Below are 230,686 nucleotides of genomic sequence, written 5' to 3'. Positions count from 1 at the left end.
CAATTGGCTCGAAAATAGAAGACCCCTGCATTGGCAAGGAACTCCTCGAAGAGTACAGACAAGGGCGTGTAGTGCCGACCAATAATGTCTATGAAGCGGGTTTTCACCCTGATCACCTGAGGTTAATGGATCGGCTTCAAATCAAGGCTAATTTGGTGACTCCCATTCTTAAAGATGGTCACCTCTTTGGCTTGCTGATTGCTCATCATTGCAGTAACCCCCATATCTGGCAGCAATCTGAAATCAATTTCCTCAAAGAGTTAGCCATTCGAGTTGGACTTTGTTTGGATCGGGTCAGTTTCCTTGAGCAGAAAGAAGTTGAAACACTGCGAGCGCAGCAACTCCATGAAATCACCTCTACCATCCGGGACGCTTTCAGTTCTGAAGACATCTATCAGACTGCTATTGCAGGTGTTCGCGAAGCGCTGCAAACGGATCGAGCGGTTGTCTATCTCTTTGATGAGAAATGGCAAGGCACCATCGTGGCAGAATCAGTAGGAATGGGCTGGCCAAAAGCGCTGGGAGCCAACATTGCTGACCCTTGTTTTGCTGATAAATATGTGGAAAAGTATCTACAGGGTCGAGTTAAGGCGGTTGAGGATATTTACGAGGCGGGTTTAAGTAACTGTTATCTCGGTCAACTGGAACCCTTTAAGGTTCGAGCGAATTTAGTCGCTCCTCTTTTGGCGTACAACAAGCTGCACGGGTTATTGGTCACCCATCAATGTTCCAGCACACGCGCTTGGCAGGAGTCAGAAATTACATTCTTCAAGCAGGTGGCAACTCAAGTCGGTCTGGCTTTAGACCGCGTGGATTTCTTAGCACAGATTGAACAATCACGCCACAAGGCTGAAAGCTTGGCAGACGTACAACGGCAACAAAAAGAAACACTTCAACAGCAGCTTTTAGAACTGCTCAGTGATGTGGAAGGGGCAGCCCTAGGTGACCTCACGGTGCGTGCGGATGTGACCACTGGGGAAATTGGTACGGTAGCAGACTTTTTCAACGCCGTCATTGAAAGCTTGCGGGAAATTGTTACCAAAGTGAAAAAAGCAGCGGGTCAGGTCAACACTTCATTGGGAGAAAACGAAGGGGCAATTCGTCAGCTTTCGGAGGAAGCCCTGAAGCAGGCTGAAGAAACGACCCGTACCCTGGATTCGCTTCAAGAAATGACTCTTTCAATTCAACAGGTGGCAGAAAACGCTCGTCAGGCTGCCGTTGTCGCTCGCACGGCTTCTAGTACGGCTGAAGCGGGCGGGATAGCCATTGATCGATCTGTCCGAAATATCTTCACTCTGCGAGAAACTGTAGCAGAAACTGCCAAAAAAGTCAAGCGATTGGGTGAATCTTCTCAAAAGATTTCTAAAGTCGCTTCACTGATTGACCAAATCGCCCTGCAAACAAACTTACTAGCCATCAACGCTGGGATTGAAGCAGCACGGGCGGGTGAAGAAGGTCAAGGCTTTGCGGTGGTAGCGGAAGAAGTCGGGGAACTGGCGGCTCGCTCGGCGGCAGCAACGCGAGAAATTGAAGAGATTGTTCACAACATCCAGAAAGAAACTACGGAAGTGGTCGAAGCGATGGAATTGGGTACCAGTCAGGTGGTGGAAGGAACGAATCTGGTGGAGGATGCCAAGCAGAGCTTGCATAAGATTCTGGATGTGTCTCGCCAAATTGACAATTTGGTGCAATCGATTTCAACGGCCACGGTGTCCCAGGCGGAGACTTCTCAGGCGGTTACCGAATTGATGAAGGAGATTGCCCGAGCCTCAGAACGCACCTCTGATTCCACACGCCAAGTTTCCGGTTCTCTCAAAGAAACAGTAGAGATTGCTCAGGAATTGCAGGCATCAGTGGGTACCTTCAAAGTTGACGGGCTCTAGTGGATGAGCAAAAACCCCGTCTAACTCTCAGGAATTAGACGGGGTTTTCAGCAGACCTATACCTTGAACACTAACTGTTCACTTCGCTCTGCTTACATTTGGTAATGTCGTTGCAGACAACGGAAAGTCCATCACCTGAAGGATAGGCGTGTATTTCAAACCATTTGCCTAAAGCTGGATGAAAGTCTTCAAATGTCACGGCAACTTCTTGGTTAATGGCTCTGTGAAACTCACGCTCAAACGTTGACCCTACCGTCCCTGGAAACACATCCCACAGATTTTGACCGAGGAGTTCGGCTCGATTTTTCTGTAAAATCTGTTCCGCTTTCTGATTGACATAGGTAAATCGCCACTGCTCATCTACCGTGAAGAAGCCATCTGTAATGCTTTCTAGAATCTTACTAATCTGCTGTTTGGAGGCGACCAACGCAGCTTCTGCCTGTTTACGCTCTGTAATTTCCCGCTGTAGTGCGACCCAATGGGTGACCTTACCTTCTTTGCTGGCAATAGGGACAATATTGAGTTCGACCCAGAACTCCGAGCCGTCTTTACGGTAGTTGAGCAACTCAACTTGAACAGGTTTCTGTTCTTGAAGCGCTGTGCGAATTTTGTCTAACTGAGAGCGATCGGTTTTCGGCCCTTGCAACAAGCGCGGTGTCCGACCCAAAACTTCGGTTAGGTCGTAGCCCGTAATACGGGTAAAGGCTTGGTTGACATACAGCAATTCCGGCCCTGGTGCGTCTATATGCTTGGCTTCGGTGATTAAAATCCCGTCTTGGGTATTCTCAACCGCTGACTCCAACAGACGCATCCGCTCCTCTGCCTGCTTCCGGGATGTGATGTCGCGAACGAAACTGAGAGAGACGAGCTGGTCGCGGTACTCGATGATCCGAGAGCTGATTTCAACCTGTATTTTTGTACCATCCTTACGCCGCAGAGCGTGCTCGAAGATGAAGCTGCCCGTTGCCTGGAGCTGCTGATTAATCGTCTTTTGGCGTTCGAGCGGGACTGGCCCATCGATGTCCTTAGTTTTTAACTTCAGGAGTTCTTTACGGGTATAACCGAGTCGCCTTGCTGCATTCTGGTTGGCGTCCAAAATCCGACTGGTTGATAAGTCAATGATGAAGATCGAGTCGTTGGCGTATTCAAATAAGTGGCGGTAATTAGATTCGGATTCCCGGAGCGACTCTTCGACTAGGTTGCGCTCCGTAACGTCTCTAGCGGTACAGATTACGGCTTCAACCGTATTGCTATCACCTAAGATGGGGCTGAGAATGCATTCGTAATCCCGTACCCCATTGTTAGTCCGGTAAGTAATTTCTTTGGTCAAGGGTCGCCGTGTTGCAAATACAACTTCCCGTTGCCCGTCGATGGGTTCGCTTTCGATAAACTCGGACGGTAGCTCAAGCTGCCGCCAAGTCTTACCCAAGATGTGTCCCTGGGGTAGTCCAAACAATTGAGCCAGTGCCAAGTTGGCATAGGTAAACCGTCCTACTCGGTCTACAACGCAAATGGGGTCAGGAGAGGCTGAAAGGACTAAATCGAAGATTCTCGCTTGTTGCTCAATTCTGGCTGCTAATTCTTGCAGTTCGGCTTCGTCCGGCTTGCCCTCGGTAAAACCGAGTTCCTGTTCTTTGTTAGACCCTCCACCTCCATTGTGTCCTGAGCCTTCGCCTACACGAAGAGTCTGTGTAGAAACAGCGTCCTCAGCCACGAATGAGTTAGGGATGTGTATGGAGTTGCCAGAAGCGACGGTCTGCTTCAACCCTGGACTAACCGGACTGATATTGCTGACTGAAGCAGATTTTGGGCTGACTTTATTCAGCTGTTGGGTTAGGGTTAGGAATTTAGTTTCTAACTCATTGAGCTGTTGTTGCAGTTCTTCAACTGTCGCTGGGCGTGACACGCTTGCGGGCATACCAAAGGCTTGCTTCAAAGCTTCAATCACTACCGCTGTTCGATCACGACCTGTCGCTTCAGCCCGAGACCGAATCTCCTGAATCAGGTTCTCTGGAAGTCTAAAAGTCGCTATCTTACTTGCCATCGTTTAAGAGTTTGTTTGTAAAGTGTTTCTGTTTCAAGTGGTCTAACCCTTGGACGCTGAGGCGCATCCCCGCCAAGCGCAGCTTTCATAATCCTACTCTGGAGAAGAGCGCTAGTGCTTGCCCAGAGGGGTGTAAAGGGGGTTGATTTTTCAGCGTTTCTTTACAAACACCCCATCACATACGTTGCTTTGTTCAGCTGCATTTTCTTGTCAACAGCATTGCATACTCCCTAAGGGAGCCACTTTGCCGTGAGCTACTCATATGTTTTTTGGCGTTAAAGTCTTAGGGCTACTAACACCGCACTCTCTAACCTCTAGGGCTGACGACATCATTATCAATTGTCGCAAATTTAACTGCTCAATGCATCCGTACAATCACAGTTTCACTAAGAAATCCTTAAGATGCCTTTAATCAATACATTGTGCAACTGCCAGTTCGGTTAACCACCTGTTGTTCGGGAATAAAGCGAGCTAGTGCCTGTGAAATTGGGCACACAGCTCAATCCATATAGTACTGAAACTCCTCCGTCAAGCTTAATAAAAATTAATGTTTGCAGCGATCGCATTCTTGAGTAAGAGTATCGATAAATTATCTGTCAGCCACAAATTATCTGCTGTGCCCCAATTTAGGGATAAAAAAAAACGCCCGAAGGGGCGCTTAATCAGGGTGCATCTACTAAACAACAGTTTAGTCCACTGAGGGGTCACACCCCCCACCCCGCTTCACAAAAATCAACAGACTGATAGATTTACAAAAATTAAGGTGCCTGAGGTGGCAGTTCTAACGGAATTGGCCCTAGTACTCCTTTGCGAAAATCATTTAATAGTTGCCGTGCTGTACGTTCTATGTCGCCTTGATGACGATAGTCTGCCAATGCTCTGAGGTAATCTTCGCCACTCAAAGGAGTTGGGTCGAGTTCGTAGCGCGTCTTCAAGGGAGAGGCAGGGAATAAGCCGCCGTGGGCTGTAACCTCTAAATCTTGGAGTAACTCCACCAGAGCCGTCGCAATCCGTTGATTATCGTAAGAGGCGTCACCGATATCATCACAGATGGCTAGCTTGATCGCCTTGTCCTGATCTTTTAAATTGGCTGGGATCACACCAGGAGCATCTAGGAGTTCAATTTGGTCAGAGATGCGTATCCAACGGAGCTGGCGCGTTACCCCAGGGCGACGGGCGCTGTCTACAACGCGACGCCCTAATAATCGGTTAATCAAGGCTGATTTACCGACATTCGGGAACCCGATCACAACTGCTCGAACTGGGCGAGGTTGCATTCCGCGATCGCGCCGACGCTGATTCATGTGTACCCCAGCCAACTGAGTGGCTTGTGACACCTCTTGAATGCCTTTACCCTGTTGAGCATTGGTGAAATAGATTGTCTGTCCCTGCTGTTGAAACCAGGATACCCATCGTTGCCGTACACCAGGAGTAATCATATCGACCCGGTTAAGTACCAATACCCTAGCTTTACTGCCCACCCATTGAGGAATTTGTGGATGATGAGTCGAGAGGGGAATCCGAGCATCCCGAACCTCTAGTACCACATCCACTCGCTTGAGCTGTTCTTTAAGTTCCCGTTCAGCTTTGGCAATATGACCGGGATACCATTGGATAGAGGGTGTAGTCATGATTTAGGGGCTAGGCGCAATGGACTAGGAACAAGAGTCAAATTCTTCAATACATCTTTACATCTTTGTGTTTACTTGCGCTTCCTGATTTAGAAGTGAGGAAATAAAGGCAGAACAAGGTTGACTCACTTGGCAACTCAACAAAATTTTGTGTAAAATTACCCAGGCTTAAACATTCTCATACTTACAGAATATAAGGTTTACTAGTTGGCAGGCTTAATCTGTACGTGGCTGGTGAGACACCAAACAGCAGCCTGAGAAGGATTTACAACACCTTTTCAGTATGAATTCATCTATCAACCTAATCTAGACACAAGATGATCGCGTTCCGAAAGCTATTAGTGAGTCAACAACCAGCCATAGGCAGGAGGATGGGACAGCCATCTATGATTTTGCCGAGGGCACAAAGTTAATTGATGAGGATGTGCAAGCTGTGATTGAACCTATTTGCAATCTACCGAGCATTCAATGAGCTTATCCATTAAGGCGATTCGTCCAGCCAGTTCAGATGAATGGGATACAATTTGGCGAGAATGCGACTATTCCACTTATTTTCATTCAAGAGAATGGGTAAAAATCTGGGAGTCTTTTACTCAAGGAAAATTTTCCCCAGAGCCTAAGCTCATTATCTTTTCAGATGGAACACAAGCTTTATTACCGCTTTGTCTGCAAAAATATGGCGGCTTTATTAGTAAACATGCTTCTTCGTTATAAGAAACTTTTGGAGGATGGATTTCCACTGATCATCTTAATATTTCTCATGCGAACTTATTAGCTGATTTTATAACAAAAAAGCTGGGTGGAAACTTGAGTTGGCGGCTCAATCCTTACGAGCCACTGGCCTTCAAAACAGGAGTTGTTGGCATCAAATTCACCAAAGAAGATGAAACTCACGCCATTAACTTAGAAACTGGATTTGACAATCTTTATAAAAAACAGAGTTCTATTGTTCGCAAAGCTCGCAAAGCCGCCAAAGAGGGCGTAACCGTGACCACAGCCTTAACACAAAAAGAGTGGCAGGAGTATTATCAGGTCTATCAAGACTCTTTACGGAGATGGGGAAAAGAGGTTTCTCTCGGTTATCCTTGGGAACTTTTTCAGGAAATTTTGCAAAAAAATTCACCCGATATTAAGCTGTGGGTAGCCCGTTATGAAAATAAAATCGTGAGTGGAGCGCTCTGCTTCTATGCAAAAAAACATGTCGTATATTGGCAGGGAGCGTCTTTGGAGGGTTATTTTCAGCTACGACCTGTAAATTTACTCATGTATGAAATTATCAAAAATTGTTGTGAGGCAGGATATTCTTGGTTCGATTTTAATCCGAGTGATCGGCTAGAAGGAGTGATAGCTTTTAAGGAAAGTTTTGGAGCGAAAGCTCTCCCCTCTCCTGTGATCATTATTGAAACGAAATTACAGACTGTGATGATCAGACTGAATGCTATGTATGAGAAACTTTTTGTTAAGAAAAGTTGAGATAAGAGAAGGTTAACCCGCCAGGTGGCATTGGCTTTGTCCAATATACCCTGGCGGGGTGTTATTAACCGTATTCTCAGTCAGAGCGCTTAAGGAACGACCAAAACCGGGCAAGGAGATAAATTAATCACTCGGTTTGTGACACTCTCCGCAGCGCCTTCGTCAGTTAAACCCAATCCTCGACAGCCCATAACAATTAAATCTGCCCCAATTTCGTCGGCGACATCGCAGATAGTGAAAGCGGGCATTCCTGAACGACTCATGGTGTCGGCAGTGATTCCTTGCTGGGCAAAGAGAGCCTGGGCACTTTTGAGCAGTTCCGCAATCGCCTCGGGTGACATCATTACCTCTGGATTGGGTGATGCTTCTTCTGGATTGGATTCTTCAAGTACCGACAGCAGAATTAATCGACTGGCGTACTTTTGTACCACATGGGACACGACCTCCACCGCTTCGCGGGCTTCTCGGCTTTGGTCAACGGGAAATAAAACAGTTTTGAACATTACAACGCATCTCCGGGACGCGAACACCGTTCACACTACCACAGGTCGTTAACGTCGCGAGGTACTACCTAGTACATAGATTCCTGTGGTCTAGGGAGTACAACAACTCGCCTTACCTCAATTTTATCACTGAGCTGACGGGGACTCGCATTCGCCTCTAATTGATCACACGCTCAAAACTCCTTAGGTTTTCGTCCTTAATTTTTGTAAAATTGAGAACGGTTTGAAAATAAGCACTTTTTGGCTTGAGATTCAGGTAGTGTCTATCTGAATCCACAAGGCAACCCTCAACAGCTCATTCCTAAGACACTGAATAAGAAAGAGCACAGAACATCAGGTAGAGGCAATTAGGAGATTTACTGTGTCTAAAAAATCCGTAGCAGATTTAAGTGAGTCCGATTTAGCCGGGAAACGGGTCTTGGTGCGAGCCGATCTGAACGTGCCCCTCGATGAGGGTGGCACAATCACTGATGATACTCGTATCCGTGCGGCGTTACCGACAATTCAAGATTTAATCAAAAAGAATGCCAAGGTGATTCTGTGCAGCCATTTAGGGCGTCCCAAAGGACAGGTGAAAGACAGTTTGCGGCTGACGCCTGTCGCTAACCGTCTCTCTGAACTACTGAGTCAGACGGTCGTCAAATGTGACGACTGCATCGGGGACGCGGTTGCCGCTCAGATTGCTGGCATGGAAAATGGTCAGGTGGCGTTACTGGAAAATCTCCGCTTTCATGTTGGAGAAGAGAAGAATGACCCAGAATTTACAAAACAGTTAGCCGCCCTGGCTGATGTATATGTCAATGATGCCTTTGGCACAGCCCACCGTGCTCACGCATCCACAGAGGGCGTGACTCATCACCTGAAGCCTTCTGTAGCGGGATACTTGATTGAGAAAGAACTCCAGTATCTGCAAAGCGCGATTGAAAATCCCCAAAAGCCCTTAGCGGCGATTATCGGGGGTTCTAAGGTGTCGAGTAAGATTGGCGTGATTGAAACGCTGCTAGATAAGGTAGATAAGCTGCTGATTGGTGGCGGTATGATTTTTACCTTCTACAAAGCTCGTGGCTTGAGTGTGGGTAAGTCACTGGTGGAAGAGGACAAGCTAGAGTTGGCAAAATCCTTGGAAGCGAAGGCCAAAGAACGCGGCGTTGACCTGCTATTGCCCACTGATGTTGTCGTTGCCGATAATTTTGCGCCGGATGCGAATTCCCAAACCGTCAGCATTGACTCAATTCCCGATGGATGGATGGGCTTGGATATTGGCCCTGACTCCGTGAAGGTGTTCCAAGATGCATTGTCGGATTGTAAGACAGTGATCTGGAATGGCCCAATGGGTGTGTTTGAGTTTGATAAATTTGCTGTAGGAACAGAAGCGATCGCGCATTCGATGGCTGACCTCACCAAGCAAGGCGCAACCACGATCATTGGCGGTGGCGACTCGGTAGCGGCTGTAGAAAAAGTCGGCGTGGCTGAGCAAATGAGCCACATTTCCACAGGGGGTGGCGCTAGCTTAGAGTTGCTCGAAGGTAAGGAACTGCCAGGAATTACTGCACTGGACGATGCTTAAGCCGTAGAATAGGCCATTTTTAGGATAGACAACGCGAGTTATCTATCCTATTCTAAGGGCACGGCAATGCCGTGCCCCTACTGTTTCCAGGGGAGATCGTAACCAACTCCCTGTATGGAATTGAGAGACTTGAAAGTAGGTCACTCTTTCACAGGCGTAAATCAGACTGCAAAGTCAGGCTTAAATCTTCTTCTGGGTTAATAACAATCACTTCCGTTTCTCGGCGTCCTCCTAGGAGTAATCCGGCGATCGCACCGAGTCCCGCACCGCCTAAAACTTCTGGAACGTTGATGCTACCCAATATTTCTGCCAGTACGGCCGAAGCTGCTGCACCAATTGCCGCTCCCTTGAGGATTTGACCGACATCAGTTCCTTTTTTAATGATTTCCCTCTCCGTAATTACCTGAGAAGTCGCACGTATAGGTAATCGCTGATTACTATTGTTCAGTGTTAAGGCTTTGGCAACAAACTGTGTTCCAGCGCTCACCGGTCGCAACTCTCCCTCGATTTTACTGCCCTCAGGAATCAGGATTGTTCCTGTATCTGTGCGAATGTCGGTGGCGACCAGCAGCGTCACGGGTGCTGTTTCATCAGGAGTTACAATGATTTTCTCAGCCTTCTCAAGCTCTACAGGAATTACAGTCCTAGCGGGAATGATAACTCGCTCTGAGGGAAAAGTTTGCCCGATGATGTAAGGTTCTACAACAGCAGTTGCGGGAGCCGCGAGAAAAGCTGGAATAGCCGCCAACGAAGTCATGCCGAATGCCATGATTAAGGCCGTTTTAGACTGCCAGCCAGAGGAGATAAACATGGAAACTACACCCCAAAGTATTAAGAGATTGTCAGGCATTGACTCCTAAGGGTTGGGAATGTTCCCACCTTTATTTGTGTTCATCACGGTCTTGTCAGAATCCTTGACTGACTCACACAGGCTAATGTTACATTACCGAAAGAACATATTCTCCCTCATTCACCCCATAATTAGTCGAAACATCAAAAACCAAACCCTCTGCCTCAGCACAAACATCTATCAATAGAGGTAATTCTTCTTTTTTATTAAAGTTAATTAATTGATACAACAATTGCCCTGCCTTAATAGAACTCCCTAAAGAGACTCTTGATTGAATCATGCCTCCAGCCGGAGCATAGTATTTTTTAATTTGACTTTTGATTGTCAGCTTGATTGGATGATAGTCTGTACCTTCCACGGGTAAATCTGGTAGTTCTAAAACGCCTTTCTTTGCCAGATAATTTTTAATCCCAATCACACCATTTTTCACAGATTCTGGATTCATTTGCATCCCAGAACCCAGTTCTAATGTCCATGATTCAATATCAAAGTGAATTTTATTTCCTAACTTTGCTAAGTTTTTTTCCAACGCCAACCAAGGTTTCATAAATGCCTCATCAAAAGCATCTCCATCATATTCATTCATTAAAATGCCATAATCTAGGAGAAAAGCTGTAGCACTTTCTTCGCGACTGTCGAAGCAATACAAATAATCAATGGCTTGGTTACTCGAACTATGGATATCAATTAGATAGTTAGCGTCTAAACATAAAGACTGTAACTGGTATCGGTAACGTTCACTAAAAGGCAAACCACTTGGAGCTTGGATTTTTTCTGATTGTTTCCTGAAACTAAGTTGGATTTTCTCTAAATAATTGTGTCGGATAACATCCGGCTCCAAATTAATTTGAGATTTTGCAAACTCCTCTAAATCTTCACACTCTTTCTCATAGTCCCAGAAAATTCGGTTCCAGTCTTTGCCATCATGGACATTAAAACGTCCCGTAGAAAAGACATGGGTGCGCTGATTGGTACTTAATGGATTACATACAGGCACAAGCCATATTTCTCCTGTAAGCTGACTATCATCCAAAGTTGTTAAAAACTCGATTAGCTGATGAATGACAGCATTTCCAACAATTTCAGCGCCATGTAAATTGGATTGTAAATACGCTTTTTTACCGGGTTGAGCACCTATGAACTTATAAACTTGGATGTCAAGGCGATCGCCTGAAGCCAATTGCTGAATCGGAATCGTAGAGATAGTTGGAATCATTATCCAAAGAAGTCCTATTTAACGGAAATTCACCGCATGGAAAAACACTGACAGATTGGCGGCATCCCATATTTAATATCTCCAATTATTTAAGTTCCCGGTAATGAGCGCAAATGCTGATCCAGATGAGTTCGATCAGCTAAGGCGTGTAGTAAGGGGCCATGAGAACTAAATTCAACAATGCTAACTGATCCAACAGGACATCCTAAACGAAAGCGGAAACGTCCGACATCAATTCCTAACAGACTACACAGCATAATACGGATGGTTGCTTTGTGGGAGACAATCAAAACATTACCTGTCGGGAACCGATGTTTGATTTCCTCAATTACTTGTAACGCACGATGGGCAATTGCCACCGCTAATTCCCCACCCGTGGGTGCATACCACGCCGGATCGGCTGTCCAACGAATGTAGTCATCGTGAAATTCGCGACTCACGGCTTCTGGCGTCTTACCTTCCCATTCACCATAGTTAATCTCTTTCAACCCATCGCGCAATTCGGGTTTCAAACTAATCGCCTCACACAGGGGTTTAGCTGTTGCTAGGGTTCGTCCCATTGGACTACAAAAAATGGCTTCCCAAGGGGTAGAACGATAGGCACTGGCAAAAGCTTCTGCCATCTCCCGTCCTTCGGGTGTAAGGTCGGGATTGCTAGAACCACAGAAGGCATTCAATCGGCTACAATCCGTTTGTCCGTGACGCAAGAAATAAAGCTTTAGGTTCACAGTCATTTGTCTCCAACATCTCAGTTAAGGTTACAACAGTATGAGGTGAATATGGTGTAATCTGTATAACTAACGAAGATGCAATGTGAGTATTATATAAGTCTCTCTTGTGAGATGTTAATTCACTCAACTCGAATCTATCAGTTAGCCCAAACTGCCAAACAAAATGAGATTTCAAATCTTACTGACTACTGTTGCATTAATCAGTACGCTTTGTTCAGCTTGTTCGGGTAGTAAAAATTGTCTCAATAGCCCATTGGCTAACATTGCTGTTTCCTATTCAGTTGCGGGACAAAACGACCAAGCTTTACAAGTAGCCCAGAAAATCACTCTGTTAACTCGCAAAGCTGATGTCTTGAGTCTGATAGCTCGCCAGGCAGCGAAAGCAGGACAGGAAAAACAGTCTGCAAATTTGTTTAATCAAGCCCTTCAAGCTGCGAATAAAATTGAACCCTCCCCTGATAAAGTGATGGCGTTAGAAGCGATCGCGGCAAGGTATGGAAGTGTGGGGCAAAAAGACAGAGCAGCTGAAGTTTTAGCTCAAGCTGTGCAGGATACTAAGGCAATTTGGGGTACTTCATTCGTTAAAGACACGGTATTAGAGAAGATCGCCGTTAATTATGCACAATTAGGTGATTACACTCAAGGAATTCAGGTCGCCAATAAAATTGTCGAGGATATCCCTAAAAGCCGAGCCTTAGCTCGAATCGTTGCTTACTATGTAGCCGCAGGAGAATACAATCAAGCGCGACAGATAGCTAACACGATAGAAGTTCAGACTTCTAAAGCGAATGCGTTAATAGAAATTGCCGAAAAAACCGGAGACTACCAACAAGCACTCACAGTAGCCAAAAATATTGATGAGGAAGAGAGGGCATTATGGAAAAGTATTATCTTAGGTAAAATTACGCTACTATATTCAAAATCTGGACAAAACAAACAAGCGGATGAAATATTATCTCAGGCAATTAAGGCTGCCAAAAATATCGAAGAGACTGATGCCCAACTTAATCAATTAACTCGAATCGCTCTCTTATATATAGAAACGGGTAAACAAGAGCAAGCGGTTAAAGTGGCATCCCAAACACTTCAGATTGCTAACCAAGTTCAGGATGCCGATAAAAAAGCAATATTTCTGGCTAATATTGCTGTTGTGTATGGGAAAGCCGGAAAGAAAGAATTGGCGGATTCGGTGTTTGCTCAAGCAATTCAGGTAGCTCAAACCCTCAACAATGAAGATAAAAAAACTCAAGTTCTAGCTGAAATTGTGATTAATTATGCCAAAGTTAGCCCCTACAATCAAGTACTTCAGCTAACCCAAACTATCGGTAATGCAAATACTCAAGCTTACGCGCTGAGTAAAATTGCTAGGGATTACGAAAAAGCCGGGGATAAAGAGCAAGCGACTCAGGCTTTAGAGCAGGCATTTCAGATTGCTCAAACGATAGAAACTACTCAAGGTAAATCCCAGAAGTTGGCGGAAGTTGCAGTTCAGTTGGGCAGAATTGCTCAGTACGATCGCGCGATCGCAATCGCCCAAACTCTCGATGCAACTGAGAAGGACTCTCCCAAAGCCTCAGCCTTAGCTCACATCGCCAATTATTGTGCAAAAGCAGGACAACAGGAGAAAGCGATCGCACTTTTATCCCAAGCACTTCAAGCCGTTAAAGTAACTAAGTGTTCCGATTGAGATCGATGACTTACGCCTAATAGATATTGATGAAACAAACAAGACAGCAATCACCAATCTCACCACTTGAGAAACGACGCCTCTATTCCTTGCTCTCGCCGAATCTTTCCATCCTTCTCAAACCAGTCAATTACCTGCTGATGCGTCAATTCTTCAATAGCAACGCCAGTATCTTTGGCGATTTGCTTCAATAGCCGCAAAGATGAAATCGTTAATCGTGTTAAAAACTTCTCAGGAGAAGACAACAGCGCTTTGTCTACATCCGCTGACTCTTCTGGGCTTAAAAATTGTGTTGTTGGTTGTTGTGATTCCACTATGAATACTGATATTAAATAGTCTCAACTTTACAGAATCATAAACGCTGGCGTTTTGGCAACAGAAAGAAACCCTCAAAGCCAAAGTGACGGTGAAGCAGAAGAACCCCCTCCCACCCCTTCTCTACTGCTCCTGATGCCGTGATTTAATTAAATAACCACATTGATGCTCTCCCTGATTGAGCCAGTGGGTTCTCTCCACTGTACAATCGGGCAACACCGCTGCAAACATTTCTAATTCATGTCCACACACACTCGGAAACGATTCGGCAACGTTGGAAATAGCACAGTTGTGTTCGGTTAAGATGAATTGAGGCTCAGCGCCGTTGTTTAACTCGTTAGGTTCTAGAACATGCCATTCTGCCATGTAACCTTCACTTTGGCGGATTTCTACGAGCTTGGCCACCCGCTCTTGCACAGAACCAATGCCGACTAAGTCGCGATATTCCTTGGCTTTGCGCTCCCACTGTTTCCGTAAAATGGAGCTAACCTGGTCATGCCCCACAGTTTCCGTCAGGGCATCCAACAAAGAAACGGCAAATTCATCATAACGGTTGGGGAAGCGATCGCGCCCTTTACGGCTCAAGTGATAGACATGCTGGGGCCGCCCCATTCCGACCTGAACCGATTTATACTCAATTAATCCTTCTGCCTCTAAATCCTTAAGATGACGCCGAATCGCTTGTGGACTAATCTCTAGAGCATCGGCTAAATCCTGTGCCGTCGTCTGATCCTGCTTCAGTAAATACTGCAAGATGTCCTGCTTTGTAGAAGGCTGGTGAGTAGTGGTCATCGGGTTTCAGGGCGATCTGTCTAAGAGGGCTAGGGAAAAAATACAGCTTGACTTTGACAACATCCTTGTTGTTAATATATCGTACAATAGACTTAAACAACAAAGGTGTTGTTTTACTGCTCCTGTGTATTAAAACGGCATCATTAAAAGTTGGGTGCTTGTCGCCACCCACCTCCGATCCTAAGCGATTTATTTAGAACACGAGAGAACACTTAAATCTAATGACTGCCACCGTCAAAAAATTAGTCAACCAGCCCTACAAGTATGGCTTTGTCACAGATATTGAGGCCGATACGATTCCTCGTGGTCTTAATGAGGACGTAATCCGCTTAATCTCTGGCAAAAAAAACGAACCAGAGTTCATGTTGGAGTTCCGTCTCAAAGCTTATCGGCAATGGCTGAAGATGACCGAACCAACTTGGCCTCACGTTAACTATCCGCCGATTAACTACCAGGATATCATCTACTACTCGGCACCCAAACAGGCCAAGAAAAAGCTGGATAGCTTAGACGAAGTTGACCCCGCACTGCTGGAAACCTTCGAGAAGCTAGGTATTCCCCTGTCTGAGCAAAAGCGGTTGTCTAACGTTGCGGTGGATGCGATTTTTGACAGTGTCTCCATTGGCACTACTTTCAAAGAAAAACTCGCCAAAGAAGGCGTGATTTTCTGTTCCATCTCGGAAGCGCTGCAAGAACACCCGGAACTCATCAAGAAGTATCTCGGCAGCGTTGTCCCTGTGGCAGACAACTACTTCGCCGCCCTCAATGCTGCTGTGTTCAGTGATGGTTCTTTTGTCTTTGTTCCCAAAGGCGTCAAATGCCCGATGGAACTGTCCACCTACTTCCGAATTAATAGCGGTGACACCGGACAGTTTGAGCGTACTCTGATTGTCGCAGAAGAAGGCAGCTCGGTCAGCTATTTAGAAGGCTGCACCGCGCCCATGTACGACAGCAACCAACTCCACGCCGCTGTCGTCGAACTCGTTGCCCTCGACAACGCGGACATCAAATACTCTACCGTACAAAACTGGTACGCCGGGGATGAAAACGGCAAAGGTGGGATTTACAACTTTGTCACCAAGCGGGGTTTGTGCAAAGGCGTAAACTCCAAGATTTCCTGGACGCAAGTCGAAACAGGTTCTGCTATTACTTGGAAGTACCCCAGTTGCGTGTTAGTTGGTGACAATTCCGTTGGCGAGTTTTACTCCGTAGCCCTGACGAATAACAAGCAGCAAGCTGATACGGGAACCAAGATGGTACATATCGGCAAAAACACCCGCAGCACCATTATTTCTAAGGGAATTTCTGCTGGTCACTCCAAAAATAGTTATCGGGGATTGGTAAAAATTGGCCCCAAAGCCCAAGGCGCACGGAATTATTCCCAGTGTGATTCAATGCTGATTGGGAGTACCGCCGAAGCTAATACTTTCCCCTACATTCAAGTGGAAAATAATACGGCAAAGGTGGAGCATGAAGCCTCTACCGCCAAGATTGGGGAAGACCAATTATTCTACTTCGCTCAACGGGGAATTTCAGAAGAAGATGCTATCTCCATGATGGTTAGCGGCTTCTGTAAGGATGTTTTCAACAATCTGCCGATGGAATTTGCTGCTGAAGCTGATAAGTTGTTGAGCCTGAAGTTAGAAGGTGCAGTTGGTTAATTGGATGTTGTGTACCTCTGTGTTTTGTTAACGCAAAGAAGCGCTAATGGCAACGCAGAGGAATGCGGAGGAGTTTTGAGGTAAGGATGATTAAGGAAAATAGTCAGGTAATATTGTCGGTTCGGGATTTAACGGCAAATGTCGATGGAAACTCGATTCTCAAGGGGTTAAATCTAGAAGTTAAAGCGGGCGAAGTTCACGCGATTATGGGGCCGAATGGCTCTGGGAAGAGTACTTTTTCTAAGGTTTTAGCGGGTCATCCTGCCTATGAGGTTACGGGTGGCGAGGTTACATTTTTAGGGCAAAGTCTGTTGGAAATGGAGCCGGAGGAACGGTCACTGGCTGGGGTTTTCCTCGCGTTTCAATATCCTTTGGAAATTCCAGGGGTGAGTAATTTAGATTTCTTGCGTGTGGCGTACAACGCCCGTCTCAAGCATCAGGGATTAGAGGAAATTGATACCTTTGATTTTGAAGATTTAATCCAAGAAAAGCTGGAAGTTGTCAAGATGAATCCCAGCTTCCTAGAACGTAGTCTAAATGAGGGTTTCTCTGGGGGCGAAAAGAAGCGGAATGAGATTCTGCAAATGGCACTCCTGGAACCCAAATTGGCCATCTTAGATGAGACGGATTCTGGCTTGGATATCGATGCGTTGAAGATTGTGGCTGATGGTGTTAACCAACTCGCCAATCCAGAGAATGCCACTATTTTAATTACTCACTATCAGCGTCTCCTGAATTATATTGAGCCGGATTTTGTGCATGTGATGGCAGCCGGTCGTATCCTCATGACGGGAGGTAAAGAACTGGCGCTGGAGCTGGAAGAGCGGGGTTATGATTGGGTTGTCGAGGAAAACGTAGCTGAGGTGGGAGCGCGATGACGGTACAAGTTTCTGCCAGTACGATTCCTAATTTAGAAGATTTGGGGGTAATCTCGACCTTGGAGGGTCAAGATGCCCATCTACTGAGCTTATTAAATCATTGCCAAACCCTAGCAATCCAAGCCATTGAGCCGGATACAACGGCTTTATTAAAGCAATTACGCGATCGCGCTGCTCGTTGGGTTAAGACACTCACCCTCCCTACCAAGCGGGATGAGGACTGGCGCTTTACTGACTTGTCGCCCCTATGGCAGGTTGATTTTCAGACAGCTGAAAGTCAGGGTGAAATCGCCGAGTCTGTGGCGACTGAGTTTGCCCTACCCGAAGCGTCTATTCGATTAGTCTTCGTGAATGGGATTTATGCACCTCACCTGTCAGCGATTACTGATTTGCCAGAGGGATTGGTTGTCAGTAATTTGGCTCAGTTACCAGTGGCTTATCGGTCAAAAGTTGGCAACTATCTTGCCCAGCAACCGGGTTCGGCAGAGGTATTTACGGCTCTGAATACGGCGAGTTTAACGGATGCGGCGGTTGTGTGGGTAGCGAAGAATCAGCAGGTAGAAACGCCTGTTCATCTGCTATTTATCTCAACGGTTAGTAAGACGCCTATTGTTTCTCTCCCCCGATGTTTGGTGGTGGCAGAATCGGGCAGTAATTTAACATTAGTTGAAGAGTATCGTAACCACAGATGCGGTAACGACGCACAAAAAATTTACTTCACTAATACGGTGACGGAAATCGTATTAGAGGAGAATGCACAAGTTAGCCATACGCGGATTGATCAGGAGAGCAAAGGCGCGTTTCATATTGGGAAAAGTGCGATCGCACAATCTCGGTATAGTCGTTACATCGGCAATGCCATCACCTTCGGCTCCAAACTCTCTCGCCATCATTTAGAAGTCTTCCAGACTGGAGAGGGGACGGAAACGACTCTCAATAGTTTAGCCTTGATTGGGGGTGAACAGGTGGCAGATACCCATAGTGCGATCGTTCTCAATCATCCCAACGGTACCGCTAACCAATTGCACAAATGTATTATCGATGACCGCGCTCAAGCGATATTTAACGGTAAGGTTTTTGTGCCACAAACTGCCCAATTTACCAACGCCAGCCAGTTGAACCGCAACTTACTGTTATCGTCCAAAGCTCGCGTTGATACTAAACCCCAACTGGAAATCACGGCTGATCAAGTTAAATGTGCCCACGGTGCTACCGTCAGCCAGTTAGAAGCCGATGATATCTTCTACCTGCAAAGCCGTGGCATCAATGCAGTCAATGCTCGTGAACTGTTGTTAGATGCGTTTGCGGCTGAGATTATCAAGGGCATTCCTGTGGCTTCAATGCGTCAAAAGCTGACTCGCTGTGTTGCCTGTAGAACATTTTAGTCGTGCGAAGAAAGTGTTTGAAAAGTTGTTTTTATGCTTATTTAATCTTGCTTTAACCTCTCCCCCAACCCCTCTCCTACTGTTGAGAGGGGGGTTAGGACAAATAAGCTTGACTTTTCAAATACGCTCTATAAAGTCATGAGTCATTTGCCAGACTTACCCACTTCCAATCCCCAGTGCCCAAAATGACGTTCACCACACAAAGAACTATTGCCGATGCAGTCCGCGCTGACTTCCCCATTTTGCATCAGGAAGTCAATGAAAAACCCCTCGTGTATCTGGATAATGCAGCGACTTCGCAAAAACCACTCGCCGTATTGGATGCCCTACGCCACTACTACGAACGGGATAATGCGAATGTCCATCGGGGCGCTCATAGCCTGAGTGTCAGAGCAACAGAGGCGTATGAGGGCGCGAGGGATAAAGTCGCCAGCTTTGTGAATGCGGCTTCGCGGCAAGAAATTGTCTTTACCCGCAATGCCAGTGAAGCGATTAATTTAGTGGCTTATAGCTGGGCGTTGAATAGCTTGAAACCGGGAGATGAGATTATCCTCTCGGTGATGGAACACCACAGCAACATCATTCCCTGGCAGTTGATGGCTCAGCGGACGGGTGCGGTAATTAAGTATGTGGGATTGACGGACACACAGGAGTTTGATTTAGCGCAGTTCCAGGAGCTAATTTCGGATCAAACTAAACTGGTGAGTGTGGTTCATGTTTCTAACACGTTGGGTTGTATTAACCCAGTGGAAGAGATAATTGCGATCGCGCATCGTCATGGAGCGAAGGTACTGATCGACGCTTGTCAGAGTGTGCCTCACATGCCGATTGATGTCCAGACCATGGACTGTGATTGGTTAGTCGCATCGGGACACAAAATGTGTGCGCCTACGGGAATTGGCTTTTTGTATGGCAAACTGGGCTTGCTAGAGGCAATGCCTCCGTTTATGGGTGGCGGCGAAATGATTTCGGAAGTTTACCTCGATCACTCGACGTATGCGGAGTTACCCCATAAATTTGAAGCTGGAACGCCCGCCATTGGGGAAGCGATCGCGCTGGGTGCGGCGGTAGACTATCTCATGGGAATCGGTATGGGCAAAATCCATGCTTATGAGGAAGAGTTAACTGCTTATCTCTTCGAGAAATTACGCGGTATTCCTGACATTAAAGTATACGGTCCGCAACCCACCGCAAACGGAAAAGGTAGGGCAGCACTGGCATCATTTACAGTTCCCGGACTCGACTCCAGCGATGTTTCTACAATGCTAGACCAAGAAGCGATCGCCATCCGTTCGGGTCATCACTGCACTCAACCCTTACACCGCATTTTAGGGGTTGCAGGTACAGCACGGGCAAGTTTGTATTTCTACAATACTCGTGAAGACATTGACGCTTTCATCAAAGCGCTTAAGGAGACAATGGACTTTTTCGGTAGCATTTTGGGATAAAAAGAAACTGTAGAATCTTGTTATCTTAGTAGGGTGGGCAATGCTCACCCTTTAATGTTTTATTCACCTCTTGCACACTTCTCGGTCAACTACCAAACCCGCCCGGAAATCAATTTCCGGGCTAATAGAAAAAGTCCACTAAAGTGGACTGAAATCTTTATATATATAGTAAGCGCTTAGTCCTCTTAAGAGGACTTTTGCTGCTAAACTTGACTTAAAATCTGTAGAAATTCTTGTACAACTACATCTGGTTGCTCCCAGCATCGGGAAGCATCGTAATGCTCCACAATCCGAATGCCATGAACTTTGAAGAAGCGATCCCGCTCGTGATCATGTACCGTGCGAGAGGGTGGATGCCAAGGTTCTCCGTCTACTTCAAGAATTCCCCACTTACCCTTGTAAAAAACTAAAAAATCAGTTTCCTTACTGTCTCTATTTTTAGAAGTCTTGAGGCGAGCTTTGCAGTTTGGGTAAAAAAGAACACCTACACGCTCAAGCGCTTCTGCAATTTTAATCTCAGTTTTCGAGCGGAAGAAAAGACCGTTCCATTCATAGGTAGCCTTAATACCCTGGTTACTTACATTCCAATTTCCAGCCAGCCTTAGCATTGTTCCTTCTAAATTAGCTATATCCAGGTCAGCGTTAGTTAAGTTAGTTCCCGTTAAGTCTGCATTGCGTAAGTCAGCTCTATTTAATTTGATATTACCCAAGTTAGACTGTGTGAGTATGGCTCCTTGTAAGTTAGCTCCACATAGATTTGCACCGCTCAGATTGACAAATTGCAGTTTGGTATCCGTAAGGTTGCCAGCAATCAAATAGGTATCACTCAAATTGGCACTACTGAGGTTAGCATTGCTCAGATCAGCACCAGTCAAGTTGGCATCTCTCAGGTCAGCAGCAATCAAGTTGGCATCCCTCAGGTCAGCAGCAACCAAGTAAGCATCAGCTAGATCTGCACCAGATAGATAGGCGTTACTCAGATCAGCACCAGTCAAGTTGGCATCCCTCAGGTCAGCCTCACTCAGGTAGGCACCATGTAAATCGGCACCAAGCAGATAAGCATTATTCAAATTAGCATCACTCAAATCAGCCTGCCGAAGGTTGGCATCATTCAGATGGGCACAGCTCAAATCAGCACCACTGAGATCGGCACGGCTTAGGTTTGCAAGGCTTAGGTCAACATAGCTCAAATCGGCACAACACAAGTCAGCACTACTTATGTCAGCACCATGAAAATCCCTTTGTCCTGCCGCATAACGCTCTAACAGTTCGTGAGCATCCATATATATGTATTTTGTGCTTGGGGAAGTTAGCTCTATCAATATTTTTCCCAAAACTATCCTTAGCACTACGAGGGGGTCAATTTTTATCCAATAGTGGTAGGTTCTTAAGATTATTCAAGAACCTACCGATTTTTATCTTTCCTTTGGGGCAAACAGATCGAGCCGATCACTCCAGAAATAGCTGGGGTATACGTAGCTGAGGTGTTCATTTAGTAGGTTAAGCGCTCTCCAAGAAAGCAAATAACGTCCAGCTAAACTTCTTTCCTCTGGAGTTGAACGACGGCTACCAAGCATGTAGCCCCCTTGACTTGCCCATAGGGGAACATTGTGGTTGTGCTGGTACATAGAATCCTCCTATAAAGGTTCACGTTGTGTCACTCTTATTATTCCTATGCATTACAGACAGTCCGATCTAATCACTAGGACTGTGTACTAGACGCAGCAGCATGGAAAAAAGAGCATTCTCAACCAACCAGAACATCAGGAAAGCACGATCACTCCCTAATCTTGATCTTGGGCTTTCCCCACGGGGGGAAGAAACTTTAGCACCCGAACAGCAGTGAAACAAGATTGCACCCTATTCTCACGCCAGAGAATCTGGATTGACTCCGATCGGTCGCCGCCGTTTCTCCAGCATTTAGACACGTTGTTCAGCTGCGCTCGCATCTCCAACCAGAACAGCACTAAAACGCGATCGCACTCCTCATCCGCTACAATTACTCTTCCTCTTCAATTAAGCCACCACCTAAATACAGCCGAATAAACTCAGCCGCCGCATCTGGGTTAATCTTCCGCAGCACTTCCACAACATCTTTGACAGTTTCAGCCGTTGGATCTCTTATCTCATTAACCCAGCGGTAAACATTGGAGCGTCCAACCCCCAATTCTGCCGCTAATCGATATTGGCTGATGTCATAAATCTCCAAGACCTTTTTAAGAGCTTTGCGTGCTTGTCCCATGCCTCAGATTTTGTCAGAGGCTCATAACCGAGTCAACGGCTCCCCTTTAGCGAGTCGGAGGTTCTTTGTTGGACGGGATTTCTCCTCTCTCCTGAGCTTGTCTAATCGCTCGTTTAAGAATTAGCACTGCCATCTGAGACAAAGAGCGCTCTTGGGCATCTGCCAATCTTTGCAGCGCCTCTTTGTCTTCCTCATCCATATATAGGGTCACCGTTACCTTCGCCATATCATCCATCATAGGGACTCCTGTGTGTTTTGCAGTCTGATAAACAAATACAACTAAAAACACACAGAAACACATAAAAACGAAGTATGATGTTTATCATGAAAAGTCAAAGCCAGCGCTTAACTTTGACAGGGCTAACGCTGGCTTCTGGCTCCCAAAATATAAGGAGACTTTCACAATGGTAAAACTACTGAGCCAACAAAGCGATCGCCCTTGGACGATTGTGCGAATTTTGCCCGATGCTCGACACTACAGCGTCGCCCGTTTCCGAAACCGTCAAGATGCTAACGACCATCTGAGACTTTTGCGGCGGTTTATTCCTGCGGCTGAGTTTGAGATTATCTTCGCTCCTATTGAATAGGAACAACAGGATAGCCAAGTCTGACACTTGAGTAAATCAATCTGTTGAGTCAGTCACCTCAGAAACCCCCCTCAATCCCCCCGCAACGGGGGGAAGTAACAATACTCTAGCTCCCTCCCCGTTACAAGAACCGGAGCGACCGGAGCCGAAGGTGAGGATGAGGACTGGGGAGGGGTTCTTCTAAATCCGCCCAAATCCCAAAACAGCCATGCAACCCCTACGCCACCGCATCAACCCCCAGACCTTTGTTATCACCCTCCGGCAAATTGCCAAACACCTGAAAATCAACCCAGAGCGCATCCTCAACGGGGAAAAATGGCATAACGTCCTCTGGGTGCATATTCAAGGATTAGGAGGTTACTTTATCAGTTACCGCAAACTCAAACAGTGGATTGCCGCTTGCCGCACTCTAATCTGCTTCTGCTCAAATCTGGAAGCCCTCAACGCCCTTTGGTCACTCATCCTGCAAGAGGCTCAACGATACGCAGAAGAAGCGTGAAGCGAAGCTATCCCGAAGGGAATCGCCCGACTCGAAGCAAGCTGGCAGCAACGACAAACTGATCTATGCGATCGCATCCCCAACCAACCAGAACATCACTAAAGCGCGATCGCTGATCGATAAAGCCTCAGCAGTGGTTCTTCTCTCCTGCTGACCACCCTAAATCAACCACAATGAAATGATATTAATACGGCTTTTGTCCCTGGAAATTCCCTGGCGGATTGTATTGACAAACAAAGTAATCCATCTGGGCACCTCTAGCTAGACCACAACCAACTTCTGTTGTATTCTTCCAGATAATTTGGGTGTAGTGACCACATTTTTGCCAACCTCCTCTACAGGTATTCGGGAAAGTACTATTGGGAATGAAATACTGCTTTTCACTTCCCCAGTTATCAACCATTTTGGCCTGTGAATAACGCCCTTTAGTGCCAGCCCAAATGTTTTCTCCATAGTTCGTGGAACTATGTTTGAATGTATTCGTAGAAGCCAGTTGCTTCGCCCATTGCTGAGCAGAACTTGCCAAGCTATTAGACCATTTTAGACTGGGCACATTTACTTGTTGACGATATTTATTGTGCGCTGCCAAAACTTCATTCCGATTAATGCTTTGTACCAGCAAGATAGGGGAATTAGAAATTGTTTGAGTCTGGTTTGGTGAAGGCGTTAAGGCTGCTTGGGTTAAATGAACATTAGTAGCAACCAAACCTATACTCACTCCCGCAGCTACCATGAGTGAAATTCGATTGTATAGTTTACGCCTAATAGACACTTCAGTCTTAGCCGTATTTCGGGTTTCCTGTGATTGATTGATAGATATCATTTATTTGGCTATCCTTCATTGAGCAAAATGAAACTCATGATTAGCAAAAATTCACGACGATATTTTAAGTAATAATTTTAATGCATCATTTTACTTAGAAATCGTCAAAGAATCCAGAAAAGCCTGAGCTTCAGGAAAAGCTAAGTTGCCATCGCCTGCTACAACTATTAATTGATATAAAGCTGGCTTTTTAGGGTCGATCATAATTCGTGACATCATGGCCTCGCCCCGCTGACTTTTCCCCTTAAAAGTAATTTCCCTTCCCGTCAAACCATTGAATGTAATCGTCTTTTCACTTGTCACAGTTGAGTTGCTACCTTGAGCTTGTCCATCGCGAATCCCATCCAGCTCTTTTTCAAGACTATCTTTCTCAAAGTTATATTGACTCAATTTTCCAGGGTAAATTATATTGGAAGTTAAATAAGCTCGATTATTAGCTTTGTCTTCATACAAAACCTGCATATACTTAAGCTTCCCTACATTAGGGTTGGCAACCGTCTTATCTTCCTCCTGTGGTTTACTAGGAAACTGGATAGTATAACTGTTATCTTTGGCTTTATAAGTGTACCAATCCTTAGTTACGGAATCTGACTTTGTTTCAGATAAAGCCGAAGATTGTGTTGTGGGTGATTGAACACTGTTTGATGCTACTTGGTTATTGCCGCTACAGGCAGCCACAGGAATAACTAAAGCCAAAGCTGCCGAGATGAAGAGTGATTTCATGTTCGCCATTGAATGCTTAGAAAAAATGAGTGTTCTGCCTGTATATATCTCTAGATCACCTGCTACTTATGCAGTTAGATAATCGCTAAGTAATCTTAGGTGAGAGAACCTGAAATTGGGTGAATGAGTTCAAATCGGAAGGGGACGCACCCTGAATGCTCTCGGAGAGTAAAGTCATTAGGCTCTCCGAAGTTTACCCGTCGGGAATGTCAATTCGAGTATAGTTTGTGGGCAAACTATACCCCAATAACCCGCATACTTTTGTAAGGTTCTCGTTTCCCTCTTGAAGGAGTTGCGGAGATAGAGCGCGGCAGATAATGACTTAGCTCAGCCTGTCCCTGTGATTTGCATCACCCTGAAGACTCTGGGCGATTAACTCACGACACTGGGTTCGGAACTTGTCGCCACATTGAGAATAGTTCCTTCCAGATTGGCGTTCTCCAAATTAGCGTCCGTCAAGTCAGTCTTAGCTAAGTTGGCGTCACTGAAATCGGCACTACATAAGTTAGCCCCATTTAACTTGGCATGTGCCAGGTTGGCTCGATACAACCGAGCTCCATTTAAGTTGGCACCACTCAGGTTGGCTTCTATCAGGTTTGCACCACTCAAATTTGCACCAATCAAGTTGGCACCACTGAGGTTGGCACCAATCAAGTTGGCAATGCTCAAATTGGCACCGTTTAAGTTGGCTGCATGTAGCTTGGCTCGAATCAAGATGGCACCAATCAGGTTGGCAGCCCCCAGCATTGCCTCATTCAGGTTAGCACCACTGAGTTCAGCACCACTGAGGTTGGCACCCACTAAATTGACATTAGTCAAGATAGCAACACTGAGTTTGGCAGCAATCAGGTTGGCATCCCTTAAATCCGCATCACTTAAGTTGGCATCACTGAAGCTGGAACCAATTAAGTCTGCACCGCTAAGGTTGGCACCACTGAGGTTGGCTTCTCGTAGGTCGGCCTCACTCAGGTTCGCACCACTGAGATCTGCACCAGCTAAGTCGGCGTCCCGAAAGTCTCTTTCTCCTGCGGCATAACGTGACAGAAGTTCGTTGACATCCATAGGTTCATTCCCCATTTTGAAAACTCAGTTGTAGCAAAATTTTTCTGAATTTTCCTTTCAGGAGTAAACTAGGGGACGTTTGACGGCTGAGTCAAAATCTCCAGAAATTCTTGCACAACAGTGTCCGGTTCCTCCCAGCATCGGGTCGCCTCATAATGCTCAACAATACTGATGTTAGGAATTTTAAACAGACGAAGCTCTTGTGGCGCAATGATCCTGCGCTCTGCGCTTTGCAGTGGCGTGGGACTATGTCCCGCAACACTTTCGCTATCGCTGCTTAAAGAAGTGGTACCAACGTTAGGAGCGTCCGTGGCGCAAAGACTGACTCGTTCAGGGTCATACAGAGTGCAGACGGGTGGCTCAGATGGCTCACCATTGACTTCCAAAATGCCCCACTTACTCTGGTAAAAAACCAAAAAGTCAATTTCCTTACTATCGATGTGTTGAGTGCTGTGAATGCGTGTCCAGCCATTCAAGTAGAACGGAACGCCAGCACGCTCAAAAGCTTCCGCGATTTTTAGCTCTGTTTTTGAGTGGAAGTAAAGACCATTCCATTCGTAAGGCGCTCTCTGATCTGGATTCCGGATATTCAGGCTTACCCCCAAACTCAGGATGGTTCCTTCTAGATTCGTGTTATCCAGATCGGCATTAGTCAAGTTAGTTCCTGCCAAGTTAGAGTCACTTAAGTCGGCGTTAGACAGGTCAGCATTAGCTAGATTGACATAAGCCAAATTTGAACGACTTAATTTAGCTCCTTGTAGATTGGCTCCTCCTAGATCCGCTTCAATCAGATTAGCTCCGCCGAGGTTGGCTCCTTGCAAATTAGCACCGCTGAGGTCAGCACCAATCATGTTGGTCACACTCAAGTTCGCACCCTGTAGGTTCGCTCTACTTAGTCTGGCTTTAATCAAATTCGCACCACTAATATAGGCACCACTCAGGTTACTACAGGTCAAATCAGTACAACTCAGTTCAGCGCCACTTAGATTGGCACCACTTAGGTCAGCATCCCGTAGGTTCGCAACACCGAGCTTGGCACCAATCAGGTTGGCATCATGCAGATTGGCATCCCTGAGGTCGGCAGCACTCAGACTCGCAACAATCAGGTCAGCACCCCGTAAATTAGCACCAATTAAGTCAGCATCCCGCAAGTCAGCATCACTCAAATCGGTATCACTCAGATTGGCATCACTCAGGTCAACACCACGCAAGTCAACACCACGCAAGTCAGCACCACGCAGGTCGGCCCCACGCAGACATCTCTCTCCTGCTGCATAGCGTTCCAGCAGTTCGTCGGCATTCATAGGTATATTTGGCTTTTTGTGAACTCAATTTCAACAAAATTTTTCTTAAGCTAATCCAAGACCATGATAGGGTCAATTTTTATCTGAGGTTCAGCCCCCAATTTCTAGAACGTTACCACTAAACCTCGATCGCCGAATTAGCCGTCCAACGAGAGCTTTCTACTTTGACTGAAGTTATCCAGACCCTGGTGACAGTACCGTATAAATTCTTGGGCAAACTTTCAGGAATTGGCGCAAAAGACCTTGTAGAAAGAATTAACAACGTAGATTTGCTAGAGCTTGTCAAACCTAAAGTCAGTTTTAGACTCAAGTGTCTAGGATTTCCTCCTTTCTTTTCAATCGGTGGTTGTGTAAACTTGACAACCGCCGTTTTTTTTTGACCCATCAAGGTATGTAGGAACTGCCTAGACAAGGGGCGTGAGCGTCAATTCTGGTTTTGTCAACTTTACTTGTCTTTTGTCGCCTAAAATGTTTTATTTACAAACACAACATAAAGCGATTTCTGAACTTATGTCAAATAAAATTGACGTGTTAGTCAAAAAATAATTACACTTGAATCACTCGTTCAGCATGGAGCAACCTTGATCAAGCAGGTTCCAAGCCATGAAAAACCGTCTACGTACTCTTAGGAGTGAACGCAACTGGTCTCAGGCAAATTTGGCCGAGCGTTTGGAGGTTAGCCGTCAAACGATTAACGCGCTGGAAGCGGGTAAATCTGACCCAAGCCTGCCCCTCGCCTTTAAAATTGCCCAACTATTCCACTGTCCCCTTGAGGAAATTTTTTTTCTGGAGCCAAAGTCTATGTTTGCCAGAAAATTTTGTGCAGATGACAGCTTTGAAGGGTTCAGCCAGCAGGCGATTGAAGTAATGAGGTTAGCCCAAAATGAGTCGAAACGCTTGAGGCATAACTTTGTCGGCACTGAACAAATCCTCTTGGGACTCATGGCTGAAAGAATGAACTTTTCTGCCCAACTTCTCCAGTCAATGGGAGTGACACTCTGGAAAGCTCAGGTGGAAGTACAAAAAATTATCGGTTATGGTTCTACCCTCTTTGACCGCTCCAGACCGTTGACCCCGAAAGCAAAACGAGTTGTCAGATTAGCCTCAGAAGAAGCATCGCGCTTCGGCGAACCGGAAATTAGTACAGAGCATCTTATGCTCGGTCTGATTCGCGAACAGGATGGAGCCTCCGCAACTGTTCTGAGGAACCTGGGTATTAATCTTCAGGATTTAGAACAACAAATTCTCGAACAACTGCAACCCGTCTCACCAGAGGACGAGGCTCCCCCCACATCCAGGAAAATTAGATCCCTTAGCGATAGTGTTAGACCGGGACCGGAGCTATCTGCCTCGGAGAGGGCCTCAGACCTTGTGACGGGTGAACTGAGCGTCCGCCTTAGTGCCAAGTTACTCTCTTGGGTCGAACCTCGCCAACTGGGGCGTGTAGTGGTTAATACAAGTTTTTGGCTACCCAATGCGGAGGTTTCGGTTCCCCGTCTAGCCTTCATTTCACGGGAACGCCTGAAACAGATTCCGGTTACCTATCCTGTACTGGTACCTGACTTAGTTGTAGAAATCAAATCTGCCTTTGACCCACAGGGTTTAGTCCAGGAAAAAATTCAATTATTCATCAACCAAGGAACCTCCTTAGGACTGTTGGTGGAGCGGGAAGAGCAAACTGTAGCTTGCTATCGTCCAGGAAATGAAGTGATTCGACTGGGGAATGAGGATACCTTGACAGCCACAGAACTCCTGCCTGGATGGGAACTTCCCGTATCTGAACTTTGGCCCTATGCATTGGATTGAACACAACTGCGTGTAAGGTGCGTTGTGACACACCCTACTCCTGCAATTTTTAAACAAAGACGCGGTGTTGTAGGCAAGGCATCTGACGGCGGACTTGCTCAAGGCGAACAGGATTAATTTCTGCGATCGCAACTCCTGGTTTTTCTCCAGCATCCGATAAAATCACTCCCCAGGGATCGATAATCATGGCGTGACCGTGAGTGCGTCGTGTGGCATAATGACGCCCTGTTTGCGCTGGAGCAATCACATAACAAGTGTTTTCAATGGCTCTAGCTTGGAGGAGGACTTGCCAATGGTCTTTGCCTGTATAAGCGGTGAAGGCCGCAGGAACAAACAAAATGTCCGCGCCCTTATACGCCAAATGTCGGTAAAGTTCTGGGAAGCGAACGTCATAACAAACAGAAAGCCCCAAGCTGCCTAGTTGATCTGAATGGTAAACACTCGGCAAGTCGGTACCCGCCATCACCGTACTCGATTCTCGATAGGTGTTACCATCGGGGACGTTGACATCAAATAGATGAACTTTTTCATAACGAGTGAGTTCGGTTCCACTGGGATCAATGAGTAGAGCCGTGTTGTAGACTTTTTCCTGGTTGACAGGCACCGGGAAACCGCCGCCGAGGATAGTGACTTGAAAGCGCTGTGCCATCGTTTTGAGGAATTTTTCGCTTTTTAAAGCGATCTCGTTGGCCTCAGCAATCTTGTCTTCCTCTGTACCCAGAAAAGAAAAATTTTCGGGTAAACTGACGAGTTCGGCACCCTGGCGCACGGCAAGTTCTATGAGTTCTTCTGCCTCAACCAAGTTTTTTTCGAGGTCGGGCAAGCTAGTCATTTGAATTGCGGCGGCAAGATAGGACTTCATTTGCAATGTAGGACGGGGACTTCTATAGCTAAGTTTTGGTCAATATAGCAGGCAGAGTCGTTAAAAGCTACATACTCCTTTCTCTGAGAAGCATTGGTTTTACACCTACCCTGTTTGCTTTATACCGCGTTACACAAAAGACAAAAATGACTCCTACGAAGCAGCCGCGCTTGTGTTGACAAGATGTAACGCAGTTCAGCGTTAAACGCGCAAGTTGGAGAAACCTGCACGTCACTGCATTACATCGACGTGAGCCTATCTACTGGGCAAGAGCGTTAGGTTTTTCTTTTGTTTTGGCAGAATATCGTCTCTAATCTTACCTCAGGCAGACAATCTACTTCCGCTTCTTATGTAAACTTCCGATCAATCCCTAGATTCCGATCAATCCCTAGAATTTGGATAGAGTATGGGTAAATAATGTAAAGAAATGTAACAAAAACAGCGATCATGGACAAGAATCCGGAAAAGCGAAACAAAACTTAAGTCGATGCGTCCGTAGTGCTAGAGCTGTTGCTTGAGTTTAAATGAGTCCAAAAGTTCTTGTATTGCCTTTATTTAGCAAGTGAATAAGGAAATCTACCATGAATCTAATCCGTGAAATTGCCCAGCAAGCGCTGACAACCGGTTATCTGACTGTAGAAGCCGAAAACCAACTACGCCAGCTTCTGTCCAAGAAGTACGATTGGGAAGACTTTAGAGCGTTTATAAGATTACAGCAGGAGGCGATGGAAGGTCGGGTGAAACAAGAGTCTCGTGAACTCCTGTACTCTGGAGAGCTTTCGGGTGGCGGTGTCAATCCAGAGGTGGCGATCGCCTCTTAAAGCATGAATCTGTGTTGATCAGCCCTTCAGGGCAACGGCGCTCAAGAAGTTCGTTGCTAGCACTGTAGAGTCCATGTTCTATACATATCTGTGTGTTTGATGTTCTGTCTGAGTCTAGAAGTTACCTAAGTACTCGTAACTTGGAGCTAACCATTGAGTAACACGCGAGCCGTTTTACTGGTGTCGTTCGCGTACCGTCTCCAAGAGAATTAAAGCGCTTCTTACCAATGAGGTAGGTGATTGGCTTGACGCCGCGCTCGCACAATAACAGCTTTGATTTTATGTCAGAACAAATGCAACGCAATTAAACCACAAATACATAAAGGACACCGAGAACACAGTCTTTAGAGGTGGGACACGGGAGAATATGATGATTGAAGTACAGTGGAGAAAAGCTCCCTAAACTCCAGTGGTCGATATTTCTATCCTGATCAAAACGTTTGTTGCTGTGTTTGTCCTAGTCGATGCTTTGGGCAATGTCCCGATTTTATTGGTTCTGACGAAGGGCATGGAACCTGAGCAAAGACACAATGTCGTAGATCGAGCCATGATGATAGCGACATCGGTACTGCTAGGCTTTGCCTTTGCAGGTCAATGGGTTTTGAAGTATTTAGATATCAGTATGGGGTCTTTGCGGGTAGCCGGGGGACTACTCTTACTGCTCATTGCTTTACGGATGCTAGAGGGAGAAATGGATACACCTGTGCTTGAACAGGGACGTGATGTTGCGATTACTCCATTGGCCTTGCCTCTGTTAGCGGGGCCTGGAACACTCACCACTGTCATGCTATTGATGTCTGAATCGCCTACAGCTCATTTGAGTGTTGTGATTGGTATTGTTGCCGCCATGCTCGTAAGCTGGCTAATTGTGCGTTTGGCAGGTCAAATTGATGCTTGGATAGGCCCACAAGGTGCGGTGATTATCATTAAACTTCTAGGTTTTCTGTTGGCAGCTCTAGCGGTGGAAATTGGCAGTGCTGGAATTCGTGAGCTTTTTCTGAACTGATGTACAGTGACTAAATAATTATCGTGCTGACGAAATAAAATAATATTGTTGTTTGAAAGCTTTGATTTGCAGTTACTCTAACCTAATTATGGGTAATTAACCGGACATGATATAAGCCCGCGATCGCTCCTAGATAAAGCCGAAGCGATCACGGTTGAGGCGTTACATTAGGCTGATAAAGTCGGCTTGAGTAATCAGGCTAGAATTGACATCCGCCAGGATTGCCAGCACCTCACCACCATTCTTGCTGATCAGGGTGTTGCCGTTGCTAGAACCAATGGTCAGTTGCCCAAAGGTGAGTCCTCCGGCTAAACCGATCTTGTCTTCACCATCGGCGAAATCCTGACGTTGCAGGCTTAAGTGGTGTAGTTTTCCAACACATTGAGGATAAAGCCTTACTTCTTGGTCACAACGACACGTAATTAGTTTTGGCGACAGCAATTTGTCACCGATGACAATTAATTAGTCACTGTACAAGTGTCCGTACCAGGATATAGGTTTACTTAAAGCCCGTGACGAGGATTGAACTCGTGACCTCACCCTTACCAAGGGTGTGCTCTACCACTGAGCTACACGGGCAAATAAAGTTTGGATTTTCCTAAATCTCGGATTAATCAATCCAAAATTTTAAATCCAAAACTTAGAATTGAAGTGGTGGGCCGGGCTGGATTTGAACCAGCGTAGGCGTAGCCAGCGGATTTACAGTCCGCCCCCATTAACCACTCGGGCACCGACCCATTTTCGCCCACGAATATTAATAGTAGCACAACTCCTATAGAAATCCAATATTTTTTTTGAATCTAGAATTTTTATCAGCTTGGCCTCCCACTCAGCGGCTTAACCCCCATCAGCCATCCCCTGTCGCACTAGGAATAGCACCTTCAGACTCCCCCTCTCCGCAGCACCTTATTAGAAGCGCTACTATTTCTCACCCGTGCTGCCCGACTGGGGAAGTCGCTTTCATCATAAATTTCGCCCACCAGCTCTTCTAAGATATCTTCCAATGTTACCAACCCTACTGTGCCACCATATTCATCCACTACAATGGCAATATGTAATCTATGTTGCAACATTTCCTTAAGAAGATTAGCAACCCGCTTCGTATCAGGAACATAGACAGGCGGGTCCATCGCCTCTGTGACCAAGACCGGAGTGCGACCTTCTTTTTGGGCTAACGTTAGCTGCTGGAGCGCCCGCTTTAGGTGAACAATTCCCACGATTTGGTCTTTCGACTCTTCTTGAACGGGAATGCGGGAATATCCCGTCTCTAAACAGAAATTTACGAGATTTTGCAACGTTTCCTCATGGGAAATCGTTCGCATCTCAATCCGGGGCTTAACCAAATCCCGAACGTTGAGGCTATCTAACATCAAAGCTTTGGAGAGCAGTTGGTGTTTATCCAGATCGAGTTTGCCTTTACCCCCCAAAACCTCAATCAGTAACGTGAGGTCTTTTAAGGATTCTCCTTCCTGAACAACTCCCCCTTGAAAAAATCGAATGGCTGTTTGAGCGATCGTTTCAAAAAAATAAGTGATGCCGAAAACAGATAAAACCCTAGATAGCCAATAGATAGGGCGTACTGTCAGCCTAAAAATTGGCATGACATTATTGATGGCTACGGATTTGGGGGTAATCTCTCCAAAAATCAACACCAGAACTGTGACAACCGCAGTAGCAATGCCCAGACCGGCACTGCCTAGCCAAAGAGCAAAAAGGTTACTAGTGAGAATAGCTGAAAAATTATTGACCAGGTTGTTGCCAACTAAAAGTGTCGTAATAAAACGAGAGCGTTTCTCTAAAACCAACCGGAAAATGCCACTGGGATCACCTTGGTCTTTAATCAGTGACCTGAGTTTGAGATTATCGAGTGCCGTAATTGCGGTCTCTGAACCGGAAAACATAGCCGACAGCACCAGCATAAAGACCAGCACAATAATATCAAGCCCAACATTTCCCAAAAGGGGACCGATATCAGAAGCAGCAAGAAAGTATAACGGAAATGATACTGGCAAAAAATTCACGCTTAGAGCGCAGTGCTTTTAACTGCAAAATTTATGAAAAGAAGTTTTTACTAGATTTGGCTGGTAAGAGGAAATCCAATAGAATGCTTAAAATTCTACTTTAGCGTTAAAGCCCTGAGGCGATCTGCTCAGAACACAAGGAGTAGATCTCGTAACGTCGTTACCACTGACGCAACGCTCATTTGTCCCGAACGGGGTACTCCCGCCTAAAGCAGGATACGGTTGAGGGCGATCGCCGCAACAGACGTTTTTACAGAATTAGTGAGCTAAAAAGCCTTCAATTTTGCATGATCAAATTTCTGAAACTCTTGTAGGATAGACCGGAAAATCCGTGCGTTGAATGCAGTTTGCCGACATAACAGCTTCACTTTGACCTTCGCTAGAGGCGATCGCAAGACGGTAGTTTCAACCCATCTAGTTTGTGACACTCGCTCACTCTCGCTGTCTAGGGAGGCGGAAGCGATCAATGAGGGACTTCCGAAGCTAGCCCCTCAGACTAGCTGTCAGTTAGTTCCCACACTCCGCCATTAACCCACTGTGTACGCACTTTGAAGCGCCCACCAAAGAAGCAAGCCAATACTGCCCAAAACCAGTACGGCCGAAATCGCGATCGCCTTCGGGCTATCAGCTCCCTTAAATTTCATGATTCCACGATTGAGGTCTGACATATCGCTTTGGCTCCTATCTTTAAATTCAAGCGATGTAACAACTCGAATATATCCTGGTCTAGATTATCGATCAAAGGAGGATCAATTCATACTTCACAGGATTGATTTAGAAGCTATAGAGGTAAGGCGTGAACATCTTGCTGGTGAGTTTGCTCGTGTGGGTTGGGCTGTTATTCGTTTTAGAAGCGGCATTACGGTGGCTTTTTGGCTTCGGCAATCCCCTGCTTTATCTAGCCGATCAGGATATGGGGTACTTGTTAGCCCCGAACCAACTCACGAAGCGGTTTGGCAATCGCATTGCCATTAACGAGTATTCCATGCGAAGTCCGACGATTACAAAGACGCGACCCCCCTCAACACTGCGAGTTCTGTTAGTGGGAGATTCTGTTGCGAATGGGGCGTGGTGGACTGACCAAGATCGAACCCTTTCAGCACTGATGACGGCTCACCTGAAACTCCCACTTCCCGAAGCATGGGGCGAAAATCTGAATCGACAAACGCTATTTGAACGAGTTGAAGTTCTAAATGCCTCAGCTAATTCTTGGGGGCCCCGCAATGAGTTAGCTTATTTACAGCGTTTCGGAACATTTCAGGCTCAGGCGATCGTGTTGCTGCTCAATACCGATGATTTGTTTGCCGCCGCACCGACTTCCCAAGTTGTAGGACACGCCCTCAATTATCCGAATCGGAAACCCCCTTGTGCTTTGGCTGAAGTCTACACTCGTTACCTGTTACCGAAGCTCAGAGGTATCGGAATAAAGGCCATTACCCCAAAACTGGAGGTATTGAGAGATAAACAAAGGGGGGAAGTGGCGCTGATGCCTTCACACCCCTCTGCTACCTCGGACAATACCCAGTCCGTTGTTAGTGATCACCTTGACTCCTGCCCAGAACGCTCTTACGCCAACGGAGCGCCGACTTGGACGCCAGGGGCTTCACAAGGCATAACACCTCTTTCTGGGTTAGCACAGCCCTCAACAGAAGCCTTAAAGAACGATCCCTTGGATAGCAACTTGGATGCCATTCGCCAAATTCAGTCCCTCGCGACGCGTGCTGGTGCTGAGTTTATACTCGCCATGACGCCTCTATTGCGAGAAATTGGGGAACCGGGCCCCCGTGACTACGAGCTGAAGGCACGCGATCGCCTCACCCAGCTTACCCAAGATGAACTCATGCACTATCTGGATTTTCTGCCCCTGTTCAATCACTGGGAAACGCCTCAGAGGTTGTACCGCGACCACATTCATCTGAGTCCTCCAGGAAATCAGACAGTGAGTGAAGTGATCGCGCGATCGCTCCAGCAAGTGTTTCAAAAATCAGCCACTTTCACGACAGGGGAAGAGGGAATGACTGACGCTTAAACCTAATCCCCATAGCCCCTAGTCCCTCGTTGTAGCCCCAAGTCCAACCTCAAGGCTACTCACTAAGGGTTAATAGGTGACGACTGACACAGGGCGAACATGCAGGTCGCGGCGATCATAATCCAATGGCTGCCAAACTTGACCATCCAGAGCGATTTGCTCAATTAAACTTGCCAAGCGGAGAGCCTTTAGTGCCTGTTCACCCCCAACGGAAGGCTGATTTCCGCCTCGCACACAGCCCACAAAGTGTTCCAACTCCGCGCAGAGTTTGTCAATGTTGCTGGTGTAAACCTTTTCAATCAACCCATCTTGGCGATAAAGCACCTGACCATAATCCGTCATGCAGTTCGCCGTCGTTTGCCGATGAATCAGAATCTCATTGTTGAGAAAATCGGCTTCCGTCAGCGAGTTTTTGCAATGAGCCGCAATTCGCCGAATTTTGCGGTGTGTCACCTTGCTAGCGGTTAAGGTCGCCACAATTCCATTGGCAAAACCCAAGGTAGCCGTCACATAGTCTAAATAGCCAGAATTGTCCGCACGACTGCCGCTGGCGGTCAACTTCACCACAGGGGCGTCTGCGAGCTCTAACAGCAGGTCAATGTCATGAATCATCAGATCCAGGACGACGGAGACATCATTGGCTCTATCCGAATAAGGACTCATTCGGTGAGCTTCTAGAGCGAGTAATTCTTCTGTCTTTAAAACTTTGCCCAGTTCCTGAAAAGCGGGGTTAAAGCGTTCAATGTGCCCAACTTGCAGGATGGATTGGGATTCTGCTGCGGCATTCACCAAAGACTCGGCTTCGGCAATACTGGCAGCGATCGGTTTTTCTACTAAGACATGAACCCCCGCTTGCAGACAATTGATCCCAACTTCGTGATGCAACTTTGTAGGAACGGCAACACAGACAGCATCTACATAGGGTAGAAGGTCGCGATAGTCCTCAAAAAAACGGACACGGTATTTACTTGCCATGTCCAAACCACGTTCGACATTAATGTCTGCCACCCCTACAAGTTCTACGTCTTTGAGAAAACTTACAACGCGGGCATGATGTTGTCCCATATTGCCAACGCCGATAACGCCAATTTTTATTGGCTGCGGCAGGCTGCGCTGCAAATGGGTATCCGGATGTCTTTGGCACATTCTATCTTGCACTCTTGTCTGCTCCTCCACCACGGGAACTAAGTCGATTTGCTTATTCTGAGCCGCCTTAAACCATCCAGATAGTACCACAGCCCCTCTGAGTGTGAAGAATTCCAAAGTTTTGCCTAGATCCCTCAAAATTTCTAGGAGGTCTTTGGGGCGGTCATTTTCTTTTCATTGTGGTTTTACTACTTCTAGAGCGTCGGATAGATGTGTCAGTTTCTGGGTTGTCCATTAAGACTGCGATTTCCAGTGCTTTTAGACTATTTCAGCTCTCCCTGCCGCCTCACCATGCAGTTTGACAGTAGGGCAGCATGGCATTGGCATCCGCACGGCTGACTGATAAACCGCAATTTCTTTGAGGTCTGTGCGTCCATGAGACGCCAATAACTCACCTGATGCGAGTCGAGAAGTGGAGAGGAGAGTGAGGATGGAGGAGAAAGCTTGTCGGATACTCCTGAAAATTGATGAGAAAGTTCTGCCGTGATGTATAGCAAAAGGCACCGGAGTTCATACAAAGAGCTAGAGGATTCGGCGCGCTGGGTCGCCGAATATCGCAGAAGGCAGAAGGGATGCATATTGAGGGCTCAATGTTCCAGTATTTGGCGAAAGTCCTAATTGCCTTGGCGACTGCTATACCAGGAGGCCCTCTCATTGCACAACTCCTGACTTCTGCTGAATTTAAAGAAACGTTTCTCAATCACTCCTTTTGTGCAAAAGTTGTAATCAGTTTCCATTGAGCCGTCAAAATTTGTAGCCTTAATAATCTTAATCGATTTCATCAATATTCTGTATTTTATGGTATTGATGAAATTAATTCAAACTCCCAATACTAGTGCTTTTGCCCCTACACTTCGCTTATATGATAGATAAGTATAAGAAGATTGGCTTGTTGGCTAGTTAGCCTTGCAGATATAGCCTGAAACTTAGTAGCTCATCAAAGAAGGACTTAGATTTTGAAAGCCGTTATTTTGTTATCTGGAGGATTAGACTCTGCAACAGCTCTCTATCAAGCCAAGGCAGATGGTTATGAATGTTATGCCATTTCTTTTGATTACCAACAGCGCCACCGCAGGGAACTCGAATATGCTAAGGCAATCGCCCATTGTGCGGGTGTGAAGGAGCATCAAATCGTCAGTTTTGATTTGCGACAGTGGGGCGGTTCCGCGTTAACAGATAATGACATTGACTTACCCGAAGAGCGCACTCTGGATGAGATGTCTCAGAACATCCCAATTACTTATGTACCAGCTCGAAATACGATTTTTTTGAGCTTTGGTTTATCTTATGCGGAAGCGATCGATGCTCAAAGAGTTTATGTCGGAGTCAATGCGTTAGATTATTCCGGTTATCCCGATTGTCGTCCGGACTATATCCAAGCCATGCAAAAAGTTTTTGCCCTAGGCACAAAGCAAGGTCGGGAAGGAACAGCTATTGAGATTGCCACTCCTCTGATTGACCTGAAAAAAACTGAGATTATTCAGCTAGGCAACCAGCTCGGTGTCCCTTGGGAACAAACTTGGTCTTGCTACGCTGGCGCTGATGTGGGTTGCGGTGTTTGTGATTCCTGTCGGTTGAGGTTGGCGGCTTTTGCTGAATTGGGATTGCAAGACCCGCTCTCTTATGCAATGAGGAGCGAGGAACTAAACCGATAAATCACAAAATCTTGATTTAGCCCTGTTATTTCATATTTTATCATTGCACTTCAACCTTGATTTGACTCAGATTTTTGCACAGCAAACTCATCCGTTTATAAGAATTATTTTAGGTTTCATCAAGGGAAAAATTAATATAGATTAATCTGATGTTTGTCTCCCAAGAATGACCTGCTGCCTCAATCCCGATTGCCAAAATCCCCTAAATCCAGATGGCTTAAAATTTTGTCAGCGTTGCGGGACAAAACTGGTGCTGTTGCGAAACCGTTATCGTCCCATTCAGCCCCTAGGTCGTGGGGGATTTGGCAGAACTTATCTGGCTGAAGATATAGACAAGCTAAATGAACGCTGCGTCATTAAGCAATTTACACCACAAATTAAAGGAATTGGAGCCATTGAGAAGGCAACCCAACTGTTTGAGCAAGAGGCAAGGCGACTCCAACAGTTAGGGCAACATCCACAGATTCCTGCGCTATTCGCATACTTTAAGGACGGCACTGATCTGTATTTAGTGCAGGAGTTTATTGAAGGGCAAACACTGTTAACAGAGTTGGAACAGCACGGAACATTTAGTGAATTCAAGATTCGGGAATTGCTGCTCGACTTTTTAGCTGTATTGAAGTTTGTCCATCAGCAGGGTGTAATTCATCGGGATATTAAGCCAGACAATATCATGCGCCGCAAGCAGGATAGTAAGTTGGTGCTCATCGACTTCGGTGTAGCCAAATATTTGAGTGGCACAGTAGTCCTACCGAAGACTTACTGCGGAACTCAGGGTTATGCGCCACTCGAACAGATGACCTATGGCGAAGCTTATCCCGCTAGTGACCTTTATGGTTTGGGGGCCACCTGTATTCATCTATTGACTGGCACCACTCCTCATCTCCTCTACAACTCGAAGGAAACCCGTTGGTTATGGCAAGACAAGCCGCCGGGTGCCGCTATTAGTAAGCAGCTAAGGCAGATGTTGGACAAGATGCTCAAGGTTGAGGTGAAGGCACGATATCAATCTACTGAGGAGGTACTCAAAGACTTAACATCTCCCATGATTGGGACTTGGTATGGCGAGTTTGACAATAAACTGGCGAATTTTACGATTAGTTACCATTTAGGTAGCTGGTTTGGTGGAATTTTAACCGTTCAATCTCTGAATGGTCTTTCTCGGATTGGGATTCAGGGTAACCTTGACCCCAGAACAAACGCCATCCAAATGCGAGAAGTGCGCGTCCTCTGGGAACCTTATTCAGGGTTGTGGAATTTGGGAAGGAATACAGGAACTTTGTCATCCGATGAGAAGCAAATTTCAGGGATGGGGCAAGATTCGCTGCAAAATTCATACTCCTGGTCATTCTTTAAAATGGGGGCAAGAGTTGAAATTTGGTATGGCGAGTTTGACAATCAAGCGGCGATGCTCACCGTTACTCCTGAGTCTGGTTCGTTTAGTGGAACCTTGAGTATCCAATCTGTTAATTTTAAGGGTTTTTATCGGATTGCGATTCAGGGAAACATCGATCCTCAGACGAATAAGGTAACGCTACGAAAACTGCGTGTTCTCTCACAACCCACACAATCGACGTCAGAAAACTGGGTCATGCGTATCGCGGCAAAAGTGGCATCAGGTCATTGGGTACTAGGAGAAAGTCAAGGGATTTTGTCGTTAGATGGGCTGCAAATGATAGGTAAGGGTCAATCCCCCAATCAACTGCCCTACTGGTGGTCATTTTCCCTGGAAAAATCCGAGTGGCACGACCGCTATTCGGAGTCTTTATAGGAATCTTCATCGAGATTACGCATTACTTCATCTTCTGGAATCTCCTCTGTTGTGCCCGTTTGTGTCACCCGATGGGGTATTGAAATGTCTTCCAGTGATGTGGATGTGGCCTCCTGACGGTGAATGCGAATTTGATGTACGCGCGGGCCTTCAGCCGAAACGACGGTTAGATTCAGATTGTCATAATTTAGGGTTTCACCCTGTACGGGAATTTTTTGAAATTGGTAGAGCACAAAGCCGCCTAAGGTTTGGTATTCGTCAGCTAAGGGTAAATTCAAATCCAAAAGTTCGTTAACCTCTTCCAAATCCATTTGGGCTTGCACTAGAAACGTTTGTTCATCCAGAATTTGTACGGGCAATTCTTCTGTACTTTCGGGTTCAGAGTTATCACCAATAATTTCCGCAATTAAGTCTTTGAGGGTGACTAACCCGGCTGTACCACCGAACTCATCCACAACCATCATCATAATCAGGTGCGATCGCTGCATCAAGGGCAAGAGTTCCGAAAGCGGCATCGATTCCGGTACAAACCGAGCGGGACGAATCCAGGGCAAAATTGGCGTTTCTAAGGTGAGCTGCCCTTGGGAGAGCGGTTGGGCTAACTCTTTGAAGTAAATAATCCCCTGAATGTCATCCAGGGATTCGCCCATGACGGGATAGCGCGAGTGACCGGTTTGAGCAATTTCCTCTAGCAGCGTCTGGAAGGTTGCTGTACTCGGAATGGCAGCAATGCTGGTGCGGGGAACCATTACCTCTACCGCTTCCACTTCACCAAACTCAAACACGTTTTTCAGGAGTTCGCGTTCTTCCGCTTCTAGTCCGGTGGACTCGCGTTCGGTGGTAATAATCAGTTGTAACTCTTCTGGGGTGACTCGGTTATACCAGCCTTGACCGGTATATTGGATACCGACAAGGCGCAGAAGCAAGCGAGTCGATTGGTTTAAAATCCAGATGAACGGATTAAAAAAACGTGCGATCGCGAGGCTAGGGGGGCCGAGAAACCGCGCGAGTTGTTCTGAGTAAAGCAGAGCAACGGATTTGGGACACAGTTCGCCCAGAACAATTTGCAGATAGGCAATCACAAAAAAAGTGATCGGGATGGCTAGAGAGTGAGCCATAAACTGGCTAACCGATCGCGGCAGGGGCAATTGTCCAATTCCCGCCGCGACCAGAACCGCCATGGTACTCTCCCCAATCCAGCCCAACGCCAAACTGGAAAGCGTAATTCCGATCTGAGTGGTCGAGAGTAAACGCTCGATGCTGCGTTGCAAGGATTGAACGGTTTTCGCCTGAACATCACCTGCATCTGCTAGCTGATTGATGCGCGATCGCCGCACAGAAACCATGGAAAACTCAGCCGTGACAAAAAACGCATTGATTGCAATCAGAAGCAGCACTGATAACAATCGCAGTACAATGTCTTGACCGGTGAGGTTAGAATAAACGCTCACAAAAACTTCCGCAACCTGGGGCAGCCCATCCTTTGCAGGAGTGGGAGAAAGAACGACACCGCACCTTGAGCCGCTGGGTAGAGAGCGGTGCTGTCCCTACCCATCCATGTTTCAAGAACGATCTGATTTGGCAACTCTATCAAAAGTAGAAAAATCTCAAGTTCGTCCTAAAAGAATTGTTACTATTTACGGTTGCCGCACTCAAAGGGTTTATCGGGCGACAGGAATTTCGGACATTTTTAGCTGAAGTCTTTGATCAGGATAATCCGTCAATGTTAACGAAAGCTTTTGGGCATTCTCGATCAAAGCGGCAGGAATACTCACTGTACCTGAATATTCCTGTCCATCGGGAGGCAATTCTCCTGGCAAACCTTCAGTAATCGCGCTCAAGGCACGACCTTGCTCGTCCGTAACGTTCAAAAAGCTATATAGGAATCGTACCGCATTGACTCCCTGATTCTTGAGCGTCACATTTAACAATAAAGAACCTCCCTGTTGATTAGCGGAGCGTATCTCTAACATGACGCCCCGATCCTCACTTTTGATGGGTAAGTTGAGATTAGGATTTGCACTGGCAAAGGATGCCTGTGTGAGCGATGGCTCAGGGGACGGTTGGTTATCTGGATCAGAGGAACTGCTATTGTTAGCTTGCTCGTCCTTGTTCTCAGGTTTCGCGTCGTTCTTGTTCTCAGGTTTCGCGTTCTTGCCAGTATTCTTGATGTACTCGTTAACCTTGGTGAGGATATCTTCTTCCCGCAAAATAGTTAACCCTTCTTTACCAGGAGCAGCCTTCTGTTTATCGGCTACATCTTTGATGGGGCGAACATCTGGCTGGGTAACGCCTTTGAGGGCCTCGTGACCGAGAGTGAATCCCCACATCGAACTCACAAAACCGGCACCTAACATCATTGCCAGCAGAATTAAGGTGAGAGCTACAGTTGAGTTTAATTTCATGAGTGATTCAAATTACTCCGCACATGCTCCGTGAAGTTGCTGTCAGTTATGCTTCTCTTACAGCTCGACAGCCGTTCGACACAAAATTTTGACATAAAAATTCATAGGGAACGGCTTGCTGCCAAAACAAGCAAGCCGTTTCTATCTTAGTTGTCTGTTTTAGCACTTACTCAAAAAAAGTCAATCTCTTGTTTCCAGAAACATGAGTGGGGGGAGTGGGGTCAGAGATGACCGGAGATCATACGAGGATGAGGATGGGAGAAGGTAAGACCGGAGATGAGTGCCCCAGATGACCGGAGATCATATGAGGATGAGCATGAGGGTGGGAGAAATACTAGTCATGCCTTTGGATCATGTGTAACGAACGGTGCCCTGAGTTGGAGAATCACTTGACGGGTTGAGATAGAAATCGTCGGCCCTAGATAAAGTGGGTATGCCAATATGGTAATAATAGATTAACCAGGGTTGGCCGAGCGGTTGAGGCAGCGAACTCATAATTCGCCCAAGGCAGGTTCAACTCCTGCACCCTGGATTGAACAATTCGCGTTTCACTGCCTGTTTCGTTGATGACTCCAGCACAGGGTTATTGAGGTGGTACGCTATCGAAAATAAACTCACCTCCCTCCAGCCGATTACCAAAACGGGGGGGGCCCGAAATGAGTCGCAGTGAAGAATTGAAGGGGTTAGCTAAGTCGGGGGTACGAATGACAGGGTCACTGGAAACCTGTAGTTCTAATTGTTCTCGATAAAGTTTAAAGATACGTTCAGCATCCCGCTCAACTTCCAGATCAGGAAAACCTGCACCCCAGGGTACACCAGCACCAATAATGTAATTGATTTGCCGATCAATCTTGCGGTTGCGGTAGAAGTCTCCAGATTCTTGGAAAAAGGCGCGATTAAATGCCTCTGGAATTGTTTCGAGACGCCTGGGTGGGGTAGTGAAGGATGCGTCAAGACCCATGGTTCTAGGGCCAGTATATTCTCCGGTTGGGTTTGGGACAGTGGTTTGGGCGTTCGCCGCTGAAATAAACCCACTAGAAGCGGCAGCAAGAACCAACGCACTGAGCAACTGGGTCAACCGCATTTGCATAATCCTCACACTCATAATTTTCTCAATAATATCTGATATTGCAGTTTAAGATTGTTGAGGGGCAAATTAGAGGGCGATCGCGCCAATTGGCTCTCTTCGCCAGTGCCTATTTTCAAATGTTTGACTGTAACTAATGATTGACTCACTTCAACCCCCACCGGACTCCAGCACTACCATCGATTTAACTCAACAGCGTCAATTCCTCCTGGATTTATTGTGCCAACTGGCTTACAAAGAGGGGGATTTTGTTCTCTCGTCAGGACAGCGCAGTTCTTATTACATCAATGGAAAGCAAGTGACCCTCCATCCCCAAGGAGCCTTAGCCATTGGGCGTCTACTACTCTCCTCTCTACCCTTCGATACCGAAGCGGTGGCGGGTTTGACGCTAGGGGCTGACCCGATTGTGAGTGCTGTCAGTGTTGTTTCGGCGCTGGAAAATCGACCCATCCCAGCGCTGATTATCCGTAAAGAAGCCAAAGGGCATGGAACAATGGCCTACATTGAAGGGCCTAGCCTGTCCGCCGGAGCGAGGGTGGTGGTCTTAGAAGATGTTGTGACAACTGGGCAATCCGCCCTGAAAGCTGTAGAGCGTCTGAAGGAGGCCGGTTACAGCGTGGAGCAGGTGATGGCGTTAGTAGATCGACAACAAGGCGGTGCCGAGTTGTACGAGTCAAGCGGACTGAAGTTTCAGACCTTGTTTACGATTCAACAACTCCAACTGCGGTATAAACAGCTACAGGCTTAATTGAGTACATCCTTACGACTCATTAACTGACCAGCTTTTTATTGATTCGTGGGGTTGTCCTGAGTTTCCCCGCTGGGGCTGGGTGACACCTTACCTGATGGTTTGGCATCAGGTACAGGCTTCTGTTGTTGGGGTTCTTCCGGCGGAGTTGTTGGGTTTTTGTTCGCTTCGGCTTCGGCTTCGGCTTTTCTTTTTTTGGCTTCCTCAATGAGTTGAGTGAACTTATCTTGCCAATAGCGTTGCTCCAAAAACTTTCGATCAGTTGCAGCAATAAATACTTTATCCCAGCGACCTTCTTCGACAGCTTTTTGCAGCTCGTTGTATTTTGCTTCAGCCGCTTTCCAATCGTCCTGCCATTTTTGAATTTTGGCTTGAGCTTCCTTGTAAGCCTCACTGCCGGGGAGAACTTTTTGAGCGTCAGCGATCGCGCCTTGCAAGTCTCCATTTTCATACTTATCCGCCGCTGTGTCTAACGTCTTGGAACTGTTATCAACAGCTTTTGGCGGAGTTGTTGAGGGTTTCGGCTGAGGAGTCTCAATCGGTCTCTGACTTACTGTCGTCTCCACAGGTTTTGGACTTACGGTCGTTTCAACTGGCTTCGGATTCACTTGAACCGTCTCAACGGGTGTCTGATTCGCTAAGGTACATTTGATGTATTGGCTACCGTTAAAAACCCATCCTTTCTTGGGTGTGCTAATTTCCACCCAACCATTTCGTTCTGCGCCAGTGAGAGAAAGAGAGGTACCTCTCTGAACCGTGGCAACGACCGAACCTTTGGGTGCGGAGCGGATGTTTAATGCCCCGCTGACTACTGTGCAACTTCCATTTGACGTATCTCCCACTTGAGTTCCGTTGCCACTGAAGTTCGGTAACAAGGAACCCTGACGCAGGGCGAAAGCCATGCCAACTGCACCGACTGCGATCGCCATTCCGATGCCAACCATAAGGGGGGTTTTATCAGAAGTGCCACCTGAAGGACTACTGAGCGGGGGATTGCTGGGTTGTCTGGGAGGTGCCCCCGGACTAGCTGCCAAAGTTTGGCGTTCTGAGATCGAGGCGGCTGGATAGGGGGGCGGCGGTACCCTCTGTCCCAACGGGGGGGCATCATTTGCCGATGGAGTCCTGGGGACAGCAGGGTAAGGGGCAGGGGGTGAGTAAGCCGTATTCAGTAGCCGCAATGATTCTAACGCTTCAGCCGCTGACTGATAACGGTCTTTGAAATGATACCGCACCATCTTTGACAACAGCGTTGCCAACCCTCGACTCACCGGCAGCAAATGCTGCCAAAGGATTTCGCCCGTACTGAGGTCTTCTTGGAAATTAACGGGCATCAGACCTGTAAGAGCCTGGATACCAATAATTCCTAATGCATAAATATCACTAGTAGGGCGTGGCTGGCCTAACGCTTGCTCACTGGCCATATAGCCAGGAGTCCCAATAGCAACGGTGTTGCTGGCTCTACCCTGAGTTGCCGCAAACTGAGTTCGGATTTGTTTGACCGCACCAAAATCCACTAAGACTAATTTATGGTCACTGTTGCGCCGGATCAGATTGTCGGGTTTAATATCGCGATGAATAACGCCGTGAGAGTGGACAAAGTCTAAAACACTCAAGACTTCTTCGAGCAGCGTCATGACTCGGCTTTCTTCCCACCGTTGACCCTGTTGCAGCTCTTGAGTAAGTGTATGACCTTCAATAAACTCTTGTACTAAGTAGAACTCTTGGTCTTCCTCAAAATAGGCTAAAAGGCGAGGAATCTGGTCGTGATGTCCAAGCTGTTCCAAAGTTTCAGCTTCACTGTTGAATAAACGTCGCGCCGTTTCCAAAAAGTTTGGATCGCTGCTGAGAGGCTTCAGTTGCTTGACAACACAAGTTGGGTTACCAGGACGCCTGGTATCCCGTGCCAAGTAGGTTCTACCAAATCCACCAGCACCGAGTACTTGAGTGACTTCATAACGCCTGTCAAGTAGCTTGCCTAACATGGGGGTGACGCGCTCGCATAGTTCATTTTCCAATCTTGGCATAGGCTCACGCAGAACGTGTGCCTGGGTTATGCCAGTTCGCTTTCATCTGGCTAAATGTCACTCGCCAGAGAAAAGCGAAGATGCCATTGTAGCAGGTCACATATAGCATATAGCACGTCGCAGCGTGAGCCAATGTGGTCGCTCACTGAGCGTTGTTTCGGTAATACTTTTAGCTTTTGCATAGTACTGATTTTCAATCGTGCACCTCAATTGAGTGGAGCGAGGGCAGCGTGACGGTAAACGTCGAACCTTTTCCAAGGACACTATCAACGGATATATGACCTCCGTGCAAGTCCACACACTGCTTGACGATCGCTAATCCTAAACCCGTCCCTTGAGTGGTAGCTACGTTAGACGCCCGATGGAAAGACTCAAATAATCGGGGTATATCTTTTAAGGGAATGCCAATGCCTTGGTCTTGAATCCGGAAGACCACTTGGTCGGGATGGCAGGTCAGGTCTAATTGGACGGCACTTCCTGGGGGAGAGTATTTGAGGGCGTTGCCAAGGAGATTTATGAGGATGTAACGAACGAGCTTTTCATCTAGAAAATACTCCATGGGAGCCGCTTGTTCACACTCCAGTGAGGTCGTTTCAGAAAGCGCGAATGAGCACTCTCCCAGCGGAGTGAATATAATGTTGTGTTGTTTTCTATCCGCTACGACCAGTTCACTGGCCAAAGAGCGGCATAGTTGCACTAAGTCTACAGGAGCGGGTTTAAGTTGCAACTTGCCGGCCTCCGCCTCGGACAAGAGCAAGACATCTTGTACCATCGAGTTCATCTGCTCGATCGCGCTAGAGATACGGTTTAAATGCTCTAGCCGTTTCTCTTGTAAGTGGGGGTCTGAATAACGTTTGAGCAAGTCCGTTGAAGACTGAATTGTTGTTAGAGGAGTGCGGAACTCGTGAGAGGTCATGGCGATGAAGCGTGACTTAGCTTCTGAGAGTTCTCGTTCCCGCTGAAGTGCCTTTAACGTCTCTTCCTCCGCTTGCTTGCGTTCAGTAATATCTACTACTGTTCCAAACAGTTGGATGACCTGCCCAGCGCTGTTAAAAATGGCTTCTCCCCTAGTTTCAATATGCCGGAGTTGACCATTGGGTCGCGTGATCCGAAAGACGATTTCGTAGGATGTCCCATCGGTCAGTGCTCGATAGACCAATTGCTCAAAACTGCCTCGGTCATCGGGATGCATCATCTCGATGAGTTGGCTATACGTGGGTTGGGGTCCGGTGGGGTCAAGACCGAAAATGCGTAACTTTTCCTCTGACCACATTAACTGCTGCGAGCGCACATCAAACTCCCAGATTCCGAAATGGGCTATTCTTTGTGCGGCAGCCAAATGAGCTTCACTCTTCCTGAGTTGATCTTCTACACTCTTGCGCTCGGTAAGATCCATCATCACACTAATCAATCTCCTGAGTTGACCTGATTCATCAAACAGAAAATCGCCCTTCTCTGCCGCCCAACGAGTCGTATCATCAGGAAGCAACAGGCGATAATATTGCAGGCTAAAGGGTATTCCTTACTTCTCAATTTCTAACACAAGCCTATATCGTCCCATTTCGGTCCTGATGATGGATGTGATCAAGGTAACCGCACAAGGCTGTACTTCAGGACTCGCGATATTCTTCAAGGCACAGAAAATGCACTCGTCCCGACGCCTCACCGGCCACAATCGTTACCCCATCCGGCGCAACGGCACAGGACAGCAATGCACCATCTCCGATGAAACTGGCAATAACCTGCCGACTTTGCAAATCCCAAACTTTGAATGTCTTATCCCAGGACCCTGAAAGCACTCGCTTACCATCCGGCGTCACCACTACAGTTAAGACTGGGTCGGTATGACCGATCAGGGTAAACAATTCCTTTCTCTTTTTCAAGTCCCAGACCTTAATTGTTTTGTCATAAGATCCCGAAATCAGCCACTGGCTATCCGTCGTGAGCGCAACCGAATTGACTCCGCTAGCATGACCGATCAGGGTAAACAGTTCCCTCCTACTTTTCAAATCCCAAACTTTGAGCGTATTGTCATAGGAACCGGAAATCAGCCGTTGACCATCAGGTGTTACTGCGATCGCATCAATACCTCTGTTATGACCTGTTAGGGTAAAGAGTTCCTCTCCTGTTTCTAAATTCCAGACTTTGATGGTCTTATCGTAAGAACCGGAAATCACCCACTGACCATCTGGCGTGACGGCCACTGCATTAACCCTACCGTTATGACCGGTGAAGGTAAAAAATTTCTCTCTCGTTTCCAGATTCCAAAGGATGAGCGTGCTATCTTCTGACCCAGAAACAATCCAATTTTTCGTGGCGGCGATCGCGTGAATTTTACTGGTATGACCTGTCAGGGTGAAGTGTTCTTCTCCCGTTGCCAAGTTCCAGACTTTGATCGTCGTGTCATCGGAACCGGAAATCACCCAATTTCCCGTGACGGCGATCGCCTTTGCACCACCCCTATGACCGGCGAAAGTGAACCGTTGTTTCTGTTTAATGTCGAGATTCCAGACTTTGAGCGTCTTGTCATTCGCCCCGGAAACCACTCCTGTCCCGTTGGGTATTGCCGTCACGGCGTTGACCCTGCCAGTATGACCCATGAGGGTGAACAGTTCCTCTCCCGTGGCTAAATTCCAGACTTTGAGCGTTTTATCGTAAGACCCAGATATTAGGCGTTTGCCATCGGGGGTAACAGCGATCGCACGTACCGATTGAGTATGACCGGTCAGGGTGATCAGTTCCTTCGCTGTTTTCAGGTGCCAAACTTTCAGGGTGGTATCATCAGCACCGGAAATGATTAACTTACCATTCGGTGAAACCGCGATCGCTTGAATTGACTCAGCGTGAGCAACAAGGGTCAAACGTTCCTTTTTTTTGGCTTTGAGATGCCAGACTTTAAGCGTCGTGTCATCAGAACCGGAAACCACCCGCTTGCTATCTGGGGTGATGGCGAGGGTTTGGACGGTGTCGAGATGACCACTGAGGGCGAATAATTCCTCCCCTGTTGACAAATTCCAGACTTTGAGCGTCGTGTCATCAGAACCGGAAATTACCCGTTGGCTATCGGCAGTTACTGCGATCGCTTGTATTTTACCCAGATGACCCGTTAGGGTAAAGTGTTCTTCTCCCGTTGCCAAATCCCAAACTTTGAGCGTTTTATCACTGGAAGCGGAAATGAGGAGTTGCCCATCTGGAGTCACGGCAACGGCTTTCACCGCTTTAGTATGACCGGTAAGAGTCGAGAGTTCCTCTCCAGTTGCCAAATTCCAGACTTTAATGGTTGTGTCATTCGATCCAGAAATTACCCACCGACTATCGGGTGTCACTGCAACAGCTTGTACTGCATCAGTATGCCCTGTGAGAGTGCATAGCAATGCGCCACCTGGAGGCATCAAGCTAGGGGTTAAAGGACGTAGCCAAGGAGTTTCCCTGGGTTTAGCTTGCTGTAGCATCGCCTGAATTTCTGGTACTTCAAACGACAGCAAACGCCCTAATAGTTGCCCTGCCAATTGGGTTTTGTCTTTAGCGAGAATGTGGGCTGAGAGTCTTAAGGCTCCTTGAATTAACGTTAAGGTGTCTGCTTTATCCTTTAGACTCCCCCTTAGTCCTCGCCGAGAGGCATCAGCTTCTAATTGGCAATGTCCAGTCTCTGCTTTATCGGTTAGATCCCCCTCTTGCGCCCCTTTAACACGGGGGGGATAATTCTTAACCTCTTGCCTTTCTTTGTCAGGGAGGTTGGGGGGAACTGAAGGGGTGGCTAAGTCGTAATCCTCAATTAGGAGTTGTATTCCTAAAGCCAAAAGCTTGGCTTCAATAAAATCGAAATCTGTAAGTAAGCGATGCAATCGCTCAAACTGAGACGCTTTCGCCAAGTGACTCGGTAGAGTTTCCAAAGCGTACTGTCGCCGTTCTGGTGACATTTTAGCTAAGCGATCGCGTAGGGGGACGGATTCGCGTCCTTCGCCTAATTCACCCATCAGCTTTCATCCTCATACCAAATCCGAATTGACTACCCCCTTTTTTTAAAGTAACCACAGAGGCACAGTGTTCGCTGAGTAAAGAACAAGATGGAGAAGAGATGAGGATTTGGGATCACAACCCCAATTCTTGGGCTAAGTTATCAGCAATCATCGCATTAATTCCCTGAATCGTGACTCCCGCCGCCTGCACGATATCCTGGCAATGCAGAAAATCTTGGAAACTGGTGTGATAGATGCTGTAGCCAGTTTGTCCATCAATGCGTTGTTCTCGCAAAAACTGCTGCCATTCATCCAGTACTTCTTGAACTGTCAAGGCATCCTCCCCGGAAAACTCGGAAATTAACTGGCGAGAAACAGGTTTTCGGGCTTCTGCTAAAACATAGACAATCTTAATCTTGGTGCGGGGCAGAGGTTTTGCTGTCATGCCCATATTTTGCCAATGTTGGTAGTAGTATTGCTCCAAACCTTCTGGTAAATTTTCGATGGTTAAATCTTGGTAAGTGCCGCTTTCAATTGCGGGTAGTACGTAGCGCAAGTACATGAAGTTGTGATCGCTTTTCTCGGCTAAGGTGGTAACGAACTCCTCAACCGTCAATCCCTGACTACCAATCCAGGTTTGTAACGCCTCACTGTGGTTAACACGGCATCGAATATAGGTTTTTGCATCTTGCAGACTCTCGGTAGCATACTGCATCAACTCAAACACACGATGGTGGTTCACCACCATCGGCACCGGTGTCATGCGTTTGGTTAGGATAAAGTAAACGCTCTGGGGTAGAGAGGCGGGTAGATATAAAACATTGGCACCAAGAGTGTGACTACTTAGATCGACCTCATCTAAAGCATCAACGGCAATCACTAATTTAGATGTTGATTTGGCTCCCGTCTTTAGGGTTGTCGTGGCATAGGTATCGTCTACACTCGTGTCTAGCGTGCTAATTTCATTCAACAGCCGTGCTAAAAAGTTACCGTCGCGAGTATGTTCGGGGGTTAAAGGGAGAGAATAGGGTAACTTGTAGCGTTCAATGAGTTGAGTGCAGACGCATTTCAGGAATTCTTCCGCACGATTAATGCCTTGCGATCGCACATTAAAGTGTGCCACACACCGCGTCCGCTTGACATACTCCGCCAGAATAGCGGTTTTCCCTACACCAGGGTCAGCCTCAATAATGAAATAGCCGCAAGCTTCATTGTCCAAAAACTCTTCAATCGCCGCGAACACATAGTTTCGTCCCACAAATCCTTCCGTTTTATCGGTAATTAGAGACTGAAACGGCAGGGGAACCCCTTGAGTCTCCGGTTCCTCGCTGCATGAGGATGGAGGCGGGCAGGTTGGTGCAATTAGAGTTGAAGATTCAATATTATCGGGTTGTGCGCGAGCAAACAATTGTTCCAACGCTTCGAGTGCTTCATCGGCATCTTTGTAGCGTTGGCGATAGTCATAGCGCACCATTTTATTTAAAATAGCGGCTAAACCAGGGCTAATGGCGGCGTGATCGCTCACTAAGCCACAACCAAACTCCCCTGTGTTGGCATCTTTCGGTAGCCTTCTAGGAGATAATCCAGTCAAGGCTTGTAAACAAACCATCCCAACAGCATAGATATCACTACTAAAGTGGGGATTAGAGGCTTGTTGTTCGCTAGGCATATAGCCAGGAGAGCCAATGGGAATGGTTAGGCTGGTTTGTTTGGGAGTATAACGCGCCTGGTTACGGACTTGTTTAACCGCTCCAAAATCAATGAGAACAATCTTGCCATCTCTATTACGTCGAATTAAATTAGCGGGTTTAATGTCGCGATGAATGACGTTTTCTTGATGGACAAAGGTTAATACTTGCAAGATATCTTGCAAAATCCGCATGACAGAAGCTTCGCTTAACTTTTCGCGGTGAGCAAGTTCTTGATGTAAGGTTTGGCCTTCAATATAATCTTGGACTAAATAAAATTTTCCGACCTGCTCAAAGTGAGCTAAAAGGCGGGGAATTTGGTCATGTTCGCCTAATCGGTATAACATTTCCGCCTCACGCTCAAAGAAGCGTTGTGCTGTCGTCAAGGTTGCGGAATCGCTATCTCTAGGTTTGAGTTGCTTAACGACACACAAGGGGTTACCGGGTAAATGCATGTCTTTGGCTAGGAAGGTTTGACCAAATCCCCCCATCCCCAAGGGTTCGATAACCTGATAATGACCCGCCAGTGTGGTTTCCATAAACAAACAGTGCAATTGCTCGTGACAAGGAGCAGGCTTCTCGATAATTGAGTGTAACTTGACGACTTGGCTTTATTGAGTGCCACAGAATTTCGTTCGTGGGTTGTGTGGCAATCTATTCACAGAATAATGGGTTTTGTAGGGGTCACTCTTGTGCCTGCCCTTGGCTTTGGGGCAACCATCCACGGTGGCGCAAGCATCCACCGTGGCGCAACTAACCCATCCTGGGGCAACCACAAGGGATTGCCCCTACAGTCGTTATATTGACAAATATGTGATGAGGCGTATTGTCCCGATGTCTAAAAAACGCGATGAGTCTTTACACAGTGCTAGCCCAGCCTCAAACCGTCCCCCAGCGGCTGGTAACCTTTCCTCAAATTACCAGATGACTCAGCGAGAAGCGCAGATAGCGTCTCGGTTTAATCGACAGTATCAGGGTGAAGCCTTTGAACTGCCGGAGGAAGTGGAGGCGATGCCCATTTTTCAGGAGTGGGTTGGGGGGACACTTACCAGTAAAGTTGCCTCGAATTTCTGGGAAATTGCTAAACCTCAAAAGAATCAGCGTTGTTTGGATATTGGCTGTGGGGTTAGCTTTTTGATTTATCCGTGGCGAGATTGGGATGCCTATTTTTATGGTCAGGAAATCAGTATAGTGGCGCGGGATGCCCTCAATGCAAGAGGTTCTCAGTTGAACTCGAAACTATTCAAGGGCGTGGCGTTGGGGACGGCACAACAGTTGGCTTATGAGTCTGGGCAGTTTGATTTAGCGATCGCAACAGGATGGAGTTGCTATTACCCCCTTGATTATTGGGCTGAGGTGATGGCGCAAGTCAAGCGGGTGCTGAAGCCGGGGGGGCAATTTGTGTTTGATGTCCTCAATCCAGAGCAACCTCTGGCGGAGGATTGGGCGGTTTTGGAAATGTATCTGGGTGCTGAGGTTTTTTTAGAGCCAATTTCTGAGTGGGAAAAAATGATTAAAGCGACGGGCGCTAAGCTGGTGAAGCGGAAATCGGGTGAGTTGTTTGAGTTGTACTTGGTTCGTTGGTCGTGAAATTGCCTTGTTTCACACCCACTCCCGATGTGACTTGGTCAACTCTTGATGCTCATTGCCGGAATCTTTTTAAAGCATAAGGTGACCATTTCGGACAACTTTGACCATTTCGGACAACTTATGGTTGTAGTGACACAACGACTAGAAAATTGATTAATAAATTTGGATGGGGGCGGCGAGACTTGAACTCGCACGACCGTTTAAGGTCAACGGATTTTAAGTCCGTAGCGTCTACCATTCCGCCACGCCCCCGTGCTAGGTTGCACAGAAATCTAATATTACTACAGAACCCGTGCAATTATCTATTGCACCACTAAGTAGGTCTTATATGCAAGTAGAACCGCAAGGAACTGTCACACTGTAGAATGGGAAAGTTGAGCAGGCCGCTTTGAGTCTTGAATTAAAGTGAGCCGAATGCTCCTCAACGTGCGAATATGCCCCGCACACCCTTGACTAGCACTTTTTCGTTGTTTGCCCTGAACAGAAACTATGCTTGTTGCACTGCTGTACCTGGCCTTGAGCGGAGTTTACCTTTTAGTGGTTCCTGCCGCCCTTTATCTCTACCTGCAAAAACGGTGGTATATTGCTAGCTCCTTTGAGCGCGGTTTTATGTACTTCCTGGTGTTCTTTTTCTTTCCGGGTTTGTTGCTCCTGAGTCCTTTCCTGAACTTTCGCCCCAAGCGGCGTCAGATTCAGGCATAAATGGCATCTGCTAAATTATTGCTAAATGCGACGAATTGACGCGATTGGAATTGCCTTCGGTGTTTTTGCCGCTGGCGGAATCATCTACGTAGTGTTACAGGTAGCTGGACTGGATAGCCTGAAAGCAGGCATCTGGAGTCAGGCATTATTGGTTGGCGGTTTGATCGGCTGGCTGCTGACCTATTTATTCCGAGTTAGCAACAAGAACATGACGTACAACCAACAGGTGAAAGATTATAAGGAAGCTGTCCTGCAAAAGCGCCTCGAAGAGATGACTCCTGAAGAATTGACTCAGTTGCAAGCAGAAATTGAAAAGGAGCAGCGATCTGAGGCCACTGATCGGTAATAATTAACATTGCTCTACTTTCTACACCCTTAGATGACTTCTTGGGGTCAATCCAAAATCCAAAATCCTCGCATCCAAAATCGAATGACCTCGGTTTCCGCTTGCTTCAAATCCCTACACGATTCTTCTCAGTGCGCCCTGATTCCCTTTATCACGGCTGGTGACCCCGATTTGAAGACCACGGCGGAAGCTTTACGCATTCTCGATGAATCGGGTGCTGACTTGATCGAATTGGGGGTTCCTTACTCAGACCCCCTGGCAGATGGCCCTACCATTCAAGCGGCGGCAACTAGAGCGTTACAACAGGGCGTGCGCTTGGATGATGTCTTAGAGATGGTGAAGGAGGTTGCGCCCCAGATAAAAGCGCCGATTATCCTGTTTACCTATTACAACCCAATTTTAAATCGAGGCATTGAATCGTTTTTAAAGCAGATTGCGGAGGTGGGTATCAAAGGATTAGTGGTGCCTGACTTGCCTTTAGAAGAAGCAGAATCTCTCCTAACACCTGCGGCAGAAATTGGGATTGAGGTTGTTCTACTGGTTGCACCCACCAGTTCAAAAGAACGTATTGAAGCGATCGCCCATCAGTCTCAAGGCTTCATTTACCTGGTTAGCGTTACAGGCGTCACGGGAGTCCGAAACCAGATAGAATCACGAGTTCAAGATATCCTTCAGCAGATGCGTACTGTAACCGATAAGCCCATTGGTGTTGGCTTTGGTATCTCCCAGCCCGAACAAGCTCGACAGATCAAAGATTGGGGAGCTGATGCGGTAATTGTCGGTAGTGCCTTTGTCAAACGATTAGCAGATGGCACACCCGCTGAGGGATTGTCTGCCATTGGCGAGTTTTGCCAAAACTTGAAGTCAGCCCTTAGCAATTAGTCAGCAGGCAGAGCGGTTTGTCGTTGAAGTCCATCCACTTCAACGATGGGCGTCAAGCTTTGCTTGCTTACCAGAGTGGGATGACACCATAAGCATAAGTCCCGAAATTTGAGGAAATCGGTTGCATTTAGGCCAAGCCCATTGCTTCCAATTCGTAAAATTCAACACCTGCTCGTTCAGCTTTTTCAGCTTAGATCTAGGCTAGCTCAGTTAGGGCTTTAGATGATATGCATAAGTGACAAGAGCCAGAGAGATAAGTAAATACGACGCGTCGCAGCTCAATGGCAAGAGACGGTATGAACTTCATACACAACGGAAACCGAAAAGTCTCTTTCTACTACTCCATGAGTCTCGGCTTTCCAGATAGTCCCTCATGGTGGAAACCCACCACCGAGGATGAAAATAGGAAGTATCAGGAACGATTTTGCTCAGTTTCCGACTCTATTTTCATAAGACATCTACTGACGAAAAACTAGAGTAGACAGCTTTGTAAAATCAATAAACTGCCATTGATTCACCTGTTTCATATTCTTGCTTTTTTGTCAATCGTTAAGATCTAATAATTTAACCAGGAGGGGTTTGAAGAATGGGGTATCACAAGTTGAGTTCGTATGTGGCAACTTTTTCCGTGGCTCTGTGTGTGGCACTTGCGCCGTTCTCTTTGGAGACACCACAAGTCAGTGCACAGCCACTATACGTCAGTATCAAATTCCCAGACGCGCCTGTAGGAACGCCCCGGAGATCAATCGGCGGAGGGACGCGTGGAGAACCACCCTTAAGAGTTTTGTCTCCCCAAAGTGATGTAATAACAACGGTTTCAGCCCAGCTGACCTTATTTTTGTATATTCCTCAAACCCAAGCAAAATCCGCAAAATTTGTGGTTTATGACAACCAGGGGCAACTTTTTTACCAAACGACGGTGGCACTCCAAGGTATTCCGGGTGTGGTGAAGCTTAGCCTACCCAAAACTTTAGGGTTGAAAATTGGTCAAGAATACGATTGGGCGTTGACGCTCGCTCAAAACCCGGAAACTGAGGAATCCAATAGCTCGGTTCGAGGGAAGATCAAGCGTACTGTCCTCACTTCAACACAGAAGGCTCAGTTAGCGGCAGCCAGACAACCCCTCAAGCAAGCAGAGGTCTATGCAAAAGCGGGAATTTGGCAAGAAACTATCAGTATTTTGGCTCAATTACGCCATGACCGTCCGAGCGATCCCAATATCAATGCGGCTTGGGAAGAACTTTTAGAGTCAGTGGAGCTAAAAGAGATCGCTACTGAACCACTGGTTGAGTGTTGTAGAGCCGATAACTGATCTAACAAGGATGGAGGAAAGCAGAGAAGATACAAAATGAAGCGGAAAATTGTTTCATACTTCATACTTTAAACTTCCTACTTGACTTCATCCTTCCGTTCAATTTTGAACACAATCTTATGAGAGAACGATTCAAGCGGGTGCTTTGGAACTGGCGCGGGGTGTGGATTACGGCTCCCACGACCGCAGCATTAGTCATTCTCCTGCGGATGCTCGGCCTTTTACAGCCTTGGGAGTGGGCCGCTTATGATCAGTATTTTCGGCTGCGTCCCCCTGAACCACAAGACAAGCGAATTGTCATTGTCGGTATTGATGAAGCAGATATCCGAGCCATTGGACAACCCATTATTCCCGATGAAATCTATGCCCGATTGCTGGAAAAACTCAAAGCGATGCAGCCGAGAGCCATCGGGTTAGACATTTATCGCGATTTACCCGTAGAACCAGGTCATGAGAAATTAGTTCAGGTGTTTAAATCTACCCCGAATTTAATTGGAATTCAAAAGGTAGTTGGCAATAATAGCCGTGAGGCGGTAGCACCCCCCCCCGTACTCAAAGCTAAAGGACAAGTGGGTTCTAATGATCTGATCGTGGATGCCGATAACAAGGTACGGCGTGATTTGCTGTTTGTACAGACTCCAAAAGGGGAAATGATGCCCAGTTTGGGTATGTATCTGGCGTTGCTGTATCTGGAGAAGGAAGGCATCCAGATCCAGGAAATTCCAGGAACAACGGATTGGCGGTTGGGTAAGACAACTTTTGCCCGCTTTCAATCTAATGATGGGGGCTATATCCGAGCAGATGATGGGGGCTTCCAGGTATTGTTGAATTACCGGGGATCGAGCAATCGCTTCACGATTGTCCCGATGAGAGATATTCTCAATGATAAGGTGGCGAAGGATTGGGGGCGCGATCGCATCATTTTAATTGGTGGAGTGAGCGAGACTTTCCCAGATTTGTACTTTACCCCCTACAGTAGCAGTCTGCTCAGTAGCCCAGAGCGCATGGCTGGGGTAGAAATTCATGCTAATATCGCCAGTCAGATCCTCAGCGCGGCTGTTGAAGGTCGCTCTCTGCTCAAAAGTTGGCCTGAACCCTTGGAGTGGCTGTGGATTTTGCTTTGGGCTACCGTAGGTGGCGTTTTAAGTTGGCAGGGACGTTACACGGGTGGGGTGACCAATTTTTCCATCCATCGGGCATTTGGGCCAATTCTGGCGGGCGGAACGTTGGCCGGTAGCACTTACATAGCCTTTGTTGGGGGATGGTGGATACCGGTTATCCCACCCGTCTTAGCTTTGTCGGGTTCTGCGTTTGTCATTATGGCTTACATCGCCCAAACGGCTAGAGGAATTCGTAAGACGTTTGGGCGCTATTTGACGGATGAAGTGGTTGCTAATTTACTTGAACATCCTGAAGGATTAAAACTCGGCGGCGAGAGGCGAAAAATTACGATTCTGACGTCCGATTTAAGAGGATTCACAGCTTTGTCTGAACGCTTATCTCCAGAAGAGGTGATTAAAGTTCTCAACCTCTACTTGGGCTGCATGGCAGATGTGATTACTCAATACCAGGGAACTATTGATGAGTTTATGGGGGATGGAATCTTGGTTCTGTTTGGTGCTCCTACGGCGAGAGAGGACGATGCTCAAAGAGCGATCGCCTGTGGAATTGCGATGCAACTAGCCATGGATTCGGTTAATGAAAAAATAAAGCAATTAGACTTGCCCCACCTGGAAATGGGCATTGGCATCAATACGGGTGATGTAGTCGTGGGAAATATTGGCTCCGAAAAGCGTAGCAAGTATGGTGTTGTCGGTAGCCAAGTTAATCTGACTTACCGCATTGAATCTTATACAGTAGGTGGTCAAGTCCTGATCTCAGAATTAACGTTAAAAGAGGCCGGCTCAATTGTTAAAGTAGAGGGGCAAAAAGAGGTCTACACCAAAGGTGTTAAAAAACCCGTCACTATCTATGATGTTGTCGGAATTGGTGGGGAATATAATCTATTTTTAAAACAACAAGAAGAAGAATTCTTTCCCCTGGATGCAGTTATTCCGATCCAATACGCTATTCTCGATGGAAAGCATGTTAGTGCTGTTATGTTAAAAGGCAATTTAGTCAAGCTTTCTGCCAAAGGGGCTGAAGTCAGGTCTCAATCTTCTATCGTTGCTTTAAGTAATATTAAATTCAATTTATTAAACCACAATACCCCAGACTCAGCCAGTGAAGATATTTATGCCAAGGTCATAGAAAGAGACACAGATAATGGAAATTTTTGTATCCATTTCACTTCCTTACCGCCAGATATAGAATCCATGTTAAATAACCTTTACAAATATAGTGCTTCTCAGCGCTAAAAGCTGATGAGTGTCCCAGAATTGAACACTAAAGAGGTAGCTTGAATTTTCTTCTTCAGTTTATTAATTTTCGTTGACTTCTACCATTTCTCTTTTTCTCTGCTAGACTTGAGTCGCTCTTTAGCGGTAATTGGTAATTGGCGCTCTCTCATCCCCACCCTCCATTCCCTCGTATGTCTAGTAATCGTGTAGAGAACTGGTATCACAGCCGTTTTCATAGGGATAAGCCTCACCCCCTACAAGGAGCAGAGGAAATTTTTTGCCTCCGGAAAAAATAGAAAAGGCTTGAATCAAGATGTCTCCACGTTCCTCTGTCAGGACTGTTTAGAGAGTCATTTTTTCCGTATCGCCTACTTCTTGTCGTCCCTTTCGCCTCGTTTGCTCTATGGAATTCATTTAAAAATCGCAGTCATATTCTAACTGTATGCTCCTCTTTCTTAGAAAGAGCGGTTATTTTTTGCTACTCAATTGAGGCTCACAATTGAGTGACTGACTATTAGATGGAATTCCAACAGCAAATTTTCTATTCAATGAAAATCAATTTTTGTAAATTAATCTTGTTAATGAATTTTATAATACTTTTAAAATCGGTAGTTGAGCAACAAGTCCAAAATGATTGGATTTCAATATTGAGGACACAGAACAGACAGCAATGAACAATATGCCACAAGAAATCTTGACAAAAATCTACCAAATGCTAGTGGCTCCCCTATTTAAACTTGGGGATACTCCTATATCGATTGGTTCGATAGTTCAACTAATACTATCATTACTGTTTGTCGTTTTCCTTACTCGTGCTTGCAAGAATTTACTTAAGCAACGGCTGCTTGTTAGACTGAAAATTGATGAAGGGAATCGAGAAGCTATCGCAACAATCATCAGCTATAGCTTCGGTACCTTAGGATTAATCGTCGTCCTGCAAACAACGGGCTTTAACCTCGCTTCTTTAGCTGTCTTAGCGGGAGGCTTAGGTGTGGGAATTGGTTTAGGTTTACAAGACGCAACAAAAAACTTTGTCAGTGGTTTAACCTTATTGCTGGAAAGAAAGCTAAAGGTTGGAGACTTTGTTCAACTTGATACACTTTCAGGCTTTATCAGAGAGATTTCGATTCGCTCTACTTTAATTCGCACACGGGATGGAGCCTATGTCGTTGTTCCTAATAGCAAAATGGCAGAGGATAGAATTGTAAACTGGAGCTATGATGGCTTCAAATCAAGGATTAAAATTCCTGTTGGTGTTTCCTATGACAGCGATCCAGTCGTCGTAACAGAAATTCTTTTAAAGTCAGCTTATATGGAAAAAGCTGTATTTCATGAGCCAACTCCTGAAGTTGTTTTTACAAGCTTTATGGATAACTCATTAGGTTTTGAACTATGGGTGTGGGTAAATCGAATTGATCGGGAAGCTCAGATTAAAAGCTCCTTGAACTTTATCATTGAGTATAATTTACGCCAACAAGGAATCACGATTCCCTTCCCACAAATGGATTTGTGGTTTCGCAATCCTGAAGTCTTCACCTCAAGACTGAGTTCTAGGAGGAATGGACAAGATACAGCCCAAATGGTGCAGGAAGAATTACCCAAACAAGTATCAAAGCCCTTAGCGATTAAAGATTTGCTCAGGCAAGTTACTTATTTCCAAAATTTTACTGACTTAGAATTGCGGCAATTGATTGAAATTGGGTATCGGAAACGTCTAGTAGAATCCACTATCTTATTTCGAGAAGGCGATCCAGGGGATGCTTTTTATATTATTCTTTCGGGTTCCATAGAAGTGTTTGTCGAAAAGTTGGATAAGCAGCTAACCACCCTGGAAACAGGTAGTTTTTTTGGGGAACTTTCTTTGATGTTAGGCATTCCCCGGACAGCATCAGTTCGAGCATTAGAAGATACTATTCTATTTGTGATCAACAACAAGGGATTTGAAAGACTCTTGCACGAACAGCCTGAGTTAGCCGAAATTATCATTGAAGAGTTAGGCAAGCATCGAGAAGAATTAGCGGAGCGGCAACAGCAGTTGCGAGCGATGGGGTTAGTGGATGCGGCAGAGGATGATAAAAATCCTGTAGCTTGGGTTCGCAAACGGTTAAACAACCTGTTTAGCCTTTAAGTTAGTAATAAGTCAAAATAGAAAGCTGATAGCACTGAGTTGGGCATTGAGATACCCTACGCGACAGGCGTCCTGCCTGTTCGACAAAGCCTCCTGAACCATCATTACCAGCTTTCAGCTAAGGTGCATTTTACTAACGAGGGAAAGATGAGCGATCGCAGCCCAACACAAAACCCACTCATTCAAGAAATAACTGAACTACGCCGAGAAGTTGCCCACCTTAAAAGCGTAAAAACCGCGTTTGATGCTCAGCAGGAACTCCTGAGGAGCTTAGTAACCATGCTGCAAACATCAAATGGAACATTGATGTTAAGGGGTTTATTGCAACAAACTCTGAGCATTGCTCGTCGCATCACTAGCGCTGAAGAAGGGAGTCTATTTTTACTCGATGAGTCTGGTATTGTCACGGAGAGTATCCTAGCTCGCGGTGCTACCATCCGAGCACAAAAACAACGACTGATTGGCGAAGTTTTAAACAAAGGGTTAGCCGGCTGGGTTGTTCGACACCGCCAAGTTGGATTAATCGCCGACACCTTGAACGATGAGCGGTGGATCACACTACACAATCAGCCTTACCAAGTTCGCTCTGCCCTGTGTGTTCCAATCCTCAAGGGTAAGCTATTACTTGGTGTTCTCACGCTCATGCACTCACAGCCAGGACACTTTACTCCCGATTCCGCACGTTTGATGCAGATAACCGCTCAGCAAATGGCTATAATTCTGGAAAATGCCGAACTCTATAGTAAATTCCGACAGTCTGACTCAGAATTACAGCATAAAGAATTACATCTCCTTGAAGAAGAGATAACCACTGAAGATGAATTATCGAAGCTCGGCATTTTTATCATGTTTGGGGATGGAAATTTTCTCTACGTTAACCATCGGTTTGCTGAAATTTTTGGGTATACCTTTGGGGAACTCATCTCGTTGGATTCAGTACTCAACCTCGTTACCCCCAATAATCGTGATTTTATTGCTACGCAAATTAATCAATGTCTCCAGGGACAACTTCAACGCCTTTTATGTCGATTTCAAGGGCAACGAAAAGATGGCAGACAGATTGATCTAAAAATTTGCGGCACCCGAACTAAATTGTACGGCAAGTTCGTCATTATTGGAGCTTTAGGAGAGGCTGAATCAACCTTAGTTAAATAATCAAGGCTAAAGTATGAAGTATGAAATTTTGATTTCCACATTTAACCTCCAACCTGCAACATTTTAAGATAACCTTGCAAGCAACCGTCGAGGAACTCTCTCAAATTCTGGTTTTTCGGGATTTAGAACCTTCAGAGTTAGAACGATTACAACCCTTTAGCCAAGTTCAGCAATACCAGCGAGGGGAAATCCTCATGCAAGAAGGCGATCGCCTTTCCTCAAAACTGTACAGTCTGCTCCAGGGTTCTTTGCGTGTCACGAAGACAGCGCCCACTGGCAAGGAAACCATTCTCCGCACCTTATTCGCTGGAGAAATTTTTGCAGCACCCGCTATTTTTGGCAATGGTATCGCTCCCGCCGCTGTCACCGCCGAGACAAATTGCCACATTCTCACGATTGAACGTGATGGCTTAGTAGAGGCTATTCGCCAAACGCCTGAGATCGCTTTGCGAATGTTGAGTGTATTCAATCAGCGACTCCAACTGCTGCATGATACTGTTCATGGATTAGTCTCCGAGCGAGCGATCGTGCGATTGGCACAGTTCATTCAGTATTTTGCTTCTCACTCTGGAACCGAAATCACTCCTGAGGGTCAGCGCTTGAACATCAAACTTTCCTACTATCAAATTGCCCGCAGTATCGGGATTACCTATGAAGAGTGCGTGCGGTTATTTAAGACGATTCAGTCAGTTGTCACGTACAGTCGTGGGGGTAAGATTATGGTGTTAGACTCAGAAGCTTTAGCCGCCATTGCCTCTGGTAGTGACAGTTCTTTGTGAGCATTCCGCGCATCAAAACCATTCAAAAGCCATCTCGTTTGAAATTTTCACAAATTCTTCACACTTATTCTTTACTCTTTAAATATAAGCCTTTGGACACTGAAACCCTCTCGCTTCGATGGGAACGAGAGGGCATTTTTTTTGGTAATTGATATTTAGGCTAGACAGAGTTTGTATTCAGTCTCTCGGGTGAACGCAAATCTTTTCTCCAACGTTAGCGCGAAAACTAACTCATCACCCCGTTAATACGTTAGCGACAGCATCGATTCATTAATGGTAGGGGCAATCTCCTCAGGCTCATCTTCGGTTATGCTTGCCCATCAAAAGTTTTAGGGCTGTTCCCTAAGGCACTACCCCTAAGAAAAATCGGCCTTTTGGGATTACTGAACCGACGCTATCAGAGGCGATGTCACCAACGCACGAGAGAGCCAAACAAACACCTCGGTGAGTTCAATACCAAGCCCCCTCCGTAAATATACGGTTGCAGAATATATTTTTTTTGACCTTTCATTAAGAAAGAACTAGAGCTTCACTCCTCGGTTCCTTGGGTTCAACTATGAAGTTGAGATAGCACCGCATCTACTCTCAAATCCCCCTCGAATTAAGGATAGATAGCAAAATTTTGAGTATTATTCCTAAAGCTCTCCGCCATACACAGCAAGCGCTGAACAACTCCTTGTCTTCGTTTTTCCAGTTCTCCCGGCGACAGGAAAACATGAGAACACCTACCCCCGGATTGCAGGCGCTTCCCACACCAAAAGCCCAGCCCGCGCCATACCCTGAAAATGAGATTCAACGGCTTCAGGCACTCCAGCGCTATCAAGTCCTGGATACATTACCGGAACAAGCATTTGACGATCTGACCGTGCTAGCCGCCTCGATTTGTGACACACCCATCGCCTTAGTCAGTTTAATTGATGAAAAACGGCAGTGGTTTAAGTCAAAAGTAGGGCTGGAAGCCACAGAAACACCTAGAGACATGGCTTTCTGCTCTCATGCAATTCTCTCGCCTTCGGAGCCACTGATTGTGCCCGATGCTTTAGAGGATGAGCGCTTTGCTTCCAATCCGCTAGTTGTACGTGACCCAAACATTCGGTTTTATTCAGGAGTTCCCCTCGTTACGCCGGATCACTTCCCCCTGGGCACGCTTTGTGTGATTGACCGGGTTCCACGCCAGTTAACCAGCCAGCAGATCACCGCTCTTCAAGCTTTGGGGCGGCAAGTGATCAGCCAGCTAGAGCTACGCCTTAATCTCGCTAAGTTAGAGCAGACCGTGGTTAAGCAGGAATGTACACAAAAAGCACTGCTCAGCAGTGTTGCCACCAATCGTGCCCTGTTAAATGCCATTCCCGACTTGATGTTTCGCATCAATCGAGATGGTGTGTTGGTGAACTACCAAGCGCCAAAAGAGAGTCAGTTGTTCCTGTGTGAGGCTGACTTCCTGGGCAAAAAAGTAGAGGAAGTTCTGCCCAGTTCCATCGCTCAACCCTTTGTGGATGGTATGGAACAAGCTCAACAAACGGGTGAACTACAAGTTTTGGAGTATCAGTGGTCTTGGCAAGGACACACATCTTATTGGGAAGCGCGGTTAGCGGTGTGTGAAGGGAATGAAGTCGTGGCGATTATACGTAATATTACAGAACGTAAACAGGTAGAAGACGAGCTGCGTGAGACTCTCAGAAAAGAGAAGGAACTCAATGAACTCAAATCTCGTTTTATTTCTACGGCATCCCATGAATTTCGCACTCCTCTGACTGCCATCTTGGGGTCAGCGGAATTACTGGAGTGTTACAGCGACAAGTGGAGTGACCAGAAAAAACAAGTTCACTTTGAGCGGATTTACTCCCGCGTCAAACACATGACTCACATGTTGGATGATGTCTTACTAGTGGGTAAAGCTGAAGCTGGGAAATTAGAGTTTAACCCGGCTCCGATGAATGTGATTGAGTTCTGTCACGATTTGGTGGAAGAGTTACAACTCTCCACGGGTAGTCAACACACGATCATCTTTACGTCTCAAGGTTCAGGCTGTAAATCCCAGAATTACGCGGACTTAAGTCTTTGTACTTCCGTGGATCTGGATGAAAAACTCTTGCTACATATTTTTAGTAACTTACTCTCGAATGCTATCAAGTATTCCCCGGCTGGTAGTACCATTGAGTTTATTCTCACCTGCCTCGACAACCATCTAGAATTTCAGATTCAAGATCACGGTATTGGGATTCCAGAGGAAGACCAGCCCCGGCTATTTGAAGCATTCCATCGCGCTAACAATGCCGGTAAGTTTCCTGGAACAGGGCTAGGTTTAGTAGTTGTCAAAAATGCTGTTGACTTACATGGTGGCTCTATTACCGTCAACAGTCAAATGGACGTGGGAACAACATTTACTGTGACACTCCCACTCACTACCTCTAGTGGTCAAAACGAAGTCGGCGTGGAGCGAAGCATACATTAAAGCTGCTAAGCGGTTTCTAACCACTCAAAAATTCTATCTAACTGCTCCAACGTCACCAATCCGTATTGCCAAAGAATCATCGGCAAGACATTGGCGGTATCGGGATGATGGCGCACGGCTAGATCAATAGAAGCCGACGGAATCGCCAACTCATCTTGCAAAAAACCAATTAAACTGTGGAACCGTGTAGACTTCATTAACTTGAGCGTGAAACAAAAATTTTGAGCATCCTAGTCCTGAAAGTTGACAGGCGAATCACCTATCCTGGAAATTCTCAATCACTGAGCGTTGGCTCAACGAGAAGAATTTCTCGGTTATGCAATCGCGCTGCTAGACACAACTACTGAATGTTATAGACTGCTCCGGTTACTTTACCAAATCTTTGTCATAACATACCTCACGTCTATAAAATCGAAACAATCGTGGGTATGAGGGTTATCGTAGGTTGTGATCAAGAATAAGGCTTCACCTGATGAGTTCACCCGATTGGGTGAAAAAGCCAGAAAGTCCGGAAAGCTTGATTAATATTAACTCAAAAAGAGCAAACACTCCGAAAGTGCCCAGCCCAATAACGCTAGAACCATAACGCAGAAAGTGAGGTATTCACTGTACTCCATCTTGGCACCTCAATGAACTCTAAGTGCATTCAGTCGATGAGGAATCTCAACCTGTTCTAACCAAAAATAAAAAAAAACTATCTGTTTCAACTTCTATCTAAAGTTAAGGCATTTATGAGCAATAGATCATAACCCAGTAGGAGGAAATAAGATGCCTTAAGATAGAAGATGCTCGCTGGCAGCTTTGGCTCTAGTACCGCTTTGCGGAATCCCAAATTCAAATTTCAGATCCAAAATGCTTATAGTGTAAGCATTTCAGTGATTTGGAAGGGTAGCTTTATTTCCGCCGGGCTGTACTCGTGAATTCCTGATTAGGTCACTCTTCAGCATTTCCAGGAAAAACGGAATTTAGGCTTTATAACTCCAGGAAGAGGAGGCTGAGTAAATTCTTGAATAAAACAGTTAATAGAAATACACATGAGATGAAAATGCCATGAACACTGAAAAATCAACCCCTGCAAACCAGAGTAACTCTAATCCTGTTAAAAAACCCGCTGTTCAATATATAGTCAGCACTTCAATCGGAGTTTTACTCATTGTGCTTCTAGCTGCTAGTGCTTATTACGGAATCTTCAACTTCTAATTCGTCTTCATCATAGAGGGTATCCGTCTTATGGATACCCTCTCTAGATTGGGCTTGCTTGACAAACGACTTGTTCACAAACGACTTGTTCACTAGCCTCCCATCTTGATCGCACTTTCTTCTAAGGTGCAGCCAGAGAACCCCCACTGAGTCCAGCATCGCGTAGTCGCATCGCACCAATATTCCGGCTGAGTACCGCCAACCCGGCAAAGTGCGCCTGTAACCCTGCTGTACTAGCACAGCAATCTGTGAAAACAAGGGGTTCAATGCCGATGTCGAACAAATCCATGGCAATTTTCAGAACGCACATATCGGTATCAATGCCGACGATAGAGAGCCGTTCAATACGCTGCTGACGGAGGTAGTCGGTTAACTCATCCGGCATCCCGCACAGTCCCTGCTTGGCAAAGATGAACTCCTTTTGAGCAAAAGGTTGGAGTTCCGGGACAACGTCGGTTTCTGGCTTAGTGTTGCAACTATGCCAGTCGAGGAAGCGATCATAGGGGCCATCGGGTGCGTTCACAAATCGAGTAAACAAAAGCGGTGAATAGCGATCGCGTTCAATTAAACTGACAATTCGTTGGGGGATATGATGTGTAAATGAGTTGATGAAACCGATCTGCACATCGACAATTAATAAAGGTTGAGACATTTATATATAAGCTCTGAGGAAGCAGTGGGTAGGGTCAGGAGTGGATAGTTTCATCATCAAAGCTTTAAGCTGTAACTTCTACCCGTCTCAAGGCATAATCTTTCAGGATCTAGGCGATCTCAGATTATCGCCTTAACTCTCTACTCCTACATGAGCATCCTGCGATCTCTCTTTTCGTTGCTGAAGAGGGGAAGTGCGATCGCATCTGGCAGCGAAATTGCTCATCTCAGTGAAGCCATCTGATGCCTCTTTGAAGCTGTGCCACAATCAAGGCAAGTGTCTCACATTCATGAGCTATGGCTTGGGCATCAGGACAGAAGTTGCAGGGTGGTAAGTACACGATTGAGCAAGAACTAGGTGAAGGTGGCTTTGGTATTACCTATCGCGCCAGAGATAATAATGGGCGAAAAGTTGTGATCAAAACCCTGAATGACAATGTGCAACGCCGCTCTGACTTTGCCAAATTTCAGCAAGATTTTCTGAATGAAGCGCTAAAGTTAGCCAGATGCTCTCATCCCCATATTGTAAGAATTGATGAAGTTATCCAAGAGGGGCAGCTATGGTGCATGGTAATGGAATATATTGATGGGGAAGATTTAGCCAGTCGAATTGAGAGCAAGGGAGCTTTACAGGAAGCTGAAGCATTACGCTACATTCAACAGATTGGTGAGGCGCTAGCAGTTGTTCATAATAACGGTTTATTGCACCGAGATGTAAAGCCACAAAACATCATGTTGCGCTCTGATAAATCGGAGGCAGTGTTAATTGATTTTGGCATTGCCCGTGAGTTTACGCCGAATTTAACTCAGACCCATACTCAAATTTTGTCCGATGGCTTCGCACCGATTGAGCAGTACGACAAACGAGCAAAACGAGGCGCTTACATGGATGTTGATGCTTTCGCCGCGACACTATATTCACTGCTCACTGGAGAAGTCCCAACGCTTGCTCCACTCAGGACTATTAATCCGTTGTTTTTGGAGCCAAAAGAGATTAATCCAAATATCAGCGATAAGGTAAATCAGGCGATTCTTAAGGGGATGGAGATCAAGCCAGAGAATCGCCCTCAGACAATACACGACTGGTTGGCATTACTTGAGATTGATAATGATAATAGGTCTTCTCCACTGCAAATCGTTGGAACTTGGTCGGGTAAGTTTAGTAGTCTCAACGCTACTCTCTGTATTACTTACCAATCTAATATTTCATTTAAGGGCACTTTGATTTGCACAAATTGGTGGAATATAGCTAAAGTTGCTATTGATGGCAATCTCGATCCTAAAACCCATAAAGTAATAATAAGACAGTTAAGAGTTATTTCAGGATACTGGATACCTTGCGACAATCCAGGCACCTTATCACCGGATGGCAAATACTTGTCTGGTACAGGAACATATAAAAAGCGTTTATACAAATGGTCATTACGGAAACTTGATTAGAGAAACCAGGTCTTGTGTACAGCTTTAATACTTTAGTGAGCAGTGTTCATACTCTCCTACTTTATTTTAGATTTTTATACTCGGACTTTAGCTTATTAATATAAGCACGTATATGCTTGATTATTTCTTTAAACTGCTCCTTGTTGATAAATATTTCATCGCCCTCCTGATACCATTTTAATAAAATACATTTTTTCACCTTTGGTAAGGCAATCGCCTTGTGGTGAATAATCAAGTTCCGGAGTTCTTTAATATCACCCATTATAGGTTCCGTAAGATCATTTTTTTTCTTGTGAAATAACTCTGCTATTTTTTTTCGATAATCATCCTCCCAATATTGATAAATGGAAATTAAGCACATATTTCCGATAAATCGAAAATTACTTCCAGTTTCCATATTTCGGGATACTACTTCAGTAATAACAGCTACATGATCAACTTCAGTTGCTGGATCATTTGGGTTACCACTTCCAAAGAAAACCTTGGCATCAGGAGAGCTATTTTCACTTATCTGTCCTAACTTAGATTGGTATATATCGAAGCCGATGGTGGCATCCGTGTATACTCCCACAATCATGTTAACAATTTCTTCAAATTCAAAAATAGGATTAGTATTCATGAAAATCCTAAACATTTCTATCCCTTTTCATTTCTCCAGTATCATTCGTTTAGCATAGCTAAGTACAGTGTGTACTACCCATAAAATTACTTTCATCGCCTACCCTCTTTCCACTCTTCCCCACCTGGTAGCTGAACTAAATTCTCATCAATGATTGCTGGTAACATCTTTGCCGAATGTTCATACGTTAAATCGAGCAATCTCTGAGCCGTCATAATTATCTCTGTTCTATCTACCGACGCTGCAAGTTGGCAGGGGTGATAGAAACGATCCATAGCTTCTATACTTGCCGGACGAAGTGCTACCTCAATTGCCTCTTCTAGAAAAGGCTTCCATTCATCTTGCTTGATGTAGTAAGACGTTTTATTCTCTTTGAAATTTAATTTTTGAATTTGCTGAAGAGAATCTGAAATTAAAACTGCCCAGAAATTAGTTAAACACGCCTCTACTTGATTTTGAATCAAGTGAGTCAGCATTGTGACCAGAAACGATTCGATATTACGGAGGATTGCTTGTTGACTCATCCCCTCTAGCTCATCCACGATCGCCAAAGCATCTGCATAGTGTCCTTCTACAATGTTAGCTCTTAGGCCGATTAGTTCCTGAGTCATAAAGGCTACCTTCACAGATAGGCGCTGATATGCTGAATAATGAGCCTAAAATGTGGTTAAGTGAGCTGGCAGAATTGAAAGAGCAACAAGGGTGAGGAAACAGAAAGCCGTTCCCGTTTCGAGCATCGCTACCCATTGAATTTTTGCAGTGCGATACCACTCCTGATTCCAGGCAATAAGGCCAAATTTAAGCAGCGCTAATCCAAATGCCAAAGCCGCGATTAAAGGTAGCCAACCAAAGTAATAGAGAGGGGTAATAATGAAAATTGCGATCGCATGATAAACCACTCCCGGAACGATGGAACTCCTTTTCGGCTTACGCAACTTGACGGTAAAAATGGTGCTGGAAAAGTAGAGCGTGTTGAGTACCCACAACCCCATTGCCGTAGCTGAAATGGTGCCAGTGGTAGCCGCGTAGGCGAGAGGAGCGCAAAGGCAAACCGCTGCAAAGGTAATGAACTCATTGAAAATGGATTTTTGTTCGCGGTGGAGAACGGAAACCGCATCGACAACCAGTGCTGTAACTGCTCCTAAGTAGAGCCACAAAAGTATCGGGAAACTGAGATAGAGCCAAAATGCGATCGCAAGTGACACAGCCGAGTACAAGCCACCCCACACTAAAAAACGAGGCTTGAGACTCCGCCGTTGCTTGATTTGAACGACAATGGGATGCTCAGCCTGAAAGCCAAAGAACGCACACACCAAAGCCAATGTAGTTGCCAGTTTCCAAGCTTGCGCTAATGCGGCTCCAGTCAGGAAAGATACCAACAACACTACATAAACCCCATGTTCGTGAGAAAGGGTCGGTCTATACCACGCCAGAGATTTGGGTTGAGTAAGACTTCTAGCAGATGAAAGATTTTCGGTTACTGCATTGATGGCTGGCTGAGTCATTGTCTCAACATTCTCCACTATTTCCAGGGTTACGGCATTTTTACTAGCTCTTGCTCAACAGCCTCTTGCTTGAAGTCATCGGTATGGGCCTCAATTGCCACTTTAGTGCTTTCAGACAGAGCTACACGATCAGGGCTGTGAGGACTCTTGAAGGTCGATTGAGCATCGTTTCTTTGGCAAGCAATCATTGTTTTAACATGTTCCATTTCATCATCGCGGATGGCAACAAACACATCATAGAGGTTATCAATCTTCGGACGACGCTCCTCTGGTGGGCGGCTCGTCTGGAATTCATCAAACAGATAGAGGTCGCCGCAGCAGTAATATTGAATGGCGACTTGTGGTGCTGGTTGCGTTTTCAGTTCATCCCCATGCTCTTGAAGATAGGTGTCATAGGTATGGTAGGCATGTTCTTCGACCAGTTGCATGAAGCGATAAGCAGAGCGTGGTGCGACCATGTACACCAACACAATAATCCAGTAGTAGACAAAGGCTCCGGTACGAGCAACAAAGCGGTCAATCCAGAATTGATTACCACCCATTTCCTCACTAATCAGCAAGTGGTGTAGCTCGTTCCAAGCTTCGGCAAAGTGAATCCTTATCCAGTCAGCTTTACGCCACCAACCCATTGTTTCATAGAGATGAAGAACTGAAGTATAAGCAAAGTAGGGAACCCGCGCTACGGTTTCTAGAACAAAGAACCGGGGATAAATGCGATCGTGATAAAAAATATTCAAAATTAACACTAAAAAGTTTACAAGCAGTCGAATCATTTCTAGGTTCTCCTCTGTCTCTTGAGAAATTTCGACAGGATTTGCTTTCAGGTAGATTTTGGCAAGCTTCTCTTGTCGTGGTGCCATGTTGCAAGTAGTCATGGTAACAGATTGATTATCTGTACCTTTGCTACCCTTATTTTGAAAAATAGTCTTAATTCCTGCTATGAGCTAGCTCATACTTAGATTGAGACAGGAGAGCGATGGCACAAGCACTACTGCGAGTAATTCGTGCTAAAACAGACTGGCGCAAACAGCTTGCAAGCCAAGCCAATCGATAAAATAGCACTTTATTAACAAAATAACTATTTCTATTAGACTGCCACTTCTATCTGAAGAAAGGACTACTGTTAACTCCGTTTGTAGTTATAAGTACAAAAACCCCCAAAACAATTTGGGGGTTGGCAAAGTTGTCAGTCTTGATAGTTTTACATTACCGCTTGGAGAGACCGCTCTTCAGCGCGAGCTGCAACAACGAGGACTAGGCAAAGGGCTGCGATCGCTTTTTGCCATTCCTTCCGTACCTTCTCCTGTTCAACCCCATCAAACGCTGCGACTAAGCGAGGAATTGATCGTTCTAAAGCGGGACGAGGTACGCGGCGATGCAGTTCAACTAAGCGAGTCAAGCTTTCTTTATGGTGGAGAAAACCAATCACCCACTTTGTTGTATGGTCTGGGCTATCAGGAACTCGCTTGACGCCTAACTCATTTTTCAGCCAGTCATAAAAAGGAGGTAATCGTTCAGCCAAAACACTTCCTGCTGTCGGTAAGGTTGCTTGCAGGAGTTGGGTGTCTAAACTCCCTAATAATTCCTGCACGGCAGGTAAGGTCAGAGACTCCTGCAAACTGAGTGATAATAACGTTTCTAACTCAGCGGTGGATAGTCCAAGGTGTTGAAAAAAAATGTACAGCATTGACAGGAACCTAAATTGATGAGATTGACTTAACGTTGTGAAGTTTGTTAGTGGCTTTCAGATAGCGTTAGGAGAAAGGCTAAGTTTTGCTCAGCTTTTAAAGCATGAGGGGCGTGAGCTTTCATGACAACGAAAAGACCCGGTTCTAGTGGAATCTCTTGTCCTTCTAGAGTCAGAGTTCCCCGGCCTTCGATGACGTTGATAACAGCATTACGAGTTGAGGTGTGTTCAGAAATACTCGTGTCAGCGGCTAAACAAAACAGAGTGTATTGGCAATTTTTGTCCTTGAATAAAACTTTACTCAGCACTCCATCTGCCGGATATTCAATTCGTTCCTGGAGTGGAAAATAACAAGATGAATTGGCTTGACTTGTAGAAGTCATGATGAATATACCTCTTTAAGGTAGATGTGACAAAATCTTGTTTGTGGTGATTAACAAGATATAAAACTGTGAGTTCCATGCATTACTGTTAATCAGCAATCGCGCACAGCGAGATATAACCCAAGTCTTGTTGATGGTGCTTGAAGACGTGACGCATTTGTAGAACGCGATCGCGAATAGGCGCTTTCGTCAGTACATTCCATACAATTCGAGCCGTATCAACAACACCTTCATCCCGCAGCATTTGCACAGGATTCAATAATCCCATCGCTCCAGTTTGATGCTGCTGCACATTTAGTCCAGCCGTTTCACAGGTTTTACTCCAGTTCTCTAGCGAGAGAGGCGTGACATTCATCCGAATAACCTGAGACAGCGTGCGATGAACTTCTTGCTCATGGTTGCGAATGAACAATTCATGAGAAAGAAACTTACCCCCTGGTTTGAGTTTGTGATGAATACCCTGCAAAATTTTGGCTTTACCCACAGGAGATTGCATGGACAGAATGGCTTCTGCAAATACATAGTCAAACTGTCCGGGAATCGTTTCCAGGTGAAAGATATCGCCTTCGATGATGTTTACCTGTCCTTCTACCCCAGCCGCACGGATATTGTCTCGTGCGCGTGCCACACTATCGAGATTTTTTTCAACGCCAACCACACGGACGCCAAACCGTTTTGCCAATGCGATCGCACTGTAACCAAAACTGGAAGCTAGCTCCAGTACTGTTTCTCCAGGTTGGAAATTCGCCCACTCAAACAACTGTTCTGTAGCAGCACGTCCACCGGGTCGTAAAATCTTCTTACCAGCCGCTGCTAAAACTTGATGAGCGGGTGCTGTTTTGAAGTTAAGGGTAGCGTTGGTCATTGGTGCGACCTCCTGAATCGTCTCTACCCTTATATTCCTTGAAGTGTTTGATGAAGTCCTTGAGCTAGCTCATAGTTGGGGTCTAATTTGGGGAATAACCAGGCAAGCCCAATCGTGTTAGCGCAGCGATGCGTAGCACGGTTGGGAAGCCTACACCGTAATCTTTGAGACGGTGCCAGAGGATGTCACTCCCCTCGTTTGCCGACTACCTTGGCCGGTACACCAACCGCGATTGAATAGGGGGGGATATCTTTAGTAACGACGGCTCCGGCTCCAATAACACTGCCCTTACCAACCGTAACTCCATCTACTACCGTCACCCCAAATCCGAGCCAGCAATCATCCTCAATCGTAATTCCCTTTGCCGTATGCCCTTGGATATTGATGGGTCGCTTGAGGTCAGAAAAGATGTGATTAACAGCAATCAGGGATACACGCGGTGCCAGCAGACAGTCTTCCCCGATTTTGATATGACCGGGGCCATTGATCCATACATCAACGTTAATGAATGTACGGTCGCCAATCTCAACTGTTGTGTTTTCCAAACCTACGATATTAACACCCTTCAGGAGACCCACCCGATAGCCAATACTAATCCTATTGTTCTCGCCTGCTGCATTAATATTAACGTTAGGGGAAATAACAACAGAATCTCCAAGTTCAATATTAGAAGTACCAGCAAAAGCAACGCCGCGATCAATGAAGACGGAATTACCGATTTTGGCGAAAATACTCCGGTACAACAGCCTGCGTAAAATATGACCTCGTGCTGGCCCTGGTACCCATCCAATTAAGCTTGTTATTAAACGTTCTTTTAGACTTGCTCGAGGTGGAGGAGGGGGTTTAATTTCGTTTAACTCCTCGACAGAATGGATCATTGCTGGCATTCCAAGCTCATCACTTGACATGGGGTTGTTCCTCAATATTCAACTCAAATATAGGGGTACATCTACAGAACGAGTGTTTGCTTTCCTTCGATATAAGACGCGATGCTCTCTTACTAAAAAATTAGTGATGGGTTTCGCTGGGGTCTTTTCGGCGATCGCGTCTTACACGGATAGCAATCTTTCTGTGCTACTCTACTCAACCTCTCAGTAACATGGCTAGAGGGCCTAGGTAGCACTAGCTACTAAATCTTTGGCGTTGGGATAGACTGAGTGTCTCACAGAACGGATGAACTCAGCGCGAGAGCGGTGCATCTCATCGATGGTTCTGCCCTGCATGAATCCAATTCCGGCTAGTCCGGCTTGTGGCCAACGCGAGCGCTCGGCGATCGCAGACTTAATTGCACTGGATAGGCTGCTAACGTTAGCGGGTTCAAAACTCCAGCGCGGCTCTAAATCACGCAGCGAGGTTTCCAGGGTAACCGTGCGCGAATGAAGCAATACGCAACCCGAAGCGGCTGCATCATAAGCGACTCTTTGTTCTTCTAAGCCGCGAGTTGGAACGAAAACCATGTGATAAGACCGCAAGCGTTCAAAGAAGATAGGGCCGTAGGGAACGGGATCTACAAAGCGAATCTTATCGGTATGGTTGCGTGCTAGAGAGACCAAGTGTTCTTTATAAGGACCAACACCCATGATATCGAGTTGGTACGGCGGTAACTGATCGCCGAGGTTGATCAACGCTTGAATGACGTCGTCCGCACCTTTCCATGCCTCAAGTCGAACGGGAAGAATCATCCGGATAGGTTCATCAGACGATTGGTGGAATTTGCGCTTCACGTCCTCTTCATTGGCAACGTCTTCTTTTTGAAGCCAAACGGCTTGATTGGCGATGGATCGACGCGCCAAGTGCCCATACCTTTTTTGCACTCCAACGCCTAAGAAGAGTGTGGCATCAGCATCCGTTACGCGCTGCTGGATTTGTGAGTCTACTAATTTAGCTTTGAGCGATGACCAGCCCCCACTTGTTTCCAGTGTGGACGTTGGGTCGCTGTCCAAGCAAAACACTCGAATTCCCTTGCTGTAGAGGCGTCCGACCTCGTAACTCAATGTCGTCACATCCCACAAATCAATGCCGCAGGCCGTATGCCAGACGGATGCATCACGAACTTCCTCAATTAACGCTGCTCTTACAGCTAGATAATGAAGCGGCCAACTACGCATTCCCCCACTCCAAGGCAACATGCGAAACGACAGTCCTGGGTAATCATCCAAGGAAATTGTGTAGGAATCCTGCATGATTGTGCCCTCAGGAACCTGCGGACAGATGAGTCGCAGATTTGGCTCGTATTTGTGTTGCGTGAGAATGTCGCGCGCTAACCCCGTAGGAATAGATACGTGTTTTTCGTCAACAGGAAGAACCGGAATCGGAAAGGTGATCTTGTACATACTTTTCTGCTTGGTAGGCGACTGAAGGACTCAAGAATGAAGATATGGGGGTAGCGGTTGCCGCATGATTCAGATGAAAAAATCTTTGTTCAGGAGGAGCAAAAAAGACGACCCTTAACCAACTATGCTAATGATTTTCTCTGATGGGAATTGGCCAGGATCTTTAGTCTCCATCCTGTACCTTTCATACGGTACAAAGGAATCTGCGTCAGTTCAACACGAGGGATTCAACACCTTCTCTAATTTCTGACTCTCCAACCGGGCTTTGAGTCTTTCTTGAATATATTCAAAGATTTTCTCGTGATAGTGGGGAGCTGCGCCGATAAAGAACACCCGATCCAACACCACATTGGCATTTGGGTAATTTTCCGCTTTGTCTAAGTGTCGGTAAGCGGGTTGCATTAAAATATTTCCGGCAAAATAGTTTCGGGTTTGGATTTTGTTCGTCTCGAAGTAATCTACGAGCACTCGTTTGGATTCTCGATCTGGACAAACGATCGGGGTGCCAAACCAACAGGTTCCGGCTTCAGGCAATTGATTGGGAACTTTAATTCCCTCGACATTCTCTTCCAAAATGGCCTGCAAGCGCTTCTTACTCTCATGCCTTCTTGTTTCAATTTCTTCAAACTTTTCTAACTGCACTAAGCCAATCGAGCCTTGTAAGTCTAATGGCTTCAGGTTGTAGCCGATATTAGTGAAAACATACTTGTGATCAACCACCCCATCATATTCAGGCAACCAGCGATCAAAGCGGTTTCCACAGCTTCCATTGCATAATAAGTTGGCGGCTCCCACACAATAACAGTCCCGCCCCCACCAAGCTAAAGAGCGGGCAATTTTGACAATTTCTTCGATGTTGGATGAAACCATGCCTCCTTCCCCAGTACTGATATGGTGTGCTGGGTAGAATGAGGTAGAGGAAGCGATGGCATATTCATTGAGGTATTTACCTCGCCAAGTGCTGCCTAAGCTATCACAATTGTCGAGAAGTAATTCAAGACCATGTTTTTCACAAATTTCCAATAACTGATCCATGTTAGGTGGGTTACCTAAAACCGGAGATAAGAAAATTGCTTTAGTGCGTGGAGTAATTTTTTCCTCAATTAGCTCTAAGTCAAAGTTTAGAGAATCTAATTCGATGTCGATGAGGACAGGTTTGAGATTGTGTTGAAGGAGGGGAGCTAGAGTGGTGGGAAACCCAACGACAGACAAAATAACTTCGTCTCCGTCTTGCCATTCCAGGTACTTTTTCACAGCTCCCACTAAGGCTAAGTTAGCGGAACTCCCTGAATTAACCATGACCGAGTATTTCAGGTTAAATCTTTTAGAGAATTTGGCTTCAAACTTCTGAACCATTTCTCCACTGGTAATCCACTTCCCTCCTAAAATAGCCTTCATAATGGCTACAATTTCTTCCTGATCCCAGTAAGGGCCTGAGTAGTAGATGGGCGTTTCAAAGGGAACAAAGCTCTCCGGCGTTGTATTGTAAAGGTATTTGAGAATTTGATGATTGTTACCAACATCACTTAGAAAATCTCTAATGTCTGCCTCTAGAGTCATAGTTGCCTCCTTTAAAGTTACTGAATCTCAAGTGAAATGATTGAAGCTTGATATAGCAAGCTCTGACGAGAGAAAAAACTCTAGCCTTGGGTATTTTCTAGGAAAAACTCCCATAGGTATTCGGTGTCGATTAAATACTTTAAAACCGACACATGGCATAAGAAGATTTTCAACCCTCCTGTACTTCCCAGAACTTTCGGGATTAGTCTAAGGTTCTACACTTCTTACTCAGTGATTCAGCTACGGTTAATCCCTATAGATGGGTAACCCTTTTTAGCCGAAGAGAATGGATGTCTCAAAAAATATCTCCAGAAAGACTTAATTTACAGATTATAGCAATCGAGTAAATTGAGAGGCTTTATGAACGGTGATGACTTGGGCTTTCTAGAAGTATTTTTTAGGTGAGTTCTCAATCTACTCTACTACTTTTGATAGTATAACCAATATCTCACGAATAGTAAGGATATGTCTAAAAATATTGTGTGAATATTATGAAGAAATTCGGGAGGAAAATGTGAAGGAAATTCCGCAAGTCCAACTGGAAAATTAATGCTGGAATCAATGGCTGATAAAGGTTTTCCTGCTTTTTACTTCTGATTCCTTCTGTGTGATTTTCTGAAAATTCTCTTGCCAGAGTTAGGAGAGAATGCTAAGAGCTTCTTAAGAAGTATCATGGGTTACATTTAACAGCTGTGACAGCCTAACTTTGCTCTTAACCCATTGTTTCCTAGGCGACATTAAGAGATGAAAAACTTCCATACTTCATAATTCAACCTTCAGCTTGACGTTTACTTTTCTCGATTCCCAATTCGGTAGATTATTGTGAGGAGGATGGTTGGGAGGCTGGATACAGCGGAACTGGATCAATTTGCCCCAGGCGGTCAGGAGACCAAAAGCGGACAATGGCTTTGCCAATAATATTGTCATGGGGAACAAATCCCCAGTAACGACCGTCATAGCTAGAATCGCGGTTATCACCCATCACTAGATAAGACTTGGCTGGCACGTTAACAGGCCCCCACTGATACCTCAAATTCTCTGCAATATACTTTTCTGGCAAGAGTCCATCATTAATATAGACTCGTCCCTTTTTAATCTCGACTTTCTCTCCTGGTAAACCAATAACTCGTTTGATTAGCGTATCCCGGACATTTTGTTGCTTGAGCTTCTCAGTGGGGGAAAATACAATGATATCCCCTCGTTCTGGGTTTGACCAACGATAGCTCAATTTGTCGATTACCAGGCGGTCATTAACTTCTAGGGTAGGAAGCATCGACCCAGAGGCGACATAGCGAGATTCAGCGACAAGGATATGAAACCCAAAAGCGAACACCAAACTCAGTGCCACTGTCTTGCTGCCCTCTAACCAGAGATTGTTGCGGTTTGGCTGGGAATGATTGTTAAAATCTTGGTTGTGCTGATGATGCATGAGCGTTGAGAAGGGTAAGAGTGAACTGTGGAATAGATAGATGGGTGTTAAACCTGGCGACCAGGAAGTATCACCAAAGCTGTGAACCTTTTGACCTTAAGAGCGCCAATAAGGCTCCTGTGAGATTCTAAAAACTTGGTGGTTGCTCAATCGGCTGCATTCCTGGGCAATTTCCTGAGTTTGACGAGGTGTACCTTACCGCTAAGGTTACATAGGTCTGTTAGGGCTGTGAGATTGGGTTTGACGGGCATGAGCATCTTGCTTGTAGGGATCACCGTTTCACGCTTAAAAAATCTCAAGGCTTTTACTCCAGTGGCTGGCATCGGTGTATTATTTTCAGGGCATAGCAAGTTCATAGCCTTGACGTCAAGTCTGCCAGTCCCATATATCAAAAGAGTTAATTAGTATAAAAATGGCTCATCAAGGAACTTAAAAGTTTTAGACCTCGCTAAGGTGGACAATTTAACAAATGTAGTTTTGAATGAATGAGCAGATATCAACAGGGCAACAGCGACTACCCCCCTTTCCGTGAGGAGATGGCGTATTAATCCAAGCTTAAGTAATGTCCCAGTGAGGAGTATCAGAGTGCATCCATTCCCATTATTGATGATTCAGTTGAAGTTTAGAGGTAAGGGCGATGAGTGATGGTATGGCTTTCCTGACAGGAGCTGCCTTCGCTGGAGTGGCAGTTCTTTTTCTGATGAGGGGAGGGGCAGGGGCAAATATTGGCGCAACAGTTCCACCTGTTGCACAACTCCCACCAGTCTCACCGACGCCTTTCACCACTCCTTTTATGAATGGCACACAACCGCAGGCTATGCCTACGGTTTCACCCGGCTCAGCATTATACAGCCCTGACCAACAACGGCTTGTCATGCAGCTAGAGCAGCAACGAACTGAAATTGAGCAGCTTAGGCAGCAACTGCAAAATCAGCAATCGTTCATGCAAAGGATGACGGCGCAAAACGAGACGAATGCGAATAGTTTATTTGCACAAACTAAACCCCAACCTGGGCAAACTCAAGTCGAGCAGCAAGATAATCCCATGCTTTCAGGATTAGTCTGGGCGCTAGGAGGTATGGCAGTCACGATTAGTGGCGGTGTTGTCGTCATTGGGGCATTATCTGTACTGTCTCGACAACAGCGTCCGCCTCGGACAACTTATGTGGTGCAACATCCCTACACGGCGGCTCTTCCCCCAACGATACAAACCAGACGCAGGGAGTATATGCCCCCTCCAGTTATGGAGAGACAAGTTGAGCATATCGACTACGATTAATGATCCATTGGGGATTTGGGATTGAGAGCTTTCGGTACAGGTTTTATGGTTATCGTTGGCTCCAAAAACTCAAAAAAAAGCTGTCGCTTAGCGCATCTAGGGACAGCTTTTTTTTTGTTGTGGTATGGCAAAAGGCACAAGGCAAAAGGCACAAGGCAGAGGGCACAAGGCACAAGGGAAAAGATTTACGGTTGAAGGTTTCAGTATTTGGCGAGAGTGTTAATTGCCTTGGCGATCGCTATATCTAGCCCGACAAACCCGTCCCCAGATGAGGCTCCAGATCAGTTAAAGGTTGAAATTTAAAATAGAGTTAACGATTCACGCTGCTCATGTCAGGGTAGCGATCGCCTGCTGCAATGCTCTTCGGTGCTACCTCGTCTATACGCTGTAGTTCAGCTTGAGTTAAGGTAATCTCCACAGCCGCCACATTCTCTTCCAGGTAAGTGCGGCGCTTGGTTCCAGGAATCGGCACGATATCGTTCCCTTGAGCCAGTAACCAGGTGATCGCTAGTTGTCCCGGTGTAACCCCCTTCTCGGTGGCAATCTCCTGCACAGCCTGGACAAGCTGGAGATTCTTGTTAAAATTTTCACCTTGGAACCTGGGCGAATATCGGCGGTAGTCATCTGCTGCCAAATCATCCAAGCTCATAATCTGTCCGGAGAGAAACCCTCGACCTAGAGGACTATAGGCCACAAACCCAATCCCTAATTCACGGATAGTCGCCAGAATTTCGTCTTCTGGGTCGCGGCTCCAGAGGGAATACTCCGTCTGTAAAGCGGTAATGGGGTGCACCTGATGGGCACGTCGAATCGTTGCGGGAGCCGCCTCAGAAAGGCCAATGTAGCGGACTTTGCCCTGTTGCACCAATTCTGCCATCGCACCCACGGTTTCCTCAATCGGAACATTGGGATCGACACGGTGCTGGTAGTAGAGGTCAATGTAGTCCGTTCCCAGGCGTTGCAGTGAGGCATCACAGGCTTGATGCACATAGTCAGGGCTACCATTGACACCGCGAAAGCTTTTATCTTCACCGCGCAGGATACCAAACTTTGTGGCGACAATCACCCGATCGCGACAGTCTTTAATAGCTTGCCCAATTAGCTGCTCATTCGTATGCGGGCCATACATATCTGCTGTATCGAGCAGGGTTACTCCCAGCTCTAATGCGCGGTGAAGCGTGGCAATAGATTCGGTTTCATCCCCGCCACTGTAGAACTCCGACATTCCCATACATCCAAGTCCCAGTTCCGAAACAATGAGTCCTTGGCTTCCGAGTTTGCGTGTTTTCATGTTCTTTTTCCTAATTTCTTGATAAATTTCGTCTGCTGTCGTCTAACGTTTCCGACATACATACTGGGCATATTCGGGGGTTAGATAATCAGCTTGTTCAATCTCAAAACCAGCACGGGTCAACATCCCTTCAAGAATCCATGCGAATGTGCTGTATTCTTCGCGAACATGAGTCTCAAAATCGCTGGCGGTAAAACCTTCACCTGCTGGCTTTGTTACTCGCTCAATCCAGGCATCAATACGGGCACCATAGTCGCTGGGGTTGAACGAGAACACCACATCCCGCAGGTAAAGAATCCCTCCAGCCTTCAACATCGATGCCATACGCAACAGTCCCACCATCTTCCAGAAGTCCGGCAAGTGATGAAATGCGGACTTTGTGACAATGAAATCAGCCGGATTGCCTTGATGCTCGTAAGTCAGAAATCCAGCATGATGGAACTTAAGGTTCTCCGCCTTAGCCGCGCCAGCCTTTTTTTGGGCATAAGCCAGCATGGTTGGTGACACGTCCACCACATGGACGCAGGCACCTGCCTTACAGGCTTGAATGGCAAACGTGCCAGTACCCGCACCCAAGTCAATGACGGTATGATCGGCTGAGATACCTAGCCACTCAATTAATTTCCGTTCGGCTTGTTCGCTACTCGATCGCTGATTATCGTCATAAGTCTCAACCTGTACTCTATCCTCAAAGTCAACTCCGACTTGTTGAAATTCGTTATAGAACCATGCAGGAAGTATGCTCATATTACTTCGCTCTCCAGTGGCTAAGGTCGCAGCACTCGATGCATATCTAAGACGGGTGGGGCAATTTCAGTCTGCGTCAGCATGTCGTGAATCTGTCCCCGGTGGTGGGTTTGATGGTTAAAAAAGTGAGCCACGAGCAAGTTGACGGGATCGGTATGAATATTTCCGGCGTTATTACGGTAGGTAATCGTACTCGCTAAAAACTCTTCAGCTAAACCTGAGGCAAACGCTTCAATCCGCTGATCTTCCGCTATCCGTGCCTCTCGCAATTCGTCGAAGTCTTCATAGAGAATCGCGTCGAGTCCCGTAGACGCAATCTCTCCACCCTCAAATCGCGTTAGCCAGATTCGATCGCCCACCATGATGTGGTTTAGCGTCCCATGAATACTCTGAAAAAACGCCGGTCGGGTACGCTTACGCTCTGCATCCGTTAGTTGTGAGCAACTCTCATAAATTCTGCGGTTGGCTAGGGTGTTGTATCGGGCAAGCATTTGAAAATGCTGTAGGAGCATACTCAAGATTTCCCCGCTCTAAAGTAACTTTGACGTTAACGTTAATATTGACCCAAAAAAATTAGGGCTGGCTGACTTGCTCGATGTATTGCTGTACTTTAGCAATATTGGCTTGCAACTCTGAACGGAATTGCGTTAGGGCGATGATTTTCTCATCTGTCTCCTGGAGATGAGTCATGAGAATTTCCAACAATTTTTGCTTCCCCCGTAACATTGTCGGTTCTTCAAAAAACAGATCGAGGATACTGCCAATTTCTTCTAGAGATAACCCCAGAGATTGGAGCGCATCGATTTTGCGGAGTCTGGCTAGCTCAGCCTCGGTGTAGTACCGAAAGCCCTTTCCCTCGCGTTCGCTGGGACTCAAGAGTCCCAAGTTTTCGTAGTAGCGAATTGTTCGAGGAGTAACGCCAGCTTTCTCGGCAAGTTCCCCGATACGCATTTTTTCAGTCAAGTTTTGTTTTCGATCAACCTTAACGTTAACGTTAACGTTAATTTGAGTGTAACGACCCTCGACCTGGGTGTCAAGCCTAAGTCTGGGCTGGAGTTATTGCGTTGTCAGCAATTTCCAGCATTCTTGTGCGATCGCCCAATCTTCTTCGGTATGTACAACAAAGACGCGAATCGCTGAATCGGTGGCGGCAATATCGACATCCACAGGGGAGGCATCATTCTTGTGGGAATCGAGTTTCAAGCCGAGAAATCCAAACGCTTCACAAGCGCTGGCGCGGATGGCGGCTGAATTTTCCCCAATGCCACCCGTAAACACCAAAGCATCCAATCCTCCCAGAGACGCAAGCATGGCACCGATATGCTTACGCAGAGAATGGATGTACATATCCAATGCTAATTTTGCGCGTGAGTTGCCCTGGTTAATTTCACTGATAATCTGGCGTAAATCGCCCGATATTCCAGAAATTCCCTTCATTCCAGACACCTTATTCAGGGCTTCATCTAACGATTGGGCATCGTAATCACCCTTTCGCAACAAGTGAAGTAGGATACCAGGGTCGATTGAGCCAGAGCGACTGCCCATCATCAAGCCTTCTAGGGGGGTGAATCCCATGGTGGTATCAATGCTCTCACCGTTGCGGACCGCAGCAAGGGAAGCACCATTACCTAAATGGCAGGTGATTAGACGCAAGGATGCTAACTCTTTACCCATTAGCTGAGCGGTGCGATTAGCACAGTATTGATGGCTGATACCGTGAAATCCATAGCGCCGGATACCTTGCTCAAAGAATTCGTAGGGAATGGGGTAAGTGGCAGCCGCCAGCGGCAAATTGGCATGAAAAGCGGTATCAAAGACGGCAACTTGAGGTGTAGCCGTTCCTAGGATTTTCTCAATCGTTTCGATCCCTTCCAGGTTAACCGGATTGTGAACAGGAGCGAAGCTGGCAAGATTAGCGATCGCGTCTTTGACTTCTGGCTTAATCAACGTTGCCTGCCGATACTCCTGCCCCCCATGTACCACGCGATGACCGACTACATCAATCTCAGCTAGATGATCAATCACCTGAGTCTGTCCACTCGTTAGTGTGTCTAGCATGTGAGCCATCACATCCGGTCGCGAGTCGGTTTGTAACTGTTCTTCTAAGGCGATCGAACTGGGCGTTTTGACCTCAAGTTCTGCCATTCCTGGGTGTTTCGTCCAATCTATCTTCGCTTCCCAAAGCGGTTTCGGTGGCAATTCTGGCAATGTATTAGCGAGTTCGTACAGGCAACTCTTCTGACTACTCGATCCCGCATTCAGTACTAAGATTTTCATAATAGTCATCTAAATCTATTTGACCCGATCAAAGCGAGATTGAGTAATAGCATCGCGCACCAGACGTCTTGCTTCAATGATTAAAGCCCCTCCCTATCCCTCCCGTGAAAAAAGGCTTCGTCCTCTGATATTTCCCCTTTTAAGGGAGAACGAGAGGGGTAGGGAGGGAGCAAGATTTCTTTCCCTCATATTAGAGGGATTGAGGCGGGGGAATTTGACCTTTGCCAGAGGTCAAATGTAGGAGTGATAGAAACTTCCCAGAGAAGTCAATATTTAAGGTGACTGATGAACAAAGCTGAACAAGTTGCCGCTCTTTACATCTCTTCTAGTTCTTTACCTTTCGTTTCCTTAATTGAAAGTGCTACGAAAAAGATGGAGATGGCGGCTGCGATCGTATAAATACCGTAAGCAGAACCTAATCCGAAGCTTTTGAGTAGGGGAGGAAATGTAGTGGAGACCAGAAAATTGGCAATCCACTGGATTCCGGCAGCGACTGAAAGTGCAGCCGCTCGAATTTTGTTATTAAACATTTCTCCCAGCAGCACCCAGACGATTGGTCCCCAAGAGAAACCGAAGAAAACGACATAGAGGTTAGCTGCCAAAAGAGCGATGATTCCAGCCGAACCGGTTAGGGCAGGATTACCCGTAGCGGGGTCGATCGCGGCATTGCCAAAGGCAACTGCCAGCGTTCCCAGAGTAACGGTCATCCCGATCGACCCTATGAGCAGGAGAGGCTTGCGACCAAACTTGTCTACGGTAGCGATCGCGATCAAGGTTGTCACAATGTTGACAATACTTGTGATTACCGTAATCAATAGCGAATCTCTTTCTGAAAATCCAACTGACCGCCACAATATACTGCTGTAGTAAAAGATGACGTTGATACCAACAAACTGCTGGAGGATGGACAAACCCATTCCTACCCAGACAATCGGCAGCAAACCACCACTTCGGCTCAAAAGGTCAGAAAATTGAGGTTTACGTTCCGTGAGAACGGTCTGAGCAATCTCCTGGACTTTGGCGTCTACGTCACCCCCCACAACTTTGGCGAGAACGTTAGCAGCTTGTTGATGTCGTCCTTGAGCGACCAAATACCGAGGTGATTCGGGAATCGTCAAAGCGGCTATCCCATAGAGTATGGCGGGCGGGATTTCTGACCAAAACATCCAACGCCAAGCCGTAGCTCCAAACCAAAATTGTCCTTCAGCTGACCCCCCCGCTCCCAAAGCAATGAAGTAGTCGGACAGCAGTGCCACGAAAATACCCACTACAATCGCCATTTGTTGGAGAGAACCCAGCCTTCCCCGTAAGTGAGCGGGAGCCACCTCTGCAATATAGGCAGGTGCAATGACACTAGCCATCCCAACTGCAATTCCACCCAAGGCACGCCAGAACATGAAATCCCAGATGCCAAAAGGAATACCGGAACCAATGGCACTCAGGGAAAACAGAATCGAAGCAACAATCATTGTCTTAATACGTCCCTGCCGATCTGCGATCGGTCCCGCAATAAAGGCTCCAAGGGCAGAACCTAGCAATGCAGAGGATACGGCAAAGCCTGTCATTGCACTACTAGAGTTGAATGTCGCTTGCAGTGCTCCAACAGCACCATTGATCACGGCAGTATCAAAACCGAATAAAAAGCCACCGAGGGCAGCCGCACAAGCAATTAGAAAAACATAGGAAGTTTTGGGTTTAGCAGCAATATCATTTTTTTGAGTAAACATGATTTCATTCCTCAACGTTTGAGCCACATTCTTGGTTCGGTTTGGTTGCGCTTGAATTGAACTTGCGATCGCTTACGAACTACACACCTGTTTTGCGAACAGCACCAACCCAACCAAGCGCATTTCAAATGCATGGTTAGTCAAAAATAGATTTCAGTGAAATCCTATCTTGACAGCTAACCTAGCCGCCCCATCAGTCCTATCTTTGGATTAAAACCAATACGGAATACCACCCGCTCTTACAGTGGGCTAACTCAACCTTTTTCACGGAATTTCTATAGGTAGAGAGTATTTCTTATAGCATAGAAATTCTGGGCTATTAATCTCTCTGGCGACATAGAGTAAATGGAAAAGCCTGTTTATTCAAGAAATTGAATGTTTTTTAAACTTAATAAATTAGCTTTTATATGTAGCAATTATTTATTCTGAAAACGTTGTATATCGGCAGATATATGTTAAAGAGCAAATTTCAAAACATGGCTAAAATTATTAAATTTTGTTGATAAATCAGCTTCGGGCATCAATATCTGATATAAGTTTGCATCACTATTTGAGATTTAGTAATCCCAAGGATTAACCATGATTGAACTTCACCAATCTTCACCCTGTTGGGGATTACCAGATTTAAGTCCTTTTTGTATCAAATTACATACATATTTTCGGATTGCTAAGCTGCCCTATGAAGTGAGCAGTGAACTAAAATTTCAAGATGCACCTAAAGGGAAGACCCCGTTTATTCGATACAACAATAAACTGATTGGCGACTCGAATTTAATTATTGATTACCTGAATAAAACCTTAAAAATCAACCCGAATGAAAACTTAAGTCAGGAAGAAAAAGCTGTTTCCTTAGCCTTTATACGGCTAATAGAAGAAAATCTTTACTGGGGGCTAATTCATTACATTTATAAAGTAGAGGATAACTGGCTATCCTATAGAACGATTCTAGAAGAATTAATATTAAAGGAATTCCCAGAATCTCTTCGGAACCAGATTCTTGAAGAGTTGTACGACCAAATCCTAAAACAATTGTGGGGTCATGGTATGGGTCGTCATTCTGAGGCGGAAATCTATGAAATTTGCAAGCGTGATTTGTGCGCTTTGTCTGGTTTCTTGGGAAATAAGCCGTTTTTTATGGGGGAGAAAGCCACCACTCTCGATGCGGCTGCCTATGGTTTTCTCTCACGGTTGATGTATGATTCTTTGCAATCCCGCCTCAAAGAACAAGCGCTAAAACTGGATAATTTACAACTATTTTGTGAGCGAGTGAGGGCAGAATTTTACACACAGCAAGAGACAAAAGCCTGGAACGTTCAAATTGGCTCATAGGTCAGAGAGGAGCATCAACAATCACCCTCTATAAGAAGGGGGCGTTATTAACACCCCCTTCTCTTAACTGGAACTGTTGCAAATAAATGCTTGAGAAAACGGTATCGCTACTTAACAGGAGCACCCGATCGCACAGTTCCCCCTTCATCGGCGGCATCCGTTGATTTAGTTTCACCGGGTGTTTCAGGTTGAGCACCGCCAGAGTAAGGCCACTTCCAGTCACGAACTTCAGGCAGATCATCCCCGTACTTAGAGATGTAATGCACATGTTCGACTAACTTATCGTGGAGCTTCTGTTTTACATGCGCTCCGATATACTGAAGCCCGGGCACGCGATCAATTACATCCATTACCAGATGGAAGCGATCCACATCATTACGCACCACCATGTCAAAAGGCGTACTCGTCGTGCCTTCTTCCTTATATCCCCGCACATGCAGGTTCTTGTGGTTTGTCCGGCGGTAAGTCAGGCGGTGAATCAGCCAGGGGTAGCCATGATAGGCAAAGATGACCGGTTTATCGGGTGTAAAGATCGAGTCAAAGTCTTTATCGTTAAGACCATGAGGATGTTCCTTATCGGGTTGGAGTTTCATCAAGTCCACCACGTTCACGAACCGTACCTTAAGTTGAGGGAAGTGCTGGCGCAGTAAGTCAACCGCCGCCAAAGCTTCCAGGGTAGGAATATCTCCACAACAAGCCATCACGACATCGGGTTCACTGTTCTGGTCGTTGCTTGCCCATTCCCAAATACCGACACCTGCCGTGCAATGCTTGATAGCGGCATCCATATCCAGGAACTGCAATGCTGGTTGTTTTCCAGCGACGACGACGTTGACATAGTGGCGGCTACGCAGACAGTGGTCGGTTACAGACAACAGGGTGTTGGCATCAGGTGGCAGGTAAACCCTGATAATACTTGCCTTCTTGTTGACCACATGGTCGATGAAGCCGGGGTCTTGGTGGCTAAAGCCATTGTGGTCTTGCCGCCAAACGTGAGAGGTTAGCAGGTAGTTGAGAGAAGCGATCGGTCTGCGCCAGGGAATGTGACGGCAACTCTCAAGCCACTTGGCGTGCTGGTTGAACATCGAGTCAACGAGGTGAATAAACGCCTCGTAGCAGGAGAAGAAGCCATGACGGCCTGTGAGCAAATAGCCTTCCAGCCAACCCTGGCAGGTATGTTCGCTGAGCATTTCCAGCACCCGCCCGTCGGGAGAAAGATGATCGTCATAGGGGTAGGTTTCATCCATCCAGGCGCGATCCGTGGCTTCAAACACATCGCCCCAACGGTTGGACGCTGTCTCGTCTGGCCCGACGATCCGGAAGTTGCGGCTTTCCTGGTTGCGCTTCATCACATCCCGCAGGAATTGGCCCATGACGCGAGTGGCTTCTGCATAGGTAGTGCCGGGATTGGTCACCTCGACTGCATAATCCCGGAAGTCGGGCATCTTCAAGTCTCGCAGCAGAATACCGCCGTTGGCATGGGGGTTATCACCCATGCGACGATGCCCCTTGGGAGCCAGTTCTGCGAGTTCGTCAATTAACTTGCCATGGTCATCGAAGAGTTCTTCGGGTTTGTAACTCTTCATCCAGTCTTCAAGGAGTTTAATGTGGTCTGGCTTGCTTGCCAACTCAGCGAAGGGAACTTGGTGCGATCGCCAAAATCCCTCGGTTTTCTTGCCATCCACTTCCTTCGGCCCTGTCCAACCCTTGGGCGATCGCAAAATGATCATCGGCCACTGGGGACGCTTGGTAAACCCATTAGTACGGGCATCCTGCTGAATCGCTTTAATTTCCTCAATGGCAGTGTCCAGGGTAGCCGCCATCAATTGGTGCATGGCTTCGGGTTCTGAACCTTCTACGAAGTAGGGCTTGTAACCGTAGCCAACGAACAGGCTTTCTAACTCCTCATGACTAATCCGGGATAGGACAGTCGGGTTAGCAATTTTGTAGCCGTTCAGGTGCAGGATGGGCAGAACAGCCCCATCCGTGGCAGGGTTGAGGAACTTATTGGAGTGCCAAGCGGTAGCCAAGGGGCCGGTTTCAGCTTCCCCGTCACCCACCACGCAGCAGACTAATAGGTCAGGGTTATCGAAGGCAGCGCCATAAGCATGGGAAACGGCATAACCCAGTTCACCGCCTTCGTGGATTGAACCCGGAGTTTCAGGCGCAACGTGGCTGGGAATGCCACGAGGGAAGGAGAACTGCTTGAACAGTCGCTTCATCCCTCCCGCATCTTGAGAAACGTTGGGGTAGTACTCGCTATAGGTGCCTTCTAGGTACGTATTCGCAACTAGCCCCGGCCCCCCATGCCCTGGCCCTGCAATGTAGATGCTGTTTAAGTCGTATTTCTTAATGATGCGGTTGAAGTGGACGTAGATGAAGTTAAGTCCCGGAGTCGTGCCCCAATGTCCCAGCAACCTAGGCTTAACGTGTTCTAACTTCAGAGGTTCCTTAAGCAGTGGATTGTCTAATAAATAGATTTGTCCCACAGAAAGGTAGTTAGCTGCACGCCAGTAGGCGTTCATCTTGCGTAATTCTTCTGGAGAAAGAGAGCCTTGTTGTGCTCTGGGAGTGGTCGCTTGAATCATAACTTAATATCTGCCTTGTGAATTTTGCGATTTTGAAGCAGTTAGGTTAAATGTGATTGATTCAGTACGAGTCAAAAAATGACTATGACCTCTTGACCAATGACAAAGCGCTGCAATTGCTAACTTTCGCGTCAAAGGCTGAGGCTGTTTCGGGCTTAGCGAACACTACCTCCGCTCTAATGCTACGAAGGAGCTTGAAGATGTTTTGAATATCCTGTTGATGTCAGCCGTCATTGCTTTGACGCACTCACCTAGTTATTTTAGATATTCACAAACACATCGTATCTGCATTCTACAATTCATTTCTCTGTGAGAAGACAAGTACGTCTCTAGATAGATAGTTACCCAACCTAGAAACTAGGTCTTGTTTGTTTTGTAGGATTTTATTAAGAAAAAGAGAAGACGTGCGATCGCCTCTGAATCTGCTACGGGAGGCGATCGCACCTTGCACATCCTATCTAATACTTAGGTTAGGAAACTCTCTCCAATTTCCCAGCTTAATGTTGGTCTTTACACAGAAAGCTTCACTAATGCATCTTTCACGGCTGAAGGCAGTTGTCGCAAAATCTTGCCTTTCTCACCATCAACGGCCACTAATGTAACACGAGCTGTTAAGTAAAGTTCTTCTGCGTCTAGGGATTGAATCTGATAATCCCAGTTGATTCGCACACCTTCCATATCTGCCATACGGGTTCTAACAGCGGCTGCCATTCCCATCCGCAGGGAGCGGTGATAGCGTATGGAAAGTTCTACAACAGGTAACTCACATCCCAAGGCGACTAAGTCAGCATAATCGATGCCGATTGAGCGCAAGCATTCAACTCGTGCTTCTTCCATCCAGGCTAGGTAAGCGCCATGCCAGACAACACCCGAATAATCCGTGTGATGGGGTTGTACCCGCACCAGATATTCAAACCAGTTCTCCGTGGTGGCTGTTAGAGAATAGTTTTGGATCTCGGCGCTGGGTGGCAGTTGGGCTGAGGTTGGTGATTTTTCCGGCATTTGACCAATGATTTTAGTGTATTGAATACGGCAGGATGAATTGAGTGTGATCATCCACCTCTTGATCATGCAAAAGAGTTCACAACTGCTGCAACTCTCTTTTGCACTTTGGGGTGGTGCCCGTGGCAAGAATCAACTGATTCTTGCCAGTGCTGAAAAATTTATAATCTTTATAAGAGATTTTTATGTAAACTATCTCGATGCAGTTACTGGGGGTTGTTTAAAGCCAATCTGAAAAGCTCCGGTAATAATCTCGTTCCTTTTGTTTTAATTAAATTAGGTGTGTTTATTGTCTGCGAACGTCAGGCTTTAACTCCACTCCCACGAGGGGTTAGTTGTTTCGACTTGATGGAGTCTGATCCAGATGAACAGACGCTCAAAAAAGGAATAAACATTGAACATCCTGGAATTTTCTCTGTTCGTTTGGGTGGGAGCGTTTACAGCTGGCTTTTTAGGGTCACTCACTGGCTTAGGGGGTGGAGTGGTGATTGTGCCCCTCTTAACTTCAGTGTTTGGTGTTGATATTCGCTACGCTGTTGGCGCTTCCTTAGTCTCTGTCATTGCAACTTCTTCCGGAGCAGCATCGACCTATATTAAGAAGGGGTTTACCAATCTGCGACTGGGAATGTTTTTAGAAGTCGCGACAACAATTGGAGCCATAATCGGTGCATTGATTGCCACCTTTGTTTCGGTTAAAGCCCTCACCATTGTGTTGGCTATTGTCTTACTTTATTCCGCCTATCTGTCACAACAACCCCGAATTGAATCCCCGGATACGGAATCTTCTGACCCTTTAGTTGATCATCTCAGACTGAATGGAACTTATCCCACTGCCGATGGATTAATGTCTTATCAGGTTCATGCGGTTCCGGTTGGGTTTAGTGTGATGTTAGTCGCTGGGGTGCTTTCCGGATTACTGGGTATTGGTTCAGGCGCATTTAAGGTGCTGGCAATGGATCAGGCTATGCGTCTGCCCTTCAAAGTTTCCACTACTACTAGCAATTTTATGATAGGTGTAACAGCCGCGGCCTCAGCAGGAGTTTACCTGGCGCGGGGTTACATCGATCCAGGTTTGTCAATGCCGGTGATGTTAGGAGTACTACCTGGCGCTTTTTTGGGAGCCAGAGTTTTGGTAGGATCTCAAACTCAGATTTTGAGGACGATTTTCAGTTTTGTCCTCGTGGTAATGGCGTTCAAGATGGTTTACAACAGTCTAACTGGGGGGCAATAAAGAGTGTATCCATTAGGGAAGTTAGCGAATGAGGAACAAGTTGAGAGCGAGAGCAACCTTACCCCTCCATCTAGCGATTGCACGCCGCACAGTGCCAAGAGCGATCGCCATTTGGAGCAGTTTATCAGTAATTTACTCAAATACGGGGTTCTTCTCGCTAGCGTGATCGTTTTAGTGGGTGGCATTTTGTACTTAATTCGCCACGGTAATGAACCGGCTGACTATCGATTTTTTCAAGGAACGCCCTCTGAATTTTGTTCTCCAAAGGGTGTATTGACAGCGGTTTTGTCGGGGAGTCGGCGTGGTTTAATTCAACTCGGACTACTGATACTGATTGCCACACCGATCGCACGCGTCGTATTTTCCTTTTTGGCCTTCCTACGTCAACGAGATTTTACCTATATTATTGTCACCTTATGTGTACTCGTGGCGCTGATTTACAGCATGATAGGAGCCTATGTTTAGGATGTATCACGATGTTTACATCCTAAACATTTTTTTCAATTATTGAGAGTGCGTCCCCAGAGTCAACATCTGTTCAAAAGCTTTTGCAAGACGAGTTTGAAAACGTCGCTGATGCTTCAGTTTCAAAAAAGGACGCACGATTTCCAACGTCACAGCAGCACCATTTCTATGATCTTTAACTTTAATCGCACGTAGGGTATCAAGCTGGAGTTCTTTTTTGACCATCAATTCAGAAATGGCGGCTGCACCAACACTGCTTTCAATGATGGCTTTCACCATTTCGCCACTGTGCAAGACTAAAATCCTCTTCAAATCTGAGGGCGTAATTCCCCAATTTTGCAGGGCTTGCTCAAATCTTTGTTGAGTTCCAGAACCCGCTTCTCGCATCACCCAATCGGTGTGATAAAGTTCTGTGAGGGCAACCTCTCCCTGCTGAAACCAAGGGTGAGATGGGCCTACAATAATCACTAAGCGATCGCCCCCTACACTATCTTCTTCTAGAATATTTTTAACGGCTGGTTTAACCTCTCCTTCCACTAAGCCTAAATCAAACAATCCCGTCGCTGTTCCTTCACATATTTCTTCCGTGTTGGCGAGGGTACAATTCACCGAAATGCCAGGATATTGGTGCTTAAATTGGCTAATCTTCTCCGGTAACCAATAGTTACCAATGGTGAGACTCGAACCCAATTTTAATTCACCCCGCTGGAGGTTGTTTAATTCCCGTAACCCCCGCTCTGTCAAAGCGACTTGGTCGATAATTTTTTGGGCTTCTGCTTGTAATAATTTCCCAGCCTCAGTAATCTCAATGTGGCGACCAATACGGTGGAATAGCTTCACTTCATATTGATCTTCTAAGCATTGGATTGCCGCACTCACAGCAGGCTGGCTAATGTAAAGTGCTTCTGCGGCACGGGTAAAGTGCAAATATTCTACCACAACCAGAAAAACTCGGAGTTGGTCAAACGTCATCCCCGCCATTAATGGTATGTATCCCTCAAGCCAACAAATCAGATTTTACTTAAATTCTTAGTACCACTTTAGGGCTGACAAACGCAGCAATCGGGATTACAACTACCCTAAAGATCTCCAGGCTCCTTACCTGTGCTGTTTAAATAAGTCTCCATCCTATGGAACAGTCCTTTAAAGAAAGCTCTAACCCCAATTAGAAATATTGACAAATAGACTCCTCAGACCATTAGGGTGCCTGGAAACTGTCCATGCAGCTTATCATCAATTTTATTTATCCAATTAAAAAGAAAAAACGTTTGATTCCACGCAGTAGCAATTCTAACGTGAAGAGTAGCTTTTCATCTTATAGCTGAGTTCAACAGCAAAAGCCACTGAACTCAACGATTAAAGATACTTACAGCGCATGAGTTCCAAAACTCAAGGCACTCAACGTTACATCGAACTCATTTTAGGGAGAGCCTATCCATTTGAGTCGAACTCAGCAGTAATTCCCTATAACGCACCCATAACACTGCTCGCTCGACCGTGCAAGGAGATTCTAGAGGACTATGAGTACAAGGACTAAGACAAAGCAAAAACATCGGAGTACACATGGGTTAAAGCCCGCCTGTCTTCCTTTTGGGGAAGTATTAGCTCAATCTTTTGCCGTCATTGCACCCACAACCATCCCCGCCTCAAATTTGGGCTTGATTGTTGCCCTTGCAGGAAACGGTGCCTGGTTAAGTTTCGTGATTGGCATGATTGGGTTGGTGTTTGTGAGTATCAACATCAACCAGTTTGCAAGTCGCTCAGCTTCTCCAGGTTCGCTCTACTCTTATATTGTCAAAGGGTTGGGGCCAACGGCAGGTGTCATCTGCGGCTGGAGTTTGGTGCTGGCTTATCTGTTTACGGGAATGTCAGTTCTGTGTGGTTTTGCCAACTTTAGCAGTAGCTTAATCGGGCATCTAGGCATCCACCCCTCGACCATCACGTTGTTAGCGATAGGCGCAGGTATTTCCTGGTATGCCGCCTATAAAGATATCCAGCTTTCAGCGATGGCGATGCTGTGGATGGAGGGAGCCTCTTTAGTTCTCATCGCCGTCTTGGGAGGCATCATCTGGGCACACAAAGGCTTTGCCTTAGATATGTCCCAATTGACATTGCAAGATGTCACCCCAGGCAACGTGGCAATGGGGCTGGTTTTGGTCATGTTTGGTTTCTCTGGTTTTGAAAGCGCTACCTCTTTAGGTGATGAAGCAAAAAACCCCTTGAGGACAATTCCTAGAGCCGTCATGGGTAGTGTGATCCTAGCCGGTCTCTTCTTTATTTCCATGACCTACATTGAGATATTGGGTTTTAGCGGCACAGGAGTATCGATTACCACCACTGAAGAACCCCTGGGTTTTCTCGCACAGCAAGCCGGAGTGGGTTTTCTGGGAACCTTGGTTGCTTTCAGTGCCTTGTTTAGCTTTTTTGCTTGTGTCCTCGGCAGTATCAATCCAGCCGCTAGGGTGTTCTTCACGATGGCACGTCATGGCTTGTTTCACTCATCTTTGGGTTCAGCACATGCGGCTAACCGCACCCCTCATGTTGCCGTGACGATGTGTTCGCTGATTGCCTTTCTCATCCCCGCAGCGATGTCACTGTTTCACGTCAAACTGTTCGACTGTATGGGATATTTGGGTGCGATCGCGAGTTTCGGGTTTTTAACCGTCTATATCCTGATTTCAATTGCGGCTCCGGTTTACCTACGCCAAATTAAAAAACTGCATCTGCGAGATATCCTGTTCTCGGTTATGGCGATTGGGTTCATGATGATTCCCGTTTTGGGCAGTGTGGGAATTCCAGGAAGCAAGCTGTTCCCAGTTCCAGAACCCCCTTACGATGCGTTTCCTTACCTATTTTTGATGTACCTGCTCGTAACCTGTGGCTGGTTCATTTTACAAAGACTTCGTTCTCCAGAAATTGTGACATCCATGGAGCAGGGCGTTGAAGCCATACACGCCAGATTTGATAACAGGGAAGTGAAGGTTGAAACTGTTCCTGTGGGATTCGATGAATTTGAAGACCTTTAACTTCCTCGTCCAGAAATCATAAGTCCTTAAGCCACACTTAACCCCCAATCTAGGACTAATGACCCGTAAAACATGACTGAATTAAGAACCTTAGGACAGGACAGAAAGAAATGAACGACTTAGTCACTTCAATTCCCACCGGATTAGCTGCCTTCAGTGCCACCAACCTCGACGATATTGTCATCCTGTTACTGTTTTTTTCTCAGGTGAATTCGACATTTCGTAGACGACATATTGTTATTGGTCAGTATCTCGGATTCGCTGCATTAGTGGTAGCTAGCCTTCCCGGCTTTTTTGGTGGCTTAATCTTGCCACGCCACTGGATTGGACTTTTAGGCTTAGTGCCCATCGCTTTCGGACTGATGCGCTTACTGAACACAGAAAGCGATTCCGCTGAAGAGGATGAGGCAGAAATTGAACCATTAAATCAATCTTCATTCGCTAGCTTTCTGTCTCCCCAAGCTTACAGTGTTGCTGCTGTCACGATGGCTAATGGCAGTGACAATATTGGGATTTATGTCCCTTTGTTTGCCAGTAGTAGCTTCGAGAGTTTAGTGGGAATTTTGGGTATATTCTTTGTGCTGGTTGGAGTTTGGTGTTACGCCGCCTATAAATTAACTCACCAGAAAGCAATTGCTCACCTTTTAAGTCGCCATGGCAGCACTTTTGTTCCGTTCGTTTTAATCGGATTAGGTGTGTTTATTGTTTTGGAAAGTCAGGCGTTAACACCACTAGCCCTAGGATTAAGTTGTCTGTGTTTAACTGGTCTTTTCACTATTAACAGTCGCTTGGAAGAACTCGCCAAAAATTGAAGTTGGCTCTTGGTCAAACCTGAGCGTTTCCCTAGAATATGAGTAGTCCCAAAGACTGGAACCAGCGCTTTGGAGGTAAATATTGGCAGGGAATTTTTGTTCAACTGCAACTCTAAATTCTACCTTCCCATCTTCCCATCTCTCTCAAAAGTTAGATGATTTGGCTTGGAAAAATTAATATAAGTTCAGTAACACATGGATAAATTTATCCATGTTTTGAATGAAATTAACCTAATTTTTTGGGCAAATTAAATTAGATAAAATTTAAATTTTAAAATAAAACCAGGTGATAAAATGATTAATAATACGACCGTAAAAATTCGGGTTGAACAAATTTGGGAATTGAATCGTCGTCACAAGTTTGTAATTCTCGCCCCTCCAATAATTTCACAAAAACAATTCACTAACCTTTCCTAGGAGAAAGTCATGAAACTTGCAAATTTCCTTTTAGTAAGTTTGATATTGATTGCAAATTTATTGTTTGCTCAACCTTCATGGGCTGACAAGCCAAGTTTTCTCAAAAATCCTGACTATATTGAGGTAAATCAAAGTCTTAATGCCTTGAAGATGGCGCAAGAGACACAAGCTCAAACCGAAAATTATAACCCTGAGCAAATCCAAAACAAAATCGATGAACTAGAGTTTCAAAAATATGCTCTAGAGACCGGAATCAACTGGGGGCAGTGTGAAAATGCAACGGGAAAAACACTCGCTGTCTATGGGCCACAACCTAAGTTTGATGATGATGATGACGAAGAAGATTACCCCTATGCTAATGGCCTATATTTCTTAGCTGATGGTCAGACAACCAAAAATAAATGGGATTGTCAGGGTGTTTATCTACCCAGTGATGCCCAAACAACGATAAGCTCTAACGGACAGAATGAAGAATTAGCAGGGCCTGCTGCAATCAAGGTGGTTGATGGAACTCAGTTAATCGTGAGAACTAATGCAGACACCGGTGCGATAGAATTCAGCATCCCTCCCACTCAAATCCTCAAAACGGGTGAAGCTAACTGGTTTATTCCCAAAGTGTCACAAGCCGTGATCGATACACGCGTTGCTAATGCGCCGACGGCTAAAAAATTGAAGGGAGATAATTTAGTGGTTATGACCACCAACCCCGAAAAAAATGTCGTAGAATCCAATAATTCTCCGAACACGCAAGGACAGAGCAAGTCCCCGGAACAGGCGAAGGCTCAACCCGAAGCCTCATCCGTTGCGCCGAAACCTAGCTATCTCAACAGGCGTTGAATCGTCTAGTCTGAACGGTTCTCCCTCGCTTCTCATCCTCACTTTCATCTCCGATTGCAACCTGAAAAATGAGAAATTCTCACTCCCTGCAAGTTCACCCTTTTTGAGGTGGAGATGAGAGCGAGGAGATTGAGGGGAATCAAAATTTATCAAGCAACAGCCTCTGAATAAAAATAATATTGAGGCTCTCTAGTTGTTTTAGTTGTACATCTGAGCGAGAATAAGGGGTGTTATTGATGCAGTTACAATTCAAACCAACCAAAGTAGAGACTAAGGCCACCACGGTAGATACAAAATCTCAAGAGATAGAAACCAAGCAACAAGGACGACGAAATCCTTCGCGAGTGCGAGATCACTTAGCGAACGAACGCACTTACTTAGCATGGATACGCACTGCGATCGCTATGATGGGTTTTGGCGTTGTCATCGTTCGCCTTCGTCACTTTCAACCTCCCTTGATTCCCCGTCCCGGCACGGGATGGAAATTAGGTTTGCTCTTCTCATTGGTGGGTCTGCTCACGGTGTTACTCTCAACCCAGCACTACTTTTCCGTTCGCCACGATATCGACGAAGATACCTATGAACCATCTGACCGTTGGCTACTTCTGTTCAGCCTTGCCGTCACCATCTTGGGAGCTGGTGTCATCTATTTTGTGTTTACAGCCCCCCTCAACCCTATGTTGTTGAATGCTGCATTTGAATAACAAACCTTAAAGTCGATTAGTTAGAGGAGAATGAGGGGAATACGGCTGCTATTCAAGGTTTTGTTACCCCACTAGGAGCCAGCAAAGCGGGTTATATGGATATTTATAGGGGCTATGTTTATACCTAATCTGAGTTGTAAACCCCTTTTTTAAGCGTTTAAAGCATCTCTTCCCCATCCTCATAGGACCTCCGGCTGCACCTTTGGGCCATAACGGGGTTATCGAAACGGTGGGCTATTACTTGGGGATTTTCCCCGTGTGTTGTGCCTGAATCTTAGGCAGACTCAAACGTAGTACACTCGAAACGCGAACGTACAGAGTGTTTTCTCCAAAATGGGCACTTTTTTATAGGAATCTCGGCTCTACCCCCTCATGAGTGACTTTGGGACAGCTATCACTGAAGGGATCACAGCCTTCGCCGCCACTAATATTGATGACATCGTTATCCTGCTGGTATTTTTTACTCAAGTCGATGCTAACTTCCGGCGTCGTCATATTGTAGTGGGTCAGTACCTGGGTTTTACAGTCCTCATCCTCGCCAGCTTACCGGGGTTTTTTGGTGGCTTGGTGGTATCCCGCGAATGGATTGGATTACTCGGACTTCTACCCATTGCCATTGGCATCAGGCAACTGGTGACTCGGCAAAAAGACGATACACCGCAGGTGCAAACGGTAACCCCTAATTTTGAGCCGTCTTCACCTCGTAACCCGCTAATCTCCTTCCTCTCAAGTGTGATTTCTCCCCCAACGTATCAAGTGGCGGCGGTAACGTTTGCCAATGGGGGTGACAATATCAGCATCTACATTCCGTTGTTTGCCGGGAGTAGCCTCCTCAGGCTGGGAGTGATTATCATTGTCTTTTTTTTGATGGTAGGCGTTTGGTGTATTTGCGCTTACCAATTAACGCGTCAACCGAACATTGCTCAGGTTTTGAGTCGCTATGGTCATGCCATTGTCCCTTTTGTCTTGATTGCCCTAGGTCTATTTATCATGTACGAGCGAGGCACCTTTAGTCTCCTGCCGTGGCTGAGAGCCTAAATCCCCCTCCATCACAAGGGGTATGGCTTTACGCCACCTAGGAGTGAACCTATTGCCTCTCTATCTTGCGTGAAAGATCTTGCGTAAAAGAAAAAGCTGGGCAACCACAACCGCCAATGAGGTGAGGAGATTGCCTCTAGAGATGCTGTGTGTCAGTCCTCACCCCCAATCCCTGGTTATGTACTAGACGTTTACTGACTCTCTCGATTAAACTACGGTAAGTATATCGGGATAACGCAGTTCGATGGAAAAGGCCAAAACAGTCATTGACGAGCTTCCTTTCGTAGGACAGGGGGCTTCCGAGTCGTTACAACAGCTCGTGCCAGAGGAATTCAGCCTCAAAGTTTGGTTGAAAAAGCTCAGAGGCGGATTCCTTTTGGTACTTGGATTTTTGCTTTCACCCCTATCATTTTGGAATGACCTGTTTTTTAACCTGCCCATTGCTTATGGCTTTGGGTATATCTGTAGTTGGTTTAACCCCGATTTACTCCTGCCTTGCGCGATCGCAGGATATTGGATTTCAAATATTTTAGGGATTCTCTTAATGCAAGTAGGGGCTGTGGATGTTTTTCAGGAGCAACCCAAAGATCGTAACTTGAAAAAAGAGTTATTAATGGGTTTAGTTTCCTCAGCCGTTTACACTCTTGTGATTTTGGCTTTGATTCAGTTTAAAATTCTAGAAGCTCCCGTTCTCTTCTCTGGTGTTTAATCAGGATTAAAAGTAGCAATTCAATAATCCTAATATATTTATAGCGGTTCTCGAATAACTGAGATACACCACAAGCCCTTGACTGCTGTTTACTTAATGCTGTTGATGTATTTCATCTATTTGAGAAAGGCTATATATTGGGAAGTTTAGCCTTAGGCAGAAATCACTTATTCTTGACTAAGGCTATTTTATTGTGATGCCAACAGGAGTTACTACCTCGATAAACTTTTTAAAGTCATTCATCAACTAGGGTCTCAATCCGCCGCATCAACCGATTATGACATCAAAAAAAGCTCTCTACAGAGCAGTTCGATTCCTTCTAATCTTATCGCTGGCAGTTATCATTTTCTCACCTTTCGTAATTGTCAATGCTGGAGAACGAGGTGTCCTAATGCAGTTCGGCAAAGTGCAGGACACAGTACTCGGAGAAGGAATTCACCTGATAATCCCTATCGTTAATACTGTGAAAAATTTGAGCGTTCGCGTACAAAAGCAGGAAATTGCTGCCGAAGCCTCCTCGAAAGACCTTCAAGAAGTTTTCACCGATGTCGCTCTCAACTGGCATATTATCCCAGAAAAAGTTAATGCGACTTTTCAGCAAATTGGGGACGAGAGAGCTATCGTCGAGCGAATTATTAACCCAGCCGTAGAAGAAGTACTAAAAGCTGTCATAGCCGAGTACACAGCTGAAGAAATTATTACCAAGCGCGGAGAAGTCAAAGCGGGTGTAGATGAATCATTAATGACAAGACTCAATAATTATCACATTGATGTCGATGATATTTCTTTGGTACATGTTCACTTCTCTCCGCGATTTAGTGATGCCGTTGAAGCGAAACAAATTGCCGAGCAAGAGGCTAAGAAGGCAGGGTTTGTCGTGTTAAGGGCTATAAAAGAGGCAGAGGCTAAGGTGAATTTAGCACGCGGAGAAGCTGAAGCGCAAAGGTTGCTGCGTGTGACTTTAACTCCAGAGATACTGCACAAACAAGCCATAGATCGCTGGGATGGAAAACTACCCTTGGTTGTGGGCAAGGGAGGTGTCAAATTGTTAGATTTAAGCCAATTCGTTAAAAATTCCGAAAAGTGAGTTTCAATCAGATGTAACCAAAATTATCAAAGCTGAGAAGCACCTTTTTCAAGCTCTAATATTTTTCCAACAAAGTAAAATAAACCGACTATTTTTCCCAATTACTATGGGTTGAAATACACTGATAAAATAAAGTATAAAATTATAACATTTTTGGCGTTGATATATCAGTTTTTTTTGGCTGCTCGAAGTTCCTTGAATCCCACATGATGAGCGCGGGATTAGTGGAGTCATTTTTTTTCCCTGCTGCTCGAAGTTCCTTGAATCCCACATGATGAGAGCGGGATTAGGGAGTCAGTTTTTTTTCTTGCGGCTCGAAGTTCCTTGAATCCCACATGATGAAAGCGGGATTAGGGGAGATTGTTCCAAGCTTCCATATAAGGCATCGTGGCTTGCTTTTAATAGCACAAGAATTAAAGATTCGATGAACTTTACGGCTCAAACATAATAAGAGTTGATGAAATTACTCTAACTCTTGCCAATTAGACAAGAAGCCGAATAAGATTTTAATAACATTTTATACCCGTAAGTCGCTCGACTTACCGTAGATTGAATCCACCGAAGCTTTGTTACGGACAGAAGCGCGTGAACTCACGCAAAAGGGCTGTGTCTACTACCAACGTCTTGCTTGTCGGCGTAGCTGTATTTTCGCAGAAACGCTAAAGCGGACTACCAGTGTGAAGCGCATCTATCCGAAGAAATATCGCTTTCACACTCTCACCCTCTAAGGCAGAACAGCTTGTATGCATTACTTCTTACTACCGCTCTTAAGTTTCTTAGTTGGCATCGTCGTTGGATTAACGGGAGTAGGCGGAGCATCCCTCATCACTCCGATGTTGATTTTCCTGTTCCAAGTTCCACCTTCGATCGCGGTTAGCTCTGATGTAGTGGCAGCTACATTAATGAAGGTTATTGGCGGCGTCAAGCACTGGCGGCAGCAAACCCTTGACCTGCAAGTAGTCAAATGGCTGGCTTTGGGGAGTGTACCCGGTTCACTGACGGGAGTCGGGATTTTATATCTGCTCCAGCATATGGGAGGCATTAACCTGGATTACATCCTGCTCCGCTTGATCGGTGCCATGATGTTAGTCGTCACGGTGTCGGCACTGGCGCAGTTACTGCTCAAGACGTTTGTGCCAAAGTTAAAGTTACCTGAACTGCCCAAGTTTGACTTAAAAACGAAGTCGGGTCGTCTTCAAACCGTCAGTGTGGGTGCCGTTTTAGGTTGTATGGTGGGTTTAACGAGCGTATCCTCCGGTTCGATGTTTGCGCTGGTGCTGATCGCCTTTTTCCGCCTTGACTCTCGGAAGTTGGTGGGTACCGATATTTCACAAGCCGCTATTTTGTTGCTGTTTACTTCCCTGGGACACCTCACGCTGGGGACGGTTGACTGGAGTTTGGTATTACCCATCTGGTTGGGTACAGTACCGGGTGTATTAGTGGGTGCGAAGCTGTGCAAAATCACCCCTCAACGGACTCTCCGCTTTGTGATTTATTCCATCCTATTAATGGTGAGTTGGAAGTTGGTCTATCAAGCCTAAATGGGGAATTAAGATTTTGATATAGGACGTTTGGCCTGCGGCTATGGCGATTCCTCATCACTAAACTCACCATTCTGCCAGGGCGATCGCAATTCCTTGTTTTAGAGCCGGTGTTAGGTTCTCGTCAATCGCCAACTGTTCTAACTGCTGATAAGCCGTAGGGAAGTTTTTCAAAGCGGCGATCGCATGGAGTCTGGTACTGTCCGCCGGATCTGCCAATAATCCTAACAATGCATCTATGGCACTTTGTTCTCCTAAGTGACCCCAGGCTTGTGTCAGCGCTTGTCTGACAGGAATAGACTGGGCGGCTGAGTGTTCTGAATGGAAGAAATCGAGGAGAATCTGAGCCGCTCTAATTTTAAGCCCTGGTTGTTCTACGCGTCCCAGTACTGTGATAATTTCCTGCACGCCTTCCACCGATACAACCGCCAGTGCGTGCTCTAAATAGTCTAAAGCTTTAGTTGTTTCTACCCAGCCCAAGGCACGGATGAAGTTGATTTGTAAAGGAACAGGTGTTGCGGGGGATTGAATCACCTCAAATAGTGCCTCAGCCGCCTCATCAGTTTTTGAGCGTCCTAATGCGATCGCCGCTTGCTGGCAAACGTCTCGATTGAAGTCATAAAGTAAAGGTTGCAGACGATTGAGTAAATCTAATTCTGCCCACAAATCGGAGCGCAAGCCTAAACCCGCTACAGCGTCTTTTCTCACCATGGCTGCACTATCCTCCAACGCTTCAAGTAGAATAGGTGGAATTCTGGAGTCATGGAAACTGCTGAGGGCTTCAATCGCTGTAGAACGTACTGCCACCTGGGAGTCGTGAACCACACTCAGCAGGGGTTCAATAATTTCTGGACGGCGGATTTGGGAGAGTGCAGTTGTTGCTAACAACCTGGTTTCTGGATCGAGTAATAGATCCGCCAAACCGTTAACGGCTGAGTTCCCCAAACTCGAAAGGGCATTAGTTGCCATGAGCGCTAAGTCTTCATCCTCAGCCGTTCTGAGCAAATTAACCAAAGTAATTATCACAGTGGGATGATTAAATTCTGCCAAGATGCGACCCGCAAACCAGCGCGCCTCCATCTCCGCTTCGTCATCTTCTAAAATTTCAATTAGGGGTGCGATCGCTCGTTCTCCCAGTTTAGGAAACAGTTTAGCCACCTCCCAGCGTTCTCGAAAATCTCCTGCATCGAGAACCTCTAAAGCCAAATTCAGGACTTGCTCTAAATCTGTCTCATTGAGAGTGGCTGATTGAGCATCCACCTCTGTGGCGTTCGTACCCAATGGCAGGTGCTGTAAGCATTGGTTGAGCAATGACCAATTTCCTTGATGTGCCGCAGCAGTCGCTTGTTGTAAAAGCTCTAACATTATCTATTTTTTGGTTTTGGCGAGATTAATTCTACCCAATCCAAAATCCAAAATCTAAAATCCCATTGTCAAAGCTTGTCCCCGCCTTGGAATAACCCTTTGCCATTGAGCAGTTGCCCACTTGTGACAGTACCCCAACTCATAGCAGATACCACCTGCATGACAATCAGCATTAGGATGGCGCATACAGCAATCAGGAGACTACAGGTAACGATGGCCAATTCTTCTGAGACAATAGCTGATGTTTGTTTAGCTTGTCTCCGCCTGGAACTTACTATTAAATAAGTTTGCTTGAGACTTTGATCTGAAGTTGATGTTGGGTCAAACATGTTGGCTTTGATCACAATTATAAATTATCAAACCGAGCGTCTATTTATCTTTAATCACTCGCTTAAATGGCTTGTAGATATTTGTAGACAATTGGACAGATAGTGGTAAAAGCTTGAATTAAATTCCTGATAGTTGTAAAGTTTGAGTTAAACTCCTAGGTAAAGATACGCAATTTTTGGGTTTGTTAAATTAACGAATTTAAGCTTAGGCTCATATTCTATGAATAATTGCTCAGTCTAAAGTTAAGCCATTATGCTGAATTAAACTCCGCATAATGGCTTAACCTGATGCTGCTCAAATCCTATTTTAAATTCAGGTCATAATGCCCCTAGTGTGTCAAGAGGGGAGGCAGCCCTAGGGGAGGTAAGTCAACGATCAGCTAATCGCCATTCCAGTTGCAGGGTAAGAAAATGGGAAGCTGGGGAGGCTGGGGGAGAAGATGATGCAATTTCAACGCACATCAGCTTAGCGTCAGCGCACCTGAAGGAGCCAGCACAGATTGCCGTAATCCCAAGATGGGCGTCAATGAAAAAGCGCCTGGGAGTCTTGCCGTGTTTCGACCCCAAGCGCTTTTTCGTTGTAACTTTAATCTCCTCACACAAGAGTAACTATATCCCTTCCCCTGCCGCTGCCGGATTCAAGGACGTGACACTTTAGGAAGTGACACTCACCCGACAAAAGGCAATCACCTAGAACCAAGGCCCTGCCACCTATTTGCCTTTAGTGGCAATCTCTCCATAAATCTTAATAAAAATTTTCACTTGAGCGTGTTTAGTAACTGATGGGGAGGAAAAAGGCTAGATTTGACAGCCCATCTAACTTTTGAGCCTTGATTGGATCGACCTTAGGGCTGAATATAGTGTTCTCATTCCCCCCTTTATGTTCAAACTGCATAGCAATTATGCTTTTTCTTCATAAACTGAAACATATTGTAACTGAAGATACAAATTCTCCCATGGAGCGCAAATAACCTTATCTGCAATCAGTAAATTAAAGAGCAATCGAATTAGCGCTCTGGAAGACCTTGGGAACATTGGAGCGCTACCCCGAAGAGGAAAAACCTATGACAAGCGCAACCAAGCCAGTGGCCAGTCTCAACAAATTTGAAAAATTCAAGGCAGAGAAAGATGGTCTTGCGATTAAGTCAGAGTTAGAGCAATTTGCCCAACTTGGCTGGGAAGCGATGGATGAAACGGATCGCGAGCATAGACTCAAGTGGCTCGGAGTCTTCTTCCGCCCCGTGACTCCAGGCAAGTTTATGGTGCGGATGCGTTTAGCGAACGGTATTCTCAGCAGTACTCAAATGCGAGTGTTAGCTGAAGTGGTGCAACGCTACGGTGAAGACGGCAGTGCTGATATTACCACGCGGCAAAACATTCAGCTACGGGGTATCCGAATTGAAGATATCCCAGATATTTTTACACGATTTGAGCAAGTGGGTTTGACCTCGGTGCAATCGGGGATGGACAACGTCCGTAACATTACAGGTTCGCCCGTGGCTGGAATCGATGCCGCTGAATTGATTGATACGCGGGAGTTGGTGCAACAGGTTCAAGACATGATCACCAACCAAGGCAAAGGGAACCCAGAGTTTACCAACCTACCCCGGAAATTCAATATTGCGATCGCAGGCGGTCGTGACAACTCCGTTCATGCGGAAATTAACGACCTCGCCTTTGTCCCGGCTTATCAAGACGGCATTTTAGGCTTTAACGTAGTCGTGGGCGGCTTCTTCTCTGCCAAACGCTGTGATGCCGCGATTCCCCTACATGCCTGGGTGACGCCTGACGATGTTGTGGATGTATGTCGCGCCGTCTTGGAAGTTTACCGCGACCACGGTCTGAGAGCGAATCGCCAAAAAGCGCGGCTGATGTGGCTGATTGACGAATGGGGTATCGACAAGTTTCGCCGTGAAATCGAAAATGCCCTAGGACGAACCCTGCAACCAGAGGCAGAAAAAGACGAATTCGATTGGGACAAGCGGGATCATCTGGGTGTCTTTCCTCAGAAGCAACCCGAACTCAACTACGTCGGTCTACACATCCCCATGGGACGCCTGTATGCCCAGGATATGTTTGACCTGGCAAGAATTGCTGAAGTCTACGGCAATGGCGAAATTCGCCTCACCGTTGAGCAAAACGTGATTATTCCCAACGTTCCTGATTCTCGCTTAGACACTTTCCTTGCTGAACCCTTATTAGAACGGTTTTCCATTAACCCTGCCTCCCTGACGCGAGCTTTAGTATCTTGCACCGGCGCTCAATTTTGCAACTTTGCCTTGATTGAAACCAAAAATCGGGCATTGACCCTGATTAAGCAGTTAGAAGCCGAACTCGACTTGCCGCGTCCGGTGCGAGTTCACTGGACGGGTTGCCCCAACTCCTGCGGTCAACCGCAAGTGGCAGACATTGGTTTAATGGGCACCAAGGTTCGTAAAGACGGCAAAGCGGTTGAAGGCGTCGATTTATATATGGGCGGCAAAGTTGGGAAAGACGCCCACCTAGGTAGCTGTGTACAAAAGGGCATTGCTTGCGAAGACCTTAAACCCGTGTTGCACAAGTTATTGATTGAGCAGTTTAATGCCAAGCCGAAGCAAGCGGCGGTCGTGTTCTCCTAACTCAGCTCATCCTTAAGGACTCTTGACTTCCCAACCATGACGGATTGGGAATACCTCCAAGCTACTGAACAGCATCCAAGACTCTGCTATGACCAAATTTTCCAGACGGCAATTCATCATCACCGCAGGCGCAGCTACAGCCGCCTCTTTGTTCGTCCACGGCTGTTCTTCCGGCAGCAGCACCTCGAAATCCGATGCTAAAGGCTCATCAGCTAGCAGCACTGGCCCCGCTGCCAATGCACCGAAAGTAGAAACAACCCAAGCCAAGTTAGGATTTATTGCCTTAACCGATTCTGCCCCTCTGATTATTGCCAAGGAAAAGGGCCTCTTTGAAAAGTATGGAATGAAAGATGTCCAGCTAGAGAAGCAAAAGTCATGGCCTGTAACTCGTGATAACTTGAAACTCGGTTCCGCTTCCGGGGGTATTGATGGAGCACACATCTTAAGCCCGATGCCCTATCTGATTACCCTCAACGATAAGGTGCCGATGTATCTCCTAGCGCGGTTGAATACCAATGGTCAGGCCATTTCGGTTGCCAATACTTACAAAGACATGAAGGTGGCTTTGGACAGCAAGGGACTCAAACAAGCGGTTGACAAAGCCAAATCTGCAAATAAGCAACTCAAAACGGCCATTACCCTACCCGGTGGCACCCATGATTTATGGATGCGCTACTGGCTAGCCGCCGCTGGCATCGACCCGGATAAGGATGTGGTCAACGAACCCGTCCCACCCCCTCAAATGGTGGCGAATCTCAAAGTGGGGACGGTAGACGCCTTCTGTGTAGGTGAACCCTGGAACGCCCAACTGGTCAATCAAAAACTGGGCTACACTGCCCTCGTGACGGGAGAACTGTGGAAAGACCATCCAGAGAAAGCCTTTGCCATGCGGAAAGATTGGGTGGATAAAAATCCTCAAGCGACGAAGGCACTTTTGATGGCTATCCAGGAAGCACAGCAGTGGTGTGACAAGCCGGAAAACAAAGAAGAGATGTGCAAAATCGTCTCCGGTCGCAAATACTTCAATGTCGAGGCAACGGATATTCTAGGTCGGGCTAAAGGCACGATTGACTATGGCGATGGTCGCCCTGTGGTTGAGAATAGCCCTCTATTAATGAAGTTCTGGGCGGATAATGCTTCCTATCCTTACAAGAGCCACGATACTTGGTTTTTGACGGAAAACATCCGCTGGGGCAAGCTTCCCGCTGATACCAAGGTCAAGGAACTGGTCGATTCTATCAACAGAGAGGATTTGTGGAAAGAAGCGGCTAAAGCACTTGGTGTTGCCGATGCCCAAATTCCTACTAGCAGTTCTCGTGGGGTTGAGACATTCTTCGATGGCGTCAAGTTCGACCCAGAAAAGCCAGAAGAATATTTGAAGAGCCTCAAGATTAAGAAAGCCTAATCGCGGCAACGACCAAAACACGATATTTTCGCGTCTGGTAAAAAATCGAACCTTTTGCAATCAGCAATAGCGCTATAAGTCAACTGAGCATCGGATTTTAGGAGGCATTTACGGATGACCGCAAGGCTGGAACGGGGTACTAGACCCAAAGCAATTCAAACAACAATTGGTTCACTCATCCAGAAGCAAGGAAAAAATTTCATACCCCCGCTCATTGCGCTGGTCATTTTCCTAGCAATCTGGCAGATTCTGTGTTGGAGTCCTACCTCCAATTTACCCAGTCCGCTCAAAATGTTTACGGATACTTGGGACCCTTTTATCATCAATCCGTTCTTTGATAATGGTGAAACGGATAAGGGACTCGGTTGGCAAATCCTTTTCAGTTTAGGACGAGTGGGTCTTGGCTTCTCACTAGCGGCAATTGTGGGAATTTCATTGGGTATTGTGGTTGGAGCCAATGCCTTGATCTATCGGGCAGTCGATCCCATCTTTCAGGTGTTGCGGACTGTACCCCCCCTAGCATGGCTACCCCTTTCCCTGGCGGCGTTAAAAGCGGCAAATCCCTCAGCCATTTTCGTGATTTTCATTACCTCAATTTGGCCGATTATTATTAACACGACAGTAGGCGTACAGCAGATTCCTCAAGACTACAGAAATGTAGCTAGAGTATTACGTTTGTCTCGCAAAAAGTATTTCTTTAAAATTTTGTTTCCTGCCTCTGTTCCCTATATCTTTACTGGCTTAAGGATTGGAATTGGCTTATCATGGCTAGCCATTGTTGCGGCTGAGATGCTGGTTGGTGGTGTGGGGATTGGCTCCTTTATTTGGGACGCTTACAACACAACAACTAGTACGAATCTCAGTGAAATTATCCTCGCCTTGATTTATGTGGGTATTGTCGGTTTACTTTTGGATCGACTGGTAGCTTTCATCTCCCGACTGGTTCTTACCTCTGAACAGACAGAACAGAAATAGAGTTTTGACTTTCACGCAATGGAACAAGGGCATGATTACCTGGGTTTTGAATCAAGACATCTGCTAAACCCAACTCATGCATCGGTTCAAAACTGATTAGCTCAAAACTGCCTCCTGCAAAACTCAACCGCTATCACTCATCATTCCACCTAAAGCCATGTCTGTCTTTGTTGAAGTAGACCATATTGACCGGGTATTTTCCCTACCCAACGGCGGAAGTTATATTGCACTCAAGAATATTGAACTGAGGATTCGACAAGGTGAGTTTGTTACCTTAATCGGTCACTCAGGTTGTGGGAAATCCACGTTGTTGAATATCATTGCAGGTCTGGATAAACCCACGCGTGGCGGTGTGATTTTGGAAGGTCGGCAGGTGACTCAACCCGGCCCCGATCGCATGGTGGTATTCCAGAACTATTCCCTCTTACCCTGGCTAACCGTGCGGGAAAACATTGCCTTGGCAGTGGACGAAGTCATGGCGAATCGACCCAAGGGTGAACGTAAAGGCATTGTCGAACACCATATCGATTTAGTCGGACTGCGTCATGCCGCGAAGAAGCGACCGAGTGAGCTTTCGGGGGGGATGAAACAACGTGTGGCGATCGCACGCGCTCTCGCGATTCGCCCCAAGTTGCTGCTGTTGGATGAACCGTTTGGGGCGCTGGATGCCCTGACACGAGGCGGTTTGCAAGAGCAACTCATGAAAATTTGCGAAGAGAGCCAAGTTACCTGCGTAATGGTGACTCACGACGTGGATGAGGCACTCTTGCTATCCGATCGCATCGTCATGCTCACCAACGGGCCAGAGTCCCATATTGGGCAGATTATTGATGTAGAAATACCCCGCCCCCGCCATCGTCTGGAAGTGGTGAATCATCCCAGCTACTACCGCTTGCGGAATGAGATGATTTACTTCCTTAATCAACAGAAGAAAGCCAAGCAGCGCCAATCGAAGCAGCCACAAGTGGTCGCGCGCAATGGCTTAGAGAAAGTCAATCTGGAAATAGGCTTTATTCCCCTCACCGATTGTGCCCCCTTAGTCGTTGCTAAAGAGAAGGGATTTTTCGCCAAATACGGGTTAGAAGAAGTTACCCTCAACCGCGAACCCAGTTGGCAAGCGATCGCTAAAGGCATTGTTTCCGGACGTCTAGACGCCGCTCAAATGGTGGCTGGGATGCCCCTCACCCTGACGATTGGCGCAGGAAATAAAACCCCAGTTCCGGTAGTAACCGCCTTAACCCTGTCCCGCAATGGCAATGCAATTACCCTGAGTAAGCGCCTCTACGATCAGGGCGTTCGCACTCTGGCTGATTTCAAAGCGGCGATTCAAGCCACTCCCGATAAAGTTCACACCTTGGGCATGGTTTATCCCTCCTCCATGCACAACCTGATGCTGCGTTACTGGTTAGCTTCAGGCGGAATTGACCCGGATCAAGATGTGGCGTTGACGGTGATTCCCCCGCCTCAAATGGTTTCCAATTTAAAAGCTGGGAATATCGATGGATATTGCGTGGGTGAACCTTGGAACTCTCGCGCTGTCTACGAAAAACTAGGCTTTGTCATCGCCACGGATATGGAACTCTGGCCCGGACATCCGGAGAAAGTATTGGGTGTGCGCGAAGAGTGGGTGAACAAGTACCCTCAAACTCATATCGCCCTGGTGAAGGCGCTTTTGGAAGCCTGCGAATACTGCGATGACGCACGCAACCGGGAAGAGATTTTGGGCTTACTGACCCAAGAGCAGTACGTGGGTTCCGCCCCAGAATATACTCGCCCTGGCTTTATTGACCCTTACAATCGCGGTACTGGAGAACTCCCTCTACAACTACCCCGCTTCAACCAGTTTTATATAGATAAAACCAACTATCCTGACCAGATTGAGGGGTTATGGTTACTCACTCAACTCGCTCGTTGGGGGATTATCCCCTTCCCCAAAAACTGGGTCAACATTGTAGACCGAGTGCGGCGCATTGACTTGTTTGGTGCAGCAGCACGAGACTTGGGGTTCTCAGATATTGGGCATGATCGCGGCCCCATCCGGATGTTTGACGGCACCGTCTTTGATCCCGATGACCCGCTAGAGTACCTCAATAGCCTGGAAATCAAACGCCCCATTCGTGTCGAAGAAGTTGACATCGACTCTTTCGTTACTCCAGCCGCCTAAGGTTAGGGATGGAATAGAGAATTGCGCTTAACGTTTCCCTAGTCCCATTCCGCAATTAAAAACTTTATTTCCCTTTTCCTATTACCATCATGACTGGATTCAACGCTGATACTCTTCTCCCTCAAATCTCCCAGACCCAAAATCAAAAACCGAAGGGAGACCCCCTATTAGTCATTGAGGATGTTGCTAAGGTTTATCCCACGCCAGAAGGCAACCACACGGTTCTCAGTGGCGTCAACCTCACTGTTAATCAAGGCGAGTTTATTTGTCTGATTGGTCATTCTGGCTGCGGGAAGTCCACACTTTTGAACATGGTGGCAGGTTTCTCGCGTCCGACTTACGGGGAAGTCCTGCTCAAAGGTAAGCGCATCACCGAACCGGGTCCTGATCGGATGATGGTGTTTCAGAACTATGCTTTGCTGCCTTGGTTGAGTGCCTTTGAAAATATTTACTTGGCCGTGGATGCGGTTTATACCAACAGACCTCACTCTAAGAAGAAGGAGATGGTGTCTGAATTGCTGGAGATGGTGGGGCTGACCGAATCTGCGGACAAAAAACCCTCGCAGCTATCAGGGGGGATGAAGCAACGGGTGGCGATCGCACGCGCCCTAGCGATTCGTCCCGAAATCTTGATTTTGGACGAACCCTTCGGAGCCTTAGATGCGATTACGAAAGAAGAGTTACAAGAAGAACTACTGAAAATCTGGACAGAGTACAAAGTTACTGTCCTGATGATTACCCACGATATTGATGAGGCACTCTTCCTCGCCGACCGACTCGTGATGATGACCAATGGGCCAGCCGCTCATATTGGTGAGGTTCTAGAAATTCCCTTCCAACGCCCTAGAAATCGTGCTCGCCTGATGGAAAATCCTCAATACTACGAACTACGGAACTACGCTTTGGACTTCCTCTATCGCCGTTTTGCTCATACAGAGGTGGATTAACTCTCTATTTAGTTTTAGGTTCAGCTAGACATCAGAAGATTCATCTTGAGATCAGGGGTCGGAAAGCTTCGTCCCCTGCTCCTGCGTTGAAAAAGTTTAAGTTTTTTAGCACCAACCTTTAATCGTCTTGTTTATAAGTATTCCTGATGAGAAAGGTAGCAAATCCTGATTTGTCTACTCGCTTGTGCGATCGCTACTCCGTTTATTTCTCTCAACAGCGGTTTTCATGTATAAAATGCATGATTTCAATGCAATTCGTTGAAAACGCAAGCTATTTTGTAGCTAAAGATACTAATTTAAACCTTTAATCCTCATAGGGTAACTAAGAAGACGAATTGAGCAATGTTCCCTTGCCAAATCAACAGTTATTAGGGAGTCAGTACGCAAAAAAAAATGAATGCGGATGCGTTATTCAAGGGTCAATTTTGCTTTCGTCAACTTCGTCAAAAGGTCGATTTATTTCTGACCTTTAGGAATAAGCTAAGTCCATCTAAAGATAGAATCTCATAGTTGAGTGCAATTCTTTGTAGTAGAAGATACGAAACCATTCTCTAAAGCCAACTAGCCTAACAAGAAAAGAATTTTCTAACAATCACAGTGTTTTTGAGTTGCTGGATTTGATCGATTCAGCGGCACTCATTAGATTGCTCTCGTAGGTAGGCTCTCAAGGAGAAGCAACCCATGATAGACATAGCGAATCCGCAGGAAAGCTAAAACATCTTTGTAAACATTAAAAGCTAGACAAGATAGTGCAACAGTATGCCTATCGATCCCGTACTAGCCAGTCTTCAAATTGCTAAGACGTCTCACTAATCAAGTATTTCAGATTCACGGCTAGGAGAAAGCCTCATGCTTGCAGAATTATTTTCATTTCGCGATCGCTATCGCATCTTACACCTGAGCTGGTTTGCATTTTTTCTCACCTTTGTCTGTTGGTTTAACTTCGCTCCCTTTGCCACCACCATTCAAAAAGACCTCAATTTATCGCCAGATCAAATCAAGGTTTTACTCATCTGTAATCTGGCTCTGACCATTCCAGCACGGATCATCATTGGTATGCTGCTGGATCGTTTTGGGCCACGAGTTACCTTCTCAAGCATCCTGGTATTTACTGTTGTGCCTTGTTTTGCTACAGCTTTGTCTCAAGACTTTAACCATTTAGTCTGGAGTCGTTTGCTGATGGGTGTTGTGGGTGCTGGGTTTGTCGTAGGCATCCGCATGGTTTCGGAATGGTTTCCCCCGAAAGAGATTGGGATTGCTGAAGGGATTTATGGCGGATGGGGTAACTTTGGTGCCTTTGCAGCAGAGTTTGCTCTACCCGGTCTCGGTGTTGCGACGGCATTTCTAGCCGGTGGAGCGAGCAACTGGCGTTTCGCGATCGCGCTAAGTGGTGTGATTGCCGCTATCTATGGCTTCATTTATTTCAACAACGTCCAAGATACGCCCCCAGGCAAAGCCTATCGCCGTCCCAAGCGCAGTGGTGGCATGGAAGTGACCACGAGCAAAAGCTTTTGGGCGATGTGCCTGTCTAATTTTGGCTTGATTTTCGCCTTGGGTTTATTGGCATGGCGCTTAGCTCAACCCAAACTTCATTTCCTCAACACGACCCAAATGTTTGTAGCCTGGGGTCTGTTGGCGGCGCTATTTGCCTTCCAAACCTATAAAGCTTGGCAAGTTAACTCGGATGTTCTTAGGGGTGTTAAGACCTATTCGCCTGCTGAGCGCTATCAGTTCCGCCAAGTTGCTCTTTTAGAGTTTTGCTATGTGGTGACGTTTGGTTCTGAGTTAGCTGCCGTTTCTATGCTGCCTGCGTTTTTTGAGCATACATTTAGTCTCAATCATGTGACCGCCAGTATGATTGCCGCTAGCTATCCGTTCCTGAACTTGGTTTCTCGTCCCAGTGGCGGGTTGATTTCAGATAAGTTGGGCAGCCGCAAGTGGACGATGACGATAATCGCGGCGGGGGTTGGTGTTAGCTATCTACTGGCGCACAATATCAGTAGCAGTTGGCCGTTAGTTCTGGCGATCGCTGTCACCATGTTGTCTGCCTACTTTGCCCAAGCGGGTTGCGGTTCGACTTACGGAATTGTGCCTCTGATTAAGAAGGACATTACGGGACAAATTTCTGGCAATGTGGGCGCTTATGGGAATTTCGGCGGTGTCATTTTTCTCACGATTTTCAGCTTAACCGACGCACCAACCTTGTTTATCACGATGGGAATTTCTGCCCTAATCTGCTCTAGCTTGTGTGGCTTTTTCCTCAAGGAACCGAGCGGCTCCTTTGCTAGCCACCATGAGGGTGAAGAAGCAGAAATGGCAGTACCAAACCGGATTTTACTAGACCCACGTAAAAACTGAAGCGACATTGAATCGTGAATTACAAGGTATTGGGTGTGAAAGGTTCAACATCCAATACCTTATGCCTTTTGAGATTTAAGATTTTAGAGTACAACGAACAATCACTCGTTCCTGATTGGTAAATTCTATTTCACACAGGGGGAGGTAATGTGAAATAAGCATCAAGACTATGCAAAATTCTCATTATTATCAAAAAAATAGTAACTATATATACCAATTCACATGCTAAAGCCCCTTAATTTAAATTTGGATAATTTACTTATTCAATAAGGTATTTTTATGCTGTTCGTCTGATTTAGGTCTTGGCAAATCCGTATAAATTTATAGTCTTATTTGCAGTAATATAAGCGTAATATCCAACTAAAAATACTTCTAAAGATGGATTTAGAGAAATAAGGGCTTATTTAGTTTAGTTATTTGTATAAGTTGTAGCCAGGTTTACGAAATTAAGATTTCGAGTTATTTAATCTAAAAAGTAAGTTGTGTCCTAAGTGTTTTTGAAACAATAGAAACTCCTTTTTTAATAGCCAGATACTCAGATTAAAAAGCCACAAGAGGTGTAACCGATGACGACAACAATAGATAAAAAAGAAAAACTGAACAAAATTGAACAAGCCAAAGCTCAAAAACATCCTATATTGCTCAAACAAGAGCTGGAACACTTTGCCCGCCTTGGCTGGGAGGCAATGGATGAGTTCGAGCGTGACTTGGGGCTTAAGTGGTTAGGTTTTTTCCATCGCACGGTCACCCCCGGTAAGTTCATGATCAGGATGCGGATACCCAACGGCATTTTGAGTAGCGGTCAAATGCGCGTGCTGGCGGATATCGTGCAGCGCTGTGGACAAGCTTCAGGATTTCAGAACCAGGGCAACGCTGATATTACCACCCGACAAAACCTCCAACTGCGGGGCATCCGGATTGAAGACGTACCTTACATCTTTGATCGCCTGCTCAAAGCTGGCTTGACCTGCGTCCAGTCGGGTATGGACAATGTCCGAAATATTACGGGTTCACCCGTGGCGGGCATTGATGCGGATGAATTGATTGATACGCGGGGTTTAGTCCGCAATCTGCAAGATTTAATCACCAGTCATGGTGAAGGCAATCCCGCGCTGAGCAACCTGCCCCGGAAGTTTAACATTGCCGTTGCTGGGGGCCGTGACAACTCCGTCCATGCCGAACTCAACGATCTGGGCTATCTGCCTGCCTACAAAAATGGCAAATTAGGGTTTAACCTGATCGTCGGCGGATACTTCGCGCCCAATCAATATGTCACAGCAATTCCCCTCAATGCTTGGGTTCCTCCCGAAGATGTTGTCCCTCTTGCCGAGGCCATGTTGATTGTCTACAGGGACAACGGCCCAAGAGCGAATCGGCAAAAGTGCCGATTGATGTATTTGATCAACGAATGGGGACTAGAAACGTTTCGGGCGGAACTTGAAAAACAACTGGGACATCCCTTGGAAGCAGCGGCAGAAAAAGATGAAATCGATTGGGAAAAGCGCGACCACATCGGTGTCTATCCCCAAAAGCAACCTGGATTGAATTATGTGGGTCTTCACGTCCCCATCGGTCGCATCTATGCTGATGAAATGTTTGAACTCGCCCGGATGGCAGAAGTTTACGGGAGTGGCGAAATTCGTCTCACCGTTGAGCAAAACCTGATTATTCCGAACATTCCCGATTCACGCTTGGATCACCTCTTAAACGAGCCGCTCGTAAGAGAGCGTTTCACGATCAATCCCGAAAAATTGAACCGGGCGCTGGTTTCTTGCACAGGCAGTGAATTCTGCGGTTTCGCCATCATCGAAACCAAAAATCGCGCCCTCGCCCTGATTAAGGAACTAGAAGCCGAACTGGACATGCCTAAACCAGTGCGGATTCACTGGACTGGCTGTCCAAATTCCTGCGGTCAGCCGCAAGTCGCGGATATTGGCTTGATTGGCACGAAGACGCGCAAAGACGGTCAAACAGTAGAAGCTGTAAACATCTGGATGGGTGGCAAGGTAGGGAAGGATGCCCATTTAGGCCAAGAGGTGATGAAAAGTGTTGCCTGTGACGACCTCAAAGGCGTGTTGCGAGAGCTACTGATCGAACACTTCGCAGCTCGTCCCCGTGAGGAAGCAATGGTAGCAATGGCTTCTGTCTCTTGAACAGGGGAGAGTACTCTAAGTCAAAAGTCAAGAGCCAAAACATTTTTTTTAACTTTTGACTTCCTCCGCCTTACCCCTTCAAGAAGCCTAATGCAACAGGATTCAGAATTTTGAGAAGGTGCGATCGCTTATGACTAATGCAACGAAAACACAATGTCCTTACTGTGGTGTTGGCTGCGGTTTAGAAGTTTCACCCCCAGCGCAAGCGGGTAAACCAACCCATTGCGATAGTGAAGGGAGACCGATTTGGAAAGTACGGGGCGATCGCGAGCATCCCTCCAGCCAAGGTATGGTGTGCGTCAAAGGGGCGACCGTAAGCGAATCTCTGGACAAAGACCGACTGAAGTATCCCATGATGCGCGACTCCCTCGATCAGCCGTTCCGCCGCGTCAGTTGGGATGAAGCCTTCGATGCGATCGCCAATCGCATTCGCACCGTTCAAGTCACTCAAGGGACAGATGCCATCTGCATGTATGGTTCCGGTCAGTTTCAAACCGAGGACTACTACATTGCCCAAAAACTCTTGAAAGGGTGTCTCGGCACGAATAACTTCGATGCCAACTCCCGCTTGTGTATGGCCTCAGCCGTTGTCGGTTACATCCAAAGCTTCGGCTCCGATGGGCCTCCTTGTTGCTACGAAGACCTAGAGCTTACAGACTGCGCCTTTTTGATTGGCACCAATACGGCTGAGTGCCACCCCATTGTCTTCAATCGCCTGCGAAAATACCACAAACAAAACAAGAAAGTCAAAATGATTGTGGTTGACCCGCGACGGACGCCAACGGCTGAAGCCGCTGACTTACATTTGGCAATTCGACCGGGTACCGATATCGACTTACTCAACGGTATCGCCCATCTGTTGATGCGCTGGGGTCGCTTTGATGCTTTGTTTATTGATGAATGCACGACCGGCTTTTCCGACTATGCGGAGGTGATTCGTCACTATCCGCCAGAGTTAGTTGCCAAAAAGTGTGGAATTCGGCTGGATGAATTAGAAACTGCTGCCCGTTACTGGGGTGAGTCCCAGCGAGTCCTATCGTTATGGTCGATGGGAGTTAATCAATCCTCCGAAGGGACGGCAAAGGTGCGGACAATTATCAACTTGCACCTGATGACCGGAAACATTGGTAAACCGGGGGCAGGGCCATTTTCCCTCACGGGGCAGCCGAATGCCATGGGAGGACGGGAAGCGGGTGGACTTTGCCACATTCTGCCGGGATATCGCATTGTTAAGAATCCCGATCACAGACAGGAAGTAGAACAGTTTTGGGGTGTACCGGCGGGGAGAATTCCACCGAATCGCGGTCGCCACGCCTGGGAAATGATTACCGGATTGGAAACCGGGGAAGTTGGTTTGTTGTGGGTAGCGGCAACGAATCCCGCCGTGAGTATGCCAGATATTGAGCGGACTAAGGCGGCCTTGTTGCGATCGCCGTTTACCGTTAGTCAGGATGCTTACTACCCTACAGAAACGGCTACCTACGCTCACGTCCTGCTACCAGCAGCTCAGTGGAGTGAGAAAACGGGCACAATGACCAATTCAGAACGGGTCGTGACACTCTGCCCCAAGTTTCGCAACCCGCCTGGAGAAGCCAAAGCGGACTGGGAAATCTTTGCTGAAGTGGGGCGTCGGTTAGGCTTTGCTGAGCAGTTTGCGTTCAAAGACTCTGTTGAGGTTCGTGCAGAGTTTATTCAACTCACTCGCGGGCGCGTGTGTGAGCAGACGGGTATCAGCTATGAACGCTTGCAAGCGGAAGGGCCAATTCAGTGGCCTTGTCCAGAAAAGTTACAAGGTAGTAAGTTGCCGTTAGAAGGTTCCCAAGGGTTGAAGGTTGAAACAACCGCTTCTAAACCAGCCGCCCACAAGGGCAGCGCCCAACAACCTTCTAACCAAAAACGCCTCTACACCGATCTGCGCTTCCCTACTCCTGATGGACGTGCCCGGTTTGGCGCTTATCACTCACGAGGATTAGCAGAACCGCCCGATCCAAATTACCCGTTTGTCTTGACAACTGGGCGTGTTTATGGTCACTGGCACACCCAAACCCGCACGGGACGAATTCCCAAAATTGTGCAAATGCACCCCGATCCGTTTATTGAGATTCATCCCCGTGATGCCGAGAAATTGGGGATTCAGGATGAAACCTGGATTGAAGTGCGCTCGCGTCGTGGTATGGGTCGGTTCAAAGCGCAAGTGACAAAAGCGATCGCTCCGGGTACGGTTTTCGTCCCTATGCACTGGGGTGCTCTGTGGGCAGATAAGTCAGAAGCTAATGCTCTGACTCACCCAGAATCTTGTCCAGATTCCCTACAACCGGAATTGAAAGCCTGTGCGGTGCAACTGTCGCCTGTATCGGCTGAAACCCCTATGAGTAGTGAGTCATTTCAGCCCAGTTTAGGGGCTTGGTTTTCACCGTCCCTGTCTGTGTAAGACGCTCAGAAAAGCGATTGCTTCTGGCGTTGCCCTCGTAGGAGTTCCGGCTTGGGCAATCGCCTGAAGTTTTAGGATAATAGTTGACGTGAATGAGCCAGAAGTCAACTCTTTAATATCTAAAAATCCACAACTAAATGTCTCATTTCTTTCAATTTGAAGCCGACTTTGTAGAATCCTTACGCTGCATTCCCATGCAAGTGCGAATGAAATTAGACACTTGCGGAGTCAAACTTAAATTAACACATTGGAACCAATTTACTTTGCAAGAGCGTGAGGCATTGGTAGAGATGCCCTGCACCACAGCCGATGAAATCGAAACCTATCGGCAATATTTGCAAAACCGAGTGATCGAGCAGACGGGTTCACCGGCTTCCGAACTTCCCATAGAGCCTCATCCCGCCTGGATGGATGGCGCAACGGTTCCTGCCAGTATCCAGGAGAAAGCGCAAGAATTGGCTGTATCTATAACAGTTCAGAAGTGGGCAAAACTCAGCCCTGCCCAACGTTTTGCCCTCATTAAACTCAGCCGTCCCAGTCATGAAAACCACAACTTTTTACCAGCGCTGAAGGAGTTTCAACTCATTGAATGAATGGCTAGGAAATTGATATAGGCGATGAGTTAGCGACGAGATTCCTAATTCTCCAAACTCTACGGCTTACTCACCTGTTTCAATGCAGCTTCAAGATTATCGAGTTCAACACCACTGGAAATAACCTGATCATTCATGATCACGAAAGGAGTTCCTGTGACGCCTAGCTTTTCTGCCATTTCCACATCTTTCTGAATGGCCGCACTAGCTGCCTGACCATTTCGGTCTTGATCAAAGCGCTTGAGATCGAGGTTTAAAGCTTGAGCTGTTGCCACATAAAGCGGTTCTCCTAACTTCTGTTGGTTTTCAAACAAGGCATCATGAAACTCCCAGAATTTGCCTTGTTGACCCGCTGCCCAAGCCGCTTTTGCCGACGGCATCGCTTCTGGATGAATTTGAGTGAGGGGTAGATGTTTGTACACCAGGGTGACTTGATTCTGACGAGTTGTCATGAACTGTTTCAGCGTCTGATGAGCCTTAGAACAATAAGGGCATTGAAAATCTGAGAATTCCAGGAGTACAATTTTTTGCTCTTTGGCTCCCGTGGTTGGGGAGTCACCAATCACAGCTTTGGGATTGGACTTCATCTGTTCCAGAAAAGCTTTTTGTGCCTGTTGCTGTTGATCGGCTTGTTTTTGCTGGTAAGCTTGCAACGACTCCACCAGCACTTGTGGATTCTTGCGAATCACCTCTAAAACTTTGGCTTCTAAGTCTGAGTCGCTTGGCTTACTGTTGTCGGCTTTGGTTGGTGGCATTGAACAGCTAACCAGTCCCACGCACAAGACCAGTCCAATTAATCTCAATACGTACTGAGAGTCAACGTGGTGTCTATGGGAGAAGGGGTTCATATTAATCAAAAGCCACCATCTGGAACGAAGAGTACACCGTCATGATGACACATCTGTGTCTGGGTGGACGGCGATTCGTGTGAGGGCTTTTACGATTAAGTTAGGATGGCACTGGCAAGCAGCAACGTCCTAGACTCAACTCATCAGGTGGAGTAATTATGGCGGAATATCAAAAGATTGAATATCGGATTGGCAAAGACGGCAAAATTCAAGAACAAGTCCTCAATGCCTCTGGTTCTAGTTGTACGAGTACGACAGTAGGACTTGAGCAGGCACTTGGCGAAGTGGAATCTCAAGAATTCCTGCCAGAGTATTACGAGGGTGAAGAAAACATAACCGTTGAAGAAAACCAATCCCTGACTCAGAGGTAAATGGCTGGTGAACGGTGGCGACCCTAATTTATTCTGGTTTGGTTGCCTCCTGTGGTTGGGAGGCACTGGACTGGTTTTAAGCTTGTTTGCTTCTGGCGCACAGACACAATCAAAGTCTTCTAGTCCCTCTGATGCAAGCGAAATCGAACAGTTGCGGCAACAATGCCTGCGATTACGCGAAGAATTGCAGCAGCAAGCCAACCAACTGCGAATTGATGAGCGAGACTCTGCCTTTGAGCAATTACAAACCTTACTCACCAACTATCCTACTGCCCGGATGATGGCTCAAGCCAAGGCGGATTTGCCTGCCAAAAATTTGGTGGCGCTGTTCACCCCACTGGAGAATTTGCTCAAAAGTTGGGAATATGAACCCATTGGTACGCCTTGGGAGCAGGTGCCTTACAATCCCCAATGGCATCAACCGGATACGGATGATATGGAGGAGGGAGAATTGGTTTACATTCGGTTTGTGGGCTATCGGGATGGAGAACGCATCCTTTGTCCGGCTAAAGTCAGCCGCACTCTTCCTCCAGGAATCCAACCGGAAAACTGAATCCCTATGACCGTTTTTAACGTTCTATTATGACCACTGTTGCCATAGATTTCGGCACCAGCAACACTGTTGTCAGTTTGTTAGAACCCGACACCAAAGCCCCAAGAACTTTGAGGCTTAACCCAATCTCGCGTTCGTTTAAGCTGACAATCGCGGGCGGAGAAACCCAGGAAGTGCCTGTGGTGCCGACTTTAGTCTTTGTCAAAGACTCAGAACAGCTAGTGGTGGGAGAGCCAGTGCGATCACAACGATTGGGACAGGCTCAACCCCAGCGCTTGTTTAAAGGTTTTAAACGGGATTTAGCCGCTGACTTTCAACCGCCACCGCGTCAAATAGGCGATCGCATCTACTCGGCTGAAACTGTTTCGGAAAGTTTTCTCCAGGCCATCTGGCAACAGCTTCAAGCTCAAAAAATTCAACCTGATCAGGTAATTTTTACGGTACCCGTCGGCGCATTTGAACGTTATCTCGATTGGTTTCGTAACATTGGCGATCGCTTGGGTGTTTCCCAGGTTCAACTCGTTGATGAATCAACGGCTGCTGCTTTAGGTTATGCCGTACAACGTCCTGGTTCAGTTGTGTTAGTGGTTGATTTTGGAGGAGGGACTCTCGACCTCAGCTTAGTTCGTACTGTTACAGAATCCAGCATTCAAAATCCCAACTTTCCTGAGCAAGGGGGGAACTCCAAAACCCAAAATTCCTTGCGTGCTCAAGTGATTGCAAAATCTGATGCTTACGTGGGGGGTGAGGATATTGATACTTGGATTGTTGAAGATTACCTGCGGAAATTGGGTTCATCACGCGCTGAGGTTGGGGAAGTCGGTTGGCAGAATTTGTTAGAAATTGCAGAACGGCTGAAAATCCGACTTTCCAGAGAAAACGAGGTAAAAGAAAGTTGGTTAGATGAAGAAACATTCATGTCCTATGACTTGCAACTGAGTCGGGACGATTTAGAAGACATTCTGGAAAATCGACAACTGCTGGAACAACTACGCGGCGCGTTGGATGAGGTACTGAGAATTGCCCTGACAAAAGGCATCAGTAAAGGGGAAATTGAACAAGTGTTGTTGGTGGGGGGTAGTTGCTTAATTCCCGCTGTACAACAATTGATCAGTTCCTACTTTGGACGTTCAAGGGTGAAGTTAGATAAACCCTTTGATGCTGTGGCACATGGGGCTTTGGCTCTAACCCAGTTGGTGCAGATGGAAGATTATCTGCGCCACAGTTATGCCATCCGCCTCTGGGAACCGTATAGCAAAACCTATTCCTATTTCACGCTGTTTGAGTCAGGACTCAAGTATCCCTGTCAGCGCCCAGAACCTCTGGTGTTACAAGTGGCAATTGAAGGACAACGAGAACTTCGTCTGGATATTGGGGAAGTGGCTCAAATGACGCAAGCGGAGGTAACCTATGATGCTCAAGGGCGGATGACGAGTAGCCAGTTGCGGCAACAGGAGGAGTATCGCTCATTGGAAAGCCACCATCAGCAGGTTTGTGTGGCACACCTCGATCCACCGGGGGAGGTGGGCGTTGACCGGATTTCGGTGCAGTTTGAAGTGGATACCCAGCGGATGTTGTTGGCGACGGTGAAGGATTTGTTAACGGGGAGGGTGTTGGTGGATAAGGGTGCGATCGCGCTTTTGGAGTAGTTGGGTTTTTTGAGAGGGCGATCGCTGTTTCTCCCTATCTATTCCCTCCGTGCCCTCTGCGCCTCGGTGGTTCGTTCCCTCTCAGCCCTATGGCAAAATAAGACAAGGCTCGTCTTCATATAGTGTTCCCCCATGACAGCAACAACTCCCACCCAGCAAACCCAATACGACCCCAAAACTACCGAAGCCAAGTGGCAGAAATACTGGGAAGAACACCAAACCTTCAAAGCAGAACCCAATCACCAAGGCGAACCCTACTCCATCGTGATTCCGCCGCCCAACGTCACGGGCAGCTTACACATGGGTCATGCCTTCGAGAGTGCCCTAATTGATACCCTCGTTCGCTACCACCGCATGAAAGGGCGCAATACCTTGTGGCTACCGGGCACCGACCACGCCAGTATTGCAGTGCATACCATGCTGGAAAAGCAACTGAAAAAAGAGGGCACAACCCGCAAAGCATTAGGACGCGAACAGTTTCTCGAACGCGCTTGGCAGTGGAAGAAAGACTCAGAAGGAACAATTGTTAACCAACTGCGACGCCTAGGTGTATCCGTCGATTGGTCGCGGGAACGATTCACCATGGATGAGGGCTTATCCAAAGCCGTGATCAAAGCTTTTGTCAGTCTTTATGAAGAAGGCTTAATTTACCGGGGCGAGTACTTGGTGAACTGGTGTCCTGCCACCCAATCGGCTGTTTCAGACGTAGAGGTGGAAAACCAAGAAGTAAACGGAAATCTCTGGCATTTCCGCTATCCCCTCAGCGATGGCAGTGGTTCTGTGGAAGTGGCGACCACTCGACCTGAAACCATGCTGGGCGATACGGCAGTTGCTGTGAATCCGAATGATGAGCGCTACAAGCATTTAATTGGCAAGACGCTAACCCTGCCGATTATGGGGCGGGAGATTCCGATTATTGCGGATGAGTTAGTTGACCCAGAGTTTGGCACCGGTTGCGTGAAGGTGACACCCGCCCATGACCCGAATGACTTCCAAATGGGTCAGCGTCACAATCTGCCCTTCATCAACATTATGAATAAGGATGGCACCCTCAACGAAAATGCGGGGTCATACCAAGGGCAAGACCGTTTTGAAGCCCGGAAGAATGTGGTGAACCAGTTAGAGGCTGAAGGCTTTTTGGTGAAGGTGGAGGATTATAAGCATACAGTTCCGTATAGCGATCGCGGCAAAGTCCCTATCGAACCTCTCCTCTCTACCCAGTGGTTTGTCAAAATTCGCCCTATGGCTGACAAGGGTTTAGGCTTCCTCGACCAGCAGCATTCACCCGTGTTTGTGCCAGAACGCTGGACAAAGGTTTACCGGGATTGGTTAGTGAAGTTAGAAGATTGGTGTATTTCCCGCCAACTGTGGTGGGGACACCAAATTCCGGCTTGGTATGCGGTGAGTGAAACGGATGGAGAAATTACAGACCATACTCCTTTTGTTGTTGCCTCTAATGAGGAGGAAGCCCAAGAAAAGGCTATTGCACAATTTGGCGAAAGTGTCAAGATAAAACAAGACCCAGATGTGCTGGATACGTGGTTTTCCTCAGGATTATGGCCTTTCTCCACAATGGGTTGGCCTGACCAAACAGCGGACTTAAAGACCTACTATCCTACTACCACCCTAGTGACTGGCTTTGACATCATTTTCTTCTGGGTTGCGCGGATGACGATGATGGGAGCGCATTTCACGGGTGAGATGCCGTTTAACACGGTTTACATCCACGGCTTAGTGCGGGATGAGAACAACAAGAAAATGTCCAAAACTTCAGGTAATGGCATTGACCCCTTATTGCTGATCGATAAGTATGGGACTGACGCTCTGCGCTATACCTTGGTTAAGGAAGTGGCTGGGGCGGGTCAAGATATCCGCTTGGAGTACAACCGCAAGACAGATGAGTCGGCGTCGGTGGAGGCATCGCGCAATTTTGCCAACAAACTGTGGAATGCGTCCCGGTTTGTGATGATGAATCTGGATGGTAAGACGCCTGAGGAGCTGGGTACTCCCCTGGAAGCGGGGGTCGAGGCTTTGGAGTTGAGCGATCGCTGGATTCTCTCGCGCTTCTATCAAGTGGTGCGTCAAAGCAATGATGCTCTGGACAACTACAGCATGGGAGAAGCGGCGAAGGGACTCTATGATTTCATCTGGGGGGACTTCTGCGACTGGTACATTGAAATGGTCAAATCGCGGTTGCGTGAGGATGCTTCTTCCGCGTCGCGAAAAGTTGCTCAAGCGACTCTCGCCTATGTGTTAGAAGGTATTCTCAAACTGCTTCATCCCTTTATGCCTCACATCACTGAAGAGATTTGGCATACCCTGACGCAAAAATCAGATCAGGCTTTAGCCCTGCAATCTTATCCAGAAGTGGGGGATATAGAAGGGACGAACTGGAGTGAGCCAGTCTCGCTGGAAACCCAAACGCGATCGCCTTTACCCGCCCCAACAGCCGAAAGTGCCAAAACTGAGCTGGAAGAGATGGCAAGTGCTAGCGATTCGGGGGCATTATCTCGCCTGAATTCATCGTTGAGTCAATCGCCGTCAATCGGGAATCAAGTTGCCAAAGTTTTGTCTGAATTGCCTGATCAAATAGGCAAGTTTTTCAATCAATACCAACGGCCTATGATTGTGGTTGCCCTGTTGCTGGTCACAATCATTACTCTCAAAGTGGCGTTAGCAGCCGTCAGCGCCATCAATAGTTTCCCCATCCTACAACCGACATTTGAAATTGTTGGCATAGGATACACGATATGGTTTGCTTACCGCTATTTGCTCACTGTTGCGAAGCGGCAAGAGTTGGGGGCTGCAACTGTTGCGCTTAAAGAACAAGTGATTGGCAACAGAGAACCCAAACGAGTGCCAAGACTGACACAAGAGGACACAAGAAGCTCCCCAGCCTTAATCTGTGCGTCAACTTCTGTGATTGATCCACAACTGGAGCAACAGTTTGAGCTGCTGATTGGTACAATTCGCACAATCCGCAACCTCCGGGCAGAGGCAGAGATTAAACCCGGTGTGAAGGTGACGGTGATTCTGCAAAGTAGTAGTGATGAAGAACGTCAAATCTTGGAAGCAGGGCAGTCTTATATTAAAGATTTGGCAAAAGTGGAAAGTTTGACGATTACTCCAGCCTTGGAGCAAGAACTCAAGGCAACGATGGCGGGTGTCGTCGGTACGGTTCAAGTGCTGATGCCCCTGGAAGGCGTTGTGGATTTCGACGCTCTGCGTGCGAAGTTAGAACGAGATTTAGGTAAAGTAGAAGCGGAAGCTAAATCGCTGTCCGGGCGTCTGGCTAATCAAAACTTTGTCAGCAAAGCTCCGGCAGACGTTGTGCAGGGTGCGAAAGAGGCTTTGGCAGAAGCTGAAAAACAAGCGGAAATTTTACGCGATCGCCTTTCTCAGATATAGAGATGTGATTGATGTGATGAGATCCGGTCTTGAGTGTCTCTAACCTCCTAATGAACAAGAACAAACGCCAATGCTACACCTAGCCCAAGTACAAAACAATGACAGTGCAGGGGGGGTGGAACTGCAATTACTAGCCCGCCAAAACCCTGAACACACCTGGGCTGTAATCAACCCGGAAAGTATTCCACTGACTAACAGCAAATCTCTGAACGAAGGTTTGTTGATTTTGGTAGATCTTTCTGAAAACCGCGAAATTCTGAGCATTCACCAAGCTAAAGACTGGGTGTTGGATTTTGTACAAAAGTACCTGACTATTGAGGTTAGCCCAACCTTTTTACAGGAAGAGGCGGAACGGGTTGAACAGTGGCGGCAAGACTTAACCTTGCAAAGTCAGGATTTGACTCGTCGAAATCTGGAGTTGGAAGCGCGTCGCGAACAACTCCAAACGTTGGAAGAAGAGTTGAAACAGGAAAAGCAGCAACTTCAAGTTCTGGAAGAAGAGTTGAAGCAGGAAAAACAAAAACTGGAGGAGCGCCAACAGGAGTTGGACTCCAGCAATGGCGATTCCTAAGTAATGCTTTCAACGGCGAGAGTGGGAGATGGGGAGGCAGTAGGAGAGTAGAGATTCCTGTGTAAACTCGCCAGGAAAGGAACCTCGTATTTTTACTTCCCCTGCCATCTATAGGATTGCTCAAGACGCTCAGGCTAAGGAAGAGGGTGAAGGAGAATGTTTGGTGGCCAAAACGTTCGACAGTGCTCCATGCGGTTCACCTAAAAGTACGACCGAGCAAGTGAGTTGTGTCACCAATGGGGTCGTTACTTCACCAATCGCTAAGCCATCTGCACCCACTCGACGGCGTAGCGATCGCAAAACCACTAAATCCTGACCCTGAGAAGCCCTCAGAATCGCTTGTGTCACATTCTCCTGGGGAATAATTTCAACGTCAGTCGGCGGCGGATTGGACGATAGTTGAGAGGCAATCAGCGATAACTGAGAACGAGTCCAGGCAATCTTGGTCTGTGGGGTTCTGGGGTCGCAGACGTGGATCAATGTCACCTGAGCTTGATTGACCTGAGCCAAAATCTGAGCAAAGCGCACCGGTCGTATCGCCGAGGCGGATAAGTTTTCCACAGGTACTAGAATCCGCCGAATTTTCAGGGGGGAATCCAAAAGCCGTGCCACTGCCACTAGACAGTGGGCTGACCACAAAACACTATCCGTCACATTACCAAACAAGCGGGCACGAAACCCTAGCCTTCCACCCCAACCCAGCACAATCATACTGGCATCTTGTTCTCGACTCGCATGAGTAATGGCTGGAGCAATGTCGTACTCAATTCGCAGTTGCGGTGATGCCTCAACGCCCAATTCCCGACTCAACTCTTGTGCTCGGTCAAGCAACATCTGGCTTCGCTGGACAGCTTTATCCATTTCTGGGTCATCCATGCGAACCTGAGCCTGCGCGATCGCCAACGGTACAATGCGACCCCTTTCGTGCCGTGCCAACAACGTTGCCATTTCCATCAAGTACCGTTCGGTTTGAGGATTGGAGACTGGTACCACAACGGTAAAGTCACCCGTCTTTTTGGTAAAGTCACCCGTCTTTTTCGGCTGTACTGGAAGGTCTAACGGCTCGATAGCATCCGCGAGAATTGTTGCCTCTGGGGTGAGTTGAGCCGCCGATCGTGCCGTAATCAACGGCCCCAGAATCGATGTCACCAGCATCATTAAGATCACACTATTGAGGACGGATTCACTGAGAATCTTCTGCTGGTATCCAACCAGGGTTGCCGCCAGAGTTGCCGCCACTTGGGGTAAAGATAGTGACCACATCGTCAGCAATTGCTGTTGATTGTAGTGAAAGACCAGCTTGATGATATAGGCTGCAACAAACTTACTCCCGATCAACCCGCCGATAATCGCCAGTGTTAGCCCAAAAGAGGACAGGGTTTTGATGAAAGAATTTAAATCGAGCAGCAAGCCCATATCCACAAAAAAGATCGGGATAAACAGGACGCTGCCAATAAACTCGACCTTTTCCTTAACCGGTCCATCCCCGACAACATCGTTTACGGCTAAACCGGCGAGGAAGGCTCCAACTATTTTTTCCACTCCCACTAGCTGCGCTCCTACGGCAGCGAGGAACACCGCTAGCAGCACAAACAAGAATTGATTGCCTTGGTCACCTTTAGTGCGCCGGAAAAATGCTTTCCCCAGCCAGTCAAAGCCAAATAGGACGGCGAGTGAATAGATAGTTATCGATATCAGCAAAACCGCTAAGCTGGTCGCTGTAAAGTTTCCTTTGTTAACACCGACACAAATGGCTAGAACCATCAAAGCGCCAATATCTGTAAAAATCGTGGCACCAATTGTGACGGTGACGGCTTCATCGTTGACAACACCCAGACGCTGAACAATCGGATAGGCAAGAAGCGTATGGGACGCCAGTAGAGAGCCAATCAAAATAGACGCATTCCAATCAAAGCCGCCAACCAGACGACCGACTAGGGTGCCGGTAATTAACGGTACGAGGAACGTCGTGCTTCCAAATGCCAGGGAGCGATTTTTAGTTTTGCGGAACTGCGCGAGGTCAATTTCTAGCCCTGCGACAAACATCAGATAAATTTTTCCGATGTCTGAGAGCAGAATCATCGTCTCAGATTTGTTGTTGAGTAAGTTCAGTCCACTCGAACCTAGTAAAACCCCTGCTGCCAGCAAACCCACTAATCCAGGCAGCCGCAGTCGCTCAAATACCGGAGGCACCAATAAAATGACCGCTAAAAGGAGCGCAAAGGAAACAACGGGTTCCTTCAGAGATTCTGTAATTGATTCCATAAGCACCGCGCTAGGAGGTAGATGGTTGGCGTAGCTGATGACTGAACTGAGACGGGGATTACTCCAAAACAGTTGTGCCTCTCAGGTTTCTTGCAGCATTAAAGGCTATGAAATTTTAACTATAAATCTTGGTTATAACTTCTTTCTATGGAGAGAATTAGGCTTTTCTAGGCGACGGCGACCCTCTAGGGTAATCAAGACAGAGCGATCGCTCTCTCGTCCCCATATACTATTTTTTTGAGTTATTAATTGATTACCAGTGAATTTGGCTCAAAATATACCGTAAGCGGTCATAATCATCCTTGAGTAAGATGCTCAACGTTCGTCCGGCTTTCACCAACCAATCACGGTCAGCCTTGCGTAATTGATAAACCTCTCGAATCGCCGCAGCAATTAAGGCTTCCACGGGCGCTCCATTCACTTGCAACAGTGTTCGCAAGAAATCCAACTGCTCACTGAAATGAATTATTTCTTCGGGTTGGCATTGGTAGACCGCTTGATGAATTTGCGGCGGACGGGGGGGAAGATACTGATAGGCGGGGCTGCTGAGATACTTAGAACCGTTGCTCCCCTCGGTTGGCGGCATAAATCCCACAATTGCCGCACGGAACTCTGTTTTGAGCATGGCAAAAATTTGAGGCTGCTGCTCGCGCAATTCTTCCAGTGACAACCCCAAAGCTCTAGCTCGATGAACCGAATCAATCGGACTGGTGGTGGCATAATAAACCACAGCTAGGACTTGATTTCCTGACTCTTCATCCACAGACCTCACCCAGCTCCCAAAGGGAGGCATCACCGGAAAGCTTAAATCTTCCGGCTCCAAGCACTGAGCCAAAAACTCTGTTGTTGCTGTTTCGATCACCTCAGCAATGTGATGATCGGGGCGATCGCCAAGTGAAAACTGGGGTAGAGGAAGACGCATAGGAAGTATGAAGGATATTCGGCGTAGCCGTTGCCGCAAACTAGGATGAAGTTGATGATCGGTCAAAGCTTCAGGAATGACTCAACTGATCTGAAAGGATTAACTTTCTTTTCATACTTCATCCTTGATACTTCATCCTTTATTTGCCCTTTTTCCCTGTTGTGAGTTCGACAGCTTCTAATTCAGAGAGTTGGAACGTGATTAACTTGTCCCAGTTGCCTCCTTCAAATAAGACAGCCGCTTTCCCATCACTCACTCGTTGGACGAGTCCCTGGTAGTGGTAGTAGATGTCGTTAGCATTAATGACGCGAACAATGGAGCCTGGAAGAATCATGAATCTCTACAAATTGAGTTTGTATTAATAGCTTACTAGGAGTCATTGGTCACTGGTCATTGATAAGAACTATGCTCTAATGACGAATGACGAATGACTGATAACTAAAACTTTAATCGAGGTCGATGATTGGCTACCGATTGAACCAACCCAAGGCCGAGAAAGTTCGCCACCAGAGCCGATCGCCCATAACTGAGTAAGGGCAGCGGAATCCCGGTAATTGGAGCCACACCAATATTCATCCCGATGTTAACGATGGTCTGAAACACAATCATGGATAGGACTCCAATGGCGATCAGAGAGCCAAAATTGTCCTTGGCATTCTGAGCAATAATCACCAAGCGCAGGCAGAGGAACCAGAAGGCGAGTAGGACGCATAAGCAGCCGATGAAACCGAGTTCTTCCCCAATCGCCGAGAAGATGAAGTCAGTATGCTGTTCGGGGATAAAGCGGAGTTGGGTTTGGGTGCCTTGGTGAAGTCCTCTTCCCCAAATCCCACCCGCTCCAATCGCAATCTTAGATTGGATCAGGTGATATCCGCCTCCCAGAGGGTCTTGATCTGGGTCTAAAAATAGCAGCAAGCGAGCTTTTTGATAATCCTTTAACAGCCCCCATAACATATGCCCTAAACCACCTGAAACCGCATTCACGGCTAAGGCTCCTAAGGCTCCTAATATCGGCCAAGGGAAACTGCGCCAGCCAATATAAACCATCCCGCCGACCCAGAAGAACCAAGCCGGCAAAAAGGCGTTGAATACAATCGCCGAAATCACAGGAGAAATCATCAGTAACAGCCAACCGGGATTGGCATTGCCCCAGTAGAGCATCCCCATCGTAATAGAACCAAACACTAGAGAGGTTCCTAGGTTAGGTTCCAAAAAGACCAAGAGCCAGGGAACGGCTGCTACACCTAAGACTCTCAAAACAGCCATCAAGGTTGACGCGGGTTCTGAGTGAAGAATCGCCGCCAGACTAATAATCAACCCAATTTTGGCAAATTCAGAGGGTTGAACTTGGAAGCCCAAGATGCCGATCCACCGTTGAGCACCGTTGGCACTAGTACCAAGGAACATTACCGCGATTAAACCGACAAGCGTGATGGCATAAACAACCCAATGCCATTGGATCAAGAGTTCGTAGCGCCAGCGTGAGATCGTTAGGATGATGGCTAGCCCAATACCGCCAATAATCCAATGCCACCACCAGTCCGTCTGCCCATTATTCAGTTCAGCACTGCGAATCATCACCCCGCCAAGACCGGTGAGACCTATGGTTAAGCCTAACAGGGGCCAGTCTAATTGCTGCCAGGGTGCCAGGAACGACTTCCAGCGCATCCCAACGTGCGTACCAAATAGTGATCGTTGCAACATAAAGCTCGTGAAGATTCTTATTGTTAGCAATTAGCTCTGCTTAAGTCTGAGTGTCAGGAATTTTAGAAAAGATTTTCGGATGAAGGCTGAAGGATGCAAAGGGTTGCTCTCGAAAAGTACTTCTTCGCTGACGACAAAGAGGAAATTTACGGCTCGCTACATTTCACACTTGATACTTCATCCTTCACACTAAAGACTTCAAGGGCTGCTGAGAGCAGCGACTGAGACTTTGGCAGCAATCTGGGATGCGATCGCCACTAATGCCTTAGCCGATGCTGAATCGGGTTCGCCCACCACCACTGGCACTCCGGCATCACCTCCTTGCCTCAGGGAAATTTCGAGGGGAATACATCCTAATAGGGGAACATTTAACTCCTTGGAGGTCTTCTCGCCCCCCCCGGAGCCAAACAGATCGTAATGCCGATCCGGTAGGTCGGGTGGAATAAAGTAACTCATATTTTCTACTATGCCCAACACCGATACTCCCATCTGCTGGAACATCTTCAATCCTCGGCGGGAGTCCAACAGCGCCACAGTTTGCGGCGTTGTCACAATCACGGCTCCAGCCATGGGTACCGCCTGCACGATCGTTAACTGGGCGTCTCCAGTTCCAGGTGGCATATCCACAATCAGATAATCCAATTCACCCCAATTGACCTGGTAGAGGAACTGGCGAATAATACCATTCAACATTGGCCCTCGCCAAATGACGGGCTGGTCGGGGTCAATTAAAAAGCCCATGGAAACTAATTTGACGCCATGGTTAAAGGCCGGTTCCAATACCTCGCCTTTAGCACCTTGCTGCACCATCACCTTGGCGTCTTTTAACCCCAGCATCGCTGGTGCATTGGGGCCATAAATATCCGCGTCGAGTAAACCGACTTTGGCACCCGCCTGTGCGAGAGCAACCGCGACATTCACGGCGACAGTACTCTTCCCGACGCCACCTTTACCACTGGAAATCGCCAGAATATTTTTTACCCCATCAATGCCTGTGCGATCGGGCAGGGATTTTTGCTGAGGCGTCTCGGCGGTGACATCCACCAGGACTTTTTCGACACCGGGTAATTGCTTAACGGCTTTCTGGCAATCTTCAACAATAAATTCCCGTAAGGGGCAAGCCGGGGTTGTCAATACTAAGGTAAAGCTAACCGTGCCATTGTCGATTGTGACATTCCGGATCATATTCAATTCCACCAAACTCTTGCGGAGTTCCGGGTCTTGAACGGGTCGTAATACGTCTAGAACTGAACTAGCATCGAGCATATTAGATTTATATTCCTTGCCTCAGCGATCAAGTCTGGAGCCAATTCGTTAGGGATTCTTCATAGATCTTAAGGGTTCGTTGCTCAATTGATAGGTTTCGTTGAGTACTAGATGGATTGTTTTGACTCATGCATTGACTTTGAAGCCCTTAATGATCATCGTCTGGCATCCAATGCGCTGTGGCAAAATTAAAGCAACCCTCTTCACTTCATGGATCAGCAATGGCTTGGACTCCGGGGCAAGTATTGCAAGGCGGCAAGTACACCATTGAACACCGACTAGGACAAGGTGGCTTTGGTATTACCTATCTGGCCCAGAACAAAAGAGGCCATCGGGTTGTGATTAAAATTCTTAAGGATATAGAGCCAAACAGTCCTGATTTTGATAAGCGCCAGCAAGATTTTGTCAACCAGGCACTACGCTTGAAGGGATGTCAGCATCCTCACATTGTTGAAGTTTACGAGCTGATCAAAGAGGGTCATCTGTGGGGCATCGTCATGGAGTATATCGCAGGGGAAACTCTAGCCCATTGCGGTATTCTTTCAGAATATGAAGCGTTGCACTACATTGAGCAAATTGGTGAGGCACTGACTCTGGTTCATCAAAATCGCCTGCTGCATCGAGATGTGAAGCCGCAAAATATTATGGTACGAGCTGATCAGTCTGAAGCGGTTTTAATTGATTTCGGCATTGCGCGAGAGTTTATTCCCGACTTAACCCTGACTCATACTACCCATTTGACACCCACTTATGCACCACCGGAGCAGTATAACAGTCGTGATCGATGGAGTCCTTGTACAGATGTTTATGCTTTAGCCGCAACGCTGTACAGACTGCTGACAGGAACACCCCCTACAAGTTCAGTATCGAGAATTATCGGTTCGACGTTAACGCCGCCACAACAACTTAACCCCAGTATTAGTGATGCGGTTAATGGGGCTATTCTGCAAGGTATGGATTTAAAGCCAGAGAACCGTCCTCAGTCGGTACAAGAGTGGTTGACCTTGCTACGAGAACCGCGCCTTTCTAACATTATTCATGTGCCTCAAGTCGATGATTTGACCAAAGATGTGAGGGTAGATTACAGGAATCTGCGGGAACTGTTGGCATCTGGACGGTGGCAAGAAGCAGATCGTGAAACGACAGATCTCATGCTTAATATAGTCGAGCGACAAGCTGAAGGTTGGCTCAAACTCGAAGACATTCATACCTTTCCCTGTACTGAGCTATGTGCGATCGACCAGCTTTGGGTAAACTACAGCAAAGGTCGCTTCGGTTTCAGTGTCCATGAGCGCATCTGGCAAAGTGTCAGGAGCCAGTTTCCCAAACAGCAAGATAAGCCATCAAGGGGAGATGGTTATGAAACTTACAAAAAGTTTGGTAGCTGCGTTGGTTGGTATGTGGAAGCCAAAGACTACTGGTTAAATAATGATGAACTGAGTTTCACCTTAGATGCTCCACCTGGACATCTCCCCTCTGGGAAAAAATGGACGATGAAGAGAATTAAAGGCAAAAGTGGGGAGTTGAGGATGGGGAGAGGTTGGTGCTTAGGTGGGGGAGTTTCTTCACTCACGTCAAGATTGGTCGAATGTCAGCTCTCACGAACATGAAACACTGCCGCACTTTTAAATCGAAATCCTACATTTGACGTGAGGTTGAACCCTAAACTTTTTCTACATTCAGTCAGGAATCTTCAATTAAAGCGTAGAAAATTTCTGAACAGTTAGGGACTCACATCTCGTCTGGACTGCTATTTGCCAGCGCGATCGCTCTCAACACTTTGAAACATGGTCGAAGCGATCGCGCCAATAACAGGGAGATAAATGAAGTAAAAACTAACTCTTACAATCTGAGGAAGCTAACTAAAACCTACACCCAACAAGCTTCCAGCCGAGCGTAAAAATCACTTCTGACTCCCCAAAAATTTAACTGATCGAACTTCATCAATTTACCACTCGCCAAGCTTGGGAGATGACCCACCGGTGCCCAAGTTAAGGAAAAACTGAGGTCTTCATATTTTTTCCATTTAGTCAGTAACATCAGGCGACTGCGTTCACGCCACCCCACCCTTAGACCAAATTCTTCGTAAAGTGCATTATCATATTGACCAAATTCGCCTCCGATGCCCCGCCAGATTTCTTTTTGTACGCTGAAGCCGAATTGTCCACTACTATACTTGACCCAAAGCTGATCGATGGTTTGCAGATCAGTACAGGGGAAATTTTCAATGGAATCGATATTCAGATATCCTTCTGTCTCCCGATGAACAGCCTTGAGTATGACGGTCAACGTTTCCTTATCCGCTTCTTCCCATTCTCCGGCTTTTAATAAATCCCGCAATCTCGTGTAATCAATCTCTGAATCAGAACTGAGGTCATCAGGTGCCTCTGGATCAATGCTTATGCCAAATGTTTTCTGTTTCTTAATTAAAGTTTGTGTGACTACATTCGATGTTTCGCCTAGACGCTCATAGTTTTCAACGATTTTGAAATACTTGGATTCAATTTTGCGATACTCTGCCTCTGGGTCATTGTTGAGGTCTTGGTTCAATAAAAGAGTGAGCAAGATATCAAATTCTTTTTCATCCAGAATCATATCTGGCTCGATTTGAGGCTTAATTTCCTTGACTTTGCTTTTAGCATAGTTATGCCATTCTCGCAGGTAAATTAAACCAACTCCATCTCGGTCTGCTGCACCTGTCTCAAGCCCTTCTACTAAGTATTGAGTATACAAAGAAAGGCTTGCTCCTCCTTGATAAAAAGCCTTTTGTGTATATGTGGAAGAGGTAAGAATCGCTCGCCCTGTAGCGCCTAATTCTTTATTAAGATTGACACTCAAACTTTCTGTCTTTTCACCCTCATCCAGAGTGGCATTGTAGCAACAGTCAAAAATCACGATTTGTCGCTTGGCATCGCAAACTGTCAGTTCCTGTTGTACCAAACTCCCCGGTACCGCCGTTGCTGGTAAGTCCTCTTTATCTGTGGTTTTGGTCGTAAAATAGAGATGTCTCTCCTGATCAATCAAGACGTGACCAGAAAAAAATAGCAGTGCTAAGTCATTCACACCACATTTGGCAAATACCTGCTGAATTGCCTTTTGCATTGCTCCCGGATCGGGATTGAGTAGCGACTCAACCTGGTCAAAACCACCCAGGTTCGGGTCTTGCAAAACTCGTTGCATGGCTGCTACATTATTGGCTGCCTCCGAATGTGGAGGTATCTGAGTTCCGCATTCACTCACCCCAATCAGCACTGCGACCTTCTTAGGCATTTGCTCCTCCAAATGATTAGCAATATTTACATTTTCACGCTTTTCAATTTCAAATCAGGATAAAAATTCATCAATTGAATGATGTAGGAATAAATATTTTTTTTCAGATATTAATCAGATTACTGAGAAAAAGCATAGTTAAGGACAATAGGATCTGATTGGCATCTTAGAGATGGGGTTTGCAGAACAACCCGTTTTGAGCATGACATTCAGCTATAGGATAGATAATAATTCAAGGCTAAAAACAATTTTCCGGATAATGATTATAAATAGCACAAAGGCTTCGCTAATCTGGATTAACTAGGTGCAAGAATTCCCGCAAAGCTTAGCCTGGTTTACCTCTGAAGATAGAAGCGCTGAGTTTATTGATATGGTTTATTGACGCTTGCTTGATCTAAAATAAAGCAAGCAAAAGCTTGTTAAACAGTACATCTGTACGGATAAACTTCAAACTTAGTCCACTGGCGTAGCCATTGGCTCCAATCCTGTTAAACTACGGCTTTATTCCAAAGCCAATACCCATAGCTGTAGTAGCCGTTAAAGAGCAGTCACACTCAAGTTAGCATTTGGGTGGAATAAAAGACCTACTGGGTTCATCAAAAATAAGTTATAATCTCCACCAGTAATCTAAATCAGACCACGAATCAGTGACGGATCACCCCCTACAACCCATCCCACAATATTGCGAATTTCCGGGTAAGACAAAAACTTAGCAATCTGACCGGAATTGAGTTCAAGTTGCTGGAAACTTGGGAATAGCTTTGTCCCGTCTTTGGAAATAATACTACCTGGGATGTTGTACTGGTTGCTGTCTTTAATGACAATGCTACCTGTGCCATCACTTGTGGGAGTGATGGATTGAGCGAGTACAGAGGGAAAATCATGAAGCAACAAGACTTCTAAAGAATTGCTCCAGTCAAGACAATCCTGAAAGACAACCTGCAAAAGCGCCAGTAGTAGATTTCATTGTTAGATGTCTGATTTGTTCAGGAAAATTCCGGAGATAGAGATAAATCCCCTGGGTCTAGAGTTAATCTCTTAGTTCTGAAACCGCCAAAACATGAAGGTAAGTTAATACTTAACTTCGTAAGCACACTTACCCGTTTAACTGAGAATAATCTCTCCGATGAGTTATTACGAAACTTTAAACAGTTATTGGGTCGAGAAAATCTTCCAATAAGAGGTTTTCACTTTAGCCCAATTCAGCTATTAATCAAAATTGCGTTTCCATCTGGAAAACTTCCATGCCTCTTTCATCAAAGTCTTCTACCTTGGCGGGTCTTTCTCTAATCGCTACCCTATTCCTACTCGTAGCCGCCTACACTCAATATACTCGTGATCAGGCTAGAGGAATCAATTCCCAGCCATCCCCTCTAACCGCTTCATCTGACTTTAATTCTAAGTTAGGTTCCCGGCTTACGGCTGAAGCCAACCCAGAACTGGCTTGGTTTAACTTAACTGATTGGATGTACTTGCTGAACCGCAGTGATCCCCAGTCTCCCGAAGGAGTTTTAGCGCATGTCGTTGCTTCTATTTTTACGAGAGATACAGGCGCACTGGCGAGCAAAATGGGGAAGTCGTCGATACACTTTGGATTAGATCCATGGTTAACTGAAAAAGGTAAACAAAGTAAGAAAAAATTGGCAAGTTTAGATACATCTTCTCCTTGGCCTAATACACTAACAGTAGCCAAAGCAGAATCGTCAATAAATGGAAAGAAGTATACTTACTGGCTCAGAGGAACCGCACGAACTTCTGAACCTGGAGTCTTTTACCCCATTGAATTTTCGATCCAACTTGTTAAGGATACTCAAGGGAAATGGTTAGTGGATGATTTTGAGGTCATCCCTCAATCATGGGAGCGATGATCCAGGAAATCTACGGGCAAGAGAAATCTAGTCTGATTCAGCAATTATTGGGTTAACCCATGAGCCTTCTCCCCATCCTTCAATCGGGATACATCCAAATTAATCCAACCTGACAAAAGCTTTCAAGGTCAAAGCTACAAAAATACAGCCAAGAGTATATCAGCCGGAAGATAGAGATCCTTATTACCAATAAGTACTTAAGTAGAGTAAAATTCACGCAGGTAACGCCGGGACAAGGTGTTGAGAACAGTTATTAGCGTGAATGAGTCATCATAAATAACGGCTCATCGATATTCTGGAGTAGACAATTTATGAACTGACCACTAGCAGCTTTCAAGGACGCCATTTGCAGGGATGCTAGAAGAGGGTGAGGAGCGTATCTTTTCGTATCAGCCACAAAAGTACAAAGCACAACCCAGCTATTGACCAGCTGGGTTTTCTTTATAAGGTATAAAATACGCTGTTTTGAAACGCCAAAGAATCCAGAAGCTTGAATTTCAGATAGCCTAAAGTAGTCTATGGCTAGAGATTGATATTAGTCTGGGGCTACACCGCGAATATTATACAGCGATTGATTGGGAGGAGTGTTTTAGTTATCGCGTTTGAGGTGTTAGCGACAACCCGCCTTGCCCAGAAACCTAAGCGTGTTAGGCTATTCTCTGGCGCTGTAATCTGCGAACGGTGTAATTTAAGGGGTATTGACCTGAAGAGCCGTGATTTAAGTCGTGACTTTCTCAGAAGTTGTGATTTAACTCGTGCCATACTCACTCAAGCGAATCTTAGTCATACTGATTCTAATCCTAAACTTTAAAGCCCTAAATTTGGGATGAATTCGTTCCTATGGTGTTAACTCAGCGAGGTTGACTGCATTCACTTTTACTTTTATCAATGTTTAATTCAGATTTGTGCGCTCGCTCGTTTCCCGACAAACCATTTTTCATTGATTGGTTTACGTTTATTTGGTTTAATAAACCGCTGTTTATCGCTTTCAGTTGTTTGTGTTTATTGGGCATTTACTGGGCTATTCAACATATACGATGGAAACGTCAGTTAAATCGTATGAGAATCGTTTTAGGGCTTATAGGGTTTACGGTTGCTTCCTTGGTCATATTTTTTGTTCTCGACAAAGCACTACTACGTTTTCTGCCGTCTGATTTCACTACACGAACCGATGCGATTGTCGTCTTAGGACGAGGCCCTCTCTTTAATGAAACCCGAATTGAGCGTAGTACTGAACTTTGGCAAGCCAAACAAGCACCCATAATTTTTGTAAGTGGTAGAGGTGATTCTCTGGACATCATGGAGCAACTCGAAGCCAAAGGCATTCCTAAGACTGCGTTAGATGGTGAAAATTGTTCTCTAACCACCCAGGAAAATGCTGCCTTCACGGCAGCCCTATTACAAGCACGAGGGATTCGTCAAATTGTTTTGATTACTGACTGGCCTCATATGTGGCGTTCCCTACTAGTGTTTCGCGCCTATGGGTTTAAAGTCATTGCCCAAACTAGCGAAATACCTTTTTATTTTGGGGGGCTAAGGGCAAGGTTTTTTCTCCGATTAAGAGAGTACACAGCGTTAGTTAGCTATGGTTTGCGAGGATAGTATTTTCCCAATCGTTCACCTGAGTTGAACAGTCCTGGTCTCCAAGATTTGCTAGAGCAAGCTGAAAAATATGGTCAGCAGCAACGCCCCTAATAATAATACCTTGTTAGGCTCACAGATAGCACTGCTTGGAGCAAGTGAGATAGTTGCCTGTCTGGAGTTACTGGGTCTAAAACGTTGAATCCGCAAGCTTAGTATTTCTAGACAAAACTATCTTGCTGCATGACTTATCCGAGTCAGGAACGTGTCTTGATCTTGATGTCTCCAGCCAAATGATCTCTTAAGTTTATTCAACCCTTTGGCTTGGATTATTTTTATTTGGTCACAATTTAATACAGCCCTTATCTTTACAGTTTCTTAACATAATTCCTTAACCCTAGAATAGACAAACTCTCGCTCTCATAAGCAATAGAGTTGGTTTATCTTCTTCTACAGAAACAACTGAACATAAACTTTTAGAAAAGTCTTGGTTGGTTTCTAGACAATTAGAGGGCAATCATGGCACTCTTAGGGTTGAGAGTAGTTGGAGAGATTCTCTCTAAAGCATTACTAAAGTAACCATCTTCATTTCGTTCCAAAAATTTCCGAGTTGAGTGACGCTTGTTTTTCGCGAGGTTGATTCAGGGTAAGGAAAACCTCTTAGAAGGATTATGGCTGCTTTGAATAAACGTATGAATCTATCCATTTATCAACTCCTAAAGTGTTAAAAGCTGAGCGTAATTCTGTAAATTTTTTACTCTAAACCTTTGCCAAAGACCGCTTGTATATTTGGTTCTGTCAAAATCTATGTCTTGGGAGAGATGAAATTTATAACTTTTATAATAGGCTGGAAATTGGGGTTCTCAAGTCAAGTTTCTACAATGTTTTTTTCGTTTTCTATAGCCATTTTAGCCAGTCTAATCGGTGCCTATCTATTTTTTATAATTGTCGTTTCAACAAGGTTATTTCAATCATTTTGGGCATCTATTGAAGATGAAGATTAAACCCGAATGTATCTAATAGGTCTTTCATAGAAGCAGAGGTTGGAGCAGTTGAAGGATCTGCTGATTAATAGCGTTCAGGTGGAAACGTTCACTAGCCGTACCCCGTGCTTGGTGCGCTACTATGGCTGTAGCCTCGGGTTGCTGACGACAGTTGGTAATTACGTCTGCTAGTAGAGTTGAATCTCCTGGGGGTACTAGCCAACCCGTATGTCCATGTTCTACTAATTCGACTACACCTCCCGCTTTTGCCGCTACCACAGGGCATCCGCAGAGCATCGCTTCAACAACGACTCGCCCAAAAGGTTCAGGTGCAATTGAAGTATGGGCGACTAAATCACAGGCACTCATCAATTGCACAATGTCGGAACGAAATCCTAAAAATCGAATTCGTTTTTTAAGTCCTAATTCTGCAACTTGTTGGTGTAACGATTGGGCATAATCCTGCTCACCAAATAGTGCTTCTCCGACAAAGATAGCTGTTATGTCTTCAGGGCAGTGAGTCAAGGCTTCGATTAAGAGATGCTGTCCCTTCCACGGCGACAAACGGCTAAAGTGACCTACAATAAATTGTCCATCGAGTCCCAGTTCCTGTCTTAGGGTTCTGCGCTGAGATTCATCCGCTCGATAGAACTCCGGATTGAAGCCATTGTAGACCACGGCTGTGAGAGGCGATCGCCCCCCAGCTTCCACAAACGCGGCTTGACTGGCTTGAGAATTGGCAATGACTAAGGACGCTTGGGTGTTAGCCAACGTCACTGCGATCGCACGATTGGTTTGGCTAAAGTGGTCTAACGATAAAATATCATGCAGGTGATAGACCAGCGGACGACGGCTAAAAAAGCTAGCTAGGGCACCGACAACCAACGCTTTTTGGGTATTGGCGTAGATCAGATCGTAGTCACGAGCTTTTTGAGCAACCTTAGCGATTAAAGGCAGTAGGGAACTAATACTGCTTAAACCCTGCATCAAGCTGCTTTCTTTGCGAACTTGGATGGACTCAGTGGTGAGAACCTCAACTGGAATTTGCTGCTGTTCTAGGAGTTCTCTAAACGAGCCATCTGCAAATAAGCCGACGAGACAGGTGTCTCGGTAAGGCTTGGCAATGTCTATCAGGCATAGTTCTGCACCGCCTGGTTTGCCGCTTTGATCTAAGAATAGAATTTTCATGGCTCTATCACAACTAATCATGTAATCGCTGCGCTTGAATTTTTTAAAATATTTTACATTAAAATTTAAATCAATTTATATGACTTATAATCAGAGCCTAACAATCAAAATTCTGGCTCCCCTCTAGAACTCGTTTTGTTACCTAGAAGTGAAGTAGCTGAGTAGATGTTCATACCAGGTCTGTATACTGCTCAGTAGAAAATTAATTTTTATTTTGAGACAAAACACTAGCAAAGGCTGGATAGAAATAGTAGTATCTGCTTTGGCTGCTTGTTACAAAAAGTGATTGTGGAGGAACATCAGCCGTTGCCCTAGTTGCCTATTTCAGTGAAATATATAGGCAAAAGCGGTTGCTTTCAATGAGTCAATCATTTGATATTTGAGGAAAGCAAAGATGAGAAAACAAATTCAGCGGATTATTTTAGCAACTGTCGCCCTAGTTTTGACTGTGACCTGTACAAAATCTCCAGCAGGAACGTTAACGGCTCCCTATACTAACCCCGAACAGTTTACCAGTGTTCCGTTTGGCTCTCATTCTCACTGGCTACAGCCTTGGCGTGCTTACTTGGAAACAGTTCCTGCTATTACATTTCTCGATGGCATTGGTATCAATGGGTTGGGAAGCAGTTCGGCTAACCAAGAATTGATTGCACAAATGCTTGCTAAGAATGGTATTCGTCGAGTGCGTCTTGAAATTAGCTGGAATCACCTCGATTTTGACGACGAAACAAAAATAGTCACCTCTAGTGCGGCTAATTTTCGTACCCAACTTCTAGCTCTAAAAAAATACAAAATACGTCCTCTCATTCTGGTGAATTCACATCATGGTCAGCCTTGTCCTACTAAGTTGGTCGAGCGTCCCCTAGCAGCGGATGCTCGTGCCGGCGATAGTACTGTTCAGTTAAATGATACCAGTGGACTCAAAGCTGGCTATAGCGGTCTTTCTTATCTGGATAACGACAAGGCTGCTGGATGGATATTTACAAAAATTAGCGGCAACACTCTCACGCTTTCTAAGCCTCTACCAAAAGATATAAAGGCAGGAACCAACGTTATCATCGCCACGCTCAAATACCGCCCTTTTTCCCCACCTGACACCGAAGACTATAAGACGACAATCACAGCATGGCAGAATTATGTGGGTACGGTAGCCAAGTTTGTCGCTGAGGTTTTAGGAACGACGCAAGCATCAGACAAAGGCTTTGACATAGAGATTTGGAACGAACTCTCATTCGGATCTTACTTCCTTTTCGTCAATAGTTACTATGAGCCAAAGCTTTATGAGTATGACGAAAACAGTATTTTTGGCGACTTAATTAAAGAAACAGCCGCCTATGCAGAGGCTCATCCCGATGACTTTCGGGGCGTACAGTTGACTGATGGCATTGCTAACACAATTCCCTGGCCTGCATCGAGTACAACTCCAATACGAGTTGCTGCTATTAGTAAGCATCCTTATGCTACAAATCGGCAAGATTACCCGGAAGATGATAAAGGAAGTAGACGAATTAATGCACTCTATCAAGAAGATAAATCGGGATTCATTCCAACATACTCAGCAGTATTTCCGGAGTACTTTGCTACAGCCATACAGACTGAGACAATTGTTCGCGAGATGGGGCCGATTACATCAGACATTCAAGGAGTTAAACACGGACGCTTTGCAAGAGAAACCAATGGCAAAGTTGTTCCGACTCCCGTGTGGATTACGGAAGTTAACATGAATCCAGTGGAGATCGATTCTAACGTCACGGCGGAACGTGCACTTCAAATCAAGGCAAAATCAGCGGCTCGTTATTACTGTTTCTTTTTAAACAAAGGAGTTACCCAACTCTACCTGTACAGTACGGGGGGAGAAGATAAAGCGCTAGCCATTGTTAAAGAGAATTTCCTCAAGTATGCCGAGCAACCGAACGCCACTTACCCAACTGACGATACGTCCTACACCTCCCCAACACTTGCCACACTCAATCGCATCGTTACCCTAATGAGCCAGCAAGTTGACTCCAATCTAAAAGATACCCGTCAGTTGCAAGTTATTTCGCTCAGCGATACTCACGATCACTACCAGTTTAAAGGTAGAGGTACTGCCGAACACCCCAATCTCTATAATCGCGACGTGTTTGCCTTCCTTCCGTTTCAAGTCAACCCCAAGCGGTTCGTCATCCCCTATTACGTGATGACTCGCGATATCATGAAGGACTTGCGGCCGGAAGAATTTACGCTGCAAATCAAAGGACTTGTTGGTGAGGGTGCGTCTATCAGTGCCTACGATCCCATCAATGATAGAGATGTCCCTGTTGTGATTAACAGCAAAGGTGCAGATAGTCTCACGCTCACTCTAACGGCTACGGATTATCCTTATCTGCTTACGGTTCAGGAAAGTTTTTAAAAGGAGAGAAGAAAGGGGTAAAGGGAAAAGGAAAAAACTTTATCTTTCTCCTGTGCCAATTCCCAATTGACCGTATTGTTGAGCGTCTCGTAATAAGTTTGCGAGATCGGGACTATCTGGTTGAGGTGATCGCTGCGGATCAAATAGTCCTCGTAGGGCATAACTGATGAGTCCTGGGTATTCTTTTAGGTAAAGAAAGGCTTTTCCTCTCTTGCCGTAAAAGAAAGAGGGTATGCCACTTGTACGGGGAATCACGGTAAAACCATTAGCGCGGTATACCAGTAGCGATCGCAACATATGCGGCGAGTCCGTAATTAACAGAATTCGCCGAATCCCTCGCGCTTGTAGGATGGCTGATGTGAAAATGGCATTTTCCCAGGTGGTTAACGAGCAAGTTTCACCATCTAGCGAACGCTGAGGAATGCCTGTTTTTTCCAGTTGCTCAACCATTCTGTCAGCATCACCCCTACCGCTAGCAAAAATTAGCGGTGCTCGTTTAGCTTGCCATAGTTCGGCAGCCAGATCGAGTCGTTGTCTCTCAAGTAAGGGGCCTCGCCCCAATATGACAATTGCCTCGGTTTGTGTGCCCGGATCAGGTGGAAGAAATACAACGAGTCCTTTAACTGCTAAAAAGACAACCAATAGTGGTAGAGTTGCTGTGCCAACAAACAACAAGGCAATTACTTTTGGACTCTTGAACCAACGTCTCCATCGCGTATTGTAAATAACCCAGCCAAGACCGAGGAAAGCTAAGAGAATTAGAACTATTAGCAGAGGTTTGTTGAGCCATTCAAACCTCAACCAATCGATGAAAAAAGGATGTTCGGGAATTGGGCGATCGCACAAAGATGAATCAAACATTGATTCGGGTGCAAGATGTGGGTTTAATTTTTCACGATGTCACCCTCTAAGATAGCTTAACTTTCTTAATCATCCTACTGAGCAATTCTCAGTGGCTTACAGCACAAGGGTTTGCACTCGATATATCTAGTGCCTACGAACGACTTGTATTGCATTCAATCGAGAACCGCTATAAACATCTTGGCTTATGCTAATAAAACTTGTCGAATCTGCTGAGTGATGTTCTGCCAATCGAAATGTGCAACTGCGTACTCGCGGCAGGCGGTTCGAGACGGCATTAATATTTTTCCAGTCAGCGCCGCTTCTAATCGTTCTGCAATATCTGTTACCTCAGAAGAAGCAGTAATTAAATCGGGAGAGAAATTGGCGATGACTTCCGGCATTCCCCCAACTGGCGTACACAGTGCTGGAGTTCCGGACGCTAAGGATTCCACGATGGCTAAGCCAAATCCTTCTAACGATTGGCTGGGCATTATCGTTAGGTCAGCGGCTTGGTAAGCTATGGGTAACTGGTCATCTGGTAAAAAACCGAGAAATTTGACATGGTCGTTCAGTCCTAATTCCGTAGCTTGCTGTTCCAGGGAATCCCTTAACGGGCCTTTTCCCGCGATCGCAAGCCAAATATCGGGAATCTTTGGCTTGATTTTAGATAAAACAATCAGCAATTTGTCAAGTCCCATGCGATTAACTAAGCGACGGGGAGTAAATAAAATAACGCGATCTTGAGGCCAGCTAAGCTGGGTACGGGCTTCTTGACGTGATAAGTTGGAGTGAAACCGATTTAGAGCTACGCCACCGGGAATAATGTGGATTTTGTTCCAAGGAACTTGATAGTTTTGATGCAAAATAGTGCCAAATGCTTTGCTTAGGACGATGAAGCGATCGCAACGACGATAAACGTATTTTTCAACTAACGATTGCTTAATCAAAACACTCAACTTACTTGCCGCTTCTTGCTGACTTTCTAATGCCCAAGGCCCGTGAAAGGTAAAAGTAATTGGGACGTTTTTGGGTAATATATCCATCAGAGGAAAACTATACAGGGCGAAATGCAAGTTAATGGCATCGGGGTGTTGCATTTGCCTCTGCAAAAAATTGCGCCGAGTAGACCAAAGACGCTGCAAAATTGGACGTTCTGGTGCAGCGAGGTTAGTGAGTTGGGTGAGAGATTCCGGTTGAGTTTCCGGTAAACCAACACCACACAATTCAACTCGATCTTGACCCGCTACCAGCTGACGAGTTAGGTCGTAAACATATCTTTCCACTCCCCCAGGCGACTGGGGAAACCATCCGAGTCCTACAAATAGAAGAGAGGTAGATGCGGCAGCAGGGTCACTCATGAAAATTTCCTCTTCTTATAAAGATTACCTATAAATTTCATCTCGCTATTAATGTTTCTCTCCCTCTCCCCTTCTGCTACTTCCTATTTTTATCTCGAACGGCTTTCTCAATCGTTTGGGCAAAGCGTTGGGCTAATGATGAATTTGTGTAATTTTGTAGGACAATAGGTCTGCTTTGCCCGACCAATTGCGAGCGCAATGAAGAATTGATAATTAGTTGCTTCAATTTTTCGGCTAAAGCGTCTGGCTGTCCTTCTGGAAAGGTTAAACCTCCACCCGTAGCCTGAAGCAAATACGGAATTTCACCTGAATCTGAGCCTACTACGGGAGTGCCACAAGCGATCGCTTCAATAATCACTCGACCGAACTGTTCTTTCCAATTGGGACGGGTTTCTGAAGGCAAGACTAGCACGTCGAATGCTGAAAGATAGAGGGGGGCTTCAACATGAGGAACGTAGCCCAGTCGGTTAATTCGATCTTGTAGCTGGAGATTTTGCGCGATCGCCTCAAACTCCGCTTCGTAAGAGCCAGATCCTACGACAATCAACCGCCAGGAAAGATTTTCGAGTTGCTTCAAAGCATACAGGAGCGTTTTAAGCCCCTTTTCCGCTGAAATTCGCCCTAGGTAACCTATAAGGATTTCTTTCTCGCTCCTGCGTAAATTATCGGCAACTTTCTGTGCTTGGGGATGAGGAAAATAAACCTCTGGGTCAATCCCCAAGGGTAAGACGGTTGTCATTTCTTTGCAACCCTTCTTGTGCAAAACCTGCTCTACGCTTTGGGATACGGGAAACGCAAACTGGCTGCTGTGAAATATTGCTTGCTCGGTCTGCCGAAACGGTGGAGGATAGGACTTGAGAATATTTTGTGCTGAATAGAAACCAATCGGTCTACGCAAACTCAGACGATTCGCCAAGTAGACTTGCGCTGTAGCAGCAGCATAGGGTTCGTGATGAACGTAGATGGCATCTGGCTCAAATTCTCTCAACAGTGGTATAAAAATTGAGCGATAAAGGTGGAGGGGAATATTACCAGATTTCCAGACCGGGATATTCACTAGTTGACCTCGATACTCATGCCAACGTTCAGCAACGATTTGGCTGCCATACTCGTTTTCCCAATTGGAAGGCGTGACAATTATCAGTTCCCAACCTGTGTCCCGTTCCACTTCAGCATAAAATTGCTGGTTGATTGGAGTAACGCAGGGATGGCTAACGATCAAAAGTCTCATTGAGCCAGCTCCATTGCTCGAAGACATTAACTCGAAGACATTAATTTGAATCAGGGTATAAGGAGACTCAAGCCGCTGGGCTTGCTTGTGGATTTTGTTTAACACCAGTTCCTAACTCCAAAAGCTGCCGACTAACGTCGAGCCAAGTGGTGTGCAGAACGCTCTGACGAGCCGCCGCCGCCATCGCCTGACGGGTTTCGGGAACTAGTGCTGTATGCAAAGTACCCGCGATTTCGTCCACGCTGCGAGGGTCTTGTAAAATTAGACCATTTTTTCCGTGTTCGATTAAATCGGAAGACCCTGCAAAGCGGGATGTGATGACTGGTAACCCGCTAGCCAGCGCTTCACCGATGACCAGTGCCCAGCCTTCGTAGGTTGAGGGCATGACGAACAAATCGGCGGCTTGATAGCAGGGAGCGACAGGGCGATGTCCTAAAAAACGCACCTGTTTCTTTAAACCTAAGCTCTCGATTTGGGGGAGATAGGGTTCCGGGTTACCTCGTCCCACAACGATTAACTGCACGTCAGAGCGTCCCAATTGCGCGATCGCATCGAGCAGGACGGCAAGACCCTTGCGGTTAAACTCGTTAGCCACCAATAGCAGCACGGGAGTCGAGTCATCTACACCCCAACTCGCCCGTTCTTGAGCGCGGACATCCGGGTTAGGCTGGAATGTTTCCAAGTCTACCCCCCAAGGAACGGCGTGAATGCGATCGGGATCGACGCCGTAAGACTTAATCGCTTCCTCGCGCACGGCACGAGAACAGGCATGAAACAAGCCTTTGTGGGTTCGAGCTTGCTGCTGTTCCATTGCGATCGTTGCCCGATGAAAGGGATAGACGCGCTTGGCTATCCCCCGTACAGACCAAGCACCTTCTTCCGCTACAGAAACGTTAAGCCAAGCTGCATGTACTGTATGAAACGTTAGCAGGTCGAATGCGAGCGTGCTGGTTCCCTGACCGTGAATCAAGTCATAGTTTCCACGCTCTAGAAGGCATGTTGTCTCTTTGGGCAGAGTTAAAGTCCGCAACCACATCGGTTTTGCCGGAGCGTTGACTTTTACAAAGTTAAATCGGTCTTCGTAAACAGCATCCCAGTCGGTAGCAAATATAGTCACCTCATGCCCTAGCGAGCGGTAGCCCAAGGCGAGCTGAACCGTAACTCGCTCGATACCCCCCAACTGATTAAAACTACCTACAGTAAGTGCGATATGCATAAAAATTCCTCAGAAGTTTTGCTGCCTAGACGGAAATTATTGATTGAGATTCATTGGTAAAGACTCTGTGTGTGGGGCTGTACGTTGCTGTTGATAATATTTATGCCCTGCAAACGAAATACCGATGAAACTCCAAAACAGTACGCCTTGGATGCCAGCAAATACATTATTAAAAATCAGCATCCCAAATGAAGCGAAACTAATAGCGGTGGTTGCGATTAAAAACGGATCGGATTTTATTTTAAGGCATTGCGGTAGTTTTAATAAGATTAGAATAAGTCCGCCAAAGTAGGGAATACCTCCTAACCATCCCATTTGCAAAATTACATCCAGGAACGCACTATCTAATCCAGGCAGTCCCAATCCATTGCCCAAATACTGATAGGGAGCTGCACTTAGCGCTCTATTATAACTTGCAGTTCTTTCTTGAAAGCTAACATCTTCCTGAACGTTCGTGATGCTTTGCACGCGGGAGGTGATGACTGTAGAAAATGGCTCCACAGCTGTTAGGGGAAAGGCACAAATTCCCACAGCTAAAACCGTAACGATTAAGCGCATTTGGAGTTTCGCTTTTAGAGAAGAGCTGAAGATTAAAAATCCTAAAATCCAGCCTCCCCAAGCTGCACGTACTAGCGTTAGAAGTAACGATATAAAGCCAAATCCTGCACCAAAAATCCGCAAAATTCCTTGGTCAGCTAATACTAAAATCAGACCAGCCACCATCATTTGCGCGAAGGGTGCGGCTGAATTCATGGTGCTAAAGACGCGCATTCCCAAGGGTTCGGGGCGTCCGAAGGAAAAATTTCCTCCAGCCACGTTGGCCAACCAGAATCTATCCCATTCCAGTGGCATTAGGTATTGTACTAGGCCGTAAACGCCCAAGATTAAAACAGCCCAACGGAAAACACGCTGAATGTTTTGGCGGTATTCGGGATAATGTTGCCAATTGGCAAAGATGTGGAAGCTGAAGAGGATAGGCGTTGCCCAGTCGAGCGCTCTCAAGATGACGTTGCTGAGGGTGTAAGTCAAATTGTCCGCTGCAATTACGTTAATAATGGTGTGATCGAGACCGTACCTGCTGTTAATCACTCCAATGAGAACGGCATAGACTACACCCGTTAACGATAAAACAAAGGGTAGACCCCCTATGCGGTACGACTTGGGAAGGTATCGCAGCAAGGTAGCAACAGTTACTATAGTTGCCAAAAAAGGTGCCAGCAGTACTGGACTCGGCTCGACCCAACCACTGCGAACGTCGATGATGCGGCGAACCCACGCCGTTAGGAACCACAGCCACCAAACGAAACCTAGATAGAGGATAGGGTACCGTCGATACAAGATTACACCGACAGCGAAAGCTCCTAATGGAAAAAGTAGGCGCATGATGCTGCCAGCACCTGCCAGACTTCCCAGCAATGTAATAACAGCGAGCGCTAGTATTGCTGTCCAAGCCGGAGCGGGTTGCAGACTCAGGCGAAAGCTTCCGAGGGGGGAGCGTCTTGAAGGTGTCTTGGTGTAACTCATTGAGCGCTTCTATAGGCAGAGGATTTCCTTGAGAAAGGGGCTGAATTGCGATCGCCCTGTCGCCAAGTTTGCCACCCCTGCCAGCGTCCGCGCCAAACGGCGAGTAACTTCTGTCCTGCCAACGCTCCTTCACGAGGGAGAAAGCGCAACCATTGAACGAAACCTGGCGTACTGCGCGTTCCGACCAATATCGCCCATAGGAGAAACACGGCACGTTGTACGGGGGACAAGTAGTCTAGCAAGATTAAGGTTTCATTGTGTACGGCATTGATGATGGCGACTTGATTAAACTTGTATCGCTGATCGTCATCGAAACGCTGTGCTGGGAAGTGATCGATGCCCACTTTTGGGTCGTAGATCAGCGTCCAACCGACTCGCTTCACGGTCAGACAAAATGCCATATCGTTGTGTGCCTGAGCACCTACGCCATGCAAGCGCTCGTCAAAGCGGATATTGGCGATCGCACTTTTGCGGAAGCTCATGTTCGCCCCCTTGAAGATTTCCACCTCACGCGGTTCACCAACGCCTAAATGATGGTCGCCGATGGTGCGTCCGAACCACTGTACCCGTCCCACAACCTCACGCGCACCATTTTCCAGTTCGGTACCGTGATACACCCAGTCCCGTCCACCGACACCGCCCACACGGCTATCTGCTAGGAAGTGCGCTTCGATGCGTTCTAGCCAATCGGTATGAGGTGCGGCATCATCGTCGGTAATGGCAACAATATCGCCCAGGGCGGCATCCAGACCGGTATTAAGGGCTGCAACTTGCCCCGGAACGCTCACGGCTACGGTACGCAGGCACAAGGAATCGAAGTTTAGCGATTTGAGGAGCGTCCATGTTTCCGTATCGCTATCGCGAACGACCAACAATACCTCATCAGCGGGTCGAGTTTGTTTTTGAAGTGCCTCCAAGCAACGCCCCAAGTCTTGTGGGCGGCGGTAAGTGGGGACAAGGACGGTAACGGTCATTTTTTACTCAGCTCCTCAAATATATCGACATAGGTTTGTGCCATACTCGTCCAGCTATGCTGCTCCGCTACGCTTCGGGCAGCTGTACCCATACGCTTTCTCAGTTCGGGGTCATGAACAAGGGTACTGAGTGTCTTGGCCAGAGCGTCAATGTCTTCTGAGTCAGACAAGACTATTCCGCAGTCCGGTGTCACGATTTCAGCCGCTCCCGTCATTACCGTAGTAATTACAGGTAAACCGGAAGCCATCGCTTCAATGACAACCAAGCCATATGGTTCGTAACGCGACGGGAAGACAAAGAAATCCACCGCCCGCATGACCTCTGAAACAGGAAGTTGGGGTTCTAAGAAATGGATTCGCGTATCTAAGCCGAGTTCTGTAGCTAGCTGAGGATAAGAGCTATCTTCAGCAGCCATGATAGCCAGCTGCAATTCGGGAGTTCGGGTCATAGCACGGAGGACGCTATCCAAGTTCTTGCGATTGATGCGGATGTCGCCCACAAACAGTGCGAGTGGAACTTGCTCGGGCAAATCGTATTTTTGGCGATCGCTATACCCTGGTGAAAACTCCTGCAAATCGACACCACACCAAAGAACTCGGAGTTTCTCCTCCGGGACATGGATATCTAACAATTCCTTCTTGACTTGGTGAGAAACTGCTACGACAACTTGCGCTTGATGAAAGGCATTTTTTTCCCAACGCGCATTCAGAGCCGTGTAGAGCCACTGATAAGCACCGTAAAAATCTCGACGTACTCGCGATGTATGTAAGGGTGAGCGCAACCAAGCGCTATGCACGAATGGTACTAAGATTAAGTCCCCCTGCGCCCAGGTGATGCCGCCATTAGCCATGACTACATCCACAGTGGGGCGGTGTTGGCGCAACCAGTTGGCACTGCGCCAAGCAAATGCAACGCCGCTTAGTAGTTGCGTCGGCACTCCTTTGACTGGAATAAAAATCCAGTTGACTTGGCTGTTTTGCTCAAGTTCTGGGGCTACTCGATTTGCTACCAAGGTTACCGGGTGACCGCGACGCAACGCTTCCCAGGCAATCTCGTAATTGACCCTGCCCTGACCATTACGTTTAATGACATTTTCCGTAACAATACAGAGCTTCATAAGTCACTATCCTGCAAAATCAAACTAGAACCTTGATTAGAGTTCGGGGGAATGCTTTTCATCGGGAAACCCTCCTCTGAGAGAGTGCTTCTTGATAGAAAGAAAGGTTTTCCCGAGCGATGCGCGTCCAACTGTATCGTTGTGCGGTAGCATGAGCGTTGCGCCGCAGCTGCTCCAAGTATTGGCGATCGCCGATTAACCGCTCTAACGCTTGTTCGATCGCTGCACTGTCCCGAACAGCAATTGTGATCGCGTCGTATCCATTCCGCACGATTTCCATCGGTCCTGGTGTCTTTGTGGTCACGGGAGCTAGACCGCAAGCCATTGCTTCGATCAGCGCCAAGCCAAATCCTTCGGCAAGGGTGGGAAAGATTTTGATGTGATGTCCCCGCAGCAATGTAGGCAAGCTTTCGTGGGTGTAGTGCGGGATGACTAGAACGCGATCGCGCACAGCAGGGTTGAAGTCTGCATAGACTTGTGATTCCGGGCAACCCGTTCCCAATAAGCTCACCTTGACTTGGGGATAGCGATCGAGAATTGCGTTCAAGGCCGGTACGCTATAAGAAATGCCTTTTCTGGGGATATACGTTCCCACTTGAGCAATACCAATCGTTGCATCCTTGGCTTCTGGCGTTGGATCGAACGGAAGATTCAGAAAGACTTCCGGCATTCCATTGGCCACAAGGCGTGTTTGTTCAGGCTTGACTCCCAACTGTTCGACAGCATAATCTAAGTCGCGGTGATTGAGAAATAAGGCCAAGTCAGCACCGCGCAGAGAAGTCGCCACTTCCCACAGCCGGAAGCCTCCGTGATAGATTGGGTATTTCCAGCTCAAGCGCAAGCTTCCCCGTTGTGCTTCTTCTAGGGTTTCGATATGAACGATGTGTTCGAGTCCATGACTGCGCGTGACGAGGCAGGGAAGCTTTTGGGTTGACTTGCTAAACAGCTTTGCCCATACCCAAGCATCGCCACTAGAGGCATCTACTACATCGAGGGCTTGCTGTTTAGCAAGAGCTGAAATGTGGAATGCTGTAAATTCAGGAAATATAATCGACTTAGCTAACCCGGACAATCGACGCGGGAGATTCGTATCGTAGGTATAATACTGCACGTCGTGTCCTAGCTTTTTATATTCCTCACCCAGCCGCCACGTAACGCCGGAAATTCCAGCGTTGGTGTCGAGATGGTGGTGAACTGTAAGCAGGATTTTCATAAGTTTACTTCAATACAGCCGTCTATCGACTACCGATCACAACGAAGAGCGAAAATCTATTTACCCTAACCCCTGACTCCTGACTCCTGACACCCTATTTTCAAGCTAGATATCTCTTTAAAAATTGACTCTAGAGTCTGAAAATTTGAGCGTGAACTAAACTTGCGTTCGGCAATGAGCCGTCCTTTTTCCCCCATTTCACGACCTAAATCGGGGTTCTCCATGAGGTCTCGAATTCTACAAGCGAGTTCCTGGCGATCGCCAGGTTGAATTAAAAAACCCGTCTTTTTGTGACTGACAACCTCCGTAATTTGCACCAAGTTCGTCGCAATGACGGGCAACCCTGCTGCCATTGCTTCCATATAAGCAATGCCGAGTGCATCGGCATAGGTTGGCATCACGAACACATCAGCTTGGTGGTAGAGTTCTAACCATTCAGGAGTGTAAGCCTTAATATTGCTATGAATATGAACGTTAGGATGCTGGCAGTCAATTGCTGTTGGCGTAACCAAATGAAGTTCAGCGTCCTCGGAAAACGATTTCAAAAAAACATCTAAAACATCTTCTCCTCCCTTGCGTTTAAAATCAGCTCCCACAAACAAGATTTTATAAGGCTTATTAAGCGATTTTTCTTGATGGCTCGGAGGCGTAATTGCATCTACATTGACACTAAACGGAATAACTTTTACCTTGTTCTCATTGATTTTGTAGTCTTTAATAACCGACTGACGCGCCCATTCTGAAACAGTTATCACTTGCGCTGCTGTTTCAAAAACTCGTTTTTCCAACCTTAAAATTGGGGTATAAGTCCATCTAAAATCGGGATGACTCCGTTCTTTTGCTGCCTGAAGTATTGTCATGTCAATGCTGACGACAGTTGGTAATTTCTTCAGCCAATCAACTGAAAGTAAGGCATGAAGCTGAGTGTGAATGTGCAGCGCCGAGTATTGAGCTTGATGTAACTTGCGATCGGCTAGCCGCCTCGCCGCATAAGCATATCCCAGTTCGAGGCGAGAACGGCTAAAATCCAGATTGTGTTTTCTGACCCATTGATTGGGAAAGGGTAAGCTAAGGAGTTTGATTAAAACTCTTGTAGGAAGCTCCAGCTCGTCACTACACCAATAAAAGTCCACTTTACAAGATGAACTTTTACTGAAATAACCCCTGATTAAATTGCCATAAGTGCGATGCCCCATGTTGTTTTCGATGAGGGAGAGAACGCGAGTAGGGCTATCCATTTAAACTATCCCTGTGCAAGTAGAAATCAATCAATCTTAAGCATCGGAACGCAGGACGGTGTCGGGAGTCTCCGCGTTTTTGTATCCTCGGCCTGATAGAGCCGTGTATATTATCCGCAAGAGCCATTCTGAGCCATCCAGTAAAAAAATGCGACCAGCTGACCGAATAACTCGGAAGGTGGGACTTGTTTTAATAGCTTCTCCCAGCAGCTTCAGAGTGACGGGCATATCCCCCGCTTCTAGTATTGAGTCAGCAATTTCCAGCGTGTGGTACGCGCAATTCTGCCTCGCCATCTTGTAAACTTTGTCCGCGATTTCTTCGGGTAGGTATTTGTGGAAAATATCTACAGCCTCGCGAAGTTGTTGAAAGTATCTACCGTCCCGCACGGTCTTGTTCGTAATAGACTTGGAATGCTTGCGATATAGGGCTAACGGCTCTGCTTCATATGCCATCGGGTAGTAAGTAAAAATTCTGACCCACATTTCCCAGTCACTACAAATGGGTAAGCGGTTGTCAAACCCGCCGAGTTTTTCGTATATGTCACGCCGCACTACAATTGATGGGGTTTGGATGCGGATAAATCCAGCTAGATGCTCCAACCAGCTTCTTGGCAGAACCCCACTTTCCGGCTGTTCTAATACGGATATAGATTGCCAATGACCGTTTTCATCCGTAATGATGTGGCGACAAAAAGCAGCGCCAATCTCTGGGTGGTCGCTAAATAGGCGCTGCATTTTTGGATAGAATCCCTCGCGCACGCAATCATCAGCATGCAATACGTGGATTAAGCGTCCCCGAGCGAGTTGCAAGCAGGTTTGAAAATTTTTCGTTAACCCTACATTCTCTGGCTGTCGATAGAATTCAACCCGCTCGCCTCCTACTTCTTTGACAACCGCTTCTAGGTCTTCGTGAGGGTAGCGATCGTCAACAACAGCAATTTGCATGATATCGGAACCCGGAGCTTGAGCGAGTAAAGTCGCGAGGGTCTCGCGGAGATATTTCCCAGGATTGTAAGCGGGAATCATGACAGACCATAGGGGACGAGATACATCATCGGGAACGGGTGGAATAGTAGCGCGATGGGCATGTTGTTCGCTCATGACGGTGATGCTGCCTTCCTAAACTTTTCAAAAACTACTCATTAGCCAATTAAAATGCTGGCTAAAAGCTGGTCTAATTCTTCTGTAACACTGCCCCTGATGCATGATAAATCGCTGGTAAATTCGGTATCTTGTTTACCAACTTAAAGATACCTTCGATGCTAACTGACTGGACCCACTTCGTGCTGCATTTGATGATATTTCCAGAGCTTACCACCTCGAGCAAGTAACTCTTGATACCCTCCCTGCTCTAAAATTCGCCCCTGTTCGAGTACAACAACTTTATCTGCCTTAGCGATTGTTGAGAGTCGATGGGCGATCGCAATCACCGTGCGACCCACAGAAAGCTTCTCCAATGACTCTTGAATTAAGCGTTCGGATACAGAATCTAAAGCACTGGTTGCCTCATCCAAAATCAAAATCTCTGGGTCGCGCAGCAGAGCACGAGCGATCGCAAGACGCTGGCGTTGACCCCCCGATAAGCGAACACCTCTGTCTCCGAGTTGGGTTTCTAACCCTTCAGGCATTTCTTGAATGAATTCGAGTGCATTGGCTAATCGAGCGGCTTCTAAAATTGCTTCTTCTGTGGCCTCTTCTGAACCATAGGCAATATTATTTCTCACAGAAGTGTTAAAAATAAACGTATCTTGACTCACCACAGCCATCTTCCGGCGCAGCGAGTTTATGTCATACTCTCGCAAATCGACCCCATCAATAAGAACTTGACCTTCCGTTGGGTCGTAAAATCGCGGGATGAGGTCAGCCAACGTTGATTTACCAGCACCGGACGATCCGACCAATGCTGTCATTCTGCCCCGTGCGAAGATGAGCCTGATATCGTGCAGGACAAGATTAGCAGGTTCGTAACCAAAATCTACAGATACTAGTTCAATTGAGCGCTTTAATCCTAAAAACTTAGTCGAGCCATTTTTAAAATACGGCTTATTGTCCGTTCTCAGCAGCTCCTTAATGTTGTCTGCTGACCCGTGCAGGGTACTTAGATGTGCCATCACATTATTCACATCCTGTAGTTGTGGCACTAAACGGAACAGAACAAAGAAAAATGTGAGCAACGAAGCGACCTGTAGCATTCCATTTTGGACAAAAACCGTAAACGCAACAATAATCATCCCAACAAGCACGGTAGTTGCTAAACTCTCTGCAAGAGGTTTCACGATCGCCCAAGCCATTACGGTTTTTGTATTCGCCTTGACTATGTTAGAACTTGCGTTATAAAACCGCCTGCGCTCGAAGTCTTGAGTCGCAAACGCCTGAACGGTACGAATCCCATTAATCAATTCAATTGCCGTTGAGGTAAACGCACCACTGGCTTTCGATACGTCAAAACTTGCCTCTCGCACGCGAGCGTTCAGGGCCGATAGACCAACTACTAAAAGAGAAAATAGCAGAATTGAAAGTAGGGTAAGCTGCCACGACAGCAGTAACATTGAGAGAAAGTAGACGCCTGCTGTCAAACCTCTGGTAAGTATGAATGCGAACCCTCCAAATGCTTGGTGCATTCTCTCAATTTCAGTAGTCAGAGTATTGATTAGCTCGCCCGAACGCGTCTTGGAAAAGAAACTTAAACTGACAGACTGAAGCTGTTCAAAAATCTGTTTGCGAAGGCGATCGAGCAGATTTAATTGAGTTAGATCGGTATAAATAGCGGCTAGGTAGTTAAAGACAGCCCGAGTCCAGGTGGTTAGTAAAATTAAAGCCGATATTCGGAAGAGTCGGCTGGTGGCAGATGTATTGACTCCCAGAACCCAAATATCAAACCAGCCAATCCCTGTCTGAATAGGTTTGGCATTAGGACTCGTTAAGCTTTGCAGGAAGGAAAGAAGAAAACCAATACCAACCCCTTCAAAGGTTACAGCTAGAAACGTGAACAAGAGGGCTAAGATGGCTATTCTGGGAAAGTGTTTGAACTCTCGTAGGACTAGGTAGTTGTCCTTCCAGAACTTTGTAGCCTTCAGCAGACTGCGAATTGGCCTGGGAAGTTTGAGATGCATGGGAATTTTCGTCAGATTAGTCGTGGACGGCAGACCAGCCGATATGACTCAGGGAGGCCAAAACGTTGGCTCAAGCTTTCTACCTTAGACATCGGCTTATGAATTGAGCAATAGCAGTCCTACAGCGGAAATCAACTACTTTTACCATGTAAATTATTCCAATGTCTTGGGGGAGTACTAAGCTGCAACTACCTCTGACTTTGAATTCGGCTGAGTCTCTTTAGAACCTTGTTAACTCTATTTCATCATGTTAAGAAGGGTTAAGTTAAAAGAGTAGAGACTAGCCAAAGGAAGTGGGTTAGTTGAAGTAAACCCTTTGTAACAAATTGCTAAGCCAACGGCTGAAAATTTGAGACTAGCATTCAAACAATTTACCAGGACTTACGCGAGAATTCTACAGGCAGAGTGTTTGTTCTCTAATTGCGAGTATCATGCCACACTGCCGCGATCACGAATTCTTGCTGTATATCAATATGAGAATGAGAGCATTATAGTGTGCTATCAGGAGGTCTAGGCCGTTTATGAAGGGTAGATCTTAACGAACCTCGGCTCAGCCTCGTCACTGTTTCATTTTTGATTAGGCTTCAGCAACAAATTCACTAGACGCTCGTCCCCAATCGAGTACATTCATCGGTTGTTGAGCTTTTGAACCCGGTTGCACGACCTCAGATAACGCTAGAGGACGTACTCCGAGGAAACTCATTTCACCGCGCAGTACATTCAATAATTGCGGTATTTTATCAAGGCGATATTTACGTATCCAGCGTTCTATTGGTCTAGGTCGAGAGTTAGGATGATGAGGAGCTATGTCCAACTTGAGAGCCTTAAAAAGTTTGCCACGTAAGCCAATGTGCCAGCTAAAAGCAAAAAGGTTCTTGGGTGAATAGGCATACATTAAGGCCATCAACCCCAGCATCACTGGGCTTAATCCGAGCAGTAACACAAAAGCTGCTATCCAATCAAGGACTCGGATCACGCTCCCAGCCAAGGAATTTCGCTTTTTGGGTAGCTTTTTGGCAATAGTTCCCTGTAAAAGAAATGCTGGCTTCTTGGCTTGCTCACAAGCTTCAGCCCAGTGCTTCAGAGCGGCCTCTCCCATCATAGGATCTAAGCGAACGAGTCGCACGGGAGACTTTTTTAAGCACTCTACAAGCCGTTGTTTACTAGAGACTGAAGGGAGATGGAGCTGTTGAAAATTTTGACAAGGCTGAACTAATAGTTGTCCTTGTCTCCATTGAAGCTTGCACTGAGTTAATGGATGCTCTAGGTGCTGTTCAGGCAATTTTAATCGTTGGCGTTGAAGCCCAAAACTTATTGTACTCACTAGTCCTCCGAATAAAGTGATAGCCCTTGCATTATTATCTAAGAGTAAGATATTAACAAGAAATAGCTAGAGAAGAAAACTTATCTTCATGATTTCTTTAAAAAACGTTTACAGGTTTTTTAAAGAAACTGGCGGACGTAAAAACCATGTAGTATACTATACAGGAACCAAAGTTGTGAAGTGTTATAATCTCATTTTGACTTTCGTCACAACGCTAACGGCCAGGTCAATTAATCCATCTGAGGAGTTGAGCTTTGGCAGTTGTCGGTTCAAGTTCCTATCCAATTTCCAGTCTGGTTGAATCGCTAATAACGTGCTGACCTACAGGTTCATTCACATGTGATCGTGCATCGTCAAACGAAAAACCCCTCCCGCACGATCAAGACTTTCGGAGGGTTCTGTAGGTAAAATAGGCAAGCATTAACATAATTTAGACTAGTAGAAGCGTTTCTTTTGTTTCCTGAGAACCTTGAGAACCCGATCAAGCAACTAATGCAGATTTCTCTTGTTTTTTACCTAACAGGTATAGCGACTTGATGTTCCTGAGATGACTTTTTTCATTAATCGATCTTAAGGTTCAAGGACTGTTTTGGTTCTCACTACAATGCAACTGTTGGGTGCACTCTTATGAAAATCGCTTTAGTTCACGATTATTTAACGCAACCAGGTGGGGCAGAGCGTGTATTTGAACTGCTTTGTAAGCGCTACCCCAATGCCGACATCTTTACATCTATACACGATCCAAAACTGCCTCTTGACTTTGGGGAGCGTAAGATTCGTACAACTGGATTGCAAAATCTTCCTGAAGCCATTAAATATAAATATTTCCGGCTTTTGGCTCCCTTATATTTTCAAGCTTTTCGCTCCTTTAATTTGGAAAATTACGATCTGATTATTAGCAGTAGCACCAGCTTTGCTAAGGCGGTGAAAAAAAGGCCAGGAGCTATACACATTTGCTTTTGCCACAATGTCACTCGCTTTTTATGGGATACCGACACTTATCTGCGAGAATATGCTACATATCGCAAAATGTATCCATTTCTTAAACCCGTTTTTAAAGCTCTCAAGAAGTTAGACCTTGAATATGCTCAAGAACCCGACTATTACATAGCAAACTCTAGCATTGTCGCTCGTCGAATCCAAAGGTATTATAAAAAACCAGCACAGGTTATTAACTACCCCATTGATAGTAGTAAATTCATTTTTTCAGAAGAGAAAGATGATTTTTATTTCGCCTCGGCCCGTCTAATTAGTTATAAGAGAATTGATGTAATTGTTGAAGCTTTTAATTGGTTAGGATGGCCTTTATTAATTTCAGGGAATGGCCCAGAACGGGAGCGCTTAGAAGGCAGAGCCTTGAAAAACATTAAATTTTTAGGACATGTGCCCGACTCCAAGCGAAGTATTTTGATGGCTAGAGCTCGATCTGTGATCGTGGCGGCATTAGAAGACTATGGCTTAGTCCCAGTAGAGGCTAATGCCAGTGGCACACCGGTGATTGCCTATGGTGCGGGTGGAGTACTCGATACTCAAATACCCGGTAAGACAGGAGTCTTTTTCTCTCGGCAAACACCGGAATCCATTCAAGCAGCATTGCTTGAAGCCAGTAAAATTAATTGGGACTATAGAGAAATTCGGGAACATGCCCTCAGTCAGTTTTCAGAAGAAGTATTCTTTAATAAAGTGGAGCAGGTCATTGAAGATATCTGCCGCTCACATCGCTCGTACAGTTTACTCCATTAGGCTGTTTCTCCCTAGGAGATGGTAGAAATGACTCAAAGCAATCTCAACACAGTGCCTGAAACAGATCCAGGGTATGGACAGCTTTTTTCTATATTAATCCGGCGACGGCTTTGGTTACTCGGTATATTGTGCCTTGCTTTGGGTATTGCTACCGCCAAAGCTTTTACGACTAAGTCAACCTATGTAAGCTCTCTCCAACTGCTAGTAGAACCCAATTATCAAAGCAAAAAACAAGACGGGCAAGAGGGAGCAGATAAGCAGATTGTCGATCCCAACATTGAGGTAGACAGTGCGACTCAGCTTAACCTAATGCAGGGTTCACAGCTTCTGCAAAAAGCCGTAGACTTACTGCGCCCTGATTACCCAGATCTGACAATCAAGGAGCTTAAAAAAACCTTAAGCGTGTTTCAGGTTGAGGGTAGTGAGGATGATAGCAAAACCAAGATTTTTGAAGCTACTTATACCGCTAACGATCCAGTTAAAACGCAAAAAGTTCTCCAGGCAGTACAGCGAGTTTATTTAGATTACAACCGAGAGCAACAGAGAGTACGTTTAGCCAAAGGTCTTGCTTTTATTGATGAGCAATTACCCAAAGCTCGTTTAAGCGTTACTCAGTCTGAGGCCGCGTTAGAAAAGTTTCGCAAAACTCAGAATCTGATTGAGCCAGACACACAAACGAAAGCTCTGGCAGATGCTCTGAACGCTATTCAAGACGAACGCCGGAAAAACCAGGCTCAATATCGGGAGCTTCAGGCTAACTACAACACCCTACAGCAGCAGGTTGCCCGTTCTCCAAAAGATGCTCTCGTCTCCTCACGTTTGAGCCAGTCTACTCGTTACCAATCATTACTCAACGAGATTCAAAAAACAGACTTGGCGCTTGCCGAGCAGCGAAAACGCTTCACCGATGACAACCCAACAATTCAAAAGCTCTTGTTTCAGCGTCAGCAGCAGCTTGCTCTACTAGAGGAAGAAGGGCAGCGTACTGTTGGGGAGGATTCTTCTCAACTCAAGGGAGAAAACCTTCTTAGTGAAGGACAACTAGGTGAGACGGACGTGGGCCTCACAAACAAGCTTCTTGAGCTACAGAGTAGTATCCGGGGACTCATGGCACGCGAACAGACGCTAGCCGAGAAAGAGCAGCAACTCCGTGTAGAGCTGCAACGCTTTCCCAGTGTGCTAGCCGATTACAATCGTCTCCAACCCGAAATAAAACTGAAGCGCGAAACCCTCGATCAGTTAGAGAAAGCAAGACAAGAATTGAGTTTAGAAATTGCCAGGGGAGGATTTGATTGGCAAGTTGTTGAGCAACCTCTACTAGGAGAGAAAACGGGTCCGAAAAAAGGACAAATAATTTTACTGGGTGCGGTAGCTGGGGTAATGTTGGGTGGAATTGCCGCCTTTATCCGTGAAACAATGGATGATGCGGTTCGCAATTCTGATGAGTTAAAACAGCAAGTTGCCTTACCTGTGTTGGGTATGACTCCAGAGTTGCCAAAAGTGAAAAAAAGCGAACCGAGGTTGCTTCTGCCTTTCGGTAAGTCCCAAGCTTTAGAACCTGTCGGGAATCAACCCATCATCAAATTGCCTTTTGGCAAGCCAAAAGTGCTAGCACCTTGGACGATTGAAGTCCTCCATTGGTCACCGTCTTGGCAATCCCTAGACCTGATTTATAAAAACATTCAACTTCTGAATTCTGTTTCGACGCTCCGCTCTCTGATGGTCACATCAGCCGTCGCGGGCGAAGGAAAATCAACCCTGGCTTTGGGTTTAGCCATTAGTGCAGCTCGTTTACATCAGCGAGTACTGCTGATTGATGCCGATTTACGCAATCCAACGCTACACGAAAAACTCAATCTTCCTAATGATTATGGGCTCTCAAGCCTACTCTCCAGTGATGCTCCTCGCCCGATCCAGGCGAGTCTTCATTCTTCAAGTGCGTACATTGATGTCATCACCTCTGGGCCAATCCCAGCCGATCCAGCCAACCTGTTGAGTTCCCCACGCATGGGAGAATTGATGGCAGCGTTTGAGCAGACCTATGACTTGGTACTGGTCGATGCTCCTCCAGTTCTGGGTTTAGTGGATTCGATTTTAACCGCATCCTATTGCCGGGGTGTGGTGCTGGTTGCACGCATGGGGCAAATCACCCGAAGCGAACTCACACAGGCTACAGCTATGTTGAGTAAGTTGAACCTGATTGGAGTTGTGGCGAATGGGGATAATAGTTCCCAGAACAGCTATGCATCCAAGTCAGCTCGTGGGGCAAACAAAGAGGATTGGAAAACCCAAAGAACTGCTCAACTCGTCTCTGGCTCACCGATTCAGTATGAGGGAAACCCTAAAAATGCTGAACCTGTGAATTTAGAAAAATAATCGGAACCACTGTGTAAAGCTTCATCAACATCTTTATCCCATCCAGAAATGGTGTCTTATGTTCCTAACCAAGAGGCTTGTATCAGCAAGTCTGTTTCATCATTGGATGTGATATGACGGGTGAGAATTTACCAAGGGAGAGGATATCCGACTCAGTTAATCTCCCTTGGCCAGTGATTCTTTGCCCCCTGAGTAAGGGGCTATAATTTACCTTTTTGTACCCTCACGCTGCGCTAGAACGGGTACGAAGTCTGTCAATAGTCACGGCGATAATAATCACAAGACCCTTGACCACTAACTGCCAGAAAAAGGACACGTTCATCAGGGTTAATCCATTGTTGAGTAGGGCGATAATTAAGGCACCGAGGAGAGTCCCCCAAATAGTTCCAATGCCACCCGTGAAGCTTGTTCCTCCTAAAATTACAGCAGCGATCGCATCGAGTTCATAGCCTTGCCCCAACATACCCGTCGCACTGTAGAGGCGCGACGCACTCATAATTCCCCCTAAACCGGAAAGCAACCCACTGACGCCATAGACAAATAACAGCACCTGGCTTACTTTAATTCCTGTTAGTCGTGCCGCCCGGATATTACCGCCCACGGCGTAAATATGCCTCCCCAGTACTGTCCGTCTTAAGACAAACCAACTGGCTACGACGGCCAACAATGCAATTACAACTAGCCACGGAATTGGGCCGAAATAATTGTTACCTATCCAAGCAAAATTTAGATTTCGATTAATAACTGTAGTGCCATTGGCAACTAAATAAGCAACACCTCGTAAAGCCGTGTAAGAACCGAGTGTCACGATGAAAGGAGGTAAACCCAAATAGGCAATCAGCGCTCCGTTCAGTAATCCCAAACACACTCCCGCTAGTAGGGCAGCCGGGACGGCGAACAAACCCGCACCTGGAATTAACGAGACAAGCACTCCGACTACTGCCGTCACGCCTAAAATTGACCCGACTGAAAGGTCAATTCCTCCCGTCAAAATCACAAATGTCATCCCAGTAGCCAGCACAATATTGATGGAGGCTTGCCGAATGACATTAATCAGATTCCCTGGAGAAAGAAAGCTGGGCGAAACAAGGGAAAAAACGATACAGATGACAAGCAAAATCGGTAGGATACCGGCAACTTGGATGAAATTTCTCCAAGCTTGACGTTTACTTGCTCTCTGGCGATCGCTTGTTCCATTTCTGGTGGTTCTTACTTCTGTTTGACTCATGATTTTACTACCTCTCTTGCCCCTGTGGCATAAGCCATAATGTTCTCTTGCGTAATGGCTTCCCCGGTTGAGCCGCCTACTTCACCCACCAGGCTTCCCGCACGCATGACTAATACGCGATCGCTCATTCCCACAATTTCCGGCAGCTCGCTGGAAATCATTAAAATGGCGACACCGTTTGCTGCTAGCTCGCTAATAATTCGATAAATTTCGCTTTTTGCACCAATGTCTACCCCTCGTGTTGGTTCATCTAGTAAAAGTACCTTCGGGTTAATCGCTAACCAACGTGCTAGCAATAACTTCTGTTGATTTCCCCCAGATAAATCCATTGCCCTGATGCTTGGACTGGCAAGACGAATCCCCAAGTTATTAACGGCGTCAGCCACAATTCTAAAAAGTGATTTCGAGTTGATAATGCCAGCTTTTGCCTCTCGACCAAGGACATTCATGGTGATATTTTCACCAGAACTAATCTCTAGAAATAGACCTAGATGCTTCCGATCTTCTGGTACATAGGCAATTCCCGCTTTAATTGCATCATCGGGTGTCGAGATATTTAGTGAACGACCTTCCAGTTTGATTTCACCGCTAGCCTTTCGGTCAGCACCAAAAATAAGACGAGCAATTTCAGTTCTACCTGCGCCAACCAAGCCCGCTAAACCAACAATTTCGCCAGCATGAAGTTGAAAACTTGCAGATTTTACCTTGCGCCCATCACTTAAATGCGTTACCTCAAGGACAACTGGACCAGGAGTTGTTTGACGCTTATGTTCGTACAAATCCTGTAAAGGACGACCCACCATCATTTCCACGAGGCGAGCGGCAGAAATTTCACTTTTTTCCAGAGAGCCAATGTACCCACCATCTCGGATCACACTAACGCGATCGGCAAGGGCATAAATCTCTTCCATCCGATGGCTAATGTAAATAATCGCAATACCCTCATTCCGTAAGCGGCGAACAACCTCGAAAAGCTTCTCTGTCTCGCGGTCTGAAAGCGCTGCTGTTGGCTCATCCATTACTAGGATGCGGCTCTTATCTTTGAGCGCCCTAGCTATTTCAACTTGCTGTTGTTCTGCAATTGAAAGGCTGGAAACCAAGTCTCCTGCATCAAAACTCGCGTCAAGGTTTTCCAGTACCTCCGCCGCCTTACGTCGCATTCCGTCTGGGTCAATTAGGGTACCTCCTTTCCTAATTTCGCTACCCATAAAAATGTTTTCAGCAACCGTGAGATTGGGAGCAAGATTAAGCTCTTGATAGATAATAGCTATACCCAATTCTCTAGCTTGACCAGGGTCTGTCATCCTAACCGTTTGACCGTCAATTTTGATGGCACCTGCATCGGCTATGTAGGCTCCAGCCAAAATTTTCATCAGCGTACTCTTGCCTGCACCATTTTCACCCATGAGGGCGTGAACTTCCCCTGGGTAAATAGTTAGATTGACATCATGCAAGGCTGTGAAACCGTGAAAGGTTTTTGTAATCCCTTGCATTTCGAGTACAGGTTTAGTTTTTATTGAAGGTTGAGTGCTACTTGCCATCAGAAATCCCTGTAATTGTAAGGTTTATGTAGTACCAATTTTTTTGATGATGCTATAGATTAGATCCCCCCTAGCGCCCCTCACTAAAGCTCTGCTTAAAAAGGGAAGAATAAATGGAGGATTTAAAGTCCCTCTTTTTAAGGAAAATTTAGGGGAATCTCCTAAGTGTTGCATTGGTTTATAAAATTGGTAGAAGTAGGCTGCAACATAGAGAGATTATCAATCCATCAATGTATGGAATTAACAACACAAGCCCGTTTATTCACTTGTCCAGCCTTTATGCTGATTCACATTTTCACGAGTGATGAGTTTGACTGGAATAAGAATGTTGGGATTGGCAGGCTTATTCCCTTTGAGAATATCGTTCCCAACCTCAACGGCCTTGGCTGCCATGCGAAATGGATCTTGAGCCGCCGTCGCAACGAATAAACTATTGCTCTGCTTCAGTGCATCTAGAGCCTCAGGTGCACCATCGACGCCAACAATAAAGAACTCATCCCGTTTCGCCTGTTTAGCCGCTAGCTCTGCGCCAATAGCACAAGGGTCATTAATGGCAAAAACTGCATCAATTTTTCCGAAGGAGGTGAGCAAATCGCTCATGACTCTCAACCCACCATCACGGCTACCTTCTGCATTCTGATCTTTTGAAAGAATCTTGATGCCAGGATATTTGGAGAATACGCTCAGACACCCTTCGATGCGCTCTACCACTGAAGCGACAGGAGGCCCGTTGATAATCACAACACTGCCTTGACCCTTCAATCGCTCTGCTATGTATTGACAGCTCACCTCACCCGCTTGCAGGTTATTGGAGGTAACGGTGGCATCAACACCTCCCTCAGCAGCGGTATCAACTGCAATAATTGGAATTCCTGCTTGCTTAACTTTTTCTACAGCAGGAGCAATCCCTTTAGTGTCGGCAGCATTGAGTATGATCATGCTGACCTTCGAGGCAATAAAGTTTTCGATTTGGTTGAATTGCTGATTTAAATCGTCCCCACTAGAAACGATGGTTGTCCTCGCATTCGCACCACCAAGTTTCTTGGCTTCAGCTTCCGCTCCCTTACCCACTTGCACAAAGAAAGGGTTGCCGAGGTCACGGAGTGTTACAGCAACGGATGAAACTTTTGTGTCCGGTTTATTGCTGCTTTGCGTGTTCTGGGGAGGTGCGGCGCAACTGGCAAGAGCGCTGCTGACTAAACTCAAAAGACCGACTGCGATCGCTACTTGTTTCACCTCAAACTCCAATAGATGCTCTTTTGGAGAGAGTCGTTTGGGAATATGACTGTGCAAACATAACAGCCGCTCTCGTCAAATTTGAAAGCGAATACTGAATGTTTGAGACAACTAATTGCTTTTCAATGCTCAAGTGAGGGGTTGATGTTAGTTATTCCTTAGGCTTTAGCCCTAAAGATAACTACGAACCCCTCAAAATTACGCTGACAAAGTACTAGCCTATCCGCTACAGACGGTACAAGACTTGTTTCTTTTCTGGGAGTAAAATTTCTCCAAACCGATCACTAGAATCCTTATTTGAAGCAAGAGACCGAAGAAAATCCTTGTTTTCGCCTCCTGAAACTAGTTGATTTTTATTGAGATATATTAAGAATCATGGAAGCATTCCAGTGCTTTCAACTTGGAGAAAACCTTTGAAAAAAGCCACAAAAGATTGTGTCTAAAGGCTTGCAGAATCATATTTAGTTTGACTCTCGCTACTGTATATGCTGATACTTAAATACTGACTTAGCATCTATCTTAAGAGGAATATCAATGTGTAGAGCAAAAGTATTTAGTTAATACCAGAAAAACTGTAAAAGTATTTCTGGATGGTGTTCGTTGACTTTCTCAAAATCCATCGGAAGAGACGGATGGTGTCACAGTAATCTGCCAAAACGCCGTTTGCGGCACGGTTGCCAGAGTAAGGGACAAGACATCTTGCCTCCATTCCTGCTCACCAATCTCCACACCACTTGCCTCTACTCGACTCCCAGATACCAAGCCAGTCCAGAAAATTTGGAAGCTTCGCTCTTGAAGCATTCCTGAATAACTCCCCCGCACGGGTTCACCTGTGAGTAGATAACAATCCCCCTCACGACGTTGGGTAAAACGACGACGACTACCAGCTTCCGTGTGATAAGCGGTGCTTTCCCCATCATCTTCGTAAAAGTCTAGTTCACCGTCTGCCCCCGCATAGACCTCTAGAATTAGATGGGTTGGCGGTGCCGTTCCAACACGGCGGGAAAATTCCGCGAGGGGTAAAATGGCTCCAGCTTGCACAAAAACGGGTATGCGATCGAGCGGGATATACAAGTTTAAATGCTGAATACCTGTGTAGAATTGAGCCGTTGAGCGTTCCCACCATTTACCTTCAGGCAAATAAACCGAACGGTAACCACCGGCTTCAACGACTGGGGCGACTAAAATGCGATCGCCTAATAAAAACTGCGTCGTTACTTGATAAGCTTGTTCATCTTTAGGATAGGCAAGGTACAAGGGACGGCACAAGGGTAAACCTGTCTCATAGGCAACCCGACCCAGATGATACAAGTAAGGTACTAATTGCATCCTGAGCTGCAATGCCTTTCGTATCGCATTGAGTACCCATTGTCCATAACTCCAAGGTTCGCGCCGACCATGATCGGAATGAAAGCGGACAATGGGAGAAAAGCAGCCAAATTGTATCCACCGAACAAAGAGTTCCGGGTCAATCAAGGGTACACCGGGGACATGACCGAAAAACCCCCCCAAATCGTGCGACCAATAACTAACTCCCACATTACCTGCTCTTGCCGTGAAATCCACTAAAAACCGCAGGACTTCCCAGTGGGAATAGGTATCCGCGGAGAACTGTACGGGGTAGCGATGAGAACCAACCCCACCTGTGCGAGAGAGAATCAAGGGACGTCGCTTGTGATGCGCTTCTAGATGCGTGAAATAAACATGATTCGTCCATAATTGGGAATTTACACCTGAATACTTCGCGTTAGCGCCATCAATCCACCAAAAATCAATGCCATCTTCCTCACGAGGGCTGTGTAACGCCTGCATGAATAAATCAGCTTCTGACTGAGACGCCAAATTGAATAGCAACCAACCTTCGTCCGCGTTAGCCTTCGCCAAAAGTTCGAGGGTTGGCGCATCGGGTTGCCAGGACTCAAAAATCCAGCCAGTGGTAGGATTTTTCACAGGGAAGACGTTACCCGCCTTTACCTCATCCGGGTTCAGTCCCCGTGCTGCACACAAAGCGGAGAACTGACTCTCCTGCGGGGATACGCCTTCAATGTGGACATTGGCACCGATATGTAACCCAGTACTGTGTGCCCATTGCAGAAACCCTTGGGGATTGGGGAAAAATTGCTCGTTCCAGTCCCAACCACACCAACCGGCTACGTGCCAATCGACATCGAGTACGAGAACATCTAACGGTAATTCGAGTTGATCAAATTGCTGGGCAAGGTGTTGGTAATCTGTATCATGCATTTGGTCATACAGAGAGAACCAAACCCCAAAAGCCCAACGTGGCAGCATGGGGATGCGTCCGCACAGGTGGACAAAGTCTTGTAAAACTTGGGCGTAGTCGGTACCATAGCCGAAAAAGTACCAGTCTTGACCGTTGGCGTCCGATCTCTCACTCAGCCCTCCCTGTTTCACAAGAGCGCTACTGGAATCATTCAGGATGCTGTAACCACTGCGACTCAGTAAGCCAGGGGGATAGTGCCGCCATTGTTGCAAAAATTTTTGCATGGGTTCGGGGAGTTCATCCAGGCGGAAATGATTCAGATATCCCAGGGGTGGATCTTCAAAAGCGGTGATTTCCCCGCGATCGCGCAAACTCTGGTGAATGGCTTTCAAGGCCGTGTAGAGCCATTCTTGGGTGTGAGGGAACTCTTGAAACACGGAAGCTGGATGCACTCCAGTGGGGTGAAACTCTCGGTGGAGCAGGTCTAAGCTGGTAAAGGTGCCGCCCAAATTCTCTGTGTCAATGGTTGAAGGCGTCCAATTCCAAGTCTTGTTGTCACAATTTACATAAATATTCAGGTTGGCATCATTGAAGGGTTCGCGATCAGGTCGATAGACGATTTGGAGCCACTCCGTATGCAGGTGAAGTACTCCTGTTTCAGCCCACTCAATACTCTTAAAGGGTACAGGTTGGGGGCGAGTTAAAACTATCACCGTAGGAGAGTCTTCAAATTGACCTGTGGCAGACCATTCTAGACGCACCAAGCCATGATTCAAGGCGCTAAAACGAGCGGTTCCACAGATAACGCTGTTGCCGATGAGTTGGTATTGCACAAATGCACTCCTGCTGAATCTTCAAGACTTTACACCCTTTTTAGCTTATCCAGGCGTAGTTATTGGCTGATTAAAGCAGGCCACTTCGGCTTTACAACTCAACAAAAGTGATGTTAGTGTATATTTAAATTTGCCAATAAACAATATTACGCCTAGAATTGAACCTTAAAGCCAGGTAGGGTGTCTGTTATACAGTGAACTTTTTAGCATAAATTCTGATATATTGTTGTTGAATTTTGTCCCTTTAATAACACATCTTTGTAATAACTAATTATTAAGTAAATCTTTTAAAAATAAAGCCTTTGCTCATAATTTTTAATGATGAAAATTGAAGTTTCGCCATGGCCTCATGGCCTGATGTAGTACATTTGCACTAAAAATGACTGACGGATATGTATCCTAAGGGCTGACTCTGGCATCCCGCTGATTTGGCTGCAAAAGGCAAATAAATCATCCAGGTACTGACTCAGGACAAAATGTATTAAAAGTTACAAAACACCGATCTAGACGGTGCTAGAAAGTGTCATGCTGTCTATAAAGATAGATAGAAAAATTCGTGAGGAGCCAAGACTTTGAGGAAGGTAGAAGCAATTATTCGACCCTTTAAGCTAGACGAAGTTAAAATCGCCCTAGTCAATGCTGGTATCGTCGGGATGACAGTTTCGGAAGTCCGAGGATTTGGACGCCAGAAAGGTCAAACCGAGCGCTATCGCGGCTCTGAGTACACCGTTGAGTTCTTACAAAAGCTCAAGGTAGAAATTGTCGTTGAGGACAATCAGGTTGACATGGTGGTAGAAAAAATCATTGCCGCTGCTCGAACTGGTGAAATTGGAGACGGTAAGATCTTCATTAGTCCCGTCGAACAAGTCATCCGGATTCGCACAGGCGAAAAAAATCTAGAAGCCGTTTAACCTGTGACATTCTGATATCCCAATCGGAAGGCTGAGGCTCTGCTGCTCTGGCTTAGTGCCTCAGTTCCAAATTCCTGTATCTCTAAGGATTAAGTTAACTGGCTTAACTGAGGGAGAAGTGCTTCAAACGCTTTCCCTCGATGACTATAGCGTCGCTTCATCTCCGGCGTCATTTCGGCAAACGTCAAAGCTTGTTCTGGTACATAGAAGATGGGATCGTAGCCGAAGCCGCCAGTTCCACGAGGAGTCTGTAAAATTTCTCCTCGGCAGATGCCTTGGACTTGAAGGGCGATCGCTCCATCCGGACGTGCGATCGCCACAACACACACAAACTGCGCTCCTCGGTTGCGTTGCTCACCAAGTTCCCTCAGCAGTCGTTCAATCCGCTCAGCGTCTGTGCTTCCATAACGTGCAGAGTAGATACCTGGGGCACCACCAAGAGCATCAACTTCCAATCCAGAGTCATCTGCGATCGCCCATTCTCCAGTTGCCTGAGCGACGGCTGACGCCTTAAGACAAGCATTAGCCGCAAATGTATCTTCGGTTTCCTCAATTTCTAATTCGGGTGGTTTTAACTGCAATTCCCACCCCTTATCTGACAGGTAAGTCTGCATTTCACGCAGCTTGCCGGGATTTCCTGTAGCTACAACCAGCACTGTCATAATTTTCAATCTCGTGTTTAAGCGATTTAGCGATGAGCATGGAGCTGGATGGAAGGGTAGATGACCCAAAGGGTAGAAAAACACCAACTATTTAGTCTTATCCCGTAGGCCAAAAGCCAGCATCTTGAATGCTAACAGCTAACGGCTTTATACGGAATTCGCCCAATCTTTCGCCCAGTTGAGCGTATGATGCACCTGCTTCAGCGTCGGGGCTTCGCAGTACAGTCGTAGGACAGGTTCAGTGCCGCTGAACCGAATTAACAACCAACTGTCATTGGCTAAGCGGAATTTATACCCGTCGATTGTCAAACAATCCACAACTTTTTGATCGGCAATTTTTGTCAAGGGTTGAGATTGTAATTGTTCCAGCAGACGCGATCGCACATCCATGCTGGCTAGATGCAAATCGATGCGGTCATAAGCCGAAGTATAACCAGTGCGTTGTTGTAGGCGTTTGTAGAGGTCACTCAAATCCATCCCAGACTGAGCAATCGCCTCTAGGACATAAAGGGCAGATAGCAGGGCATCTCGTTCTGGAATATGGTTTCCATAACCAATGCCTCCCGATTCCTCACCACCGAGTAAGACGGGAGTGGATAACATGCGGTCAGCAATGTACTTATAGCCAATGGGAGTTTCATACATCGGCAATTGATACAATGCTGCCACACGGGGCATTAAGTCCGAGCCGCTGATCGTTTTGACCACTTCCCCGCTAAATTGACGCCGTTCGGCTAAATGTTCAATCAGAACGGGGATGAGAATTTGCGAGCTGAGGAAGTTGCCTTCACCATCTACAGCAGCAATGCGATCGCTATCCCCATCAAACACCAAACCGACTTGCAAACCTGCATCCTTTTGTCGGCGGTGAGTTCGCATCACTCGGAATAGCTGAGAAAGGTAGCGAGGCAAGGGTTCTGGGGCACCCCCCCCAAATAAGGGATCGCGAGAGCTATTGATTTCGGTGATCGGCACACCGAGAATTTGACTCAAGCCACCCGCTGCTGCGCCGTGCATCACATCGGCGAAGACAGTCAATTTCCCCTGAGTTATCAGTTCCTGAATCCGAGCCAGATCCACTTTGGATCGGATTTCATCACAGTAACTCGGCCAGGGATTGAAGGTTTTCAGGCTACCAGGAGTGCGCTCCGCTACCGGGGCTTGAGTGAGTAGGGCTTCGATCTTTTGTGTGGTTTCTGGGGAAACCGAACCCCCAAAAGACCCCTTAACTTTCAATCCCAGGTAGCTTCCAGGATTGTGACTGGCCGTCAACACCAAAGCTCCCAGGGCATTCTGTTGCTTGGCGGCCCAACTAAATGCGGGTGTTGGGGCGTAGCTTTCAGACAGCATGACATCAAATCCAGCGGCTTGGACGACTTCTGCTGTCTTTTTGGCGAACTCTTCTGCCATGAAGCGCCGATCATAGCCCACAATAATCGTGTTGCTACCAGTGCTTTCGCCATAAACGTCTGCCAGGACTTTGGCAGCTATGGGTGCGACAAAAGCGACGCGCTCAAAGGTGAAATCGGCGGCAATAACGCCTCGCCAACCGTCTGTCCCAAACTTAATTGAATCTGCGGCAATTGGCATAATACAATGGTCTTATTTTTCAATTTCCAATACTGACCGCAGGATCTTAGCACTTTTGACACTGCTCGGCCTAAAGGCGCGAGGATTCTTTCTTTACAAGGAGCGCAACCGCTTTACCCGTCGCGCCAAAGGCGGGCCCGCTTTGCTAACAGAAAACATCTTGACCATATGTCCCACGGCTGCAAGCCCTCTTATGAGAACTACTTGCGCTGCTGCAACGTCCCTATCGGTCGTGTAGCCGCAATGTTGGCATGAGTGGACTTGCTTAGATAATTCCTTTAGGACAGGGCTTAAATCCCATTCATTTCGGTCAGGCTCAGTGTCTTGCTACCGTCAAGAGGGTTGTTTCTCTTGTGTTGCTTCTAGCACGTCAGTCCTCAAGATGACTCACTCTTCGATGTTGGTCTCAGGCGGCTCGATGCCACAATCGGGAAGATGGGACAGGAGCGCTCGCAACCTCATGCGCTCGATATAAGGCCAGCCCCCTGACTCTTCGATATCTTTCAAGAGAGCATAAAGCTCCTGCCGATTACTCGGTAGCGAGGCTTGGAACAATCCCTCATGAATTTCTCGATGCGTCTGCTCCAAGGCTCGTAGCAAGGCCAACAGCGCTCTACTATTCCCTCGGTGGCGATGCGCTATCGTCTGAATCTCGGCTGTCAGGGATGGCAGTTCGATCTCTAGCTGCCTTAAATCTGAATCTTTTTCACGGTTCATGGATTGACTTAAAAATTTGCTAGATGCAATGTGAGAGCTTTGTTCAGATTAAAGGCGACCCTTCGGAGTGTACAATGCTCTTAAACAAGAGCAGAGGCTTACGCATCCGGTGCCATCTCATGGACTGTTCTCGACCAGGCAGCAGTTCAACTGATGGAATTTTTCACCGCAAGTGTTTGTTTGCCTCAAACTATAGCATGGGTAGATAGTCAGGAATTCCCACTACTTGTAGTCGTGGGAATCTCATACTGTTCTTTCTCTACCTGGCACCGTAAGGTGCCGCGTAGTTTCCCTCCCTAGTCAGGGAGTGGGCATCCAAACAGCCCTAAGTTTTTTGTGAATTGTGGGCATCTCTTGTCGATGTCTTGAGGACAGCAGTTGTTGCACTCTTAACATTATTGGAGTCCAATTCACGCATCACATAAGAGAAATTTTCAGATTTAGATATTGACGATTGAGGTTGACCATGAGGTATCGTGCTTTTATTGTTGCCTTCCTGGCTTTGTGTCTGGGGGTATTAACAGCTTGTAGTGAAGGTCCAGCTAGTGCGACCGATGCTCCGCTCAGTTATGACCAGATCAGAGGTACTGGTCTAGCCAATAACTGCCCACAACTGGCAGAAACGACTCGCGGTGCTATTGCTATAGACTCCAGCCAGTCCTATGTACTTACAGATGTGTGCTTACAACCAACGACCTTCTTTGTCAAGGAAGAACCGGCTAATAAGCGTCAACAGGCCGAATATATTCCCGGAAAGTTAGTGACACGGCTCACGTCATCCCTTGACCAAATTCGTGGCCCCTTAAAAGCGGGCCAAGATGGAAGTCTGACGTTTGTTGAAGAAGAAGGAATTGACTTTCAACCCATCACCGTTAAGTTGCCTGGAGGCGAGTTAGTTCCCTTCCTCTTCACCATCAAAAGTTTAGTCGCTACATCTCAGCCCGGTCTGGATAGCATCAACACATCGACTGATTTTAAAGGCGAGTTCAAAGTACCCTCTTACCGGGGTTCTGTTTTCCTCGATCCGAAAGGACGAGGTGTTGCTTCTGGTTATGACAATGCGGTTGCCATCCCTTCCCAAGCGGATAAGACAGACATCACCCGTGCCAACGTTAAGCGAGTGACTACCCTCCCCGGTCATATCTCCCTCCAGATTGCCAAGGTAGATAGCAGCACTGGCGAAATTGCCGGTACATTTGAGAGCGAACAGCCCTCTGATACTGACTTGGGTGCTGATGACCCCGAAGAAGTATTGGTGCGCGGCATCTTTTATGGTCGCGTTGAACCCGGGCAAGCTTAGTGTTCTTCGTTCTCTTGGCTGAGCCTGAGGTAAAGCCATGAGAGACTTGGTAAGAATTTGACAAAAGGGGCACACGCCCCTTTTTTTTGTAGAGTTCGGTCAACCTGAAAACCGGGTTTTGCTATCCAAGAATATAGGAATCCTCAAAGAGCCTCTATCATAGGAAGTATTATTCCCTCAGCCTGAAAAAATCAGTCCCAGTGAGATTAGAGTCATGGGAATGCCTCAGTGAAACTACGGCCTCTCCTAACCCGTTATTTCAGTGAAAATACTATTTTGAAAAATCTCAGTGAACTGATAATATAAAGGCTCTAACAACAGCAGATCTACGGATGACAGGATTGAACACTTTAAACAAGCTATCAGTCTTTGTCTAGCTTACATGCGGTTGTCGTAATGGGTGCAAAGTAGTTTAGAAAATCTAACGCCTGTGTTCCAAATCACAGTGGCGACCCTTCAGGAAAACTCAAACTAAGTTTAGAGTCGCACATCAGACGTGCTCTACCATCACCAAGCCTGCCATGTCCACCTCCATCACCCATGAACTGAAGCACGAGAGCCTACAATTATTGCGGGAGTACCAGCAAGTTGGCTCGTCAGAGATTCGCAACCGACTTGTTCACCTCAATTTCGGACTGGTTAGAAAAGAGGCTCATCACTGGGTCAATCAGTGTACCGAAAGTTATGAAGACTTACTGCAAGTAGGCTGTCTTGGCTTAATTCGTGCTATTGAACGGTTTGACACAACCAAAGGGACTGCGTTTAGCTCCTTTGCGATTCCTTACATTCGTGGGGAAATTCAGCACTATTTGCGCGATCGCGGTTGCTCGGTTCGCATTCCTCGACGTTGGCTGGCGCTACGGCAACAATCTGTGGAGATGATCCAAGAATTACGGGTAAAACTTAATCGACAACCGACCGATTCTGAAGTTGCCTTAGCACTACACATTTCCCTCGCCGAATGGCAAGAAATCAAACTAGCTCACCAAAATCGTGAACCGCTGAGTTTAGATACACCCGTGGGAGATGCCGAAGAAGGCACTTCCAGCTTGGGTGAACTGGTACCCGATCCGCGATATCGCAGTTTTCAGTTAGCCCAAGAAGATCAAATTCGCCTGCAACAAGCTTTGGCTCTCCTAGAAAAACGGACTCGTGATGTTCTAGAATTTGTTTTTTTACACGACTTGACTCAAAGAGAGGTGGCAGAACGCTTGGACATTAGTGTCGTGACGGTTTCTCGGCGTGTGAAAAAAGGACTAGATGCCTTGAAAAAGTTCATGAGTGGAGCAGAGCATTAAGCCCGTCCTTGAGCAGGTTAAGTGACTATAAAAAACCTGGGTAAACATACCTTGAACCGCAGTAGACTCTGCACCAATAATCGTTACGACTTATTGAATAGTTTACTGTGGGTTATCCCGGCTATTGGGGCTAAAAGGCTTACCATCGCGTACTTCTCCGCTGTAGATTTGCCCGTTCGCGAAAGTCAATACTCCTCTGCCTTCGGGTTGACCATCGCGCAATTCTCCCGTGTAGCTTCGATATGGGGAACCTGACGGGTAAGTGCAAGTTCCTTTCCCTGTAAATTTGCTATTGTAAAAAATCGCTTGGCAGCGAACGCCATTAGCGTGTATTAATGTACCGCTACCCTTGACTTGACCGAGATAAAAGCCTCCTGTGTAGCGTTGTCCATTCGCAAACGTAAACGTTCCCTGACCGTGGGGTACACCGTTGCGGACACTTCCTACATAACGATCACCTGTCGCGAATGTAAATGTTCCCGTGCCGTTAGGCTGACCGTTGCGGATGCTTCCTTCATAGCGGTCATTATTGGCAAACAAAAACATTCCCCTACCGTTAGGCTTACCGTTGGTAACCTGTCCCTCATATCGGTCATCATTGTTATACACAAAGATCCCCCTACCGTTAGGCTGACCGTTGCGGATCTCTCCCTCGTAGTAGTCATAAGCACTACCGCCTCCTGCCTCTGAGAAAACGCATAGCCCTCTACCGTTGCGTCCTTGGAACTGTCCTTCGCAGGTGGTGCCATCATTCAGTTTAAACAGGGCGGCCTGCGAGGGTAGGGGCTGAATACAACTTAAGGCAATCTCCACACTAGAGGCCACTAACACGGCTATCCCTAGTCGTTGAATTGAAGGAATCATCGGTAATACAACTCCTGTTTCATCTTTTTTAATGGGGGTAGGTTTAGCGAGGCTGTCGCGACGCAGACCCATTTAACTGAAAACTTTATGAGCAAAAACTTAAGGAATTTGAAGAGTATAGAGCAAGTCAGCGATATTTTAACTAAAATTTAGCTCGAGAGCTAAACTCTGGCAAATGTTCCCTCATCTCTTGAAGAACTCGCCGAAAGCAATTTGCTTCATCAATGCCGTTCTGTTTTCCAATCAGGTATGATAACGGATTGGCCGCAACTTTTGACGAAAATATCTCGGCTCACTCCTGCTTTTGCCTGGGAAGTTCCAACAACTGTTTCGATATACTAAAAATATCTACACATCGGATCGAGTTCTGAGATTGATAAGGTCGGCGGTGTCTTCTGGTAAACCCTTGGGGAACTGGTCATGCGTCAAGTTTCATTAATTGCATTGGTGAGTGTGCTCGCTCTGTCAACAAGCGGGTGTATGATTGGCCAGCAGGAAGATCAGGCCGCGAAAGAAAGCCCCTCGCCTCAGCCGGCTGCCTCTGTAAGCCCTCCCAAGCCCTCACCCACTGCAACTTCAACTCCTTTCGGAAGTAAGCCTTTGGTCGCCCAGCAACCCGGAACTAGCTCAGCAGTACCTGGTTTGATTCAGCCTGAACTCCCTGAAAATGCAGTAAAACGAGTTCCTCTAGGACAGAAAAGCGATCCTTTTTCAGCAGTTCCCGTGCAACCGCAAGTGACAGTGTCGCCCAATCCGGGTGCCGGTCAGGGGGCCAATCCGGGTGGCAACAATAGACCTGTGCCAACCGTACCTCCACTTCCTGCACCACAACTACCCAAGATCCCATTGGCTCCACAAGCCAAAAATAGGGTTCCACAGACTCGCAAGAGAGATGTGGTCGCCGCCAGACCTTTGCCGAATCGCCTCAAGCTGCCGCCGATTCCCAGAGCAAGAGGGACAAATCGCTCTGCTTCTCCTTCACGTTCTCCCTTACGCTCTCCTTTACGTTCTCCTTCTCCTTTACGTTCTCCTGCTCCTTCCGTGTTGAAACCAAGTCCGACGGCAAAATTGCTTCCTCCAGTAACTCCTCCTCTCAAAGCCGTACCCGAATTGCCGAAACTGCCAGAACCAATCCAAGCTCAAGGAGTTCAAGTCACAGGAGTTGTTGAAGTGGGTGGTGTGCAGATGGCAATTGTGAAAGTCCCTAATGAACCCGATCGCTATGTCCGGGAAGGACAACGCATCGCCAACGGGCAAGTTCTGGTCAAGCGAATTGAGACCAATCGAGGCCCGAATCCGGTAGTGATTCTGGAACAGTATGGTGTTGAGGTGGCCAGAGGCGTTGGTGATGCGCCATCCACATCTCCTGGTGGGCCTGGACAACCCCCACCACCCCCAACAGCTTCTCTGCCACCCGCCTCGACGCCAAGCCATACCGCTGTGTCTTCTCAAGCTTGACCCGATTGGATAGTTTGTCGAGAAGGAGTACAAAAAATCGTGGTTGAGCTGCTGCGCTATCAAATGCGCTGTCCTGGATTACCCTTGGCCGTCTATCGGGAGATAACGGCTCATTTGCGGCAAGTGTCAGGGGTGGACGCGGGTCTGATTTCTCAGACGGCGGCGTCGTTTGATTACCACCAAAGTCAAGTCGGTGGATTGTGGATTCAGTATGCTAACGCTTCTGATACCGTGAGCCGAGAACGAGTGAACCAAATTTTGGCATACTATCAAAACCGCTATGGTGCCTGGGAAGCAGAAACTTCTCAGGAAATGCCGTAGAACATCATGGGAAGCGAAAGTTTAATGGGTTCAATTCAGGCTTTACGAGGAACACGGGACATTTTGCCGGAGGAAGTTCGGTATTGGCAGTGGGTTGAGGCGAGCGCACGGCAAATTCTTGACAGAGCCGCTTACCAGGAAATTCGTCCCCCAATCTTTGAGCGGACGGAGCTATTTGCACGGGGTATTGGTGAAGCGACCGATATCGTGGGCAAGGAAATGTACACCTTCAATGATCGAGCCACTCCGCCTCGTTCTGTGACTTTACGCCCAGAAGGAACAGCCGGTGTAGTCCGGGCTTTGATTCAAAACAATCTCTACGCCAGTGGAGGGGTACAACGCCTCTGGTACACCGGGCCAATGTTTCGCTATGAAAATCCTCAAGCTGGGCGTCAGCGGCAATTTCATCAATTGGGAGTTGAGGTGATTGGGAGCGCTGATCCGAGGGCGGATGCTGAGGTGATTGCGATCGCCACAGATATCCTGCAAACCCTGGGACTCAAAAACCTCCGTTTCGACCTCAACTCTGTAGGAAATTTAGAAGATAGGCATCAGTATCGAGAGGCACTGGTGAATTACCTGCTACCTTACAAAGATGAGTTAGACAAAGACTCTCAGGAACGTCTCACTCGCAATCCCATGAGGATTTTGGACAGTAAGGAGGAGCGCACCCAGAAAATTACCCAGGATGCTCCCAGTATTTTGGACTATCTCGGCTCAGATTCCAAGCGTCATTTTGAACAAGTGCAGCAGTTGTTGAGTAACCTAGGGATTTCCTATCAGCTCAATCCTCGCTTAGTGCGCGGTTTAGATTACTATACCCATACGGCTTTTGAAATTATCTCCGATGACTTGGGGGCACAGGCTACGGTTTGTGGGGGGGGTCGCTACGATGGACTGGTTCAGGAATTGGGAGGTGCCCCGACGCCTGCGGTCGGATGGGCTATTGGTCTGGAGCGTTTGATTATACTGTTGCAACAAATGCAGGAACCTCCTCGCCAAGGAGTGGATTTTTATGTGGTATCCAGAGGCGAGGCCGCCGAAGCTCAATCGCTCAAACTCGCGCAACAGCTACGTCAGGCTGGGTTTAGCGTTGAATTAGACCTAAGCGGCAGTGCCTTTAAAAAACAATTTGCACGAGCCGTTCGCAGTGGTGCCGTGGCGTGCCTAATTCTGGGTGATGAGGAGGCTCAAACCGAAACGGTTCAGCTCAAGTGGATGGCATCAAAGGAACAAAGTGCGATCGCCATCGCTGACTTATTGGAAAAAGTGGATGAGATCCGAGGCCAGATCGATCACTTGAAATAGCTGCTGACTGATTTGTGAGCGAACTTCTAGCAACCATTAAACTAAAGAAATTAAAGAATTGGATGTTAGAGATTAAACTCTAGACGGAAGCCTCTTCCACAGTCCAAACTGATAGCTCCTAGAAGAATCGCTAATGGCTATGGAATATTGGGAATTTCTACTACAAAAAGAGGGCGATCGCACTTGGCTGCCCATAAACTCAAAGACTGAAATCGAAGCGGGTCGGTATCGCGTCGTGGCTCACTCATCCCGGATCAATACGGATGTGGAAATTTGCATCATTCATGACAGCACCGAAGAAGTTCCGCCGAAACGACGGTCTCAGAAGCGATCTCGCCGTACTAACCCAGAAGGGTTAATGGTAGTAATTCCCTTTACTTACCTCAGACCCGGATTCTGGGAATTCCGTTGCTGTGGCGATATCATGTCCGATTTTTTAGGTAACTCCTGGCAGCACTCGGTTCAATTGGTGGTCTTGGCAGAAGTCACACAAATTCAAATTACGCTACCTGAACCTCCATCAGCGCTGCTCGCCCCAGCTAAAACCGAGATTGAGGCGGATTCAGGTGAAAATGAAAAGTCCCCCTCCACATCTGAAAGTCCCCTCGTTGAACCGACCCCAATAGAAACTGAGATTCCTGAGTCTACCCCAATACTGGCTTCAGACGCGCTCGCGAGCGAACAGGATTGGGGTGTAAAGATGAGAGAGGAAGATCAGGAAAACACCCGGTCCCCTGCACATCCAGCAAATTCCTGGGCAGCAACTCCCTTAGGGCAGCAGGATGAAGTTCAGCAAGAGGCAATGACGTTTGATGAGCCAATGCCTGAATTGGAGAGTGAGATCGTCACACAACTCCAAAACACTCAACCAAGTCCAGAAATAGTCCCCGAACTTCCTGCCGAGGTATCACCCCTTCAACCCCTGCCAGCAGTCTCTACCTCAGATAGCGAGGAGATTGTGGAGACTGACGTTGTGTTGGCCTTTTTCGCAAACCAAGCCGTTCGCCCTGAACCGGCTGAGTCAGAAAAGAACAACAAGACGCTCACTGCGCGATCGCTTGAAGTTGCAACATCGACCAACCCCATTTTGGATCAATCCCTGCAAATGCTGGAGCAAATCCTGCAACAGGTGCTTGAACCAGTCATGCATGAGTTTGAACGGCCTGAACCTTCCGAACCGTTGCTCGTGCCGGAGTCAGAGGAGTTTGTCGAGAGCGCCACCAATCAGCAAGGACTTCTATTAACTCTAGACGAAGAATCCTTAGTCGCACGACGAGGAGAGTGTTTGAGCATTTCGGGTCAAGTGGATGTCTTAGATGTTCATCACTTTCATGGCGGTGAAGTATCTAGGGATTTCCAGAGAGCTTTTCAAGGGAGCCTGCGCTATGAGCTGCGCGACCCTCAAACCTCACAAGTCTTGCTGGAAGTCCAACATCCTCTACCCGAACAGGCGCTTCCGATCGCATTTAACCATACCCTAGAGATTCCTTTAGATTGCCCGACCCGTCTGATTTTAGGAAAAGTTACAGTTTACGACAGGCAAGGACACTTGTCCAACTCGTCAACATCAGCCGCTTTAGCCAGTCAACCGTTTAGTGTCACGGCTGATTTAGAAGAGTTATTGGGAGCGATTATTCCAGGAACCCAGGCTATGCCTGTAGCCAAGGTGCTGGTACTCGCTAAGAACCTCGCGCCCCTAGCAGAATCTCAGGAAGAATGGCTAGAAGCATCTAGTCCTTCTATACAGCCGCCTGTGCTTGACCTGGTAGACGTGACCCAAAGTCAGCCGCCTCTTTATCTCAAACCTTCTTCGGCGAGTCCCTTACCGCCACAACTTTACCAACCAACAGTCACCTCCAAACCCTCAAGAGCTCCCCAACTGCCAAAATTACCTAAAGTGCGCCCCATTACCCAAAGCGCTGAATCCTTGATTGAGCAGTCGGAATCACCTATTGTGATTCTCAGTGAGCTTGAGCAGGTTCAACTTCCTTCTGAGAACGCTGTAGAGCCGATGCAACCGCTGGCTTGGCCGCAAGATCTTTCGTCTACAGTACCCAAGTCTTTGGTATTCGATACACCTCAAGATACGGTTCCAGAGCCACAACTTCAGAATGCCCTCCAACAGTTGGAAGAGGCAATTTCACAAATACAAAGCGCAGGTTCTTTATCAAGCCAAAGCGCACCGCCAAAGGCAATTTCTCCAGGTGTACAGGCATTGCCGTCTACTCCAGAGATATCAGACTCTCCCATTCCGGTAGTTGAGTCTCCAAACAATGGAGCACCAGAGGATGGTTCCGCTGATGAGAGCGAACTCGCTAAGGCGGGTACCCAAGATTCTCTTGGCATGTTTAACGCTGACTTTTTAAAAAATGTGGCGTTTGCATCGCAACCCCCTGCTCAGGAGCCGTCACCAGAGGCTTTAGAAGGAACTGAGAATGTAGATTTTACTGGAGAATCTCCCCTGGAAGAAGCGGAGGAAATTGATGAATGGGCTATCTCTATCTATAATTCTGATTCCTCACTCACTGACTCAGATGTTGAGGGAACACAGAGGCTATCCACCAAAGTTCCTTTAAGGTCTGAGCCAGTTGCTGATCAGGGTAGAGCCGTAGTTCCGGATAGCGCTAGTCAGAAGGAAGCCTTAAGCTCAGAACTAGCACCAGCCAAGGAACCTAGTGACCCTGAATCTGAGCCGGCAGTTGTGGATAATGCCTTCCAATCGTTAAACATACAAGACCGTTTTTGGTCGCGGCTTAATTCTATAGCGGCAGATTCTGCCTTGTCCCAGTGGTTGAATAGGGAGTCATCACCTCCTAGCCATTTGGTCGAAAATCAGGCCAATGAGGCGGTCAATCAACTCTCAGAGCCTGAGCCAGTAGGAATTAATGTGGAAGAAGTGACACAACCACTGACTTCTAACATATTGCTCACTGATTTTGATGAGGGGATGTGGGAAGAAGAGAGCGATGGATTTGACGAAGCGATGGCTTTGGGTACCCCGCCAGAAGAGATTACCGAGACTCAATCCCTACAACCGCCTCCCTTGGACGAGACTCTTTTTCCACAGGCAGAATCCTTTGAGCCGTCAGCGGTGGTCGATATCACGGAGACAGATTGGTCTCATCAATCATTTGAATTTGTCGTAGACGATGAAGAGCTAGCCGTACCGGAAAAACCGATGGTTGCACCTGAAGTTAAGGCGACGGCTGAGGTAGTACAAACCGTTTCTTCAGTTTTGCCGCCGACACTTCAGCTTCAACGGGAGATTGTCTCCCCACGCCAATTGGCGCAACCCATCCCTACACCCGAACTCTCCATACCCACCAGCAAACTGGCGGCTGGAGAACTGGTCACTATCCGGGTCACATTGCCACCTCATCCAGCTCGTCTGTGTGTCAAGCTGTGGATTCAAGACCGTCAAAGCCGCTCTCTGTTGGATGGGCCACGCTGGTTAATGGATCTAATTCCTGATCGCACCGGGGAGCAAGAGGCGCTGACTCAGTTAACGGTTCCTTTTGGCAGTGTGGAAATCCGGTTTGAAGCGATCGCGGTTGATATTGATAGTCAACGGGAGAGTCGCAAAGTAGCCGTTGATTGTGTGGTGGTTCCTTCGGGTTTACCTAGCTTCTCTGTCGATGAGTTTGAGATGTGAAGCCAACCCCTAACTAAACAATCATGAGTTATTAAAATACCGCCGACTTGAGTAAAGTTGGCGGTATATGCTTTTGATGACTATTTTGATGTCAAATAAGCATCAAATTAATTGTTCATTAACCTCAGTTTGGTTAGGAACCTACAGCGAGGAACCTAGCCCTGCGTAAGCACCATAAAAGAAAATACCAAGAATTACGATGACACCTGTTCCCGCAACTGTGGCAACAATCCACAAGGGAATTTTTCCTGTTCCAGCCATAACTTCTACCTCCTAATTCACAACAAAAAAGATTACCATCAGATCCAGTTAATTGAAGAAATAACTGGAAAACAAAATACCGAGAACAAAAACGAGTAATAGACCTAAGTAGAGCGAAGTCCGGTTAAGTTCAACCGGTTGGTTATTCGGATTGGGAGATCTTTCTGGCATCGTTGTTTCTCCTATCGTTGGATAAACTGCATAGCTGCGATCGCGCCCAAGAAGAAAACGGTAGGCACACCCAGTGTATGAACAGCTAGCCATCTAACTGTAAAAATTGGATAAGAAATGGGTTGATTCGGAGTATTACCTGTCATTGTCTTAAACCTGTTTTAGAACTACTTACCAGAGAATTGCTGGATTTGCTGTTTGGCTTCGTAGCGATCGCTTAGAATGGGTGCTTCTACACGGTCTTGGGTGAAATATTCATTAGGGCGGGGTGTGCCAAACACATCATAGGCCAGACCCGTGCTAACAAATAGCCAGCCAGCAATAAATAAAGCCGGGATAGTGATACTGTGAATTACCCAGTAACGAACACTTGTAATAATGTCCCCAAACGGACGTTCTCCAGTTGAACCTGACACAGCTATTTACTCCTTCCTTTCAACATTTGAAAACTCAATAACTATAATACGAAATTGGCTTCGCTCACTTCAAGCAATTTCACTTGTTTTAAGCCGCTTCTGAAGGTGGCTCGTACCTGAGTAAAACACCCTTCTGACCAATGATAAATCCCCGCTCTGGCGTTACAAAGACAATTTTGTAAAAGTTGGCGGGCACATTTTCAATTTCGCGGTCTTTTTGCCAGGTTTTGCCACCATCGAAGCTACAAAGCAAATTTCCACTACCACCAGCGACCCAAATTTCTTCAGGTGTACGGTAGGCTAGGTCGAGGAAGCCCCAGCTCGTCGAAAATTCCGGATTTTGAGACTCATCCCAGGTTTCTAGGTCTTCAGCGCGACTAAACTGCACTTGCCCTCCCCGCGCCAACAACCAAAGACGCCCATCTTTTCCATATCCCATACTCTGAAGACGCCTGGAACTGTTGCGGTTATGCTGTACCCAAGCACTCTGACCGGGTTCCCAAGTCGAGAAGAAGTTCCCTCTAGCGGAAACAGCAATGTATTTGCCATCTTCTGAACGGGAAATATTCCGGACAACACCCACGGCTTCTTCAACCAGAGCTTTCCAAGTCTGACCGTTATCTTTTGTTTGATAAATCGCTCCCACTGTGGTCGTCATCTCGGCGGATTTGGGGCCAAGAGCCAAAATGGTATTAGGCGAACCGGGTAACTTTTCGCTCAAGGGGATGCGAGACCAAGAAGCTCCGCTATCTGTCGTATGTAGAAGGATTGAGGGTTCACCCACAATCCAGCCTTCGTCACCAGCAAAGCTAACAGACGTGAAGCGATAGTTTGTCTCTCCCAGCTCCAGCCCTTTTTCTTGCCAGGTTTTACCGCCATCTTTTGTTTCTAAAAGAGTAGCATTACTCCCTACTGCCCATCCATGATTGAGGTCATCGGTAAAACCAACATCCTGTAAGGTAGATTCCGTTGACGTGGAAACAACCTGCCAGGGATTATAACTTACAGATGGAACTTTACTACAGCTAACACAAAATAGGGCGATTCCCAGCAATATTACAATTTGTTTCAGCGCTTTCATCAAATCGCTCATAACCTCCAGAACTGTCAATGGTCAGACAAAAGTCAAAACTCACAAGTCATTGCTCCCCGATTCCCAGTCCCAAGACGGTCACCAACTGTGCCCCCATCAGCGCAAACCATAGAGACTGAGAAAGAACAAGAAGCCTAAAGCCAAGGCACCAAAAATTAAGAGATTTTTTTGCCCTGGGGTCAAACGGTTGACCCCTAAGCCATAGTTCAGGTTCTCTTGAAAGCCAGAAGGCGCTCCACTCGAACCAATATTCTCAAACTGAGAAGTTCGAACACCGCAGACAGGACAACGCCAGTCATTGGGCAACTCTTCAAAAGGCGTCCCTGGAGGAACATCACGATTACTGTCTCCCTTGCTAGGCTCATAGACGTAGCCGCAAGAGCGGCATTCATAACGACTTGGCGCTGTCTCAGCAAGGGTTTGCTCTTTGGCTTGCTCGCTCATCGCTCACAGATACAATCAGGACGCAAATCTTAAAATGTTTGTTAAAAAAATTATCGCACAGATGGACAACTTTACTACCTAAGTGAGAACTTCTGTATATAGCGTTACAGTCACAGGGAAGAAATTCCTGGCACCGCTAGCCGCTAGCGCCGCGCCCATGATCCTAACTGGGAGATACTTGTAGGTTACGAAATGAAAACCCTAAGCCGGAGGCCGCGACCCATCGCGTTCCTGAAAAATAATTCTCATAATCTAGCTGTAGAACAATACTTTACAAATAAACCATGAAATGATAATAGCGAAAAGCTAATCTCTAGCTGTAAGCCCCATCGGGTGAAGCCGACTCCCCACTTTGTGCCCCACTCCCTGCAATAGCCTAAGTGGGCTGGGACTCTGAAAAATTAGGACAAGGTAAATAGATTGGCCGAAAGGGTACGATTGCTTTTTATAATGCTCCCGCTAAGTTCCTCAAATTAGGACAAAACAACCGAACCCCTATAATTAAGAAGGTTAAAGAATTAATAACGCAAGTTTTTAGTGGCAGTTACCCATTGTGTTTGTTCTTAGCGGCTACGAGTATCTCCTAGGCTTCTTACTAGCTTGCAGTTTAGTCCCCCTTTTAGCACTGACTGCATCTAAGCTTTTGCGACCCAGCACAGGGGGTCCTGAGCGACGTACCACATACGAATCCGGAATGGAACCCATAGGGGGAGCGTGGATTCAGTTCAACATCCGTTACTACATGTTTGCGCTGGTCTTCGTGATATTCGATGTGGAAACGGTATTTTTGTATCCTTGGGCTGTCGCCTTCAGTCGTCTCGGACTGCTGGCTTTCATTGAAGCTTTAATTTTTATAGCAATTCTTGTGGTTGCTCTTGTTTACGCATGGCGCAAAGGAGCCCTTGAATGGTCATGAACCCCAATCCAACAACGAACGGCGCTGCTTTAGGCAAGCAGCCAAACGAACGAATTATCAACCCAATTGAGCGACCGACCGTCACTCAAGAGCTTTCAGAAAATGTCATTTTGACCACAGTAGATGACCTCTACAACTGGGCGCGGCTTTCCAGCCTGTGGCCTATGCTGTATGGAACAGCCTGCTGCTTCATTGAATTTGCCGCTCTGATTGGCTCTCGCTTTGACTTTGATCGGTTTGGTTTGGTGCCTCGTTCTAGCCCTCGCCAAGCTGACTTAATCATTACGGCTGGCACAATCAACATGAAAATGGCACCGGCTCTCGTTCGTCTTTACGAGCAAATGCCAGACCCCAAATATGTGATTGCCATGGGTGCTTGTACCATCACGGGTGGTATGTTCAGCGTGGATTCCCCAACCGCCGTGCGCGGAGTGGATAAATTAATTCCTGTGGATGTGTATATCCCTGGTTGTCCTCCTCGTCCAGAAGCCATCATTGATGCGATTATTAAGCTGCGTAAAAAGGTCGCCAACGACTCTATCCAGGAAAGATCCCAGCTTAAGCAGACTCATCGGTACTACAGTACTACCCACAAAATGAAAGCAGTGCCAGATATTTTGACGGGTAAGTACTTGCAGTCGGAAACTCGTTACACTCCGCCCAAGGAGTTGAGCGAAGCGATGGGAATGCCAGTACCACCCGCCCTCAAATCTGCTCAAAACCAGGAGGTATCTCGTGGCTGAAGAATCAAAACCAGCAACTCAAGAAGCCTCGGAAATAGTACAGACGGGTAAGGTTTCTGGTTGGTTACAGGAAAACGGCTTTGACAATGAGTTAATGGAGCCTGATCACCTAGGTGTTGAGGTAATCAAAGTTGACTCAGAAGTCTTGATACCCGTCGCAACTGCTCTCTATGCCTATGGGTTTAACTATTTACAGTGCCAAGGTGGCTATGATACAGGGCCGGGTGGTGAGTTAGTGAGCTTTTATCACTTGATTAAACTCAGTGATAATGCTGACCGACCTGAGGAACTGCGGCTGAAGGTATTCCTACCGCGAGATAATCCTACGGTGCCCTCCGTTTACTGGATTTGGAAAGCCGCCGATTGGCAAGAGCGAGAAACCTACGATATGTATGGCATTGTCTATGAAGGGCACCCGAATTTAAAGCGGATTTTGATGCCGGAAGATTGGGTGGGTTGGCCTTTACGCAAGGATTACATCTCGCCTGATTTTTACGAGTTACAAGATGCTTATTAAATCAGGCAGCGCCCTTGAATTCTAATTTTGTGTAAGAAAGCACTCACTTTTATCTGAAGTGGGTGCTTGTTTTAAGGGGGCGATCGCTCGTATCTCAGCGCCATACAGACAGCCAACATACAGACAGCCAAACACTTTGAGACAACTGTCTGCATTGATGAAATGACAGGAATTCAGGCTCCCTTAGCGCAAAGCCTGGAAACGGCCAAAAGTTCCTTCAGTGGTTGAAGACACAGCCCTCCGGTTCTCTCGAAGCCTTAAATTATTCTGTCCTAGGTATTGCCGCATGATAACTACTCCAAAGCCGAGAAATGCCTTGAGCGTGTGCAGCAAACTCCTGATGGTCAAGAATTAGTAGAAGGAACCTGTGAGTGTCTAAAAGTTGGGATGGCCAGATTGAGAGTCAGGAAACCCCCTCCCCTGTATTTTGCGGCTGAGTAGAATCCGCTAATATATCAAGGCATCCGTAAACCGCAACAACTTAGGGAAACACCGGTGCAAGTCCGGGGCTGTGCGGCAGCTGTCAGAGGAAAGCATGAAGGATGAAGGATGAAAAAAAGTTGACTTGTAAAAGCTCAAACCGAAAACTACGATGAAGTACCTGTTGTCACAATTACATTTCATACTTCATACTTCCTTAAGCCAGAACGCCTATTGTTGCCTGTCCACTCTATCTCCTGCCTCGCACGGGAAGAAGCTTGAACATTAATGTCTACCGCCAATACTATTGATTTCACCCCTGACTCCCTGTTGTTACCCCCTCTACCGCTACAACGACCTTTGTTGATGATTGGTCATGGCACTAGAGATGAGGATGGGCGTCAAGCCTTTCTGGATTTTGTCCAGGCTTACCAAGCTTTAGATACCTCCCGCCCTGTTCTGCCGTGTTTTTTGGAACTAACTGGCCCAACCATTCAGGAGGGAGTAGATCAGTGTGTGGCACAGGGCTACACTGAACTCTCAGTTTTACCGATTCTGTTGTTTGCTGCACGACACAATAAGTTTGACGTCACCAATGAGTTAGACCGAGCCAGAGCCAAACATCCACAAGTTAAATTTCACTATGGGCGGCATTTCGGCATTACTCCAGGAATACTGGAATTATGGCGCGATCGCCTTGCCGCATTGGATGGCATACCACAAAAGGGGCAAATTAACCCATTGGATGTTGAAAGTTCTAACCTTCAACCTTCCATCTTAAGAAAAGATACCGTCTTGCTCTTTGTCGGTCGAGGGTCTAGCGACCCCGATGCCAATGGGGATGTGTATAAAATGGCTCGCATTCTCTGGGAAGGAAGCGGCTACCAAACGGTTGAAACTTGCTTTATCGGCATTACCCATCCTCGTTTAGAAGAAGGCTTTCGTCGTGCTCGCTTGTACCAACCCAAGCGGATTATTGTTCTGCCGTACTTCCTGTTTACAGGTGCCCTAGTCAAGAAGATTTTTGACATCACCGCCCAGCAGCAGGAACAATATCCAGAAATTTCTATGACCTGTTTGCCAGAAATGGGCATTCAGTCTCAGCTATTAGCGATTCTACGGGAGCGAGAAATTGAGACTCAACTAGGGCAGGTGCAGATGAATTGTGAGATGTGCAAGTTCCGTCTGGCAGTGGTTGAGAAAGATCAAGATGCAGCTCAGGGTCACTCCCATGACCATAATCACCAACATGGTCATCACCATCATCACGACCATCACCACTCCCACCCAGCTCCAGACCCTTATGCTGATTTGGGGCAATATCACCAACGGATTTGGAAAGCTCCTTAATCAGGATGAGAGGGTGGCAGGGAAGGGGAAGGAGGCTGATTAATAGTCTTAAGTTTGAGTTAAGGAATCCTACTTCTCTCCATCTGTGTGTTATTGGGAAGGCTAAAACTTTTCAGGATGGTGTCTCCAAGGCCGTCCTGAATTGCCCATTGAGGCGAGAAGATATAACTAAGAGACGCAATCAGCGCTTATTTAAAAGCTAAAGGATGAAGGTTGAAGGATGAAGACTTGGGATACGCCCGCTTCTCCATCACACTTTAGACTGTAGGTGAAATAGTTTGCCTGTAGCTTATGTCTAAGGAATTTGCTGTTGGCGATCGCGTTCGGGTGATCGCACTACCACGCTACGTCAAGACGGCTGAATCCATGCCGATGCTACGACCCCCAAATGTCATTCAGATCGGGGAAGAGGGTGTCATTCTTGATCGGCGTCCTGGGGGATACTGGGGTGTTCGCTTTACCAAAGGGGCGTTTCTGATGGAAAGTCAGTACATTGAGTCGGTCGATGCCGCCTCAACAACTCCCCAAAAGCATGAGCCGCTACCAGAATCCTCCGAAACTTAATGCGCTATGCCCAGTTTGTGCATAAATTTGTAGACAAATAAGGTGACACCGTCATTTTACCTCTGTCTTCAATCCACTGGGGGTGTGGATGCGTCGGCCTGCGCGATGTGGCTGAAGCCTTCACCAAAGCGACAAAACTTCGGTCACACTTTAGCGGATTGATTCGTGTACTGTTGAGGCTAATGTTAATTATTGGCAGTCTGGCGGGAATTGGGAGATGAATTTTTACGACTTGCTTCGGTCTCTCGGCATCGCCGACCCCAGTGGAACTGGCTGGCTGGCGGTGGTTTTCACCTTTGCGTTAGCTTGGGGGGTAACTTGGCGTTTTATTCCAGCAGTTCGCTCTTTTGCCTTACGGGTTGGTTGGGCTGACCAACCTAACGCTAGGCGACTGAACCGAGAGCCTTTACCCAATGCAGGTGGATTAGCTATCTACGCCGGAGTCGTTGCTGCACTGATACTGGCAAGCCTGTTAAGACCTATTGTGATTGAAGGGGTCTTAGCTGAAGTCCTGAGCATTCTTCTGGGCGGCTCAATCTTGGTACTAGTGGGCTTCATTGATGACCAATTTGGGCTACCCCCCCTATTTCGCCTGTTGACTCAGATTCTTTCGGCACTTTTGCTAGTCGCCAATCACAGTGGTATTGAAGCCACCTTGGGTACTCCAATAGACCCCTTGTTCTCCGTGGTTCTCACCGTACTTTGGGTTGTGGGAATTACCAACGCCATCAATTTAATGGATGGGATGGACGGATTAGCTGGGGGAGTGAGCTTTATCACCGCCATGAGCCTTTTGGCGGTTTCAGCCCAATTTCCCACGCGTGCCGCCGCTACCTTGCTTTTAGCCGCACTGGGAGGGGCAGCACTCGGCTTTTTGCGGCATAATTTCCATCCGTCCCACATCATTATGGGAGATGCGGGAGCTTACTTCTTCGGTTACGTGCTGGCGGCAACTAGTATCTTAGGCAACCTAAAAGTGACTACAGTATTTGCTCTGGTGCCCCCAGTTCTGTTTTTGCTGTTGCCCGTACTGGATACCACCCAGGTCTTTATCCGGCGACTGATGGCGGGAAAAAATCCCCTCAGTACCCCTGGGAAAGACCACTTACATCACCGCTTGTTAGCCTTGGGATTATCCCAACGCCGTACCGCCATAACTCTTTGGGGGTTGACTGGGGTCGCCAACTGGTTGGCGATGAAACTGCAAGGCATGACTCCCATCGTGATTCATGCGACCATGGCCAGCATCGTTATGCTATTAAGCTTTACGGTTTGGCAAAGGATGCGGAATTTAGCCTCGAAGTCTCCCTAAAGGGGTGATGTGCCACTGAGGATGCGGAATGTAAATTTTACCCGATCGCCGTTCAAACGACCCTTTAGTTCACCGGAGGAAGAAGTCTGGACGACTATCGTAAAACTGTAGACGCCCAACCCCCAGATACAAACCGTAGGGATTCTCAACCGCAGGAAAAGCGGTGACCCCGAAAATATAGACGCCGCTTAACGAAGGGTTGCGGACAGGGCGAAGCTCAATGGTTACGGTTGTTCCTGGCTGTACGGGGGGAGCGAAGGTCACCAAAATTGTTGGAGACTGTGGGTCTTGGGTCACGGCTTTGAGGGTCAACCTTTCACCTTGATTCCGGGGCGTACCTACAAATGCCTGAGTGTTTTTCAGTTTAAAGTCAATCGTCTCGAATCCTTGGCGCTGGTTAATAGTGACCCGTCCCAGGGCTTCACCAGCATTTTCAGGAATGGATAGGGTGAAATAGTATCTTGCTCCCCATACATCCGTCTCGTTGTAAGTAGTTGTTGCCCCCATGAAGCCGAGAGCCTTTTTAAAAGAAGTTCTGCTATTGGCTAACTCAAGAGCTAGCGACGATGAGCAAGCAAGATTCCCAATGCTTGCTAAAGCCGCTAACGTTGCTGCAAATATTGATGAAACGCGCATACTCTAATCGGGATGAGGTGCTTAACCCAATACTCAACTTTGCCCCTACCTTTGGTTGTACATCACCAAACTATCCCTTAGCCTCCAGAGTCAGTTCTCACGCCGTCAAGCTTAAGCAAAATTACTTACCAATGGGCGATGAAAATGTGAGGTTTCTTAATAAATCTTAGTAATAAAACCCAATTGCAGTTTCTAGTAGATATTATTTAATTGTTTTGGCATTAGATTGAAAAAATACTTCATAGTTATTGCCAATAGTATTCGTTAAGCTAAAAGCAGGACAGAGATTTAGAGGGAGTTCTATGAACGCTGTTTTTGCCACTAAATCAAAGCAACCCTCATGGCAAACGATTGCCATGTTTGCTTTGGGGTTTTGGCTGAGTGGTAGCCTAATTGTCGATTTTGTACTCATGCCCGGTCTTTATGGGGCTGGCATGATGAGTCAATCAAGTTTTGCAACAGTTGGTTATTCTATTTTCTGGATTTTTAATCGCATCGAGCTGTTGTGTGCTGCTCTGGTATTAGTTAGCCTTTTAGCGCTTCGTGGTACGTCAAATCTTTATCATCAGGTAAGACGCTGGGCGATTTTCTTATCCGCGCTCTTGTTGACAATTGCAATCATTTATACCTATTTCATGACACCGCAGATGAGCGCCCTGGCAGTACAACTGAATCTCTTTGAGCCAACTACTGAGATCCCTGCCGGCATGATTTCCATGCAGGGCGGATATTGGCTGCTAGAAGTTGTCAAGTTAGTGGCAGGTGCCACAGTGCTTGGCTGGTGCTACCGCGATTCCCGTCGGCTGGCATAACCAGATTTAAGCCTTAATGTCAATGGCTCCTCACAGTTGTGGGGAGCTTTTTGCTGAGAAAAATATTTTAAGGAAGACAAGGGAGAATGATCTATTGTATTCAACTGAGAATCGTGATATGGCAAAAGGCACCGGAGTTCATACGAGGAGGTAGATGATTTGGCGCGCTGGGTCGCCGAATATCGTAGAAGTTTGTGTGAAAGATGAGTTCTGAGCGAATCTCAATTTTCCTATAGTTGGCACGTTAATTGTCAAAAAGATGAACTATGATTAATCACAGAAAAGTGAGTGTATACCTACCCGAAAAACTCTACCAAGTTCTTATTTCTTATCAAGATCAACGAGAATTTGAGACAGCTTCCGATGCTACAGTGGAAATCTTATCCCAATTTTTTAATAAAGGCAATGAAGGGCAGCGGTATGCGACCGTTGATCAGTTGGAAACCCTAAAGGGAAAAGTTACTCACCTAAGTCAACAAATTGTACAACTCAGGCAACTTATGGCTAGTTCTGCTCCAAACGCAGCAGCTAGAACTATATATCAAGAAAGCAACGAATACAGTTTGGAAAGTACCAGTTTTGAAGAGGGAGAAGATGAACCAGACGAAATTTTGTCTGACTTTATAGAACCCTAATTTTTAGGCACTGCCATTCCCCAAAGTGTTTTCTTCCTCGTCTTACCGCTGATCAAATCATGACAAGCTCTACGGCTACACTACTGATTTCTTGCCCCGATGAAAAAGGACTTGTCGCCAAAATTGCCAATTTTATCTACTCTAACGGCGGTAATATTATCCATGCCGACCAACATACAGATTTTGCTGCCGGATTGTTTCTAACCCGCCTTGAATGGCAGTTAGATGGCTTTAATTTACCCCGTGAATTGATTGGGCCAGCCTTTAATGCGATCGCACAACCTCTACAGGCAGAATGGCAGCTTCACTTTTCTGATACCATCCCTCGAATTGCTATATGGGTGAGCCAACAAGACCACTGCTTATTAGACTTACTTTGGCGACAACAGGCTAAAGAATTTTTAACAGAAATTCCATTGATTATTAGCAATCACCCTAATCTTCAATTGATTAGTGAACAATTTGGGGCAGATTTTAAACACATTCCCATCACTAAAGAAACTAAAGTTGAGCAAGAAGCAAAACAGTTAGAACTCTTGCGTCAGTACAACATTGACCTGGTGATTCTGGCTAAGTATATGCAAGTTATTAGTCCAGAATTTATTACCCAATTTCCCAAAATTATCAACATTCACCATTCATTTCTTCCCGCGTTTGTGGGTGCTAAACCTTACCACAAAGCTCATGAGCGAGGCGTTAAAATCATTGGTGCTACAGCTCACTATGTCACACCTGAACTGGATGCAGGCCCGATTATTGAGCAAGATGTGGCACGAGTCAGCCATCGGGATAGTGTTGCTGACCTTATTCGTAAAGGTAAGGATTTAGAACGAGTCGTTTTAGCTAGGGCAGTACGCTTACACTTGCGCCATCAGGTACTGGTTTATAGTAATCGGACAGTAGTATTTGCTTGACAATTCATGCCTAATTCCTTGTTTGGTGTAATCCTGAAGATTTGCACAGCGATCGCAGATTAGGGCATTGGCTGGCAGGCTAGAACACAATCACGAGAGACTTAGCGCCCACGCTTCACCCTACGCTGGCTAGATAGACATGAATTTAACGAAGCGGGCGGCGAGAATCGAACTCGCATCATTAGCTTGGAAGGCTAAGGTTTTACCACTAAACTACGCCCGCAAAGGCTTGTGTATGAAATTTCACTTTACCGAGTTTAGCACAACTGTTGCCTAAATTGGCAAGAGTCAACCCCACTCAATTTTGCGTCGGACTAATTGTCAGGGTGAGGTTGTAGTCTCGGTCAACACGTTGACCCGCTATCTTGGTTGGACTACATTCTTGCTGCTCGACAAGCTTCTTTGCCAGTTGCTCAGCTTGAACTGCACTCAGATTTCCAGGTAGTGCTTGAGGAGGGAGGCGTAGCAGAGTTGCTTTCCCAAGGTCATCAACCAACACTTCCACTTTCAACAGCAAAGCTTTATCTAAAGTAATACCCAAAGGGGTTAAATAATCGCTAGGGAGTGGATTGCTGTCTGATGGGCAGGTAGCCAACTCGTCGCCATCATTAAAGTGGAGAATATCTTTTGCATTACTCACTGGCTCCAGCCTGCCTAGAGCGACAATGAATCCGCCCGCTTGGTTAGAGTTAGATGAGTTTTGGGCTGGTGGTGAACCCGTAGAAGGAACGGAACTGGGAGAGGGAGAGGGCGTTGAGGCATTCGTTTGATTACCCTGATTACCGGATGAGTTAGGGTTGGTGGAGGGAGTCTGTGCCCCAGATGGCTGATTGTTGGCAGGATTGGGCGTAGGAGATCGGCTCGGCGTTGGTGTTGCCTTGGACGAATTTTGAGTTGGGTTGGTTGTGGGCGAGTTCGTCGCCATCGGCACCCCTTTGGATGGGGATGGGTTCGTTGTATCGGATGCGGCTGTGTCTCTCGTCGGCTGTGAGTTGGTGCGGACTGAAGTGGAAGACGCTGGAGTGTCAGGAACTGGGCTTGTAGCCGTGTTTGCTGATGGCGGATTTTGGGTGATGGTTGAGGTCGTCGCTGGCGTCGGTGGGAGTGGAATTTGGCCTTCGGAGGCGACGGCAATCACATCTACAGGCATGAAAAGTCTAGCCGCCAGAAAGCTATTAAGACGTGCCATCAGCCAGAAACGCAGCATCCCAAAGACAAATAAATGGATCACTAGAGAGCTTAAAATAACAATCGCCCACAGCCCTGGGGGGTCGGAGTGATTCCGCTCACTCAGAGGAGTGTTAGCAATCGGCTTTTGATAGGGTTGAGTCATTTTACTACCAACGGTGATGCCCTTCTGTTTAATAGTGCCAAAAAGCTTATATCGATCTGGACAAAAGGCTGAGATAACTTAACTATTTACAAAAATATGGATATTTTTGTCAGGATCAGACAAGTTAGGGAGAGCCACAATGGGCATGAAAGAAAATAATCTATCCCTGCCGTTACGTCTGGTAATTGTTATCTTGGTTATCTTGCTTTGGCTGACACTCAGCGGCTGGAGAATTCAACGTCCCCTGGCGGCGGCTGAATATCAGCAACACATTTTTCATAGCGCAGACGGCATTGGTAAATTTTACCTGGGTCGAGAAATCGCTAAAGTGATGGGGCATACAGAAGCGCTCTGGCTGGAACGACCCAGTCGAGAGATGACTGAGCAACCGCAACAAGTGGTAGACGCCCTTGACCTGAAACCAACGGATGTCGTGGCGGACATTGGCGCAGGTACTGGCTATTTTAGCTTTCGCATCAGTCCATCAGTACCGCAGGGGAAGGTGCTAGCGGTTGATATTCAGCCAGAAATGGTCGATATCCTGGATTTTCTCAAAAAAGAGAATAAGATTAGCAACGTTGCATCGATTTTAGGGCGTGTAACCGACCCTAATCTACCCCAAGAGAGTGTTGACTTAGCGCTGATGGTAGATGCTTACCATGAGTTTGAGTATCCCAAAGAGATGATGGCAGGCATTGTGCGATCGCTTAAACCCGGTGGACGGGTGGTACTGGTTGAATACAAGCGTGAAAATCCGTTGATTCTGATTAAAGCCCTGCACAAAATGACTCAAAAGCAAGCGCGTAAAGAAATGAAAGTAGTAGGGTTACAATGGCTAGAAACTAAAAACTTCCTGCCTCAACAACACATAATGATTTTCCAGAAACCCAGGGAGCAATGAGTCAGTTAGAAATGTCTTAATGTGTGGTTGGTAGATGTATACTACCTATTGGACTATCCCAAATAAAGCTGAATTGTTTGAAGAACAAAGTGAAGGATTGGAATAATTGAGAGATTCACGGTTAGATAGCTAGGCTAGTAACGTATCTTGCCTAAATTCTCCGTCTTACGTTAACGCTGTACGCATAATCTCCTTATAGCAGACGGACCAAAAATAGAGTGTAATATTGATTTCGCTGAACAACTTAGGAAAACCCTCTAAAAGGCTAGAAATTGCCCCACTTTTCAAGTGTAGTGAGTCTACCGTAATACCAATTGCTAATAAACTCAATCCAATCAGTAAGATATAGTAGGGAGTAGATTGAATTCGTCGCTTAAAAGCTAATCCGTATCCCACGAGAATAATAGCGTAAGCGGAAATAGTAACAAGCTTGGGAATCCCTGCAATACTAAGGACGATGTGAAGTCGATAAATTTCGTTGAACAGAAAACCTCCCGTTAAAAGTGTAGAACATAGAATAAACAGGTTCTCTTGACGGCGAGGCTTAATTGTTCTGAGCAAGGCAAAACAAAACGCACAAACAACGGGGGGGACAGCACACAAAATTTGGAACGTATTCGTTAAAAACCCGACATCCAAAGATGCTGCAAAAGGAGGGTGACGGAATAACTCTTCTACCGATGAGCCAAAGAATTTCGCATAGAAAATCAGCGCCAAAACCAGCAAAAAAGATAAACTATTGAGCCAAAACAACGAGCGATAAGTTTTCATAACATGACTTGGAACGTGATGGGCTCAATAGATATACACCGTTAGATGATATAGTTCCGCACGTCTGATTATATTGGGCGACCTGGAAAGGATGATTTCATTATTTCTTCTTCCCAAACTTTGCCTTTAAGTCTTCTATCGTTGGCGATTTCGGGTCCATGCGCTTGCTAATCTTTTTGCTATTGCCTTCACCACTGGCTGGATCGGGTGACCTCATAGACAAGCTAATTCGCTTTAATTTCTCATCCACTTCCAACACCCGGACTTTCACTACCTGTCCCACTTTGACAATTTCTTTGGGGTCTTTAACAAATCGGTCTGCTAATTGTGAAATATGGACCAAGCCATCTTGATGCACACCGATGTCAACAAATGCCCCAAAATTAGCAACATTTGTGACACTACCTTCGAGTTCCATGCCGATTTGCAAGTCAGAAATTTCCTTGACTCCCTCTTTAAAGGTGGCATATTTAAACTCAGCCCGTGGGTCTCTTCCTGGCTTTTCTAGTTCGCTGATAATATCGCGCAGGGTAGGTAAGCCAACTGTATCGGTCACGTATTTCTTTAAATCAATCGACTTCAGTTGATCCGCTGCTTGAGAAATCTTAGTCAAGGGGACTTTTAAATCCGATGCGATCGCTTCCACAACCGGATAACTCTCAGGGTGTACAGCGGTATTATCTAACGGGTTCTCTCCATTCCGAATTCTCAGAAATCCTGCCGCCTGTTCAAACGCTTTTGGTCCCAATTTAGCAACTTTTAGGAGTTTGCGACGATTGGTAAATGCGCCATGCTCATTGCGATAATTAACAATATTTTTGGCAATCGTTGGTGTCATGCCAGAAACAAACGTCAGGAGTTCTTTAGACGCAGTATTTAAATCTACACCCACATAATTCACACAACTTTCTACCGTGTCATCCAGCTTCTTCTTGAGCAACTTTTGATCGACATCATGCTGGTACTGCCCCACACCAATCGATTTAGGGTCAATTTTCACTAACTCAGCTAGTGGGTCTTGTAATCGGCGTCCAATACTAATTGAACCTCGGACTGTAACATCTTGGTCGGGAAACTCTTCTCGTGCCACATCGCTGGCTGAATAAATCGAGGCACCTGATTCATTGACGATGACCTTAATCGGCTGGCGATCGCTTGTTTTAAGTACTTCAGCTACAAACTCATCCGTCTCGCGGGAAGCTGTACCGTTACCGATCGCAATTAGCTGAATGTTGTACTTCTCAATCAAATTCTTGATTATACTAGCCGCTTGTACACGTTGACCCGCACCTGTATGGGGAAATATCGTTTGGTATTCCAGAAATTTTCCCGTTTCATTCAGGACCGTTACCTTACAGCCGGTCCGAAAACCTGGATCAATGGCTAATGTTGGCTTCATTCCCGCAGGCGCAGACAGTAACAACTCGCGGAGATTGGTTTCAAACGTCTTAATTGACTCGATATCAGCGTAAGCTTTCCTATCGGCGCGAACTTCAGTGGTGAGGGAAGTTTTCATCAGACGATTGAAGGCATCTTTAAGCATTCCCCGATAAAAATCTCGCACGGTTGGAATCTTAGTCCGAATCTCCTCTGACTCCAAGTAAGACTGCACTGCATCTTCATCAAAAGAAAGGTCAAGATTCAATATCCCCTCAGTCTCACCTCGAAATAAGGCCAGCATATTATGGGGGACAATATCTTTCGCCTTAACCTGGAAGTTCCGGTACATTTCAAATTTGGTGGAACCTTCCGGATAATCATCTTTAATCCGCGATATGAAGACTCCATTCTGCATCAAATAGTCTCGCAGGTAAGCACGCAAATCTGCTTTCTCGGAAACTTCTTCTGCGAGGATATCAGAAGCCCCTTTGAGTGCATCCTCTACGGTCTTGACTCCCTTCTCATCGGAAATATATTTAGCCGCTTCTTGCTCTAATGAGGCAGGTTTGGCAGTGGGAGTATTTAGGGATTTGATAAATTCTGCGAGGGGTTCTAACCCTTTTTCCCTAGCAATCGTTGCTCTTGTACGCCGCTTGGGTTTGTAGGGTAGATAAAGGTCTTCTAATTCGTTTTTCTGTAAGCAGCCTTCAATTTTGCTTTTGAGCTCATCACTAAGTTTACCTTGGGATGCGATTGCCTCCAAAATTGACGCCCTCCTATTTTCCAGTTCCGTCAGGTAGGTATATCTCTCGGAAAGGTCACGCAGTTGAATTTCGTCAAGCGAGCCTGTACGCTCTTTACGGTAACGTGCGATGAAGGGAACCGTGGCACCCTCAGCGAAGAGTTCGAGGGTATTTTGTACCTGAGAAGGTCTGAGGGAAAGTTCCTCTGCCAGTGTTTGAGGGATATTCAGCATCGGGTCTGTGTTCGTCTACCTTTTACAGGATAGACACAGAAATTAGGCATTGACCTCTTGTAGGGGTGAATTGATAAAAAAATTCTATTAATAGCCGATAAATCTTTGTTTCCTTGAGGTGAGGTGGTAGGCGAACGTCGCGCCCTAATATTACTACACCGTTTTTCTGCACCGATACAGTTTGTCGCTAAGCCGTCCAAGCTGGAATACCCTAGGTAGTCTGGTAGTCTGGCGAGTCCGTTCAAATTCACTCTCCAAAAAACGGCAAATTTCCCTAACCTAACAATCGACTAGGAAAATTAAGCAGCTGTACCCAGATGAGCTTCCAATAGAACTTCTGCCTGTATTTCGCCAATAACTTAATTTTGTTCCACAAAATTAAAACTTCAAGTCGTAGTCGGACAAAGAGTTTTCGGATTGACATTTTGCTTTTTGAGAAAAATGTAGAGTGCTGACCAGCGATATTTTGTAGGTTATTAATAGAAAAACCCTCACTGATTAGATTAACGGGTTACTCTAAGTCATTGTTTCTCATCCGTAAAATTTATTTCAACTAAAAAAGCGCCCAGGAGTCTTTCCGTGTTTCGACCCTAAACGCTTTTTCTTCCTTTCTTCTCACACTCACAGCCTCAATATACACTATTTGTTTTATTCGTCAAGATGCAAATGATGATTGATGCCAAGTTATGCTCAAAGTATAAGCTGTTGAGCATTTAAATGACTTAGCCCGATTCGCTCTCAACATTCAGGCATAAGGGTTTTGCGTTTTACTCGTATCCAGTTTAGATGCCTAACACGTTAGTAGAGCGGCTTGATGAATCGAAAAGGCAAAACGGCGGTATTACGCATTTCAATTTTTAGGCACTCTAGCGGCACAATCATCAGGCAAACAGAGCAACGAACCTTTTCCCCTCCCCAAGAGAGCGCCGCATTGAAACAAATCAGTTGACCATTGTGTCAATTACTATTAAGGTCATTTAGTCGCTACTGGGTTAACATTTACAAAGGGTGAGTTCGAGCCTCGATCTCTTTCTTTAGCTACCCCCTTAGTTACATAGGTTTTCAGCAAGCTACAGCTAAAGACGGAAATCTGTCTGTTATACTAGCTTGCCTACAGGAGAGCGTGGTACGTTATGAATAGTGTAAACATTCTGTAATAATCAGAATAAGGGAAAACCATTAACCTTAATCCTGCCACTTATGAACCCAAGGTCTACATGCGGGTCGTAATTGTCCTGGATGGATGGTATATAGGAGTTTGGCTTTATTACATCAGTCTGTTGTGTTGAGCTTGGTAAGGATCGTCAGAGATTGTCTGGACGTGGGAACCGTTCGTCAATCCAATCCATCCTTAGCAAGGATGACTGCTCCTGCGAACAAGTTTATTTGAATCCAAGTCTGGAGGTATTTCTCATGTCCGTTCGTCTCTACGTAGGCAATTTACCAAAAGAAGAAGTAAACCGCGATGAACTGCACGCTGTCTTTGCAGACGCCGGTGAGTCTGTTTCCACAAAGGTCATTAAAGACCGCAAAACCGGCAAATGTCGGGGGTTTGCCTTTGTCACTGTACCAACAGATGAATTAGCTGATGAGATCATTGAGAAATACAATGGTCACATGTTCCAAGAGAGCGCCCTAAAAATCGAAAAAGCTCTACCACGCTCAAAGAGCCAACAACAAGAGGAAGAGGAACCCCAACGCTCAGCAAGCAATCACACTCCTCCGACTCGTCGTACAGGCAATAAAAAGTCCAAGCGTGGTAACGACCAACGTACAACAGCATCCTCCTCTGATGCAGGCGGATTTCAACCTGATCCGCGTTGGGCTGGTGAGTTGGCGAAACTAAAAGAGCTCTTATCAGCTCAAGCTAGCAATCCCTAGCTGCTGTCGAAATGTTGCACTCACTCAGATTACTCTTTTCGATAATCTGAGTGAACCGCGATATAGGCTTACTGATTTTAAGGAGCTCATCAGGTTGAACTCTCGCAACGGGTACTGTAACTCTTAGTCTCCTGAGAGGTTTGGGGTTAAAGTACCCGTAAGCTATTAATTTGATATTTATTGTTTTTCATATTTAGCGGACGCCCAAACAAATAATAAATAGTTCTTTAAAGGGGTTTAGAAAATAATTTTAAATCCTAAAACTTCTGTATTTTTTATTTAATCTGGCATTAATTTGATTTCAGAGCCTTGCACTTTGGGTCTTCAATAACGACTAATTTCAACAGGGATTATCGCCGTCAGACGAACTTTCCTGGACTTCGTCCTAACGAACGACAGTCCTTTAAGAGTCTCGCTCCCGGCTCATGAGAGAATAACCTTCGGATAGTAGATTAATTAGTGGGGTGTCGGGGCATATTCAGCCTCACGCCATCCTAACCCATAAACCTTGGGTGTGACCTCAAAGGAGTTTTTGTCATGACCGGAGAAATTGATCCCGTTATAGTGATGAAGCAGGAAGTTGGTAAAGCGGCTGCTGCTCTTGTACAGTCAGGTACGATTGTCGGGCTAGGTACAGGTTCAACCACTGCCTATGCGATCGAGTATTTGGGAAATCGCCTCAAGTCGGGTGAACTCACAGATATCCAAGGCATTCCCACATCATTCCAAGCAGAAGTCTTGGCGAAAAAGTATGGAATTCCTTTAACCACACTCGATGCTGTTGATCACATTGATATTGCCATTGATGGCGCGGATGAAGTCGATCCGCAGAAAAATTTGATCAAAGGCGGTGGTGCGGCTCATACTCGTGAGAAAGTTGTTGATGCTTTGGCTGACCAGTTTATTGTTGTTGTGGATGGCAATAAATTAGTTGACCGCTTAGGTTCTACTTTCCTGTTGCCTGTAGAAGTTATTCCCATGGCGCTCACGCCTGTAATGCGGGCGATTGAAAAGCTAGGTGGAAAGCCAGAGTTACGTATGGGTGTGAAAAAAGCAGGCCCCGTGATTACTGACCAAGGGAATATGGTAATTGATGTGAAATTTGATTCCATCGATAATCCGGCTGAACTCGAAAAGACCTTGAATAATATTCCAGGTGTCTTAGAAAATGGCTTATTTGTCGGCGTTGCCGATAAGGTTCTCATTGGCGAAGTCAAAGACGGTCAGCCCATTGTCCGAGAAATGTGAAATCGCTAATTGTCAGCGAATTGATTGCCATTAGCGACTAAGCGAGCGCCGATTTAATTTGCTTTCTTTTTGAGGATGAATCATCTTTCCTCAGTCGTTAGTCATTAGCCATACTAGTAATGGGTGACTGATGACTATTGACTGAAGATTAATTGATGAGCGAGAAAATTTTATGGCTATGCAATATCGAAGATTTGGGCGAACCCAATTACAGATGCCGATTTTTTCTTGTGGTGGCATGAGATACCAATATAGCTGGAAAGATCGACCGATGTGGCGGGTTCGTCGGCGTAGTCAGCAGAATTTGGAAGCGATTGTTCATCGGTCTCTAGAAGTTGGCATTAACCACTTTGAAACAGCTCGTGCTTATGGTACGTCTGAGCTGCAATTAGGACCAATTCTGGCGAGGCTTCCCCGTGAGCAAATCATTGTCCAGACTAAAGTGATGCTGGAATGCAGTCCGAAAGAATTTCGGCGTGAGTTTGACAAGTCGTTGGCGAATCTCAAGCTAGACTACGTTGACTTGTTAGGGCTGCACGGCATTAATACACACTGGCTGCTTCATGATACTATCCGCCCTGGTGGCTTTTTGGATGTGGTACGGCAGCTACAAGAGCAAGGGAAAGTCAGATTCGTAGGCTTTTCTACCCATGGCCCATCGGATGTAATTGTTAAGGCCATAGAAACAAACCAATTCGATTATGTGAACCTGCACTGGTACTACATTAACCAGTCCAACTGGCCTGCGATCGAGGCTGCCAGACGCCACGACATGGGGGTTTTTATCATCAGCCCTTCGGACAAAGGGGGAATGTTACAAAAACCATCCCAGAAGTTAGTAGAATTGTGTGCCCCTCTGAGTCCGATGGTGTTTAATGATTTATTTTGTCTCTCCCATCCTCAAGTCAATACTTTGAGTATAGGAGCATTCAACCCAACGGATTTTGATGAACACCTGAAGGCCGTTGAATTGCTGGATAGAGCCGATGAACTCTTATCACCGATTCTCGTGCGTCTGGAACAAGAAGCGATCGCTGTTTTGGGAGAAGAGTGGGTCAAAACATGGCAGATTGGCTTACCAACCCATGAAGAAACGCCAGGACTGATGAATATCCCTGTTATCTTGTGGCTGAGAAATCTCGCTCTGGCCTACGACCTGGTGGAATATGCCAAAGGGCGCTATAACCTGTTAGATGGTGCAAGTCACTGGTTTCCTGGTAGCCGAGCAGACCGAGTTAGAGAATTAGACTTACGATATTGTTTGCGTCATAGTCCTCATGCAGACAAAATTCCCGCCTTGCTGGAAGATGCTCATCAGCTTTTAGGTGGCGAGAAAGTTAAGCGTTTATCCCAACAATAACCCTCTTGGTTTGTACGGCTCTATTCCAATTGGGATTGAATAATTTTTACGACTTCAAGTATTTTGTTTCCTTGTTCCTATTATTTTTTTAGAGGTAGCTCTTTGAGCGGTGCACAAGCGCGTAAGTAAATGCAGTGACGGACACTTTTACTAATCGGTGTCGTGAACCCTTCAATCGATTCGATTACCCCACCTAATTTTTCTAGAATCGGCTTAAGAGATTCGGTCTCTTCGTCTGTCCAATTACCTCGATAAAGAATGGCTAAACCCCCTGTTTGTAACAAGGGCAGGGCATACTCAGCACACACTGAAGCTGGTGCAACAGCTCGGAGGAGAGCAATATCATAAGTTTGCCGATGTTGAAGCTGATGAGTCAGTGCTTCAGCTCTACCGATTAAAGTAGTAACATTTTGAATCCCTAACTGGGCAATTAAAGCGTTCAGATAGGTGATTTTTTTTCGGGTGGAATCCAGTAACGTAACAGAATGATGGGGAAAGGCGATCGCTATTGGTATTCCTGGAAATCCTGCGCCTGTTCCTATATCAATCAGCTTCAAAGATTGTGCCTGAATTTCACTGTTAGCTTCTAAATCTTGTACGGGTGATGCAGGCGTCGCCCCTAGGATGCCCGACTCTTGATTCCAAACCCCCCGCAAAGAATCCCACAAATGTTTCTCCCAGAAATCAATCGGTTCAGTGATTCGAGTCAAATTCAACCGCCGATTTCCTTCTAAAATGCCTTCATAAAACTGTTGAAATAGCCCCTGCTGTTCGTCCATTGGCTGCCATCCTAGAGTTAGCTGCCACATGTCTACCATCTGAGGTAGTATTAATGTCTCACTTGCGCTCATCGATCAAATTCGTTGAATTACTTCGTTAATCGTCTGTGTTTTTTGATCAAGGGTCAAACGGTTGAAGCTGAAAAGCTAAGGCTTTTTCAGCTTCTCAATTTTAATCAATTAACACAATTAATCCTTCTGGAGATGCATCATATTTGATATCATGTCCCGTCAGAGAACCACATGATAGAAAAATTGCTAGGGAGGAATGCGATTTTTCTGGGAGTGGGCGCTATGAAATGATCACGACAAACATGCCTTAATCAAGGGTAATCAATCAAACAGGACATCCTATGATGGATGAAGAATAGCTTCAAGTGACTAGCTCGGGGGTGGTACTTCTAGGTTTTAGAGTCACTGGATCAACTTCTTGCAATTCCCCATGATTCAGCGTCCAGCATCGATCAGAAATTTGCAATAATTCACCAGCATCGTGAGTCACAACAAAGAGTGTCCAATGGGTTTTGAGCTTTGCCAAAAGACTCACTAGTTGTCGCCGCATCGACCAATCTAGACCCGCTGTCGGTTCATCCAACATGAGAATATGGGGTTGGCGAATCAACTGCACAGCTAAGGCAAGGCGTCGCTGCTGACCTCCGCTGAGTGCATGGGGTGACGTATGTAACGACAAATTAGCCAGTCCGACTTCCCCAAGCGCCTCATAAACCTTCTCTGACCCTAACTCTGGATGCCCCAGCCGCAATTCCTCTAGAATTGTACTACCACAAAAATGCCGTTCAGGAAATTGAAAGACGAGCCCTCCTAGCTGTTGCAAATGTTCCGGCGTAAGTTCCTGGTCTCGCCAGAAGACACCCCCTGTCGTTTGTTGCGCTAACCCTGCCAAAATTTCCAATAATGTACTTTTACCTGAGCCACTAGGACCAATGACCAGTCCTAGTTGTTGTGGTGCCAGTTGTAGATTCAGAGATTTTAAAATGGCTAGGGGGGTAGCAGGAGGGTGGTAAGTTAAGTTTCTAAGATATAGCATTAAGGTTCGTACAAAAAAAAGGGCTGTTTGGAAGTTAGGATACTAGCGCTCTTGGCTAGCGTTCTGCGTCTCTGGCGCTGCCGCCAATTTGGCAATCGCTGTGGTGCTATCCAACGCTCTATTCAGTCGTTACTGCTAGCTCCTTGCCTCCCCGCTCAGCTCATGCTAAGCCGCACACCGTGCGAATGTGATAACTCTCATCGCGAAAATCTATTGATGTCAAGGTTGATTTACCTCCTTGACTGAGAACGTTAACCGAGCTGGGTAGCTGCTAACTTAAGAAAGCAATGAGTTCTTCTCAATTGTGACAAACATAACACTGATAGTCCCAACTCTTAAAACTGGAACATTCAATCAATTGCAACGTCAGACTTTTATTAAGCATCATTTTTATTAAGGATGACAATGACGACTTGGTTACCTGCGCCAAAACGGACGGTGACAGCTCTTGCCAGTGCTGCGGCTGTGGTACTCAGTTTGTGGGTGTCACCCACATTGGCAAAAGATCCCTTTCGCACCAATAATTCTCGCCCCATTGGGGATAATACAGAAGCGGCTTTTGAATATATCTTCAAAGCGGGAAACTACAAAGCTGCCAAAGGCTACCTACAGAAAGCAGAACAGAGTGAGCCAAATGAACCCCTAACTTATGCCATGTTAGCTTCTCTAGCTTTCACGACTCAAGACTGGGACACCATGAAAAGCTATGCCACCAAAACTCAGCAAACGGCTCAACAGCTAAAATCCACTGACCCTTTACGGGGAAATCTTTACACCGCAGTTGGTCATTTTTTAGAAGGAACTTACGAGTTCAAAAAAGATGGCCCTGTCGGAGCTGTGAGCAAATTGCAGAAAGTTTTTCAATATCTAGATGAAGCCAAAAAAATTGATCCTAAAGACCCAGAGCTAAATTTATTGACAGGCTACATGGATTTAATGTTAGCCGTCAATTTACCGTTTTCTGACCCAGCTCAGGCCGTTGAGAAATTAGAAAAGTATGCAGCTCCTTCTTATTTAGCTTATCGCGGTATTGCTGTGGGATATCGTGATTTGAAAAAGTATTCTAAAGCGATGGAATTTGTGGATCGTGCCCTGGCATTGACACCGAATAACCCAGAGGTTTTATACCTGAAAGCACAAATTTTGAGAAATCAGGGTAAGAATAAAGAAGCTCAGAATTTTTTTAATCAAGCAGGGCAAAAACTAGATCAATTGCCTAATTATTCCGCTGCACAAATCACCTACGAACAGTGCAGAAACCAAAACCGAATCGATAACGGTAGTGAAGACAAAGGTCGGAATTGTGCCGAGGAAAGGAATAAAATTAGACAACGAGCGAACTAGACCAGGCTTGAAGCGGGTGATCGGCACTCTAGAGGTGTGACACCGGGCTGCCTCTACTCGCAGAACTAGGCAGTGAATGGAATGTGGAGTTTAGCCGTCCTGAGAGTTGAGTGAATTTGTCAAGAAAAATTCATATTTTCCACAAAAACTGGCGAATCTGTCCGTTTTTTTGTAGCTTTCACTACATTTTCTCGATGGATTCATTGCTACTCTTCCAGAAGTGAAGACCCAGGATAATCCTCTGTAAAGTTTAAAGGTTTCCTAGACGGATTCCTAATTGGGTGACAACCTTAAACTGTTTTGAAGTCGTTCAAAGTACAGAGCGAAAGGAAAAATTAACAGCTTCTAGGGTTCCGGTTTGCATCATTCAAATGCTGGTCCGAGAGAAGCAAGCTGGCTGATCTAAGCGCTCTGCTTTCTTGTGTATTGGATGAGTCGGTTACACGGCGGGAGAAAAGCCCGGGAGAAACATCAGTTGCTCAAACTGATTGTGTCCTCTCCTGGGCTTTTTGTATTGATTCCGAATGTGGTTCGATCCAACTCGCTGGCGTCAATTGTTTTGAAAACTTCTCAGGAGTGCAAATGACTGAAAATAATTCTGAAAACCCTCTGTTTCAGAGTCCAGATGGGAATGGGCATTATCCGACTCAGGCGCAACGGGCGCTGGAGTTGGAAGCTCGACTGCCGAAGACGGGTTGGCAGCAGGAGGTATCCAAAGGGCTGGAATACGGTTTAGAAGCGGCAGAAAGTATTCGCGATCGCAGCATTCCCACTTTCTCACGCGGTGAACTCCCTCACTACGCTGGCATCAACACCTTTATGAAAGCACCGTATGTAGAGGATGTTCGCAAGGTTGGGGAGTATGATGTGGCGATCGTGGGCGTTCCTCACGATTCTGGAACAACCTATCGACCCGGTACTCGCTTTGGTCCCCAAGGTATTCGCCGCATTTCTGCCTTGTATACGCCCTACAATTTTGAGTTGGGAATTGACTTGCGCGAGCAAATCAAACTCTGTGATGTGGGCGATATCTTCACTATTCCCGCCAACAACGAAAAGTCATTTGACCAGATTTCCAAAGGTATTGCTCACATCTTTAGCTCTGGAGCATTTCCGATTATTCTAGGGGGTGACCATTCCATTGGTTTCCCCACTGTTCGGGGCATTTGTCGGCACTTGGGCGACAAGAAAGTGGGCATCATTCACTTTGATCGCCACGTCGATACCCAAGAAACCGACCTAGATGAGCGGATGCACACCTGTCCTTGGTTTCATGCCACGAACATGAAGAACGCCCCAGCCAAGAACTTAGTGCAATTAGGGATTGGCGGCTGGCAATGTCCCCGCGAGGGCATCAAATTTTACCGAGAACGGGCAAGTCATAATATCTTAACCGTGACCGATATTACCGAAATGGGGTTGGATGCCGCTGTAGATTTTGCCCTCGAACGGGCATTAGATGGCACCGATTGTGTCTACATCAGCTTTGATATTGACTGCATTGATGCAGGCTTTGTCCCTGGTACAGGCTGGCCCGAACCCGGTGGACTCCTCCCCCGCGAAGCCCTCCATCTGCTGGGCAAGATTGTGCAAAAGGCTCCTGTTTGTGGTTTGGAAGTCGTGGAAGTTTCCCCACCCTACGACATCAGTGATATTACCTCTCTGATGGCAACTCGCGTAATCTGTGATGCGATGGCGCATTTGGTGCTATCCGGTCAGCTTCCGCGCAAAGAGAAACCCGCCTATATTCATCCAGAATCCCAACCCGAACTCGTAGCGTGGACTTAAACAATGCACGAGACTGACATGACCAAGGCGCTAATTGTAACCGTGCGGGATTGGTGGGAAGCACAACCGGAACACCCCAAAATTTCTCATGTTTATCTCACAGTAGGTCAGTTCACTTGTGTAGAACCCGCAAGCTTACAATTCGCATTTGAAGTTCAGACCCGCAACACCTTTTTAGATGGCGCAAAACTGGTAATTCAGGAAACTCCATTAATTGCCTTTTGTCATCGCTGCCAACAGGAATATCGCCCCGAAATCGGCATTCAATATGCTTGCCCAGATTGTAGTTCACCGATGGAAGACATCCGTTCTGGGCGAGAGCTGAAAATCGAGCGCGTTCAATACGCACAACCCGACGTAGTGGTTGCGGGCGGACAAGATACCCATATCTCATAAAACTTAGTAGGGGTGGGTTTAACGATCACTTTTTACTTTTTGAGGATAACGATTGTTCAAAACCCGCCCTTACTCCCCAATGATCCATTACCCATTATTAAACGATGCACCAAACATTTGACGCCGCTCTAGGAATTAACTTACTCCATGCCAATCAGGCAGGAGCCGACCACAATCGCGCCCATTTCGATGAGTGGGGCATTACTTGCTTCAATATCATGAGTAGTCCCGGTGCGGGTAAAACTGTTCTCTTAGAACAGACACTAGCCGCCCTCAGTAATAAAGTAAAGATTGCTGTCATTGAAGGCGATATGACAACTGAACTCGATGCCGATCGCCTTCGTCAATATGGGGTGCCTGTGATTGCCATCAACACCGGACGTTCCTGTCACTTAGATTCCAAAATGGTTGCAGGGGGTATCCATCAGCTAGAGCATCAGTACAACCCTTCTGATTTCGATCTGGTACTCGTGGAAAACGTTGGGAACTTGGTGTGTCCGGCTGAATTTGAAGTGGGCGAACACGCCAAAGTCGCTCTGCTGAGTTTAACAGAAGGAGAAGACAAACCTCTGAAATATCCGGTGATGTTTCAAGAAGCCGATTGTTTGCTAATTACCAAGATGGACTTAGCCCTTCATCTGGATACTGACGTAAATCGGATTGTCGCCAATGTGCGGCAAATGAATCCTGATGTCACAATTATTCCTGTTTCTGCGAAGACTGGTGAAGGATTAGAGGCTTGGTTTGATTGGATCTGTTCTCACATCGAACACTCGTCTCTTCCCGAGCAGCACCTATCGGTTATCCATTAACCCTAAAATCTCTGTATGGGTGGTGAAGATCGTGCAAATCGCAATGGGTACAAAGTCTGTTCGCCATGAGCATCCTCGAACAGACTTGACTTTTCTAAGCTTCTATTTAGGCGTCAGCCTGCTCCCAAAGCTCACGCACATAGTCAGGGAGGCAGCCAGCAATTTCCTGAATCCGCTCCTCGGACAGTTGATCTTTGGTGGCAGAAAATACCGCTTTAACGGCCTGCTCTCGCTCGATTGTTCCTGGCAGTCCTGCTTCATTGGCAACTCGCGTGAGAAATAGCTTGGAATCAATTCCCATCGGAGCCGGCCCTGTTAAAGGTTTACGGATGCGACTCAAAAATCCCACGATTGGATTGGTGTCTTTCCACAGATCTGCGACTTCCATTTGAAGGGCTTTCTCCTCAGTCGGCACCGCTTCTTGATGCAGTTCTGCCTCAACGCGATCGATAGTTTCTGTGGTCATTAAGTCGCGCATGACGCGAAACACAACTTCGGTAAAATCTCTGGTGTCGTACAGATCGGCAAATCCGCTTCTGACCATCACCTTTTCCAGAAATGAGCGATGTTCATCGGCAATCGCAGTCCGAGAATCTTCAATCTCAGTTGGGTCAATTTCTGGAATGTTTGTCCTGTATGTTTTATCTGCCATTGTTTTTTCTTGTGCTTCTTAAAATTTGAGCAATTATGCTCACTTTCGTAAGATCGCACAACTTAAAAACCTTTAGTATCACCCAGAAGTTCGAGATGCCATTATCCAAAAGTTATAGATTTAAAATTCAACCTCAGCCGGAACGCTATGTAACATACGTTACGGATTAGCGATCGCTCTATCCGCTACACCCAATAGGTAACCCCTCGACAAAAATCACCGCTGTGAGACGCTGGCAGCTTGCTGTCAATCACCTTACGAGACATGTGCCATGAAAATCCGCTCACTCTTCTCCTACATTATTCTTTTTCTGGTCACATGGGCATTTACTATAGGCTGCGTCAACCCCGCAATATACATCAAAACAACCAATCAAAGCGATTCTGCCTCCTCAGCCAGTGTTGATTCTGTTCGTTTGGGTTTCAGTGCGTGGCCTGGTTGGTTTCCGTGGCAAGTGGCTCAAGACGAAGGGATATTTAAAGCCAATAACGTTCAAGTAGACCTGAAGTGGTTTGATGGATATCTGGAATCGATCAGTACTCTCACAGCAGGACAGATCGATTCCAATAGCCAAACCCTAGGCGACACGGTTAATTCCGTAGCGGGGGGGGCAGACCAAGTGGTTGTGTTGGTCAACGACAACTCCACAGGCAATGATAAGGTGATTGTCCGCGAAGGGATTAACTCAGTTGTCGACTTAAAAGGAAAAAAAGTCGCCGCCGAGGAAGGGACTGTAGATCACTTTCTACTCTTGTTAGGACTCAAAAAAGCAGGTTTATCGCCACAAGATATTCAATTTATCCCTCTAGAAACTGGTAAAGCCGCAGCGGCATTTGTGGGAGGTCAAGTGGATGCAGTGGCAGTATTTGCCCCATTCACCACTCAGGCATTGAGGCGTTCCGGGAGTAAGGAACTCTTCAGTTCCAAGAACTTTCCGGGAGCGATTTCCGACCACTTAGTATTTACGCGCAAGTTTGTGGACGAACATCCTGAACAGGTGCAGGCCATCGTTGATTCCTGGTTTGTCACGTTGGACTATCTAAAAACAAATCGGGACAAATCATACAAGATGATGGCAAAACGTGCGGGTGTCACGGTTAACGAATATCAAGAGTATGCTGACGGCACTCAACTATTCACATTAGAGGAAAATCTAAAAGCTTTCAAACCGAGCAATACCATGACTTCCTTACACTTTGCAGCCCACGAAATGAGCAAATTTCTCACAGAAGTTGGTCTAACGAACACTCAACCCAACACCAGCCGTTTATTGGATGATCGCTTTGTCCAGGCATACGCCAAGAAATTTAATAAATCATCTTAAATTGGCGAACTAGAAAAATGTTTGTAATAAGTCTTCTTCTTTACCGTTGATGGAATTCAACCATGAACCAAAGTCCTGGATCGATTCGCTCCTTGATCCGACCGACAACACTAAAACCCACTGTTTTCTGGCAAATTGCCGAAGACATCCCCAAACCCCTGAACACGGCATTAGTGATTACCTCCATTGGAGTTCCCTTACTGCTGTGGTGGTTGGTGACCACATTTGGCAACATAGACCCTAAGTTCTTGCCGTCACCGGGTAAAGTTGTGGAAGCGTTTGGACGGCTGTGGAGTACTCGCGAACTCCTCAAGGATACTGTGGCAAGTCTATGGCGGGTTGGTGTTGGATTCCTGTTGGCAGCCCTTTTTTCCATCCCCGTTGGAGTGCTGATGGGCAGTTTTGCCAGTATCCGCGCCTTGCTCGAACCTATCTTCGGGTTGATGCGTTATATGCCTGCGCCCGCCTTCATTCCCCTACTTATCCTGTATCTCGGTATTGGAGAAGAACCAAAAATTACCCTCATCTTCATCGGAGTCTTTTTCTTCAACTCTTTGATGGTCATGGATACGGTAAAGTTCGTGCCCAAAGACCTGATTGAATCAACCTACATGTTAGGAGGGAACCGCCTACAAACTTTATTTCAGGTGATTTTTCCCCATGTCTTGCCGGGAATTATTGATGCTTGTCGCATCAACTTAGCCGCTGCTTGGCAATTAGTGATTGTCTCAGAACTGATTGCAGCAACGGAAGGTTTAGGGCGTCGGATTAGTGTGGCAGGTCGATTTTTGAGAACTGATGAAATTTTTGTGGGTTTAATCGTAATTGGGGTGATTGGACTAGCCTTCGACCTACTCTTTCAGTACATGTTAAGGGTTTCTTGTAAATGGGCTAACCAGAAGCGATAACCTTTTTTAGGCGGCATCCATAAAAATGTTACCTATTTTACAGCATTAACTCTACGTGAATTGATAAAGAATACGCATTTTCTATTTAGAGGTTTAACCCATGTATCTGCAAATAACCAATTTACATAAGCACTTCGATACAAAAAATGGAACTTTAGTTGTCCTAAAGGACATTAATATGACGATTGAACAGGGAGAATTTATCTGTGCTGTGGGTGCATCAGGATCGGGTAAATCGACTCTACTGCGGCAGATTGCCGGACTTGATACTCCTACTTTGGGGGAAGTTAGCATTGATGGTCAGTGTGTCACCGGACCTGGACCGGATCGGGGCATGGTGTTTCAGCACTACACGCTCTATCCTTGGATGAGTGTACAAGAAAATGCTGAGTTTGGATTGAAGCTTCAAGGCGTACCCAAAAAACAACGACGCGAACAAGCTAGCTACTACCTCACTGTGGTGGGGTTGACTGAGTTTGCCCAATCCTTGCCGAAAGAGCTATCCGGTGGCATGAAGCAACGAGTAGCGATCGCTCGTGCGCTCACCTCGGAACCCAAAGTGCTGTTGATGGACGAACCTTTCGGTGCATTAGACATCCACACCAAAGAGTCGATGCACCAATTTATGCTGGATCTGTGGCAGCGCACTAATATTACAATCTTCATGATCACCCATGACGTAGAGGAAGCAGTATTCCTCTCGAATCGAATCTACGCGTTAGGTACTCGTCCTGGCACGGTGAGGAAGGAAATCTCGATCAAGCTGCCCCATCGTACCCATACCGTGAAGCGACACTCTACATTTCACGACTATCGGGATGAACTCATGGAGCTGATGCGGAGACATGGACAGGAGGCGATCGCTGCTGCTTAACTGGGATGAGCCGTTAATTTTTCCATTAGCTTAAAAAAGACCAACTATCGGCGTAGCTGGTCTTTGTACAAGTAATAATTTCGTTGTTGCTCTACATTGGGGAAATCCAAGCTGCGCGTTCCCAATCGGCAGCAAGAAGATTTCTTTATTTCCTTAATTGTAACAGAGAATACGAATTTTTTGTAACCAAAATTTACAAGTTTAGAGGTTAGCCTCTCCCCTAAGATAGTTGCTACCTTGCTGTGGATGCCCCCAAAGCACACGCTCATGTTTATAAACCGTCATACCCGGTTTAGCTCCTTTGGGCTTATAGACGTGTTTAGGCTTGGTATATACAACCGGAACTTGGTCGCTTTGACGCCCCCGGCTGTAGTGAGCCGCTAGATCAGCAGCAAACTGCAAATCCGCTTCATCGGGCACAGATCCTGGCTCTAAGCGGAGGAGAACATGGCTACCTGCAATCTCTTGAGTGTGAAACCAGAGGTCATAGTCTCCTGCCGTCCGAAACGTCAGTTGGTCATTCTGGCGATTGTTGCGACCAATCAACAATTCAAATCCACTCGGTGTCCGATAGCGGTAAGGCACAGAAACATCCGTAACCTCTCGATTCCGTTGATCGGGGGAGTCTAAATACTTTTGCTGAATCAGTTCCTCGCGAATTTCCTGGAGTGTTTGTAAATCGTCTGAGGACTTGTAAGCATCTAGCTGAGTTAAGGAAGCTTCTACTTGTTCTAAATACTGAACTTCTCCCTGTACCTCTTGGAGTAACGGCTCCACGGCATGACGAGCACGTTTCAGCTTTTGGTGACGCTTGTAGAGCAATTGAGCATTTTGGACAGCGTTTTTCTCTGGGTTTAAAGGAATCGTCACGGGTTGATCAGTATCAAAGTCAAGCAGTGCAATCGACTTCATTCCCGGTTGCCAGTCCTGGAGGTGCGCCATCAACAGGTCAGCTTGTTGCCGATATTGGTCGGCTTGGTCAGATTGCTGCAAACGTTCTTGAAAGGACGAGGCTTTCTGACGCAGTTTCCCAAGGACATTGCCCAGTTTTTGACTGAGTTGGTGATGTAGCTGACTAAAGTCTTGCTGGTTTAGCTCGGCGGTGTAGTAGTCATTGAGTAAAGTTTGGACATTCTTTGCTGATTGAACAGCACCCCAACCCATGACTGTATAGCCTTGCTCTGTCCAACCGGGTTGAAAACGTAATGGCAGGTTAGAACCTTCAACTGTGGACGGCTCACTTTTGAACCCTTGCTCCCAATTCTGAATCCCCAAAGTTTGCAGCCATTGTTGCCAGCATTGAAACAAGCGTTGCCAATCAGAAGCGCTCAGGCTTTCCGTGGATTGGTCAGAATCAAGCCCAGCCGCTTGCGCCATGGAGCGCACCAGTGCTGGACTCAAACCCCGGTAACTTTTGAGCAACTGACGCTGCAATGCCCCCGGTACCAAACTGACTCGTTCTTGCCAGCGTTCTAGGGATTCGCTCAAGCTAGGGGCTGTACCCATGAGCGCGGGTGGTTTTTCGTAAGGCTGGCCGGTTTGAATGGGACGGACACTCGATTGCTGAGAACTTACTTGATGGGCTGCCGTGATCATGACATTGTCAGCACCCGCCAGGATGACATTACTGTATTTGCCCATAATTTCGACGTAGAGGTGATAGCTCACGGGGTCTCCGGGTCGTTGGGCAAAGCGCAAATCTAATACGCGCTCCCACGGTGCAATGACTTCTATGGCTACTAGAGCCAGTCCGCTTAATTGGTGCCGCAGTTGGTCGCTAAAGGTAAATGTATCGGGAGTCCGAGGGGGTGGATCACCCAGATAAATTCGAGCGGCTTGGGGATGCCAGGAGATGGTGAGCCAACCCCGACGCTTAAGGGTGCGTAAGCAGAGCGCAATAGTGTAGCGATCGCGCTGATACACTTGTTCTGCACGTCCTGGTACCCAGTCAGAACGCAGTTCATCACAAGCTGCTGTTAGGGTGGTAAAGTCAACGGGTTGCACAAGCTGTCTTTTCAGTAATCACAATTAGGCATCAGTACCATCCTCTCAGATCCAGAGTAGAACTCTGTAAGAGTTTTCCGAACTCCTTCTTGAGGGGGTTACCTCACTCAGGGCTAGTACAATAGTTTCCCGCTCCAGGACTGGGAAACCACTGCCACCAATCGTTGCCTGTATTAGCTTCTGGCTCAGGTGGTGAAGAATGAATTGGGTCTGCTGGGGTTGGATTTGTGTTGGGCGGAGCGGTTACAGAATTAACATTTCCAACTTGAATTTGATAGACCAGTTTGTTTGGATTTTGTGGCTGGTTCAGCCAATTTAGCGTAGCATTACCAGTCAGGGTAAAACTCTCTTGAATATCGTGAATCCAAAAAATATTTACTTCGTTGTTAGGAGATGAGGCTCCAATCCCAGAAATTGATAGAGTCGTGGATGAGTCGGTGAGTACTAAGTTATTCAGGAGAACGCTGGTTCTATCGGCTGTTGCTTTTGTGTAAATGAACAGATCTTGAAAAAAGCCCTCGCTTTGAGTTTCTAGGGTTGTTTCTCCAACCGTATACTTGACAATTGAACCGTCGTAACTTAAAGAAAACGGTTGCTTTTCTCCCTTAGACCAGACAAAATCAACGTTGTGATTAGCCTGAGCATCATTTTCCAAGACAAGGCTGCCAAGCTGACCTCCCGCAACAAAGGTAGGTTGGCTCATCAATGCCTTCAGCTCAGTTTCTGAAGATATCGTGCTTAACCCGATTGCATGAGCACTGGGTGACAAAGATAGCCCCACTGCTACAAAAACGATTGTAAAAAATGATTGACATACACCCATAACTTCACTCTTGTTTGACACAAAATCTGCAAAATCTTATTCTTAATTTAAACTTATATAAGTGAAAATTTTGTGAACGTAATTTTTCCAAGACTTGCAATTGTTTAATTATTTTAAGATTTTTCTCTAGTTAGCATAAACTGGGTTTCTGTTCATGGGCGTTACCTGAGACACGGTTTTACAAAAGCTTGATTCTAAGGGAATTTTTATAAATTTATAGTGAAGATTACTGACTCTTACAGGCCAAGCCGACATTAAATATTAGGAGTTTTGGGTCGTTAAACACGATAGATAACACGCTTTAGGGGAACAAGGAGAGTGGGATGCAGCCTACAGATCTATCTCCAGACTGGTTCTGTGCAAAAGGTAAATCGCGGAGAATAAAAGCTAAAATCACGGTTTTCTGTGGAATTTAGCCTTGTAAGGCTAAATTATTGTAGATACCATGGAAAGTGAATCCTGAAAATCGCTCCTTATGCGGCTCTTCCCGCTAGTTCTTCATGGACATACAACTGATTAATATCGGTTTTGGTAATATCGTGTCGGCAAACCGAGTCGTTGCGATTGTTTCTCCAGAGTCTGCCCCGATCAAGCGGATCATTACCGATGCACGCGATCGCGGACAGCTCATTGATGCAACTTACGGTCGTCGTACTAGAGCTGTGATTATTACAGATTCGAGTCACATCATTCTCTCGGCGATTCAACCGGAAACAGTTGCTCATCGCTTCGTGATCAGCAAAGATGGTCAAAGCAGCCCTAGTTAAACCATCTCTCCCATCAACATGCAAGCAGGCAAGCTCATCGTCGTAACAGGTCCCAGTGGTGTTGGTAAAGGGACATTGCTGCGATCGCTCATTCAACGCCACCCAGAATTGTATTTTTCCATCTCCGCGACGACACGCCAACCCCGTCCCGGTGAAATTGAGGGGCAGCACTACTACTTTGTCACCCGAGACAAGTTTGAACAAATGGTGGCGGCTGATGAGCTTCTGGAGTGGGCGGAGTATGCTGGCAACTGTTATGGGACGCCCCGCAGGCAAGTCCAACAGCAAATTCAACAGGGTCGGATCGTTATTTTAGAAATTGAAGTAGTGGGCGCTAGGAAGATTAACCAAACCTTCCCCACAGCCTTACGTATTTTTATTTTGCCTCCCAGTTTAGCCGAACTAGAGCGGCGGATTCGCGATCGGGGTCAAGATACGGAAGAAGCGATCGCTCGACGCCTAGCGCAAGCCAAAGCAGAAATCAATGCGGCTGATGAATTTGATGTGCAAATGGTGAACGATGACCTGAAAACAGCCCTTTTTCGTTTAGAATCTATAATTTTTGCACGGACAAACTAAGCCAGACCATCTTATGCTCTCATCCACCGTTTCATTCAGAAGTTGTTGCAGCTTGGATGGATAATAAGTGACTCCGTTTGATTACTCTTTAGATTTTAAGACTATCGATTTTCGCTCATCGCCCGAACTTTATCGAGTCGGTAAGGGTGAACAAGGAGTGCTATTAGTAGAACCTTATAAATCTGAAATTCTTCCCCATTGGCGCTTCAAAACTCCAGAGGTAGCAAGAGAATCTAGCCAGAAAATATACAACATGTTTCTGGACTATCTCCATGAAGATGATTTTGTCGGAGCAGATATGGCTCGGAAGTTTTTACAAATGGGTTATACCCGATCGCGTCGATACGCCAATCACAAGAGCGGCAGAAAATATAAGAATAATCCTCAAAAAGAAAGCTCGAAAGAAGCTCAAATCCAAGCGAGGAACGATATTTTACCGAATGAAGTAGACCCGGTCAAAGCTGAATGTGCGGAAATCTTTAAGCAAAAATGGCAGCAAGCCAAGACTCATGATAAATATCTTCTGCTTTTAAAAACACATATAGAAAGGTACGGACAAGCATAAAATAAAGTTTTGCAAAGGCCAAAAAACATTAGTTTAGCCTTAATCAACTATGGTCAATTAAACAACGAAGCCATGAGATACCTATTTAGACATAAGTCTTAAAGTAGGGGATAGGTAGGGAAAAAGCTCTTAACTTTGGATATTAGCTTGCTGTCCTATCAGTTGGCGTTACCCCTGCTTTAACAGGGGTAACTTTAAGTATTTTTCTCCTCAATGCTCAAATAGCTCTTAGCCACTAGAAACCAAGAATCTATGAGCGGAGCAAACGCAATAGCCTTGCGCTTTAGCCACCGAACTCAATCATTTTTCTCCATCGGGTCGTCTGCCTAATTCCTGAAAACTTCTGTGCAGGCTGTATCAAACTCTACCAAACTAGAACCATAAATCCGTTATGGTCATTGAATTATTAAGAATGTAAATTAATTTACATAATCATGCGGATTGAGCAGTTACAAGCCTTTCTGGCTGTTGCTGAAACGGGCAGCTTTGGACAAGCCGCACGCAAGTGTGAAATCACTCAGTCTACAGTCAGTCGCCAAATCCAGTCATTGGAAGCCGAGTTGGGTTTGCCACTGTTTCATCGCACGGCCCAGGCCAAACTAACGTTGGGAGGTGAACATCTTCTACCTCGCGCACGCAAAATTTGTCAAGAGTGGGAATCGGCAACACAAGAATTAGCCGATTTGATGGCTGGAAAACAGCCAGAACTCTGTGTGGCAGCCATTCACTCGGTCTGTGCTCATTATTTGCCTCCAGTGTTACAGAAATTTTGCCGCGACTACCCAGACGTCCAGTTGCGGGTAACGGCGTTGGGAAGCGATCGCGCACTGAAAGTTCTCCGAGATGGCTTAGTGGATGTGGCGATCGTCATGAACAACCGCTTTTTAACCGCTAGTCCGGAAATGGTCGTCAATGTCCTCTACGAGGAACGGGTTGAAGTCTTGATGGCGTCAAATCATCCCCTGACTCAGTATGAACAGGTGCCTTGGTCAGAACTGATCAAATATCCACAAGTAGTATTTAAAGACGGCTATGGGATGCAGCGGTTGGTACAAGAGAGGTTTGCGCGACAGGGAGCCAAGCTACGCGCTGTTATGGAGTTAAATACCCTTGATGCGTTTCGAGGCGTTGTCCGGCAGGGAGAACTGATTGCTCTACTGCCTGAGTCGGCTTTAGTAGAAGCTCGCACAGACTCAACCCTAGCCATTCGAGCGATCGCCTTTAACACTGAGCGAGGTTCGCTCACCAGTCTTCCCCCATCAATGACGGCGGTCGGTAATATGGTTAGCGATGTCCCAAACTCTGATGGCATCTTGATGCGCCAGGTCGTTTTGGTTACCACCCAAGACCGTATCCAAATCCCCCCCATTCAGCACTTCTGTCAACTCGTGCGTCAATTGGAAAAGTCGGCAGCAAATGCGATTACTGGCCAGGATTCCATCGCTCAGCCTCACATACCGTTTGACAGTCAGCCCTTAAGGGTTAGCGGTTAACAGATAATACTAAACTCGGCATTAAGTTTAACGCCGACGTAAATGGTAGTTACAACATCATGAGAAAAGTAGTCTCGAACGCCTTCGGCAACGGGATAAAGAGTGTAGTAGCTCACCCAGTTAAGGTCACACTTACAAACTGATTCCCGTATTTTCCGTAAAATTAGGAACTATAAGCTGGCTTTGTATCTATAATTTTTTGTCCTCACAAAACTGAGAATCACCGAGGAAACCTACCATGAGTAATGCTTTCAGAGAATTGTTAAAGAAAGTCGGTAGTGGCGTCCACACAGGTGAAGACTTAAGTCGTGAGGAAGCGGCAGCAGCTACCCGGATGATGTTGTTGCAAGAGGCAACGCCTGCTCAGATTGGCGCGTTTATGATTGCCCACCGGATTAAACGGCCTACCAGTCAAGAATTGGTAGGGATGCTGGATGCGTATGAGCAGATTGGCCCCAAGCTGCAAGTAGAGGACATGGGGAATCGGCAATCGGGAATTGAGAATGGAGAAGATGCTGGAACAACGTCATTGTTGTCCCAACCCGTAACAGTATTGGGGACGCCTTATGATGGGCGATCGCGTACTGCCCCCGTAACTCCCCTAACGGCTCTGATTTTAGCGACGGCTGGAGTACGTGTGATCATGCATGGGGGAGATTGTATGCCGACGAAGTATGGCGTCCCCCTGATTGAGATTTGGCAAGGATTAGGCGTGGACTTTTCCAGCGTCACCTTGACGCAGATTGAGCAATTATTCAAGACAACGGGTTTGGGATTTATCTATTTGCCGCAGCACTTTCCTGAAGCACAAGCATTGGTACCCTACCGCGACCAAATTGGCAAACGTCCGCCCTTTGCAACAATGGAACTCATCTGGTCGCCCTATGGGGGAGATGTGCATATGGTGGCGGGGTATGTTCATCCTCCCACCGAACTTCGCTTTCGAGAAACACTGGAGATGCGGGGAGTCAGAAAGTTCACCCTGGTTAAGGGATTAGAGGGTAGCTGCGATTTACCGCGCGATCGCACAGCGATTATTGCCATCAGTCAACCAAAGGTTAGTGAAGGGTTTGAACGTCTTCTGCTCCATCCTCGTGACTACGGTTTTGCCCACCCAGAACTGCCTCTTGACTCCACTCGTGAGTTGATAGAACAGATGCACCATGTCCTAAATGGCAAATCTTCTGAATTAATGTCTGTTGCCATCTGGAACGGCGGATTTTACTTATGGCGTTGTGGCGTCTGCCCCGATCTAGCCACAGGTTTTACCAAAGCGGAATCTTTCCTTACCGAAGGTTATGCTCTCCAGAAGCTACATGACATCCGTCATGCGATCGCCTCCATGCAACTGGCTCATCAGTCTTAATCTGAATCATGAGCCATATCCTAAGATGTTTGCTCAAGATAACCCTCTTGCTCCCCCCTGAATAAGGGGGGTTGGGGGTGTCAACAAATTCTTAAGAGTTAAAGTTCATGGGCTTAGCCGGGGGGGTCGATGGGATCTTAGGGACAGCTACTGGCGGTGTTGGATTTTGTGGCGGGAGCGGTGCCACATTAGGGTACAAGTTACCAGGAAAATCCTCAGCTTTGATACAACTCTCCATCACTTGACCAGAAGAAAAATCGGTTTCGCGGCTTAAACCGACCACACATTGTGCATAACGAAGAGGTAGAAGACTACGACGACAGTAATCTAGTACCGTAATGGGCTGTGAGTCGCGGGTGTTATCCGTGATATCAAACATACAACGAGATAATTCCACAGGGCGTCTCACTCGTTGACAAGCCACTAGAGCGTCCTGTGTCAAGGTTGGTGTTAGTTTATGAATTGTAACAACGCATCTTGATATGTCTTTGGGATTCAGGGCATCCGAACAAGCTGCTACCGCCCCTTCTGGAGAAACTCCAGCCAAACGCACTAACTGAGCCGTGCAGAGTTGGAACTCGTTCAAGGCTACGGCAGGACGATTGGGGATTACCAGGGCCAACAGACTGGCGATGGCTACAAATGGCGCAGCCCTTTTTGTCATCGCTAGCTGACCTTTAGAGAATGGGAATAAGGGTAGGAAGATAGAATTTTTAAGGCTGGAACGGCAACCGATGTCACTTTGCCTGCTCATGATTGTTCTTTTTAAAGATGTCACAGGATATGCTATCTGGTTGCGGACGTTCGCGGGTAACCTTAGGTCAAATCGTCAAGAGAATCCCAAACAAATACACCACGAATTCGATATCCTATCAAGTCCGGATAATCACTTATGATAAAGACAGACTGTACAAACGTAGTTAATGCCAAAACAGTTAACAATTATTCCGCATCTGAGTGTCTCTGAACTTGAACTTGGTTATCGTCAGGCAAAAAACGGAGTAGACAGCCGTCAGTATCAAATTATTTGGCTGCTGGCACAAGGTAAAACAACGGCAGAAGTCATGGTAATTACAGGATATAGCCGGACTTGGATTTATGCTTTAGTGAAAAGATATAACCAATCAGGCGCTACCGCACTTGGCGATCAGCGTCGGGATAATCAAGGAGCCAAACCATTAGTTGAAGACATCCATCAAGCCCAATTGTGGCAAGTCTTACAAACACCAGCACCCGATGGTGGGCTATGGAACGGTCGGAAAGTCGCAGACTGGTTAAGTGAACTCACGCAGCAACAGATTAGCCGACAAAGAGGATGGGAAATATTGCGACAGATGTCCTTCCGGCTGCGAGTTCCTCGTCCAGCACATACGGAAGCCGACCCAGTTGAACAAGAAGCTTGGAAAAAAAACTAGCAGCACAAGTGGCACAGGTGCAAACCACTTATCCAAAAGCAGAAATTCAACTGTGGTGTGAGGACGAGCATCGTTTAGGGCTTAAACCTCTGCTGAGGCGAATTTATGTACATGAAGGAGTATCACCCATTGCCAATGTTAACTGGAGATTTCAGTGGTTATGGTTGTATGCATTTGTACATCCTCAATAGCAGAGAAACTTATTGGTGGATTCTCCCTTATGTCAACACGCAATTGTTTAGCCGAGTCTTAGCCGACTTTGCCCAAGAGTTTGGTTTGGGCAAGAATAAGCGCATTCTTTTAGCTGTTGACCAAGCCGGATGGCATAAAGCGTGATGGTTTAGAAATTCCCGAAGGACTAGATTTAATCTTTTTACCCTCTCATTCTCCAGAATTACAGCCAGCAGAGCGATTGTGGACTTTAGTTGATGAACCAATTGCCAATCGTTCCTTTGATACTCTGGCACAGTTAGAAGAAGTTTTATTGGCTCGTTGTCAAGTTTTACTCCAACAACAAGATTTGATTCGGGGATTAACTGGTTTTCATTGGTGGGTTCAGTTAGGTGTCTAATTGTAAGTATTTATCCGGACTTGATATCAATGGTACCACCCGATAAGGCAGGCTTAGGAACGGGTATTTATTTCAGTGGTGGAGCGGTTGCTTCTAGTTTGTTTGGTGCTTTATTTAGTCAGTCAGGCAGCCTGACTCCTATTGTTGGAGCATTGCTTGCTGCTGCTGCATTTTTGGTTGCAGCAATTTTCGTGGCGAGTAGCAGCAGGTTAGAGGCAGTAAAGTAAAAGCTTAAGGAGGAAGGATGAAGTATGAAACAACCTTGTTGGCTTTGGGCATCAAACTCACTACTGAAGGGTTCAGCCTTTTTTCATACTCCATACCTTTTTTTGCTGAGTAGAGTGATGGCATGATGGGACGAGATTAACCTCATCCCCTATCATCCTTTATTAATACTCAGGCACAGATGGATCGACTTCCTTGCTCCATGCAGAAATTCCACCTTTCACATTGGTGCCATCAATGCCCGCGTCTTTCAAGATTCCCAATGCTTTTGCAGAGCGACTGCCAAATTTACAATGGGCAATTAACCGAGAACCATTAAGCACTTGCTTAACTTTTTCTACACCCTGACCATTTTCAATTTCTGATAGCGGGATGAGGACTGAGCCAGGAAGCTTGGCAATTTCGTATTCATTAGGATTGCGAACATCGAGTAGGACAAAATCCTTCGCGTCACCATCCAGTAGCTGCTTGAGTTCCTGAACTGTGATTTCTTGCATTTCCTTCTGCCGTTTTGCCTCTTCTTCTTTAGCTTGGGTAACGCCGCAGAATTGTTCGTAGTCAATCAACTTGTCAATGACAGGCCGCTCAGGGTTAGGGCGCAGTTTTAATTGACGGAACGTCATCTCTAGCGCGTTGTATAGCAACAAACGCCCACTCAGGGTTGTGCCCTGCTGGATAATGATTTTGACAGTTTCCGTTGCTTGAATTAAACCAATGATTCCTGGCAGAATGCCCAAAACACCACCTTCGGCACAGGATGGAACCATTCCAGGAGGTGGGGGTTCTGGATACAGATCTCGGTAGTTCGGGCCACCTTCGTAGTTAAACACGGTAGCTTGACCTTCAAATCCGAAGATTGAACCATAGACGTTAGGTTTGCCTAGTAGCACACAAGCGTCGTTCACCAGATAACGAGTTGGGAAGTTATCGGTGCCATCGACAACAATGTCGTAGGGCTGCATAATCTCCAGAGCATTCTCTGAACACAGAAGATCTTCGTAGAGATCTACCTGGCAGGAGGGGTTGATTTCTAGAATTCGATTTTTCGCTGACTCAATTTTCGGCTTGCCCACCCAGGAGGTGCCGTGAATCACTTGTCGTTGCAGGTTTGAGCTATCGACGACATCAAAGTCTACAAGACCAAGGCGTCCAACGCCAGCGGCAGCCAAGTAAAGCAGCAGGGGTGAACCCAGTCCACCACTACCAATGCAAAGCACACTAGCGGCTTTTAGGCGTTTTTGCCCCTCCAGTCCAACTTGTGGCAAAATCAGGTGTCGGGAGTAACGTTCGTACTCTTCTTTGGTTAGCTGGATTTCATCCAGATTGGGATTGAGCATTGTAGTCTAGGTAGTGCGAACACGACCTATATCCTAGCTAAATGCTTTCCATCTGTCTGTAGGGGGGTTAATATAAATTTTTGATTAAGCTAACACCCGATTGTATGAATTTCCTCAGGCTGAAATTGCTGGTTGTCATCCAGGCTCCAGCTTTTGAGGTCACAAGCTAATCCTTGTCGCACAGAAACAATAATATAAGAGTATTGCGGCCAAGCGATCACCCGATCAAATTCCGAAGGAACGGCTGGATGATCGGTGTGAGAGTGATAAATGCCAATGATGTTAAGGTTGCGATCGCGTGCCTCTTTTTGCACCCTCAGCATCACTTGCGGCGCAATAGTGAATCGATTGCGTTTACTAGACTTTCGTTTCGATAAACCATCAATTGATTGGAAAGCATCAGCCGTCTGTTCATCCCAGCTATTCTCTGTCGGTAAGACTTCAAGCAGGGTTCTGGCGTCCCCACTCAAATGACCTAAGAGTAATCCACAGCACTCTTCAGGGTATGTGCTTTCTGCATGGGTCTGAATATCCTGAAGATGAGAAGAATGAAGGTTTAGCACGAATGATCTCGTTACTTATAAATTCAAGAGACATCAAAAATTACAAACATCTGGAATGTCGGCTACGGCTATTGTAGTTCAAGAGCAGACCAATCACTGCCCTTACTCAAAACTCATATTATTTTGATGATGACTCAATCTGTTAATGTATCTAAAAATGCTGAAGACTTACTTGCTTATTTTCAGCAATATGCGTTTGAATTATTAAAAAAACAAAATCGAGAAGTCAGTGAAGCCTTGAGTCGCAGGCATATTAAAACTGAAAATCTTCCAGGTCTAGAGGACACTTATAGAATTTACTGTAAACTTAGCAGTTTTGTTCCCTTAGAACAGATAGAAAAGAAAATTCTACAACAAATTGATGAGATTGTTTATTTCATCAAAGATTTTCAAATTGGAGTTCTAGGCCAGTCTACTGCACTTTTTCATCTCTATGAAGTAGAAATCTTAATTGGTAAAAATATTAAGCAATTATTTCACTTTGAATCTGGTAAATTACTAATTCAGATTCCTTATCTAAAATTAAGGTTTTTGAATACTAGGCTTTCTTGCCAGGATATAAAAAATCTTTGGAACCAAGGAAAACATTTCAACAACACTTCTCCGAGTTATAAGTATTGGTGGTTATTTAATCCAATTGGAGAATTTAGTTTTAATTTAAAAAGAATGCTTTTGTTAGCTATAGATAAGAAAATATTAAAAATTGATAAACTACTCGTTAAATCTGGTTTGGTGGAACATAGCGAACGTCAAAGCCAAATTTTAAGTAAGAAAATTGGCGATAAAAATAATGCTAAATCTGATACAGCAGATTTACAAACTACTACAGCTATCATCGCTTTCCTTAAAACTACGGTCAATGAAGAAAAACTGGAAGGTAATTTAGATCAGATTTTAAAAGATAAAGATGAGGCAACTTTAGTTCGCTTACTTGCTTTATTTAAAAAGAATTTAACTGATTCCAGCCAAATAGAGGAAATTATTAGTACAGGAATACTAAGCATTAAAGAGGTGATGGATGAAGAAGAATCGAAAGTTCATATAAAAATGCTTGGATTTGTTAATGTGGGAAACTACCATCGCGTTGATGTAGCCCTGAGTCTGAGTTCAAGTTATCTAAAGCGCTATATAGAAGTCATTTCCCGAAAAACTGCTATAAATGCCACCCTGTTTGGATTTGTTAATGTTTACACAATTGACAATATTACAGTAAAACCCAACTTTCACGGAGTACTGCATCTCAATTTTGAAACAGTCGCTCTAGAACGAGCGCTCAAGGAATTACAGTTGCTACCTTGATGCTCTCACTGGAGCATTGAGGAGGGTAGAAGGAGCAAAGCAAGGAAGGGAAAGGGGTGTAGGGGGCTAGAGAAAAAATAGAGTCAAGGGGTTGACAGTAGGGGAGATTATCGATATATTGGTAAATGCGCGCTAAAGAGGCCAACGCCCCCGACCGCGCCCGAACCTAGAAAAACCAATAGTTTGAAAGCCAAAATTAAGTACCAATCCTCGTCAGAAATCAATCAAGTTTTGGGTTAACCCCCAAGGCTGAAAAAAAGAAGAGGATTCCGGAAATCAAAAGTTTTCGGAGCCAAAAGTAACTTTCTAT

General features: G+C 46.4%; 196 protein-coding genes, 5 tRNA genes, 3 pseudogenes and 1 riboswitch (1 of these 205 cut by a window edge). Of the genes and pseudogenes, 98 read left to right on the top strand and 106 right to left on the bottom strand.

Annotated elements, in window-relative coordinates:
- Nucleotides 1–1,883, top strand: partial view of a methyl-accepting chemotaxis protein gene (locus NDI48_10165; protein MEP0831570.1) — the 3' portion only. It extends 1,543 nt beyond the left edge of the window; 1,883 of the gene's 3,426 nt are visible here — the last part of the coding sequence; the start codon falls outside the window, past its left edge; the stop codon is at nucleotides 1,881–1,883.
- A gap of 70 nt (nucleotides 1,884–1,953) precedes the next feature.
- Here NDI48_10165 and NDI48_10160 read toward each other — a convergent pair whose 3' ends face one another.
- Both NDI48_10160 and ylqF read right to left on the bottom strand, forming a co-directional pair.
- Nucleotides 1,954–3,927: a PAS domain S-box protein gene (locus NDI48_10160; protein ID MEP0831569.1), complete on the bottom strand. Its 1,974-nt coding sequence runs from the start codon at nucleotides 3,925–3,927 to the stop codon at nucleotides 1,954–1,956.
- Nucleotides 3,928–4,685: 758 nt separating this feature from the next.
- The gene (gene ylqF, locus NDI48_10155; protein ID MEP0831568.1) at nucleotides 4,686–5,558 is read right to left on the bottom strand and encodes a ribosome biogenesis GTPase YlqF; all 873 of its coding nucleotides are present in this window, start codon (nucleotides 5,556–5,558) and stop codon (nucleotides 4,686–4,688) included.
- Nucleotides 5,559–6,026: 468 nt separating this feature from the next.
- Between ylqF and NDI48_10150 the strand changes: the two genes are divergently transcribed.
- Complete coding sequence (locus NDI48_10150; protein MEP0831567.1) at nucleotides 6,027–6,272, top strand: hypothetical protein; 246 nt, start codon at nucleotides 6,027–6,029, stop codon at nucleotides 6,270–6,272.
- Nucleotides 6,273–6,545: 273 nt separating this feature from the next.
- A complete protein-coding gene (locus NDI48_10145; GenBank protein MEP0831566.1) occupies nucleotides 6,546–7,031 on the top strand; it encodes a GNAT family N-acetyltransferase in 486 nt (161 codons plus the stop codon).
- Between the two features lie 89 nt (nucleotides 7,032–7,120).
- Here NDI48_10145 and NDI48_10140 read toward each other — a convergent pair whose 3' ends face one another.
- On the bottom strand, nucleotides 7,121–7,534 hold the full coding sequence (locus NDI48_10140) for a universal stress protein (GenBank protein MEP0831565.1): 414 nt from the start codon (nucleotides 7,532–7,534) through the stop codon (nucleotides 7,121–7,123).
- A gap of 361 nt (nucleotides 7,535–7,895) precedes the next feature.
- On the opposite strand from NDI48_10140, the gene NDI48_10135 reads away from it, so the two are divergent.
- Nucleotides 7,896–9,101, top strand: coding sequence for a phosphoglycerate kinase (locus NDI48_10135; protein MEP0831564.1), 1,206 nt, complete (start codon nucleotides 7,896–7,898; stop codon nucleotides 9,099–9,101).
- A gap of 148 nt (nucleotides 9,102–9,249) precedes the next feature.
- On the opposite strand, the gene NDI48_10130 is transcribed toward NDI48_10135, so the two are convergent.
- The 3 genes from NDI48_10130 to NDI48_10120 form a co-directional block, all read right to left on the bottom strand.
- Nucleotides 9,250–9,951, bottom strand: coding sequence for a hypothetical protein (locus NDI48_10130; protein MEP0831563.1), 702 nt, complete (start codon nucleotides 9,949–9,951; stop codon nucleotides 9,250–9,252).
- Between the two features lie 88 nt (nucleotides 9,952–10,039).
- Complete coding sequence (locus NDI48_10125; protein ID MEP0831562.1) at nucleotides 10,040–11,167, bottom strand: succinylglutamate desuccinylase/aspartoacylase family protein; 1,128 nt, start codon at nucleotides 11,165–11,167, stop codon at nucleotides 10,040–10,042.
- Between the two features lie 89 nt (nucleotides 11,168–11,256).
- Nucleotides 11,257–11,895, bottom strand: a complete 639-nt coding sequence (locus tag NDI48_10120) for a histidine phosphatase family protein (protein MEP0831561.1) — start codon at nucleotides 11,893–11,895, stop codon at nucleotides 11,257–11,259.
- A 166-nt stretch (nucleotides 11,896–12,061) separates the two neighbouring features.
- On the opposite strand from NDI48_10120, the gene NDI48_10115 reads away from it, so the two are divergent.
- Nucleotides 12,062–13,585 (top strand): hypothetical protein, encoded by a 1,524-nt coding sequence (locus tag NDI48_10115; protein MEP0831560.1) that lies wholly within the window; start codon nucleotides 12,062–12,064, stop codon nucleotides 13,583–13,585.
- Nucleotides 13,586–13,644: 59 nt separating this feature from the next.
- On the opposite strand, the gene NDI48_10110 is transcribed toward NDI48_10115, so the two are convergent.
- Nucleotides 13,645–13,902 carry a hypothetical protein gene (locus NDI48_10110; protein MEP0831559.1) on the bottom strand — a complete coding sequence of 86 codons (258 nt, stop codon included), beginning with the start codon at nucleotides 13,900–13,902 and terminating at the stop codon, nucleotides 13,645–13,647.
- A 121-nt stretch (nucleotides 13,903–14,023) separates the two neighbouring features.
- Complete coding sequence (gene sufR / locus NDI48_10105) at nucleotides 14,024–14,692, bottom strand: iron-sulfur cluster biosynthesis transcriptional regulator SufR (GenBank protein MEP0831558.1); 669 nt, start codon at nucleotides 14,690–14,692, stop codon at nucleotides 14,024–14,026.
- Between the two features lie 221 nt (nucleotides 14,693–14,913).
- Between sufR and sufB the strand changes: the two genes are divergently transcribed.
- From sufB to NDI48_10085, 4 genes are all read left to right on the top strand, one after another.
- Complete coding sequence (gene sufB / locus NDI48_10100; protein ID MEP0831557.1) at nucleotides 14,914–16,353, top strand: Fe-S cluster assembly protein SufB; 1,440 nt, start codon at nucleotides 14,914–14,916, stop codon at nucleotides 16,351–16,353.
- An 86-nt stretch (nucleotides 16,354–16,439) separates the two neighbouring features.
- A complete protein-coding gene (sufC, locus tag NDI48_10095; protein MEP0831556.1) occupies nucleotides 16,440–17,231 on the top strand; it encodes a Fe-S cluster assembly ATPase SufC in 792 nt (263 codons plus the stop codon).
- Nucleotides 17,228–18,616, top strand: a complete 1,389-nt coding sequence (gene sufD, locus NDI48_10090) for a Fe-S cluster assembly protein SufD (GenBank protein ID MEP0831555.1) — start codon at nucleotides 17,228–17,230, stop codon at nucleotides 18,614–18,616. The genes sufC and sufD overlap by 4 nt, the downstream gene beginning before the upstream one ends.
- A 185-nt stretch (nucleotides 18,617–18,801) precedes the next feature.
- On the top strand, nucleotides 18,802–20,064 hold the full coding sequence (locus tag NDI48_10085) for a SufS family cysteine desulfurase (protein MEP0831554.1): 1,263 nt from the start codon (nucleotides 18,802–18,804) through the stop codon (nucleotides 20,062–20,064).
- Between the two features lie 203 nt (nucleotides 20,065–20,267).
- Here NDI48_10085 and NDI48_10080 read toward each other — a convergent pair whose 3' ends face one another.
- The 3 genes from NDI48_10080 to NDI48_10070 form a co-directional block, all read right to left on the bottom strand.
- Nucleotides 20,268–21,347 carry a pentapeptide repeat-containing protein gene (locus NDI48_10080; protein ID MEP0831553.1) on the bottom strand — a complete coding sequence of 360 codons (1,080 nt, stop codon included), beginning with the start codon at nucleotides 21,345–21,347 and terminating at the stop codon, nucleotides 20,268–20,270.
- 716 nt (nucleotides 21,348–22,063) lie between these two features.
- A complete protein-coding gene (locus NDI48_10075; GenBank protein MEP0831552.1) occupies nucleotides 22,064–22,306 on the bottom strand; it encodes a helix-turn-helix domain-containing protein in 243 nt (80 codons plus the stop codon).
- A 46-nt stretch (nucleotides 22,307–22,352) separates the two neighbouring features.
- Nucleotides 22,353–22,544, bottom strand: coding sequence for a ribbon-helix-helix protein, CopG family (locus NDI48_10070; protein MEP0831551.1), 192 nt, complete (start codon nucleotides 22,542–22,544; stop codon nucleotides 22,353–22,355).
- Between the two features lie 166 nt (nucleotides 22,545–22,710).
- Here NDI48_10070 and NDI48_10065 point away from each other — a divergent pair, with 166 nt between their 5' ends.
- Together NDI48_10065 and NDI48_10060 are read left to right on the top strand one after the other, a co-directional pair.
- The gene (locus NDI48_10065; protein ID MEP0831550.1) at nucleotides 22,711–22,893 is read left to right on the top strand and encodes a hypothetical protein; all 183 of its coding nucleotides are present in this window, start codon (nucleotides 22,711–22,713) and stop codon (nucleotides 22,891–22,893) included.
- Between the two features lie 208 nt (nucleotides 22,894–23,101).
- Nucleotides 23,102–23,392 carry a hypothetical protein gene (locus tag NDI48_10060; protein ID MEP0831549.1) on the top strand — a complete coding sequence of 97 codons (291 nt, stop codon included), beginning with the start codon at nucleotides 23,102–23,104 and terminating at the stop codon, nucleotides 23,390–23,392.
- A 184-nt stretch (nucleotides 23,393–23,576) separates the two neighbouring features.
- Here the strand turns inward: NDI48_10060 and NDI48_10055 are convergent, their stop codons facing one another.
- From NDI48_10055 to NDI48_10035, 5 genes are all read right to left on the bottom strand, one after another.
- Nucleotides 23,577–24,125, bottom strand: a complete 549-nt coding sequence (locus tag NDI48_10055) for a CAP domain-containing protein (GenBank protein MEP0831548.1) — start codon at nucleotides 24,123–24,125, stop codon at nucleotides 23,577–23,579.
- Nucleotides 24,126–24,305: 180 nt separating this feature from the next.
- Entirely contained in the window at nucleotides 24,306–24,938 is a 633-nt protein-coding gene (locus NDI48_10050) for a hypothetical protein (GenBank protein ID MEP0831547.1), read from the bottom strand.
- Between the two features lie 372 nt (nucleotides 24,939–25,310).
- On the bottom strand, nucleotides 25,311–26,015 hold the full coding sequence (locus NDI48_10045; GenBank protein MEP0831546.1) for a pentapeptide repeat-containing protein: 705 nt from the start codon (nucleotides 26,013–26,015) through the stop codon (nucleotides 25,311–25,313).
- Between the two features lie 53 nt (nucleotides 26,016–26,068).
- A complete protein-coding gene (locus NDI48_10040) occupies nucleotides 26,069–27,304 on the bottom strand; it encodes a pentapeptide repeat-containing protein (GenBank protein ID MEP0831545.1) in 1,236 nt (411 codons plus the stop codon).
- A 118-nt stretch (nucleotides 27,305–27,422) separates the two neighbouring features.
- A complete protein-coding gene (locus tag NDI48_10035) occupies nucleotides 27,423–27,689 on the bottom strand; it encodes a hypothetical protein (GenBank protein MEP0831544.1) in 267 nt (88 codons plus the stop codon).
- Between the two features lie 218 nt (nucleotides 27,690–27,907).
- On the opposite strand from NDI48_10035, the gene NDI48_10030 reads away from it, so the two are divergent.
- Complete coding sequence (locus tag NDI48_10030) at nucleotides 27,908–29,110, top strand: Uma2 family endonuclease (protein ID MEP0831543.1); 1,203 nt, start codon at nucleotides 27,908–27,910, stop codon at nucleotides 29,108–29,110.
- A gap of 49 nt (nucleotides 29,111–29,159) precedes the next feature.
- Here NDI48_10030 and NDI48_10025 read toward each other — a convergent pair whose 3' ends face one another.
- Nucleotides 29,160–29,972: a carbon-nitrogen hydrolase family protein gene (locus NDI48_10025; protein MEP0831542.1), complete on the bottom strand. Its 813-nt coding sequence runs from the start codon at nucleotides 29,970–29,972 to the stop codon at nucleotides 29,160–29,162.
- 581 nt (nucleotides 29,973–30,553) lie between these two features.
- Here NDI48_10025 and NDI48_10020 point away from each other — a divergent pair.
- Nucleotides 30,554–30,793 carry a hypothetical protein gene (locus NDI48_10020; protein ID MEP0831541.1) on the top strand — a complete coding sequence of 80 codons (240 nt, stop codon included), beginning with the start codon at nucleotides 30,554–30,556 and terminating at the stop codon, nucleotides 30,791–30,793.
- A 409-nt stretch (nucleotides 30,794–31,202) separates the two neighbouring features.
- Nucleotides 31,203–31,799 carry a MarC family protein gene (locus tag NDI48_10015; protein ID MEP0831540.1) on the top strand — a complete coding sequence of 199 codons (597 nt, stop codon included), beginning with the start codon at nucleotides 31,203–31,205 and terminating at the stop codon, nucleotides 31,797–31,799.
- A 162-nt stretch (nucleotides 31,800–31,961) separates the two neighbouring features.
- On the opposite strand, the gene NDI48_10010 is transcribed toward NDI48_10015, so the two are convergent.
- The 4 genes from NDI48_10010 to NDI48_09995 all read right to left on the bottom strand — a co-directional run bounded on the left by NDI48_10010 (nucleotide 31,962) and on the right by NDI48_09995 (nucleotide 33,820).
- Nucleotides 31,962–32,240 (bottom strand): hypothetical protein, encoded by a 279-nt coding sequence (locus tag NDI48_10010; GenBank protein MEP0831539.1) that lies wholly within the window; start codon nucleotides 32,238–32,240, stop codon nucleotides 31,962–31,964.
- 66 nt (nucleotides 32,241–32,306) lie between these two features.
- Nucleotides 32,307–32,378, bottom strand: a tRNA-Thr gene (locus NDI48_10005).
- 73 nt (nucleotides 32,379–32,451) lie between these two features.
- Nucleotides 32,452–32,536 (bottom strand) — tRNA-Tyr (locus tag NDI48_10000).
- A gap of 144 nt (nucleotides 32,537–32,680) precedes the next feature.
- Nucleotides 32,681–33,820 (bottom strand): hemolysin family protein, encoded by a 1,140-nt coding sequence (locus tag NDI48_09995; GenBank protein ID MEP0831538.1) that lies wholly within the window; start codon nucleotides 33,818–33,820, stop codon nucleotides 32,681–32,683.
- A gap of 369 nt (nucleotides 33,821–34,189) precedes the next feature.
- Here NDI48_09995 and NDI48_09990 point away from each other — a divergent pair, with 369 nt between their 5' ends.
- Nucleotides 34,190–34,351: a hypothetical protein gene (locus tag NDI48_09990; GenBank protein MEP0831537.1), complete on the top strand. Its 162-nt coding sequence runs from the start codon at nucleotides 34,190–34,192 to the stop codon at nucleotides 34,349–34,351.
- On the opposite strand, the gene NDI48_09985 is transcribed toward NDI48_09990, so the two are convergent.
- Nucleotides 34,348–34,488: a hypothetical protein gene (locus NDI48_09985; protein ID MEP0831536.1), complete on the bottom strand. Its 141-nt coding sequence runs from the start codon at nucleotides 34,486–34,488 to the stop codon at nucleotides 34,348–34,350. The two genes, NDI48_09990 and NDI48_09985, sit on opposite strands and share 4 nt — an antisense overlap.
- Nucleotides 34,489–34,616: 128 nt before the next feature.
- Between NDI48_09985 and NDI48_09980 the strand changes: the two genes are divergently transcribed.
- The gene (locus NDI48_09980; protein ID MEP0831535.1) at nucleotides 34,617–35,849 is read left to right on the top strand and encodes a GDSL-type esterase/lipase family protein; all 1,233 of its coding nucleotides are present in this window, start codon (nucleotides 34,617–34,619) and stop codon (nucleotides 35,847–35,849) included.
- A gap of 69 nt (nucleotides 35,850–35,918) precedes the next feature.
- Here the strand turns inward: NDI48_09980 and NDI48_09975 are convergent, their stop codons facing one another.
- Both NDI48_09975 and NDI48_09970 read right to left on the bottom strand, forming a co-directional pair.
- Nucleotides 35,919–36,995: a Gfo/Idh/MocA family oxidoreductase gene (locus tag NDI48_09975; protein MEP0831534.1), complete on the bottom strand. Its 1,077-nt coding sequence runs from the start codon at nucleotides 36,993–36,995 to the stop codon at nucleotides 35,919–35,921.
- Between the two features lie 258 nt (nucleotides 36,996–37,253).
- The gene (locus tag NDI48_09970; protein ID MEP0831533.1) at nucleotides 37,254–37,499 is read right to left on the bottom strand and encodes a hypothetical protein; all 246 of its coding nucleotides are present in this window, start codon (nucleotides 37,497–37,499) and stop codon (nucleotides 37,254–37,256) included.
- Nucleotides 37,500–37,951: 452 nt separating this feature from the next.
- Here NDI48_09970 and queC point away from each other — a divergent pair, with 452 nt between their 5' ends.
- Both queC and NDI48_09960 read left to right on the top strand, forming a co-directional pair.
- Nucleotides 37,952–38,650 carry a 7-cyano-7-deazaguanine synthase QueC gene (gene queC / locus NDI48_09965; protein ID MEP0831532.1) on the top strand — a complete coding sequence of 233 codons (699 nt, stop codon included), beginning with the start codon at nucleotides 37,952–37,954 and terminating at the stop codon, nucleotides 38,648–38,650.
- A 166-nt stretch (nucleotides 38,651–38,816) separates the two neighbouring features.
- Nucleotides 38,817–40,421 (top strand): serine/threonine protein kinase, encoded by a 1,605-nt coding sequence (locus NDI48_09960; GenBank protein ID MEP0831531.1) that lies wholly within the window; start codon nucleotides 38,817–38,819, stop codon nucleotides 40,419–40,421.
- On the opposite strand, the gene NDI48_09955 is transcribed toward NDI48_09960, so the two are convergent.
- Together NDI48_09955 and NDI48_09950 are read right to left on the bottom strand one after the other, a co-directional pair.
- Nucleotides 40,403–41,872 (bottom strand): hemolysin family protein, encoded by a 1,470-nt coding sequence (locus NDI48_09955; GenBank protein ID MEP0831530.1) that lies wholly within the window; start codon nucleotides 41,870–41,872, stop codon nucleotides 40,403–40,405. The genes NDI48_09960 and NDI48_09955 overlap by 19 nt on opposite strands.
- A 210-nt stretch (nucleotides 41,873–42,082) precedes the next feature.
- On the bottom strand, nucleotides 42,083–42,826 hold the full coding sequence (locus NDI48_09950) for a hypothetical protein (GenBank protein MEP0831529.1): 744 nt from the start codon (nucleotides 42,824–42,826) through the stop codon (nucleotides 42,083–42,085).
- A 459-nt stretch (nucleotides 42,827–43,285) separates the two neighbouring features.
- Between NDI48_09950 and NDI48_09945 the strand changes: the two genes are divergently transcribed.
- A tRNA-Ile gene (locus NDI48_09945) sits at nucleotides 43,286–43,358 on the top strand.
- 51 nt (nucleotides 43,359–43,409) lie between these two features.
- Here NDI48_09945 and NDI48_09940 read toward each other — a convergent pair.
- Entirely contained in the window at nucleotides 43,410–43,931 is a 522-nt protein-coding gene (locus NDI48_09940; GenBank protein MEP0831528.1) for a hypothetical protein, read from the bottom strand.
- 118 nt (nucleotides 43,932–44,049) lie between these two features.
- On the opposite strand from NDI48_09940, the gene pyrE reads away from it, so the two are divergent.
- Complete coding sequence (gene pyrE / locus NDI48_09935) at nucleotides 44,050–44,661, top strand: orotate phosphoribosyltransferase (protein MEP0831527.1); 612 nt, start codon at nucleotides 44,050–44,052, stop codon at nucleotides 44,659–44,661.
- Nucleotides 44,662–44,699: 38 nt separating this feature from the next.
- Here the strand turns inward: pyrE and NDI48_09930 are convergent, their stop codons facing one another.
- The 4 genes from NDI48_09930 to NDI48_09915 form a co-directional block, all read right to left on the bottom strand.
- Entirely contained in the window at nucleotides 44,700–46,685 is a 1,986-nt protein-coding gene (locus tag NDI48_09930) for a protein kinase (GenBank protein MEP0831526.1), read from the bottom strand.
- A 193-nt stretch (nucleotides 46,686–46,878) separates the two neighbouring features.
- A complete protein-coding gene (locus tag NDI48_09925; protein ID MEP0831525.1) occupies nucleotides 46,879–48,174 on the bottom strand; it encodes an ATP-binding protein in 1,296 nt (431 codons plus the stop codon).
- Between the two features lie 121 nt (nucleotides 48,175–48,295).
- The gene (locus NDI48_09920) at nucleotides 48,296–50,662 is read right to left on the bottom strand and encodes a hypothetical protein (GenBank protein MEP0831524.1); all 2,367 of its coding nucleotides are present in this window, start codon (nucleotides 50,660–50,662) and stop codon (nucleotides 48,296–48,298) included.
- 115 nt (nucleotides 50,663–50,777) lie between these two features.
- Nucleotides 50,778–52,871: a serine/threonine-protein kinase gene (locus NDI48_09915; protein MEP0831523.1), complete on the bottom strand. Its 2,094-nt coding sequence runs from the start codon at nucleotides 52,869–52,871 to the stop codon at nucleotides 50,778–50,780.
- A gap of 385 nt (nucleotides 52,872–53,256) precedes the next feature.
- Between NDI48_09915 and NDI48_09910 the strand changes: the two genes are divergently transcribed.
- Nucleotides 53,257–53,922, top strand: coding sequence for a class I SAM-dependent methyltransferase (locus tag NDI48_09910; protein MEP0831522.1), 666 nt, complete (start codon nucleotides 53,257–53,259; stop codon nucleotides 53,920–53,922).
- A 167-nt stretch (nucleotides 53,923–54,089) separates the two neighbouring features.
- On the opposite strand, the gene NDI48_09905 is transcribed toward NDI48_09910, so the two are convergent.
- Nucleotides 54,090–54,174, bottom strand: a tRNA-Leu gene (locus NDI48_09905).
- Nucleotides 54,175–54,411: 237 nt separating this feature from the next.
- On the opposite strand from NDI48_09905, the gene NDI48_09900 reads away from it, so the two are divergent.
- The 9 genes from NDI48_09900 to NDI48_09860 all read left to right on the top strand — a co-directional run bounded on the left by NDI48_09900 (nucleotide 54,412) and on the right by NDI48_09860 (nucleotide 66,020).
- Entirely contained in the window at nucleotides 54,412–54,624 is a 213-nt protein-coding gene (locus tag NDI48_09900) for an NAD(P)H-quinone oxidoreductase subunit L (GenBank protein MEP0831521.1), read from the top strand.
- A gap of 25 nt (nucleotides 54,625–54,649) precedes the next feature.
- Nucleotides 54,650–54,970, top strand: coding sequence for a DUF3007 family protein (locus NDI48_09895; protein MEP0831520.1), 321 nt, complete (start codon nucleotides 54,650–54,652; stop codon nucleotides 54,968–54,970).
- A gap of 84 nt (nucleotides 54,971–55,054) precedes the next feature.
- Nucleotides 55,055–55,852 carry a tryptophan synthase subunit alpha gene (gene trpA / locus NDI48_09890; protein MEP0831519.1) on the top strand — a complete coding sequence of 266 codons (798 nt, stop codon included), beginning with the start codon at nucleotides 55,055–55,057 and terminating at the stop codon, nucleotides 55,850–55,852.
- 613 nt (nucleotides 55,853–56,465) lie between these two features.
- Nucleotides 56,466–57,164 carry a DUF928 domain-containing protein gene (locus NDI48_09885; protein MEP0831518.1) on the top strand — a complete coding sequence of 233 codons (699 nt, stop codon included), beginning with the start codon at nucleotides 56,466–56,468 and terminating at the stop codon, nucleotides 57,162–57,164.
- 119 nt (nucleotides 57,165–57,283) lie between these two features.
- Nucleotides 57,284–59,521 carry an adenylate/guanylate cyclase domain-containing protein gene (locus NDI48_09880; GenBank protein ID MEP0831517.1) on the top strand — a complete coding sequence of 746 codons (2,238 nt, stop codon included), beginning with the start codon at nucleotides 57,284–57,286 and terminating at the stop codon, nucleotides 59,519–59,521.
- Nucleotides 59,522–60,173: 652 nt separating this feature from the next.
- Nucleotides 60,174–61,631, top strand: a complete 1,458-nt coding sequence (locus NDI48_09875) for a mechanosensitive ion channel (GenBank protein MEP0831516.1) — start codon at nucleotides 60,174–60,176, stop codon at nucleotides 61,629–61,631.
- Between the two features lie 147 nt (nucleotides 61,632–61,778).
- On the top strand, nucleotides 61,779–62,786 hold the full coding sequence (locus tag NDI48_09870; GenBank protein ID MEP0831515.1) for a GAF domain-containing protein: 1,008 nt from the start codon (nucleotides 61,779–61,781) through the stop codon (nucleotides 62,784–62,786).
- Between the two features lie 74 nt (nucleotides 62,787–62,860).
- Entirely contained in the window at nucleotides 62,861–63,565 is a 705-nt protein-coding gene (locus tag NDI48_09865; GenBank protein ID MEP0831514.1) for a Crp/Fnr family transcriptional regulator, read from the top strand.
- Between the two features lie 715 nt (nucleotides 63,566–64,280).
- Nucleotides 64,281–66,020, top strand: coding sequence for an ATP-binding protein (locus tag NDI48_09860; GenBank protein ID MEP0831513.1), 1,740 nt, complete (start codon nucleotides 64,281–64,283; stop codon nucleotides 66,018–66,020).
- A gap of 5 nt (nucleotides 66,021–66,025) precedes the next feature.
- On the opposite strand, the gene NDI48_09855 is transcribed toward NDI48_09860, so the two are convergent.
- Together NDI48_09855 and NDI48_09850 are read right to left on the bottom strand one after the other, a co-directional pair.
- Nucleotides 66,026–66,217: a DUF2949 domain-containing protein gene (locus tag NDI48_09855; protein MEP0831512.1), complete on the bottom strand. Its 192-nt coding sequence runs from the start codon at nucleotides 66,215–66,217 to the stop codon at nucleotides 66,026–66,028.
- 1,124 nt (nucleotides 66,218–67,341) lie between these two features.
- Nucleotides 67,342–67,872, bottom strand: a complete 531-nt coding sequence (locus NDI48_09850; GenBank protein ID MEP0831511.1) for a cysteine hydrolase — start codon at nucleotides 67,870–67,872, stop codon at nucleotides 67,342–67,344.
- Nucleotides 67,873–68,168: 296 nt separating this feature from the next.
- On the opposite strand from NDI48_09850, the gene NDI48_09845 reads away from it, so the two are divergent.
- Nucleotides 68,169–69,311 (top strand): serine/threonine protein kinase, encoded by a 1,143-nt coding sequence (locus tag NDI48_09845; protein ID MEP0831510.1) that lies wholly within the window; start codon nucleotides 68,169–68,171, stop codon nucleotides 69,309–69,311.
- A gap of 61 nt (nucleotides 69,312–69,372) precedes the next feature.
- Here the strand turns inward: NDI48_09845 and NDI48_09840 are convergent, their stop codons facing one another.
- The 12 genes and pseudogenes from NDI48_09840 to NDI48_09785 form a co-directional block, all read right to left on the bottom strand.
- Nucleotides 69,373–69,930, bottom strand: a complete 558-nt coding sequence (locus NDI48_09840) for a hypothetical protein (GenBank protein ID MEP0831509.1) — start codon at nucleotides 69,928–69,930, stop codon at nucleotides 69,373–69,375.
- Nucleotides 69,931–70,022: 92 nt separating this feature from the next.
- A complete protein-coding gene (locus NDI48_09835) occupies nucleotides 70,023–70,541 on the bottom strand; it encodes a hypothetical protein (GenBank protein MEP0831508.1) in 519 nt (172 codons plus the stop codon).
- Nucleotides 70,542–70,586: 45 nt separating this feature from the next.
- Nucleotides 70,587–71,435, bottom strand: a complete 849-nt coding sequence (locus NDI48_09830) for a YwiC-like family protein (GenBank protein ID MEP0831507.1) — start codon at nucleotides 71,433–71,435, stop codon at nucleotides 70,587–70,589.
- Nucleotides 71,436–71,464: 29 nt separating this feature from the next.
- Nucleotides 71,465–72,310: a plastoquinol terminal oxidase gene (locus NDI48_09825; protein MEP0831506.1), complete on the bottom strand. Its 846-nt coding sequence runs from the start codon at nucleotides 72,308–72,310 to the stop codon at nucleotides 71,465–71,467.
- A gap of 326 nt (nucleotides 72,311–72,636) precedes the next feature.
- Nucleotides 72,637–73,122 carry a hypothetical protein gene (locus NDI48_09820; GenBank protein ID MEP0831505.1) on the bottom strand — a complete coding sequence of 162 codons (486 nt, stop codon included), beginning with the start codon at nucleotides 73,120–73,122 and terminating at the stop codon, nucleotides 72,637–72,639.
- A gap of 47 nt (nucleotides 73,123–73,169) precedes the next feature.
- Nucleotides 73,170–73,505: a cupin domain-containing protein gene (locus tag NDI48_09815; protein ID MEP0831504.1), complete on the bottom strand. Its 336-nt coding sequence runs from the start codon at nucleotides 73,503–73,505 to the stop codon at nucleotides 73,170–73,172.
- An 88-nt stretch (nucleotides 73,506–73,593) separates the two neighbouring features.
- The gene (locus tag NDI48_09810) at nucleotides 73,594–74,370 is read right to left on the bottom strand and encodes a class I SAM-dependent methyltransferase (GenBank protein MEP0831503.1); all 777 of its coding nucleotides are present in this window, start codon (nucleotides 74,368–74,370) and stop codon (nucleotides 73,594–73,596) included.
- Nucleotides 74,371–74,555: 185 nt separating this feature from the next.
- Nucleotides 74,556–74,684 (bottom strand): annotated as a pseudogene (locus NDI48_09805) (acyltransferase).
- Between the two features lie 798 nt (nucleotides 74,685–75,482).
- Nucleotides 75,483–76,703 carry a glycosyltransferase gene (locus NDI48_09800; GenBank protein MEP0831502.1) on the bottom strand — a complete coding sequence of 407 codons (1,221 nt, stop codon included), beginning with the start codon at nucleotides 76,701–76,703 and terminating at the stop codon, nucleotides 75,483–75,485.
- Nucleotides 76,704–76,916: 213 nt separating this feature from the next.
- On the bottom strand, nucleotides 76,917–78,263 hold the full coding sequence (locus tag NDI48_09795; GenBank protein MEP0831501.1) for an aminotransferase class V-fold PLP-dependent enzyme: 1,347 nt from the start codon (nucleotides 78,261–78,263) through the stop codon (nucleotides 76,917–76,919).
- A gap of 817 nt (nucleotides 78,264–79,080) precedes the next feature.
- A complete protein-coding gene (gene lepB / locus NDI48_09790) occupies nucleotides 79,081–79,692 on the bottom strand; it encodes a signal peptidase I (GenBank protein ID MEP0831500.1) in 612 nt (203 codons plus the stop codon).
- Between the two features lie 146 nt (nucleotides 79,693–79,838).
- Nucleotides 79,839–80,048, bottom strand: a complete 210-nt coding sequence (locus NDI48_09785; protein MEP0831499.1) for a hypothetical protein — start codon at nucleotides 80,046–80,048, stop codon at nucleotides 79,839–79,841.
- 281 nt (nucleotides 80,049–80,329) lie between these two features.
- On the opposite strand from NDI48_09785, the gene NDI48_09780 reads away from it, so the two are divergent.
- Nucleotides 80,330–80,971 (top strand): hypothetical protein, encoded by a 642-nt coding sequence (locus NDI48_09780; GenBank protein ID MEP0831498.1) that lies wholly within the window; start codon nucleotides 80,330–80,332, stop codon nucleotides 80,969–80,971.
- Between the two features lie 310 nt (nucleotides 80,972–81,281).
- Here the strand turns inward: NDI48_09780 and NDI48_09775 are convergent, their stop codons facing one another.
- The 6 genes from NDI48_09775 to NDI48_09750 form a co-directional block, all read right to left on the bottom strand.
- Nucleotides 81,282–82,262, bottom strand: coding sequence for an aldo/keto reductase (locus NDI48_09775; protein MEP0831497.1), 981 nt, complete (start codon nucleotides 82,260–82,262; stop codon nucleotides 81,282–81,284).
- A gap of 42 nt (nucleotides 82,263–82,304) precedes the next feature.
- Nucleotides 82,305–83,009: a methyltransferase domain-containing protein gene (locus tag NDI48_09770; GenBank protein ID MEP0831496.1), complete on the bottom strand. Its 705-nt coding sequence runs from the start codon at nucleotides 83,007–83,009 to the stop codon at nucleotides 82,305–82,307.
- A 20-nt stretch (nucleotides 83,010–83,029) separates the two neighbouring features.
- Nucleotides 83,030–83,521, bottom strand: a complete 492-nt coding sequence (locus NDI48_09765) for a DinB family protein (GenBank protein MEP0831495.1) — start codon at nucleotides 83,519–83,521, stop codon at nucleotides 83,030–83,032.
- Nucleotides 83,522–83,582: 61 nt separating this feature from the next.
- Nucleotides 83,583–83,960 carry a MerR family transcriptional regulator gene (locus tag NDI48_09760; protein MEP0831494.1) on the bottom strand — a complete coding sequence of 126 codons (378 nt, stop codon included), beginning with the start codon at nucleotides 83,958–83,960 and terminating at the stop codon, nucleotides 83,583–83,585.
- Nucleotides 83,961–84,065: 105 nt separating this feature from the next.
- Complete coding sequence (locus NDI48_09755) at nucleotides 84,066–85,286, bottom strand: acetate kinase (GenBank protein ID MEP0831493.1); 1,221 nt, start codon at nucleotides 85,284–85,286, stop codon at nucleotides 84,066–84,068.
- Nucleotides 85,287–85,600: 314 nt separating this feature from the next.
- Nucleotides 85,601–87,013 (bottom strand): sugar porter family MFS transporter, encoded by a 1,413-nt coding sequence (locus NDI48_09750; GenBank protein ID MEP0831492.1) that lies wholly within the window; start codon nucleotides 87,011–87,013, stop codon nucleotides 85,601–85,603.
- 579 nt (nucleotides 87,014–87,592) lie between these two features.
- Between NDI48_09750 and NDI48_09745 the strand changes: the two genes are divergently transcribed.
- Nucleotides 87,593–88,342, top strand: a complete 750-nt coding sequence (locus NDI48_09745; protein MEP0831491.1) for a glutathione S-transferase family protein — start codon at nucleotides 87,593–87,595, stop codon at nucleotides 88,340–88,342.
- A gap of 107 nt (nucleotides 88,343–88,449) precedes the next feature.
- Here NDI48_09745 and NDI48_09740 read toward each other — a convergent pair whose 3' ends face one another.
- Together NDI48_09740 and NDI48_09735 are read right to left on the bottom strand one after the other, a co-directional pair.
- Nucleotides 88,450–90,930: a phosphoketolase family protein gene (locus NDI48_09740; protein ID MEP0831490.1), complete on the bottom strand. Its 2,481-nt coding sequence runs from the start codon at nucleotides 90,928–90,930 to the stop codon at nucleotides 88,450–88,452.
- 510 nt (nucleotides 90,931–91,440) lie between these two features.
- Nucleotides 91,441–91,932 carry an acyl-CoA thioesterase gene (locus tag NDI48_09735; protein ID MEP0831489.1) on the bottom strand — a complete coding sequence of 164 codons (492 nt, stop codon included), beginning with the start codon at nucleotides 91,930–91,932 and terminating at the stop codon, nucleotides 91,441–91,443.
- A gap of 394 nt (nucleotides 91,933–92,326) precedes the next feature.
- Between NDI48_09735 and NDI48_09730 the strand changes: the two genes are divergently transcribed.
- Both NDI48_09730 and NDI48_09725 read left to right on the top strand, forming a co-directional pair.
- Nucleotides 92,327–93,163, top strand: a complete 837-nt coding sequence (locus NDI48_09730) for a sulfite exporter TauE/SafE family protein (GenBank protein MEP0831488.1) — start codon at nucleotides 92,327–92,329, stop codon at nucleotides 93,161–93,163.
- A 3-nt stretch (nucleotides 93,164–93,166) separates the two neighbouring features.
- Nucleotides 93,167–93,628 (top strand): DUF1634 domain-containing protein, encoded by a 462-nt coding sequence (locus NDI48_09725; protein ID MEP0831487.1) that lies wholly within the window; start codon nucleotides 93,167–93,169, stop codon nucleotides 93,626–93,628.
- A 39-nt stretch (nucleotides 93,629–93,667) separates the two neighbouring features.
- Here NDI48_09725 and NDI48_09720 read toward each other — a convergent pair whose 3' ends face one another.
- Nucleotides 93,668–94,609: a LysR family transcriptional regulator gene (locus NDI48_09720; GenBank protein MEP0831486.1), complete on the bottom strand. Its 942-nt coding sequence runs from the start codon at nucleotides 94,607–94,609 to the stop codon at nucleotides 93,668–93,670.
- A gap of 539 nt (nucleotides 94,610–95,148) precedes the next feature.
- Here NDI48_09720 and NDI48_09715 point away from each other — a divergent pair.
- The 8 genes from NDI48_09715 (at nucleotide 95,149) to NDI48_09680 (ending at nucleotide 103,799) form a co-directional block, all read left to right on the top strand.
- Complete coding sequence (locus tag NDI48_09715) at nucleotides 95,149–96,654, top strand: APC family permease (GenBank protein MEP0831485.1); 1,506 nt, start codon at nucleotides 95,149–95,151, stop codon at nucleotides 96,652–96,654.
- 110 nt (nucleotides 96,655–96,764) lie between these two features.
- A complete protein-coding gene (locus NDI48_09710; protein ID MEP0831484.1) occupies nucleotides 96,765–97,466 on the top strand; it encodes a cadmium resistance transporter in 702 nt (233 codons plus the stop codon).
- 426 nt (nucleotides 97,467–97,892) lie between these two features.
- A complete protein-coding gene (locus tag NDI48_09705) occupies nucleotides 97,893–98,720 on the top strand; it encodes a hypothetical protein (GenBank protein MEP0831483.1) in 828 nt (275 codons plus the stop codon).
- A gap of 236 nt (nucleotides 98,721–98,956) precedes the next feature.
- Nucleotides 98,957–99,424, top strand: a complete 468-nt coding sequence (locus NDI48_09700) for a DUF202 domain-containing protein (GenBank protein MEP0831482.1) — start codon at nucleotides 98,957–98,959, stop codon at nucleotides 99,422–99,424.
- 372 nt (nucleotides 99,425–99,796) lie between these two features.
- Nucleotides 99,797–100,462 (top strand): cadmium resistance transporter, encoded by a 666-nt coding sequence (locus NDI48_09695; GenBank protein ID MEP0831481.1) that lies wholly within the window; start codon nucleotides 99,797–99,799, stop codon nucleotides 100,460–100,462.
- A 244-nt stretch (nucleotides 100,463–100,706) separates the two neighbouring features.
- Complete coding sequence (locus NDI48_09690; GenBank protein ID MEP0831480.1) at nucleotides 100,707–101,171, top strand: hypothetical protein; 465 nt, start codon at nucleotides 100,707–100,709, stop codon at nucleotides 101,169–101,171.
- A 277-nt stretch (nucleotides 101,172–101,448) separates the two neighbouring features.
- On the top strand, nucleotides 101,449–102,258 hold the full coding sequence (locus NDI48_09685) for a prohibitin family protein (protein MEP0831479.1): 810 nt from the start codon (nucleotides 101,449–101,451) through the stop codon (nucleotides 102,256–102,258).
- Nucleotides 102,259–103,001: 743 nt separating this feature from the next.
- Complete coding sequence (locus tag NDI48_09680) at nucleotides 103,002–103,799, top strand: sulfite exporter TauE/SafE family protein (GenBank protein MEP0831478.1); 798 nt, start codon at nucleotides 103,002–103,004, stop codon at nucleotides 103,797–103,799.
- A 66-nt stretch (nucleotides 103,800–103,865) separates the two neighbouring features.
- Here NDI48_09680 and NDI48_09675 read toward each other — a convergent pair whose 3' ends face one another.
- Nucleotides 103,866–105,164: a HEAT repeat domain-containing protein gene (locus NDI48_09675; GenBank protein MEP0831477.1), complete on the bottom strand. Its 1,299-nt coding sequence runs from the start codon at nucleotides 105,162–105,164 to the stop codon at nucleotides 103,866–103,868.
- 68 nt (nucleotides 105,165–105,232) lie between these two features.
- Nucleotides 105,233–105,508 (bottom strand): hypothetical protein, encoded by a 276-nt coding sequence (locus NDI48_09670; GenBank protein ID MEP0831476.1) that lies wholly within the window; start codon nucleotides 105,506–105,508, stop codon nucleotides 105,233–105,235.
- A gap of 1,049 nt (nucleotides 105,509–106,557) precedes the next feature.
- Here NDI48_09670 and NDI48_09665 point away from each other — a divergent pair.
- From NDI48_09665 to NDI48_09625, 9 genes are all read left to right on the top strand, one after another.
- A complete protein-coding gene (locus NDI48_09665) occupies nucleotides 106,558–108,111 on the top strand; it encodes a ferredoxin--nitrite reductase (protein ID MEP0831475.1) in 1,554 nt (517 codons plus the stop codon).
- Between the two features lie 88 nt (nucleotides 108,112–108,199).
- Complete coding sequence (locus NDI48_09660) at nucleotides 108,200–109,516, top strand: ABC transporter substrate-binding protein (protein MEP0831474.1); 1,317 nt, start codon at nucleotides 108,200–108,202, stop codon at nucleotides 109,514–109,516.
- Nucleotides 109,517–109,630: 114 nt separating this feature from the next.
- The gene (ntrB, locus tag NDI48_09655) at nucleotides 109,631–110,491 is read left to right on the top strand and encodes a nitrate ABC transporter permease (protein ID MEP0831473.1); all 861 of its coding nucleotides are present in this window, start codon (nucleotides 109,631–109,633) and stop codon (nucleotides 110,489–110,491) included.
- Nucleotides 110,492–110,648: 157 nt separating this feature from the next.
- Complete coding sequence (locus NDI48_09650; GenBank protein ID MEP0831472.1) at nucleotides 110,649–112,655, top strand: nitrate ABC transporter ATP-binding protein; 2,007 nt, start codon at nucleotides 110,649–110,651, stop codon at nucleotides 112,653–112,655.
- An 89-nt stretch (nucleotides 112,656–112,744) separates the two neighbouring features.
- On the top strand, nucleotides 112,745–113,602 hold the full coding sequence (locus tag NDI48_09645) for a nitrate ABC transporter ATP-binding protein (protein ID MEP0831471.1): 858 nt from the start codon (nucleotides 112,745–112,747) through the stop codon (nucleotides 113,600–113,602).
- 849 nt (nucleotides 113,603–114,451) lie between these two features.
- On the top strand, nucleotides 114,452–115,960 hold the full coding sequence (locus NDI48_09640; protein MEP0831470.1) for a NarK family nitrate/nitrite MFS transporter: 1,509 nt from the start codon (nucleotides 114,452–114,454) through the stop codon (nucleotides 115,958–115,960).
- Nucleotides 115,961–116,526: 566 nt separating this feature from the next.
- Nucleotides 116,527–118,113: a ferredoxin--nitrite reductase gene (locus NDI48_09635; GenBank protein ID MEP0831469.1), complete on the top strand. Its 1,587-nt coding sequence runs from the start codon at nucleotides 116,527–116,529 to the stop codon at nucleotides 118,111–118,113.
- Nucleotides 118,114–118,243: 130 nt separating this feature from the next.
- Nucleotides 118,244–120,544, top strand: a complete 2,301-nt coding sequence (locus tag NDI48_09630; protein MEP0831468.1) for a nitrate reductase — start codon at nucleotides 118,244–118,246, stop codon at nucleotides 120,542–120,544.
- A gap of 137 nt (nucleotides 120,545–120,681) precedes the next feature.
- A complete protein-coding gene (locus NDI48_09625) occupies nucleotides 120,682–121,137 on the top strand; it encodes a nitrate reductase associated protein (protein ID MEP0831467.1) in 456 nt (151 codons plus the stop codon).
- A 59-nt stretch (nucleotides 121,138–121,196) separates the two neighbouring features.
- Here the strand turns inward: NDI48_09625 and NDI48_09620 are convergent, their stop codons facing one another.
- Nucleotides 121,197–121,892 carry a thioredoxin domain-containing protein gene (locus NDI48_09620; protein MEP0831466.1) on the bottom strand — a complete coding sequence of 232 codons (696 nt, stop codon included), beginning with the start codon at nucleotides 121,890–121,892 and terminating at the stop codon, nucleotides 121,197–121,199.
- Nucleotides 121,893–122,143: 251 nt separating this feature from the next.
- On the opposite strand from NDI48_09620, the gene NDI48_09615 reads away from it, so the two are divergent.
- From NDI48_09615 to NDI48_09595, 5 genes are all read left to right on the top strand, one after another.
- On the top strand, nucleotides 122,144–122,356 hold the full coding sequence (locus NDI48_09615; GenBank protein ID MEP0831465.1) for a DUF2997 domain-containing protein: 213 nt from the start codon (nucleotides 122,144–122,146) through the stop codon (nucleotides 122,354–122,356).
- Between the two features lie 7 nt (nucleotides 122,357–122,363).
- On the top strand, nucleotides 122,364–122,909 hold the full coding sequence (locus tag NDI48_09610; protein ID MEP0831464.1) for a molecular chaperone GrpE: 546 nt from the start codon (nucleotides 122,364–122,366) through the stop codon (nucleotides 122,907–122,909).
- Between the two features lie 29 nt (nucleotides 122,910–122,938).
- On the top strand, nucleotides 122,939–124,558 hold the full coding sequence (locus NDI48_09605) for an Hsp70 family protein (protein MEP0831463.1): 1,620 nt from the start codon (nucleotides 122,939–122,941) through the stop codon (nucleotides 124,556–124,558).
- A gap of 132 nt (nucleotides 124,559–124,690) precedes the next feature.
- Nucleotides 124,691–127,966: a valine--tRNA ligase gene (locus tag NDI48_09600; GenBank protein MEP0831462.1), complete on the top strand. Its 3,276-nt coding sequence runs from the start codon at nucleotides 124,691–124,693 to the stop codon at nucleotides 127,964–127,966.
- A 70-nt stretch (nucleotides 127,967–128,036) separates the two neighbouring features.
- The gene (locus NDI48_09595; GenBank protein ID MEP0831461.1) at nucleotides 128,037–128,537 is read left to right on the top strand and encodes a hypothetical protein; all 501 of its coding nucleotides are present in this window, start codon (nucleotides 128,037–128,039) and stop codon (nucleotides 128,535–128,537) included.
- Between the two features lie 129 nt (nucleotides 128,538–128,666).
- On the opposite strand, the gene NDI48_09590 is transcribed toward NDI48_09595, so the two are convergent.
- From NDI48_09590 to NDI48_09570, 5 genes are all read right to left on the bottom strand, one after another.
- Entirely contained in the window at nucleotides 128,667–130,802 is a 2,136-nt protein-coding gene (locus NDI48_09590) for a cation:proton antiporter (protein ID MEP0831460.1), read from the bottom strand.
- A 253-nt stretch (nucleotides 130,803–131,055) separates the two neighbouring features.
- Nucleotides 131,056–131,724: a hypothetical protein gene (locus NDI48_09585; protein ID MEP0831459.1), complete on the bottom strand. Its 669-nt coding sequence runs from the start codon at nucleotides 131,722–131,724 to the stop codon at nucleotides 131,056–131,058.
- 139 nt (nucleotides 131,725–131,863) lie between these two features.
- Nucleotides 131,864–132,058: an NAD(P)H dehydrogenase subunit NdhS gene (locus NDI48_09580; protein MEP0831458.1), complete on the bottom strand. Its 195-nt coding sequence runs from the start codon at nucleotides 132,056–132,058 to the stop codon at nucleotides 131,864–131,866.
- Nucleotides 132,059–132,162: 104 nt separating this feature from the next.
- Nucleotides 132,163–133,428, bottom strand: coding sequence for a rod shape-determining protein RodA (rodA, locus tag NDI48_09575; protein ID MEP0831457.1), 1,266 nt, complete (start codon nucleotides 133,426–133,428; stop codon nucleotides 132,163–132,165).
- A 198-nt stretch (nucleotides 133,429–133,626) separates the two neighbouring features.
- Complete coding sequence (locus tag NDI48_09570; protein MEP0831456.1) at nucleotides 133,627–134,694, bottom strand: Mrp/NBP35 family ATP-binding protein; 1,068 nt, start codon at nucleotides 134,692–134,694, stop codon at nucleotides 133,627–133,629.
- A 221-nt stretch (nucleotides 134,695–134,915) separates the two neighbouring features.
- Between NDI48_09570 and NDI48_09565 the strand changes: the two genes are divergently transcribed.
- A complete protein-coding gene (locus tag NDI48_09565) occupies nucleotides 134,916–136,304 on the top strand; it encodes a serine/threonine-protein kinase (GenBank protein ID MEP0831455.1) in 1,389 nt (462 codons plus the stop codon).
- A 259-nt stretch (nucleotides 136,305–136,563) separates the two neighbouring features.
- On the opposite strand, the gene NDI48_09560 is transcribed toward NDI48_09565, so the two are convergent.
- Together NDI48_09560 and NDI48_09555 are read right to left on the bottom strand one after the other, a co-directional pair.
- Nucleotides 136,564–137,964: a GUN4 domain-containing protein gene (locus NDI48_09560; protein ID MEP0831454.1), complete on the bottom strand. Its 1,401-nt coding sequence runs from the start codon at nucleotides 137,962–137,964 to the stop codon at nucleotides 136,564–136,566.
- Between the two features lie 627 nt (nucleotides 137,965–138,591).
- Nucleotides 138,592–138,909 carry a hypothetical protein gene (locus tag NDI48_09555; protein MEP0831453.1) on the bottom strand — a complete coding sequence of 106 codons (318 nt, stop codon included), beginning with the start codon at nucleotides 138,907–138,909 and terminating at the stop codon, nucleotides 138,592–138,594.
- A 299-nt stretch (nucleotides 138,910–139,208) separates the two neighbouring features.
- Between NDI48_09555 and NDI48_09550 the strand changes: the two genes are divergently transcribed.
- A complete protein-coding gene (locus NDI48_09550) occupies nucleotides 139,209–139,832 on the top strand; it encodes a hypothetical protein (GenBank protein ID MEP0831452.1) in 624 nt (207 codons plus the stop codon).
- Between the two features lie 1,059 nt (nucleotides 139,833–140,891).
- A complete protein-coding gene (locus tag NDI48_09545; protein ID MEP0831451.1) occupies nucleotides 140,892–141,434 on the top strand; it encodes a YdcF family protein in 543 nt (180 codons plus the stop codon).
- 1,007 nt (nucleotides 141,435–142,441) lie between these two features.
- On the opposite strand, the gene NDI48_09540 is transcribed toward NDI48_09545, so the two are convergent.
- Nucleotides 142,442–143,584, bottom strand: coding sequence for a glycosyltransferase family 4 protein (locus tag NDI48_09540; GenBank protein MEP0831450.1), 1,143 nt, complete (start codon nucleotides 143,582–143,584; stop codon nucleotides 142,442–142,444).
- Nucleotides 143,585–143,978: 394 nt separating this feature from the next.
- Here NDI48_09540 and NDI48_09535 point away from each other — a divergent pair, with 394 nt between their 5' ends.
- On the top strand, nucleotides 143,979–145,976 hold the full coding sequence (locus tag NDI48_09535; GenBank protein ID MEP0831449.1) for a hypothetical protein: 1,998 nt from the start codon (nucleotides 143,979–143,981) through the stop codon (nucleotides 145,974–145,976).
- Nucleotides 145,977–146,015: 39 nt separating this feature from the next.
- Here NDI48_09535 and NDI48_09530 read toward each other — a convergent pair whose 3' ends face one another.
- The 12 genes from NDI48_09530 to NDI48_09475 all read right to left on the bottom strand — a co-directional run bounded on the left by NDI48_09530 (nucleotide 146,016) and on the right by NDI48_09475 (nucleotide 161,128).
- Complete coding sequence (locus tag NDI48_09530) at nucleotides 146,016–146,837, bottom strand: YdcF family protein (protein MEP0831448.1); 822 nt, start codon at nucleotides 146,835–146,837, stop codon at nucleotides 146,016–146,018.
- 185 nt (nucleotides 146,838–147,022) lie between these two features.
- Complete coding sequence (locus NDI48_09525; protein ID MEP0831447.1) at nucleotides 147,023–148,177, bottom strand: glycosyltransferase family 4 protein; 1,155 nt, start codon at nucleotides 148,175–148,177, stop codon at nucleotides 147,023–147,025.
- Nucleotides 148,178–148,253: 76 nt separating this feature from the next.
- Nucleotides 148,254–149,513, bottom strand: coding sequence for a glycosyltransferase family 4 protein (locus tag NDI48_09520; protein ID MEP0831446.1), 1,260 nt, complete (start codon nucleotides 149,511–149,513; stop codon nucleotides 148,254–148,256).
- The gene (locus NDI48_09515) at nucleotides 149,476–150,624 is read right to left on the bottom strand and encodes a glycosyltransferase family 4 protein (GenBank protein ID MEP0831445.1); all 1,149 of its coding nucleotides are present in this window, start codon (nucleotides 150,622–150,624) and stop codon (nucleotides 149,476–149,478) included. Before NDI48_09515 ends, NDI48_09520 begins: the two co-directional genes overlap by 38 nt.
- 36 nt (nucleotides 150,625–150,660) lie before the next feature.
- Nucleotides 150,661–152,148: an O-antigen ligase domain-containing protein gene (locus NDI48_09510; protein MEP0831444.1), complete on the bottom strand. Its 1,488-nt coding sequence runs from the start codon at nucleotides 152,146–152,148 to the stop codon at nucleotides 150,661–150,663.
- On the bottom strand, nucleotides 152,145–153,122 hold the full coding sequence (locus tag NDI48_09505) for a glycosyltransferase family 2 protein (protein ID MEP0831443.1): 978 nt from the start codon (nucleotides 153,120–153,122) through the stop codon (nucleotides 152,145–152,147). Before NDI48_09505 ends, NDI48_09510 begins: the two co-directional genes overlap by 4 nt.
- Entirely contained in the window at nucleotides 153,119–154,240 is a 1,122-nt protein-coding gene (locus NDI48_09500) for a glycosyltransferase family 4 protein (protein ID MEP0831442.1), read from the bottom strand. The genes NDI48_09505 and NDI48_09500 overlap by 4 nt, the downstream gene beginning before the upstream one ends.
- A 58-nt stretch (nucleotides 154,241–154,298) precedes the next feature.
- Nucleotides 154,299–155,453, bottom strand: a complete 1,155-nt coding sequence (locus NDI48_09495) for a glycosyltransferase family 4 protein (GenBank protein MEP0831441.1) — start codon at nucleotides 155,451–155,453, stop codon at nucleotides 154,299–154,301.
- A 65-nt stretch (nucleotides 155,454–155,518) separates the two neighbouring features.
- Nucleotides 155,519–156,691 (bottom strand): glycosyltransferase family 4 protein, encoded by a 1,173-nt coding sequence (locus tag NDI48_09490; GenBank protein ID MEP0831440.1) that lies wholly within the window; start codon nucleotides 156,689–156,691, stop codon nucleotides 155,519–155,521.
- 36 nt (nucleotides 156,692–156,727) lie between these two features.
- Complete coding sequence (locus NDI48_09485; protein MEP0831439.1) at nucleotides 156,728–157,792, bottom strand: glycosyltransferase; 1,065 nt, start codon at nucleotides 157,790–157,792, stop codon at nucleotides 156,728–156,730.
- Nucleotides 157,793–157,953: 161 nt separating this feature from the next.
- Nucleotides 157,954–159,804, bottom strand: coding sequence for an ABC transporter ATP-binding protein/permease (locus NDI48_09480; GenBank protein ID MEP0831438.1), 1,851 nt, complete (start codon nucleotides 159,802–159,804; stop codon nucleotides 157,954–157,956).
- A 577-nt stretch (nucleotides 159,805–160,381) separates the two neighbouring features.
- The gene (locus tag NDI48_09475; GenBank protein ID MEP0831437.1) at nucleotides 160,382–161,128 is read right to left on the bottom strand and encodes a sugar transferase; all 747 of its coding nucleotides are present in this window, start codon (nucleotides 161,126–161,128) and stop codon (nucleotides 160,382–160,384) included.
- Nucleotides 161,129–161,755: 627 nt separating this feature from the next.
- Here NDI48_09475 and NDI48_09470 point away from each other — a divergent pair.
- Nucleotides 161,756–162,871, top strand: a complete 1,116-nt coding sequence (locus tag NDI48_09470) for a glycosyltransferase (GenBank protein ID MEP0831436.1) — start codon at nucleotides 161,756–161,758, stop codon at nucleotides 162,869–162,871.
- Nucleotides 162,872–162,898: 27 nt separating this feature from the next.
- Complete coding sequence (locus tag NDI48_09465) at nucleotides 162,899–165,247, top strand: polysaccharide biosynthesis tyrosine autokinase (protein MEP0831435.1); 2,349 nt, start codon at nucleotides 162,899–162,901, stop codon at nucleotides 165,245–165,247.
- A 223-nt stretch (nucleotides 165,248–165,470) separates the two neighbouring features.
- On the opposite strand, the gene NDI48_09460 is transcribed toward NDI48_09465, so the two are convergent.
- The 4 genes from NDI48_09460 to NDI48_09445 form a co-directional block, all read right to left on the bottom strand.
- Nucleotides 165,471–166,475, bottom strand: coding sequence for a ribose ABC transporter permease (locus NDI48_09460; protein ID MEP0831434.1), 1,005 nt, complete (start codon nucleotides 166,473–166,475; stop codon nucleotides 165,471–165,473).
- Nucleotides 166,472–168,016, bottom strand: a complete 1,545-nt coding sequence (locus NDI48_09455; protein MEP0831433.1) for a sugar ABC transporter ATP-binding protein — start codon at nucleotides 168,014–168,016, stop codon at nucleotides 166,472–166,474. The genes NDI48_09460 and NDI48_09455 overlap by 4 nt, the downstream gene beginning before the upstream one ends.
- 258 nt (nucleotides 168,017–168,274) lie before the next feature.
- On the bottom strand, nucleotides 168,275–169,309 hold the full coding sequence (locus tag NDI48_09450; GenBank protein ID MEP0831432.1) for an ABC transporter substrate-binding protein: 1,035 nt from the start codon (nucleotides 169,307–169,309) through the stop codon (nucleotides 168,275–168,277).
- Nucleotides 169,310–169,861: 552 nt separating this feature from the next.
- Nucleotides 169,862–172,309 carry a DUF5110 domain-containing protein gene (locus NDI48_09445; GenBank protein MEP0831431.1) on the bottom strand — a complete coding sequence of 816 codons (2,448 nt, stop codon included), beginning with the start codon at nucleotides 172,307–172,309 and terminating at the stop codon, nucleotides 169,862–169,864.
- 572 nt (nucleotides 172,310–172,881) lie between these two features.
- On the opposite strand from NDI48_09445, the gene NDI48_09440 reads away from it, so the two are divergent.
- The gene (locus tag NDI48_09440; GenBank protein ID MEP0831430.1) at nucleotides 172,882–173,220 is read left to right on the top strand and encodes a P-II family nitrogen regulator; all 339 of its coding nucleotides are present in this window, start codon (nucleotides 172,882–172,884) and stop codon (nucleotides 173,218–173,220) included.
- An 89-nt stretch (nucleotides 173,221–173,309) separates the two neighbouring features.
- Here the strand turns inward: NDI48_09440 and rdgB are convergent, their stop codons facing one another.
- From rdgB to NDI48_09420, 4 genes and pseudogenes are all read right to left on the bottom strand, one after another.
- Complete coding sequence (gene rdgB, locus NDI48_09435; GenBank protein ID MEP0831429.1) at nucleotides 173,310–173,882, bottom strand: RdgB/HAM1 family non-canonical purine NTP pyrophosphatase; 573 nt, start codon at nucleotides 173,880–173,882, stop codon at nucleotides 173,310–173,312.
- 147 nt (nucleotides 173,883–174,029) lie between these two features.
- Complete coding sequence (locus tag NDI48_09430) at nucleotides 174,030–175,472, bottom strand: phosphoglucomutase/phosphomannomutase family protein (protein ID MEP0831428.1); 1,443 nt, start codon at nucleotides 175,470–175,472, stop codon at nucleotides 174,030–174,032.
- A 93-nt stretch (nucleotides 175,473–175,565) separates the two neighbouring features.
- Nucleotides 175,566–175,751 (bottom strand): annotated as a pseudogene (locus tag NDI48_09425) (transposase).
- A 108-nt stretch (nucleotides 175,752–175,859) separates the two neighbouring features.
- Nucleotides 175,860–176,189 (bottom strand): hypothetical protein, encoded by a 330-nt coding sequence (locus NDI48_09420; protein ID MEP0831427.1) that lies wholly within the window; start codon nucleotides 176,187–176,189, stop codon nucleotides 175,860–175,862.
- Between the two features lie 466 nt (nucleotides 176,190–176,655).
- On the opposite strand from NDI48_09420, the gene NDI48_09415 reads away from it, so the two are divergent.
- Together NDI48_09415 and NDI48_09410 are read left to right on the top strand one after the other, a co-directional pair.
- Nucleotides 176,656–177,489, top strand: coding sequence for a photosystem II manganese-stabilizing polypeptide (locus tag NDI48_09415; protein ID MEP0831426.1), 834 nt, complete (start codon nucleotides 176,656–176,658; stop codon nucleotides 177,487–177,489).
- 521 nt (nucleotides 177,490–178,010) lie between these two features.
- Nucleotides 178,011–178,787 carry an RNA polymerase sigma factor SigF gene (locus NDI48_09410; protein MEP0831425.1) on the top strand — a complete coding sequence of 259 codons (777 nt, stop codon included), beginning with the start codon at nucleotides 178,011–178,013 and terminating at the stop codon, nucleotides 178,785–178,787.
- A gap of 102 nt (nucleotides 178,788–178,889) precedes the next feature.
- Here NDI48_09410 and NDI48_09405 read toward each other — a convergent pair whose 3' ends face one another.
- Complete coding sequence (locus NDI48_09405) at nucleotides 178,890–179,723, bottom strand: hypothetical protein (GenBank protein MEP0831424.1); 834 nt, start codon at nucleotides 179,721–179,723, stop codon at nucleotides 178,890–178,892.
- A 348-nt stretch (nucleotides 179,724–180,071) separates the two neighbouring features.
- On the opposite strand from NDI48_09405, the gene NDI48_09400 reads away from it, so the two are divergent.
- From NDI48_09400 to NDI48_09385, 4 genes are all read left to right on the top strand, one after another.
- Nucleotides 180,072–181,109, top strand: a complete 1,038-nt coding sequence (locus NDI48_09400) for a hypothetical protein (GenBank protein ID MEP0831423.1) — start codon at nucleotides 180,072–180,074, stop codon at nucleotides 181,107–181,109.
- Between the two features lie 39 nt (nucleotides 181,110–181,148).
- Nucleotides 181,149–181,430 carry a hypothetical protein gene (locus tag NDI48_09395; GenBank protein MEP0831422.1) on the top strand — a complete coding sequence of 94 codons (282 nt, stop codon included), beginning with the start codon at nucleotides 181,149–181,151 and terminating at the stop codon, nucleotides 181,428–181,430.
- Between the two features lie 24 nt (nucleotides 181,431–181,454).
- Nucleotides 181,455–182,738 (top strand): histidine--tRNA ligase, encoded by a 1,284-nt coding sequence (gene hisS, locus NDI48_09390; protein ID MEP0831421.1) that lies wholly within the window; start codon nucleotides 181,455–181,457, stop codon nucleotides 182,736–182,738.
- A 133-nt stretch (nucleotides 182,739–182,871) separates the two neighbouring features.
- Entirely contained in the window at nucleotides 182,872–186,390 is a 3,519-nt protein-coding gene (locus tag NDI48_09385; protein MEP0831420.1) for a hypothetical protein, read from the top strand.
- Nucleotides 186,391–186,531: 141 nt separating this feature from the next.
- On the opposite strand, the gene NDI48_09380 is transcribed toward NDI48_09385, so the two are convergent.
- From NDI48_09380 to NDI48_09355, 6 genes are all read right to left on the bottom strand, one after another.
- Nucleotides 186,532–186,651: a photosystem II reaction center protein J gene (locus NDI48_09380; protein MEP0831419.1), complete on the bottom strand. Its 120-nt coding sequence runs from the start codon at nucleotides 186,649–186,651 to the stop codon at nucleotides 186,532–186,534.
- Nucleotides 186,652–186,699: 48 nt separating this feature from the next.
- Nucleotides 186,700–186,822, bottom strand: a complete 123-nt coding sequence (locus tag NDI48_09375) for a photosystem II reaction center protein L (protein ID MEP0831418.1) — start codon at nucleotides 186,820–186,822, stop codon at nucleotides 186,700–186,702.
- Between the two features lie 11 nt (nucleotides 186,823–186,833).
- Nucleotides 186,834–186,968, bottom strand: a complete 135-nt coding sequence (gene psbF, locus NDI48_09370; GenBank protein ID MEP0831417.1) for a cytochrome b559 subunit beta — start codon at nucleotides 186,966–186,968, stop codon at nucleotides 186,834–186,836.
- A 21-nt stretch (nucleotides 186,969–186,989) separates the two neighbouring features.
- Complete coding sequence (psbE, locus tag NDI48_09365; GenBank protein MEP0831416.1) at nucleotides 186,990–187,238, bottom strand: cytochrome b559 subunit alpha; 249 nt, start codon at nucleotides 187,236–187,238, stop codon at nucleotides 186,990–186,992.
- 88 nt (nucleotides 187,239–187,326) lie between these two features.
- On the bottom strand, nucleotides 187,327–188,331 hold the full coding sequence (locus tag NDI48_09360; protein MEP0831415.1) for a photosynthesis system II assembly factor Ycf48: 1,005 nt from the start codon (nucleotides 188,329–188,331) through the stop codon (nucleotides 187,327–187,329).
- A gap of 96 nt (nucleotides 188,332–188,427) precedes the next feature.
- Nucleotides 188,428–188,775 carry a rubredoxin gene (locus NDI48_09355; protein ID MEP0831414.1) on the bottom strand — a complete coding sequence of 116 codons (348 nt, stop codon included), beginning with the start codon at nucleotides 188,773–188,775 and terminating at the stop codon, nucleotides 188,428–188,430.
- Between the two features lie 553 nt (nucleotides 188,776–189,328).
- Between NDI48_09355 and ndhC the strand changes: the two genes are divergently transcribed.
- From ndhC to NDI48_09325, 6 genes are all read left to right on the top strand, one after another.
- The gene (gene ndhC, locus NDI48_09350; protein MEP0831413.1) at nucleotides 189,329–189,691 is read left to right on the top strand and encodes a photosynthetic/respiratory NAD(P)H-quinone oxidoreductase subunit C; all 363 of its coding nucleotides are present in this window, start codon (nucleotides 189,329–189,331) and stop codon (nucleotides 189,689–189,691) included.
- The gene (locus NDI48_09345; protein ID MEP0831412.1) at nucleotides 189,688–190,434 is read left to right on the top strand and encodes an NADH dehydrogenase subunit K; all 747 of its coding nucleotides are present in this window, start codon (nucleotides 189,688–189,690) and stop codon (nucleotides 190,432–190,434) included. The genes ndhC and NDI48_09345 overlap by 4 nt, the downstream gene beginning before the upstream one ends.
- The gene (locus NDI48_09340; GenBank protein MEP0831411.1) at nucleotides 190,427–190,951 is read left to right on the top strand and encodes an NAD(P)H-quinone oxidoreductase subunit J; all 525 of its coding nucleotides are present in this window, start codon (nucleotides 190,427–190,429) and stop codon (nucleotides 190,949–190,951) included. Before NDI48_09345 ends, NDI48_09340 begins: the two co-directional genes overlap by 8 nt.
- A 708-nt stretch (nucleotides 190,952–191,659) precedes the next feature.
- Nucleotides 191,660–192,721, top strand: a complete 1,062-nt coding sequence (locus NDI48_09335; GenBank protein ID MEP0831410.1) for a sirohydrochlorin chelatase — start codon at nucleotides 191,660–191,662, stop codon at nucleotides 192,719–192,721.
- Nucleotides 192,722–193,012: 291 nt separating this feature from the next.
- Nucleotides 193,013–193,285 (top strand): DUF3148 domain-containing protein, encoded by a 273-nt coding sequence (locus tag NDI48_09330; protein ID MEP0831409.1) that lies wholly within the window; start codon nucleotides 193,013–193,015, stop codon nucleotides 193,283–193,285.
- Between the two features lie 217 nt (nucleotides 193,286–193,502).
- Nucleotides 193,503–194,597, top strand: a complete 1,095-nt coding sequence (locus tag NDI48_09325) for an undecaprenyl/decaprenyl-phosphate alpha-N-acetylglucosaminyl 1-phosphate transferase (GenBank protein MEP0831408.1) — start codon at nucleotides 193,503–193,505, stop codon at nucleotides 194,595–194,597.
- A gap of 69 nt (nucleotides 194,598–194,666) precedes the next feature.
- Here the strand turns inward: NDI48_09325 and NDI48_09320 are convergent, their stop codons facing one another.
- Nucleotides 194,667–195,233 carry a DUF2808 domain-containing protein gene (locus NDI48_09320; protein ID MEP0831407.1) on the bottom strand — a complete coding sequence of 189 codons (567 nt, stop codon included), beginning with the start codon at nucleotides 195,231–195,233 and terminating at the stop codon, nucleotides 194,667–194,669.
- A 302-nt stretch (nucleotides 195,234–195,535) separates the two neighbouring features.
- Here NDI48_09320 and NDI48_09315 point away from each other — a divergent pair, with 302 nt between their 5' ends.
- The 3 genes from NDI48_09315 (at nucleotide 195,536) to purU (ending at nucleotide 197,594) form a co-directional block, all read left to right on the top strand.
- Nucleotides 195,536–196,045 (top strand): DUF4149 domain-containing protein, encoded by a 510-nt coding sequence (locus NDI48_09315; protein MEP0831406.1) that lies wholly within the window; start codon nucleotides 195,536–195,538, stop codon nucleotides 196,043–196,045.
- A gap of 266 nt (nucleotides 196,046–196,311) precedes the next feature.
- Complete coding sequence (locus NDI48_09310; protein MEP0831405.1) at nucleotides 196,312–196,680, top strand: hypothetical protein; 369 nt, start codon at nucleotides 196,312–196,314, stop codon at nucleotides 196,678–196,680.
- A gap of 59 nt (nucleotides 196,681–196,739) precedes the next feature.
- The gene (gene purU / locus NDI48_09305) at nucleotides 196,740–197,594 is read left to right on the top strand and encodes a formyltetrahydrofolate deformylase (GenBank protein ID MEP0831404.1); all 855 of its coding nucleotides are present in this window, start codon (nucleotides 196,740–196,742) and stop codon (nucleotides 197,592–197,594) included.
- A 152-nt stretch (nucleotides 197,595–197,746) separates the two neighbouring features.
- Here purU and NDI48_09300 read toward each other — a convergent pair.
- Both NDI48_09300 and NDI48_09295 read right to left on the bottom strand, forming a co-directional pair.
- Nucleotides 197,747–197,817, bottom strand: a tRNA-Gly gene (locus NDI48_09300).
- A 75-nt stretch (nucleotides 197,818–197,892) separates the two neighbouring features.
- Complete coding sequence (locus NDI48_09295; protein MEP0831403.1) at nucleotides 197,893–198,927, bottom strand: hypothetical protein; 1,035 nt, start codon at nucleotides 198,925–198,927, stop codon at nucleotides 197,893–197,895.
- A 139-nt stretch (nucleotides 198,928–199,066) separates the two neighbouring features.
- Between NDI48_09295 and NDI48_09290 the strand changes: the two genes are divergently transcribed.
- Nucleotides 199,067–199,828 (top strand): class I SAM-dependent methyltransferase, encoded by a 762-nt coding sequence (locus NDI48_09290; protein MEP0831402.1) that lies wholly within the window; start codon nucleotides 199,067–199,069, stop codon nucleotides 199,826–199,828.
- Nucleotides 199,829–199,993: 165 nt separating this feature from the next.
- Here the strand turns inward: NDI48_09290 and NDI48_09285 are convergent, their stop codons facing one another.
- Nucleotides 199,994–200,599 carry a hypothetical protein gene (locus NDI48_09285; GenBank protein ID MEP0831401.1) on the bottom strand — a complete coding sequence of 202 codons (606 nt, stop codon included), beginning with the start codon at nucleotides 200,597–200,599 and terminating at the stop codon, nucleotides 199,994–199,996.
- A 100-nt stretch (nucleotides 200,600–200,699) separates the two neighbouring features.
- Nucleotides 200,700–202,955, bottom strand: coding sequence for an RNA-binding transcriptional accessory protein (locus tag NDI48_09280; protein ID MEP0831400.1), 2,256 nt, complete (start codon nucleotides 202,953–202,955; stop codon nucleotides 200,700–200,702).
- 1,413 nt (nucleotides 202,956–204,368) lie between these two features.
- Between NDI48_09280 and NDI48_09275 the strand changes: the two genes are divergently transcribed.
- The 3 genes from NDI48_09275 (at nucleotide 204,369) to NDI48_09265 (ending at nucleotide 207,444) form a co-directional block, all read left to right on the top strand.
- On the top strand, nucleotides 204,369–204,836 hold the full coding sequence (locus tag NDI48_09275) for an RNA-binding protein (GenBank protein ID MEP0831399.1): 468 nt from the start codon (nucleotides 204,369–204,371) through the stop codon (nucleotides 204,834–204,836).
- A gap of 537 nt (nucleotides 204,837–205,373) precedes the next feature.
- Nucleotides 205,374–206,084 carry a ribose-5-phosphate isomerase RpiA gene (rpiA, locus tag NDI48_09270; protein ID MEP0831398.1) on the top strand — a complete coding sequence of 237 codons (711 nt, stop codon included), beginning with the start codon at nucleotides 205,374–205,376 and terminating at the stop codon, nucleotides 206,082–206,084.
- A gap of 178 nt (nucleotides 206,085–206,262) precedes the next feature.
- Nucleotides 206,263–207,444: an aldo/keto reductase gene (locus tag NDI48_09265; GenBank protein MEP0831397.1), complete on the top strand. Its 1,182-nt coding sequence runs from the start codon at nucleotides 206,263–206,265 to the stop codon at nucleotides 207,442–207,444.
- An 80-nt stretch (nucleotides 207,445–207,524) separates the two neighbouring features.
- Here the strand turns inward: NDI48_09265 and rsmG are convergent, their stop codons facing one another.
- Together rsmG and NDI48_09255 are read right to left on the bottom strand one after the other, a co-directional pair.
- Entirely contained in the window at nucleotides 207,525–208,262 is a 738-nt protein-coding gene (gene rsmG, locus NDI48_09260) for a 16S rRNA (guanine(527)-N(7))-methyltransferase RsmG (GenBank protein MEP0831396.1), read from the bottom strand.
- Between the two features lie 334 nt (nucleotides 208,263–208,596).
- Complete coding sequence (locus NDI48_09255) at nucleotides 208,597–209,271, bottom strand: energy-coupling factor ABC transporter ATP-binding protein (protein ID MEP0831395.1); 675 nt, start codon at nucleotides 209,269–209,271, stop codon at nucleotides 208,597–208,599.
- Between the two features lie 405 nt (nucleotides 209,272–209,676).
- On the opposite strand from NDI48_09255, the gene NDI48_09250 reads away from it, so the two are divergent.
- The 4 genes from NDI48_09250 to hypB all read left to right on the top strand — a co-directional run bounded on the left by NDI48_09250 (nucleotide 209,677) and on the right by hypB (nucleotide 213,611).
- On the top strand, nucleotides 209,677–210,615 hold the full coding sequence (locus NDI48_09250) for a tetratricopeptide repeat protein (protein ID MEP0831394.1): 939 nt from the start codon (nucleotides 209,677–209,679) through the stop codon (nucleotides 210,613–210,615).
- Nucleotides 210,616–210,949: 334 nt separating this feature from the next.
- Nucleotides 210,950–211,083: riboswitch (guanidine-I (ykkC/yxkD leader) on the top strand.
- A 114-nt stretch (nucleotides 211,084–211,197) separates the two neighbouring features.
- Nucleotides 211,198–212,403: an agmatinase gene (gene speB / locus NDI48_09245; protein ID MEP0831393.1), complete on the top strand. Its 1,206-nt coding sequence runs from the start codon at nucleotides 211,198–211,200 to the stop codon at nucleotides 212,401–212,403.
- Nucleotides 212,404–212,406: 3 nt separating this feature from the next.
- Nucleotides 212,407–212,799: a hydrogenase maturation nickel metallochaperone HypA gene (gene hypA, locus NDI48_09240; GenBank protein MEP0831392.1), complete on the top strand. Its 393-nt coding sequence runs from the start codon at nucleotides 212,407–212,409 to the stop codon at nucleotides 212,797–212,799.
- 104 nt (nucleotides 212,800–212,903) lie between these two features.
- Nucleotides 212,904–213,611, top strand: a complete 708-nt coding sequence (gene hypB, locus NDI48_09235) for a hydrogenase nickel incorporation protein HypB (protein MEP0831391.1) — start codon at nucleotides 212,904–212,906, stop codon at nucleotides 213,609–213,611.
- A gap of 106 nt (nucleotides 213,612–213,717) precedes the next feature.
- On the opposite strand, the gene NDI48_09230 is transcribed toward hypB, so the two are convergent.
- Nucleotides 213,718–214,263, bottom strand: a complete 546-nt coding sequence (locus NDI48_09230; protein MEP0831390.1) for a DUF2267 domain-containing protein — start codon at nucleotides 214,261–214,263, stop codon at nucleotides 213,718–213,720.
- A gap of 271 nt (nucleotides 214,264–214,534) precedes the next feature.
- Here NDI48_09230 and NDI48_09225 point away from each other — a divergent pair, with 271 nt between their 5' ends.
- From NDI48_09225 to NDI48_09215, 3 genes are all read left to right on the top strand, one after another.
- Nucleotides 214,535–215,587 (top strand): ABC transporter substrate-binding protein, encoded by a 1,053-nt coding sequence (locus tag NDI48_09225; GenBank protein ID MEP0831389.1) that lies wholly within the window; start codon nucleotides 214,535–214,537, stop codon nucleotides 215,585–215,587.
- Between the two features lie 62 nt (nucleotides 215,588–215,649).
- The gene (locus tag NDI48_09220) at nucleotides 215,650–216,495 is read left to right on the top strand and encodes an ABC transporter permease (GenBank protein MEP0831388.1); all 846 of its coding nucleotides are present in this window, start codon (nucleotides 215,650–215,652) and stop codon (nucleotides 216,493–216,495) included.
- Between the two features lie 100 nt (nucleotides 216,496–216,595).
- Nucleotides 216,596–217,369: an ABC transporter ATP-binding protein gene (locus tag NDI48_09215; GenBank protein MEP0831387.1), complete on the top strand. Its 774-nt coding sequence runs from the start codon at nucleotides 216,596–216,598 to the stop codon at nucleotides 217,367–217,369.
- Between the two features lie 201 nt (nucleotides 217,370–217,570).
- Here NDI48_09215 and NDI48_09210 read toward each other — a convergent pair whose 3' ends face one another.
- Together NDI48_09210 and NDI48_09205 are read right to left on the bottom strand one after the other, a co-directional pair.
- Nucleotides 217,571–219,373, bottom strand: coding sequence for an NFACT family protein (locus tag NDI48_09210; protein MEP0831386.1), 1,803 nt, complete (start codon nucleotides 219,371–219,373; stop codon nucleotides 217,571–217,573).
- 103 nt (nucleotides 219,374–219,476) lie between these two features.
- Complete coding sequence (locus NDI48_09205) at nucleotides 219,477–220,076, bottom strand: hypothetical protein (GenBank protein MEP0831385.1); 600 nt, start codon at nucleotides 220,074–220,076, stop codon at nucleotides 219,477–219,479.
- A gap of 620 nt (nucleotides 220,077–220,696) precedes the next feature.
- Between NDI48_09205 and NDI48_09200 the strand changes: the two genes are divergently transcribed.
- The 5 genes from NDI48_09200 to NDI48_09180 all read left to right on the top strand — a co-directional run bounded on the left by NDI48_09200 (nucleotide 220,697) and on the right by NDI48_09180 (nucleotide 224,966).
- Nucleotides 220,697–220,963 (top strand): DUF370 domain-containing protein, encoded by a 267-nt coding sequence (locus tag NDI48_09200; GenBank protein MEP0831384.1) that lies wholly within the window; start codon nucleotides 220,697–220,699, stop codon nucleotides 220,961–220,963.
- Nucleotides 220,964–220,981: 18 nt separating this feature from the next.
- Nucleotides 220,982–221,542 (top strand): guanylate kinase, encoded by a 561-nt coding sequence (gmk, locus tag NDI48_09195; protein MEP0831383.1) that lies wholly within the window; start codon nucleotides 220,982–220,984, stop codon nucleotides 221,540–221,542.
- A gap of 67 nt (nucleotides 221,543–221,609) precedes the next feature.
- Nucleotides 221,610–222,107 (top strand): DUF4385 domain-containing protein, encoded by a 498-nt coding sequence (locus NDI48_09190; protein MEP0831382.1) that lies wholly within the window; start codon nucleotides 221,610–221,612, stop codon nucleotides 222,105–222,107.
- A 434-nt stretch (nucleotides 222,108–222,541) separates the two neighbouring features.
- Nucleotides 222,542–223,600 (top strand): LysR family transcriptional regulator, encoded by a 1,059-nt coding sequence (locus NDI48_09185; protein ID MEP0831381.1) that lies wholly within the window; start codon nucleotides 222,542–222,544, stop codon nucleotides 223,598–223,600.
- Between the two features lie 238 nt (nucleotides 223,601–223,838).
- Entirely contained in the window at nucleotides 223,839–224,966 is a 1,128-nt protein-coding gene (locus NDI48_09180; protein MEP0831380.1) for an anthranilate phosphoribosyltransferase family protein, read from the top strand.
- A gap of 91 nt (nucleotides 224,967–225,057) precedes the next feature.
- Here the strand turns inward: NDI48_09180 and NDI48_09175 are convergent, their stop codons facing one another.
- Nucleotides 225,058–225,720, bottom strand: coding sequence for a hypothetical protein (locus NDI48_09175; protein MEP0831379.1), 663 nt, complete (start codon nucleotides 225,718–225,720; stop codon nucleotides 225,058–225,060).
- 169 nt (nucleotides 225,721–225,889) lie between these two features.
- On the opposite strand from NDI48_09175, the pseudogene NDI48_09170 reads away from it, so the two are divergent.
- Both NDI48_09170 and NDI48_09165 read left to right on the top strand, forming a co-directional pair.
- A pseudogene (locus NDI48_09170) lies at nucleotides 225,890–226,952 on the top strand (IS630 family transposase).
- A gap of 29 nt (nucleotides 226,953–226,981) precedes the next feature.
- On the top strand, nucleotides 226,982–227,179 hold the full coding sequence (locus tag NDI48_09165) for a hypothetical protein (GenBank protein ID MEP0831378.1): 198 nt from the start codon (nucleotides 226,982–226,984) through the stop codon (nucleotides 227,177–227,179).
- A gap of 162 nt (nucleotides 227,180–227,341) precedes the next feature.
- Here NDI48_09165 and moeB read toward each other — a convergent pair whose 3' ends face one another.
- Nucleotides 227,342–228,514, bottom strand: a complete 1,173-nt coding sequence (moeB, locus tag NDI48_09160) for a molybdopterin-synthase adenylyltransferase MoeB (GenBank protein ID MEP0831377.1) — start codon at nucleotides 228,512–228,514, stop codon at nucleotides 227,342–227,344.
- 89 nt (nucleotides 228,515–228,603) lie between these two features.
- The gene (locus NDI48_09155; GenBank protein ID MEP0831376.1) at nucleotides 228,604–229,077 is read right to left on the bottom strand and encodes a M67 family metallopeptidase; all 474 of its coding nucleotides are present in this window, start codon (nucleotides 229,075–229,077) and stop codon (nucleotides 228,604–228,606) included.
- 126 nt (nucleotides 229,078–229,203) lie between these two features.
- On the opposite strand from NDI48_09155, the gene NDI48_09150 reads away from it, so the two are divergent.
- Nucleotides 229,204–230,376 carry a hypothetical protein gene (locus tag NDI48_09150; GenBank protein MEP0831375.1) on the top strand — a complete coding sequence of 391 codons (1,173 nt, stop codon included), beginning with the start codon at nucleotides 229,204–229,206 and terminating at the stop codon, nucleotides 230,374–230,376.
- Nucleotides 230,377–230,686: the final 310 nt, after the last annotated feature.

The sequence above is a fragment of the Microcoleus sp. AS-A8 genome (genome assembly GCA_039962225.1).
Classification (GTDB): Bacteria; Cyanobacteriota; Cyanobacteriia; order Cyanobacteriales; family Coleofasciculaceae; genus Allocoleopsis.
This window is presented reverse-complemented; position numbering and strand designations above follow the sequence as displayed.

Bases quoted from the DNA above. Each gene is read 5' to 3' on its own strand.
- NDI48_09900 (MEP0831521.1), top strand. From the start codon at position 54,412: ATGCTTGTTGCACTGCTGTACCTGGCCTTGAGCGGAGTTTACCTTTTA.
- NDI48_09735 (MEP0831489.1), bottom strand. From the start codon at position 91,932: ATGCCGGAAAAATCACCAACCTCAGCCCAACTGCCACCCAGCGCCGAG.
- NDI48_09410 (MEP0831425.1), top strand. From the start codon at position 178,011: ATGTCCACCTCCATCACCCATGAACTGAAGCACGAGAGCCTACAATTA.
- NDI48_10160 (MEP0831569.1), bottom strand. From the start codon at position 3,927: ATGGCAAGTAAGATAGCGACTTTTAGACTTCCAGAGAACCTGATTCAG.
- NDI48_09380 (MEP0831419.1), bottom strand. From the start codon at position 186,651: ATGGCTGGAACAGGAAAAATTCCCTTGTGGATTGTTGCCACAGTTGCG.
- NDI48_09220 (MEP0831388.1), top strand. From the start codon at position 215,650: ATGAACCAAAGTCCTGGATCGATTCGCTCCTTGATCCGACCGACAACA.
- NDI48_10045 (MEP0831546.1), bottom strand. From the start codon at position 26,015: ATGGGGAATGAACCTATGGATGTCAACGAACTTCTGTCACGTTATGCC.
- NDI48_09375 (MEP0831418.1), bottom strand. From the start codon at position 186,822: ATGCCAGAAAGATCTCCCAATCCGAATAACCAACCGGTTGAACTTAAC.
- NDI48_09360 (MEP0831415.1), bottom strand. From the start codon at position 188,331: ATGAGCGATTTGATGAAAGCGCTGAAACAAATTGTAATATTGCTGGGA.
- NDI48_09700 (MEP0831482.1), top strand. From the start codon at position 98,957: ATGCAGTTACAATTCAAACCAACCAAAGTAGAGACTAAGGCCACCACG.
- NDI48_09265 (MEP0831397.1), top strand. From the start codon at position 206,263: ATGCAATATCGAAGATTTGGGCGAACCCAATTACAGATGCCGATTTTT.
- NDI48_09850 (MEP0831511.1), bottom strand. From the start codon at position 67,872: ATGTCTCAACCTTTATTAATTGTCGATGTGCAGATCGGTTTCATCAAC.
- NDI48_09740 (MEP0831490.1), bottom strand. From the start codon at position 90,930: ATGATTCAAGCGACCACTCCCAGAGCACAACAAGGCTCTCTTTCTCCA.
- NDI48_09855 (MEP0831512.1), bottom strand. From the start codon at position 66,217: ATGAAGTCTACACGGTTCCACAGTTTAATTGGTTTTTTGCAAGATGAG.
- NDI48_09875 (MEP0831516.1), top strand. From the start codon at position 60,174: ATGAACAATATGCCACAAGAAATCTTGACAAAAATCTACCAAATGCTA.
- NDI48_10035 (MEP0831544.1), bottom strand. From the start codon at position 27,689: ATGGGTCAAAAAAAAACGGCGGTTGTCAAGTTTACACAACCACCGATT.
- NDI48_09630 (MEP0831468.1), top strand. From the start codon at position 118,244: ATGACTAATGCAACGAAAACACAATGTCCTTACTGTGGTGTTGGCTGC.
- NDI48_09685 (MEP0831479.1), top strand. From the start codon at position 101,449: ATGACATCAAAAAAAGCTCTCTACAGAGCAGTTCGATTCCTTCTAATC.
- NDI48_09500 (MEP0831442.1), bottom strand. From the start codon at position 154,240: ATGAAGCTCTGTATTGTTACGGAAAATGTCATTAAACGTAATGGTCAG.
- NDI48_09470 (MEP0831436.1), top strand. From the start codon at position 161,756: ATGAAAATCGCTTTAGTTCACGATTATTTAACGCAACCAGGTGGGGCA.
- NDI48_09400 (MEP0831423.1), top strand. From the start codon at position 180,072: ATGCGTCAAGTTTCATTAATTGCATTGGTGAGTGTGCTCGCTCTGTCA.
- NDI48_09565 (MEP0831455.1), top strand. From the start codon at position 134,916: ATGGCTTGGACTCCGGGGCAAGTATTGCAAGGCGGCAAGTACACCATT.
- pyrE (MEP0831527.1), top strand. From the start codon at position 44,050: ATGATTGACTCACTTCAACCCCCACCGGACTCCAGCACTACCATCGAT.
- NDI48_09795 (MEP0831501.1), bottom strand. From the start codon at position 78,263: ATGACTCTAGAGGCAGACATTAGAGATTTTCTAAGTGATGTTGGTAAC.
- gmk (MEP0831383.1), top strand. From the start codon at position 220,982: ATGCAAGCAGGCAAGCTCATCGTCGTAACAGGTCCCAGTGGTGTTGGT.
- NDI48_09620 (MEP0831466.1), bottom strand. From the start codon at position 121,892: ATGCCACCAACCAAAGCCGACAACAGTAAGCCAAGCGACTCAGACTTA.
- NDI48_10075 (MEP0831552.1), bottom strand. From the start codon at position 22,306: ATGGGACAAGCACGCAAAGCTCTTAAAAAGGTCTTGGAGATTTATGAC.
- NDI48_10050 (MEP0831547.1), bottom strand. From the start codon at position 24,938: ATGAAATCACTCTTCATCTCGGCAGCTTTGGCTTTAGTTATTCCTGTG.
- NDI48_09165 (MEP0831378.1), top strand. From the start codon at position 226,982: ATGGTACCACCCGATAAGGCAGGCTTAGGAACGGGTATTTATTTCAGT.
- NDI48_09755 (MEP0831493.1), bottom strand. From the start codon at position 85,286: ATGAAAATCTTAGTACTGAATGCGGGATCGAGTAGTCAGAAGAGTTGC.
- rpiA (MEP0831398.1), top strand. From the start codon at position 205,374: ATGACCGGAGAAATTGATCCCGTTATAGTGATGAAGCAGGAAGTTGGT.
- ntrB (MEP0831473.1), top strand. From the start codon at position 109,631: ATGACCGCAAGGCTGGAACGGGGTACTAGACCCAAAGCAATTCAAACA.
- sufC (MEP0831556.1), top strand. From the start codon at position 16,440: ATGATTAAGGAAAATAGTCAGGTAATATTGTCGGTTCGGGATTTAACG.
- NDI48_09940 (MEP0831528.1), bottom strand. From the start codon at position 43,931: ATGAGTGTGAGGATTATGCAAATGCGGTTGACCCAGTTGCTCAGTGCG.
- NDI48_09505 (MEP0831443.1), bottom strand. From the start codon at position 153,122: ATGACCGTTACCGTCCTTGTCCCCACTTACCGCCGCCCACAAGACTTG.
- NDI48_09770 (MEP0831496.1), bottom strand. From the start codon at position 83,009: ATGAGCATACTTCCTGCATGGTTCTATAACGAATTTCAACAAGTCGGA.
- NDI48_09605 (MEP0831463.1), top strand. From the start codon at position 122,939: ATGACCACTGTTGCCATAGATTTCGGCACCAGCAACACTGTTGTCAGT.
- NDI48_09910 (MEP0831522.1), top strand. From the start codon at position 53,257: ATGACTCAGCGAGAAGCGCAGATAGCGTCTCGGTTTAATCGACAGTAT.
- purU (MEP0831404.1), top strand. From the start codon at position 196,740: ATGACAAGCTCTACGGCTACACTACTGATTTCTTGCCCCGATGAAAAA.
- NDI48_10125 (MEP0831562.1), bottom strand. From the start codon at position 11,167: ATGATTCCAACTATCTCTACGATTCCGATTCAGCAATTGGCTTCAGGC.
- NDI48_09625 (MEP0831467.1), top strand. From the start codon at position 120,682: ATGTCTCATTTCTTTCAATTTGAAGCCGACTTTGTAGAATCCTTACGC.
- NDI48_09895 (MEP0831520.1), top strand. From the start codon at position 54,650: ATGCGACGAATTGACGCGATTGGAATTGCCTTCGGTGTTTTTGCCGCT.
- NDI48_09330 (MEP0831409.1), top strand. From the start codon at position 193,013: ATGTCTAAGGAATTTGCTGTTGGCGATCGCGTTCGGGTGATCGCACTA.
- trpA (MEP0831519.1), top strand. From the start codon at position 55,055: ATGACCTCGGTTTCCGCTTGCTTCAAATCCCTACACGATTCTTCTCAG.
- NDI48_09710 (MEP0831484.1), top strand. From the start codon at position 96,765: ATGAACGACTTAGTCACTTCAATTCCCACCGGATTAGCTGCCTTCAGT.
- sufB (MEP0831557.1), top strand. From the start codon at position 14,914: ATGACTGCCACCGTCAAAAAATTAGTCAACCAGCCCTACAAGTATGGC.
- NDI48_09255 (MEP0831395.1), bottom strand. From the start codon at position 209,271: ATGCTATATCTTAGAAACTTAACTTACCACCCTCCTGCTACCCCCCTA.
- NDI48_09820 (MEP0831505.1), bottom strand. From the start codon at position 73,122: ATGCTGTACATTTTTTTTCAACACCTTGGACTATCCACCGCTGAGTTA.
- NDI48_09585 (MEP0831459.1), bottom strand. From the start codon at position 131,724: ATGCGTCTTCCTCTACCCCAGTTTTCACTTGGCGATCGCCCCGATCAT.
- NDI48_09320 (MEP0831407.1), bottom strand. From the start codon at position 195,233: ATGCGCGTTTCATCAATATTTGCAGCAACGTTAGCGGCTTTAGCAAGC.
- NDI48_09720 (MEP0831486.1), bottom strand. From the start codon at position 94,609: ATGGCGGGGATGACGTTTGACCAACTCCGAGTTTTTCTGGTTGTGGTA.
- speB (MEP0831393.1), top strand. From the start codon at position 211,198: ATGACTGAAAATAATTCTGAAAACCCTCTGTTTCAGAGTCCAGATGGG.
- NDI48_09530 (MEP0831448.1), bottom strand. From the start codon at position 146,837: ATGTTTGATTCATCTTTGTGCGATCGCCCAATTCCCGAACATCCTTTT.
- NDI48_09840 (MEP0831509.1), bottom strand. From the start codon at position 69,930: ATGAATACTAATCCTATTTTTGAATTTGAAGAAATTGTTAACATGATT.
- NDI48_09595 (MEP0831461.1), top strand. From the start codon at position 128,037: ATGCTACACCTAGCCCAAGTACAAAACAATGACAGTGCAGGGGGGGTG.
- NDI48_09615 (MEP0831465.1), top strand. From the start codon at position 122,144: ATGGCGGAATATCAAAAGATTGAATATCGGATTGGCAAAGACGGCAAA.
- NDI48_09860 (MEP0831513.1), top strand. From the start codon at position 64,281: ATGAGAACACCTACCCCCGGATTGCAGGCGCTTCCCACACCAAAAGCC.
- NDI48_09810 (MEP0831503.1), bottom strand. From the start codon at position 74,370: ATGACCAACGCTACCCTTAACTTCAAAACAGCACCCGCTCATCAAGTT.
- NDI48_09535 (MEP0831449.1), top strand. From the start codon at position 143,979: ATGAGAAAACAAATTCAGCGGATTATTTTAGCAACTGTCGCCCTAGTT.
- NDI48_09960 (MEP0831531.1), top strand. From the start codon at position 38,817: ATGACCTGCTGCCTCAATCCCGATTGCCAAAATCCCCTAAATCCAGAT.
- NDI48_10030 (MEP0831543.1), top strand. From the start codon at position 27,908: ATGAAAAACCGTCTACGTACTCTTAGGAGTGAACGCAACTGGTCTCAG.
- NDI48_09150 (MEP0831375.1), top strand. From the start codon at position 229,204: ATGATGACTCAATCTGTTAATGTATCTAAAAATGCTGAAGACTTACTT.
- NDI48_09540 (MEP0831450.1), bottom strand. From the start codon at position 143,584: ATGAAAATTCTATTCTTAGATCAAAGCGGCAAACCAGGCGGTGCAGAA.
- NDI48_09180 (MEP0831380.1), top strand. From the start codon at position 223,839: ATGAGTAATGCTTTCAGAGAATTGTTAAAGAAAGTCGGTAGTGGCGTC.
- NDI48_09750 (MEP0831492.1), bottom strand. From the start codon at position 87,013: ATGTTTACTCAAAAAAATGATATTGCTGCTAAACCCAAAACTTCCTAT.
- ylqF (MEP0831568.1), bottom strand. From the start codon at position 5,558: ATGACTACACCCTCTATCCAATGGTATCCCGGTCATATTGCCAAAGCT.
- NDI48_09985 (MEP0831536.1), bottom strand. From the start codon at position 34,488: ATGTCAGACCTCAATCGTGGAATCATGAAATTTAAGGGAGCTGATAGC.
- NDI48_09690 (MEP0831480.1), top strand. From the start codon at position 100,707: ATGGAAAAGGCCAAAACAGTCATTGACGAGCTTCCTTTCGTAGGACAG.
- NDI48_09295 (MEP0831403.1), bottom strand. From the start codon at position 198,927: ATGACTCAACCCTATCAAAAGCCGATTGCTAACACTCCTCTGAGTGAG.
- rdgB (MEP0831429.1), bottom strand. From the start codon at position 173,882: ATGACAGTGCTGGTTGTAGCTACAGGAAATCCCGGCAAGCTGCGTGAA.
- NDI48_09510 (MEP0831444.1), bottom strand. From the start codon at position 152,148: ATGAGTTACACCAAGACACCTTCAAGACGCTCCCCCCTCGGAAGCTTT.
- NDI48_09405 (MEP0831424.1), bottom strand. From the start codon at position 179,723: ATGGGTCTGCGTCGCGACAGCCTCGCTAAACCTACCCCCATTAAAAAA.
- sufR (MEP0831558.1), bottom strand. From the start codon at position 14,692: ATGACCACTACTCACCAGCCTTCTACAAAGCAGGACATCTTGCAGTAT.
- NDI48_09230 (MEP0831390.1), bottom strand. From the start codon at position 214,263: ATGGCAGATAAAACATACAGGACAAACATTCCAGAAATTGACCCAACT.
- NDI48_09570 (MEP0831456.1), bottom strand. From the start codon at position 134,694: ATGCTCGATGCTAGTTCAGTTCTAGACGTATTACGACCCGTTCAAGAC.
- NDI48_10025 (MEP0831542.1), bottom strand. From the start codon at position 29,972: ATGAAGTCCTATCTTGCCGCCGCAATTCAAATGACTAGCTTGCCCGAC.
- hypA (MEP0831392.1), top strand. From the start codon at position 212,407: ATGCACGAGACTGACATGACCAAGGCGCTAATTGTAACCGTGCGGGAT.
- NDI48_09490 (MEP0831440.1), bottom strand. From the start codon at position 156,691: ATGGATAGCCCTACTCGCGTTCTCTCCCTCATCGAAAACAACATGGGG.
- NDI48_09495 (MEP0831441.1), bottom strand. From the start codon at position 155,453: ATGAAAATCCTGCTTACAGTTCACCACCATCTCGACACCAACGCTGGA.
- NDI48_09870 (MEP0831515.1), top strand. From the start codon at position 61,779: ATGAGCGATCGCAGCCCAACACAAAACCCACTCATTCAAGAAATAACT.
- NDI48_10020 (MEP0831541.1), top strand. From the start codon at position 30,554: ATGAATCTAATCCGTGAAATTGCCCAGCAAGCGCTGACAACCGGTTAT.
- NDI48_09250 (MEP0831394.1), top strand. From the start codon at position 209,677: ATGACGACTTGGTTACCTGCGCCAAAACGGACGGTGACAGCTCTTGCC.
- NDI48_09460 (MEP0831434.1), bottom strand. From the start codon at position 166,475: ATGAGTCAAACAGAAGTAAGAACCACCAGAAATGGAACAAGCGATCGC.
- NDI48_09465 (MEP0831435.1), top strand. From the start codon at position 162,899: ATGACTCAAAGCAATCTCAACACAGTGCCTGAAACAGATCCAGGGTAT.
- NDI48_09780 (MEP0831498.1), top strand. From the start codon at position 80,330: ATGAGTGATGGTATGGCTTTCCTGACAGGAGCTGCCTTCGCTGGAGTG.
- NDI48_10085 (MEP0831554.1), top strand. From the start codon at position 18,802: ATGACGTTCACCACACAAAGAACTATTGCCGATGCAGTCCGCGCTGAC.
- NDI48_10065 (MEP0831550.1), top strand. From the start codon at position 22,711: ATGGTAAAACTACTGAGCCAACAAAGCGATCGCCCTTGGACGATTGTG.
- NDI48_09635 (MEP0831469.1), top strand. From the start codon at position 116,527: ATGACGACAACAATAGATAAAAAAGAAAAACTGAACAAAATTGAACAA.
- NDI48_09830 (MEP0831507.1), bottom strand. From the start codon at position 71,435: ATGACTCAGCCAGCCATCAATGCAGTAACCGAAAATCTTTCATCTGCT.
- NDI48_09590 (MEP0831460.1), bottom strand. From the start codon at position 130,802: ATGGAATCAATTACAGAATCTCTGAAGGAACCCGTTGTTTCCTTTGCG.
- NDI48_10070 (MEP0831551.1), bottom strand. From the start codon at position 22,544: ATGATGGATGATATGGCGAAGGTAACGGTGACCCTATATATGGATGAG.
- NDI48_09580 (MEP0831458.1), bottom strand. From the start codon at position 132,058: ATGATTCTTCCAGGCTCCATTGTTCGCGTCATTAATGCTAACGACATC.
- NDI48_10080 (MEP0831553.1), bottom strand. From the start codon at position 21,347: ATGGATGCTCACGAACTGTTAGAGCGTTATGCGGCAGGACAAAGGGAT.
- NDI48_09345 (MEP0831412.1), top strand. From the start codon at position 189,688: ATGAACCCCAATCCAACAACGAACGGCGCTGCTTTAGGCAAGCAGCCA.
- NDI48_10040 (MEP0831545.1), bottom strand. From the start codon at position 27,304: ATGAATGCCGACGAACTGCTGGAACGCTATGCAGCAGGAGAGAGATGT.
- NDI48_10150 (MEP0831567.1), top strand. From the start codon at position 6,027: ATGAGCTTATCCATTAAGGCGATTCGTCCAGCCAGTTCAGATGAATGG.
- NDI48_09290 (MEP0831402.1), top strand. From the start codon at position 199,067: ATGGGCATGAAAGAAAATAATCTATCCCTGCCGTTACGTCTGGTAATT.
- NDI48_09800 (MEP0831502.1), bottom strand. From the start codon at position 76,703: ATGTACAAGATCACCTTTCCGATTCCGGTTCTTCCTGTTGACGAAAAA.
- rodA (MEP0831457.1), bottom strand. From the start codon at position 133,428: ATGTTGCAACGATCACTATTTGGTACGCACGTTGGGATGCGCTGGAAG.
- NDI48_09645 (MEP0831471.1), top strand. From the start codon at position 112,745: ATGACTGGATTCAACGCTGATACTCTTCTCCCTCAAATCTCCCAGACC.
- NDI48_09385 (MEP0831420.1), top strand. From the start codon at position 182,872: ATGGCTATGGAATATTGGGAATTTCTACTACAAAAAGAGGGCGATCGC.
- NDI48_09215 (MEP0831387.1), top strand. From the start codon at position 216,596: ATGTATCTGCAAATAACCAATTTACATAAGCACTTCGATACAAAAAAT.
- NDI48_09455 (MEP0831433.1), bottom strand. From the start codon at position 168,016: ATGGCAAGTAGCACTCAACCTTCAATAAAAACTAAACCTGTACTCGAA.
- NDI48_09835 (MEP0831508.1), bottom strand. From the start codon at position 70,541: ATGACTCAGGAACTAATCGGCCTAAGAGCTAACATTGTAGAAGGACAC.
- sufD (MEP0831555.1), top strand. From the start codon at position 17,228: ATGACGGTACAAGTTTCTGCCAGTACGATTCCTAATTTAGAAGATTTG.
- NDI48_09525 (MEP0831447.1), bottom strand. From the start codon at position 148,177: ATGAGTGACCCTGCTGCCGCATCTACCTCTCTTCTATTTGTAGGACTC.
- NDI48_09975 (MEP0831534.1), bottom strand. From the start codon at position 36,995: ATGTGCCAAAGACATCCGGATACCCATTTGCAGCGCAGCCTGCCGCAG.
- NDI48_09650 (MEP0831472.1), top strand. From the start codon at position 110,649: ATGTCTGTCTTTGTTGAAGTAGACCATATTGACCGGGTATTTTCCCTA.
- NDI48_09280 (MEP0831400.1), bottom strand. From the start codon at position 202,955: ATGCTGAATATCCCTCAAACACTGGCAGAGGAACTTTCCCTCAGACCT.
- NDI48_09205 (MEP0831385.1), bottom strand. From the start codon at position 220,076: ATGAGCCAACCTACCTTTGTTGCGGGAGGTCAGCTTGGCAGCCTTGTC.
- NDI48_10130 (MEP0831563.1), bottom strand. From the start codon at position 9,951: ATGCCTGACAATCTCTTAATACTTTGGGGTGTAGTTTCCATGTTTATC.
- rsmG (MEP0831396.1), bottom strand. From the start codon at position 208,262: ATGGTAGACATGTGGCAGCTAACTCTAGGATGGCAGCCAATGGACGAA.
- NDI48_09515 (MEP0831445.1), bottom strand. From the start codon at position 150,624: ATGCATATCGCACTTACTGTAGGTAGTTTTAATCAGTTGGGGGGTATC.
- NDI48_09920 (MEP0831524.1), bottom strand. From the start codon at position 50,662: ATGGGTGAATTAGGCGAAGGACGCGAATCCGTCCCCCTACGCGATCGC.
- NDI48_09825 (MEP0831506.1), bottom strand. From the start codon at position 72,310: ATGACTACTTGCAACATGGCACCACGACAAGAGAAGCTTGCCAAAATC.
- NDI48_09325 (MEP0831408.1), top strand. From the start codon at position 193,503: ATGAATTTTTACGACTTGCTTCGGTCTCTCGGCATCGCCGACCCCAGT.
- NDI48_10060 (MEP0831549.1), top strand. From the start codon at position 23,102: ATGCAACCCCTACGCCACCGCATCAACCCCCAGACCTTTGTTATCACC.
- NDI48_09275 (MEP0831399.1), top strand. From the start codon at position 204,369: ATGTCCGTTCGTCTCTACGTAGGCAATTTACCAAAAGAAGAAGTAAAC.
- NDI48_09545 (MEP0831451.1), top strand. From the start codon at position 140,892: ATGAGAATCGTTTTAGGGCTTATAGGGTTTACGGTTGCTTCCTTGGTC.
- hypB (MEP0831391.1), top strand. From the start codon at position 212,904: ATGCACCAAACATTTGACGCCGCTCTAGGAATTAACTTACTCCATGCC.
- hisS (MEP0831421.1), top strand. From the start codon at position 181,455: ATGGGTTCAATTCAGGCTTTACGAGGAACACGGGACATTTTGCCGGAG.
- NDI48_09665 (MEP0831475.1), top strand. From the start codon at position 106,558: ATGACAAGCGCAACCAAGCCAGTGGCCAGTCTCAACAAATTTGAAAAA.
- NDI48_09950 (MEP0831529.1), bottom strand. From the start codon at position 42,826: ATGAAATTAAACTCAACTGTAGCTCTCACCTTAATTCTGCTGGCAATG.
- NDI48_09845 (MEP0831510.1), top strand. From the start codon at position 68,169: ATGGCTTGGGCATCAGGACAGAAGTTGCAGGGTGGTAAGTACACGATT.
- NDI48_09715 (MEP0831485.1), top strand. From the start codon at position 95,149: ATGAGTACAAGGACTAAGACAAAGCAAAAACATCGGAGTACACATGGG.
- NDI48_09680 (MEP0831478.1), top strand. From the start codon at position 103,002: ATGCATTACTTCTTACTACCGCTCTTAAGTTTCTTAGTTGGCATCGTC.
- NDI48_09285 (MEP0831401.1), bottom strand. From the start codon at position 200,599: ATGAAAACTTATCGCTCGTTGTTTTGGCTCAATAGTTTATCTTTTTTG.
- NDI48_09315 (MEP0831406.1), top strand. From the start codon at position 195,536: ATGAACGCTGTTTTTGCCACTAAATCAAAGCAACCCTCATGGCAAACG.
- NDI48_09420 (MEP0831427.1), bottom strand. From the start codon at position 176,189: ATGAACCGTGAAAAAGATTCAGATTTAAGGCAGCTAGAGATCGAACTG.
- NDI48_09930 (MEP0831526.1), bottom strand. From the start codon at position 46,685: ATGCCAAGATTGGAAAATGAACTATGCGAGCGCGTCACCCCCATGTTA.
- NDI48_09430 (MEP0831428.1), bottom strand. From the start codon at position 175,472: ATGCCAATTGCCGCAGATTCAATTAAGTTTGGGACAGACGGTTGGCGA.
- NDI48_09675 (MEP0831477.1), bottom strand. From the start codon at position 105,164: ATGTTAGAGCTTTTACAACAAGCGACTGCTGCGGCACATCAAGGAAAT.
- NDI48_09485 (MEP0831439.1), bottom strand. From the start codon at position 157,792: ATGAGCGAACAACATGCCCATCGCGCTACTATTCCACCCGTTCCCGAT.
- NDI48_09310 (MEP0831405.1), top strand. From the start codon at position 196,312: ATGATTAATCACAGAAAAGTGAGTGTATACCTACCCGAAAAACTCTAC.
- NDI48_09775 (MEP0831497.1), bottom strand. From the start codon at position 82,262: ATGAAAACACGCAAACTCGGAAGCCAAGGACTCATTGTTTCGGAACTG.
- NDI48_09765 (MEP0831495.1), bottom strand. From the start codon at position 83,521: ATGCTCCTACAGCATTTTCAAATGCTTGCCCGATACAACACCCTAGCC.
- psbF (MEP0831417.1), bottom strand. From the start codon at position 186,968: ATGACAGGTAATACTCCGAATCAACCCATTTCTTATCCAATTTTTACA.
- moeB (MEP0831377.1), bottom strand. From the start codon at position 228,514: ATGCTCAATCCCAATCTGGATGAAATCCAGCTAACCAAAGAAGAGTAC.
- NDI48_09745 (MEP0831491.1), top strand. From the start codon at position 87,593: ATGATTGAACTTCACCAATCTTCACCCTGTTGGGGATTACCAGATTTA.
- NDI48_10055 (MEP0831548.1), bottom strand. From the start codon at position 24,125: ATGGTAGCTGCGGGAGTGAGTATAGGTTTGGTTGCTACTAATGTTCAT.
- NDI48_09335 (MEP0831410.1), top strand. From the start codon at position 191,660: ATGTCTACCGCCAATACTATTGATTTCACCCCTGACTCCCTGTTGTTA.
- NDI48_09705 (MEP0831483.1), top strand. From the start codon at position 97,893: ATGAAACTTGCAAATTTCCTTTTAGTAAGTTTGATATTGATTGCAAAT.
- NDI48_09175 (MEP0831379.1), bottom strand. From the start codon at position 225,720: ATGAGCAGGCAAAGTGACATCGGTTGCCGTTCCAGCCTTAAAAATTCT.
- NDI48_09640 (MEP0831470.1), top strand. From the start codon at position 114,452: ATGCTTGCAGAATTATTTTCATTTCGCGATCGCTATCGCATCTTACAC.
- NDI48_09200 (MEP0831384.1), top strand. From the start codon at position 220,697: ATGGACATACAACTGATTAATATCGGTTTTGGTAATATCGTGTCGGCA.
- NDI48_10140 (MEP0831565.1), bottom strand. From the start codon at position 7,534: ATGTTCAAAACTGTTTTATTTCCCGTTGACCAAAGCCGAGAAGCCCGC.
- NDI48_09355 (MEP0831414.1), bottom strand. From the start codon at position 188,775: ATGAGCGAGCAAGCCAAAGAGCAAACCCTTGCTGAGACAGCGCCAAGT.
- NDI48_09550 (MEP0831452.1), top strand. From the start codon at position 139,209: ATGCCTCTTTCATCAAAGTCTTCTACCTTGGCGGGTCTTTCTCTAATC.
- lepB (MEP0831500.1), bottom strand. From the start codon at position 79,692: ATGCATCATCAGCACAACCAAGATTTTAACAATCATTCCCAGCCAAAC.
- NDI48_09785 (MEP0831499.1), bottom strand. From the start codon at position 80,048: ATGAACTTGCTATGCCCTGAAAATAATACACCGATGCCAGCCACTGGA.
- NDI48_09660 (MEP0831474.1), top strand. From the start codon at position 108,200: ATGACCAAATTTTCCAGACGGCAATTCATCATCACCGCAGGCGCAGCT.
- NDI48_09225 (MEP0831389.1), top strand. From the start codon at position 214,535: ATGAAAATCCGCTCACTCTTCTCCTACATTATTCTTTTTCTGGTCACA.
- NDI48_09480 (MEP0831438.1), bottom strand. From the start codon at position 159,804: ATGCATCTCAAACTTCCCAGGCCAATTCGCAGTCTGCTGAAGGCTACA.
- NDI48_09880 (MEP0831517.1), top strand. From the start codon at position 57,284: ATGAGAGAACGATTCAAGCGGGTGCTTTGGAACTGGCGCGGGGTGTGG.
- NDI48_09760 (MEP0831494.1), bottom strand. From the start codon at position 83,960: ATGCGTATCGGGGAACTTGCCGAGAAAGCTGGCGTTACTCCTCGAACA.
- NDI48_09600 (MEP0831462.1), top strand. From the start codon at position 124,691: ATGACAGCAACAACTCCCACCCAGCAAACCCAATACGACCCCAAAACT.
- NDI48_09185 (MEP0831381.1), top strand. From the start codon at position 222,542: ATGCGGATTGAGCAGTTACAAGCCTTTCTGGCTGTTGCTGAAACGGGC.
- NDI48_09415 (MEP0831426.1), top strand. From the start codon at position 176,656: ATGAGGTATCGTGCTTTTATTGTTGCCTTCCTGGCTTTGTGTCTGGGG.
- NDI48_09695 (MEP0831481.1), top strand. From the start codon at position 99,797: ATGAGTGACTTTGGGACAGCTATCACTGAAGGGATCACAGCCTTCGCC.
- NDI48_09915 (MEP0831523.1), bottom strand. From the start codon at position 52,871: ATGGAAACCACACTGGCGGGTCATTATCAGGTTATCGAACCCTTGGGG.
- NDI48_10115 (MEP0831560.1), top strand. From the start codon at position 12,062: ATGAGATTTCAAATCTTACTGACTACTGTTGCATTAATCAGTACGCTT.
- NDI48_09560 (MEP0831454.1), bottom strand. From the start codon at position 137,964: ATGCCTAAGAAGGTCGCAGTGCTGATTGGGGTGAGTGAATGCGGAACT.
- NDI48_09815 (MEP0831504.1), bottom strand. From the start codon at position 73,505: ATGACTTCTACAAGTCAAGCCAATTCATCTTGTTATTTTCCACTCCAG.